Genomic DNA, 230686 nt, shown 5'->3' with positions numbered 1-230686 from the left:
GTTGGCTGTGGCAACTATCCAGCGATTCCCCCAGCGCACGATAGAGTCAATTCGCCCTATGCCAGGGACCACGTCACCGCGTGCGGCCATCCGAATTCCGTCGGGCCCTTCGAGCACCGCCGTTCCCCCGCGAACGTCCAGCACGGCCCAACCTGCAATGGTCGTTGGTCTTGTCTCGGCGGCCGACAGGAGCGGCCCCGCAGGCGCCAGCGAGCCAGTCACAGACGCGTCCGCGCCGACAGCCGAAGAAGATGGGTTCGAAGTTTCCGCGGATTGCGCCCCGCTCGAGGTTTTGGCCAGAGGCTTCGCAGCAACGCTCGCGAACACCGTGGAGGGTTGCGCTAAAGCAGGCGCTGTTCGCGAGGCCGACGCTGACGCAATCTTTCGGGCGCTTTCGCCCTTACCGCCTGACTTTGTGTCCGGCATGCGGCGTGAAGCCGTTTCTCCCTGAGCAGTCGGGCTGAGAGCGGAGAGAGCTGCAGGACCATACCAAGCACCAACCCAGCCCAATCCGAAGCCCCCAGCCAAAGCGACCACGACGAGCCAAATGGTGGGTTTTGAGGGACCGCTTGGTGCCAATAACGCCAGGACCTCATCTCGCGTAGAGGTCGAGAAATCCGATTGGTCGAAAGTGACGGGCCGTGCCGCGACCGCGCCATTGCCGTGATTGGCGACGGTCACGATCCTGTCCAAGGTATTCGCATGGTGCAATTGCATGCTCGGGTCCCTTGCGGTCGCCATGATCGCGCCGGCAGCTAAACCAACCCTTAACAGCCGGCGCACTCAGCAATAGTACGAGAGCCGTGGATCGAAGGGCTACCCAAGCGATACGAGCGTCATCCCTGTTAGCAGCCGTCGCGCGACACCAGCCTGAGAGTGGTGCGCGTGAATGCTGCGGTACCAAGCCTGTAGCTTTGCCGAACAGGCCGAACTTGCAGAACGAAAACGACCCGAAAGACAAGCGAAAGGAATGCGCTGTGACAACGGTGTAGGGACCTTTTCATGGCCCCATTTTAATACGGTCGTCATTTAAGGGTTAATACCGCCGTCATTTATGGGGTGTATGTTCGTACCTGGATTGCATATTTTCCCGTTGTCGACCGCCTATTGCTTTCAACGATCATGGTTTGGGCAGTAATGAGTAATCGAGGTCGGGTTTACAATTGTTCGACTATTCTGGGCGAGCGGGTCGAGGGACTGCTCGCACTGTTTCGAGAACTGCAGACTCTCCGGCGTCGCCTACGAGCCGCTCAGGCGAGAACGATTGCGAGGACCAGCCGTATCCCCAAAGCCCGCCGTAGAAGGGGAGTGCTTCGGCGGAGATAGCTATTGCGAGCTCGTAGCCGTTCAGTGCGATGACCGAACTTGCCACTTCCGCTTTCTGGAAAGCTCGCGCCAGATCGCTCGACCGCGACCTCACTATCCGGTACGCGCGCAGCACCGAAGCATTGGAGCAACAGTCGCACAGCTTTTTGGATCGGTGCACGACTGTTAATTTGCGTCGCGTGCGCGATTCAGGCCTGCTCTCTGCCAACGAACCAGACAATAGATGGGGTGGCGGGAATGATCGTACGGGCCGGGGCTATTGTTGCGTTGTTGCTGATCCCGCTGGGGTCCGAAGCCTTCGCTTCGCGTCACCACAGGCCGACGGGGCGCATCTCGTGCAGCGAGGTCAGATATTACGTCGGGAAATATTCGGCACCAGTGGCCGAGATGTACGCACGCAATCATGGTGCTACTGACGCACAGATCGAACGGGCGCGACGTTGCTTGGCCTCAAACGAGACTGCAGAAACCGAGCGACCACGCGCTTATACCGATTAAGGTCGGAGATCGGCCCCCATGGAAGTGCTCTTGTGTGTCGTTTGCGACACAAGGATGTAGGGCTGAGTGCTAGCATTGCCGAATGGATCATGCTGCGCATGCTAAACGGCTCAGAGATCGGCCGAAGAGTGCCGGGTACTCGCCGAGATCATGAAGGCTAGGTGGCCCGCGACAGCTACTTAAAGCTCGCTGAGGCTTGCGAAAGTTCTGGCGCAATAAAGCAGGTCGGCACCACTTTCGCTATATCCCCCGGGAGTGGCTCTAGTTCTTGTTTCGCGCTAGCCTTGGCGATATGTGAGTCGGGGCAGTCATGGAACGGAAGCCTTTCGAGAGCATGGCTCTTGAAGAGCTCTGGCAACTTCACACCCTCGTCAATGATATTCTGGCCAAGAGACTTTTGGCGAAGAAGGAAGAGCTAGAGCGACGTCTGGAGCTTCTCAAGCGAGAAGACAAATCCCGCCATTAAGGCTCGCAATCCGCTCGCCGGTTCACGCTGGTGGGACTAGCTGCTTGAGGGAACCTTCATTGCCGGCGCGAATCGTTCGGAGAACGTTGCCGCTTTTGCATCCCATGCCGCGGACAGGGCAGCCGAAATAAACGTGGAACACCCGATGGTCGCCAGCGCCAGGAGGGTCGCACCGAAAATCAGGCTACGCATTTGACCCTCCCTCAACAGGCGTTGCGATCACCACAGCATCGGACTGCATTGTTTCAGCTTCGCTTCGTTGGACGCCTCAAATGGCTTCGTACACGCGGCCGTGAATGCGCCGCACGTGCACCTAAAGCTCCCGATCGATCGCCGGGCGGCTAGCGGCCTGGTTGTTCATTGATCTATCATAAGTACCGCACGTGCTCCGGATGCAGCCTCTTCCAGTGAGGCAACGATGCAGCTTTTGGATCTTGGATGCGCTGGGGTCGCAGGTATCGAGAATACGCGGTTGGCAGGATGCTGCAGTGTTCCCTCCGGGAACAACTCGAGCTGGCTGGGACGCGGTAGTCGTCGTTTAAATTTGTTAACGACTAGGTTCGCCGAAAAAGGAAGACTCCGAGCGGGTGCCAACGGCGGCCCCAAAGAAGAACAAGTTGGGGGCGTCCATGAGCACCCGCGGTCGAGCGGTGATTCCTGCTGCTGCAATTCGCGAACGTCTTCAGAGCATCGTTTCTGCACTGGTTGAATTGGAGGAAATCCGAGCTCGAGTTCTCGCGGCTGAACAGAGCGAAAGACCAACAAGGTCCAAGCCGAAGAAGCGCCCCCACCGAGGCAAGCCGACTGGCAGGAAGCGCTAGCCACACATCGCTTGCGACCGCACGGCGGGCGGCTAGGTGCGATCGTGCCTGCTCTCAGTTCGACTGTCGGTCTTGCGTGACGTCCTTCGCACGACCTGTTGCCAGCTCGTTCCCCCACGGGCTGGAGTATTCCATGGATCGGATTCACAAAGTTGAATCCCAAGTGGACGATTTCTTGGGATGAAGCTGTGTTTGCCGACCAGACAGCGGCAGACCTCTCGGTCCCAGCTCCGTTTTTCGATCCGGAAAAACCTCCAGGCTGGGGCCGATGTGGTCTACTCCGGAAGCAAGCCTTTTCCTTCTAGCAGCCGCACACTGCAGCTCGAGCCAATGTCCGGCCCATACACGCCGGCCGATGATGGGGCCTGCTCAATTGATCTATCGCAACGGTCTCCTCGGTCCGCGAGGGATGGTCGGTTGGGAGCTTGCGATGGGCATGGATTACATGGCGGAAGCCGCCCGGCATCGGCACGTGGCCGAGGAGTACCGAACCATAGCGTTATGTAAGTCAGATGAGGGGCTGCGTGGGATCTACCTTAGACTTGCAGACGATTATGATCTGCTCGCTGCAAACGAAGATAGGATTGCCAGCAATCGCAAGCTCGTAAACTAGAGGTCGCTCAATTGTGACTTCATGCCAACGTCGGCGTTTGACCATCTCGGATTTCTAGGCCCTTATCCTTCGACCAGTGCTCGCGCTCGGGAGATTGCCCACACTTCGACTGCTGTTGGAGCTTGAGCGGGACATCAGCCGGCAAGTCGATCATGAGTACGCAGGCCCAATTTTGGGCTATGCGGCGCCTCTTTCTGAGGTCGCGATGATGCACTCAACGCCGGGGCGGGACGCAACCATGGCGCCCCGCCGCCCGCGGATCACAGGACGCATCCGCACCGAGCCGATTGGGCATAGGCCGACAGGCGCGGGTCGATCCCGGAATGCACCTCGCAGAAGCGATCGATGATGTGGCTGACCTTATTGCTGTAGTCGCGGTGCCAGTGTCCAAGGCCGTGGAGAGCACTTTCCTGACAGGCGATCGATTCAAGCTGAAGGATGCGGTCCATGGTTTGCAGCGCACAATCGTGGAGCGTTGGCAGGTCGGGATCGTCGGCAAGAGCCAAGCTCGGAAACGCATCCCACCACATATAGCAAACACCGTTGAGTGCTTTGCTCGCGGCTTGGCTGAGGTGAGACAGGCGAGGCTCGCAACGAGGCTCGAACAATTTGGCAAATAGAGCAGCGACAGACCGGACGCAGCGAACACGACCTTCGACCGGAACGTCAGTTGAACAGAGCCACCGGCGATCGCCGGCGGCGTTGGTATTCACAAGGTAGGTTAGGCCCTGCGCGATTTGGCTGTCGGAAAATCCCTGTAACGCTGGCTCCGGGTCTTCAAACAGTCGAGTGAGATAAGACACGGCTTCAAGCGCCGGCGGATCCCACCAATCATGCTCGGGATCGAAGTACCAAGGTGCTTGCTGAAAGCGAACCTCGCGTCCAAATGCGTGCTCCAGCCAAGCATCGAAGCTGAGGTATTGAAGGCGCATAGTGCGGCGGCTCGAAGAAGCAAGTGGATCGGCCGAACGACGTCGCGGCCGGATAAACCCTATCGAAGGAAGGGCGCCGGCCGAGGCGGTTTCGCCTTGAAACGAACCTAGGCGAGATGCGGCATGAAGCCAAGCCGCTAGAAATCGCGACCGCGTGCCGCCTGCAAGGTCATCGCCCGCTCTGGCTTCCACCGTCGCAGAACGCGGCAATGCCAGCAGCGGGGTTGTCGCAGCCCGTACTCGCTCCGTCTTGGCCAGCTTGACCATCCGGCGTTTGTCCGTCTCGCTGAATCGTCGTCTTGGACGCGTCCAGAGCGGCCGCTGCTACGGATCGATCAGCCGCGTTCTGCACCATGAAAGCAGAGCGGGCGATGACCGTTCTCCTCATCTGCAAATCACAGCGAGAACGGATCGTGCTTGCCGAACCACAGGAAAAGTGCGGAAGCAATGGACGCTTGCGACCGTTCCCTGTTCGGACGCCGCCCGCTCCCTGATCTTCAGCAAAAATTCCCTGTTCGGTGTTGGCCCCCGACCACCGTGACACGCTTGGATTCGAAGGCGTTTCTGTCGTTTCTTACGTTGCGGCGGTGGCGATTGCGCTGCGCTTTCCCTGTAATATTCCCTGTTCCCAGGGAATTGAACGTCGGCGGGGCCTTTCCGCGCCCCGAACAATCTGAGACAGACGAGCGTGATCAGCTCCGGCTGGTGGGGTGCCCGGTGCTCGTGAGAAGATCGAGTTGAGGTGATTTGCGGAGCCGTTTAGGCACCGAAGTGCCCCATCGGACTGTTGCAAGCATGCGCCAGTAGCCGTCGGGACTAGATGGCGCCGCCCCAAACAAAAACCGCCGCGACCGTTTGCTCGGCGCGGCGGTTGATGATTGAGGAGGGTTGGGTTGCTAGCCTGTTGCTCCGGCTGCCTTACCGCACGTACCAATATCCCCACCAGCGCTGCGACACCGGCCGCGCCTGCGCCTTCATGGCCGCGACTTCCTCCACGGGGCGCAGCTGCGGGCCGTAGATTGCCGGCGGGTAGACGTCGTCCCAGAACACAAGTCCGCCTTGGACGGCGGCCGCCCGGTGTGACCGGGCAAGCGCGAGCTCGGCGGCTGAGGTGACGGATGTCGCCAGGGTGAGGCCGAGAGCCGACAGGGCAATGGACGAAACAACGGCGCGGAAGTTCATTGGATTGAATCCCTCATGAAATGCGATGTGCGATAATGCGACGGGTTCCGGATGGTTGCAAGGGTATGGGCTCACCGGCTGACGCCGAATTTCCAGTTGCAGGGGCGCATGGTCTCGCCGGCGCGCGTCGGCTCGACCGCGACGGGCCTGGATGCATCGGCTGCGAGAACGTCTCTTAGGATTGTGGTCGCCATATATAGAGTGTTCGATGATCACCACCGGCCGAGACGAGATCGGGCAGAGGTCGGCCGCTTTGGCACGCGCGCGGCATGCATGCAAAGCAGGCCGAACCTTGAACATTTTTTCGGCGCCCGTGAATCCTCTTGAACCATGATGTCGACACACTGCTCACTCTTCATAGGAGGCGCACGATCCAGGACGCTCCCATGACTTCTACGTTTGTCTCGGCTTTCATTTTCGGCGCTGGCCTCATTTTCGGATACGCGTTGCGCGCGTGGCGCGTCGAACGAAGAGCTGTGAACTCATCCAGCGGCGCCTCGCGCCGGGCGTCGCGGCCCGCTCCGACCTCTACGTTCGGCCATGCCCGGCGAGCCTTCTAGGCATCGTCCCATGACACGGCTGCATCCAGCGTCACACCGAACCGATGGGACATGAAGACATGAGTGAGCCCAAGAACGATGCGCCGCGACGCTATATCGTGGACGGCGCCGGACAGCGCGTGCTCGTTGGTCTCACGATATCGGAAACGATCGAGTTCGAGGCGCTGGACAAGCCGGACACCCGTGCCGGTGCCGACATGCTCGGCGAGGCGGCGCGCGTCCGCGAGGCCAGGCATGGCGAACGTTGGGTGGAGCTCTACGTCAAGCACGAACGCGCCTGGAATGACTGGATGGCCCAGACGCGTGTGCGGCCGGCGCAGTCGCCGCTGCTCAACTAGAAACCGCGAGCGTCCATTCCATCCTTGAGACCCCCTCGCGCGTGGGGGGCAGGAGGCTGAAACTCATCACACCGCGAGCATGCGGCTGCCCTGGATGCTCATCAGGGTGAGGTTGCCGGTTGCATAGGCGCCGGTGTCGATATTGGCGCGGTTGGCCAGCAATTCGGCGCTGCGGACCGGCGTATGACCGTGGACGATATATTTGCCGAACTGCTCCTCGCTGCGCAGGAATTCCTCGCGAATCCAGAGCAGATCGCGCTCGGTCTGCTCGGCCAACGGGACGCCCGGACGTACGCCGGCGTGGACGAAAAAGAAGTCTCCGCAACTGAAGCTCAACCGCAGATTGTCCAGAAATTCCAGATGCTCGGTCGGCATCGCGCGAATCAAGTCGCGCAGGATCGATGCCGGCTCGTCGCGCTTGAGATCGGGCGGAGCAAGCCCGTAGGACATCAATGTCTGGGTGCCGCCGAAGGCAATCCAGTCCTCGAACAGTGAAGGGTCTTCGAACACCCTCACCAGAAAGGCCTCGTGGTTGCCCTTGAGGAAGACCGCATTTCCCCGGCGACTCCGCTCGACCAGGATGTCGAGGGTGGAACGCGTATCCGGGCCGCGATCGATGTAATCGCCCATGAAGACTTCGATAGCATAGCGCGGCCGGCTGCGCGCAACGTCGGCGTCGATCACCCGCAGCATGGGCTCGAGCAAATGCGCGCAGCCGTGAATATCCGAGATCGCATAGATGCGAACGCCGTCCGGCAATTGCGGTTTGGGAAGCGACGGCTGGGATCGCGCGAAAGATTTCATGGCGCTCATCGATCGGGTGGTCGGAAAAACATCCCCAAGTCGCCGGCACCGGAGAGCGTCCATCCAACGCGAACAAGGCGAGTTCCATGGGGGCGCAACCTGTTGTCCGTCCCGATCACGCCAAAAGAAGGGCACGGCATTTTTTGCCGAGTTGTTTTTGATGGTGTCAGGAACGAGAGAGGTCCGTAGGAATTGCATCGCTGCCTTGAAGCGTGCGGCAAGTCTGCATGACTCGTGGCAGATTCTCGCGTACACCCGCAGATAGAAATCTCAGGAAATTCTCGCAAGTGATCCGATGTTGCGTTCAGCGGCAGCAAAGCAGCGCCTCAAAGTTGAGCGAAGAGCGGTTCGTGCAACGATTGCGTCGCGTCCGATGTGGAACTTGATTCAAAATAGGGCAGTCCGTTCGCTCATATGTCAGCACTGTGACGACATTTTCAGCGCGTCGAATTTCGCGACGCATCTCAACGCGACGCATCGTTCGTGCGCCGCAAAAGTTTTGCGTGCAGCGCCACAATGTCGCTGCGATCGAACAACACTTTCGGTGCGGGGGATTGACGAGTCTTCAGCATCACGATGAGCGTCAGGCACTCTCTCGATACGCAGAGGTTCGAATGGCTGTTGCAACTTATGGTTCTGAAAGCGCGCATGCGCTGTCATCTGCGCGCGGCAGTGCGCTTCAGAGGCCCTTTCAGATCGTCGTCATCGCTGCTGACTTTCTGTTGATTCTGCTGAGTTACGTGGCGGGGGCTTCGCTGTATGGTGTGGCGGTCGCATCGCCGACCGACGGTGCATCGGTGGGAGCCGGATTGTTCGTCGGCGTGGTGTTCGTCGGAATCGCCTATTTCCGGGACGTCTATTCCACGCACCGCCTGCTCAATCTGCTTTGGCAGCTTCGAATGGCGGCGTTTATCTGGCTGACGTCGCTCACGATCCTTGCTGTTGCGGCCTTCCTGCTGAAGTCGACCGACAATCTGTCGCGCGGCACGGTCATCGTCTTCGCCGTGATCGGCGGACTTGGCTTGATCAGCCTGCGCTTCGTCTGGCAGGCCGTGTTCGGCACGAGCTTTGCGAGAAGCCGCCTGGTCGATCGCAAGGTGATCCTGCTCAGCCTGAAGCCGCTCGACTTCACCTCGAGCCGCTTCAAGGATCTGCGCAGGAACGGCTTCGACGTCATGCGCCATTTCGTGCTCGGAGATGACCGGGATGATGGCCAATGGGAGCGGCAGATTCGCGACGTCATCCGTCAGTCGCGCGCGGCCGATGTCGACGAATATCTGCTCGCGATCGACTGGAACGAATTGCCGATGCTGCGTAAGCTCGGGCCATATTTGCGCGCCGTCCCGCAGCCCATTCGCCTGCTGCCGGACGATTCGGTTGCCGACCTGGTGACCCGTCCCTTTTTGCCGGTCAGCGGCACCGTCGCGGTCGAGATCCAGCGGCCGCCGCTCACCATTCTCGAACGGCTGCAGAAGCGCTGTCTCGACGTCGGCGTCGCTCTGTTCGCGCTCGTGCTGCTGACGCCGCTGCTGCTGACCGTGGCCGTGCTGATCAAGCTGGATTCGCCGGGAACCGTCATATTCCGGCAGTCGCGCCGCGGCTTCAACGGCAAGCCATTCGAGATCTGGAAGTTCCGCACCATGACGGTCTCCGAGAATGGCGAGACGGTAACCCAGGCGACCAAGAAAGATGCTCGCGTCACCAAGATCGGCCGCTTCCTGCGCATGACCAGCATTGACGAGCTGCCGCAGCTCTGGAACGTGCTGCGGGGGGACATGTCGCTGGTGGGACCGCGTCCGCACGCGCTCGCCCATGACAATTACTACGACGAGCTCATCAGCAAGTATGTCTACCGCCATCACATGAAGCCGGGCCTGACCGGCTGGGCTCAGGTGAACGGATTCAGGGGCGAAACGCCCACGATCGATCTGATGGAAAAGCGGGTCGAGTACGACGTCTGGTACGTCAGCAACTGGAGCATCTGGCTCGACCTGAAGATCATGGCCCGCACAGCGTCCGCAGTGATGTTCCAGGAAGCCTATTAGTCGCTCAATCTCTGAATGGCCTGCCTCCGGCCCCGGGGGCCTCAGGTTTTATTCTGCGGGGGCTTGCCGAGGAGCCGCATGATCGCATCGCGCAGGGCGAGCAGCGGCGGCACGAGCACGAAGAAGGCGCCCATCGCGACGGAGACGATGACGTGGCGGATCGAGAAAGGCTCGTCCTGCTCGATCTGGCGCCGGCTCGGGTCGATGGGCGCGGGTGAGAGCGTCGTCGCCATGGGTTGGCGGAGCGGCTTGCGTGGAGGGACCACGATCAACACGAATAGAATGTTGAGCAGAACCCAAATAGTCAAAATCGTCAGGACGATCAGCATCCGAGCCTACCGAAAAGAACTGCGAGTATGAGCCGAGATTAGCCTCGGGGAACCGAGAAAGAAAGATGCCTAAAGTTTCGGCATTTTCAGGCATCAAGCTCGGATTGTCTCGTCTTATCGACGGATGATTGTCCCTCGGCGCATTCTTCCGGCGACCACCGTACCCGTCAATCCTTGCTTTTGGCTAGAGCAATAACTGCAAGTTGTGGATTCCGGACGAATACGGACTCGCGCGCGGGTCCGGCGCGCTTGCCGCATCTCCGGTCCGTGTGCGAGGGCGCACGCGATGCCATTCAAGCGACCGCCAAGCACGAACAAGGCCCGCTGCCAGACGGCTGCGGGCCTTAAGATCGCTCAGTTCGGCTGGACCTCGCTCTAGGCGTGCTCGACGTAATAGCTGTTGTGGTGCTTGCCCTTGTAGGCCTCGATGCGCTTGAGCATCTTCGGATTGGCGCGGTTGAGCACGGCGCCGAGCAGCTTCTTCTGCAGGACCTCCGACCCGGAAACCGACTCCTGTAGCGCGCTTCGCGTCGTCTGCCCCCATTCGATGACGTAGACCATGGCGTCGATCAGGAGGCTGACGGCCTTGGAGTCCGCCACCGGCATCACCGGGGCGAGATCGATCACGATGTACTCGTAGTGCTCCCTCAGCACCTTGAGCAGCTCGGCCATCGCCTTCGAGCCGATGACGTCGGCGGAATTCACCATGCGGGACGCCACGACGGAGGGGAGGAAATCCAGTCCCGTCTCCTTGCTCCGCTGCACGTGGTAGCCGAGGCTCGCGGGGTCGTTGAGTGCCTCCACGAGCCCGCTCTTGGCGTTGGGCGCGAGCTCCCGCGTCAGCGAGCGCGTGTGCAGGTCGCCGTCGATCAGAACCGTGCGATGGCCCGTGAGCGCGATCAATTGCGCGAAATTCGCGGCGACGGTCGTCTTTCCTTCCTTGGGAAGGGAAGAGACGATGCCGATCACCTTGATTTCGCGGGTCAGTCGCGCGACATCGATCGACACCTTGATATTGCGCAGCGTCTCGGCGAACCGCGAGAACGGATGGTCGACGACGTAGCGAGACACATCGGATGCGCCGGTCTTTGTGGCCGGACCGATATCGGGCAGGACGCCGAGGCACTTCACGCCGAGCTCGTCCTCGACCTCGCCGGGGGTTCGCAGCACGTCGCTCAGCAGCTCGCGTGCAAAGGCGACGCCGAAGCCGAGACAGAGGCCGCCGACGAGGCCCCCCACCAGCGCCAGGACCGTGCGCGGCGAGCTCTTGCGATCGGGCTTGGTGGCGGTGCTGATGAGGCGCGATTCGCTCAGCGGGAAGCTCTGATTCTGCGTCGCGCTCTGCAGCTTCTCGAGGAAATTGTTGTAGAGATTGCGATAAGTGTCGGCGGCGCTTTCGAGATCGCGCAGCTTGACTGCGGCCTGGCCGGTATCGCCGGCCTGGGCGACGAGCTCCTTCACGTTCTTCTCGAGCGAGGCCTCGCGGCTCTTTGCGATCTCATAGTCGCTGCGATAGGCGTCGCCGATCCGATGCAGCTCATCGGCGATGTTCTTGCGCAGCTCCTCCATCTTGTTGGCCAGGTTCACCGCCGCAAGATGGCCCTTGCCGTAGCGCCTGGACCAGTCGGCATATTGGGCCTGGAGGTCGAGATATTGGGCGCGCAAGCGGGTGATGACCGAATTGTTGAGAGCATCGGTCACCGTCGATTGTGCGACGTCCTGGTCCGAAATCGCGGTGATCCGGTCGAGCCGGGCCTTGGCTTCGGCCGTCGACGCCCGCGCTTGAACCAGCTGGGTGTTGAGGTCCGACAATTGCTGCTCGGACATCAGGCCGCGGCTGGTTCCGACGATGTTGTGCTCGGCCTTGAAGGTCTGCACGGCGCGATCGCTGGCCGACGCCTGCTCGCTCAGCTCGATGCTGCGCTGCTGAAGCCATTCGGTGGCCCGCTTGGTGGATTGATATTTGGCCTCGAGAGCGCCGACCAGGTAGGCATTGGCGATGGCGTTGGCGATCTTGGCGGCCTTGTCCGGGCTCCGCGCGCGATAGTTCAGCGACAGAACATAGGTCGTCAGCACGCGCTCCGTCCGCAGGTTCTTCTGAACCTGCTCGACCACGGCATGTTCGATTCGCTCCTGTGACGCCGGCTCGCCGGAGCCGAACAGCGAGGTGATCTTGCCCATGATCAGGGAGAGAAGGCCCGGATTGGAGCCGTTGAACTCCGGATCCTCCGTCAGCTTCAGGCGACGGACGACGGACAGGATCAGATCGTCCGAGTTGATGACTTCGACCTGGCTGTCGACATAACCGGTGTCGATCAGGGCGCTGCTGGCGTTGCTGTCCTTGTCCAGCACCTGCGCCTGGCGCGTGTCCATCATGATGCGGGCGTTCGCCGTATACATGGGTTGCGCCGTGACCAGATACAGCATTACCAGGGCCAGCGAAGCTCCGACACACGCCGCGATGATCGGCCACTGGCGGCGGAGCACATCGGCCACACGCTCGAAGCTGAGGACTGCCCCGCCGAATTCGATGCCGAATCGGTGTCCCGACTGGAAATGTTCTCTAGGCTGGTACATGTGCTAATTCGCTGCCTTTGGTCATCATCGATCAATTCGGAAGGGGGACGGGCTTGAATGGATTGGCCAGCTTGGTCTTCCACTCGCCGTCGAGCAGGGCGCCGCCTCGGGGCGGTTGGGCCGGGCCTTTGATCTGCGATTGCGCCTGGACGCCGGAATTGTCTTCACCCGCGGCGGCATAACCGGACTGCACGTTGAGATCGCCGATCCGCTGCGCGAAATCCCTGATCTTGCGCGCGGCATCCGGCTTTGTCGTCGTGCACCGCCCTTCGGCGATCCGCAACGCGGCGCCGATGGCCGAACGATCGCTCGAAGCCGATGCCGAAATAAGCGTCTGCACCGACGGCAGCAATGACGGATTGGTGGCAATCAGCGTCGCGAGCCGGTACCGCAACTTTTCCTTGTCATTGCGCAGTCGCTCCAGAAGCGAGGAGGGCGACTTCACGAAGGTGTCGAGTTCCAGTTGCGAGGCGCGGTCCGAAAATTCGACGCACTGAGCGCGGCAAGCATCGGCGCTCGAGACGATCAGCGCAGAACCTATCAAGACGGTCGGTAGCCATCGCGGTTGTGCATGACGACGTGTTAGTCCGCGGCCCATCCGTGTTCCTTGCTTCTGTTGCAATTGGAGAACAGGCGAAACTTGGCAGGTAACTGTGTCATCTTTTTGTGCGGCGCAAAAGCTGAAGCGCGAACGTCCATGCGCACAACGTTGCTCGAATTTGCGCCGGTTGCAAAAGCACGATTTACAATGCCTGCGAGATTGGCATATCGCGCTCACGAATGTTGCAACTTGAAAACATATCAGGCACTCGCAGGCCGCCACGTCGCAAAACCGACACAAGTCGCAGCGCGCGACTATTGTTCCCTCACATAAAAAATATTTCGTTGCCGCATTCCATGCGCAGACGGATCAATCTCATACGCGCCGCTCTTCATCGCATCAGCGCCGAATTTCGCGCACACTTTCCACGCAAATACTCGCAATCATCACGGCTGATGAAATTTGCGCCCGAAGCACGCGGCGTCTCAAACAAAAAGTGGCGTGAAGTTGGCGCTCGCATGTCCGAATGATCTGCGAGCATTGAAAGTATCGTCGGTCGTCATGCTTCGCGTGCGAGTCGTGGGATCGCGGCGATTGAACATGCGCGAGACCTGATACACACTGCTGCGGTGCAATAGCTATGGAATGTTGATGTGACGGAGTTGGTTCATCGTGAGAAGGCACATGTCCTGCCGCTCGACAGCATTCGGGGGATCGCCGCGACGTCGGTGGTGATTCACCATCTCCTGCTAATGCCGACATTCCTCGCTGCGTTTCCGCACAATGCGTGGATCAATTGCTCGTTCTTCCGAAGCGCTTGGCTGCTGGTCGACTTGTTCTTTGTTCTCAGCGGGATCGTCATGTCGCTCAGCTACGTCGAGAGCGACTTCGGACGCTTCTCGCTGCGCGAATTCATGGTGCGGCGCCTGGCGCGGGTCTATCCGCTGCATATCGTCATGCTGGTCGCCAATCTGTTGTTTCGCCTCCTGCGCATCAGCCTGGTCATGGCAGGCGTCGTCGTGGCCGCGCCGGCGGCGTTCGAGGTGAACAACGCCTATTCGTTCGTGCTCAACGTCTTTCTGCTGCACTCGATGGGCTTCATCGACTATCTGAGCTGGAATGCGCCGAGCTGGAGCATCAGCGTCGAGTTCTACACATATCTGGTGTTTGGTCTGATCGTCCTGTTTGCCCAGCGCATGCGCTCCCTGCTGTGGTTCTACGTTCTCTGCGGCCTGGTCGCGGTGGCTAGCCTCGTCGTCATCATCTTCGTGCTCGACAAGAGAAGCCTCGGGCTTCAGACCGATTTCGGCATCCTGCGCTGCTTCGTGAGCTTCTTTCTGGGCGTGTTGACGGTGCGGATCATCGATCGCCTGCCGGCCAAGCCGGGCCCGGCCGTCCAGGGCCTGGTGCAGCTCGCCGCCATGATCGCCAGCGTTGTCCTGGTGAGCTTGGCGGAAACGAATCCCGCTGCGACCTTCCTCGCGCCGGTGACGTTTGCGATCTTCCTCGGCAGCCTGCTCGCCTTTCCCGATGCGATTCTCGTTCCGCGGATGCTGGTGGCGGGGCCGCTGGTCTGGCTCGGACGCCGCTCCTATTCGATCTACATGGTGCACGCGCTCGTGGTGCTGCTGTCCGAGTATTTCGTGCGGGCGCTCGGGGCCGGGCGGATCGCCGCTCTCGATTCGGTCTGGGCGGGCCTGCCGGCCACGCTGAATCTCGTGGTCTCGCTTGCCGCCGTGCTCGTGGTTTCGCACTTCACTTATCGCTACGTCGAGATTCCCGGCGGCAGGTGGATGCGGAACGCTCTGGGTAGCCGGACCGATTTCTCCGCCTCTCCGGCGCCATCGGCGCGGCCGACCAACTGAGCCGGACATGACCATCCTCGCGCTGAACCGGCCGAAAATGACGCTGATCAGCCTCAACATCGAGGCGATCGCGCTCGGCGTCTATCTGATCCGCGACGCCTTCGGCGGCGTCATCCGCTACTACACCAGCATCTACCACTTGAATCCGCTGTGGTATCTGCCCGACGCCGTTGCGCTTCTGTGTCTGGCCCAGTTCTTCGTCCATTGCATCCTGCGTAATCGTAGCACCCTGGCCCTGCTTGTGCTCGTGCAGATCATGCTGTCGCTCGTGCTCGGCTATTTCATGCTGGGGACGACGAACGCAGCGATCTCGTCCTTCAAGATGATGTTGCCGGTCTTCGTCGGATTTTGTTTCTGCGATTCGAGCCTCGGCTCATACCGCAAGCTGCTTTCGGTGATCGCCGTGACGTTCTACCTGTCCGTGATCGGCGTCTTCCTGACGAAATTCTACCTGATGCCTTGGGTCGGCTACAAATACGAATCCTTCGGCGCCGTCCGCGAAGCCGGCCGGCTGTGGTGGGCCTATGGCGGCGACGACCAGCGCCTGATGGGCTTTGCGGCCGACAATACCATGGCCGCCTTCTTCATCCTGGTGTCGTTCGCGATCACCTCCATTCGCAAGAGCACGACGTGGTGCCTCCTGTTCGGCTCCATCGCGATCTATGCCATCAAGCTGACCACGAGCAAGACGACCATGATCGTCCTGGTGCTCTATTTGCTCTTGCTGGTGTTCGTGCGGATGCTGCCGGAAAAGTCACGCTTCCCCGCCATCCGGTCCATCGCGCAATGGTCTTTCGCCTCGATCTTCGTGCCGTTCTTCATGATCGTGGTCGCGTCCGGCACCGCCGCCGTGCCGCATTCGACCTTGTTCAGCATCCTCGATCGCATCAACAACAGTTGGCAGAAGCCGTTCATCTACCTGAGCCAGCTCATGCCGGTCGGCCTGGTGACCGGCTGCGGCGCGGGCTGCTTCAACTATCCGCAGCAGCTGTTCTCGCCGCTCGCGCCGTTTTGGGTGCCGGTCGACAATTTCTACATCGGGACGTACCTGATGTTCGGTCTTCCCTTCGTCGCATTCATGGTGATGGTGTTCCGGGCAACATTCGGTGCGACTGACGTGTACAAGCTGACGCTGCTCTTCATCGTCAACCTGTTCACGATCACGGTCTTGAACTACGGCCCGGCCTCCGGCCTTCTGATCATCGCGCTGAGCTTCAGCGAAGTGTTCTCGCGGCGTGCGACCTCTGCACGTGGGGCCGACGCCGTGCCAATCGTCATGCGGCCACCGGTGGTGCCGCCACTGGATGGCTTCCGCCCGGATCTACCGGCGGCGAGCGGAAGCAGGTGAGAACGAACGATGCATAGACGGCTCGCATTCATCGACACGCTGCGCGGTATTGCCGTGTTGTCGGTCCTGGTCCAGCACGTATTCGAGGTGATCGTCGAGAAGCACCCGACGGGCGCCTATTACTGGCCCATCCACGACGTGTTCGGCTATTACATGAACTTCGGCCGGTTCGGCGTCGTCTTGTTCTTCTTCGTCAGCGGCTTCGTCATTCCGTTCAGCTTCCCGGACAGCGCCACGCCGGTGCGGGATTTTACCATCAGCCGCTTCTTCCGGCTCTATCCGGCCTACTGGACATCGCTCGTCGTCGGGCTCGTGACGATGCAGCTCTTCGACTCGAAAGTCTATCCGCTGGGGCAGATTGCCGCCAACGTGACGATGTTGCAGACGTTCGTGAACGTCCCGAACCTCTGGGTGTTCTACTGGACGCTGGCGATCGAGCTCTTGTTCTACGTCGGATGCACGATCCTCTTTGCGATGGGGCTGCTGAACCAGCGCTTCACGGCGGTGACGATCGTCATCGCAGCCGCGCTGGTCGGAACCACCGCTGCGCTTTGGGTCGAGAACAGGGCCGTCTCGTCGGTGATGGAGGTCGGGTTGAACCTGTCGGCGATGTTCCTCGGCAAGATCATCCGTGACACCGTCATTGGTGGCAAGCTGCGATGGACCCATGTGGCCGTCTGCACCCTGCTGTATGCGGTCTTTGCCGCCACCCTGTCCGACCGGCGTTTCGGAGGCGTGTACCACGAGAATTTTTTCTACAGCTATTCGATCGGATCGGCCTATGTCTGCGCGGCGCTGGTCTTCATCGCCTTTGCCGTGTTCGGCGAGCGAATGGCGTGGCGTCCGATGGCGTTCGTCGGCGTCATCAGCTATTCGGTCTACCTGATGTCGCCGTTCGTGATCGTCGCCGTCCATCGTCTCGTTTGGTTCGGCGACGGGCCGCTCGGATGGTCGATCTTCATGGGCGTGATCCTGGCGTTGTCGATCCTGGTCAGCTGGATGACCTACGCCTTCGTCGAAAAGCCCTGCATTTCCTTCGGGCAGAGGTTCCGCTCGGCGCGACGGAAGCCGGTCGTTCTCGAGCCCGCTCTCAGCACCCAGGGTGCCGCGGAGTGATCAAGACACCGCACCAGCCGGGCGCCGCCTATGACGGGTCGTTCGTTCCGTCGGTCCAGGGCCTGCGCGGCATCGCCGCGCTGAGTGTGCTGATGGACCATTTCTACGACATGCCGAAGGGCGGCATGTACGACATCCCCGATCCCGGCTTCCTGCCGCCGCTCTGGGCTTGGCTGCAATCGGTGATCAATGTCGGCGGGCACGGCGTCGAGCTGTTCTTCATGATCAGCGGCTTCCTGATCCCGGCGAGCCTGGTGCGGCACGGGTCGTTGTCGCGGTTCTTCTTCGATCGCGTCCTGCGCATCATGCCGGTGTTCGTCGTGCTGCATCTTGCGCTGTTCGCGATCGGTCCGATCGTGGCCTACAAGTTCTTCCGCGGCATCGACCTGAGCAACTATCTCGCGATCTTCGCGGCCAATCTCTTCTTCGTGCAGGACGCGCTCGGCCTGCCGATCGCCCAGCAGAACGCCTGGACATTGACCTATGAGTGGGCGTTCTACATCTGGTTTGCGCTGACGTTCTCGGTCTGGCGCACCGGTGGCAGATTGCTGGCGGCGCCTCTGCTGCTGCTTGGCATCGCCTGCCTGATGCACTGGCCGATCACCGCCTTCTTCTGCATCGGCATGCTGTTCAGCGCCACTGGATTTCGCATCTCGATTCCGGGGCGGGCCGGCTTGGTCGCCGGCCTTGCTTGCGGAGCTGCGCTATATGCGAGCCTGGTGTTGTTTCACCCCTTCGTTGGGCTCATTCCCGGATTTCTGCTGTTCGGCATGGTGCTTGCTCCGGACTCCGGCCTCGGCAAAGCTCTGAGCGCACCGGCGCTGCAATATGTCGGCAAGATCAGCTACAGCCTCTATCTCGTGCACCCCTTCGTGCTCTTCCCCCTGCAGGTGATCGGCCTGAAGCTGGTCGCCGTCGGCGTCGACCGCTGGCTGCTGTGGGCCGGCTTCATCGGGCTTGGGCTGGTGATGTCGCTGGTGGCAAGCGCGATCAGTTATGAACTGATCGAGGTCAGGCTGAGGCGATTGCTGGATGGCGCGATCCGCGGCATGTTCTTCCGGCCGCAGATCGAGCAATCGGTTTGAGGGCGCCGATCGCGCTCAGCTCACGGTGCGACCGGCGAGCCGGTGATACGATCCAAGGAGCTGCTCGGCGATGCGATCCCAATTGAGAAGGCCGGCCGCGGTCTGCCGTGCGCCTTCGGTTAACGTCGCGGCCAGCGGCTTGGAGGTCAGCACGCGTTCGAGTGCGTCGGCCAAAGCCGTGGCATCGCCGGGCGGAACCAGCAGCCCGTTGACGCCATCCGTCACGACGTCGGGAATGCCGCCGGTGGCGCTGGCAACGACTGGCCGGGAATTGCCATAGGCCGATGCAAGCACGCCGCTCTGCGATGCGTCCTTATAGGGCAGGGCAACCACGGTGGCGGATTGAAACAGTCGGCCGGTATCCGCGGGCGAGATATAGGCGTTGATGGTCTTGACCGTCGGCATCGCCTCCATTCGCGCGCCGAGCCGTGTCATCTCGGGGCCGCGGCCGGCGACGATCGCTTCATGAGCCACACCGCGCTTGGCCAACATGTCGATCGCATCGATGAAGACGTCGAGACCTTTGTAGGCCCACATCCGCCCAAAAAACAGGATGCGTGCGGCCTCAGGCGCGGTGACCGCACCTCCGGCCGGCGGGACCATGAGCACGCCGTGCATGCTGGAGACGGTTTCGCCCTTGAAGTCGGGCGAAGCGCTGCGAAAATCGGCGATGCAGCTCTCGCCATGCGTGGTGACGACCGATGCTGCCGCGCGCATGCGACCCCGCCATGCATCTTCGCGGGGCGACGTACCGGAGCCGCCTTCCGAATGCGGGATCGCATCGTGAACGGTCAGTACCAAGGGAATGCCGAGCGGACGGAGAAACTGGATCAGCTTGGACGTGTAGATCTCCGGAACTTCGTGACAATGAATCAGGTCGGGGCGAAACGAAATTATGTCCAGGAACGAGGCCGGGATGCCGATCGCGCCGCCGCGCCGAAGGCTCAAGTCACGAATTCTCGTCTCGAACGGAGCCGTCACGGCGATATCGGCCAGTTCCCATTGCTGATTGGCGTCTTTGCGGTTGAGCACCAGCCGGACGTCGCAATGGCGGGCCAATCCCGACGCGAGACGGTAGGAATATTCCGCAAAATGCGGTGCGTAGATGGCCACACGCAAGCGCCTGGAGCTGCGGAGAGAACGCTGGGCGGGCGGGTTCATCAAGGCATCCATTTTGCATCACTCGCAAAGTTGATCGGAGTGTAGTCCACGATTTGAACTCACTTCCACTCTAAATCGGAATCGTGACGGCACTCATCTGATTGCCATCACTCCGTCGTATTGTCGCGAGCATTCAGTGCTCCGCCGTGATCGGAGATGGTGACGTCGCGGCAGCATCGCGTGCCACGCGTCTAGCTTACGATTGTGGTTGGATCTGTCGGAATTGGGTCGAATTGTTGATGAACGTCACGGGCAAACAGCATCAGGTCGTGATTGCCTTGTTCTGGTCGCTTGCCCAGAATTGGGGCGGCCGGGCGCTGTCCTTCGTGCTGTTCCTGGTGCTGGCCCGGCTGCTCAATCCCGCGGATTTCGGCCTTGCCGCGCTCGTCGCCTTCATCCTGCTGCTCTTGAGCTCGGTCGCCGAATTCGGCTTCGGTGATGCGTTGATCCAGCGGCGAACGCTCGAACCTGCCGATGTGACGCTGCCTTTCTTCTGCTCATTTGCAGCGTCGACGATCCTTGCGGTTCTGATTGCTGTCCTGGCGACGGATATCGAGCGCTGGTTCGACGTGAAGGGGCTCGCGCCGCTGCTCACCGCCGCGAGTCTCTCGCTTCCGATCGGCACCGCGACCCTGTTCCAGGAGGCGCTCTACAAGCGCCAGATGGATTTTCGCGTGCTCGCGGTCAGGACCATGGTGGCGACCGCCATCTCCGGCGTCGTGGGAATTGCCTGCGCCTATGCCGGGTTCGGTGCGCTCAGCCTGGTGATCCAGGTGGTGGTTCAGAGCGCGGTCAGCGGCCTGTGGCTCTGGAGCCAGCCGCGTTGGCTGCCGATGCGCGGCTACGATGCCAGAAGCTTCCGCGAGCTCTCCGGCTATAGCGTCCATGTCGTGCTGAACCGGCTGCTGGATTTCGCCATCGTTCGCACCATCGACATGATCATCCTGTCGCTCTATGGCGTCGCCGCCCTCGGCATCTACACGGTCGGTGCGCGGGTCTACATCATCCTGATGCAGCTGCTCACCCAGGCGGTCATGGACGTCGCGCTCAGCGCGCTGTCCAAGATCGCGCATGAGCGCGACCGGATTGCCGGGGCCTACCTGCGCAGCGTCAGTCTCGGCGCGCTGGTCGGATCGCCCATCTTCGTGCTGCTTGCGGCGATCGCGCCGGAAGTGTCCCTGCTGCTGTTCGGCGCGAAGTGGAGCGGCAGTGAAGCGGTGATGCGGCCGCTGATGCTGGTCGGCGCGATCCAGACGGTGCAGTTCGTCAACAGCGCCTATTTCGGCGCGCTGGGCAAGCCGAACTACGTCTTTGCGCTGAACATCATCAAGTTCTGCACGGTCGTGCCTGCGATGTTCCTGCTGCCCTCGCGCGACATCGGCCAGCTGGCGACGATCTTCGCATTTGCGCAGCTCGTGGTCACCCCCGTGACTTTCGCGCTGGCGCTCCGGCTCTTGGGCCTGAGCTGGAGCCAGTTCCTGCGTCCGATTGCGGGTTGCCTGTGCGCCATCGTCCTCGCCTATGGCGCGGTCGTGTTGTGCCGCGCGGCGACGCCGGACATCAACCCGTATTTGCGGATGGGGTTGCTGTCGTCATGTTTCGGCGCGACCTATCTGATGAGCATTCTGCTGTTCTGGCGGAAGCAGCTCTTCTCCCTGATCGATTTCGTCGTGAAGCGCGGTGCGACCGCCTGAGGAAGACGAGGAGGACGACGTGAAGCAATTGATCCCCGTACCCGTGCGCAGGCAGCTTCGAGGCTGGCTCAACAGCGCGAAGAACACGCCCTTCGCGGTCGATCTCCTCGAATTGCGCAGATGGCAGATCGCCCGGAAGGATGTCGGCGTCAACGCCGCACCGCGCAACAATCCGCGCCGTCTCCTGGTGCTGCCCTCCGATCCCTGGAGCATTCATCAGTCGCGCGGCGACGAGGCCATGATCGAGGCGGCCGCCGGAGAGATGAAGCGGGCCTATCCGGACCTCGAGATCTACATCGTCACCGCCACCGCGGCGGCCAGCGCCGACGTCCGCGTCATGGGCTTCAAGCCGCTCGAGCTCTGGAAGCAGCCGTTTTCCTATGAGACGGTCGCGCAGGAGCTCTCGATCATCCGTCCCGATTTCGGCGTCATCCTGGGCGCCGACGTGCTCGACGGCTATTATTCTCCGGTGGATGCCGCCCGCATGCTGCTCGTCGCCGACCTGATGGCGGCGTTCGGCGCCAAGGTCAGCGTGCTCGGCTTCAGCTTCAATTCCCGTCCCGCGAAGGCGCTGCGCGAGGTGTTCCGGCTGATCGATCCGGGTGTGGTCCTCAATCTGCGCGATGCGATTTCGCTCCGGCGTTTCGACGACTTCGCCCGGAAGCGCGCCCGGCTCGTGGCGGACGCGGCGTTCATGCTGACGCCGCGAGCGGACACCGCCGCAGTCAAGGCAATCGCGGCCACGATCGCGCGACAGCGTGCGCAGGGTCGCAAGGTCTTCGTCTTCAACATTCACCCGATGCTGTTCAAGAAGCCGGAGCCGGCCAAGCTGCGGAAGATGATTGAGCTCGCGGCGAGCGCCATGGAGCGGCTGTCGCGGCAGCACAATGTAAGCTGGGTGCTGCTTGCACATGACTACCGCCCCGAGATCGCCGACGACAATTGCCTGCGGCCGCTGGCCGACCGGCTCAAGCCCACGCTCGGCGAACACGTGCACCATGTCGAACAGACGCTGTCGGCGGGCGAGATCAAGGCCGTCGTCGGGCTGGTCGACGGCGTGATCACCGGCCGCATGCACCTCGCCATTGCGGCGCTCGGACAGGGAACGCCTGTCGCCGCGATCACCTACCAGGACAAGTTCCAGGGCCTGTTCGCGCATTTCGGCATCAGCGAGCAGCTGCTGCTCTCGCCGGCCCAGTTCCTCAACGGCGACAGCTTCGAGCAGTTTGTGGGGCACTTCCTCGGTGCCTTTGAGGCCGCCGGCGACCAGGTCCGCCAGGCGCTGCCTGATGTTATGGAGCTGTCGCGTGCCAATATCGCACCGTTACTCGGCGATAGCGCGATCCGGATGGCAGCGAAGGCCGACGGCAAGGTGGCCTGAACGCCTCCTAAGCGCGATGCGATTAGGATCAATCGTCATCGCGCTTTAGGCGTCAGTTGACCGCCCGCTCGGTATTGTCGAAGCGCAGGGCCGGTTCGGCTGCCTGAGCCTTGCGCGGCGACGCGACGCCGATATCGGCCCAGCGATTGATCAGGCGCCGCGCCGGATTTTCGAAATAGGCGTAGGTACGGTCCGCGATGACGGTGAGGACTACGCAGCATGCCAGGGCGAACAGGCCGAACTGGTCCGGGCGCAGCTCGAGCCAGGTCCATAGCGGCTTGAACACGGCAATGAGGATGGCGTCGTGCAGCATGTAGATCGCGTATGAGGTGTTGCCGAGCCGTCCGAGCAGCCGCGCGCCGGGAAATTCCTTGAAGGCGCTTTCGCCAACCGCGGTGAGCAGGATGGCACAGGAGAACAGCAGAATGGCCAGATCCGGCTTGGCGAAGACGTTGAGCACGAGCACGGAGAGCCCGAACACGGCGATGCCGGCGAACACGACCGGCTTGTGCCGGTAGGGCCCTGACATTCGGAATAGGATGGCGAGCAGGATGCCGTTGAGGAAGCTCGGCAAGGCGCGCAGCATGCCGTAGTCGAAATTGGCGCCGTACATCTGCGACCGCTCCTGCCAGATCGGCAGATGGCCGTGGGCAAGGACCAGATAGAGCGCCGCCACGATGACGCCGAGCACGACCGGCTGGACCTTGCGCGCCAGCAGCATCAGGAGCGGAAAGATCAGATAGCAGAAGAATTCCGCGCTGATCGACCATGATGGCGAGTTGAAGCTGAGATGGTTGGTGACGCCCCAGGCCTGGAGCAGCAGCAGGTTGTAGAGGAAGTCCAGCGGGGTTGATCGCGCCGTGCGCTCGAGGCCGACGCCGATCAGCACCACGAAGACGAGCAGGCTCAACAGGTGCAGCGGATAGATCCGCGCGATGCGTCGGATCATGAACCGGGAATAGGCCCTGACACCACGCGCGTCGGACGGGTAGGAGTAGGAGATCACGAAGCCGGACAGGATGAAGAACATGTCCACGAACAGGCCGAAGGACCCGTTCCAGGCCGGCGAGATGCCCGGGTCGATCATCTTGAGATGAAAGATGAAGACGCCGAGGGCGGCAACGAAGCGATAAAAGTCGAGGACGACGAAACGTCTTGCTTCACTGGCTTCCATCGGGCCTCGGAGTCCTTGCGCGGGTCGTCTGTCTTCTAGAGACGAATTGTGACGCAAGTTCGCAGGGCGCGGCGCCGTCGCGGCCATCCGTCCGAATTCATGCGGCCCATCCAATAGCGGATGGCTGTCAGCTCTCTGCTCATCATTGAGGCAGGCGCCCTGCAAACGAACAGGGGGCCGGAACATGGTCCCGGCCCCTGCGATGTCGATGCCCGCTTGGGCAAATGGCGCCCAGCTCAGACGAACAGGAAATCGTGGCTCGTCAGGTTCGAGACATAGACGTTCTTCAGCAGGATCGTGTCGTTGGCCGAGAACGTGATGAGCGCGTTCGTGCCGGACTGCGTCATCTGCAGGTGGCTGTAGTCTGCGGCCAGGAGCTTCGAGATCTGGATCACGTCGTGGCTCGTGCCGTCGCCGGCCTGGAAGTTCAGAACCTGGTCCTGGCCGTGATCGTAGGCGATCGTGGTCGAGCTCGGCGCGGCCGAGAACACGTCGTTGCCGGACCCGCCCTGGATCGTCACGCCGGCAGCGACCGCCGTGACGTTGTGGGTGCCGTCGGTCTTGGTCTGATCGAAGAACTGCAATGCGCTGGCGCTGTTGTAGTTCTCGTGCTGCGTCGTGCCGGTCTGTCCGTTGAAGTTGAACAGGAACACGTCCTTCGTGCCGTCGGCATTGTTGGCGATCTCCTGGGTCTTGACGCCGGCACTGTTGTAGATGTCCGTCAGCTTGCTGCCGTCGTTGTGGATGACCTGGGTATAGTCCAGCGTGCCGTCGGCGTGGGTCCGGGTGAGCTCGACCAGCTTGCCCGAGGCGTCGAGGTGCTGATGCTGGGTGGTGTAGGACTGCCCGGTGACGTTGTAGTTCCAGTTGTCCGACGTGCCGTCGGCATTCTTGATGTAGGCCGCGGTCTTCACGCCGGCGGTGTAGACCGTCGTGGAATTGTAACCGTCGCTCTTGGTCGTCACCTCGCTGGTGATGACGCCGTTGGCATCGTACCAGTCCGAGGTCTTGGTGCCGTCCGCGCTCTGCACCAGCTTGAAGGCCAGGCTGTTGTCGGCGTGGGTGCGCACGATGTTGGTGAGGAAGCCGGTCGTATCGTAGGTGTCGTGCTCGTTGGTGTAGTTCTGGCCGACGACGTTGAACTGGAACACGTCCTTGGATCCGTCGGCGTGATAGTCGGTCTCGGTCTTCTTGACGCCTGATGCATCGTAGTTGGTGACGACGCTGCTGCCGTCGCTGTTCACCACCTGGGTGTAATCGAGCGAGTTGTCGGCATGCCAGCGGATCACCTCCGTCGTCCGGCCGGCCGGATCGAGGTGCTGATACTGCGTCGTATAGGTCTGGCCGGTGATGTTGTAGCTGTAATTGTCGTGGCTCATGTCGGCGTTGGTGATGTAGGCCGCGGTCTTCACGCCGTTGGTATAGACCGTGGTCGAGCTGTAGCCGCTCGGCTTCTCCAGCACCTCGCTGGTGAGCACCCCGTTTGCGTCGTACCAGTCCGTCGTCTTGGTCCCGTCGCTGCTCTGCACCAGCTTGAACGCCATGCTGCCGTCGGCGTGCTTGCGGATCAGCGTGGTGAGGAAACCGCTCGCGTCGTAGATGTCGTGCTCGGTCGTGTAGCTCTGGCCTTTGATGTTGAAGAGGAAGACGTCCTTGCTGCCGTCGGCGTGGAGATCGGCTTCCTTGATGCGCGTTCCCGCCGCATCGTAGTTGGTGACGACGCTGCTGCCGTCGACGTTGATCACCTGCGTATAGTCGAGCGTGCCGTCGGCATGCTTGCGGGTCACTTCCGTGATCTTGCCCGTGGGATCGACGTGCTGGATCAGCGTGGTGTAGCTCTGGCCGGTGATGCCGAAGGCGTAGTTGTCCTGGCTGCCGTCGGCGGTTCTTGACGTAAGTGTTGGTCTTGACGCCGTTGCTGTAGACGGTGGTGGACATGGTGCCGTCGGCTTTCTGCACCACCTCGCTGGTGAGGGTGCCCGCGGCATTGTACCAGTCGGTCGTCTTGGTCCCGTCGGGCGTCTGAACCAGCTTGAAGGCGAGGCTGCCGTCGCTGTGCAGGCGCGTCAAATTGGTGAGGAAGCCGGTCGAGCTATAGACGTCGTGCTCGGTCGTGTAGTTCTGGCCCTTGATGTTGTAGGTCCAGACGTCCTTGCTGTGATCGGCATGATAGGTGGTCTGCACCAGCTTGACGCCGGTGGCGCTGTAGGTGGTGATCACGCTGCTGCCGTCGCTGTTGTAGACCTGGGTCGAGTCCAGCGTGCCGTCGGCGTGGCTGCGGGTCACCGAGGTGACCTTTCCGGAGGCATCGAGGTGCTGCACCTGCGTGGTGAAGCTCTTGCCGGTGATGCCGTAGGTGTAGTTGTCCTGCGAGCCGTCGGCATTCTTGACGTAGGCGGCGGTCTTCACGCCGTTCGTGTAGAGCGTGGTGGAGTAATAGCCGCCGGACTTCTGCACGACTTCGCTCAGCAGCGTGCCGGCCGTGTTGTAGGTGTCGGTGGTCCGGGTCCCGTCGGTGGCGATGTGGACGAATTTCGTCTGCACGCCCGAGGTGTAGCTGATCAGGTCCTTGGAGCCGTCGGTGTAGGCGACGGTGGTCGAGGTCGGCTGCCCGTTCGAATTCAGGCCGGTGTCCGCCTTCGACACAAGCGTTCCGCTGGCGTTGTAGGTCTTCGTGCTGCTCCAGGTCGCGGCCGTATTCGTCACCGAGAACGAGTAACCGCCCTGGATCTTGGACAGGGCGCTGCCGTAATGGGAGATGATGTAGTCCATGGTCGCCTTCGAGGCGACCGGCAGGACGTGCGAGTCGGTCAGTGTGATGCTCTGCAGCGCCGTCGACTTGCTGAGGTCGGACAGTTGCGGCACGATCTCGGCCGCCGTGCCGGTGACGCTGGTCCGCGTGTCCGGCGGCGTCGGCGTGGTCGCTGGCGCGTCGATCTCGATGATCAGCGGGTGGTCGCTGACCGGAATCGTGATCGAGCTGACGTCCGTATAGCTGGCGATCGCAGTGGTGCCCGTCAGCGTGTCGTACACCTTCACGGTATGATGGACGGCGCCGAGGTTCACCGTGACCGTCTGGGCCGCATTGGACAGCTCGGTATCGGTGGCGTCGTTCCAGAGCTTGGGCTCGGCCCAGACGACGAGCTCGTAGGCGCCGTTGCTCTTGCCGAGCACCATGCTGTTGCCGGTGGCCGGCATGTTGCTCAGGGTGTAGTTCAGTGGGTCAGTCGGCTGCAGGCCGCCCTTGCCGTCGTCGGCCAGAATGGTCGTCAGATTGTGAATCGCCGTCGCGGCGAGCTTGGGCGTGCCGTCGGAATTGAACAGTCCGAAGTTCGCTTCCGGGTTGGTGTTGGCGGCCGAGGAGTCGCGGTCGAACAGCTCGTAGAGATAAGTCGCGCTGACGCCGGCCTTGTAGGCATCGACCAGCGTGTTCAGGATCGATTTGGCCTGCACCGTCTCGTTGACGCCGAGATATTGGGTGTTGGCCTGCGTGGTATAGCCGGTCTCGGTGATGACGACGGGTTTTCCCGGTGCCGCGGTCATGACGGCGCTGAGCGTTGCCGCGATGGAGCTGTCGGTGGTCAGGCTGGTGCTGACATAGGCGTGGGCGTTGGCATAGTCGACCGAGCCCGACATGTCGCCGAGCTGCTTGTAGCCCTGTGGATCGTTGTAGGCCAATGACAGATTGTAGACGGGGATGCTGGCGAGCGTGGCGTTGGAATTGACGGCCTGATAGAGCGCGCTCTGGAACTGGGCCGCGGCCGAAAGGCTGGAGCTGCCATTGTAGCTGAAGGGCTGGTGATTGGCCTCGTTGAGCCCCTCGATGGCGCTGATGCTGCCCGCATGGCTCGATGCGAATTTCTGCAGCGAGGCGATGTAGTTCTGCAGCCCGACCGTGCCCGTCTGCGGCAAAGCGGACGAAACCAGGAAATCGAACTTGTAACCGGCGGCAGCGAGGCCCTCGACCACCGGTTGCGCAGCCGGGCTGGTTCCCATCGCGTCGCGAAGATGGGTGACGCCGAGATATTTGAGGTCATCGACCATCAGCGCGAGATTGTTGTAGCCGGTCCACCCGAACCCGGCATGCGTGTTGACGCCGATGGAGTTGATGAAGCCGCTGGCAGACAGGATTGTTTGATCGGACATTGCCCACTCGAATTTCAGCGCGAACGAAATTGCTCGCAGGGATTTGCGTTCAACCTTCTCTGTCGAGTGTGAATTTCAGATAAAAATGGAAGCTACAAATCGCGAGTGAAACGCGGTTCCTTGCGTAGGAACAGATCGACTCGAGTCGCAGCAGAATGCTTGATGCGATGCCCGTGCAGCGTGGCGTCACGAAGGCGCTTTCAAGATTTTCATGATCTGCGTTGCTGAATATATGCGCATAAGATCCGAGATCGTAGGATTGCACAGCGCGCCGGCAGCCATGCCGCCTTCATGGGCGGGTAAGTTGATGCATTTTAACGCACTGGTTGTGACCGTATTTTCCCGGGTATTGGTGCCTCGGCTCCCGGGGAAAGGCTGACGGTCTCGCGAGGGAACTGGATCGGCTCGGCTCAAGCATCGGCTTGACCATCCGCAAGGTCCGGCAAGAAGCGATGCGTGCCGCCGATTAACCGCGGCGGGCCAGCATCAGAAAGTCTCCGCGCCATCCGACGATCGCCGTTGCGATCGCGGCGATCATGATCTTGCCCGCGAGCCAGGCCGCCGGCTCGGTCGGCATCGCGCCGAGCGATCCGATCAGGACCGCTGCCGCCAGCGCCTGCACGACCAGGGACCAGCGCGGGAATGCCTCGAACCGCAGCGTCGGGCCGAGCGCGACCAGGATCGTCGCGAGCGTGGCGAGGCAAGCGCAGCCCACTGCCTGTCGCGGCGACAGGCCGGCCCATGTCGCGGCCAGCGCGAGGGCGGCGACGATGGCGAGCTGGCCGGCCGCAACGACCACGAGCCTCGTCGCGCGCTTCTCCAGGTGCGGAACGACCGCGACGGTCGCCTGGAGATGCGTGTGCAGGAAATAGAAGACGGCGACAACAGGTGCCGTCGTCAGGAAGCCATCAAGGCTCTCCCGCGGCACCAGGATACGGGCTGCATCCGGAATGAAGCCGATCAGGCCGCCGAGCAGCACGAGTGTCGTGCAGACCATGAATTCGAACATCCGCCGCGCCGATTGAACCGACTTCATGACGGTTCCGCGTTCGAAGTCCTTCACCACATCGGGATAGCTCACGGTGTGGATCGCTGCATTGAGGACCCAGAACGGGCGTTGCAGCAGGTCGAGCGCGATCGAAAATCCGGCGCCGGCTCCCGTCGCGCCCAGCCGGCCGATGATGATGAAGCGGAGCAGCACCGGCACCGACAGATGGATGACGGACGCACCCGCCGCCAGCATGCCGTAGCGGGAGAAATCCTTCCAGTCGGCCAGCACCCTCCGCAGCGGTACGCGCTCCAGGGGTGTGCGATAGGCCAGCAGCCCGGTGAGCAGGCCGAGCGCGTGGCCCGCGCCGACGCCGAGCAGCGCCGCCTCGGCCGTTCCCCAAATCGCGGCTCCCGCGGCGGCCCCGGTCAGGAGAGCGGTGGCGCGAAACGCCAGAAGAGAGGAGGCGATGCCCAGTCGGTCGGACAGACGGACCGACAGGAAATAGAGGTCGGTCAGGCCCTGAAGCACGGAGATGCCGAGGCCCAGCGCGATGATCCCGGCCGGGAGCACGCTGGCCAGCGATGTGCAGCTGCCGACCACGACGAGCGCGGCCGCGCTCGACAGGCCTGCGGCGAAGAGCGACCACCTCAGCCGCGCCGCCTCGTCCTCCCCGGCTGCTGCCAGAAAACGCAATCCGGCGAGCTGCAGCCACTCGAACATCAGGACGCAGAGCAATTGGCTCGAGGCCAGTGCCAGCGAGAAATTGGTGTAGTCGGCGGCGGGCAACAGGTGACTGATCGCGAAGATCAGGATGATCGCCGCGGCACTCTGATAGAGGTAGCCCGCCATCGCGAAGAGGCGTGTCATCTCGGAATGAGGCGTTCCTTGCCGACGGCCCGCGGCGCTTTGGTTGCCGAGCGCATGCGCGACATCCGCTGCTCGCGCAATTGCTCATACAGAGTCTTGTAGGATGACAGCACGTCGGCAAATATCCATTTGTTGGTATCCGCGATCAGGCGCCGGCTGATCTCGTCGATCTTGTGCGGATCAGACGCGACTGCCAGCATGCTGTCGGCCAGGGATTGCGGATCGGCATCGGTCAGCCAGCCCGTCACGCCGTGCTCGATGACCTCGGGCATGCCGCCAAAGCGCGTTCCGAGCAGCGGCCTGCCGGCCGCCTTGGCATCTGCCACGACGAGTGGACCGGGGTCGTGCCAGATGGATGGCGCGACCACCACGTCGACCTGCTGGTAGAAATCGTCCGGCGCCACGAAGCCCATGAACTCGATGCGCGCATGCGGCGCGAGCGCCCTGAGGCGGCGTTGCTCCTCCTCGCTGACCCGGCCGGCGATCATCATCCGGATGCGGTCGGGGGGCAGCATGGCAAGGGCATGCATCAGGTTGTCGATGCCCTTCTCCTCGGTGAGGCGGCCGATGAACCCGAACGTCACTTCCGAGGTGCAGACCGGGCGAGGATAGGGCTCGCGCGGCGGCTCGGTCGAGGCGTTGCGGATCACGGTGCGGATCGGCGTCTCCGCGAACATGCCCATATCGGTATGGATCGACAGCACGCGCTCGCTCACGCCGACCACGGCGCTCAGCCAATGCGTCGCCCGCTTGCGATGAAAGGTCAGGATCCCGCAGCTCGTGCAGGTGTGCTCGCAGGAGCGTCCCTTGTCGAAGCGAGAGCAGCGCGGGCAGGTCAGATAATAGTCGTGAAGCGTATGCAGCACCGGCACGCCGAGCTGGGCGGCGACGCGCCAGATCGCGGTGGTGAGACCCGACAAATTGTTGGAGTGCAGCACGTCCGGCTTGAAGGCCCGGATGCGTTCCGCGATCACCGGCGCCTCAATCTGCCAGTCGTCGACCGCATGCCAGATGCTGCGCAAGACGGTGTTCTTCTGCTCGGTGAAGGGCCGATAGATGTTCTGGACCGGCGCGGAATAGACGTTGATGCCGTTGCAGCTTTCGCGCTCCTCCCCATGGGAGGACGCGGCCCGGATCACCTCGACCTCGTCTCCGCGCTGCGCCAGGCCCTCGGCGAAGCGCCGCGCGAAGATCTCCGCACCGCCAACGATCTTCGGGGCCTGAGGCGTCGGATAAAGCGTGGACGTCAAAAGAACTTTCATGGCGAACCTCATGTCTTGCAAAAATCGCGCTTACCGCGCCGGTCTTATCTCCAGGGAGGGCATGGCACCGTTGCTTGCTGCAATGAGAACCGGCGTGCTCGAAACCGGAATCCAGGCTCCGGACGCAGGTCTTGCGGCCGAGTCGCACGGCAGCGCAAACGTTGCGCCTTCCTGATCGCCCTTGAGCCGGATCTCGTAACGCCGGTCGGGAGCCTCGGACCAGACCGCAACTCTGGCGCCGGACGTCGTCGTTGCATTGATCGACACGACGCCGCTGGCGAGCTCGCGCTTCTCGGCGCTCAGGCTGGAGCGGATGAAGGCCCAGGCGCCCTGGACCGCGCAGGCGACGGGCTTCGGCGAATTGTCGAAACGGTAGAGCCCGAAATTGTGCTCCAGCTCCGATGGATTCTGCCCGCTGTCCTTGAGCTCGTAGAGCCAGATGCCTTTGAGCCAGCGCGCCGCGGTCGACGCCCACAGGATGAGCTGCGCACTATTGTCGGCTTGGGCCTGCTCGCTGACGCCGCATTTGTTGCTGGCCGTGGTCCATCCGGTCTCGGTGACATAGACCGGGAAGTCGGGGTTTCCGCTCGCCTGGCCGACGAGGCGGTGAAACGCCGTGAGCCGCTCGATGATCTCGGCCGAGGTCCGTTTGCTCGGGCCCATGCAGAAATTATAGAGATGGATCGAAGCGCCGTCGGCATACTGCAGAATGCCGGTTCGCAGCATCTTCTCCGTCCACGCCCAGCCCAGATCGTCACCGAGGGCGCCGACCAGGAATGGCGCATTCGGCGCCGCGCGCTTGACCGCAGGTCGCGCGACTTGCGCCAGCGCCAGATAATTTTCCGGCGAGAATGCGGCATCTTTCTTTGCCGCCAGATTCCACTCGTTCCAGAGCTCGAACAGGGGATGCTGCGCCACGACGGATTGCGCCGCCGCTGCCGCATAGTCGGCGAACCGCTGCCGCGCCTCATCGGTCGTCGGCGGCGAGGAATTCGGAACGAGATGATGGCCGAAGGCGAGAATCAGCAGCGGACGCGCAATGCCGGATCTGACCTGCGCCTCGAGCCGGCCCAGCCTGGGCGTGAAGCCCATCCGGCGTCCCGCCGTTTCGAAATCGGACCAGGGGAAATCGTCGCGGAAGGCGTTGAGGCCGAGTTGCTTGATCTGGGCGATGTTCTCCGCAGGCACGTATCCCCGCGCGCTCACCGGCCCGCCCAACCCCTGATGGGTGCCGACGCCGAGCAGGAATCGGGCGTCGAGCGGTTGAGCGCAGGCGGGGACCGACAGAACAATGACCGAGATGAGGCCCGCGAGGCGAAGGACATTGTCGCGAAGCAACGTGCGTGGGCGTGTCATGGTCTAGATCATGCTCACGCGCGATGCAGGGGCAGTGACATTATTCGAGAGCATCGCCATCGCGATCTCCCGCATCTGCTAGGGCAAGCGTGCATGTTGATCATCAGAAATTCTTGGAGAGGTCCGACTGCAGCCCCGCCTTCGCTTCGACGGGCGTCTGGTCGTCCCGAAGCAGCTCGGCATAGACCTGCTGCAATTGTGCATGCGTCTTCTCGACGTCATAGAGCTGCTTGAAGCGGTCGTAGCCGCGCTGTCCCAGCACCTTGAGGTCGAGATCGAGTGCTCGCCGGAAGCCGTCGACGAGCGGCTGCACCGCGACGGGCTCGCAAAGCACGCCGGTGACGCCGTCGACGACGATTTCGGGCAAGGCGCCGCTGCGGAATGCCAGGATCGGCTTGGCCGCGCGCATCGCTTCCAGGGCGACGAGGCCGAAGGCTTCCCATCGTGACGGAATCACGACGAGATCGGCTGCCTCGAGCTGGGTCTCGATGGTCGGCCGGTCCAGCCAGCCCAGCAGGGACACGTTGGGCGGGACCGCCGGGCCTTCATACTTGTTGACGACGGAGGCGCCGATCATGCGGATGTCGAGGACGTCCTCGAGCGCGCGCGCCGCTTCGATCAGGAGATCGAAGCCCTTCTGCCGATCCAGGCGTCCGATGAACAGCACCTTGACCTTCTTGGAGGTCCAGTCCGCCGAGACGGGCTGCGGCGTGCGGCTCTTCGAGATGCCGTTGTGGACCAGGGTGAGGCGGTCGGCAGGAATTCCCGCGCGCAACGCCTCGCTATGCTCGTCGCCGGAGATGCAGATGATTCGGTCCGACGTGCGCGCAAGCAGGTTCTCCGCCGCCTTGGTCAGCACGTGACTGAAGCGGCCGGTCTCGCGCGAAAATGCCCAGCCGTGCGGACAATAGACGACGCGCGGTCCGCCCGAGCGGGCTGCCAGCGCGGGCCGGAGCACGAGCCCCGCAAAGGACGAATGCAGGTGCACCACGTCCGGTCTGAAGGCATCCAGCGCTTGCATGCTTGCACGCAACATCTGGAATAGGCCGGCGACGCTGCGGCCGGATCGCTCGAATGTCGTAATCTGGTTGTCATCGACCGCGCCGAGGTCGACCCGATGATCCGACGGCACGACATAATGCACGTTCTCGGCACCGAAGCTGGCCTGCTGCTGAGGATGCAACTCGTTCAGATAGCTCGCGATCCCGCCACGGATCGTTTCGGCGATGTGCAGCACTTTCATCGTTTGCCTTGCATAGGGCCGCGTTGGAGAGCCGGACATCTGTATCCCTGTTCTGTGTTCGCTAGTGCGAAACACAGTTCCTCGAATACGTAGCGATATTGGGGCAGGGATGTGGTCATGTTGCGCCAAGGCGCTCGTGCTTGCGATCGCCGCAAGAACGAAGAAGAAGTTTCATGGAACCGTGCTGAGAGACGCGAGTTGCAAATCGTTTGTGCAAAAACCATTGCGCGCGATAGGCGAACCGCGCCGCGTTTCACGCAGCGCTGGCGACGTTCGCCGGCGCCGCGAGGTGATCGAGCAACGCCTTCGCCGATTTCTTCCACGAATAGAATGCAAGACGATCCTGTTGTCGCCTGCGTTCCTGCTCAGAGATCGCGCCGATTGCCAGTCTTTCGAGCATGAGCTGCTTCAGTGCTTCGGCATCCGTGGCGCCAAAATACGCAGCCGCGTCGCCGCACGTCTCCACGACGGCGTCGGCCGTCGAGGCGATCACCGGGCAGCCGAAGATCATGGCTTCGAGTGGCGGGACACCGAATCCCTCGTAGAGCGACGGAAACACGAAGGCCGATGCGTGCGCATAAAGTGCGGCAATCTCGCTGTCGGTCAGGCGGCCGGCCAGCAGCAGGCCGGAAACCCCTTCGCCGGAATGATCCTGAAAGACCTTGCTGTTGTCGCCGCCGACGATGACCAGGGGAACGTCAGCCCGGTCGAGCAGCTGGATGGCACGGATCGCGACGGACAGATTCTTGTTCTTGGTTTTCGAGCCCACGAACAGGAAGAACTTCTGCGGCCGGACGCCAAGTCGGGCCAGAATGCCGGGATCGGGCTTCGTGGCCGCAAAGTGTTCGGCACTGTTGGGGAAGATCGGAATGCGCGATGCCGAGAGATTCAGCACATCCGCAAGCTCCTTGCGTGAAAATCCCGATACCGTTGCGATGCTTGCGTGCCGGGCGAGCATCCGACCCATCGTGCGATGGACGGTCAGATAGCGCCAATTGAAGAAGTCGGGCCTGCGAAAGACCTGGGCGTCGTGAATCACGACAATGTGGTCGCGATGGAAGACGGGCCCGGAATTGGCCAGGCTGATCAAGCGGCCTCCGGCGGCGGCGCGGGCGAGATCGACTTGATCCCACGCGTGCCCATGCAACCGGCCGACGGCGCGAATCTTGATCCGGTCGAGATGAAGTTCCTCGCTTGCATCCGCAGGCTTCAACAATTGCCAGTCTGCGTTGCGCAGCACGGCCGGAATCTGCTCCGACGCGAGCAGCCCGTCGATCGCCTTGACCATTTCGGCGGCATAGCGCTGCACGCCCGTGAGCTTTTGCGACAGAAAGCGGCCGTTGATGAAGAATTTCAATTGAGGACCACGATGGTTCATGGAGTCCCGGCCGGGTTCGCGGGGAGCTCGCGGTGGAGGAGCCGCACGTGAGCAATCGTTAGGTACAGAAATATGACGCAGCCCGGCATGGCTCGGAGGCGCCGCCTGCATGGCCGGCGTCGCCTTGCTGCGTGCCAGGGCGGGGTGTAGAGGTCGGCAATGACCGACGACACCCACTCCTTTCGCAGCGGCTCGCTCACCGCGACCGTCAAGGCGCACGGCGCCGAGCTCTGCTCGCTGAAGGGCGGCGGCACCGAATTCCTTTGGCAGGCGGGGCCGGAATGGCCGCGTCACGCGCCGCTGCTGTTTCCGATCGTCGGGCGCCTTGCCAACGACGAATTGCGGCACCAGGGCAAGACGTATCGGATGACGCAGCACGGCTTTGCCCGCGACAGCCGCTTCGTGTGGGCAGAACGCGGCGAGAGCCGCTGCACTCTTGTGCTCGAGGACAACGAGACGACGCGCGCGCTCTATCCATTCCCGTTCCGGCTCACGGCGGCCTATGCGATCGATGAGTCCGGCCTCGATCTGACGCTCACGATCGCCAATACCGGCAAGGAGACGTTGCCGGCGTCGATCGGCGGTCATCCCGCCTTCAATTGGCCGCTGCAGCCCGGCGCGGCCAAGGAGAGCTATGCACTGACCTTCGCGAGCGCCGAATCGTCTCCGATCCGCCGTCTGGAAGCTGGATTGCTGCGCCCCGTGGCGGAGCCGAGCCCGGTCAAGGGCACGTCGCTTCCCTTGTCGGATTCCCTGTTCGTCGACGACGCCGTCATCTTCGACCGCATCGAGAGCCATTCGGTCCGCTATGCCGCGACGGGCGGTGCATCAACCGGACCTTGGCTGAAAATGTCCTGGCGCGGATTTCGCGAGCTCGGCGTCTGGTCGAAACCGTCAGGCGCGCCGTTCCTCTGCATCGAGCCCTGGCGCGGCTATGCAAGTCCCGCCGGCTTCCAGGGCGACTTCACCGACAAGCCGGGACTGATGCACATCGCGGCCGGCGCGGAAGAGCAACTATCGTTCCGCATCGAGGTCGGATCGTCCTGAGGCCGGCGAGCTGATCGACGATGCCTAGACCTCGATGCGCGTGAGATCCTCGCCGAGCACGACCGGTCCTGCATAGTCCCGCCTGACGTCATCGAGCAATGCGGTCAGCATGGCGTCGTCGGTGCGCGGACGGTGATGGGTCAGCGCGAGCTTCTTGACGCCGGCCTTGGCCGCGATCTTCCCGACGGTGTCGCCGCAGGCGAGCGTGTGTTTCGCAAGCCGGCGGAAGTGCTCGTTGTTGATCTCGGGCGTTGCGAGAAAGCAGACCTGGACCAGCAGGTCGGCGCCTTCGGCCAGGCGCTCCAGCCCCGGGCAAGGGACCGTGTCGCCGGAAATCGCAATGACCTTGCCCTCGGCCTCGAAGCGATAGCCGAGACACATCCAGCGCGCCAGGAAGGCCGGCGACATGTCGAGACCGTCGCCATGCGAGACCAGTTCGGCGCTGATCTTCCAGCGACCGGTATCGAGAAGGGGACCCGGCACGATGTCCGTTGCGGCGACAGGCTTCCAGCCGCCGAAGGTCGGCTCGCCCTGGTCGCGCCAGGCGATGTCCTTGTCGTAGACCTGCGTGACCAGCGTGTTGACGAGCCGCTCGGTGTCCGGCGGTCCATAGATGCGCAGCTCGTCCTTGCGCCCGTGCATCCACGAATTCAGCATCACGTCGTAGAGATCGCCGATGTGGTCGAAATGGTGATGGGTGAGGAAGACCGTGTTGATGGCGCCGAGCGGCACGCCCGCCTTGTGAAGCTGCACCATGACGCCACGGCCGGCGTCGAACAGGATGTTCTCCTCGCCAAGCCTGATCAGCGTGGTCGTCGCCATGCGACGCGGGTCTGGACGTGGGCCGCCGGTGCCGAGCAGTATGACCTCCATGGGCCTACTCCAGCGTGAAGCCTGTCGACCTGATCACGCTGCCCCAGCGGTCGTAATCGGCCTTGATGATATCAGAGAACTCTGCGCGCGTATCAGCGACGACGCCGACATCGAGGGCGGACAGCAACCGGCGCACGGCGGGATCAGCCAGCACGCCGCGCAGATTGCCGTTGAGCTTGTCGAGGATCGGCCCCGGCGTCTTGCCTGCTGCGAAGAATCCGTACCAGAAGTCTGCGGATTCGATGGCGCCGAGACCAAGCTTGAGCTCGGCGAAAGTCGGCACGTCAGGCAGGCGCGGCGAGCGGCTTGCGCCGGTGATCGCAAGCAGCCGGATCGTGCCGGCCTTGTACTGTTCCATCAAGCTAGCGGTCGTGTCGAACGTCGCCTGGATCGTGCCGCCCAGCAGATCCGTGAGGGCGGGCGCCGAGCCGCGATAGGGCACGTGGGCCATTTCGATGCCGGCCGCCTGGTTCAGCATGACGCCGAGGAAGTGCGAGGGCGTGCCCGCGCCGAGCGAGCCGAAATTCATCCGCTCCTTGTTGGCGCGCGCGTAGGCGAGGAAGTCCGCGAGACTGGCCGTGGGCAGTTTTGTGCTGACGGCCAGCGCGAACTGGAACGTGCAGAACCTGCTGATGGGCGCGAGATCGACCAGCGGATCGAAGGGCAGGGACTTGAAGATGAACGGGTAGAACGCGGTCGCGACGATCGGTGCGGACAACAATGTCGAACCGTCAGGCTCGGACCGGACCACCGCTTCGGCGGCGATGCGGCCTGCTGCGCCCGGCTTGTTCTCGACGATGGCGGGTAGCCCGGTCTGCTCCCGCAGCTTGTCGGCGATGATGCGACTCATCGCATCGAGCCCGCCTCCCGCCGGAAAGCCGACGACGATCTTCGTGGTTCTTTCCGAGGTCTGTGCGCCGGCTCGGGTGGCGAGCGCGGCGGCGGCTCCGCCGACGGTCCAAAGAATTGCGCGCCGCGTTGCGCGTTGCGTGCTGATGGTCATCATGGCTCCGAGATCGTGTCGGGCCATACAGTAGATTCCAAGTTGGCGGCGAAGCAAGCCGCGCGCGCCGCTCGGGGTAGGTGGCGTTTTTCCGAAGCCGAAGGCCCTCTTTACGTTGGGCGACTATGTCCGGAGCTGGGTGGCTCGACGGACCTTCGCCCGTCCGGATATGGCCGGCGCGATGGTGCGCGGGATGAGAATTGTGGGCCAATTCATACTAAATACGTTGAGACCATGACCAATATTGTTTGCGCGTCACAACGCGCCTAGTATTGCGGCAGGCAATTTCGGGGGCTCGAACAGGCTGTGAATGTCCGTTCACATGACAGCGCGACGCGCAGCGACTTGAATTCGCAGGTCGGATCATCCAGGACCGTGACGGTTTCCGCACGTCAGGAATCGCGTCCGGCCGGCCGCGAGCGGCTGATCGTCGTCGAGGACGATCCGGTGACACGGACCATGCTGGTCGACTATTTCAGCGACAACAATTTCGATGTGGTCGGCGCCGGCTCCTGCACGGAGTGCCGTCAGGCGCTGCGCGCGCGCACTGATCTCGTCTTCCTCGACGTGCAACTGCCCGACGGCGACGGCTTCGAGCTCGCCAAGGAGATCCAGGCCGCCGGCAACGTGGGCATCATCTTCGTGACGCGGCGCGACACCGACGTCGACCGCATTCTCGGCCTCGAGGTTGCCGGCGACCATTACGTCACCAAGCCGATCAACCTGCGCGATCTGCTCGCGCGTGCGCGCAGCGTGCTGCGGCGGCGCTCGATCGATCGCAAGGCGGCGCGCAACCACAATTCGATCGCCTTCGGCGACTGGATCATCGACCTGACCCGGCGCGAACTGCTCGGCAACGACGGCAAGCCGGTGGCGCTGACGCGCGCCGAATTCGACCTGCTCGCGGCGCTCGTCGGCGCCGACGGCAGGCCGCTCAGCCGCGACTATCTGATCGAGGTCGTCAGCAACCGCCAGGCCGACGTCGACATCCGCACGGTCGATGCGCTGGTGGCGCGACTGCGCCGCAAGCTGGTCGGCAGCGGCACGCCCGTGATCGCGACCGTCACCGGCGTTGGCTACAAGCTCGCGCTCAGCGAGCGGCTCTAGAGCAACAGGACATCGCCGTCAGCGCGATGCAACGCGCTTCCAACGTGCTTCGATGCGCGCCTTGATCTGGCTGACCCTCGCCTCGTGGGCGGCCCAATAGGCGCGGCTGGCGGCTGCGGTGCCTTGACGATAGCTGGCATAGACGGCTTTGGGCTGCACCGGCATCTTCGGGCGGCTCGCCCGTTTTGCGGGCGCCGCAGCCGCGGCCGCAACGGCAACTGCAGGCGCCGGATCCGGAGCAGCCGCAGCTTCGGCGCCTGCCGGCATCGCGCTCATCGCGAGAAGCCGGTTGCGGGCCCGGTTGCAATAGACCTGCGACCGCCCGGTCATCTCCTCTTCGCCATGACCCGCCCGGTATTTCATCAGGGCGCGGCAGAGGTCCCCGCCCGAAAGACGCCAGGCCTGACTGAGATAAAGCACCCCGTAATGGATGTTGACGTCGGGTTCGGCCAGCTCCGCGTTGCTGCCGTGGAAGCCCAGCATCGCCGCCGTCTCGGGGCGCACCTGCATCAGGCCGATTTCGCCCGCGCCGCCGATGATTGCCGGGTTGTAGCCGCTTTCGACGAAGACGATCGCCTCGGCGATGTCGGCCGGCAGATTGGTGCTTTTGGTTTCCCGCTCGATGATCTTCCGGATCATCGCGCGCGACGACGGCGTTTCGCCGGCGCCGAGCTCGGTCCCCCCGTCGCCCGCGAGCGCGCCGATCGGAGCCGACACGAGCAGGACGACCGCGATATGCCTCCATGTCGCGCCGAGATTGAAGCGTGCCCGATCCCACAGCATGGGCTTGTCATAGAGCTCCGGAGTTAACAAACCGGCCTCTGGCGCGTCTGTCACTGCCGCGCGCGGGCGCTCTGGTCGGTGGGTCTGGCCTGCGATGGCTCGGCCAGCTGGTCATCGACCGCATAGAGCGTGCAACTGGGCGACCATTTCATGCAGGCCGCCAGCGAGTCGCGCCGGGCCTCTCCAGTCGTCGCACGGCCGGTGCGCCAGCCGTAGCCGCCGTTCGGCGACACCGCAAAGGCCTTGTGCGGCAGCAGGCTGGCGAGATAGCGCGCGAACTCGGCCCGCGCGGCCTCGCTGAGCTGGGGCGGTGGCGGCAGCGGATCGGGCAGGCTCAGGAGTTCACGGCCGAGCCCGCGCTCGCGCAGGAAGGCGTCGAGATACGGTGTCCATTGCGGCCGGCCCGCGACCGAATAGAGATAATGGCCGTCGTCGCCGTAAGCCGGCGCCGCCACGAACCTCGCATTGCCGCCACCGGCGCGAAACCCGTCATGGAGGCGGCGCGCGAGATCGGGACCGAAATAGGAATCGTTGCTCGCATAGACCCACAGCATCGGCACGCGCGAGCTCTTGCCGAAGGTGGCGAAGGCCTGCACCAGCCCGTCCTCGTTGCAGACATCGTCGTCGTCGCGCGAGCCGCGGCCGCCGGCGAAGTTGATCGCGGCGACGAGACCGGGCGGGGCCTGCGCGCTCAGCGCCACCGTGGCAAGGCCGCCGGCGGAATGGCCGGCCGCGATCATGCCCGAAATCGTGACGTCGCCCCGGTGCGCCATCGCATCGATCGCGGCGCGCAGATCGGCAACTGCGACGGCGGCCGCCGGCAGGTACGCCGCCTTTGCGCAACCGCCGACGCTGTCGACGCGCCCGCCGGGCGAGGTGCCGTAGCCGCGCCGCATCACGATCAGCGCCGCAAAGCCGCGCCGGGCGTATTCCAGCGCAATGCCGTAATATTTATGCGCCGACATCGCCGCGCGGTCCTCGAACTTGCGCGGCGAGCCGTGGCTGAGCAGCGCCAAGGGATAGCGCTTCGTCCCCGCAGGTCGGACCAGGAAGGCCTCGAGCCCCTGCGGTCCGGCCTCCGCCATCGGGATGCGAAGGTCCTCGGTGTAGAACTCCGCGGCGCGCGCCGGTGCACCGGCCAGGGTGAGGGCAGCGATCAGCACGAGCAGCTTGCGCGAAGGGATCATGAGACGATTCGACGGGTGGTGGTGCCGAGCATAGCACGAACCCGCTGCACCACCTTCGCTACCCCCAAGGAACGCCTTCCCCCTCGCGCGTGTTGTGCCCTTGGCGGGGGCCGGGCCGATGCTATGGTGTCCCGCACTCACGACAGGACGAGGATATTTCAGTGGCAGAAGTCGATCCCGCGGCGGGCAAGCAGGCCTCGCCGGACGTGCTCACCAATATTCCGCGGCTGGTGACGGCCTATTTCGCCAACAGACCGGATGCATCGGATCCGGCGCAGCGCGTGGCGTTCGGCACGTCGGGCCATCGCGGTACCTCGTCTAAGAACACCTTCAACGAAGGCCACATCCTCGCGACCACGCAGGCGATTTGCGATTACCGGAAGGAGAAGGGCCTGACCGGCCCGCTCTTCGTCGGCATCGACACCCATGCGCTGGCCGAGCCGGCGCTGGTCAGCGCCATCGAGGTGTTCGCCGCCAACGGCGTCGAGGTCATGATCGACAAGGACGGCGGCTACACGCCGACGCCGGTCATCTCGCATGCGATCCTCACCTACAACAAGGGCCGCACCAGCGGCCTCGCCGACGGCGTCGTCATCACACCCTCGCATAATCCGCCCGAGGACGGCGGCTACAAATACAATCCGCCCCATGGCGGCCCGGCCGATACGGACGTGACGGGCGTCGTCGAGAAGCTCGCCAACGCCTATCTCGCAGGCGACCTCGAGGACGTGAAGCGCATCGACTATGCCAAGGCGCGCAAGGCCGCGAATGTCCACGCCTACGACTTCGTCACGCCTTACGTCGCCGATCTCGGCAATGTCGTCGATCTCGACCTCGTCAAATCCGCCGGCGTCAAAATCGGCATCGATCCGCTCGGCGGCGCCGCCGTGCATTACTGGCATCCGATCATCGAGCGCTACGGCCTGAAGGCCACGATCGTGAACGAGGCGATCGACCCGACCTTCCGCTTCATGACGGTGGACTGGGACGGCAAGATCCGGATGGACTGCTCCTCGCCTTACGCGATGGCGAGCCTGATCGGCATGCGCGACCGCTTCGACGTCGCCTTTGCCAACGACACCGACGCCGATCGCCACGGCATCGTCACGCGCACCGGCGGGCTGATGAATCCGAACCATTACCTGGCGACGGCGATCTCCTACCTGTTCGCGCACCGTCCGGACTGGGGCAAGGATGCCGCGATCGGCAAGACCGTGGTGTCGAGCTCGATCATCGACCGCGTCGCCAAGAAGCTCGGCCGCAAGCTGGTGGAGACGCCGGTCGGCTTCAAATGGTTCGTCGACGGCCTCGTCACCGGCGGCTTCGGCTTCGGCGGCGAGGAGAGTGCAGGGGCCTCGTTCCTGCGCCGCGACGGCGCGGTGTGGACCACCGACAAGGATGGCGTCATCCTCGGCCTGCTCGCTGCCGAGATCATGGCCAGGACCGGCCGCGATCCCAGCCAAATCTTTGCCGAGCTCACCGCCGAGTTCGGCATGCCGCACTACGCGCGCATCGATGTCGCCGCCACCGGGCCGCAAAAGAACATCCTGAAATCCGTCACGCCGGAGCAGCTCGGCCTCAAGGAGCTCGCCGGCGATCCGGTTCGCGCGACGCTGAGCAAGGCGCCCGGCAACGGCCAGCCCTTCGGCGGCATCAAGGTCGAGACCGATTTCGGCTGGTTCGCCGCGCGGCCGTCCGGCACCGAGGACGTCTACAAGATCTACGCCGAAAGCTTCCGCAGCCCCGAGCACCTGAAGCGGATTCAGGAAGAAGCTCAGGCGGGGTTGGCGAAGGTGTTCGCGGCGTAGCTCCCCGGCGCAAGCGCCCCTCTTACCCTCCCTTGGAGTCCCTTGAGGGTGGGCCGCGTGCCCGCTTGGACCGCAGTCACCGCCGTCATTCCCCGCGAAGGCGGGGAATCCAGTACTCCGCGGCGGTCATTGGTTCAGGCAATTTCCGCTGCGGAGTACTGGGATCGCCCGCCTTCGCGGGCGATGACATTCGAGATTTTCTGTATACAGAAGTTGGTATAGAGGTATCATATTAGGGCGAATTTGGGCTTGAACAATTCCACCCCTCAGCTATTGTATACATAACGTATTCATAAGCCCGTGGGAGCGAGACAATGACAAAACCCTTCCCCATGAACGCCTGGTACGCTGCTGCGTGGGACGCCGACGTCAAGGCGGCGCTGTTGCCGCGGACGATCTGCGGCAAGCATGTCGTGATGTATCGCAAGGCCGACGGCTCGGTGGCCGCGCTGGAGGACGCCTGCTGGCATCGCCTCGTGCCGCTGTCCAAGGGCCGGCTCGAGGGCGACACCGTCGTCTGCGGCTATCACGGCCTCAAATACAACGCGCAGGGGCGCTGCACCTTCATGCCCTCGCAGGAGACCATCAACCCGTCGGCCTGCGTGCGCGCCTATCCCGTGGTCGAGCGTCACCGCTTCATCTGGCTCTGGATGGGCGATCCCGCGCTGGCCGATCCCGCGCTGGTGCCGGACATGCACTGGAATCACGATCCCGCCTGGGCCGGCGACGGCAAGACCATCCACGTCAATTGCGACTACCGCCTCGTGCTCGACAATCTCATGGACCTCACCCACGAGACCTTCGTGCACGGCTCCTCGATCGGCAATGATGCGGTGGCCGAAGCGCCGTTCGACGTCACCCATGGCGAGAAGACGGTGACGGTGACGCGCTGGATGCGCGGCATCGAGCCGCCGCCGTTCTGGGCCAAGCAGCTCGGCAAGCCCGGCCTCGTCGACCGCTGGCAGATCATCCGCTTCGAGGCGCCGTGCACCATCGCGATCGACGTCGGCGTCGCGCCTGCTGGCACCGGTGCGCCGGAAGGCGACCGCTCGCAGGGCGTCAACGGCTTCGTGCTCAACACCATCACGCCGGAGACCGAGAAGACCTGCCATTATTTCTGGTCCTTCGTCCGCAATTACCGCCTCGGTGAGCAGCGCCTCACCACCGAGATCCGCGAGGGCGTCTCCGGCATCTTCCGCGAGGACGAGCTGATCCTGGAAGCGCAGCAGCGCGCGATGGACGAGAACCCCGATCGCATCTTCTACAACCTCAACATCGATGCCGGCGCGATGTGGTCGCGCAAGCTGATCGACAAGATGGTGGCGAAGGAAAACGCCCCAAAGCACCTTCAGGCCGCGGAGTAGAACATGGCCGAGCGTGAGGTCGACCGCTCCATCTCGCAGACCGTGAAGGCGCAGCTCGCGCTGCGCGACCAGATCCTGTCCGGCGCCTTGCGCCCGGGCGAGCGCATCTCCGAGCTTCAGGCGGTGGAGACGACCGGCGCCTCGCGCACGCCGGTGCGCATGGCGCTGGTGCGGCTGGAGGAGGAGGGCCTGCTCGAGGCCATCCCCTCCGGCGGCTTCATGGTGAAGGCGTTTTCCGAGCGCGACATCTCCGATTCGATCGAGCTGCGCGGCACGCTGGAAGGCCTGGCGGCGCGCTTTGCCGCCGAGCGCGGCGTCGCCGCGCGCGAGCTCGAGCCGCTGAAGGAGTGCCTCGCTGCAATCGACGAGCTGCTGCGGCAGGTGCCGATCTCGGTCGATGCTTTCTCGTCCTACGTCACGCTGAATGCGCGCTTCCATGCCCAGCTCACGGAACTGTCGCGCAGCCCGCCGCTGATCCGGCAGATCGACCGCGCCTCGGCGCTGCCGTTTGCCTCGCCGAGCGGCTTCGTGATGGCGCAATCGGCGTTGCCGGAGGCGCAGCAGATCCTGATCATCGCCCAGGAGCATCATCGCGTCGTGATCGACGCCATCGAGAACCGCGAAGGCGCGCGCGCCGAGGCCGTCATGCGCGAGCATGCGCGGCTCGCGGTGCGAAACCTGCGGCTCGCGCTGCGCAACCGGACCCATCTCGACCTCTTGCCGGCGCTCGCGCTGATCAAGACCGCAACCGATTGAGGGCAGTGACCATGCGCTTCATCGAGACCTGGACCCCCGCAACGCTCGTCGCCACCCGCGATCTCACCCCGAACGTCCGCGAATTCCTGATCAGGCCGGATCAGTTCGAGGCCACGGCCTATCCGGTCGGCAGCCACATCAACGTCAGCGTCACCATCGACGGCCTGCCGGAGACGCGGTCCTATTCGCTGGTCGGTGAGGCCTCGTCGCAGGGCTTGAAGATCGCAGTGCGCCGTGCTGAGGATTCCCGCGGCGGCTCGCGCTACATGTGGTCCTTGCAACCGGGCGCGCGGCTCGACATCACGCAACCCGCCTCGCTGCTCGCGGTCGATTGGAGCCGCAACACTTATTGCCTGATTGCCGGCGGCATCGGCATCACCCCGATCCTCGGCGCCGCGCAGGCGCTGGCCCGGCGCGGAGCGGACGTGACCCTGCATTATGCCGTGCGCTCGCGCAACGAGGCCGCCTATCTCGACGATCTCGCCGCGATGCTCGGCGATCGTCTCGTGGTTCATGCCAGCGACGAAGGGCACCGGCTCGATCTCGACCCGCTGTTTGCTTCACTTCCGCAAGGCGCGCTGGCCCTGTTCTGCGGCCCGATGCGCATGCTGGACGCCGCGCGCCATGCCTGGATCGGCGCCGGCCATCCGCTCCCCGATCTCCGCTACGAGACCTTCGGCTCCAGCGGCACGCTGCCGACCGAAACGTTCCGCGTGCGCCTGAAGGACTCCGGTGTCGAGCTCGAAATCCCGCGCGAGCGCTCGATGCTCGACGTGCTCAATGCCAGCGGCCACGACGTGATGTACGATTGCAAGCGCGGCGAATGCGGCCTCTGCGCCATCGACGTGGTCGAGGTCGACGGCGAGATCGACCATCGCGACGTCTTCTTCAGCGACCACCAGAAGCAAACCAACCAGAAGATCTGCGCCTGTGTCTCCCGCGCGCGCGGCACCATCACGGTCGACACGCTGCTCCGGGCGGATGCGGTTTGAGCTAGGCCGGAGCGGGACTCTCTTAGGAGGAAGCGGACGGCGCCGCGGGCTCCACCTCTCCCGCTTGCTTGCGGGAGAGGTCGCGCCAAAGGCGCGGGTGAGGGCTCTCTCCTCTGGGGGAGTCCCGCCGTAGAGACAGCCTCTCCCCAGCCCTCCCCGCAAGCGGGGAGGGAGCGTACCTTCCAAGTCGCCGGCACCGAGGCACAATTTTTCCTACGCCGCGTAAATCGCCCGGTACTTCTTCGTCTCCAGCAGCGCCATCACCCCGTCCGCGGCCACCGGCCGGCTGATCAGATAGCCCTGCACCTCGTCGCAATTGATCTGCCTGAGATATTCGAGCTGGTCGGCGGTCTCGACGCCCTCCGCCACGACGCCGATCTGCAAATCGCGCGCGAGCGAAATCACCGACTTCACGATCGCCGCGCAGTCCGGCTGCACCAGCATGTCGCGGATGAAGGACTGGTCGATCTTGATGCGGCTGAACGGCAGCTTGCGCAGGTAGGTCAGCGAGGAGAAGCCGGTGCCGAAATCGTCCAGCGCCACGGTGACGCCGAGCTCCAGCAGCGCGTTCAGGACCGTCGCGGCCGAGCCGTATTTCGACAGCAGCATCGATTCCGTGATCTCGATCTCGAGCCGATGCGGGGCGATCCTGGCCTCGGCGAGCGCCTCCACGATGGTCTGGAGGATGGCCGTGTTGTGAAACTGCGCGGCCGAGAAATTCACGGCGACCCTGATCTCTTCGGGCCACTCCGCAACCGTCGCGCAGGCGCGGCGGATGACCCATTCGCCGATCTCGTGGATCAGCCCGGTCTCCTCCGCGATGGCGATGAACTCGCTCGGCGGCACCAGCCCGCGCGTGGGATGCTGCCAGCGCAGCAGTGCCTCGAAGCCGGTGATGCGGTTGCTGCCGAGATCCAGGAACGGCTGGAACACCAGGAACAGCTCGTCGCGCGCGATCGCGCCTGTGAGGTCCGCTTGCAGCGCCTTGCGTTCGCGGGACGACCTGTCATCGGCTTGCTCGAAGAAGCAGACCGTGCCCGGCCCGGCCTTCTTGGCGCGGTAGAGCGCGGCATCGGCATTCTTCATGAGATCGAGCGGCGTGTTGCCGTCGCGCGGCGCCAGCACGATGCCGACGCTGGTTGCGCCGACGATCTGACGGCCCTCGATCTGGAACGGTTCGGCGAAGGCCGCGACGAAGCGTTCGGCGATCTCGAGCGCATCCTCCGGCCGCGTCAGGTTGGCCATCACCAGCGCGAACTCGTCGCCGCCGATGCGCGCGACGTGCTCGGCGGCGCGCGTGCAGCGTTGCAGGCGGTTTGCCACCTGGACCAGGAATTCGTCGCCGGCAGGATGGCCGAACTGGTCGTTGACCTCCTTGAAGCGGTCGAGATCGAGCAGGAGCACCGCGAATTCCTCACCCGATAGCGCCAGCCGCTTGAGCGCGGCGTCGAGCGTTTCATTGAAGGCGACGCGGTTGGGCAGATGGGTCAGGGGATCCAGCCGCACCGTGCGCTCGGCCTCGATCTGTCGCATCACGCGCCGGGCGAACGAGAACGAATTGACGAACACGCTGCGCAGCAGGACGCTGCCGTATACCACGACGAGAAAGGCGATCAGGAGAAAGGCGAGATCGCCGTTCCGGCCGAGGCAGATGGCGATGCCGAGGAAGATCGGCGCCGTGAAGGCGATCGCCGCGATCGGGATGGTGGCGAAGGCGAGTGCCCCGCCGGCCAGCATGCCCGCGCACAGGCAGGTAATGACGAGCTGGCCGCCGGTCGAAGCGCCGGCGAAGAAGGCGACCGGGACGATGCCCCAGGCGGCGCCGAGGATGAAGGCGTTGCGCACCAGCCGGTGCATCGCGCGACGCGAGACGAATTGCGGCTTGGTGATGCGGCGCGCCGCGTGCGATTGCAGGCCGAACGCGATCGCGGCGCCGGCGACGGAAGCCGCCCAGATCAGCGCAGGGATCCTGTCCGGCGATGGCCACAGCGCGATCGCGAGCACAATGGCGTTGCAGGCATTGGCCAGCATGATACCGACCGAATAGCCGAGCACCAGCGACATCTGCTCGGCGCGGATTTGCCCGGCGACGGCCTCGTCGGCTGCGGGACCGCCAAAGGCCGACAGATCGCCGGCGAACAGCCGAGCGACATAGTTGGTCGTTTGAGTCCGCATCCCAGAGCCTAGCAGCAGGGCCTTTCGTCCAGCCGGTTCGGAGACTTTGCCGCAAACCTTTGACGAACTATGAATTATCCACGGCTGCGGGGGGCGCCGTAACCACTTCTGCGTGTTCGTCACGGAATATCGATAACAAATCGATACAAATGCGGCGCTATGCGTCACGCCAGTGACAACAAAGACGTGTTTGGTGGCGCCGACGAAGCTGTCTGCCTTCTCGCGTCAAGGCCTGAGCGGCTCCCGGAGAGCGGCTCCTCGATCGGCTTTTTGCCGCACCCGGCCAAATCGAGAGGCCCCCCCGATCGCGTGATACGTTTCGCGGACCGACAGGCCGCCGTGCGCCGCGTCGGCACCGGATGCATTCGAAATCCCGGGGGGGCCTGTCCATGAGGGAGCCTTCAGCCGAGGTGTCGGCGACGGTCGAATACACGATGGACAAATGGCGGATGGACCGGGTCCCCTGGGCCATGTGGGCTTGCGTTGTCGGCCTTGCGATCGCGCTTCACGCCGAGAGCCGCGGCCAGAATGGTGCCGTTTTGGCCGTCGTCTATCTGGCCCTGTTGGGTCTGGCGTTCGCAGGCTATGCACTGACGACCCTGATCGGGCGGTCCGGCCTGCCATTGCTTCTTGAATTGTTGATCGGCGTCCTTGTCCTGATCATCGTCGCCGGCGTGATCGGTGTGATCAGCGTGTTGGTCGGCGGGCCAAGCGGCCGCTCCAGCTATGTCGGGACCGTGCGCAGTCTCTATTGGAGCCATCTCGTGAATCCATCGCTGAATGTTTTCGGCTGGATGTTGCTCTATTTGGGATTGGGATGGATCGCGTTCTCGTCCTACCGGCACTTCTATTCGGACCGGGCCGTCGTCTCCATGTCTTCCGCGGGCATCCACTTTCACAGGCCGTGGCTCAAGGGTCTCTTCATTCCCTGGCAGGAGGTGCGTGGGGTGGGCCATCTCGTCGTTCCCGGCATCTCGGGGGTGCCGTACGTCAGTCCATACGCTGCGGCCGTCACGGTCGGTCAGGATTTCTATGAGCAGCATATCGCCGCGAAGCGCAGCTTCTTCTCGCCACCGGGGGCGGAGGCCATGTTCCAGCCGAAAGGCGAGACGATGCAGGTGGTGCTGAGCAGCGCCGACATGGCGGTCAAGCCGGAAGATTTTCTCGGGCCTGCCGAGGCGCGGTGGAAGGCATTTCGGGATCAACCGGCGTCGCCTGCCCAACGCGGCGGCACCGTCTTCTACGGACGCTGGTCGATCGATGGCTCGCGGTGGCAGGCCGTTCAGTTTCTTGCGCCTCTCGTCGGTCTGGCTGTGGTGGTGCTGTACCGATAGGGCATTCCGGGTCAGCGTCCGAGCTGCTTCGGATCGTAGAAGAAGCGCTCCTCGATGATCTCATTGCCTCGCCAGGTCTGCCACGCGATCTCCTCCAGCGTCCGTGTCACGCCCTCGGCGTTGGTGAAGGAGAATTTCCAGCGACTGGCGACAATGTCGCCATCGATCAGGCTCGGGCCGAGGCGCACGGCAGTGACCTCCTTGAACGCCGCCAGCACGCCGCGCTCCTTGTCCGCGAGCTTGTCGCGTCCGACCACGGGCGCGGCGAGGTTCTCATAGGTTGATGCGTCGGGGGTGTAGTAGTCGAGGATCGCGCCGACGAAGTCGCCATCCTCCAGCCGCTTTGCAAAGGCTTCGACGATCTCTCGGCTCGGCATGTTGTCACCTCAAGGCTAAAACCGACTGATGGTCGGTAAATACCGACCGATAGTCGAAAAGTCAACTGGCCGGCTGTCTCGAATTCGATTAGACGAGACCCATGGCCAAACAGGCGGAACGGCGGGCGGCGACATCGGAGGCGATCCTGACAGCGGCGCGGCGCCTGTTTGGGACGCACGGCTTTGCCGCCACCACCATGGACGACATTGCCGAAGGCGCTTCGGTCGCCAAGGGCGCGGTCTATCATCACTTCAAGACCAAGGAATCGGTGTTCGAGGCCGTGTTCGATCAGGTCTCGCGCGACCTCGTTGCCGAGATCGACCGCACGGCACGCGCCGAGAAGGACGTGCTCGCCGCCATGGTCGCCGGCACCCAGCACTACTTCGCAGCGACCGCCAAGGGGCCGACCGGCCAGATCATCCTGCGCGATGGCCCGGCGGTGCTTGGCTGGGAACGCTGGCGCGAGATCGATGCGCAGCACTTTGGCGGCAAGATGCCGCGCGCGCTCTCCGCCGCGATGGAGGCCGGCCTCATCGCACGGCAGCCTGTCGAGCCGCTCGCGCGGCTGCTGCTCGGGGCGGTCACGGAGGCCGCGGTCGCCTGCGCCGGCCGCGATGACATCGCAAGGGCCGGCGCGGAATATGCCCGTGCGTTCAAGTCGCTGGTGGAAGCGCTGCGCGTCAAGGCATGATCGCCTTAACGCGGAGCCAGCTATGTGGGTGGTGTCGACTCCGAGTTCGCTTCACCTCTCCCGTAGGGAGAGGTCGGATCGCATCGAAGATGCGATCCGGGTGAGGGGTTACGGTCTCACTTTCCGTTGCGGCCCCTCACCCGGATTGCTACGGACGATGCTGCGCATCGCCGCGCGCAATCCGACCTCTCCCCGCCGGGGAGAGGTGAAGTGACGAATCGGAAACGCCCACGCCAACAAGAAGAACAGTAGCGCATGAACGCAACTTCCTCCCTCGCACCCACCGATCCCGAATTCGACTACATCATCGTCGGCGCCGGCTCCGCCGGCTGCGTGCTCGCCAACAGGCTTTCGGCGAACGGCAAGCACAGCGTGCTGCTGCTCGAGGCCGGCCCGAAGGATTCCAACATCTGGATCCACGTCCCGCTCGGCTACGGCAAGCTGTTCAAGGAGAAGAGCGTCAACTGGATGTACCAGACCGAGCCGGAGCCCGAGCTCAAGGGCCGTCAAGTATTCCAGCCGCGCGGAAAAACGCTGGGCGGATCGAGCTCGATCAATGGCCTGCTCTATGTCCGCGGCCAGCACGAGGATTACGACCGCTGGCGCCAGCTCGGCAACACCGGCTGGGGCTATGACGACGTGCTGCCCTATTTCAAGAAGGCCGAGAACCAGTCGCGGGGCGCCGATCATTATCACGGCACGGGCGGGCCGCTGCCGGTGTCCAACATGATCGTGACCGATCCGTTGTCAAAAGCCTTCATCGATGCCGCAGTCGAGACCGGTCTGCCCTACAATCCTGATTTCAACGGCGCGACGCAGGAAGGCGTCGGCCTGTTCCAGACCACGACGCGCAACGGTCGCCGCGCCTCGACTTCGGTCGCCTATCTCGGTCCCGCGAGGGCGCGCAGCAACCTCAAAATCGAGACCTCCGCACACGCTCAGCGCATCCTGTTCGAAGGGCGCCGGGCGGTCGGCGTCGAATACCGGCAAGGCGCCCCCTTGCGCCGCGCCCGCGCGCGCAAGGAGGTGGTGCTGTCGAGCGGCGCCTACAATTCGCCGCAGCTGCTCCAGCTCTCCGGCGTCGGCCCCGGCGATCTCCTGCGCCGGCACGGCATCGATGTGGTGCTGGACGCACCGGGCGTCGGTCACGATCTGCAGGATCACATGCAGGTCCGCATCGTGATGCGCTGCTCGCAGAAGATCACGCTCAACGACACCATCAATCATCCGCTTCGCCGCACCATGGCCGGCGCGCGCTACGCGCTGTTTCGGAAGGGCTGGTTGACGATCGCAGCCGGCACCGCGGGCGCGTTCTTCAAGACCAGTCCGCGGCTGGCCTCCCCCGACATCCAGGTGCACTTCCTGCCGTTCTCGACCGACAAGATGGGCGAGAAGCTGCACGCCTTCTCCGGATTCACGGCGTCGGTGTGCCAGCTCCGGCCCGAGAGTCGCGGCACCTTGCGCATCAAGAGCGCAGACCCGGCCGTGCCGCCGGAGATCCGCATCAACTACATGTCCACCGAGACCGACCGCACCACCAATGTCGAAGGCATCAAGATCCTGCGCAAGATGTTGAACGCACCGGCGCTGAAGCCGTTCGTGGTGGACGAGTACGATCCCGGGGCGAAGGTATCCACGGACGCCGAGATCCTGGACTATTGCCGCGACCGGGGCAGCACCATCTATCATCCGACCTCGACCTGTCGTATGGGCAACGACGCGCTCGCCGTGGTCGATCAGCGGCTGAAGGTGAGGGGACTCGAAGCCTTGCGTGTCGTCGACGGCTCGATCATGCCCGACCTGGTGTCGGGGAACACCAATGCGCCGATCATCATGATCGCCGAAAAGGCCTCCGACATGATATTGGAGGATGCGCGATAACTTCGCTGCTTGAGAGGGTTTGGACTTGGCTACGCGATTCAAGATCGGCACACGCAAGAGCGCCATGGCGCTGGCACAGACGGAAGAGATTGCGCGCCGCCTGACCGCCGCCGTGCCCGGTCTCGACGTCGAGATCGTCAAGTTCGACACCACGGGCGACCTCGACCAGACCAGCAAGCTGTTGCCGCATGGCGGCAAGGGCGGGGCCTTCGTGGCTCAGATCCGCGCCGCGGTGCTGTCGGGTGAGCTCCAGGCAGCGATGCATTCGCTGAAGGACATGCCCGGCAACGAGGACACGCCCGGCCTTGTCATCGGTGCCACGCTGTCGCGCGATCCGCCCAGCGACGCGCTTGTGCTGCGCGACGGCGTGTCGTTGGAAGCGCTACGCCAGTCCCGCGGCAAAGGCTTCAAGATTGGCACCAATGCCGTCCGTCGCGCCGCCTATGCGCGGCGGTTGTTCCCAGAGGTGGAGGTGATCCATTTCCGTGGGGCCGCCGACACAAGGGTGCGGAAACTCGACAATGGCGAGAAGCAGCGCCTTCCGGATGGCGGGGCAGTCGGGCCGGCCGATGCGCTGATCATGGCGCGCTCGGGCCTGGATCGCGTCGGGCTGGCGCATCGCATCGCCTACGAATTCACCGCGGCGGAGATGCTGCCGGCGGCAGGGCAGGGCATCGTCGCGGTCGAATGCGCCGCGCAGGACTGGCAGACGCGACAGATCCTGTCGTCGATCGACGACGCCTCTGCGCACGCCTCCGCCGACGCCGAGCGCGAGGTGCTCTGGGTGCTCAACGGGCACTGCAATTCGCCGGTGGCGGGCTTCTCGACCATCACAGGCGATCAGATGTCGCTCACCGCCTCGGTGCTCGATCTCTCCGGCAACACCATCATCGAAGCTTCGCGCAAAGGGCCCGCCAACCGCCCGCGCGAACTCGGCCGCGCGGTGGGACTGGACCTGCTGGCGAAGGGTGCAGCGGAGATCATCGAGCGCAGCCGGCCGCGCTAAAACCGTCAGGTCCCGCGCGCGCCGCTCAAATTGATGACAGCCTCCTATCGATGGCCGTCGCGCCGGTGTTTCACGCCGCCGACTTGAAGCGCAAATTGGCGCGCGAGAGTTGGCCGATCGAGGTGCATCCCATCAGCTTCATGTCGCGCTCGAGCTCGGCCCGCAACAGGCCGAGGGCCCGCTCGACGCCGGGCTGGCCGGCCGCCGCCAGCGGATAGAGATAGGAGCGCCCAAGGCCGACGGCCTTGGCACCGAGCGAGAGCGCCTTCAGGATGTGGGTCCCGCGCTGGATGCCGCCATCCATCATCACGTCGATGCGATCGCCGACGGCGTCGACGATTTCGGCGAGTTGGTCGAAGGCGGAGCGAGAACCGTCGAGCTGCCGGCCACCATGGTTCGACAGGATGATCCCGGCGCAGCCGATCTCGACCGCGCGGCGCGCATCGGCCGGCGACATGATCCCCTTCAGACAGAACGGCCCGTTCCAGCTTCGCACCATCTCGGCGACATCGTCCCAATTCATCGACGGATCCAGCATCTCGGTGAAATACCGGCCGATCGACACCGCGCCACCGCTCATGTCGACATGCTCCTCCAGTTGCGGCAGCCTGAACCTCTCGTGGGTGACATACTGGATGCCCCATTGCGGCTTGATCACGAACTGGAGCATGCCGGCGAGCGTCAGACGGAAGGGGATACTGAATCCCGTCCTTAAGTCGCGCTCGCGATTTCCACCGGTGATGCTGTCGACCGTCAGCATCATCACCTCGACGCCGGCGTCCTTGGCGCGCTGCATCATCGCACGGTTGAGCCCGCGATCCCTGTGGAAGTAGAACTGATAGACCTGCGGCGTATCATGGGCCTTGCGCAGGTCCTCGAGGCTGACCGTGCCGAGCGAGGAGACGCCGAACATGGTGCCGTAGCGCGCCGCGGCCGCAGCGACGGCACGCTCGCCCCGATAGTGAAACAGACGCTGCAAGGCCGTCGGCGAGCAATAGAACGGCAGCGCAAGCTTCTGACCCATGACGGTGACCGAGAGGTCGACCTCTTGCACGCCGCGCAGCACATTGGGCACGAGGTCGCATTGCTCGAAGCTCGCCGTGTTGCGGCGGTGGGTGACCTCATCGTCCGCCCCACCGTCGATGTAGTCGAAGATCGGCCCGGGCAGCCGGCGACGCGCCAGCCGCCGGAAGTCGTGAAAATTGTGACACTGTGACAATCGCATCGCCAGCCCCCGATCAGGGCACGAGCAGCTTGAGCGGCCAGACATAGGCCTGGCCCAGCACCAGGATGCCGACGAGAACGACGAGCGCGAAGCTGTGGAAGAAGACGAAGCGTAGGATCGTGCCCTCGTGGCCGTACCATTTGGTGGCGGTGGACGCGACCACGATGCTCTGCGCGTCGATCATCTTGCCCATGACGCCACCGGAGCTGTTGGCGGCTGCCATAAGCACCGGACTGACGCCGATCTGTTCGGCGCTGATGCGCTGAAGTCCCCCGAACAGCACGTTCGAGGACGTATCCGACCCCGTCAGCGCGACGCCGAGCCAGCCGATCAGCGCGCCGAAGAACGGATAGAGCGCCCCGGTCTTGGCGAAGGCCAGTCCGAGCGTGGCATCCGTGCCGGAGTAGCGGGTGACGAAACCGAGCGCCAGCATGCAGGCGATGGTCGCGAGCGAGTAGCGCGTCAAATAGAGCGTGCGCGCATAAATCCGGATCAGACCGAGCGGACCGTAGCCGACCAGCAGGCCCGAAATGATCGCCGACAGGAGAATGCCGGTGCCGGCCGCCGAGAGCAGATTGAGCGCATAGACCGCGCCCTCTGCGACAGGCTTGGCCACGACCGGCGGCGCCTTCTGAACGAGGTTGTGCAGCCCGAGCACGGGAAACTTGGCGACCCAGATGCCGTCGAGCCAGCTCTTCACCTGCGGCGTGCCCCAGGCGAAGACGAACGCCGAGAAGATGAGCCAGGGCGTCCATGCCTTGGCGACAGCCGCCTTGGTGGTCTTGCCGACGGGAGCCTCGTCCGATAGCGGGGCGCCATAGCGCGCCGGCATCTCCTTCATCGCATGCCTGGGCCGCCAAACGCGCAGGAACAGCGCGAGGCTTGCCATGGAGACCACCGCGGCAATCACGTCGACCAGCCACGGGCCATGGAAGTTCGAGACCAGATATTGCGGAACGGCGAACGAGACGCCGGCCACCAGAATGGCGGGCCAGATCTCGAGCGTTCGGCGGAAGCCGACGAAGGCCCAGATCAGCCAGAACGGCACCAGCAGCGAGAAGAACGGCAGCTGCCGCCCGATCATCCCGCTCAGCTCCTGGAGATCCAGTCCGGTCACCGCGCTGAGCGCGATCACGGGCGTTCCGAGCGCGCCATAGGCGACCGGCGCGGTATTGGCGATCAGCGATAGGCCGGAGGCGGCGAGCGGCGAAAAGCCAAGCCCTATCAGCATCGCGGCGGTGACCGCAACCGGCGTGCCGAACCCTGCGGCGCCCTCGAAGAACGCACCCAGCGAAAACGCGATGAAGAGCAGCTGCAGGCGGCGATCGTCACTGATCGACGACACCGAGCGTTGCAGCACCGCGAACTCGCCCTTCTCGTTCAGAAGCTGATAGAGAAAGATGATGTTGATGATGATCCAGCCGATCGGCAGGAGCCCGAAGCCCGCGCCGTAGACCGCGGCCATTCCGGCCATGCCCGCCGGCATGCCGAACGCGAACACGGCTACGCCGAGGGCGGTGACGAGGCCAATGGCCGCCGCCCAATGCGCCTTGATCTCGAAGACCGCAATCGCACTCAGCAGCACGATGACCGGCAGCGCCGCCGCGGCGGTCGAGAGCCATGGATTGTTGAAGGGGTCGTAAGCCTGGGTCCACGCCACGAAAATCTCCTCGGGTTGTCCTCATCCGCCGCCGCGCTGGTCCACGGTCTTGGGCATCGAAATTTGTCGGATATCTACTTTGGTAAAATCAATTTACCACAACTGTCAATTGGGAAATATTATTCATCGTATATCGATGGTGGGGATGAGGCTTGACCGCCGGCGCGGAGGCGCCATACTCGCAAAGCGAATCTGCACACTGCACCAAAGGGATAGGTGCCATCTTGAGCAACGTCGTCCGGACCCCGAAAATTGCGGAAGCGATGGCCGATCACATCGAGAAGCTGATCCTCGAGGGCGTATTGCGGCCTGGAGAAAAGCTCGCCGCTGAGCGGGATCTCGCCGAGAAGCTGGAAATCTCGCGACCCTCGCTGCGCGAGGCGCTGCAGATCCTCGAAAAGCGTGGGCTGCTCGCCACCACCCGCTCGGGGACGTTCGTCGCCCAGTTCCTGTCGCCGCTGCTGCGGCCCCTCGCAACGCTGTTGCAGGACAAGCCGCGTGTCACGGCCGACTATTTCGAATTTCGCAGGATTCAGGAGGCGCACGCCGCCCGCTTCGCCGCGCTACGCGCCACCGAGCTCGACCGTCAGGCGATCCGGGATTGCGCCGATCGGATGCGAAAGGCCCACAAGCTCGAAGATCCTAGCCAGGAGGGTGATGCCGACGTGGAGCTTCATCTCCTGATCTACGAGGCGAGCCACAACGTGGTGTTGCTCCACGTCATGCGCGCGCTTGCCGACCTCTTGCGCAACAACATCTTCTACAGCCGCGCGCAACTCTATTTGCGCGAGGGCGTCCGCGACCAGCTGCTGGAGCAACATCTGGCGCTCGCGGAGGCGGTGATCGCAGGCAAGACCAAGGAGGCTGAAGCGGCTGCGGCCGAGCATATCCGTTTCACCTTCGAGACGGTCGAAGAGATCAGGCGCGACGATCTCCGGCTAGAAACGTCGCTCAGCCGAGTGAATCGCAGCGATTTCCTCGCTTGACGTGACCTCTCTCCGAGCGCAGCCCGCCTCGGTAAGCCCTGCCGAAATCACGATCTACGATGATGTCATTTTGCGCCTGTTTTGCCCGACAAGTCAAAACGCACGGGCGAGTCATGCCAGTCCAAGGTTTTCAATGACTTGGCTACTGTGCATGGGGTTGTTTTCGCACTTTTGTTTTGCCGCGCCCAAAAGGGCGAAACAAATCAGCCGCGCACGCGCCGGATCATCTGCTCGACATGGGCGATCGGCGTTTCCGGCTGGATGCCGTGGCCGAGATTGAAGATCAGCCGCCCGGCAGCAAAATTGGCCAGCACGTTGTCGACGGCGCGGTCGAGCGCGGCGCCGCCCGTGATCAGCACCAGCGGATCGAGATTGCCCTGCACCGCGACCTTGCTCTGCACCCGCTCGCGGATGAAGGCCGGCTCCGCGGTCCAGTCGATGCTGACCGCGTTGACGCCAGTCGCCTCGACATAGGCCGGCAGCAGCGCGCCGGCGCCGCGCGGGAAGCCGATGATCTTCGCGTCCGGCACCTTCGCGCGAACGCCCTCCACGATGCGCCGCGTCGGCTCGACCGACCAGCGCGCGAACTCGGTCGGCGGCAGCACGCCGGCCCAGGTGTCGAAGATCTGCAACGCGTCGGCGCCGGCAGCGAGCTGTGCCAGCAGATATTGAATCGAGTTGTCGACCAGCACGTCGATGATCTCAGAGAAAGCTTCGGGATGCCGGTAGGCCATCATCCGGGCCGGCGCCTGGTCCGGCGTGCCGTGGCCCGCGACCATGTAGGTCGCCACCGTCCACGGCGCGCCGCAGAAGCCGATCAGCGCAACCTTGGGATCGAGCGCGCCGCGCACGATCTTCAGCGCCGCGAACACCGGCTCGAGCTTGCCGAAATCGGCGCGCCGCGCCAGCGTCGCCACCTTGGCCGGATCGTCCAGCGGCTCGAGCCGCGGGCCCTCGCCGACCTCGAAGCGCACCTCACGTCCGAGCGCGTAGGGGATCACCAGAATGTCGGAAAAGATGATCGCCGCGTCGAAGCCAAACTTTCGGATCGGCTGCAGCGTCACCTCGGCGGCAAGCTCCGGGTTGAAGCAGAGATCGAGGAAGCCGCCCGCCTTGGCGCGCACCTCGCGATATTCCGGCAGGTAGCGCCCGGCCTGGCGCATCATCCACATGGGCGGCACGGGCTGGCGCTGGCCGGAGAGGACGTCGATGAATGGTTTCGTCGAAGACTGGGGCACGAATGGTCCTGAACAGGGTTGTGCCTCCTGATACACCGCCGCGGCCCTCAGCGGAACAGGGGAACCTGGACGATCGGGCCGCGTTGACCAGCCAATGGAGGAGATCATGGCTGAGACATTCAACCCCGCGCCGCACGACAAGCACGCCGAAGACCTGCGCGAGGCGCTCGCTGCCGATCGGCAATCCAAGCTCGACAACGGGCTGAGGGACACGTTCCCAGCTTCCGATCCCGTGAGCGCCGCACAGCCGACGCCCTCGAAGGCCGATGCCGACGCCGAGCATCCCTCGCTCTGGGCCAAGGTTAAGGCCATCTTCAGCTAGCGGCGTCGGACGCGCAGGATTCCGCTAGGCCCGCTAATGTCCTGTTAGCGATGCGCCGATCGGCGCGTCCGTAAGACTACTGGAAACGGCGGAAACCGCCGCGTATTCCGGTAGGGATTTCAGGATTAAATAACAGAAGCAGCAGAGGTTTCCGAACGATCGGAGGACCCTGCCGCATGAGTGCTACCCAACGAGCCGGATGGAGCCGCCTGCCGCTGCGCGCGGCGGCTTTCGTCGCGCTGACCTGCGCGACCATCCTCGGCGTCAGCGGTTGGCGTGAATGGGCGGCACGCGATGCGGTGCTCAAGGGCGCCGAGACGGAGATGGCGAACGTTGCGCGTTCGCTGACCCAGCATGCCGAGGACAGCCTCGATCTCTTGGATTCCGGCGTCGTCGGCGTGGTCAGCCGGTTGGAGATGGACGGCACAGCGCCGGCCACGATCGCGAAGCTGCGCACCTTGCTGGACGCGCGCAAGAAGGCGATCGCGCGCATTCACAGCCTCGCCATCATCGACGATCAGGGCAACTGGCTGACCTCGCCCGGTACGACCGGCGCCACCTTCAGCGACGATGCTTTCTTCCGATATCACCAGCTTTCGCCGAAGCGCGAGGCCCATGTCGGCCGTCCCGTGAAGAGCCTGCTGGACGGCGAATGGGTCGTCACCCTGTCACGCCGCTTCAACAAGCAGGACGGCAGCTTCGGCGGCGTGGTGCTCGCGACCATCAGCTCGAAATATCTGTCGCATTTCTACGAGCAGTTCGAGATCGGCCGCAACAGCTCCGTGTCACTGGCGCATGGCGACGGCCTGATCGTCGCGCGCAATCCCAGCAACGAGACATTCGTCGGGCGTAGCGTCGCCGACAAGCCGCTGTTCCGCGAGCCGAGCCTGCAACGGCCGAGCGGCGCCTATCATTTCAAGTCGCCGCTGGACGGCGCCGAACGCGTCAGCTTCTTCAATCGCAGCAGCCGCTTCCCGCTCCTCCTGCTCGCCACCGTCGACAAGGACGAGTTGCTCGCGCCCTGGCGGGCGGCGGCAATCTCCCGCATGCTCTACGTGCTCGCGCTGGTGATGCTGATCGCGGTGATCGGCGGCGTGCTGGTGCGGCAGTTGCAGCGCGGCCAGCGCATGGCCGTCGCGCTGGCCGAGACGGAGGCGCATTTCCGCCTGCTGGCCGAAGGCTCCAGCGACATGGTGACCCGCATCGGCCTCGATGAGCGGCTGCGCTATGTCTCGCCCTCGTCGGTCCGCGTCGTCGGCTGGCGTCCAAATCAGCTGATCGGTTCGCCGGCCCTCGCGGGTGTCAATCCGGAGGATCTGCCGGAGGTCAAGGCGATCGTCGACGCCATGAAGCGCGGCGAGAAGGAGGAGGCGCGTCTCACCTACCGCAACTCGCACCGGCAGAACGGCGAGATCTGGCTGGAATCGACCATGCGGGTGACGCGCAAGGACGATGGCCGCGTCGACGGTGTGGTCGCGATCTCCCGCGACATCACCGAGCACAAGAAGCTGGAAACCAGACTCGAGACGCTGGCGATCGAGGACAGCCTCACCGGCCTTGCCAATCGCCGCCGCTTCGACGAGCGTCTGAAGGAGGAATGGGCGCGTGCCTATCGCGAGCGATCTAGCCTTGCCTTGCTGATGATCGATGTGGACCACTTCAAGGCCTACAACGACGAATACGGCCATCCCGCGGGCGATGCGTGCCTGCGCCTGATCGCAAAGATCATCGCGGCCGAAGCGCAGCGCGCCGGCGATCTGGCCGCGCGTTATGGCGGTGAGGAATTCGCCATGCTGCTGCCGAACATCGACGCCGCCGGCTGCGCCGCGGTCGGCGAACGGATCCGCAGCGCCATTCACGAGGCCGGCCTCGCTCATGGCAGCAACCTGGCGGCCGGATGCGTCACTGCCTCGCTCGGCGGCGCAGCCTGCCGGCCGGCGTTCGAACGAACCGCGGGAGTCGCTGCGCTGGTCGAAGCTGCCGACCGGGCGCTCTATGCCGCAAAGGCCGCAGGCCGCAACCGCCTGGTGACGTCCGGCGAGGTCATGGACCTGCTGCCCAAGGCGTCCGGACAGTAACACCGCTCAATAATGCGGCGGAGGCTCGTTGGCAGGCCCTGGCGCATTTGCCTCGGCCTCCTGCAGCCGAGCATTGAGCTCCGCGATCTGCCGCGTCAGCCTGTCGATCTGCTTCCACTGCGCGGTGATGGTCTGGTTCAACGTCTCGATCGTGTCGTCCTGATAGGCGAGACGCGTCTCCAGCGTGTCGATGCGCTCGCTCAGCTTCTTGATCTCATTCGTCACGCGTTACGTCCTTGTTTCGCTCGCGCAAGCCGTGGCCGAGCGCCACGCGCTCGTCGAACACGAAGCATTCGCCGCGCCAGCGGCTCTGCGCCTCCGGCACCTCTTCCAGATATTTCAGGATGCCACCCTTGAGGTGATAGACCTCGGCAAAGCCGCGTGCGAGCAGATGCGCGCTCGCCTTCTCGCAGCGAATGCCGCCGGTGCAGAACATCGCGATCCTGCGGTGCCGTGCCGGATCGAGCTGCTCGGCGGCAAAGTCCTTGAACTGCCCGAAGCTCGTGATGCCGGGATCGACCGCGCCCTCGAACGTCCCCATCGCGACCTCGAAGGCGTTGCGGGTGTCGAGCACGAGCGTGTCGGGTGCCGCGATCAGCGCGTTCCAATCGCGCGCATCGACATAGGTGCCGACCTGGCGGGTCGGATCGGCGGCCGCATCGCCCAGCGTGACGATCTCCTTCTTCAGCCGCACCTTCAGCCGTCCGAACGGCATCGCCTCCGCAGCGGAGAATTTCAATTCGAGATTGTTCAGCCTGCCGCCGAACATGTCGCCCTGTGCGAGCTCACGAGCGAAGGCGTCGATCGCCTCCGCTGCGCCGGCGATCGTGCCGTTGATGCCCTCCTGCGCCAGCAGCACGCTGCCCTTCAGCCCAAGTCCGGCGCAGCAAGCGCGCAGCGGCTCGCGCAGCTCGCGGTAATCCGGGAGGGCGACGAATTGATAGAAGGCGCAGACCGTGTAAGCCGTTTTCATGGCCGCTCGTTTAGCAGGCGGCCGGCGCCCGGAAAACCCGCATCGCGAAAGCCGGAAAAAGGTCTATACGCCCAGCGGATGGCTGCCATTTTCCTGGTATGCCAGCATTGCCCCGCCGGGCGGGAATGTGTCATGTAGACGCGGTTTTTCGAGATGGCGCGCCCATCGCGCCGACGGCCAAGAGAGCAAGACATTCGATGAGAAACTTCCATTTCCCCGGCAGGTCCACGGTCCACGCCACCAACGCGATGGTGGCGACCTCGCATCCGCAGGCCTCGCTCGCCGCGATCGAGGTGCTGCGCGAGGGCGGCACCGCGGTGGACGCGGCGGTCGCCGGCTCGGCCCTGCTCGGCGTGATCGAGCCGCAATCGACCGGCATCGGCGGGGATTGCTTTGCGCTGATCCAGCCGCGGGGCGAGGGCAAGATCGTCGCCTATAACGGCTCCGGCCGCGCGCCGAAGGCGGCGAATGCCGACTGGTATCTCGAGCGCAAGATCAACTCCGTGCCGCTCACCTCGGCGCATGCGGTTTCGATCCCCGGCGTGATCGACGCCTTTGCCACCGTGCTGCGCGAACACGGCAAGTTCGGTTTCGACCGGCTGCTGCAGCCTGCGATCAAGGCGGCCGAGGAAGGTTATGTCGTCGCGCCCCGCATCGCCTTCGACTGGAAGAACCAGTTCGAGAAGCTGAAGAATGGCACCAACACCGTGCGCTATTTGTTGCCGGGCGGCCAGCCGCCGGTCGCAGGCGACGTCATCCGCCAGGCCGAGCTCGGCAAGACGCTGCGCGCGATCGCCAAGAACGGCCGCGACGCCTTCTACAAGGGCGAGATCGCGGAGGACATGGTCGAGACCCTCAGGGGCATCGGTGGCCTGCACACGCTCGACGATTTCGCCGTGCACACGACCGAAGTGACCACGCCGATCGGCACCATGTACAAGGGCTACGACGTCTGGCAGTGCCCGCCGAACGGCCCGGGCGTCACCGCGCTCTTGATGCTCAACATCCTGTCGCGCTTCGATCTGACCAAGTATGCGCCAGTGAGCGTCGAGCGCTTCCATCTCGAGGCGGAAGCGGCACGCATCGCCTACATGAACCGCGAGATGCATGTCGCCTCGCCTGCGCACATGAAGATCAACGTCGCCGAGATGCTCGAGAAGGGCTTTGCCGACGAGTACATCAGCAAGATCCGCATGGACGGCATGCTCGACCTGCCGAACGTCGCGCCGCCGATGAATCCCTCGACCATCTACATCACGGTCGTAGACAAGGACCGCAACGTCTGCTCGTTCATCAACTCGGTTGCGCATTCCTTCGGCTCGGCGATCGTCTCGAACAAGACCGGTGTCTTGTTCCAGAATCGCGCCGGCGGCTTCCGCATCCAGCCGGGCCACCCCAACTGCATCGAAGGCGGCAAGCGCCCGCTGCACACGATCATGCCGGGCCTGCTCACCAAGGGCGGCCGTTCCACGATGTCGTTCGCGGTCATGGGCGGCCAGTACCAGCCGACCGGCCAAACTCACCTTCTGACCAACATCCTCGACTACGGCTGCGACGTGCAGGAGGCGATCGACATGCCGCGCGGTCTGCACTACGAGGGCCAGTATCAGCTCGAGGACAGCGTGCCGGCCGCCATCGTCGAGGGCCTGAAGAAGCTCGGCCACAAGACGACCAGCGTGGTCGGCCCGCTCGGCGGCGCCCAGGCGATCTGGATCGATTGGGACAAGGGCACGCTCACCGGCGGCTCCGATCCCCGCAAGGACGGCTGCGCGCTGGGTTATTGATCGGCCGCGTAGTTCCCCACGCGAGATCAGGAAAAGTTGACGAAGGGCGGCGCGGCATTTGCTGTGCCGCCCTTCTCTCATTCGGAACTGCACTCATTGCTTCCGGTTAAGGGGCGATGAGCGGTGCAGGCGTGCGCTGCTTTAATCTAGCAGATCAGCGGCGGAGGCCTGCCATGCCCGACAAACCAGGTTCCAGATCATCCGGATTCGACCGACGCGCCTTCATGGCCGGCGCGGCTGGCAGCGCGCTGATTCCGATGACGGCGCGCGCGGCGCCCGACGACGCGCGGGCGCCAGCGGCGCAGGATCCGTCGCTTCCCGTCGAGGTCACGCTGCGCGTCAACGGCACGGACAAGCGCCTGAGCATCGATGCGCGCGCCACGGTGCTCGATGCCTTACGCGAACATCTCAAGCTCACCGGCAGCAAGAAGGGCTGCGACCACGGCCAGTGCGGCGCCTGCACGGTGCTGATCGACGATCGCCGCGTGGTGTCGTGCCTGACGCTGGCCCTCGCCGCCGAAGGGCAGGAGATCACGACCATCGAAGGCCTCGCCACCGACGACCGCTTGCACCCGATGCAGCAGGCCTTCATTGACCATGATGCGTTCCAGTGCGGCTATTGCACGCCCGGTCAGATCATGTCGGCGATCGCGTGCGTGAAGGAGGGCCATGCCGGCAGCGAGGCCGACATCCGCGAATACATGAGCGGCAACATCTGCCGCTGCGCCGCCTATCCCAACATCGTCGCCGCCGTGAAGCAGGCCGCGCCCGAGATCATGAAAGGCTAGGCGCATGCGACCGTTTTCGTACCAGAGAGCATCAGACCCCGACACGGCCGTGCGAGCGCTCGGCGCCGCCGCGGCTGCCAACGATCCGCTGACGAAGGCGTCGGCGCAGCCGCTTGCCGGCGGCACCACGCTGATCGATCTGATGAAGCTCGACGTGATGCGGCCCACTGCGATCGTCGACATCAATCCGCTGGCCAACGCCTGGTCGGCGATCGCGCCAGGCGACGATGGCTTGCGCCTCGGCGCGCTGGCAAGGATGTCCGACGTCGCCGCGCATGCCGAGATCCAGCGCAGCTATCCGGTGATCGCGGATTCGCTGAAGCTCGCCGCCAGCGCCCAGCTGCGCAACATGGCAACGCTCGGCGGCAACGTGATGCAGCGGACGCGCTGCAACTACTTTCGCGATGTCTCTTATGAGAACTGCAACAAGCGCAATCCCGGCTCCGGCTGTGCCGCAATGGATGGTATCAACCGCATGCATGCGGTGCTCGGCGTCTCCGAACATTGCGTCGCGACCTATCCCGGCGATTTCGCGCAGGCGCTGATCGCGCTCGATGCGATGGTCGAGATCACCGGCAAGGCCGGTACGCGCAGCATGCCGTTCGCGCAGCTTCACAAGGCGCCGGGCAGCACGCCTGATATCGAGACTGCGCTTCAGCCCGGCGAGCTTATCTCGGCATTCTCGATTTCCGGCCGCTGGCCGCGCTCGGTGTATCTCAAGACGCGCGACCGGCAATCCTTCGAATTCGCACTGTCATCAGCTGCGATAGCGCTCGACGTCCGGGATGGCACAATTCGGGACGCTCGCGTCGCGCTCGGCGGCGTCGCCACCGTGCCCTGGCGCGCGCGTGAGGCGGAGGCGCTGTTGAAGGGACAGAAGTTCGACGAGGCGCTGGCACAGCGCGTCGCCGAGGCCGCCTTTGCTGATGCCCGCGGCCGCCGGCACAACGGCTTCAAGATCGCGCTCGGCAAGCGTGTGGTGGCACGCGCGCTCCAGCAGGCAGTAACGATGGAGATCTGATCATGACCGCTGCAGCTCCCGGGCCCAAGACGAATATGGGGCAGCCCGTGCCGCGCTATGATGCGGCCGCAAAGGTCACGGGGCGGGCGACCTATGCCTCCGATATGCCGCTGGACAACCCGGCCTACGCGTTCCTGGTCACCAGTGCCATCGCCAAGGGCCGCATCGACCGCTTCGAGTTTGACGATGCCAAGCGCGTCCGCGGCGTGATCGACATCGTCACGCACGAGAACGCCCCGAAGCTGAAGGACCCGAAGCTGTTCAGCAATGGCGGCTATGCCGGCACCACGATCCAGCCGCTGAAATCGGCCGAGATCGCCCATGACGGCCAGATCATAGCCGTGGTGGTCGCGGAGAGTTACGAGGCCGCGCGCGAGGCGGCCAACCGCGTCAAGGTCAGCTACACGGCTGCCGCACCCAGCGCGACCTTCGATTCGCCGGGGACGACGACAGCCGTCGCGAAAGGACAAAACTCGCAGTTCAAGGAGGACCCGAAGATCGGTGATTTCGCCACGGCGTTCGATGCGGCCGAGGTCAAGCTCATCGCCTCCTACGAGACGCCGACCCAGCATCACAATCCGATGGAGCTGTTCACGACCAGCTGCGCCTGGATGGGCGACCATCTCGTCATCTACGAGGGCAGCCAGTATGTCTATGGCCTGAAGAACGGCGTGGCCGAGCAGCTCGGCATCGACGCCGACAAGGTGCGCGTGGTCAATCCCTATGTCGGCGGCGGATTTGGTTCGCGGGGCTCGATGACACCGCGGACCGCCATCATCGCCGCCATTGCCAAGCGCCTGAACCGCCCCATCAAGCTGGTCCCGACCCGCGACCAGGGCTTTACCATCGCGACCTACCGCGCCGAGACGCGGCATGAGATCAAGCTTGGTGCCAGCCGGGACGGCAAGCTGGTCGCTTTGAGGCATGAGGGGGCTGAAGTCTCCTCGCGCCCCGATGCCTATTGCGTCGGCGGCACCAAGACCACGACTCGGCTCTATGCCTGTCCGAACGTGGACAGCCTGGTCTCGATCGTGCGCGCCGATCGCAACACGCCCGGCTTCATGCGGTCGCCCCCGGAGGTACCGTATCTGTTCGCGCTGGAGAGCGCGCTGGACGAACTCGCCGTCAAACTGAACATGGATCCGGTCGAGCTTCGCCGTATCAACGACGCCACCAGGGATCCCATTGACGGCAAGCCCTACACGTCGCGATCGCTCATGGCGTGCTTCGACGAAGCCGCCAGGGCGTTCGGCTGGTCGCAGCGATCGCCACAACCGAAATCGATGTCCGATGGCGACTGGTTGATCGGCTACGGCTGCGCTGCCACCTGCTATCCGACGGCGATGGCGCCGTCCGCCGCACGCGTGCGACTGCAGCGCGACGGCCGCACTCGCGTCGAGATCGCCGGCCACGAGATCGGCACCGGCGCCTACACCGTCATCGCCCAGACTGCGGCCGAGCGGCTCGGCGTGCCACTGGAGAAGGTCGCGGTCTTCATGGGCGACAGCGACTTGCCGCCCGCGCCGGTTGCCGGCGGCTCCAACTCGACCGCCAGCACCTGCTCGGCCGTGATGATGGTGTGCGATCAGATCCGACAGCGCCTGCTCAAGGCGGTGATGCCGAGCGACAGCCTCGCCGACAAGGCCAAGGAGACCGTCGGCATCAGCCCGGCACCGTCGACCCAGGCGGCCAAGGGCGATCGTCCGCTCGATATCGAGAAGGCGTTCGATGCGCTCGGCGTCGGCGTGGTCGAAGAATATGGCGAGTGGAAGCCGGAAGGCGCGCCGATGGACTCCTTCCGCGCCATGCACAATGGGCAGGTGCGGCTGGTCGGCGGCCACCAAATGAAGGACAAGATCGCCTACGCCTTCGGCGCCGAATTCGTCGAGGTCCGCGTCAATCGCTTCACGCACGAGATCCGCTGCCCCCGCCTGGTCGGCGCGTTCGCGGCAGGCAGGATCATGAATCCGCGCACCGCACGCAGCCAGCTCATGGGTGGCCTGATCTGGGGCATGTCCTCGGCGCTGCTGGAGGCCACCGAGATCGACGAGCGCAATGCGCGTTACGTCAACGACAATCTCGCCGACTACCTCGTGCCCGTGAATGCAGATGTGCCCGGCGTCGAGGTGATCATGCTGTCCGAGCAGGACGATCACATCAATCCGGTGGGCGCCAAGGGCCTCGGCGAGCTGGCCAATGTCGGCACCAATGCGGCGATCTGCAACGCGATCTATCACGCCACCGGCCAGCGCATCCGCAAGCTGCCGGTGCGGCTGGAAAATATCGAGGTCTAAAGGGGTGGAAACGGCGACCGCCTTGGGTTAGACACCTCCCGCCTCAAACGGAAGGTGTTTAATGCAGCGTTTCCAGCGCGCGCTCCTCGCCCTGATGTCGGCACTCGCGATCACCGTGATCGCCAGCGTGTCGCATTTCGTTTCCACCACGGCCTCGGCCCAGACCGCAGGAAAGACCATGACCACAGCTTCAGGCTTGCAGATCATCGACTCCACCGTCGGCACCGGTGCCTCGCCGCAGCCCGGCCAGATCTGCGTGATGCACTACACCGGCTGGCTCTATGAGAACGGTCAGAAGGGCAAGAAATTCGACTCGTCGGTCGACCGCAAGGAGCCGTTCGAGTTTCCGATCGGTAAGGGCCGCGTCATCGCCGGCTGGGACGAGGGCGTCGCCTCGATGAAGGTCGGCGGCAAGCGCACGCTGATCATCCCGCCGCAGCTCGGCTATGGTGCCCGCGGTGCCGGCGGCGTGATCCCGCCGAACGCGACGCTGATGTTCGACGTGGAATTGCTCGCGGTGAAGTGACGGCACAACAAAAAGACCGGCCCTGCGGCCGGTCTTTTCATTTTCAATCTTACGCGCGTCACTCCGCGGCGCGGCGAGCCGCAGCGGCGGCGCGATCCATCGCATCCTTTGCGGCGTCCTTGGCATCGCCCATGGCCTGCTGGCCCTTGCCCTTCACTTCCTGCACGACGCCCTCGCCCTTCATGCGATCGGATCCGGTGGCTTCACCGACGCCCTGCTTGGCCTTGCCGATCGCCTCGTTGGCGGCGCCCTTGATCTTGTCGGTCGTGCTGCCCATGAAGATCTCCTTTCGAGTTGCTTGGAATGACAACGCTGGGCGGCTACGAGGGTTCCGATTTTGGTATGGCTTGCGGCTGCGGCTTTGGGTTAGTTTGCCGCGCACGGAACCAACAGAAAGCAAGTCCCATGACCGGCCATGACCATTCGCATTCCCACCATGACCATGGTCATCATCATGATGACCGCTGGAAACATGACGGCGTTCGCGTCATTCCCGGCAATCAGCTCGATACCAATGTGCCGTCGACAGCGGGCATGGACCGTGCAGCCGCGATCAATTTCGCCCGCGTCGGCGCCCAGAAATTGTGGGCGGGCACCGTCAGCATCAGGCCGGACGCCAAGACCGGCGCGCATCACCACGGCCATCTCGAAAGCGTCATCTACGTCGTGAAGGGCAAGGCGCGCATGCGTTGGGGCGAGAGCCTGCAGTTCACCGCGGAGGCCGGCCCCGGCGATTTCATCTTCGTCCCGCCTTACGTGCCGCATCAGGAGATCAATGCCAGCCCGGACGAGGTGCTGGAATGCGTGCTGGTGCGCAGCGACGGCGAGGCGGTGGCGATCAACCTCGACATCGAGCCGGTCGAGAAGCCCGAGACCGTGCTATGGATCGACCCGGTGCACCGCGATCCCAACGAGAAGAAGTAAGACCCTTCAGGGGGCGGGGGCGGTGCGACAGACCCCGCGGATCGGGGTCAAAAAAATTGTCGGAAGCGGTGTCGGATAGCGGCCTGGCCGTCCGTCCTTGGGCAGAACCCCGCCAAGGAGCTTCCGATGCCCAAGATGATCTTCGTCAACCTGCCGGTGACCGACCTCAAGCGCGCGACCGCCTTCTACGAGGCCGTCGGCGCGGTCAAGAACCCGCAATTCAGCGACGACACCGCGAGCTGCATGGTCTTTTCCGAGACCATCTTCGCCATGCTGCTGACCCACGACAAATTCCGCCAGTTCACGCCGAAGCCGATCGCGGACGCCAGGACCTCGAACCAGGTGCTGTTTTGCCTGTCCGCGGACAGCCGCAACGAGGTCGACGAGATCGTCGGCAAGGCGGAGGCGGCGGGCGGGGTGGCCGATCCCGGCCCGAAGGACGAATACAGCTTCATGTACGGCCGCAGCTTCGAGGATCCGGACGGGCACATGTGGGGCGTGAACTGGATGGATCTTGCGGCCGCCCCTCTGCAGCCCGACTTGGCGAACGCCTGAGCAGACACCCATAGACCTCACGAGGAGCATTCATCATGTCCAAGCTCGTGCCCTGCATGTGGTTCAACGGCGATGCCGAGGACGCTGCAAAATTCTACGTCTCGCTGGTCCCGAATTCGGCGATCACGCACGTTCAGCGCAACGTTGCGGACGGCCCGTCCGGCAAGGAAGGCTCCGTGCTCGTCGTCGAGTTCACGGTGGCCGGGCAGCCGCTGGTCGCGCTCAATGGCGGCATGAAGATGGAATACACCCATGCGATCTCGCTGATGATCCATTGCGACGACCAGGCCCAGGTCGACAGCGTCTGGAACGCGTTCCTCGCCCATGGCGGCAAGGCGGAGCAGTGCGGCTGGCTGAGGGATCGCTGGGGCGTGGCCTGGCAGGTCGTGCCGAAGGTGATGTTCGAGTTCCTGTCGAGCCCCGACAAGGCCGCAGCCGCGCGCGCAATGCAGGCGATGATGAAGATGGTGAAGCTGGACGTCGAGGTGTTGCGGCGCGCGTTCGAAGGCAAGTCGGCGGTCTGACGTCAACCTAGGTGGCGTAGGGTGGGCAAAGGCGGTCTTGCGCCGTGCCCACCATCTATGTCCGATTGAGAGTGGTGAGCACACCACGCTTTGCCCACCCTATGAAACTGTCTCAATAATTGATCCTCAGCCCCACGCCGCCATGGATGGTGTTGCCGACCGGCTGCGGGCCGAGCGTACCGTTGGCGAAGAGGTCAACGATCCAGCCCTTCTGCACGCGGAAGCCGAGCCGGCCGCCATATTCGAACCAGCCCTGGTTGCCGATGGTCGGCACCACCGTGCCCTGGCCGGTCACGGTGGCGACGATGCCGCTGTGGCTCGCAAAGGACTGCACCCAGCCGCCATTGATGTTGGTCTCGATGTTGCTGCCGAACAGATGCGTCCACTGGCCGCCGATCTTGACGAGGCTGGTGCGGTCGGTGCCATCAGCGATGCGGGCGTCGAACGGATTGAATGCCACCGCGCCGTCGCTATAGCTGGAGACGCGTTGCCAGAGCTGCCAGACCTCGATCGAGGCCGCGACCTCGTCGCGCGGCGAGAGGCGGCTCATCCAGCCGGCGCGGCCGTAAACGGCGTAGTTGGACGCGTTGGTCGAGCTCGTCACGCTCACCGGGCCGAGACTGGTGTCGTAGCTGCGCGTGTAGCGCGCCTTCTCCCACGGCGTCAGGATCGCGCCGACGTCGAAGAACGGGCGCGACGAGCCCCAGTCGGTGAAGTCATAGCGCAGCGCGAAGGCGCCGATCGGTGCGCTCGTGATCTTGTAGCCGCCCTCGTTGTAATGCGTGTAGGCGATGCCGGCGAGCAGCGACAGATTGTTGGTCAGCTCCTTGCGGCCGTGGATGCCGGCCGAGAACGAGCCGGCGGAGCCGAACGCGCTGATGCAGTCGCTGCAATTGACCTGCTCGTTGACACCGAGCAGCACCGTGCCGAGCACCCGGTTGGTGATCATCTGGTTGAAGCGCTGATTGGCGAGACCGCCGATCGAATTGCTGCTGGAATCCGCGCCGGTCGGTGTCGGGCTCGGCGACGGATACGGGCTGGGCGTGGGCGACGGATAGGGGCTCGGCGACGGGGAGGGCGAAGGTGAGGGAGAATATGTAGGCGTTGGCGTCGGCTGGGTACACTCGGACTGGCACGACGCTTGGGCTGTAGCCGGACGCGCGTTGAGCGTCGCGAAGGCAAGAACGGCCGCCGCGATCAACGCGCCCGACAGGATGATTCGTCCGAAGCCGGGGGGCGCCATCGTCACCGCCCGCACAGCATGCCGTCGTCCTGGACGGCGGGCGTGATGGTCGGCGAGGCGCCGGCGTACTGGTTGACCGCGCATAACCCGGCGCTCGCGGCGCAATTGGCGGCGAAGGTCCAGGGCGGCGTGTTGGTCTTGGTGATGCTCACCTTGCCGCCGGTCGAGGTGATGATGGCGGTGTCGCCGGGCTGCGTGAGTTGCACGCACTGGCCGCTCTTCGTGCAGACGCTGGCCGCGCCGTCCTGAAGCACGACGACGGAGCGCCCGCGCTGCGAGAGAATGTCGAGCGTGGTGCCGCGCACGCCGATGGTGGCGAGCGGCGTCGTGATCTTGTAGGCGGCCTTGTCGGAGCGTCCGGTGACGAAGCGGAAGGCGCCGGTGGTCATGCGGATCGCGACGTCACGATAGCTGTGCTCGTCGTTGAAGACGGTGCGGTCGAGCTTCAGCGTTGCGCTCGGGCCAAGCGACAGGTTGGTGCTGTCGGCCATCACGAAACGCGCCGCGCTGTCGGCGCCGGTCCGCACGGTCTCGTCGCGCAGCATGCTGTCGCCGACATTGATCGGCGTCGTGGTCGCGGCGACGCGCACCACTTCGTTCTGAATCACGACGGCCTCGCCGACGCGCGTCTGCGCCTTGGCGCCGGACGCCGCGCAGATTGCGGCCGTGAGCAGTGTGGGTAATAGCCAAAAACGCAAATTCATTTCGCAACCGATCGATGTGTCCCTGATCGTACCGGATCGCGCACGCTTCTGATGTGGCGGAATTATCACAAGCGGCGCAGGACGTGCGTCATGCTTAGTGACAGTTGCGGCAGAATGCGTTCAATGACGAGGAGCAGTTTCTTTTTCTCCGCGGTGCAGCCAATTTGCCACGCAAGACAGCCCCACAAAAGACGCTCGAATTGCCTGCGGTTCCGGCGGTGTCGCGGAGCGCAGTGATCGCTGTCGCGATCTTCCTGATCGCGCATCTGGCGCTGCTGATCGGCGTGACCACGCCGGAAAAATTCGTCTTCGACGAGGTGCATTACGTGCCGGCGGCGCGCCAGATGCTGGCGCCTGCGATGTCGCAGCCGATGCTCAATCCGATGCATCCGCCGCTGGCCAAGGAGCTGATCGCGGCATCGATCGCAACCTTCGGCGACAGCGCGCTCGGCTGGCGTTATCCCGCGACCTTGTTCGGCGCGCTCGCGATCGTCGCGATCTATCTGTGCGGACTCGCGCTGTTCGCAGGGCAGTCGCCGGCGATCGCCGCCGCGCTGATCGCGGCCTTCAACCAGATGCTCTACGTGCAGGCGCGCATCGCGATGCTGGACATCTTCGCGCTCGGCTTCGGCCTGCTCGCGACCGCCGCCTTCATGCATGGGTTTCGCAGGGAGCGGCCGCAAGCGCTGTTCGCGGTGGCGGGCAGCCTGTTCGGCCTTGCGGCCGCGTGTAAATGGAGCGGCCTGTTCCCGCTCGGCGTCTGCATCGTCGCCGTTGCCGTGATCCGCCTGATGCAGGGCTGGCACACGCTGTTCGCCGATGCAAAGCCGGACGACTGGTATCGGCCGGAGCTTTGGCCCGGCCTGAAGCTGCATCATGTCGCGCTCTGCTTCGCCGTCCTGCCGGGCATGACTTATCTTGCCGCCTTCGTTCCGCTCTACGGATTGTCACTGCCGGACTTGATCGAGGCGCAGCGGCGGATCTTTGCCGACAACACCACGACGGCCATCGCCGGCCACACCTATATGAGCGCATGGCCGTCCTGGCCGCTGCTCGCGCGCCCGGTCTGGTTCCTGTTCGACAAGACGGCGGAGGACCATGTCGCTGCGATCGTCTTCCTCGGCAATCCCCTCGTGCTGTGGCCGGCACTGCTCGCACTCGCCATCGTGCTGCGCGACTTCATCGTGGCGCGGCGCTGGGAGGCATTCCTGATCGCGGCATTCTACTTCGGCCCCTGGCTCGCCTGGGCGTTGCTGCCGCGCACGCTGGGCTTCATCTACTACTATCTGCCGGCCGCGACAGCGGCGTCGCTGGCGCTGGTCTATGCAATGCGCCGCGATGGGCTGCCGCGCTGGCTGCTGTGGGTCTATGTCGGCATCGCCGCGGCCGGCTTTGCGGTGATGCTGCCGATTTCCGCAGCCTTCGTCGGCACCTCGATGGGGAGCTTCAACCGGCTGATGCTGTTCCAAAGCTGGATATGATTTCGCCGCCTGCCGGGCTGCGGCAGGCGGCGTGTTTCACCCAGGGGCGGAGAGTTACTTCGCCGCGGTCTTGGTGTCCATGTTCACGACCTGGACCCGGCGGTTGATCGGGTCGGCGCCGTTGGCTGCATCCTTCAGCTTGGTCTCGCCGTAGCCGACGGTGACGAGATCGTTGCCGTTGAGGCCGTAATTCTGCATCAGGTACTTCTTGATGGTGTCGGCGCGCCGTTCGGAGAGACCTTGATTGTATGCTTCGCCACCCGTCGCGTCGGTGTGGCCGGCGACGACGAAGGTCGAGCCCTTCAGCGCCGGATCGGACAGCGCCTTGCCGAGCGCCTGGACCGAGGCCACCGACGTCTTGGCGATGTCGGCCGAGTTGTAGTCGAACTGGATCTCCAGATCGATCTTCGGCTTGGTCGCAGCGAGCTCGGCGATCTGCTCGCGCTCGCCCGTCGAGAGCGACCGGGTCGAGCGGTTCCGCACGGTGTTCAGGAAGGTCGCTTCCTTGGCCTGCACGGTCGTGTCGGCCTGGGGGCCAACGGACAGGCCGCGCGTCGCCGGCTTCGGCTTCAGCGCATCGACGATCTGGTCGGCGGAGAAGTTGTTGTCGCCGGCCAGCGCAAGGCCCGCCGTCATCGACAGGGCTGCGGAGAGGGTTATCGCCTTCAGTCCAAAGAATTTATCAAAACGGGTCATTGTCGTATCCTCGCTGTTACGCCTGATGGCGATTTGATGCTGCGAGCCTAGGGCAGGTTCAACGGCGTCGATGTGATCTTGGTCACATTCGAAACGACGAGCCGAGGGCACTCTGGTCCGGTTCGATCGTTCGCAGTCTGCTTTCGGGCCGGCAGTCGCGGGTTCCGGGAAACCCGAACGTCGCAAAGGCGTCGCCGCACCGCCCGCCCGCGAACAAGAATTCGACCAGATGCCCGCCTAGCACGCTTCAATCATTCGACAATTTGACGCGAAGGGAGGCGAGTTCCGTCCTGTGCCGAGGCCAAGTGACTATCAGCGCGACTATCAGTTCCATCGCAGCGGCCCGCCGGACCGGACAGTGACCCCGAGCACAATGCCCATCTATATCGGCGCGGCGATGATCGCGGTGGCGATCCTGCTGTCGACACTGATCACGGGGCTGACCTCCCGCTATGTCGGCCTGGAAGGGCCGACCGAGGAGAACATCTGGCTGGTCGATCGTCTCACCGGCAGCGTCTATCGGTGCCAGTCGGAGGGGCGCGGCAAGGCGTCGTGTGAACCCGATGTGGCGACCGGCAGCGTCGGGGAGCGCCCAAAAGCCGCACGTTAGGCGCAACGAAAATATCTTCTCTGCGAGCCGTTTGTCCGGGAAAGATGGATGCTGCGTTGGCCGGCATGTAGCCGGCTTCGTTTCCGGAGGAGAAATTGATGAAGACCCTGTTGCTCGCGGCAACGTTCGTTGCACTTGCTCTGTCTCCCGCATCCGCCGCCAAGATGGCATGCACCAGTGCGAACATGGCAAAGCTCGTTGGCGGGCTGGGCGGCGAAGACACGCCGGGCAAGATGGCAGCGAGGAAGTCGATGGCCTCGGCCAATTCCGAGATGAGCAAAGGCAACATGAGCGCCGCCTGCAAGCACTACATGAGCGCCGAAAAATCGATGGCGATGAAGTAAGGTTTCCTGCCGAACTTGCACGTTCTGGCCGCGCTGGCAGCAGATGGCAGCGCGGCTTTTTCTTTTTCGATTCTGCTCAGGTTCTTTCTCCCGGCGCGAATCTCGCTACATTCCTCCTCGCAATGTCTCGCGCGCCCAAACCACTCCCGCTCACCACGACACAGGCCCGGCAGATCTGGCTGCATGCCCAGCGGCTGGATCAGCGCGCCCCGTTCGGCGAAGGCGCACAGGCCGCCGCGGCCGCTGTCGCCCATCTCGGCTATGTGCAGATCGACAACCATCAACGTCATCGAGCGCTGCCATCACCACATCCTGTTCAGCCGGATCCCGTCCTACCACCGCGCCGATCTGCGCCATGCCCAGAGCATCGACAAGACCGTGTTCGAGTACTGGACGCACGCGCTCTCCTACGTGCCGGCGAACGACTTCCGCTTCTTCCTGCCGGCGATGCGCGAGCACCGCCGCGAGGGGCACAAATGGTTCGCCGCGGTGAAGCCGGCCGACACGCGCAAGGTGATGCGGCTGCTGCGCACCGGGCCGCTGACGATCCGTGACATCGACGACGACGTGCTCGTCGAGAAGGAGCATCTGTGGCAGAGCCGCAAGCCGTCGAAGCGGGCGCTGCAGCTCGCCTTCTATACCGGCGCCGTCACCATCAGCGAGCGCCAGGGCATGCTCAAGACCTATGAGCTGACGACGCGTCATTTCGGCTGGGACAGGCTGCCGAAGGCGGCGCCGGCAAGCGAGATCACGGCCTATCTGCTCGATCGCGCGCTGCGCTCGCAGGGCGTGGTCAGCCTCGATTCGGTCTGCCATCTCGATGCGCCGAGCAAGAAGCCGGTCGCGCGCCTGATCGCCTCGCGCGTCCGCCGCGGCGAGCTCGTGCCTGTCGCGATCGAGGGCGCCGGCAAGCAGGAGCACTGGGCCTCGCCCGCAGCGCTCGAGCCGCATGAGGTATCGCCCGATCTCGTCCACATCCTTTCGCCGTTCGATCCCCTGATCATCCAGCGCAAGCGTACCAACCTCATCTTCGGCTACAACCATCTGTTCGAGGCCTATGTGCCGAAGGCCAAGCGCAAGCTCGGCTATTTCGCGCTGCCCGTGCTGGTCGGCGACGAGATCGTCGCCGCGCTCGATCTCAAGACCGACCGGCAGAACAAGAAGCTCTTGATGCAGAAATGGACCTGGGTCGGGCAGGGCAGGAAGACGGCGGGCCGCAAGGAGCTGAAGCGCGTGATCGAGGAGGAGCTCGATCGCTTCGAACGGTTTCAACTGGCGGAGTGAGGGCTTGGCATCGGTCTCGTAGGGTGGGCAAAGGCGCGTTAGCGCCGTGCCCACCATCTGCTTGTGGTGGGCACGCTGCGCTTTGCCCACCCTGTACCCTTGTGGGGTTCGTGGCGGCCTTCGGATGTAGACTGGCCGTCCGGGCCGATCCGCCGGGAGCAGCCTTGTCCACCTGTGCCTCGAGCACCGACGTAGGAACCGCGCCCCGGCGGAGCGACCGCGATCGAGATCCGGTAGGAGGTCGCGCCAAGAGCGCCGGTACAGGGACTGATCAGGATCGTGGTGGCCCGCCTTGCGAGCAAGGAGGTCTCAACAATGATCGAAGATGTACGCTGGTTCGTCGGGATCGACTGGGCAACGCGGAGCCATAGCGTTTGCCTGCTGGATGCCGCGGGAAGACAGGTTGCGCAGCACGAGTTCGACCATGGCGGCGCCGGGCTGACGGAGTTGCGTGACTGGCTGCTGGAGAAGACCAAGGCCGCACCGGGACAGATCGCCGTGGCGATCGAGATGCCGCACGGCCCGGTGGTGGAGATGCTGCTCGAGCACGGGTTTGCGGTGTTTGCCATCAATCCCAAGCAACTGGATCGCTTCCGCGATCGCTTCACGGTGGCCGGTGCCAAGGACGACCGCCGCGATGCTCATGTGCTCGGCGCCTCGCTGCGCACTGACCGTGCTGCTTTCCGTCGGCTTGTGGCAGACGATGCGGCGATGATTGAGCTACGGGAGTGGTCGCGCCTGGCGGACGAACTGCAGCAGGAACGCACGCGGCTTGCCAACCGCTTGCGTCAGCAGTTGTGGCGATATTATCCCCAGGCCACCAAGTTGACCGACGATGTCGCCGACGAATGGTTCCTGGCGCTTTGGCAGAAGGTGCCGACCCCCGCCAGTGCGGTCAAGGCCAGCGAGAAGGCCATCGCAGGTGTTCTCAGGGACTATCGTATCCGCCGTCTCAATGCGGCGACGGTGCTCGGGACTTTGCGCGAGGCACCGCTGTTCGTAGCCCCCGGCACGACGGAGGCAGCCTGCGCTCACATCCGCAGCCTGGCGGCACGTCTGCACCTGGTCAATCGGCAGATCAAAGAGGCTCATCAGAACCTGGACCGGCTATGTGCCGAGTTCGAAGGAGAGGAGAAGCCGTCGGGGCAGAGCTCGGAGCAGTGCGACGTGACGATCCTACGCTCCTGGCCAGGAATCGGCAGGATCAATCTCGCCACACTGCTCGCCGAGGCCGCAGAGCCCCTGCGCAGACGAGATTACCATGCTCTGCGCGCCTTGGCAGGGGCTGCGCCGGTGACGCGGCAAAGCGGCAAACAACGCTTCGTGATCCGCCGCCTCGCCTGCAACAGGCGGCTACAGAGCGCCGTCCATCACTGGTCGCGTGTCGCCATCCAACACGACGCTGCCAGCAGGCGACGGTATGATGCCTTGCGCAGAAAAGGACACGGTCACGCGCGGGCTCTGCGCAGCGTGGGAGATCGCTTGCTTTTTGCCCTGTGCACGACGCTCAAGCGACAGACCCCATACGATGCGGACCATAACGGCACAAAGAACTCCGCGAACGGGTGAGCCCCATTCCTTTGTTCGGCCGGGCGACCATTCCTTCGTCCCGACCTGCCGAGCGCCAGAGCGCCGCCCGCAGATGCTGTCCAGGATGCCGAAGGCACCGGCAAAGCCGGCGCGCAGCGTCCTGGACTGCATCGAGCACGGCGCTACCATATTGCCCTATAAGGACGTTCCCCTTGACCAAGGGTAGGAGGTCCTACGAGACTGTGAATCTTTTGTACCGCGCGTCAGACGAATGTGATTCTCTGGGCAGACTGATCTGCTGGAGAGGATGATGGCTGACGACGGACTTTTTGGTGAATTGCCGGAGCAGTCGGCACGAACCGAAGCGGTGCCGCAAGGCGCACCTCGGCTGCGCGAGCCTGTGCGCAATCAGGTCGAATTGCGAGCGGTCGATATCGACAGCCTGATCGGGCAGGATCATCCAGCGCGGGTGATCTGGGCTTATGTCGAAGGGCTGGACCTGAGCGAGCTGGAAGATCGCGTCAAGGCACGGGAAAACAGGCCGGGCCATCCGGCGCCATCGCCACGGTTGTTGCTGGCGCTTTGGCTGTACGCCGCGAGCGATGCCGTTGGCAGCGCGCGGGCGCTGGACCGGCTCTGCGACAGCCACGACGTCTACCGCTGGCTCTGCGGTGGCGTGTCGTTGAACCATCACGGGCTGTCGGACTTCCGGGTCGGCTGTGCCGACTTGCTCGACCGTTTGCTGGTTGAACATCTGGTGGCCCTGAACGAGGCAGGGCTGGTCGATCTGGAGAAGCTGACCCAGGACGGGGTGCGGATACGAGCGAATGCCGGGACCGGATCTTTCCGGCGGGAGGCGACGCTGGATCGGCAGATGGCGCAGGCCGAGGCCATTGTGGAAGAGCTCAAGCGCGAGGTCGATGCGGACCCGGAAGCCAGCAATCGGCGGATCCGGGCCGCCAAAGAGCGGGCGGCGCGCGAACGCAGCGAGCGGGTGCAAGCCGCGCAGGCCGCGCTGGCCGAGATCAAGCGCAAGCGAAAACAGCTCGACGACAAGGGCGGCAATGGCAAGAAGCCGAAGGAGCCTCGGGCCTCCACCACCGACCCGCAGGCCAGGGTGATGAAGATGGCCGATGCCGGCTTCCGTCCGGCCTATAATGTGCAGGTGGCTAGCGCGGCTGGCGAACTGATCGTGGTCGCGATCGATGTCGACAACAGCGGCTCAGATCGTGGCTTGATGCGCCCGATGCTGGAGCGAACGCGCGCTCGGCTGAAGCGCTTGCCACGCCGCTACCTCGCCGATGGCGGGTTCTGCACTGGCGACGACATCGAATGGGCGCATGGCGAGGGCATCGAGGTTTACTGTCCACCGCCCCAATCCAGGAGCGGTGTCGATCCCTTCTTACCCCGGAGCAGCGACGGTCCTGGCATAGCGGCCTGGCGTGCTCGCATGGCCAGCGAAGCCGGCAAGGCACAGTACCAGGCCCGTACCATCTGCGAATGCATCCATGCCCGCTGGCGCAACTGGGACCTCAGGCAACTGACCGTGCGCGGCATCGAGAAGGTCCGTGCCGTCGTGCTCTGGTACGCCCTCACCAACAACATCCTGCAAGGGCATCGTCTCGCAAAAGCATAGATAACCAACAGCCTGACGCCGCCGGCTTCCCCCATCAAGGGGCGATACCACCCCTTGATGCCGAAGCCGAAACAAAACGAATTGGCTCACAGGCTCTACGAGGGTGTGCATCTTGGCAACTCGATCGATCCAAACGCCGAGCGCAATCCCGATCACGTAGGCCACGAGATTCCACAGCGAAAAGATGCGCCCCAATAGCAGCGCGCCGGCCGTGGTCAGCCGGAACGCATCGAGCCATGGCGTGTGCACCAGCCGGGAGAATTCGACGACGACGGCGATCACAGCCGCGATCGCCGCAATCTGCGTCTGCGTGAGTCCCGGCAGCACGGCTCCGACCAGCAGAAACACCATCGTGGCCCATAACAGCGAGCCGCCATACTTGACCACGAAGGCTGGAAACCCGAGCGGGAATCCGTACCAGCGCAGCGACAGCCCGCAGACGATCACCGCGAGCGCGAGGCCGGCGCGGATCAGCGAGATCCGCATCGGCGCCACGGGTTGATCCGGCTGCGCTCCGCGCATTGCTCGCTCCATTGACTCTTTGCCCGCGATGCTCAAAACCGCCTGTTGAGCCCTAGAAAAGCAACAACCCGGGGGAAGCCATGAGCCAAACCACCTATGCCGGTTCTGTCGGCGGTGCCAAGAGCGCCAAGAGCGACATCGAAACCGCGACCATCCGCGCCATTTCCTGGCGCCTGATTCCCTTCCTGGTGCTGGCCTACTTCTTCTCCTATCTCGACCGCGTCAATCTCGGCTTTGCCGCGCTGACCATGAATGCGGACCTGAAGTTCACGCCGCTGATCTTCTCCTGGGGCGCTGGCATCTTCTTCATCGGCTATTTCATCTTCGAGGTGCCGAGCAATCTGGCGCTGGAGAAATTCGGCGCCAGCCGCTGGATCGCCCGGATCATGGTGACCTGGGGCATCATCTCGGCGCTGATGGCGATGGTCAGCGGCGTCACCAGCTTCTATGTGCTGCGCTTCCTGCTCGGCGTGGCCGAAGCCGGCTTCTTCCCGGGCATCATCCTCTATCTCACCTATTGGTATCCGGCCGAATATCGCGCCCGCTTTCTTGCGGCCTTCGCCATTGCGGTGCCGGTCTCGACCGTGATCGGCGCACCGATCTCGGGCTTGCTGCTCGGGCTCGACGGCCTCATGGGGTTGAAGGGCTGGCAATGGCTGTTCATCATCGAGGGCATCCCGTCGGTGCTGCTCGGCATCGTCACCTGGTTCTACCTCACCGACAAGCCGGAGAAGGCGGACTGGCTCTCGGCCGAGCAGAAGGCGTGGCTGAAGGCGAAGCTCGATTCGGAGATTGCGGCCAAGCAGGCGGTGAAGCATTTCTCGCTCGGCGAGGCGCTGTCTTCACCGAAGGTAATCGCGCTCAGCCTGATCTATTTCGGCTTCGTCGGCGCGCTCTACGGCATGCAGTTCTGGTTGCCGCAGATCGTCAAGGCGTTCGGCCTCACCAACGCCCAGACCGGATTCGTCACCGCGATCCCGTATCTGTTCGGCACCATCGCCATGATCCTGTGGGCGCGGCATTCGGATGCGAGCCGCGAGCGCGTCATGCATGTCGGCGCGCCGCTGCTGCTCACGGCGATTGCGCTCGGCATTTCCTCCTATCTCACCGATCCCACGCTGACGATGGTGGTGCTGACGGTGGCCGCGATCGGCGTGTTCTGCTGCTTCGGCGTGTTCTGGACCCTGCCGACCGCCTGGCTCTCCGGCACGGCGGCCGCCGGCGGCATCGCGCTGATCAACTCGATCGGCAATCTCGCCGGTTTCGGCGGGCCGTACCTGATTGGCTGGGTCAAGGAAGCGACGGGGCAGACCTCGACCGGTCTCCTGGTGCTCGCCGTGCTGCCGCTGCTCGCGGGCATCCTGGTGTTCGTCGGCGGCCACGACAGCAAGCACGAATTCGCCGGCCACGGGTGATAGTGCAGGGTCTTGTAGGGTGGGCAACGGCGCGCCCTTTGCGCGTCGTGCCTCCCATCTTCCCTACGCTGACCTGATTGGCGGGCACGCTCCGCTTTGCCCACTCTACGATAGCACCGCTGTCGCCCATCCACTCAATACTCCACCACCCCTTAACGATCACGCATTCCTGATGACTGACGATTATTGACTTTTATCAGTGAACAGTCGACATTCCTCTCAATCGAGATGCAGGAGTGTCCTTCGATGTTCGTCCGGTCGGTTTTGTCGAGCTATTCCAAGCTTTTGGTAGGAGCCTCGCTCGCCCTGATGGCCGTTTCGCTGGCAGGGTGCAACGATACCGTCGCCGAAAAGGCCGAGCCGCCGCGGCCGGTTCTGGTGGCAACCGCCCATTACGATGCCGAGACGCCGGAGCGCAGCTTCGTCGGCACCATCCGCCCCAGGATCGAGAGCGATCTCGGCTTCCGCGTCGCCGGCAAGGTTGCCAAGCGCCTCGTCGAAGTCGGCCAGACGGTCGAAGTCGGCCAGCCGCTCGCCACCCTCGACGAGGTCGATTTGAAGCTCCAGGCCGAGCAGGCCGTTGCCGAGCAGAGCGCCGCAACCGGCGTGCTGGCCCAGGCCGCCGCCGCCGAGCAGCGCGCCAAGGACCTCAAGGCCAAGGGCTGGACCACGGACGCCCAGCTCGACCAGAGCCGCGCCGCCGCCGATGAAGCCCGTGCGCGCTTGAACCGGGCCGAGCGCTCGGTCGAGTTGACCAAGAATTCCCTTTCCTACGCGACGCTCGTTGCCGACGCCCGCGGCGTCGTCACCGCAACGCTGATCGAGCCCGGCCAGGTGGTCGCCGCGGGCCAGGCTTCGATCCGTGTCGCCCGCTTTGCCGAGAAGGAAGCGGTCGTCGCGATCCCTGAGACGCTGGTTGGACGTGCCAAGTCGGGCGTCGCCAGCGTCACTCTTTGGTCTGAGCCGAACAAGAAATACACGGCCAAGCTGCGCGAGATCGCGCCGGCGGCGGATCCCGCCACGCGCACCTATCTGGCAAAGTTCTCGCTGCCCGAGGCCGACGACAAGGTCGCGCTCGGCATGACCGCGACGCTGACGCTGTCGGATGCCGCCAGCGAGCGGGTCGCGCGGCTGCCGCTGTCGGCGCTGTTCAACGAGGGCGGCAAGCCGTCCTTCTACGTCGTCGACGACAACGGTGGCGTCACGCTCAAGCCGGTCACGGTGAAGTCCTACGAGAGCAAGGACGTCGTCATCACCGGCGGTGTGGAGGAGGGCGCCAAGATCGTCGCCCTCGGCGTGCAGAAGCTCGATCCGGGCCAGAGGGTACGGATCGTGTCGTCGCTGAGTTTCTAGTTCTTACCGCTCTGGGTTCGCCCTGCGGTCGCCCCGGAGCGGCAAGAGCAATGAGTTTGTCGTGTGAGGTGAGTTTCGGCCGTTGTCCCTAAGCAAAGGCTGAAGCGGCGAAGCGATCCAGAACCTGCCCAGCCCCCTGGATTGCTTCGCTGCCTCGCCACGACGGTTCGAGCAAAGCGGCTGTCGTTGTTTGCAACTGGATCGTCTTTCGGAGAGTGCGATGAAGCGCTTCAACCTTTCGGCCTGGGCCGTCAGCCATCCGACGCTGGTGCTCTTCCTGATGCTCGTGCTCGGCGTCGCCGGCTTCTTCTCCTACGAGAAGCTCGGGCGTGCTGAGGACCCGTTCTTCACGGTGAAGGTGGTCAACGTCTCCGTGATCTGGCCCGGCGCGACCGCGCAGGAAATGCAGACCCAGGTCGCCGATCCCATCGAGAAGAAGATCCAGGAGCTGCCCTATTTCGAGAAGGTGCAGACCTATTCCAAGCCCGCCTTCACCGCGCTCCAGGTCACCTTCCGCGATTCGACGCCGCCGAAGGACGTGCCGTACCTCTTCTATCTGCTGCGCAAGAAGCTGGTCGACGTGCAGGGCCAGCTGCCCTCCGGCATCCTCGGGCCCGTCGTCAACGACGAGTTCTCCGATGTCGATTCCATCCTCTACATGATGACCGGCGACGGCGCCGACTATGCCCAGCTCAAGAAGGTCTCCGAAGGCTTTCGCCAGCGCCTGCTCAAGGTGCCCGGCGTGACCAAGGTTGACGTCTACGGCAACCAGGATGAGCGCATCTTCGTCGAATTCAGCCATGCCAAGCTCGCCACGCTCGGCATCACGCCGCAGGCCCTGTTCGATTCGCTCGCCAAGCAGAACAACGTGACCCCGGCCGGCACGGTCGAGACCTCCTCGCAGCGCGTGCCGCTGCGCGTCACCGGCGCGCTCGACGGTGCCAAGGCCGTCGCCGAAACGCCGGTCGAGAGCAACGGCCGCGTGTTCCGTCTCGGCGATATCGCCACCGTCACCCACGGCTATGTCGATCCGCCGAGCTTCGTCGTGCGCCAGGAAGGCAAGCCCGCCATCGGCATCGGCGTCGTCACCGCCAAGGGCGCCAACATCCTCGAGCTCGGCAAGCAGGTCGAGAAGGCGACGGCCGACTTCATGAAGTCGGTGCCGCAGGGCGTCGACGTCAGGCTGATCGCCGACCAGCCCAAGGTAGTCGAGCACGCCGTCGGCGAGTTCGTGCATTCCTTCATGGAAGCGCTCGTCATCGTCCTGTTCGTCTCGTTCCTGGCGCTCGGCTGGCGCACCGGCATCGTGGTCGCGCTGTCGGTGCCCTTGGTGCTCGGCATCGTCTTCGTCGTCATGAACACGATGTCGCTCGACCTGCACCGCATCACGCTCGGCGCGCTGATCATCGCGCTCGGCCTGCTCGTCGACGACGCCATCATCGCGGTCGAGATGATGGTGGTGAAGATGGAGCAGGGCTGGGACCGCATGCGCGCGGCGTCCTTTGCCTGGGAATCTACTGCGTTTCCGATGCTCACGGGAACGCTGGTCACGGCCGCTGGCTTCCTCCCCATCGGCTTTGCCAATTCCGCGGTCGGCGAATATGCCGGCAGCATCTTCTGGATCGTGGCGATCGCGCTGGTCGCCTCCTGGTTCGTGGCGGTGATCTTCACGCCCTATATCGGCGTCAAGCTGCTGCCCGAAATGAAGGCCCACCACAACCATGATCCGCATGCGGTCTACGAGACCCGCATGTACCGCGGCCTGCGCGCCATCGTGCAATGGTGCGTCAACCACCGCATCACCGTGGTGGTCGCGACCGTCGGCGTCTTCGTCGCCTCGATCGTCGGGTTTGGCCATGTCCAGCAGCAGTTCTTCCCGCTGTCGGAGCGGCCCGAGCTGTTCCTGCAGCTGCGCCTGCCCGAGGGCACCGCCTTCAACGTCACCGAAAAGGCGGTGAAGAAGGCCGAGACGCTGCTCAAGGACGACAAGGACATCGAGACCTATACCGCCTATGTCGGCCAGGGCTCGCCGCGCTTCTGGCTCGGCCTCAACCCGCAGCTTCCGAACGAGGCCTTTGCCGAAATCGTCATCGTCGCCAAGGGCGTCGAGGCGCGCGAGCGCATCAAGGCCAAGATCGAGACCGCGGCTGCCGAGGGCTTCCTGACCGAGGCGCGCGTGCGCGTCGACCGCTTCAATTTCGGCCCGCCGGTCGGCTTCCCCGTCCAGTTCCGCGTGATCGGCCCGGATGCCAACAAGGTCCGCGAGATCGCCTACCAGGTCCGCGACGTCATGCGGGAGAACAAGAGCGTCAAGGACGTCCAGCTCGACTGGAACGAGCAGTCACCTTACCTGAAGCTCGTCGTCGACCAGGACCGCGCCCGCGCCATGGGCCTGACCCCGCAGGACGTCTCGCAGGCGCTGGCGATGCTGATCTCGGGCTCGCAGGTCACCACCGTGCGCGACGGCATCGAGAAGGTCGGCGTGGTCGCCCGTGCGATCCCGTCCGAGCGTCTCGATCTCGGCGGCGTCGGCGATCTCACCATCACCTCGCGCAATGGCGTCGCCGTGCCGCTGCAGCAGATCGCTCGAATCGAATATGCCCACGAGGAGCCGATCATGTGGCGGCGCAACCGCGACATGGCGATCACCGTGCGCTCCGACGTCGTCGACGGCGTGCAGGCGCCCGACGTCACCAACCAGATCACGCCGAAGCTGAAGGCGATCAAGGATCACCTCGAGCCGGCCTACCGGATCGAGCCGGGCGGCGCGTTCGAGGAATCCGCCAAGGGCAACGCCTCGATCTTCATCCTCTTCCCGGTGATGGTCATGGTGATGCTGACGCTGCTGATGATCCAGCTGCAGAGCTTCTCACGCCTGATCCTGGTGTTCCTGACCGCGCCGCTCGGCATCGTCGGTGCCTCGCTCGGCCTCAACGTCGCCAACGCCCCGTTCGGCTTTGTGGCGCTGCTCGGCCTGATCGCGCTCGCCGGCATGATCATGCGCAACGCGGTCATCCTGGTCGACCAGATCGAGACCGACGTCAGCCACGGCCTGACCCGGCGCGAGGCGATCGTTGAGGCGACCGTCCGTCGTGCCCGACCGGTGGTGCTGACGGCGCTCGCCGCCATTCTCGCCATGATACCGCTGTCGCGCTCGGCCTTCTGGGGCCCGATGGCGATCACCATCATGGGCGGCCTGTTCGTCGCGACCTTCCTGACGCTCCTGTACCTGCCGGGCCTCTACGCCCTGTGGTTCCGCAAGAGCCTGGACGAGGCCGGAACGCCCGAGCAGCCTGCCGCGCCGCAGCATGGGAGCGATGACCCGCACGCAATTCCGCTTGCCGAAGCGGCTGAATAGATGAGAAGACTGCTGACCAACGAGTCCTGACTGATGGCCCTTGTTTCGGAACATATCGAAGTCGACACCCGGGATCGCATCCTCGAGGTGGCCGAGCGGCTGTTCCGCCAGATCGGCTACCAGAAGACGACGGTCGGCGACATCGCCAAGGAGCTCAGGATGAGCCCCGCCAACGTGTATCGCTTCTTCGAATCGAAGAAGGCGATCCATCAGGCGGTGGCGCGGGGCCTGATGGGCGAGGTCGAGCTGGAGGCGCAGCGGATCGTGGCAAAGCCCGGTCCGGTCAAGGAGCGCTTCCGCGAGCTGCTCACCACCATCAATCGCATGAACACCGAGCGCTATGTCGGCGACAACAAGCTGCACGAGATGGTCGCGATCGCGATGGAGGAGGACTGGGACGTCTGCGTCGCCCATATGGAGTGCATCGCCGGCGTCATCGGCCAGATGATCGCGCAAGGCGTCGCCTCCGGCGAGTTCGAGGCGCCCGACCTGCAACTGGCCTCGCTGTGCGCCTGCACCGCGATGATTCGCTTCTTCCATCCCCAGATGATCGCCCAGTGCGCCACCAAGCCGGGCCCGACCATCGACCAGATGATCGATTTCGTCATCGCGGGTCTGTCGCCACGCCACTGACGGGCGGGGGCGTTTGCTCCTATAAGCAGACTGATCGCCCCGGCATGACCGCCGGAGGCGGGCCGGGACGGACCCACAAACTCCGTCATTGCGAGCCAACGGGTCCGCGCGAAGCGCGGCCCGATGACAGGCTCCACGAAGCAATCCAGACTGTCTCCGCGGAGGGATTCTGGATTGCTTCGCTGCGCTCGCAATGACGGGAAGGAAACAGCGCGTGACCGACAAAGACCTGTACTTCTACGAGCCCTCCAAGGGCCACGGCCTCAAGCACGATCCCTTCAACGCCATCATCGCGCCGCGGCCGATCGGCTGGATCTCCTCGCGCGACGCCAGGGGCCACGTCAACCTCGCGCCCTACAGCTTCTTCAACGCGTTCTGCTATGTGCCGCCGATCATCGGCTTCTCCTCCACCAACTGGAAGGACACGGTGGCGAACATGGAGCAGACCCGCGAGTTCGTCTGGAATCTCACCACGATGGATCTCGCCAAGCACATGAACGCGACCGCGGCGCATCTGGCGCCGGAGGTCGACGAGTTCGAGGTCGCGGGGCTCACGGCCGTGCCCGGCAAGGTCGTCAATGTCCCGCGCGTGGCTGAGAGCCCCGTCGCCTTCGAGTGCAAGGTCTCCGACATCGTCCGCCTCAAGGGCGCCGACGGCAAGGAGGCCGATGCCTGGCTGACGCTCGGCGAAGTCGTCGCCGTCCACATCGACAAGGCCTTGATCAAGGACGGCGTCTACCAGACCGCCGCCGCCCGCCCCATCGTCCGCGCCGGCCGGCGCGGCGATTACTTCGAGATCAAGCCGGAAAACATGTTCGAGATGGTCCGGCCGGATTAGGTCACTTCGTCATTCCGGGGCGACGCGTAGCGTCGAGCCCGGAATCCATAACCACCATCGGGAGTATGGATTCTCAGGTGCGCAATTGCGCACCGTAGCTCGCGCCAAGAGGCGCGCCCCGGAATGAGCTGAGAGACATTGCCGCAAACCCCCTCCCGGAACTGTCCCCACGCCCCGGCCGTTATCGCCTGGGCGGCCGCCCGGCCGCGTCAATTCGCTTGTTTTTGCCCGCGAAGTGTTCACGCACCCCGGCCACTTTCCGCTAAAATGCCCGATACCCGCGCCGATGCATGAGGTCCGCCATGAGCTTCCGCCGCGACACCATCACAAAGCCGATCTTCTCCTGGGCGCGCGGCGTGCTGCCGGCGATGTCCGACACCGAGCGGGAGGCGCTGGAGGCGGGCGACGTCTGGTGGGATGCCGATCTCTTCACCGGCAACCCTGATTGGTCGAAGCTGCTGAAGGTCCCGCAGGCGAGGCTGACGGACGAGGAACGGGCGTTCCTGAGTGGCCCCGTCGACGAGCTCTGTGCCATGCTCGACGAGTGGAAGATTTTCTGGGAAACGCGCGACCTGCCGCAGGACGTCTGGCACTTCGTCAAGCGCGAAAAGTTCTTCGGCATGATCATTCCGAAGGAGTTCGGCGGCCTCGGCTTCTCGCCCTACGCGCATTCGGAAGTCGTACGCAAGATCTCGACCCGCTCGATCGCGGTCGCGGTCACCGTGATGGTGCCGAACTCGCTCGGCCCCGGCGAGCTCCTGATGCGCTTCGGCACGCACGAGCAGCAGCAGCGCTGGCTGCCGCGGCTCGCCGACGGACGCGAGATTCCCTGCTTCGGACTCACCAGCCCGGAAGCCGGCTCGGATGCCGCCTCGATGGTCGATACCGGCATCATCTGCAAGGGCGAATTCGAGGGGCGCGAGGTCGTCGGCCTCCGCCTCAACTGGCACAAGCGCTACATCACGCTCGGTCCGGTCGCGACGCTGCTGGGCCTTGCCTTCAAGGCCTATGATCCCGATCATCTCGTCGGGGGCCAGGAAGAGCTCGGCATCACCGTGGCACTGATCCCGACGAACTTGCCCGGCGTCGAGATCGGGCAGCGCCACCTGCCCTCGATGCAGGTCTTTCAGAACGGCCCGAACTGGGGTCGCGACGTCTTCATTCCGCTCGACTATGTCATCGGCGGGAAGGAGCGCCTGGGGCAGGGCTGGAAGATGCTGATGACCGCGCTCGCCGCCGGCCGCGGCATCTCGCTGCCGTCACTGTCGGCGGCCGGCGCCGCCTATGCGGCGCGCACCACCGGCGCCTATGCCCGCATCCGCGAGCAGTTCGGAATCTCGATCTCCAAGTTCGAAGGCGTCGAGGAGCCGCTCGCGCGCATCGTCGCCACCGCCTATCAGCTCGACGCGGCGCGCCGGCTGACCTGCGCGGCGCTCAATGCCGGCGTCCATCCCGCCGTCATCTCCGGCATCATGAAGCTGCACGCGACCGCGCGGATGCGCACCGCGATCGACGACGCCATGGACATCCATGGCGGCAAGGCCGTGATCGACGGTCCGCAAAACTATCTCGGCAATCTCCACCGCGCCGTGCCGGTCGGCATCACCGTGGAGGGAGCCAATATCCTGACCCGCAATCTCATCGTGTTCGGGCAAGGAGCGATCCGCGCCCATCCTTACCTGCTCGACGAGATGAATGCGCTCGCCGATACCGATCGCGAGCGCGGCCTCAGCGCGTTCGACAAGACGTTCTGGAAGCATGTCGCCCACAGTTTCCGGACCCTATTCCGCGCCTTCGGCCGGAGCTGGACCTTTGGCGCCTTCGCGCCGGCGCCGGATGCGGGCGACGCCACGCCTTTCTACCGCCAGCTCTCGCGCTACTCCGCGGCGTTTGCGTTCTGCGCCGACATGGCGCTGCTGACGCTCGGCGGCGCGCTCAAGCGCAAGGAGATGCTGTCGGCCCGCTTCGGCGACATCCTGTCCGAGCTCTACCTGCTCTCGGCCGCGCTGAAGCGCTGGCAGGACGAGGGGCGGCAGAAGGAGGATTTCGCGGCGCTGGAATGGTGCATGGCGACCGGGCTCAAAACCATCGAGAATCGGCTTGCCGAAATCCTGGCCAATTTGCCGAACCGCTTCGTCGCCGGCCTCCTCAAGCTCGTGGTCCAGCCGTTCGGCGCCCGCGTGCTCGGCCCGTCCGATCGCGTCGTGCACCAATGCGCTGCCATCGTGCTGGAGCCGTCGGCGGCACGTGAGCGCCTCACCCCGGATCTCGCTCATGTCGATGACGACGGCGGCTTTGCCCGGCTGGAGCGCGCGTTCAAGCTGGTCGCGGCGACAGATGCGATCGCCAGGCGCATGCGTGCTGCGCATATCCGCGACTGGAAGGAGGCCGTCAGCAAGGGCGTGGTCACCCAGGCTGAGGGCGAGCAGCTTGCTGCAGCTCATGAAGCCGTCACAAAAGTGATAGAGGTCGACGATTTTGCGCCGGAGGCGCTGTCGCCGATTTACAAGAAAACCGTCAATGTGCATCAGTTCTTCCAGGAACTCGGTGAGCAGAGGGCGGCGAGCTGATGGCACGACCGGTATTTATCGTCGACGGCAGCCGGACGCCGTTCCTGAAGGCGCGTTCTGGGCCCGGGCCGTTCACGCCGGTCGATCTCGCCGTGCAGTGCGGACGGCCGCTGCTGGCGCGCCAGCCGTTCGCTCCCGATGAGTTCGACCAGGTCATCCTCGGCTGCGTCAACGTGATCGCGGACGAGATGAATCCGGCCCGCGTCGCGGCGCTCCGGCTCGGCATGGGCGAGGACATGGTGGCCTTCACCGTGCAGATCAATTGCGGCTCGGGCATGCAGTCGATCGACTCCGCCTACCGCTATATCCGCGAAGGCCATGCCGACATGATTTTGGCTGGAGGCACCGAGGCCTTGAGCCACGCGCCGCTGGTCTGGCCGAATTCCGGCGTGCGCTGGTTCGCCGGTCTTGCCACTGCCAAGGGCGTTGCCGCGAAGGTTGCCTCAGCGTTCAAGCTGAGGCCGCGCGATCTCAAGCCGATCATCGGCCTCGAGCGCGGCCTGACTGATCCCGTCACCGAGCTGAACATGGGTCAGACCGCCGAGGTCGTCGGCCATCTCTTCGGCATCACCCGCGCGCAGTCGGATGCCTATGCCGCCGAAAGCCATCGCCGGCTCGCGCATGCGCAAAGCGCGGGTTATCTGAAGGGCGAGGTCGAGACTGCGTTCTCCCGCGACGGCAAGTTCTTCGACCACGACGACGGCGTGCGCCCGGACTCGACGGCCGAGACGCTCGCCAAGCTCCGGCCGGTGTTCGAGCGGCCGTGGGGCCAGGTCACGGCCGGCAATTCCTCCCAGATCACCGACGGTGCGTCCTGGGTGATCCTTGCCTCCGACGCCGCCGTGGCAAAGCACAAGCTGACGCCAAAAGCCGTCATCGTCGACAGCCATTGGGCCGCGCTCGATCCCAGCATCATGGGGCTCGGTCCGGTGATGTCGGTGACGCCGCTGCTCAAGCGCAACGACCTCACCATCAAGGACGTCGAGACCTGGGAGCTGAACGAGGCCTTCGCAACGCAAGTGCTCGGCTGTCTCGCCGCCTGGAACGACGACAAGTTCTGCCGCGAAATATTGCGGCTCGATGGTGCCGCCGGCGAGATCGACCGCGAGAGGCTGAACGTCGACGGCGGCGCGATCTCGCTCGGCCATCCCGTCGGCACCTCCGGCAATCGCATCGTGCTGCATCTCGTCAATGCGATGAAGCGCCTCGGCACGCGGCGCGGAATTGCCACCGAATGCATCGGCGGCGGGCTCGGTGGCGCCATGCTGATCGAGGCGGTGTGACCATGGATTCCAAGATCATGACCGCGCTCGGCGGCCGCGTGCTGGAGCTCGGGCCGCGGCCCGCACCGGATGGTCCCTACAAGCACTTCAAGCTGACGCGCGATTCGGATGGTGTCGCCTGGCTGCTGTTCGACCGCGCTGATGCCAGCGCTAACACGCTCTCGTCCGACGTGATGGAGGAGTTCGACGCCGTGCTCGCGGCGATCGAGACCGAGCGCCCCGCCGGTCTCGTCATTCGCTCGGCAAAGCCGTCGGGCTTCATTGCCGGCGCGGATGTCAACGAATTCCGCGGCGCGTCCGATCCCGACATGGTCGAGACGCGCATCCGCGCCGCGCACGCGGTGGTCGACCATCTGGAAGCGCTAAAACTGCCGACGGTCGCGGTCATTCACGGCTTCTGCCTCGGCGGCGGGCTCGAGGTGGCGCTGGCCTGCCAGGCGCGCATCGCCATCGAGGGGGCGCGTTTCGGCTTCCCGGAGGTGATGCTCGGCCTGCATCCTGGTCTCGGCGGCACCGCCCGGTTCACCGCGCTGGTCAATCCGACCCAGTCGATGGCGCTGATGCTGACCGGCCGCACCATCGACGCGCGCCGCGCCAAGGCGCTCGGCTTCGTCGACACCGTGACGCAGGAGCGCCACGTCCAGGGCGCGGTGAAGGATGCGCTGTTCGGCCGTCTGAAGCGGGCCAAGCCCGGTCTGCTGACGCGCGCCGCCAATCTCGGGCCGTTGCGCGGCCTGCTGGCCAAGCGCATGCGCGCGGAGGCCGCGAAGGCTGCATCGCGCGAGCATTATCCCGCGCCCTATGCGCTGATCGATCTCTGGGAGACCCACGGCGGCAGCAAGTCCGCGATGCTGAAGGCCGAGCAGGCCTCGTTCGCCAAGCTGATGGTGACGCCGACCGCGCAGAACCTGATCCGCGTCTTCTTCCTGCGCGAGCAGATGAAGAAGGCGGCAGGCTCCGCTAGCACGGTGAAGCAGGTCCACGTCATCGGCGCCGGCGCCATGGGCGGCGACATCGCGGCCTGGTGTGCGGGGCAGGGCTTTCGCGTCTCGCTCGCCGACATGAAGCCGGAGCCGATCGCGGGCGCAGTCAAACGCGCGGCTGACCTCTACGGCAAGATCATCCGCAAGCCCACCGACGTGCGCGACGCGCTCGATCGCCTGATCCCCGACATGGACGGCGAGGGCGTCCGCAACGCCGATCTCATCATCGAGGCGGTGCCGGAGAAGCTGGAGCTGAAGCAGAAGGTCTATGCCGGGCTCGAGCCGCAGATGAAGCCCGGCGCGATCCTCGCGACCAACACGTCGAGCATTCCGCTCCAGGACCTGCGCACGACGCTGGCGCGGCCGGAGCGGCTGGTCGGCCTGCATTTCTTCAACCCGGTGTCGCGGCTGCAGCTGGTCGAGGTCGTCAGCCATGACGGCAACGATACACAAGTACTTAAAGAGGCGCTCGCCTTCGTCGGCGCCATCGACCGCCTGCCGCTCGCCGTGAAGAGCTCGCCCGGCTTCCTCGTCAACCGCGCGTTGACGCCCTACATGCTGGAAGCGATGGTGATGCTGGACGAGAAGACGGACCAACGCCTGATCGACGCTGCGGCCGAGCAGTTCGGCATGCCGATGGGACCGATCGAGCTGGCCGATCAGGTCGGGCTCGATATCTGCCTCGACGTCGGCGACATGCTGCGCACCAAGTTCGGCGATCTCCTGCCGCCGACGCCGGCCTGGCTGCGCGAGAAGGTCACCAAGGGCGAGCTCGGCCGCAAGACCGGCAAGGGTTTTTACACCTGGAAGGACGGCAAGGCGGAGAAGACGCCGTTGCCGCAGACCGGTCCGCGCGTCACTGACCAGATGATCGACCGCCTGGTGCTGCCGATGTCCAACGTCTGCGTCGCGTGCTTGCGCGAAGGCATCGTCGACGATGCCGATGCAATCGACGGCGCCATGATCTTCGGCACCGGTTATGCACCGTTCCGCGGCGGTCCGCTGAACTATGCGCGCACGCGTGGCGTCGAAAACATTGTATCCACTCTTCGCGCGCTGGCTGAACGATTCGGCGCGCGTTTCGCGCCCGATCCGGGCTGGGACAATTTCAAGTGAGCAATCTCGCGTGAGAGGGGCATGAACGAGCAAGCCACGACCGGGCCGAGCGGCGATCTCTGCATCCGCACGCTGGCGATGCCGGCCGACACCAATGCCAACGGCGACATCTTCGGCGGCTGGCTGCTCAGTCAGATGGACGTCGGCGGCGGCGTGTTCGCCTCGAAGGTTGCGCGGTCGCGCACCGTGACGGTCGCGATCGAGGCGATGAATTTTCGCAAAGCGGTCTATGTCGGCGATCTCGTCTCGGTCTATGCCAATCTCGTGCGTGTTGGGCGCACCTCACTGACCGTGCATCTCGAGGCCTGGGCATTGCGGCGCAAGGAGCTGCATCCGTTCCTCGTCACCGACGGTCATTTCACCTACGTCTCGATCGACGACCACGGCCGTCCGCAGGCGATCCAGCGAAACGATCCGCCGATCGCGACGTAATCGCGCGCGGCGCTCTGCCTCATCTTGCGAGCTTTGCAGCGCCGCAAAACGCGGCACGAGCAAGTCACCTCGTCGCGGCTTCGCCAAGAACCAGTCATAAAACGGATGAGGTCCCGGCGTACTCAATTGCGTGTCGATTCGGGGTGGAAACGGCCGCAAATGCCTAGGGAACCTTTGGGCAGGAGCACCGTTGTTTGCCCGCACTGAGGAATCCACGGACTATGCCGGACAGCTACATCATCGAAGTCGATTCGCAGACCGCAGGTATCGTCGTTCGTTCTTCTGGAGGCTACTGCTTCTTCGCCTCGTCGCACCGCTTCAACCGTCTCGAAGGCCAGCTCTTCCGCAACGCCCGCGAAGCCGAGCGCGCCGCGCGCAGGCTGGTGAACGGCGATGTGAAGGAGGCGGCGTAAGCACCTACCGCCGGTGATTTCGACGCGCGAGGCGTGGTCGGAATTTTTTGCCGAGCGCACCGCTGCCCCTTCTCCCCTTGTGGGAGAAGGTGGCGCAAAGCGCCGGATGAGGGGTTGCTTCAGCAAGCTCACATGTGAAGGGTGGCTCGCGGAGAGAGACCCCTCACCCGTCTCGCCGCTGCGCGGCGAGCCACCCTCTCCCACAAGGGGAGAGGGTAATAAGTCATCACAACTTCGTCGCCGCCCGCGACAACAGCTTCCACTCGTCGCCCTGCTTCTGCCAGTTCATCAGGATGTGAAGGTTGGTCGATACTTTTTTCCCATCGGCCGCCATCTCCTGCTCGCCCAGCCAGTGGAAACGCACGATCGCTGCGGGGCCGACGACCTTGATGGTGGGATCCTTGTATTCGATTGACAGAAACTTCGCCTTGCCGTCGGTCGCGTTGGCGACGAATGTCGCCTTGTCCTCGACCTTGCCGCTGGAATGGCTGTAGCTCAGCTCCTCCGCGCACAGCGCGCCGAGCGCCTTGGGATCGGCCGCGATCTGGGCGAGGCGGAAGGCATCGACCCTCTTCGCCACGGCTTCCTCGTCTGCCGAAGCGGCGAGCGCCGGCGTCGCGAACGCAAGCGCGGAGACGGCGAGAGTCGAGAGAGCCAGATCGCGTCGGTTGATCGTCATCGTTTCCTCCTTTTTGATCTTGTGGCCAGTGTTGCAGTCGCGCGCGGCTTTGTCGAGCGTCACCTGCCGGTCATGTGGATGCGTCATTGCGCGATCGAGGCCGTATTGATACGCCTTCCGCATCGATGCGTCGCGCATTTGGGAAAGTACGGAAATGATCGAGACCAAACACGATGGAACGGGCCGGGCGTTGTTGTTCGACATCGACGGCACGCTCGCCGACACCGACCCGTTGCACTTGAAGGCTTTCAACCAGGTGCTCGGCCCGCACGGACACGTCTTCGATCACGCACGTTTCTCCCGCGAGCTGCAGGGCTTCGCCAATGTCGCGATCGGCGATCGCTTTCTGCCCCACGAGGCGCCGGAGCGGCGCGCCTTGATCCTCGAAGAGAAGGAGGAGGTCTTCCGCACCCTGGTAGCCGGGCAGATCGCACCGCTGCCGGGCCTGATGGCGCTGCTCGACCGCGCCGATGGCGCCGGCATTCCCATGGTCGCCGTGACCAACGCGCCGCGTCTCAATGCCGAGCTGCTGCTCTCCGGCCTTGGCATCACGCATCGTTTCAGGGCGCTCGTGATCGGCGCCGAGCTGCCGCATGGCAAGCCGCATCCGCTACCGTACCAGGAAGGGCTGCGTTTCGTCGGCGCGAGGCCGGAAAGCTCGATCGCATTCGAGGACTCCCGTACCGGCGTGCAGTCCGCGACGGCCGCCGGCATTCCGACCGTCGGCATCCGCACCAGCCTCAGCCATGCTGACCTGATTGGAGCAGGCGCGGTCGCCTCCGCCAGCGCGTTCGACGATCCGGACCTGATCGCACGTCTTGCAAGCGTCATGGCGTGGTAAGAAATGGCGTCGTGAGAACCTCCATCCGTTAACCGTGATCGGCATCCGCATTGACCGCAGGCGCGAACCGCCGCACCATGCATCATCCTGATGTGAGGCCTTTGCCGTGACCGGACTGACCCATCGCCAAGCCGAAATCCTCAACATCGCGCGCGCCTCCGGCCGCGTCATGGTCGAGGAGCTCGCGCGCCGCTTCGAGGTGTCGGCGCAGACCATCCGCAAGGATCTCAACGATCTCTGTGAGCGGCGTTCGCTGACCCGCATCCATGGCGGCGCCATCATCGCCTCGGGCGTGGAAAACCTCGCCTATGAGGCGCGCCGCTTCGTCGCCGCCGACGAGAAGAAGGCGATCGGGGCGGCCGCCGCCTCGCTGATCCCGAACGGCTGCTCGCTGTTCATCAACATCGGCACCACGACGGAAGAGGTCGCGAGCGCGCTGACCTCGCATGAGGACCTGCTCGTCATCACCAACAACCTCAACGTCGCGATGCTGCTCTACCGCCATCCGCGCATCGAGGTGGTGGTCGCCGGCGGCACGGTGCGGCGCGCCGACGGCGCCGTGGTCGGCTCGACCGCGACGCAGCTGATCGGCCAGTTCAAGGTCGACTACGCCATCATCGGCGCGTCCGCGATTGACGAAGAGGGCGCGCTACTCGACTTCGACTATCGCGAGGTGCAGGTGGCGCAGGCCATCATCGCCAATGCCCGCAGCGTCATGTTGGTCGCCGATTCCACAAAACTTCGCCGCAGCGCGCCGGTGCGCATCGCCCACATCACCCAGATCCAGACCTTTGTCACCGACCAGGAGCTGCCCGAGCGCCTCGCCACCATCTGCCACAGCAAGGGCATCGAAGTGGTCGAGGCGATGCCGAAGGGCGCGGATATCGACGATGCGCCGACCGACGGCCAGGACGCCGCACCGGAAGCCGCGCCAGTGGTGCGGCTGAGATAGCGGCTAAGCGTCGTCCCACGGGTTGAGCAGCGCAACGCCCGTCGGTTTGAAATCCTCTACATTGCGCGTAATAACCGTCAAACCATGAACTAGCGCGGTTGCAGCAATGAGCGCGTCGCGTTCGGCGCGCGGGTTGGGAACGTGAAGTTGTGCGCAACGCTGCACGACAGCCGTATCGATAGGCAGGATCCGACCCTCGAAGCGAGCCAGAATCTGGCTGTTGATCCAGCTGCGCAAGATGGCACCTTGCGCTGCGTCCCTGCGTTCGATCAGGCGTGCGCCAAGTTCGATCTCGAGAATCGAAATGACTGAGATGAAGAAGTTTGCTGCCGGAATTGCGCCTGCCCAGGCAACGACGTGCCGGTCGGCCTTGTCCGGTCGCCTCAATTCGGAAATGACATTGGTGTCCAGCAGGAACATCAGTCGAGATCAGCAGCCCTGAAGATGCCCTCGTCCACGCGAGGCGGATCGAAATCAAAATCCGCGTTCGTCTGCGCCAGAGCTTCCGCAAGGCTCATGTGTCCGCCGGTCAGGCGCAAGTAGTCCTCGATGGTCAGCAGGACATGGGCTGGACGGCCGCGGTCTGTAATGAAAACGGGTCCTTGCGATGCCGCTTTCTTGGCGCCGCTGGTGTCTTGATTGAATTCTCGGCTGGTCAGGGTGGTCACCATCGTCTGAGCCTCCAAGCCGTGGCCATGCTCCGCTTGGGAAGCTATGTAGGAATGTTGCTACATACAAGTGCAAAGGCGTGCCGGCCCACTGGCCCGTGCCTGGATGCCGTTCGGTCGAGCTACTTGCCCCAAAATCTGTCCGTCCACCTGCCGATTTCGCTGCCTCATTGCCCACCGAAAAGTTCCGCTTTCGCTTCCTTTCGCCTCTCTTTCATCTTGCTTTCGTTTTCCGGTGTGATCTAATCAAAAGCGAAAGTAACCGCTCGACGAACGGGCGGTCGCCGGGGGATGCGTCTGTTGGAGCGTATTTTCGATCTCGCCATCATTGGAGGCGGTGTTAACGGCTGCGGCATCGCGCGGGACGCGGTGGGCCGCGGTAACACGGTTTTCCTGTGCGAAATGAACGATCTGGCGAGCGGGACATCGTCCTGGTCGACCAAGCTCGTGCACGGTGGCCTGCGCTATCTCGAATATTACGAGTTCCGGCTGGTCCGCGAGGCGCTGATCGAGCGCGAGATCCTCTGGGGCATCGCGCCCCACATCATCCGACCCCTGCGTTTCGTTTTGCCGCATCACGCCGGCCTGCGCCCGGCCTGGCTGCTGCGCCTTGGCCTCTTTCTCTATGATCACATCGGCGGCCGTCACCTGCTGCCGGCGACCCGCTCGGTCGATCTCAAGCGCGATGAGGTCGGTAAGCCACTGATCCCGAATCGCTACAGCCGCGCCTTCGAATATTCGGACTGCTTCGTCGACGACGCCCGCCTCGTCGTGCTCAATGCGCGCGATGCCGCCGACAAGGGGGCCGAGATCCGCACCCGCACCCGCGCCACCGAGATTCGCCAGTCGGACGGCCTCTGGACCGTCAGCATGGTCGACACGCTGACTGGCGCGCGCTCGCAGATCCGGGCCAAGGCGCTGATCAATGCCGGCGGCCCCTGGGTCGAGGACGTGCTCGGCCGCGGCGCCGGCGTGAATGCGAAGGCCAAGGTGCGCCTGGTGCAGGGCTCGCACATCGTCGTGAAGAAGCTCTACGACCACGACCGCGCCTACATGTTCCAGAACGCCGACGGCCGCATCATCTTCGTGATCCCGTACCAGGACGACTTCACGTTGATCGGCACCACCGACCGCGACTATGACGGCGATCCCGCCAAGGTGAAGGCGACGACTGAGGAGATCGAATATCTCTGCAAGGCGGCGAGCGAATATCTGGCCAAGCCGGTCGCGCCCGCCGACGTGGTCTGGACCTATTCCGGCGTGCGCCCGCTCTATGACGACGGCGCCAGCGAGGCCAAGGCCGCCACGCGCGACTACGTGTTCGAGCTCGACACGCCCGGCGGCGTGCCGCTGCTGTCGATCTATGGCGGCAAGATCACGACCTATCGCAGGCTCGCCGAGGAGGCGCTGGAGCGCCTTGCGCCCTATCTGCGCAGCGCGAAGGCGCGCGAGGGCTGGACCGGCAAATGGCCGCTGCCGGGCGGCGACATGAATGTATCCGACATCGACGGCCTGATCGCCGAGCTGCAGCGCGGCTATCCCTTCCTCAGCCATGCGCATGCGCGGCGCCTGGCGCGCGCCTATGGTACCCGCGCCATCAAGTTGCTCGGCGATGCGAAATCGGCAGCGGATCTCGGCCAGGCCTTTGGCGCCACGCTGACCGAGCGCGAGGTCCGCTATCTCATGGCCAACGAATGGGCCGTCTCCGCCGAGGACGTGGTCTGGCGCCGTTCCAAGCTCGGCCTGCGACTATCTGCCGACGAGATCGCGGCCCTCGACGACTGGATCAGGAGCCACGCGGTGGCGCAAAGTCCCCTGCTGGAAGCGGGAGGACGCTCATGACCGTGACACTCGATCACGTGACCCGGACTGTCGAGGGCGTGCCGCACATTCGCGACGTCTCGCTGACGCTCGAGAGCGGCACGCTCAACGTGCTGCTCGGGCCGACGCTGTCGGGCAAGACCTCGATCATGCGGTTGCTCGCCGGCCTCGACAAGCCGACCACGGGCAAGGTGTTCGTCAACGGCAAGGACGTCACCGGCGCCGATGTGCGCCAGCGCTCGGTCGCCATGGTCTATCAGCAGTTCATCAACTACCCCTCGCTGACGGTCTACGAGAACATCGCCTCGCCCCTGCGCGTGCAGGGCAAGCCGCGCGACGAAATCGAGGCGCGCGTGGCGGAGGCGGCAAAGCTGCTGCGGCTCGAGCCGTTCCTGAAGCGCACGCCGCTCCAGCTCTCCGGCGGTCAGCAGCAGCGCACCGCGATCGCGCGCGCGCTGGTCAAGGGCGCCGATCTCGTGCTGCTCGACGAGCCGCTCGCCAATCTCGACTACAAGCTGCGCGAGGAGCTGCGGGCCGAGCTGCCGCGCATCTTCGAGGCCTCGGGCGCGATCTTCGTCTATGCCACCACCGAGCCGACCGAGGCGCTGCTGCTCGGCGGCAACACGGTGTGCATGTGGGAGGGCCAGGCACTGCAGATGGGCGAGACGTCGAACGTCTATCGCCGCCCGCGGACTCTGCGTGTCGCCCAGGTGTTCTCCGATCCGCCGCTCAACCTGGTGGGCCTCGAGAAGGGGGATGGCATGGTTCAATATGCCGGCGGCAGCGCTGCACCGGCGTCCGGACTTTATGCGGGACTTCCCGACGGCTTCTATCGCGTCGGCTTCCGCGCCCATCAGCTCGGGCTTGCCAATGGCGAGGCCGACCGTCACGCCTTCCACGCCACTGTCACGGTGACCGAGATCACCGGTTCGGAGAGCTTCGTGCATTTGACCCGCGACGGATCGAACTGGGTTGCGGTGCTGCACGGCGTGCATGAGTTCGAGCCCGGCCAGATGCTCGATGCCGTGCTCGATCCCAATGATGTCTTCGTCTTCGATGCCGCCGACCGCTTGGTCGCGGCACCGGGCTCTTAACGGGGAGATGCGCCATGGCCCGCATTGACCTCGTCGATCTCGCCCATTCCTACGGCGGCAACGATGCACCGCAGGAAAGCTTTGCGCTCAAGCCTGTCACCATGACCTGGCGGCAGGGCGGCGCTTATGCGCTGCTGGGCCCTTCCGGCTGCGGCAAGACCACGCTGCTCAACGTCATCTCCGGCATCATCACGCCGTCGCGGGGGAAAATCCTGTTCGACGGCAAGGACATCACACCGCTGTCAACCCAGAAACGCAACATCGCCCAGGTATTCCAGTTTCCGGTGATCTACGACACCATGACGGTCGGACAGAACCTGGCGTTCCCGCTGAAGAACCGCGGCGTGCCGAAGGCCGACATTGACAGGCGCGTCGCCGAGATCGGCCGCCTGCTCGACCTCGAGCCTTATTTGAACCGCAAGGCCACGCGCCTGACCGCCGACGCCAAGCAGAAGATCTCGCTCGGCCGCGGTCTCGTGCGTAACGACGTTGCCGCCGTGCTGTTCGACGAACCGCTGACGGTGATCGATCCCGAGCTGAAATGGCAGCTCCGCTCCAAGCTGAAGGCGCTGCATCGCGAGCTCGATCTCACGATGATCTACGTCACCCACGACCAGACCGAGGCGCTGACCTTCGCCGACACCGTGGTCGTGATGCATGACGGGCGCGTGGTGCAGAGCGGCACGCCGGCCGAGCTGTTCGACAAGCCGGCGCACACCTTCGTCGGCTATTTCATCGGCTCGCCCGGCATGAACATCCTGCCGGCGGAGGTGAGGGGGCGCGAGGCGCGCATTGGCGGTCACGTCATCGCGCTGAACCGCAGCTACGACAACCTGCCTGCGGGAGCGAAGATCGAGATCGGCGTCCGTCCCGAATTCGTCGAGGTGGTCGCGCCCGCGCCCGGCCTGCTCACCGCCAGGATCGAGCGCATCGACGATCTCGGCCGCATCCGCTTCGCGCGCGTGCGCGTCGGCGACGCCAAGCTCGCGGCGCGTGCCCCCAGCAGCTTCACCAGCGCGGACGGCACCGCCGGGCTAAGATTCGATCCGTCGCACGTCCACGTCTATGCCGACAGCCTTCTGGTGGAGGGAGCCGCCTGATGGACAAGACCGTCAACCAAAAAGCCTGGTTCCTGGTGCTGCCGGTGTTCCTGGTCGTCGCCTTCTCGGCGGTGCTGCCGCTGATGACGGTGGTGAACTATTCGATGCAGGACACCTTCGGCAACAACCAGTTCTTCTGGAACGGCGTCGGCTGGTTCAAGGAGCTGCTCGATCCCTCCACCGATCTCGGCGGCCGCTTCCTCGCCTCGCTCGGCCGCAACCTGTTCTTCTCGCTCGTCATCCTCGCCATCGAGGTGCCGCTCGGCATCGTCGTCGCGTTGTCGATGCCGCGCGAGGGCTGGACCGTCGCGGCCTGCCTCGTCATCCTCGCGCTGCCGCTGCTGATCCCCTGGAACGTGGTCGGCACCATCTGGCAGATCTTCGGGCGTCCCGACATCGGCCTGCTCGGCTACGTTCTCAACGCCATGGGCTTCGACTACAATTACGTCTCCAACGACGTCGATGCCTGGGTCACCGTCATCGTGATGGACGTCTGGCACTGGACCAGCCTGGTCGCGCTGCTCTGCTACGCCGGCCTGAAGTCGATCCCCGAAGCCTATTACCAGGCCGCGCAGATCGACGGCGCCTCGCGCTGGGCCGTGTTCAAGGCGATCCAGCTGCCGAAGATGAACCGCGTGCTGTTGATCGCGGTGCTGCTGCGCTTCATGGACAGCTTCATGATTTACACCGAGCCGTTCGTCGTCACCGGCGGCGGCCCCGGCAATTCCACCACCTTCGTCTCGATCGAGCTGGTCAAGATCGCGCTCGGCCAGTTCGACCTCGGCAAGGCCGCCGCGCTGTCGCTGGTCTACAACCTCATTATCCTGATCGTCTGCTGGATCTTCTACACCGTCATGACCAATGCCGGTGTGGAACGCAAAGTCCAGGCGGAAAGCGAGCCGGCGGTGGAGCCGAAACCTTCGGCCGCGCTCAAGCCCGTGCCCGCCCTCAAGCCTAGGGAAGGAGTGGCCTGATGCATTCGATCCCCGGCCGCCGCCTCATCATGGGGCTGTTCCTGGTCTTCCTGCTGCTGCCGATCTACTGGCTCGTCAACATGAGCTTCAAGACCAACAGCGAGATCGTCTCGACGATGACGCTGTGGCCGCACACCCCGACGCTGCAGCATTACAAGCGCATCTTCACCGACGAGAGCTGGTATTCGGGCTACATCAATTCGCTCGAATACGTCGTCCTCAACACCGTCATCTCGATCGCCGTGGCGCTGCCGGCGGCTTACGCCTTCTCGCGCTACCGTTTCCTCGGCGACAAGCACCTGTTCTTCTGGCTGCTGTCGAACCGCATGGCGCCGGCCGCGGTCTATGCGCTGCCGTTCTTCAATCTCTATTCGGCGATCGGGCTGTTCGACACCCCCTGGGCGGTCGCGCTCGCGCACTGCATCTTCAACGTTCCGCTGGCGGTGTGGATCCTCGAAGGCTTCGTCTCCGGCGTGCCGCGCGAGATCGACGAGACCGCCTTCCTCGACGGCTATTCCTTCCCGCGCTTCTTCATCAAGATCCTGGTGCCGCTGATTGCGAGCGGCATCGGCGTCGCCGCCTTCTTCTGCTTCATGTTCTCCTGGGTCGAGCTGCTGCTGGCGCGCACGCTGACCTCGGTGCACGCGAAGCCCATTGCCGCGATCATGACGCGCACGGTCTCGGCCGCCGGCATGGATTGGGGCCTGCTCGCCGCCGCCGGCGTGCTCACCATCATTCCGGGCGCGCTGGTGATCTGGTTCGTCCGCAACTACATCGCGCGCGGCTTCGCGCTCGGCCGCGTGTAGGAGGCATCAATGGAATCCATCGCATGGATGGCCTGGACGCTGCCGACCGCGATCTTCTTTGCCGCGCTCGCGTGCACGCTGGCGGTGATGACCTGGCTCGCCGCGGTCTATCCCGAGGCCGAGCGTGTCGGCGTGCTGCGCATCCCGACCACGCGCGGCGACCGCCTGTTCATCTCGCTGATCGCGGCCGCCGTCATCCACCTCGCGTGGATCGGCCTCGTCGGCACCGACGCGATCGCCACGCTGCCGGTCGGCGAGGAGGGGTTTGAGATCTCGAGCCTGTGGCTCGCATCAGGAATTTCGCTGGTCACGGCCGCGCTCATTTTCCGCACGGTCTGAAGCTTGCGAAGGGACGGCCAGATCCGGGACCAACCCGGGCCTGTATAAAAGTTTGTCGCTGCAACGGAGGAAAACATGCGACAGTTTAGGAGAAGGAAAGGTCCATTGACCAAGAATAGCTTTCTGACCATGTCCAGCGCCGCTGCGATCATCGCAGTGTCGCTCGCCGTCACGGCGCCGGTTCGCGCCGCCGACGACGCCGTGATCCAGAAGTGGATCGCGGAATTCACGCCTTCGACGCTGTCGAAGGAGGACCAGAAGAAGGAGCTGGAGTGGTTCGCCAAGGCGGCCGAACCGTTCAAGGGCATGGAGATCAACGTCGTCTCCGAGACGATCACGACTCATGAATACGAGGCGCAGACGCTCGCCAAGGCATTCTCCGAGCTCACCGGCATCAAGCTCAAGCACGATCTCATCCAGGAAGGTGACGTCGTCGAGAAGCTGCAGACCCAGATGCAGTCGGGCAAGAACGTCTATGACGGCTGGATCAACGACTCCGACCTGATCGGCACGCATTTCCGCTACGGCCAGACCATTGCGCTGTCGGACTATATGACCGGCGAGGGCAAGGACGTCACCAACCCCATGCTCGACGTCAACGACTTCATCGGCAAGTCGTTCGGCACCGGGCCGGACGGCAAGCTCTACCAGCTGCCCGACCAGCAGTTCGCGAACCTCTACTGGTTCCGCTACGACTGGTTCACCAATGCCGACTACAAGGCCAAGTTCAAGGCCAAGTATGGCTACGAGCTCGGCGTGCCCGTGAACTGGTCGGCCTATGAGGACATCGCCGAGTTCTTCACCAACGACATCAAGGAGATCAACGGCGTCAAGGTCTACGGCCATATGGACTATGGCAAGAAGGACCCCTCGCTCGGATGGCGCTTCACCGACGCCTGGCTGTCGATGGCCGGCAACGGTGACAAGGGCATTCCGAACGGTCTGCCGGTCGACGAATGGGGCATCCGCATGGAGGGCTGCCGCCCGGTCGGCTCTTCGGTGGAGCGTGGCGGCGACACCAATGGTCCGGCCGCAGTCTACTCGATCACGAAGTATCTCGAGTGGATGAAGAAGTATGCGCCGCCGCAGGCGCAGGGCATGACCTTCTCCGAGTCCGGCCCCGTGCCGTCGCAGGGTAACATCGCCCAGCAGATGTTCTGGTACACCGCCTTCACCGCCGACATGGTGAAGCCGGGTCTGCCGGTGGTGAATGCGGACGGTACGCCGAAATGGCGTATGGCTCCGTCGCCGCACGGCTCCTATTGGAAGGAAGGCATGAAGCTCGGCTACCAGGACGCCGGCTCCGCCACGCTGCTGAAGTCGACCCCGCCGGATCGCCGCAAGGCAGCCTGGCTCTATCTCCAGTTCATCGTCTCCAAGTCGGTGAGCTTGAAGAAGAGCCATGTCGGTCTCACCTTCATCCGTGAATCCGACATCTGGGACAAGTCGTTCACCGAGCGTGCGCCGAAGCTCGGCGGCCTGATCGAGTTCTACCGCTCGCCCGCGCGCGTGCAGTGGACCCCGACCGGCAACAACGTGCCCGACTATCCGAAGCTCGCGCAGCTGTGGTGGCAGAACATCGGCGATGCGTCGTCCGGTGCGAAGACGCCGCAGCAGGCGATGGATGCTCTCGCGGCGGCCCAGGACTCCGTGTTGGAGCGCTTGGAGAAGTCCGGTGTGCAGGGCGCCTGCGGTCCGAAGCTGCACAAGAAGGAGTCGGCCGAATTCTGGTTCGCCAAGGCCCAGAAGGACGGCACCATCGCGCCGCAGCGCAAGCTCGCCAACGAGAAGCCGAAGGGCGAGACGGTGGACTACGACACCCTGATCAAGTCGTGGCCCGCCACTCCGCCCAAGCGCGCATCGCTGCAGTAAGCGACGTCTCATAACCACGAAAGGCCGGGAGCAATCCCGGCCTTTTTGTTTTGGTGGTGTGTTGCTTCCACACCCGTCACTGCAAGCGCAGTTCCCAACGACGCGTCTGTTGAGGAAGGCGCCCACCACAACCACGGTGTGGTCCTGGCTTTCGCCAGGACGACGCGGGGAGACGGCGTAGTCGACCGCGCCTCCGCTTGACTCCCCATCACATCGAATTCATGATCAGCATAATGCGATTGAAGTAATCGTATATCGATTACTCGCGAAAGCCGTTTGGGCCAGCATTGGCCCGTTCCGGAGGCGGGTGGATGGCATTGATCGAGGCGTTCAGGCAGTTGCTGGGCGACACGGCCGTGCTGACGCGCGAGGAGGATCTCGCGGGTCTGACCGAAGATTGGCGCGGCCGGTTTCACGCGCCGGCGCTCTGCGCGGTCCTGCCTTCGACGACGGAGCAGGTCGCGGCGATCGTCCGTCTCTGTGTCGCCCATGACACGCCGGTGCTGCCGCAGGGCGGCAACACCAGCCTGTGCGGCGGCGCGACGCCGTCGGAGCAGGGCAAGCCGCCTGTGATCGTTGCCCTGACGCGCATGCGCCGGATCCGCTCGCTCGATCCCGTCAACAATACCATGGTGGTCGATGCCGGCTGCGTGCTTGCGACCATCCAGGAGAGCGCGGTTGCCGCCGGCCGGCTTTATCCGGTCAGCCTCGGCGCTGAAGGCTCGTGCCAGATTGGCGGTAATATCGGCACCAATGCCGGCGGCACCGGCGTGCTCCGCTATGGCAATACGCGCGACAATGTGCTCGGGCTCGAAGTCGTGCTGCCGGACGGCTCGATCTGGGACGGCCTCTACGCGCTGCGCAAGAACAACACCGGCTACGACCTCAAGCATCTGTTTATCGGTTCGGAAGGCACGCTCGGCATCATCACCGGTGCGGTGCTGAAGCTGCATCCGCTGCCGACGGCGGAAGCCGTCGCCTGGCTCACTGTCGACAGTCCGCATCAGGCGCTCGACGTGCTCGGGCTGTTCCAGGCGGCCTGCAACTCGCGGCTCTCCGCCTTCGAGCTGATGAATGCCAAACAGATCCAGCTCGTGCTGGAGCAGGTACCGGGCCGGCGCTGCCCGGTCGCAGAGATCGACACCTGGCACGTGCTCGTTGAACTCTCCGATACCGGCGATGCAGCCGCGCTCGCGGCGACGATGCAGGCGGTGCTCGAGCAGGCGCTTGAAGCGGGCCTCGTCAGCGACGGCGTCGTCGCGTCGAGCGAGGCGCAGCGCAAGGCGATGTGGCTGGTGCGTCACAGCGTGTCGGAAGCCAACAAGAAGGCCGGCGTCGGCCTGACCTCCGATACCGCCGTGCCGGTCTCCACCGTGCCTGCTTTCATCGACCAGGCCATGGCGGCTGTGCGCGCGATCGTGCCGGACCTGCCGTTCATCATCGTCGGCCACATGGGCGATGGCAACATCCATCTCATCCCCTTCTTCAGCTTCGCCGAATGGGACGCGCTGCCGGACCGCGACGTGACTGCGCAGAAGATCCGCCGCGCCATGAACGATGTCGCCAGCTCCTTGCGCGGCACCTTCAGCGCCGAGCACGGCGTCGGGCGCACGCTGACCGGCGAGATGAGCCGCTACAAGCCGCCGGTCGAGCTCGCTCTTATGCGGGCGGTGAAACAGGCGTTCGACCCGTCGGGTCTGTTCAATCCCGGCCGCGTTCTGCCGCCGTCATCGGCGCCTGAGGCGGCCCCAATTTCGCCGACCACCGCAACATCGTAGAGAGGGGACTGACATGACCAACGCATCGAAGCTCATTACTTCCCGCCGTCGTCTGCTGCTTGGCGCGGGAGCCGGCGCTGTCGCGCTGGCCGCGCCGTCCGTCTGGTCGCCGTCCCGCGCCGCGGGCAAGCGCATCGTCGTGCGCGACGACGGCGGCATCTACACCAAGGCCTATGGCGCGGTGTTCTATCGTCCGTTCACCGCAGCGACCGGCATCGAGGTCGTCGGCGTGCAGGCCAATGCCGAGCCGGTCGCGCAGATCAAGACCATGGTCGACACCAAGAACTACACCTGGGACATGGCCAAGATCTCCTGGCCCGCGATCGAGATACTGACCACCGGCGGCAAGCAATATCTGGAGAAGCACGGTCTCGAATCCGAGCCGGTCGTCAAGTCGATCCCGGCCGAATTTGCTTCGCCCTACGGTGTTGCCACCAACGTCTACACCACCGTGCTGGCCTACCGCACGGACGCCTTCAAAGGACGCAAGGCACCGCAGTCCTGGGCTGATTTCTGGGACGTGGCGGAGTTTCCGGGCCGCCGCGCCGTGCGCAAGCATCCGTTCGACACGATCGAGCAGGCGCTGATGGGTGCGGGCGTGCCGACCGCGCAGGTCTACCCCTGCGATCTCGACAAGGCCTTTGCCTCGCTCGACAAGATCAAGTCGCAGGTCGCCGTGTGGTGGACCAGCGGCGCGCAGGTCGAGCAGATGCTGACCTCGGGCGAGATCGATCTGCTGCCGACCTGGGTGTCGCGTCCCCAGGCAGCCCAAGCAGCCGGCGCGCCGGTCGAGATCGTCTGGAATCAGGGCATCTGGGGCGGCGACAATTGGTCGATCCTATCAGGCACGCCGAACGCCGATGCCTGCCGCGAGTTCATCAAGTTCGCTTCTGATCCGAAGCGCCAGGCGGCGCTCGTCGAATATTTCCCGGCCGGTCTCACGCAGCCGGAGGCCTTCAACTACGTCAAGCCCGAAGTCGCGAAGAACTGCCCGACCTATCCCGACAACATCAAGGCCGGGCTGAAGATCAACGCCAAATACTGGCTCGACAACCAGGCCGCCGTCATCGAGCGCTTCAACAGCTGGATCCTGGCTTGATCGGCAAGGGAGGCGCCAGCGGATCGGAGCGGCCCATGGTCTCGTCGAGCCTGCGCATTCGCGCGCTGTGCAAGCGCTATGGCGACTTCGTTGCGCTGGCGCCGACCAGCCTCGACGTCGCAAAGGGCGAATTCCTCACCCTGCTCGGCCCCTCGGGATCGGGCAAGACCACGCTGCTCAGCCTGATCGCCGGGCTCGCCCATCCCGACGAAGGGCAGATCCTGATCGACGACACCGACGTCACGCGCAGCCCGGCCTATGCGCGCGACATCGGTGTCGTGTTCCAGAACTACGCGCTGTTTCCTCACATGACGATCGAGGACAACATCGCCTTTCCCCTCAAGATGCGGAAAGTCTCTGATGCGGAGGCGCGCCGGCGTACCGCCGAGGCGCTGGAGACGGTGCGCCTGCCGCACGTCGCAAAGCGTTATCCGCGCGAATTGTCCGGCGGTCAGCAGCAGCGCATCGCGCTGGCGCGCTGCATCGTCTATCGCCCCGCCATCATTCTGATGGACGAGCCGCTGGGCGCGCTCGACAAGAAGCTGCGCGACCAGATGCAGCTCGAGATCAAGCGCATCCATCGCGAGCTCGGCACCACGATCGTCTATGTTACCCACGACCAGGAAGAGGCGATGACCATGTCGGATCGCATCTGCCTGATGAACGCAGGCGCGATCGAGCAGCTCGGCACGCCGCAGGATCTCTACTTCCGGCCGCGCTCGGTATTCGTCGCCGACTTCCTCGGCGAGTCCAACCTGCTCAGCGCCACCGTGCGCGGCGTCGACGGCGAGGGACTCGACATCGTCCTCACCGCGCAGCTTGCGGCCTCGCGCGCGGTCGGCAATGGCTCCCGGTTCGTCGCCGGCGAGCCGGTCAAGGTCATGGTGCGCCCGCAGAACCTCGTGGTCGGCGAGGGCGGCCAGCTGTCCGGCCGGCTTACGGACGTGATGATCAGCGGCAGCCTGACGCGGCTCTACATCGCACCGGAGACCGCGGACCTGCCCCAGCTCGTTGCTGCCCATCCGACCCGCAGCGGAGCGGCGCCTTACGAGATCGGCCAGCGCCTGTCGCTCGGATGGCATGCGGCGGATGCCGTCGCCATCCATGACGGGAAGGGGGGCTGAGCTTGGCTGGCATGCGCGCGAGATCGCAGAGGCTGGCCTGGACGCGGGCCGCAATGGGCGCGCCGCTGGTGCTGCTGCTCGTGCTGTTTCTGGTCTATCCCGTCGGCCAGCTGCTGCTGCTCAGCGTCTACGGCGACAATGGCTTCACGCTTGCGCAATATCGCCAGCTCTTTGCTTCGTCCGTCTATCTCGACGTTCTCCTGATCACGCTCAAGATATCGCTGGCGACCACGCTGGTCTGCGTCGTCACCGGCTATCCGATCGCCTATCTGATCTCGGTCGTCGGCAAGGAGCGTAAGGCGACGCTGCTGTTCTGGGTGCTGCTGTCGTTCTGGACCAGCTTTCTCGTTCGCGCCTTCGCCTGGATCGTGCTGCTCGGCCGCAACGGCGTCATCAACAAGCTCCTGCTCTCGCTCGGCATCATCTCGAGCCCCGCGAGCCTGCTCTACAATTTCGGCAGCGTCCTGGTCGGTATGGTCAATGCGCTGCTGCCGCTCGCCGTGCTGACCATGCTCTCGGTGATGGAGAACATCGACCGCACCCTGCCGCGCGCTGCCGCCACGCTCGGAGCGCGACCGGGCATGGCGTTCTGGAAGATCTATTTTCCGCTGTCGTTGCCCGGCGTTGCCGCTGCCGGAATCATGGTGTTCGTCACGGCGATCGGCTTCTTCATCGTGCCGGCGCTGCTCGGCGGACGCCGCGAGACCATGATCACCCAGCTCATCATCGACCAGGTCCAGCAGACCATGAACTGGGGCTTCGCCGGTGCGATCTCGGTGCTGCTGCTGGTCGTCGTCCTCATCGTCTTTGCCGCCTATGACCGGCTGCTCGGCCTGTCGACCATGACGGGCGCATCGGCACCGAGCAATGCGAAGCCGTCGCGTCTGTCGGGTCCGGTCGTGCGGACAGGCGATGCGCTGCTGACGCTGCTCGGCGCGATTTCCGACCGTATCGTTCTGCTATGGCCATCACGCCGTCGCGACCGCAATCCCGATCAGGCCGGCATGGGCTTGCAGGCTTTCGTCTGGACCATGCTGCTCATCATCAGCGCCCCGACGATACTGATGATCCCGCTGTCATTCGGCACCGGCGGTCTGAATTGGCCGCCGCAGGGCTTTACCCTGCATTGGTACGAGACGGTGCTGAATTCGCCGGTCTGGACCCAGGCCATGCTGCGCTCGCTGCTGGTTGGCATCGGCACCGGTCTGCTCGCCATGCTGATCGGCACGCCGGCCGCGTTCCTGCTGGTGCGCAGCGATATCCGCGGCAAGGCGGCGTGGCTCGCCTTCATCCTGTCGCCGATCGTGGTGCCGCGCATGATCATCGCAGTCGGCCTGTTCTACGTGTTCGCGCGCATGGGTCTCGTCGGCAGCGCCGTCGGCCTCATTCTCGGCCACACCGTCGTCGCCGTGCCTTACGTGGTCATGACCATGATGGCCGTGCTGCGCAATTACGACACGCGGCTGGATCAGGCTGCGCAGAGCCTCGGGGCGCGCCCGGTCGCGACGCTGCGTTTCGTCACCTTCCCGATCCTGGGCGCCGGCATGATGTCGTCCTTTCTGTTTGCGTTTGCGACCTCGTTCGACGAGCTGACCATCGCGCTGTTTGCCACCGGCGGCCTCAATGCGACGCTGCCCAAGCAGTTCTGGGACGAGGTGACGCTTCAGGTCTCCCCCTCGATCGCCGCCGTCTCGACCTGTCTGTTCGTTTTCATGGGGCTTCTCATCTTCGTGGCCGAACGCCTGCGCCGGCGCGCCGCCGCGAGATAGAAGCGCCACCGTCCAACCAGAGGTTCTCAAGTCATGCTCACTGCCAATCGTCTCCGCGGCCTGTTCCCGGCCATTCCGACCCCGGTCAAGGCCGACGACACCATCGATGCCGGCGCGGTCTCTTCCATGTTCACCTGGCTCAACAAGCAGGGTATCGACGGCGTGGTGCCGCTCGGCGGCACAGGCGAATACGGTGCGCTGGCTAGATCCGAGCGGATCAAGATGGCCGGTCTGTCGGCGAAGGCGATGGCCGGCAAGGGACCCGTCATCGCAGGCGTGCTCGACACCGGCTTCCACGATGCCCTGCAGGCGGGCCGTGAATTCGCAGCCGAGGGCGTGGACGGCCTGCTGGTTCTTACGCCATATTATACCAACCCGACTCAGGCGGGCGTTCGCGACTATTTCCTGCGCTATGCCGATGCCTCGCCGGTGCCGATCCTGATCTACGAGATTCCCTATCGCACCCGGATCGCGATCGAGCCCAAGATCCTGCATGAGCTCTCCAGGCATCCCAACATCATCGGCATGAAGGCCTGCAATCTCGACATGTACCATTTCCTTCAGGTCGTGGCCGGCGTCGACGAGAGCTTTGCGGTGCTGAGCGGCGAAGACAGCCTCTTTCCGCTGCATCTCGCCGCGGGCGCCAGGGGCGGCATCATCGTGACCGCGTGCCTGTTGCCGCGCGCCTGGCGTCAGATCTTCGAGACGGCGACCGCAGGCAAGACGGCGGAGGCCCTGAGCCTGCATCGCCGCCTGATTCCACTGATGAACATGGCGTTCGCCGAGACCAATCCGGGACCGATGAAGGCCGTGATGGACATGGTCGGCGTCGAAGCAACGCGGATGCTGGCGCCGCTGGTGCAGCCGGCGCCGGCCCTGGTCGCCGCCTTGCGCGCCGAGCTCGGCCGGCAGCTGGCGATCTCGGAGGGCATCGCATGAGAGGATGGCAGCATGGCGCGTAGCAGCCGCGTGAGCGGCGGCCGGCCTGCGAAGGCAAAGGCCGCCAAGGTAGGCGACAAGACAAGCGCGAAGTCCGCGGCGAAGGCGACTGACAAGGCGGACGAGCCGCGCTCGTCTCTGTTCGTCGGCTCGACCGAGAAGGCGTTCCAGGTTCTGCATGCCTTCGACGGGCCACGACGCTTCATGACACTTGCCGATATCGCGCGGGCCGCCAATCTCGATCGCAGCGCCACGCAGCGCCTGGTCTACACGCTGGAATCGCTCGGCTATCTCAAGCGGGTTGAGGGCACGCGCAACTACGGGCTGACGTCGAAGGTGCTGCAGTTCTCCCACAGCTATCTCAAGGCCAACGAGCTCATCGACAAGGCCTCGCCCTATCTTCTCGACATGAGCCGCAATCTTGGCGAGACCTGTAACCTGCATGAACTGGACGGCCACGAGGTCGTGTTCGTGGCGCGCTTTCCCGGCCAGCACCTCATCCATATCGACTTCGTGATCGGAAGCCGGCTGCCGGCATACTTCACGGCTTCCGGCATAGCCATCCTGGCGGCTCTTCCTGAGGCAGAGCAACAGGAGCTCTTGAAGCGTACGCGGCTTGAGCCACTCACGCCTTACACGATTACGGATCCGGATAAGCTCATGAAGCAGGTGCACCTCGCCGCCAAGCGCGGCTATTCGATCCAGATCAACCAAAGCGTCATGGGCGATATTTCCGTCGCGGCGCCGATCATCGACGAGCACGGACGGGCCATCGCCGCGGTCAACATCTCCGTCCCCACGACGCGCTGGACCACGGAGCGTGTCGAAGCCGAACTCGTTCAGCATGTTCACGTCGCCGCAACGTCGATCTCGAAGTCCAAGTTCAAACGCTACGCGGCCTGAACGCCGATGCCGATGCTCCTCAATGCCAGCGACTATCGCCGTCATGCGCGCCGATTCCTCCCGCGCGGCTTGTTCGAGTATATTGATCGCGGCTCGGAGGACGAAACGGCATTGACGCGCCTGCGGGCCTCGCTTGACGCCATTACCCTGCTGCCCGCGGTACTGACGGGGCGCGACCGGCGCGATCTCGACACGGTGTTGTTCGGCCGAAGGCTCGCCGCGCCCCTCGTCGTCGCGCCAACGGCGCTCGCCGGACTTGTTTCGCATGATGGGGAGACGAAGCTTGCCCGCGCGGCCTCGCGCGTCGGCATTCCCGTCTGCATCTCGACGCAATCGGTGACAACCGTGGAGACGATCCGGCGCGGGGCGCCGGATGCCTTGCTCTGGTTCCAGCTCTATGTCTGGCGCGATCGCGCCCTGACCGCGCGCCTCGTGGAGCGGGCGAGCGCCTGCGGCTGCGACAACCTGCTCGTCACGGTCGATACGCCGGTCTCGCCGAAGCGGGAGTATAATGAACGCAACGGTTTCGGTATTCCTTTCAAACCGCGGCTGCGCAGCATGTTCGACGTGTCACTGCATCCGAGTTGGCTGTTCGGGGTTCTGGCGCGCTATTTGGTGAGCGAGGGCATGCCGACCTACGGCCATTATCCGGAAGCGTTCCGCACCGCCATCACCCGCGCTGACATTGCCGAGTCGGTCCGGATCGAGCCGCGGCTGAGCTGGGACGACATGTGCTGGCTGCGCGAGATCTGGCCGGGCAAGCTCACCATCAAGGGCGTGCTTGCGGTGGAGGACGCCGAAAGGGCAGTCGAGATCGGCGCCGACGGCGTCGTGGTTTCGGTCCATGGCGGGCGCAATCTCGACTGTCTGCCAGCTCCTGCAGACTGCATTCCGGCGATTGTCGGCGCCGTGAAGGGGCGTCTGACGATTCTGGCCGACAGCGGCGTCCGGCGCGGCACCGACGTCCTGAAGTATCTGGCGCTCGGCGCGGAAGCTGTGCTTCTCGGCCGCTTGCCGCTGTGGGGGCTTGCATCCGGGGGAGAGGCGGGCGCCGAAGCCATCCTGCGCATGGTCCTGCGCGAGATGGATACCGCCATGGCTTTCCTGGGAGCGCATTGCGTTCCGGCCTTGCGGAATGGGCGCGTGAGCCAGCTAGGGAATTAAGATCAACTGCAACATTTGGAAAACCGCCATGTCCGTCAAATCAGCACCGCAGACGCATACCGCCAATGCCGATCTTGCCGGCGAAGTCGACAGGCTTCTCGCCGAGCTCGGCGTCAAGCGCTCCGACTATACGGAGGGCGCCATCGTCGTTCGTACGCCGATCACGGGCGGGATCATTGGCCGCGTCATGGAGATCGGCGCAGCCGAAGCTGCCGGCGTGATCGAACAGGCGCACGCGGCGTATCTCGGCTGGCGACTGGTGCCGCCACCCAAGCGAGGGGAGCTCGTGCGGCTGTTCGGCGAGGAGCTTCGCGCCCGCAAGGAGGCTTTGGGCCGACTGGTGTCGATCGAGGTCGGCAAGATCGTCTCCGAAGGCCTTGGCGAGGTTCAGGAGATGATCGACATCTGCGATTTCGCGGTCGGCCTGTCGCGGCAGCTCTACGGACTGACGATCGCAACCGAGCGCGGCGAGCATCGCATGATGGAAAGCTGGCATCCGCTTGGCGTCACCGGCATCATCTCTGCGTTCAATTTTCCGGTCGCTGTGTGGGCCTGGAACGCAGCCCTGGCGCTGGTGTGCGGCAACAGCCTCGTCTGGAAGCCGTCCGAGAAAACACCGCTGACTGCGCTTGCGACCCACGCCCTTTTTGAGCGTGCGGTCAAACGCTTCAACGAGGCTGGCGGGGATGCGCCGCAGGGGCTCGCGGCGGTGCTGTTCGGCGGCCGTGAGATCGGCGAGGCGCTCGTCGACCATGCGAAGGTGCCTCTGGTCTCGGCAACCGGGTCTACAGCAATGGGACGCGCGGTCGGTCCGCGGCTCGCCAGCCGGTTCGCCCGAGCGCTGCTCGAGCTCGGCGGCAACAATGCGGCGATCGTCGCGCCGACGGCCGACCTCGACCTCACGCTGCGTGGCGTTGCCTTTGCCGCGATGGGAACGGCGGGACAGCGTTGCACGACGTTGCGTCGCCTGTTCGTCCACGAGAGCATCTACGACAGCTTTGTGCCGCGCCTGAAGCGGGCCTATGCGTCCGTCACCGTCGGCTCTCCGCTGGAAGGCGGTAACCTGGTTGGTCCGCTTATCGACGGCGCGGCCTATCACGCGATGCAGCGTGCGCTCGAGGCTGCGAGCGCTGCCGGAGGTCTGGTCCAAGGTGGCGAACGCATTGCCATCGAAGGGGCCGCCGACGCTTACTATGTCCGCCCGGCGCTGGTCGAGATCGCGGCGCAGACCGGACCGGTTGAGCACGAGACCTTCGCGCCGATCCTCTACGTGATGAAATATCGCGATTTCGACGCCGTGCTCGAGTTGCACAACGCCGTTCCGCAGGGGCTGTCGTCATCCATCTTCACCAATGATCTGCGCGAAGCGGAAACATTCTTGTCGGCGCGTGGCTCTGATTGCGGCATCGCCAACGTCAATATCGGCCCATCTGGCGCGGAGATCGGAGGCGCCTTCGGCGGCGAGAAGGAGACCGGCGGCGGCCGCGAGTCCGGATCCGACGCGTGGAAAACCTATATGCGGCGAGCGACCAACACCATCAATTACGGCCGCACGCTCCCGCTGGCTCAAGGCGTCAAGTTCGACGTGGTATGACCGGTCCAAAAGTGCATCTGGCGCGCATACGCATCGCCCTGCGGCTATGCGAGGCCGGCGCGTACTGTCATGCCCCGCGTTCGCGGGGCATGACAGTGATTGCGTGGACCTACTCCGCCGGCTCGGCCGCCAGCGTCGGGTAATCCGTATACCCCTTGGCGCCGCCGCCGTAGAAAGTATTCTTGTCCCAGTCGTTCAGCGTCGCCCCCTGCTTCAGCCGCTCGACCAGGTCGGGGTTGGAGATGAACGGCTTGCCGAAGGCGATCAGGTCGGCGGCGTTGGCGGCCAGCACCTTGGTCGCGAGGTCGAAATCGTAGCCATTGTTGGCGACGTAGGCGCCACTGAAGCGCTTGCGCAACGACGCATAGTCGAACGGCGCGACGTCGCGCGGCCCGCCGGTGGCGCCTTCGACCACATGAAGATAGACCAGCTTCAGCGCGTTGAGGCCGTCGACGATGTGATCGTACAGGGCCTGCGGGTTCGAATCCGAGATGTCGTTGGCCGGCGTCACCGGCGAGATGCGGATGCCGGTACGATCGGCGCCGGCCTCGGCGACGACGGCCTTGGAGACCTCCAGCATCAGCTTCGCGCGGTTCTCGATCGAGCCGCCATAGGCATCTAGGCGCTTGTTGGTGCCGTCCTTGGCGAACTGCTCGAGCAGATAGCCGTTGGCGCCGTGGATCTCGACCCCGTCGAAGTCGGCTTCCAGCGCATTCTTCGTGGCGCGCTTGAAGTCGTCGATGATCCCAGGAATTTCGGAGAGCTCGAGCGCGCGCGGCTCGGAGACGTCGGCGAAGCCGCCGTTGACGAAGGTCTTGCCCTTGGCGCGGATCGCGCTCGGTGCCACCGGAGCTGCGCCATTCGCCTGGAGATCGACATGCGAGATGCGGCCGACATGCCAGAGCTGGATGAAGATCTTGCCGCCGCGTTCATGCACTTTGTCGGTGACCTTGCGCCAGCCAGCGACCTGCTCCTTGCTATAGATGCCGGGTGTGTCCTGGTAGCCCTGACCTTGTTGCGAGACCTGGCTCGCCTCGGTGATGAGGAGGCCCGCGGACGCGCGCTGGGCGTAATAATCGGCGGCGAGCGGACCGGGCACGAAGCTGCCGGGTACGGCGCGATTACGCGTCAGCGGCGCCATGACGAGGCGGTTGGCCAGCGTGATCGGGCCGAGCTTGTAGGTCTCAAACAATTTGGTCGAACGGCTCATGGGAATGCTTCCAGGCGGTGAGAGGTCTCGAACACTTGTGCATCGCGACATCAGGCGCAAGGGATGAGCCATACGGAAAGTGCAGGCGAGCTACGCGGCAGGGCGCGCGTAGCATAATTCATGTGCAATTTCGGCGGCGACAGCGGATTTCCGCTGTCGCGGCCGTGCGATTTCACAAATCAGTTCGCGCCCATGAAATCGCGCTTGCCGATCTCGACGCCGTTATGACGCAAGATGCCGTGGGCTGTCGCCGCGTGGAAATAGAGGTTCGGCAGCGAGAACGAGCTCAGGAATTGCTGTCCCGTCATGGTGATGGTCTTGCCGGGGCCGACCGGAAAGGTGACGTCCCTGGCTTCGGCGCCCTCAAACTGCTCAGGCTTGAAGGATTTGACGTAGTCGATCGTCTTCGCCAGCCGCTGCTTCAACTCCGCAAAGCTCGTTTCGGTGTCGGGCGTCGAGGGGACCTCGCTTTGCGTCAGCCGCGCGCAGCCTCTGGTCGGATAGTCGCTGACCAGCTGGATCTGCCGCGACAGCGGCAGCATGTCCGGGAAGAGGCGCGAGCCGAGCAGGACGCTCGGCTCGATCTTCCTGGCCGCGCAATGCGCCTCGGCCTTGGTTAGCAGGCCGATCATGCTGTTCAGCATTTGCAAATAGGCGGGAACGACGGCGTCGTAGAAGGACATGTGATGCTCTCTTCAATGAGGGAAAACTCAGGAGGAAACCTGAGCCACTCACATGGGAGCCTCATGGAATAATACAATCGCGGAAACGTCTTGTGCGGTGCGAAAATTCTACCGCGCCGTCGCCTGTGGCTGGGCCTGCGCCGTGCCGCCGCGCATGCGCGCAAGCAGCTCGGCGGTCGGCCAGGAATCCGCCGGCAGGCCGTATTTGACCTGCATCGCCTTCACCGCGGCGCGGCTCTGCTGCCCCAGCACACCGTCGACCTTGCCGACGTTGAAGCCGGCGCGCACCAGCAGCTGCTGCAATTCCTTGAGCTCGTTGAATGGCAGTTGCGCGACCGGCGCCGACGGCTTGCGCATCGGCGCCGCGCCGGCGATGCGCGAGGCGAGATAGCCCGCGGTGGTCGAATAGATCAGCGAGTTGTTCCACTCGGTGTAGGCCGCGAAATTCGGATAGGCCATGAAGGCCGGCCCAAAGCGTCCCATCGGCAGCAGCACGGACGCTGCGAGATTGTCGTTTGGTAGCGGCCGGCCATCGGGATAGGTGACGCCCAGTTGCGCCCATGTCGATCGCGGCTCGCGCGCGCTGAGATCGGTCTTCTCCCACGGCAGGTTCGGCGGCACCTTGATCTCCTCCAGCCACGGCTCGCCGCGCCGCCACTTCAGTCCGTTGGCGATGTAGTTCGCCGTCGAGCCGATCACGTCGGCTGGCGAGCGCAACAGGTCGCGCCGTCCGTCGCCGTCATAGTCGACCGCGTAGTTGACGTAGTGCACGGGCAGGAATTGAGTCTGGCCGAGCTCGCCGGCCCAGGAGCCGATCATCTCGTCGGGATGCAGATCGCCGCGGTCGATGATCTTCAGCGCCGCGATGGTCTCGTTCACGAACATCTCGGAGCGGCGGCAATCATAGGCCAGCGACACCAGCGATTTCAGCGTCGGCAAATTGCCCATGTTGGCGCCGAAATCGCTCTCGAGGCCCCAGAACGCGGCGATCACGGCGGGCGGCACGCCGTATTCCTTTTCCGCGCGTGCAAACGCTGCGGCGTATTGCTTGATGTGCTGCTGCCCGTTCTGCATGCGATAGGGCGCGGCCATGCGGCCGGCGAATTCGGTGAAGAGCTGACCGAACACGCGCTGGCCGCGGTCGCGGTTGACGATGCCCTGGTCGTAGACGAGATAGGGCGATGTGTCCGCGATCGTCCGCTGCGAGACGCCGGCGGCGATGGCCTGCTGCTTCACGTCGGCGAGGAAGCGATCGAAGCTCGCGCCGCTATGGCATGAGGCCGCGCGCGGCGACGGCGCGCTGGCCTTGGGCGCCGTGGGTCTTGCGGGCGGCGGAGCGAACTGGGCAGAGGCGGTGGCGGAGCATGCGAGGAGCGCGACGGCCGCGATCGCGAATCGGGTCTGGAGCATGGGGTTCCGGCGGGGAGGGCAGGCGTGGATTCGCCCGAAGTCTAAAGCATGTTCCGGAAAAGTGCGAAGCGGTTTTCCGAGAAGATCATGCCTATCCAAACAGCCGCATCAGCAGCGCCTTGCCGACCGGGAGCGCTTTGACGCCCTGATAGGCGCGCACATATTCGCCGGCATAAAACGCCCTGATCGCGTGCACGCGCGTGTCCAGGCCCTCCTCGAACCGCACCGCGAATCCGTCCGTCGTCCGCCGCACTACCATCGCCGCGATCGAGCGGCCATAGATCCGGCATTCGATCGTGCTGCCGGGCCTCGGCGGATCGGGATCGATCAGGCGGGCCCCGGTGATGGAGATGTCGGCGAGCCGCGCGAGATGGGACCTGCCATCCTGGCGCAAAAGGACCGGTTCATTGCGATTGAACCGCTCCGCCTTGCGCTTGCGCGGCTGCTCGATGCAGACGAAGCAGACCACGGTGAGAATGAGCGCGTTGTAGAGGCTCCAGGCCAGCGCCAATCCGCCATAGGCGATGTTCTCGCCGCGCAGGTGCAGGATGAAGGCGTAAGCGATGGCCGCAAGCGTGATGAGGAGGGCGGTGCCATAGAGACGCAGCAGCGGCCATTCGACGAAGCGCCTGTCGCGGTCGCCGCCTTTCGCGGTGACCTTGAACTTGTGTCCTTTCGGCTTCAACAGGCCGGTCGCAACCGCCTTGAGCACGGCGGGCGCCGCGATGAGCTGCGAGACATCCGTCATCATGGCGAGCGAACGGCCATGCGACAGCCAGGCCATGGTGAGACTGTTCCAGACATAGAACGGCAGAAAGATGCACAATAGCTCGGTCAGGTCGGCCCGGACAGCCTTGATGCCGAACAGCAGGAACAGCCAGGGCACCACAAGGCCGGCCACCTTCGAGGTGTAGACCGCGGCCCAGCTCATGAAGGCGTCGACCAGCGAGAGCCGGTCGATGAAGGCAAGCTTCGACTTCCGCGAGAGCGGTCCGCTGCGGCCGCGTACGATCTGCATCAAGCCGAGGCACCAGCGCGCGCGCTGGGTGATGTATTCCTTCAGGCCTTCGGGCGCGAGCCCGATCGTCAGGCGCTCGTTGAGATAGAACGTGTTGAGGCCGCATTCCTTCAGGCGCAGGGTGACGAGGTAGTCTTCGGTCACCGAGTCGGTCGGAAATCCGCCGATCTGCACCAGCCCGGCGTAGCGAATGAGGGATGAGGTGCCGCAGCAAAACGCGACGCTCCACGCATCCTTCGCCGGCATGAGGATGTCAAAGAAGAATCGTTGCTCGTCGGGCCAGACGTCAGTCGCGGCAAGATTGGTCTGGATCGGGTCGGGATTGATGAAGTGCTGCGGCGTCTGCACCACCCCGACCGACGCATCGTCCATGAGCGAGATGGTGCGCGCCAGGAAGTCCGGCCGCGGCACGAAGTCCGCATCGAGAATGGCGACGAATTCCGGCCGCTCCGGCAGCGCGCCGACATGCTTGAGTGCGTGGTTGATATTGCCGGCCTTGGCGTGCCGGTTGTCCGGCCGCGTCAGATAATGGCAGCCGAGCTCGCCCGACAGGCGTCGCAGCCAGGGCCGTCTTCCGTCGTCGAGCACCCAGACGCGATAGTTGCCGTAGTCCATACCGGTCGCGCCGATGATCGTGCGCTCGAGGATCGATCGTTCCTCGTTGTAGGTGCAGATGAAGACATCGATCAATGGTGCGCGCGGGTCGGTGGCGCGGTCGTCGATCCTCGCCGCGCCGGTGCGGTCGCGCGTCCGGCTCAGGAACAACAGCGATAGCGCGACCGCAACTAGCGAGGCCGCCTCCAGCAGCATGAAAGGGTAACCGATCACGGCGTCGACAGTCAGATGCGGTGGCGGGAGCGTCGACGTGACACGCCAATGAAGATAGCGCAGCAGCAACGCCACCGATACGACGGCCAGGAACGAGCGCGCCATCGTGCTATCGCGCCTGAGCAGCGGCACGATCGCCATGAACGCGCCGAGCGCAATCATGCCGGGCGTCAGCGCCGTCGTCACGGCGTGGTCTCGTGCCGGGCGAACACGACGCGGCCAGTGCGTCCGACGGTGCAGGCGCGGGCGGCGGCATCGCGTGATGCCACGGTCACGCGATAGGGCTCCTTGCTCAGCGCATCCGGATTGATCGCGAGATTGGCGGGCGCGCCGGCGGCGCCGGTCAGATTGACCACGCTGCCGGAGATCGGCTCGCCGCCATCATTCGGCTCGAAGGTGGCGCGATCGCCGAGCTGCAAGCGGTTGTAGACGTTCTCGGTGACATTGGCGGTGATGACGGCGCCGCTGCAGTCGAGCACTTTGAGCAGGGGCTGACCGGCCTGCACGTCCTCGCCCGGCGAGGTCATCATCTCCCAGACCGGTCCTGCGACGGGTGTCGTGATGTTGGCTTCGGACAGATCGGCGAAGCGGACCTCTTCCACGATGATCTCGTTGGCGAGCCAGGCGATCTCAGTGTCGGTGCGTGCAAGATCGGCCTCGAGGTCGCCGGCGCGCTGGCGCATCTCTTCCTCGCGCTGCACCGAGCTTGGCCGGTCGTTGTAGCTGTCGCCGAGGAAGGAGCCGTTCTGTGCCGCGGCAAGCTCGACCTTGGCCGCGTCCAGCCGCTTGCGCGCGCCGAGCTCGGTCTGTTGCGAGACCGAAAGCTCGCGCGACAGCCGCGCCAGCTCGACCGTCGAGACATTGCCGGATTTCGCCAGCGAGGAGGCGCGCTCGACAGCGGCGCTGGCCTCGTCCCGCCGCGCGGCCGCCGCCTCGATCGAGGTCTGGATCTCCGCAATGCGCGCCTCGAGCTGGAGCACGCGCCCCTCGCGGAATTGGGTGGCCTGCCGCGCAAGATCCTTTTGTGCGGCCTTCGCCGAGGCAAGCTTGGCGGCAAGGCTCGGCCGTTCGTTTTCAAGGCGCGCTTTCTGCCGCCGGAGATCGTCGAGCCGGGTCCGATCGCTGCGCGAGTTCACGACGCGCAGAACCACGGTTCCGGCTTCGAGCTTGGCCTGGTCGCTGAAGCGCTGAGCAGCCGCCACACGGCCGCCGATCGGCGTGCGCAAGGTGACGAGGCGGGAATTCAGCACCGCCTCGACGCTCGAATGCTCCCAGATCGCGCGCAGCGGCAGCCAGCCGAACACGGCGATGATGGCGAGCCCGATGGCAATCTTGGCCCCGCGCCGCAGATACAGCCGGCGGCGTTCTGGTTCCGGCGCAGTCTGCCCATCGGATTGGTGGCCGGCTTCGTCGTGGGCGAACAGCTGCTCGTGCAGTGCCTCCTGCAAGCCCTTCGCGTCAGTCTTGCTCTCGTTAGGGGAGGGAGTGGATGTAGGGTCGACGGAAGCGGCGCGTGAGCGGTCCATCATGACGGTCACCTTGCTGACGAGATGCCAACGGAACCGGTCAATGCACAAAACCGTGCGACGTGCCCGGTTACCGCGGATTAAGCCAACCCCGCGCTTTCTAGGTTGCTAAGTCTCCACGTGTGTTTTTGCGCAAATCCCCGTCAAGGTTTAGCGGGAGTGGAAAGGCTGGCCGCACCTGCGATGGATCTGCGGCCCGGCGACGCACGAACCTTGCGGTCGTCGGCGGCATTCATACTTCGGGGGAGCCGGCCAGAGGCTCGCGCCCGCGGCCGCTCCAGGAGAGACGGCCATGAACTATCTTCGTACCGCAATGCTGCTCGCAGGCCTGACCGCCCTGTTCATGGGCGTCGGCTATCTGATCGGCGGCGCCTCGGGCGCCATGATCGCGCTCGTCATTGCCGCCGCAACCAATCTCTTCACCTACTGGAACTCCGACCGCATGGTGCTGTCGATGTACGGCGCCCATGAGGTCGATCGTTCGACCGCGCCGGAGCTGGTCGGCCTCGTCGCCGAGCTTGCGGGCCGCGCCGGTCTGCCGATGCCGCGCGTGTTCGTAATGGATGAGGTCCAGCCCAACGCGTTCGCAACCGGCCGTAATCCGGAAAACGCCGCGGTCGCCGTCACCACCGGTCTGATCAACCAGCTCAGCCGCGAGGAGCTCGCCGGCGTGATCGCGCACGAGCTCGCGCACATCAAGCATCACGACACGCTGCTGATGACTATTACCGCGACCATTGCTGGCGCGATCTCGATGCTCGCCCAGTTCGGCATGTTTTTCGGCGGCCACCGCGACAACAACAACGGTCCGGGCATCATCGGCTCGATCCTGTTGATGATCCTCGCTCCGCTCGGCGCCATGCTGGTGCAGATGGCGATCAGCCGTACCCGCGAATATGCCGCCGACAATCTCGGCGCGCGCATCGTCGGACAGCCGATGTGGCTGGCCTCCGCGCTGGTGAAGATCGAGGGCGCCGCGCACCAGGTGCCGAACGTCGAGGCCGAGCGAAACCCTGCGACCGCGCACATGTTCATCATCAATCCGCTGTCGGGTCACGGGGTGGATAACCTGTTCACCACCCACCCCTCGACGCAGAACCGCGTCGCCGCGCTCCAGCAGCTCGCGGCCGAGCTCGGCACCCGCGCGGCGCCGTCGGTCGGCGCCAACGAGAACTATCCGCCGCGCGGTCCCTGGGGCCGCTCCTCTTCACGTGGTCCTTGGAGCTGACGGCAGCCGGCAAGGATTTGCGGTTGGCTTTGTGATCTGGCGCACACAGGGGCGTCCCCGACCGGTGTTAACACCTTCGACGTGACCGTTCCTTCGAAAGGGGATGCGTGTCCGGCCTGCTGCCGGCCATCGTCGAAGATGACCAGATTTGCCGTACCATTGCTGATCGTCCTTTGCGTGCTCGTCGGCTTGTCCACGCACATGGTCGTCAATTGCGGCGACGAGGACGATCCCGACATCTGCTCGGCCGTGATCGGCTTCTCGCCGCTGCGCGGCTCGCTGATCGCTTTCGCCTATGCGGGGCGCGGGCGGATCGCGCTGCGTCACGGCGACTTCAGGCGGGCGATCGCCGATTTCGACCAGGCCATCCACCTCAATCCCAACCGCGCTTCGCTCTATCGCGACCGGGCGCTGGCGCGCCGGCAGAACGGCGACCTCGAGCTTGCCATTGCCGATTACGACGAGGCGATCGCGCATGATCCCAAGCTCGCCGCACCCTATCACCAGCGCGGTCTCGCGCTTGCCGCCACCGGCGATCTCGACCGCGCCATCCTGAGCTACAGCACGGCGGTCCGCCTCGATCCCTCCGATGCGCAGGCCCGTCTCGATCGCGGCCTTGCGTTCCTCGCCCGCGGCCAGGCCGACGACGCTCGCGCCGATTTCGAGGCCGCGCTGGCGCTGCCCGCCGGCAAGGACGCTCACGCGCGAGAGGCCGCGCGCGCCAAGCTCGCGGAACTCGCCAGCGCCGAGCCGACACAGGTTGCCGCGCCGCGAAGGTGAGGGGAGTCTCTCCGCGACCCCGGAATCGTAGGGTGGGCGAAGGCGCACTTCGCGCCGTGCCCACGATTGTTTCAATACGACAACAGACGCGTGGGCACGCTTCGCTCTACCCATCCTACGATGCGTCTGTAGGACAGTTGGCTTGCCGTATAGCGGCGCGACAGGTGAGAGATGCGAGAGCACGACTGTCGGCTGCCTGCTGCGCGCATGAACCAACTAGGCTAATATGAGTTGGATCTGTACTGTCCGGGGCCAGAGTGCATCCATGTCGTGCGCGCTTGGAGGAGCTTCCAATGTGCAAATGGGCTTTGACGATTTTGACCGTGGGTATCGCCCTGACAGCGGGAGACGCTCGGGCTCAAAGATATGACCCGGCTTTTCCCGTTTGCTTGAACGTGGTTTCTCGCGGAATGACCCCATACTACCGATGCAACTTCATGACGATGGACCAATGCAGGGCATCGGCAAACGGTCAGATGTGCGTCCTCAATCCGTATTACGCCGGTGCGGCAGCCAGAGGGAACTCTCGGCGTCATCATCGCCAGACCTACGCGCCACCGAGGCCGCCGATCCAGTACCGGGCTGCACCATATAATCAGTTCAATGAACCCTATTATGGAGCGTCCCAGGGCTACGCGCCTGGCGAGAAACAGCGATTTCTCGACAGCTTGAGGCGATACATGTGAGGATGTCGCTCGACTGTGTTCGAGCAGCACATGCTAAAGCATGATCCGGAAAAGTGTGCAGCGGTTTTCCGAAAAGATCATGCTCAATCAATAGCCTAAAGCGCGATGACGATTCATCCTAATCGCATCGCGCTTTAGGGCGGGAGGAATCGTTGAGGTCGCGGCCGGCCCGATTGCAGCGGGCACGCGGGAGCGTGTCGCAAACGCGCAACGCGGCGATCCGATCAAGCCAGAGATGATAAGGTAGACAGGCCGGCGAGCCTCCAGATCGCCAATCCCGCGGCGGCGATCGGGGAGGCGCAACGACTACGTCTTCGCTTTCGCTTTCTTTGCGGCCTTCTTCGCCGGCTTCTCGTCCTTTGCCTTCTTCTCCGCCTTCACCGTAACAGGCGTGCTGGCGGCCAGGCGCATCGATCGCGCGTAGCTGTCGGCGACGTTGTCGGCGGACATCTGCAGGCGCTTGGCGGCCGCATTGGCCTGCTCCATGGTGGCCTTGGCCATCATCTTGAAGCGCTCGCCGGTCTCCTTGCCCTTGGCCTTGGCCGCAAGGCTGTTGAAGCGATCCCGCCGCTCCTTGGCACGGGTCATCAGGCCCGTATGCAGCTGTCTGGCCAGTTGCCGGATCACGACATCCAGGTCGGCGTCCGCCATGTTCTCTCATCCCCTTCGAAAAACGCTATCGATGCGGGCGGGACTATGCAGATCGGACCCCGCCTTGGCAATTCCCGGCGGTGCGTCATCCGCAGCTTCCGGCGTGCGAAACAAAAAAGCCGCGCTGTTCGCGCGGCTCTTTGGCTTGGCTTGGCGCCTTCCGCTCACTTGAGCGAGGCGACCGGGCCGTTCGAGGCTGCCGGCTCGGGGTCGAAACCGAACACGCCGACCAGGTATTTGTAATAGTCCGGCATCTTCTCCTTGAGCGCCTCGCGCGACTTCGGATCGTGGAATTCGCTTTTGCCGGCCAGGAAGATGCTGGCGGTCACCGCAAAGAATTCCATGGGATTCTTCATCGCATAGGATTCCTTGGGCAGGAGATCCTTGGACTTGGCCAGGGCGTAATAGGCGATCACGCCCTTGTTGGCGTAGCCGTCGGGCAGCAGCCGCGCGTGATAGGCATGCAGCAGCTCGTGCAGCAGCACGGCCTCCTTCTCGTAGCGCATCATGTCGGGCCGCAGCATGATCACGCCGAGCCCGGAATCGACCGCGAGGTCGACGGCATTCGGATTGGTCCAGCGCTGCTTGGCAGGATCCCACACCGTCAGCGTCCGCGGCACGCGGCGCTCGACGTTGGGGGCGACGCGGCCGTAGCAGGCGGTTGCGGCGCCCTCATCGAGGCAGGCGAGCTCGCTCGCGATGATCGGCACGGTGCGGAAGAAGCGCAGCACGCGGGGCGATAGGCCGGCCGCTTCGACGGCGTCGATCTGCTGCTTCAGATTGTCGGTGAGCTTGTCGACGTCCTTGCGGTCGGAATTCTCCGACAGGTCGAACATGTAGCCGCGATAGCTCTGGAAGCCCGGCGGCAGCGACTGCGCCGCGTCAGCATCGAGCGACCCGGCACGGGACGGATTGGCGAACAGCGCGCCGACGATGGTTGCGGTCAGCAGCAACGCAATGCGCATGATGAACCCCCTGATGTCACTTCGCCCGGCAGATTAGGCCGCCCTTGTTTGCGAAAAGTGAGTGCGGCGAGACTAAGGCGCTGATGTTGAGGCGTGCTTAACCGTTGGTTGCAGATCGCGGAGATGGATTAGGAGAGGATTAACCAAGCGTGGATCGGCGGCACGGTTCGGCGTAACATCCGCCTCCGGGCAACAGGCCCGGAAGTCCAGACAGCCGGAAGGGGAGGATGCCATGTATGCCGCCATCCGTCAGGCCAAGGCGAAAAGCGGGAGCGCGGAAGAACTGACGCGCCGCATCAAGGACGGTGCCGTTCCCATCATCAGCGACGTCGAGGGTTTCCGCGCCTATTACGTCGTCTATGCCGGCGACGACACGGTCACCGCGATCTCGATCTTCGACAAGTTCGAGCAGGCCGAGGAGGCGAACAAGCGCGCCATCGCCTGGATCGAGAAGGATCTCGGCCCGCTTCTCGCCGGCGACGCGCGCGCCGTGGCGGGGCCGGTGATCGTGCATACGCTGGCGTGACTTCGCGTCATTGCGAGGAGCCCGCGACAAAATTGCGAAGCAATTTTGCGCAGGCGACGAAGCAATCCAGGCTGTCACGGCGGAGACAGTCTGGATTGCTTCGCTTCGCTCGCAATGACGAGGAGGCAGCTGCGCCCCCTCACAACTCCCGCGCATTCGAGAACGCAAAGCTCGACACCCGCCGCGTCGTCTCGTCCAGGATCAACGTGCGCGTGATCGGCGGCTCGGCGCGCTGGGCGCAGTTCTCGCGCTCGCAGAGGCGGCAGTTGACGCCGATCGGGGTGCCCTCGGCCTTCTCCAGATCCATGCCCGTGGCGTAGGTCAGGCGGGCGGCATGGCGGATCTCGCAGCCGAGGCCGATGGCGAAGCGCGGCTGCGGCAGCGGATGCGGCGCGACGGGGCGGCGCACCATCTGCGCGATCGAGAAATAGCGCGTGCCGTCGGGCAGCTCGATCACCTGCTTGAGCAGGCGATCCGGCGTGTCGAAGGTCGAGTGCACGTTCCAGAGCGGACATGTGCCGCCGAATTTCGAGAACGGGAACGTGCCGGAGGAGAAACGCTTGGAGACGTTGCCGGCATTGTCGACGCGCAAGAGGAAGAACGGAATGCCGCGCGCGTTCGGCCGCTGCAACGTGGTGAGGCGGTGGCAGACCTGCTCGAAGCCGGAATTGAAGCGCTGTGCCAGCACGTGGATGTCGTAGTTCAGCGCTTCGGCGGCCGCGAGGAACGCCGGGTAGGGCATCATCACGGCGGCCGCGAAATAATTGCCGAGGGTGATCCGGAACAGCCGGCGCGGCGCGTCGTCCAGCGGGCCGGCACGGCCGATGATTGTCTCCAGGGCCTGCGCGCATTCCCCCAAGCCAAGCTGGAAGGCGAGCTGGAATGCGCGGCCGGGCGGATCGACCAGCTCCGAGATCAGCAGTTGACGGCGGTGGCGGTCGAAGCGGCGGAGCGTCTCGCGCATCACGTCGACCGGCATGATGCGGGTCTGGATCGAGTGCTTCTCACGCAAGCGCGCGACCAGCGCGGCGTACAGCCCTTCGGCGGGCACGTTCAGCTCGTCGCGCAGGTTTTCCGCGGCCTGCTCCAGCTCCGGAAAATAGTTGCGGTTGGCCTCGATCAGCTCGCGCACGCGCTCGACCGGATTGGCTTCAAAGCGCGTGCCGACGTCGCGGTCGGCCATCTGCGCCGCCGCCAGCGTCTCGCCCTGGCGCGCCTCGGTATAGGCCGCGTAGAGCCGCTGCAGCGCGTGGGTGACGCCCGGGCAGAGCTCGGCGAGGTCGCGCAGCTCCTGCTTGGGCACGTCGATCTGCCGGAACAAGGGATCGGAGAAGATCTCGTTCAGCTCGGCGAAGAAGCGGTCTTCGTCGGCGGTGGCGAGATCGCGCAAGTCGAGGTCGTAGGTCTCGGCCAGCCGCAGCAGGATCTGCGCCGTGACGGGGCGCTGGTTCCGCTCAATCAGGTTGACATAGCTCGGCGAGATCCCGAGCCCCTCGGCGATCTGGGTCTGCGACAGCCCCAATTGCTGCCGGATCCGCCGGAAGCGCGGGCCGACGAAGAGTTTCTTGCCGGACTCGGCGGGCATGTCTCAGATCTCCAAATCAAGGTCAGAACCGCTGACCTATATTGTTACAAGATTTACAAAATAACATCTATTACACGTTCAGATGTTACATGACATCACCAATAAAAAACAAGCCATCTATACGAACTTTGTCTTTTCGCGTTTACCTCCGGACACGCATCTCGCAATGCATTGTCAAGAATGTCGATGGCCGTACTGCCATCGTCAGCGAAAGGATCAGGCACATGAACTACCAGCCCCGCGGCATCAGCACCCTCCAGGGTCCGTCCTCGTATCAGGACGAGGTCAAGGCGGCTCAGGCGCTCCTCGAGACCCAGCCGACCTGGAATGGCGTGTCGGCCGAGGCCGTCGCGCGCATGCGCCTGCAGAACCGTTTCAAGACCGGCCTCGACATCGCCCGCTACACTGCGGCCGTGATGCGTGCCGACATGGCCGCCTATGACAAGGATCCGACCAAGTACACGCAGTCGCTGGGCTGCTGGCACGGCTTCATCGCGCAGCAGAAGCTGATCTCGGTCAAGAAGCACTTCGGCGGCAAGACCGACCGCACCTATCTGTATCTCTCGGGCTGGATGATCGCGGCGCTGCGCTCCGAGTTCGGTCCGCTGCCCGACCAGTCGATGCACGAGAAGACCTCGGTGCCGGCGCTGATCGAGGAGCTCTACACCTTCCTGCGTCAGGCGGACTCGCGCGAGCTCAACGATATCTTCCGCAGCCTCGACAAGGCGCGCAAGGAAGGCGACAAGGCCCGCGAGAAGGAGCTGATCGAGAAGATCGACAACTTCCAGACCCATGTCGTCCCCGTCATCGCCGACATCGATGCCGGCTTCGGCAACGCCGAGGCGACCTATCTGCTTGCCAAGAAGATGATCGAGGCGGGGGCCTGCGCGCTGCAGATCGAGAACCAGGTCTCCGACGAGAAGCAGTGCGGTCACCAGGACGGCAAGGTCACCGTGCCGCATGACGTCTTCCTGGCGAAGATCCGCGCCTGCCGCCACGCCTTCCTCGAGCTCGGCGTCGAAGACGGCATCGTCGTGACCCGCACCGACTCGCTCGGCGCCGGCCTGACGCAGCAGATCGCGGTCAGCCACAAGCCCGGCGACATCGGCGACCAGTACAACAGCTTCCTCGATTGCGAGGAAATCACCGCGGAGAACGCCAAGAACGGCGACGTCATCATCAACCGCAACGGCAAGTTGATGCGCCCGAAGCGGCTGCCCTCCAACCTCTACCAGTTCCGTCCCGGCACCGGTGCAGACCGCTGCGTGCTCGATTGCATCACCTCGCTGCAGAACGGCGCCGACCTGCTCTGGATCGAGACCGAGAAGCCGCATATCGAGCAGATCGCCAGCATGGTCGACCGCATCCGCAAGGTGGTGCCGAACGCCAAGCTCGCCTATAACAACTCGCCGTCGTTCAACTGGACGCTCAACTTCCGTTGGCAGGTCTACGACGCCATGAAGGAAGCGGGCCAGGACGTCAGCAAGTACAACCGTGCCGAGCTGATGAAGGCGGAGTACGACGATACGCCGCTGGCGAAGGAAGCCGACGAGCGCATCCGCACCTTCCAGGCGGATTCGGCCAAGCGCGCCGGCATCTTCCACCACCTGATCACGTTGCCGACCTATCACACGGCGGCGCTCTCGACCGACAATCTCGCCCGCGAGTATTTCGGCGAGCAGGGCATGCTCGGCTACGTCAAGAACGTCCAGCGCGCCGAGATCCGTCAGGGCATCGCCTGCGTGAAGCACCAGAACATGGCCGGCTCCGACATCGGTGACGACCACAAGGAGTACTTCGCGGGCGAAGCTGCCCTGAAGGCGGGCGGCGCCCACAACACGATGAACCAGTTCGGCTAACGGCGGATCGGACCGGTCTGGAAGCCAGCTTGGAGTCCAGGCCGGTCACGCACCTCAACAGGAGACTGACAATGACCAAAGGCAGCAATTTCTGGGTGATCGGCGGCGAGTTCGGCTCGATGAACTTCCACAAGCTCGTCGAAGGCTCGGCCCAGGTCAAAGGTCCGTTCAAGACCCGCAAGGAAGCCGAGGACTGCTGGCGCGAGGTATCGGAAGAGAGCCGCCACAAGGCCGGCGTCCGCTTCTCGATCGTTGAAGAGCCGCAGCGCGCCCCGGCAGCCTGATCGGCAGCTGCCGAGCTGAAACAATCTGAAACAAGAAGACGTCCAAGGACGGATGGTCCCATCCAGGCCTCGAGCCTGGGTGGGATCGTCTGCTTTTGGCACAGGCGAAACGGCTGTGGGCGCCGTAAGTCTCTGGAATTGTGGGCCTTTGCGGAGGGTTTGGTTGCTGATAGGTTAATCGGGATAAGTCGAGGACGAGGCCGACAATGTCAGAGCCCGAGACCAGCGGGACCCATCCCGGCCAGCCGCGCCCGGTGCGGCTGCGCGATGCGTTGCTGCGCGCGCGGATCGAGGCGGCCGACCGGACCGGCGTCGTCGTCGATCTGCGCGACGCCGAGGTGGCGCGGCTCGAGATCCTGAGCGATGCGCTCGATCCCCTGTTCGCGCAGGTGCCCGATCAGATCGACCTGTTCGACCGCGGCATCAGCCAGGGCGATACGCCGCGGCTCTGGATCGACGTCGTCGCCCACATCGTGATGGGCCGCGACAAGCGGATGTACCGATTCGTCCAGGACACCCGCTTCGGCCGCATCGTGCTCGCCGAATCGCACGACACCGCAATGATCGTCGAGGCCGTCACCGACTATGTCGCGCGCCGCATGATCGAGCGCGAGCGTGCGATGGTGATCGCGCCCGAACCGCAGGCCCCGGCCGCCGCGCCGCCGCGCCGCTCGCGCCTCTGGCCGTTCGTGTTCGGCTTCGTGCTCGGCGCTGCCGCGTTGTTCGGGCTCGCAGTGCTCGCGGTCTTGCGGAACTGGTGAGGCTCTCTCCGCCGTCATTCCGGGGCATGCGCAGCATGAGCCCGGAATCCATCGGGCAGCAGCGCATGGCGATGAATGGATTCCGGGCTCGCGCTTCGCGCGCCCCGGAATGACGGAGACCTCAAATCAGCCGCACATGCTTGATCTGCCCGATCTGAAATCCAGCCCCGAGGCTTCGCACCGTCTGCTCGCAGCGCCAGCCGGCATTGTCCTTCTCGATGGTGAACAGATTGTACGCCGCCGCGGGATAGCGTCCGTGCGCGAGCGCGGAGGCCGAGGGCACGCCGAGGGCGGGAATGTTGCCGTTCGGACCCTCGAACCACATCGTCGAATGAATGTGATCGTGCCCGTGCAGGACCAGCTCGACGCCGTGGCGCTTCAACAGCGCCAGCAGCTCCGGCGCGTCGGTCATCCGCTTCGCCCGCGCGCTGGATTTCAGCGGATGATGCACCAGCAGCACGCGGAAGACGTCTTCCGCCGCGAGCCGCTCGAGCACTTCGGCAAGGGCGGCGAGCTGATCGCGCCCGAGCGTGCCGGTCGCCATCAGCGGCAGGGTCGGCACCGCCGTGGACAGGCTGATCAACGCCAGCGGCCCGCGCCGGCGCACCGCGGGGAAGGCTGCACCGCCGGGTGTGTCCGCGGCGATGTAGTGCAGGAACGTCTCGCCGAAGCGATGACGCGTCGCGCTGACATAGGCGTCGTGATTGCCGGGAATCGCGGTCACGCGGTCGGGCGGGCCGACGCTTTCGAGCCAGGCCAGCGCGGGCGCGAACTCCGCCTCCAGCGCCAGGTTGACGAGATCGCCCGTCACTGCGATGTGGTCGGGCGCCTGCGCCTTCATGTCGGCAACGAGCGCATCGAGCACCTCGCGGCGCTGGTACTTGTGGCGGTTGCGGGTCCAGTTGACATAGCCGAGCGCGCGCTTGCCCGCGAGCTCGATCAGCCGCGGCTTCGGCATAGGCGCCAGATGCGGATCGGACAGATGGGCGAGCGTGAAGGGAGTCATGGCGCGCGAATGCCTCGCTATAGCTCCGCTGTAATGGCAAGGTCGCGCGCGTCGCGCAAGCAGGGCCCGAACAGGGGCGTCGAGGAAGCCTGATGGGAGAACGTCTGAACCGAGCCCGACGGAAAGCCGAGCCGCTGCTGCGGCGGGTCTTCCACGTCTATTTCCTGCTCGTCCGCGGCATGACGCTGGGCGTGCGCGCCGTGGTGCTGGATGCCGACAATCGCGTCTTCCTGGTCAGGCACAGCTACGTCAGCGGCTGGTATTTGCCTGGCGGCGGCGTCGATTTCGGCGAGACCATGGAAGAGGCGCTGCGGCGCGAGCTCAAGGAGGAGGGCGACATCGATCTGACCGGCGAGGCGATCCTGCACGGCGTCTTCCTCAACAGCCACGTCTCCCGCCGCGACCACGTCGCGGTCTACGTGGTCAGGCAGTTCAGGCAGGATCGCGTCCCTGAGCCAAACCGCGAGATCGTCGAATGCGGGTTCTTCGACAATGCCGCGTTGCCCGAGGGCACCACGCCCGGCACGCGGCTGCGGATCGCCGAGGTGCTCGGTGGCAAGCCGTTGATTGCGACGTGGCGCTGAGGGCGGCCTGTGCTAGTAACCCGCTTGACGCGCGCCACGGAAGACCGGATGAAAATTGCCAAGCTCGCCTTCGGCCTGATCTGTCTTGCGATCCTCGCCAGCAACATCGTCACGATGTCGCGCTGGAGCGAGGCGCGCGGGGTCTATGACGACATCTGCTATCTCCGCCAGGCGCATCTGTTCCAGCGCCTCGGCATCGGTGGGCTCAACACCAATGCCCACCTGGACTACGACCAGTATTTCGAAGGCAAGCTGAAGCAGATCGCGTTCGCCGAATGGCAGGACCCGCTGCGCTGGCCGTGCCACAACCCGATGCCGAGCGGCAAGGTCGTGATGCAATATCCGCCGGGCACCGGCTTCCTGCTGGCGCTGTTTCCCGAAGGCAACCAGGTGGTGCCGCTGTACATCGCCGCGAGCCTGATCGTCTGCGGCCTTGCGCTGACGGGCATTGCCATGGCACGCACGCTGCCTGCCATCGTCGGCGCCGGCCTGTTCGGCGCGCTTGCCGTCTATCTCATGATCAACCCGGCCAAGGCGAGCTATTCGATCGCGCCGACCATGGCGCTCTGCGCGGTCGCGGGATTCCTGACCGCGTTGTGGCTGACCAGGGAGAAACGCAGCGTGCTGCTGATTGCGCTGGTCGGCCTCCTGCTCGGTGCCTCCGTCAATTTCAGATTGCCGAATGCGCTGCTCGCGGCCGGCTATGCCATCTATCTGGCCCTTGCGTTCCTGCGGACGCGGACGCTGTCAGGCTTCGCGCAGGGGCTCGGCTTCGGCGTCGCTGTCCTCGTCGGCATGGCCCCGACCCTGGTTGCGCAGGCCATCAATGCCGGCAGCCCGCTGGCCACGACCTATGGCAGCGCCGACGTGGTCGCGCCGGCCTTCGACCTTGCCGTGCTCGGCCATTATCTGCGCGACATGCAATTCGTGCTGATCGTGCTGGCGATCGGCACCACGGCCTTTCTGTTGCGGGTAGGCGAGGGCAGCGTGCGGCAGGTGGCCCTCGTCGCCGCCGCCAATCTCGTCGTCAACCTCGGCTTCTTCCTGAGCCATCCGATCTTCACGCCCTACTACATCGTGCCGATTGCGATGCTCTCGCTGTGGAGTGTCGCGTTCGCATGGCTGATGCAGCCGGAGCAGGCACGGCAGGCCACGCCGCTCGGGCGCGAGCCGACAAGCCTCGGAGTGCCGTCGCGATGACCTCAGCGCAGCTTCGCATCGCCGTGCTGGTGCCCTGCTACAACGAGGAGGCCGCGGTCGCCACCGTCGTGGCCGATTTCCGCAAGGCGCTGCCCTCGGCGCAGATCTACGTCTACGACAACAATTCGCGCGACCGGACCGCCGAGGTCGCGCGCGAAGCCGGCGCGATCGTGCGCAGCGAGCGCCGGCAGGGCAAGGGCCACGTCGTGCGCCGCATGTTCGCGGACGTCGAGGCCGACGTCTATGTGCTGGTCGACGGCGATGCGACCTACGATGCGCCGAGCGCGCCGCGCATGATCGACAGGCTGCTCGACGATCATCTCGACATGGTGGTCGGCCTGCGTGTCGATCAGGTCCAGGCCGCCTATCGGCTCGGCCATCGCACCGGCAACCGCATGCTGACCGGCTTTTTGTCCTCGACCTTCGGCCACGCTTTCAAGGACATCCTGTCCGGCTACCGGGTGTTCTCGCGCCGCTTCGTCAAATCCTTCCCCGTCCTCTCCGACGGTTTCGAGATCGAGACCGAGCTTGCGGTCTATGCGCTGGAATTGTCGCTGCCGGTCGCCGAGGTCGAGACGCCCTATTATGCGCGCCCCGAAGGCTCGTTCTCCAAGCTCAACACCTGGCGCGACGGCTTTCGCATCCTCGGCACCATGCTGAAGCTCTACCGTTCCGAACGGCCGTTGCGCTTCTTCACGGTGATCGGAATCCTGCTGGCGCTGGCCTCGATCATCCTCGCGATCCCGATCGTGATCACCTTCATCGAAACCGGGCTCGTGCCGCGCCTGCCCACCGCGGTGCTGTCGATGGGCCTGATGATCATGGCCCTGCTGGCGGCATCGTCCGGGCTCGTGCTCGACACGGTGACGCGAGGCCGGCGGGAGATGAAGATGCTGGCCTATTTGTCCCAGCCGGCGTCGAACCGGGACGCAGGCTGAGCCGGGCCCGCAGCTCGCTCCGCTGGAGAGAGGCGAGGCCCGGCACCGATGGCGCCCATGGACCTTCGCAGGCGCAAGTGCTACTCCGCGAATTGACATGAACGATCTCTCACTGACCATCCTTCCCGAAGCCGCCGGCGACGCCCAGGCCATCGAGCGGCTGCACGAACGCACCTTCGGCCCCGGCCGCTTCGTGCTGAGCGCCTACCGGATCCGCGAGCACGTCGACCATCTGCTCGATCTGTCCTTTACCGCCCGCATCGGCACGCTCCTGGTCGGCTCCGTCCGGCAATTGCCGATCCTGATCGGCGACACGCCGGCGCTGCTGCTCGGGCCGCTCACCGTCGAGCCGCCGTTCCGCGAGCGCGGCATCGGCCGTCAGCTGATGGAGCGCGCGGTGAAGGACGCCAAGGCGAAAGGTCACCGCCTGGTGCTGCTGGTCGGCGACGAGCCCTATTACAGCCGCGTCGGCTTCAAGCCGGTGCCGAAGGGCCGCGTCACCATGCCGGGTCCCGTCGATGCCGCCCGCATCCTGGTGTTCGAGCTCGTCGACGGCGCCTTCGAGGGCGTGTCGGGTGCGGTCGGCCCCGACTGGAGCAAGGCGCGGAAGTAGGAGTGACGGCCCTCATACTCCGTCATTGCGAGCCACCGGGCCCGCGCGAAGCGCGGCCCGATGACAGGCTCCGCGAAGCAATCCAGAATCTTTCTGCGGTGGCAGTCTGGATTGCTTCGTCGCAAGGGCTCCTCGCAATGACGGTGTTTGTCGTCACCTAGAACTTGAAATTCGCGAATGCCCGCACGCCAATGCCCGGCATCAAAACCTCGTCCTTGGTGTAGGACACATGGTTGCGAATGTTCTCGTTGAGGAGATTGTTGCCGACGATGCCGGCCATCATCTCGCGCGCGCCGAACCAGTTGCGGTCGAGCTTGGTCTTGTAGCTGACCTCGGCCTTCAAGAGATTGTAGCCCGCCGTCGGCGTCTCCGCGATCACGGCGACGTTGTTCTGCGCGAAGGCGTGCAACAGGTTGACGCGCATCAGCCAATTGTCGTCGCGCCAGAACACGCCGCCGCCCATGCGCACCGGCGGAATGCGCGGCACGTTGGTGCCGTCGGAGAAGGTGGCACGGACCACGTCGAGCTGGTTCTCGATGCCCCAGATGCCGCCCTGGAACGCGCCGATGTCGAGCTGCGACTGGAATTCGCCGCCGCGGAAATTGGCATTGCGCTGCGAGTAGACCGCCTGGTTCAGCTCGCCATCCGGAGCGCCGCAGGACGCGAAGTCGTCGTCGCACATCACGCCGGTGAGGCGGCGATAGATGAAATTGTCGAAATGCGTGTAGTAGACCGTCGCCTCGAACCGGAACGGCCCCGTCGCCTTGCGCACGCCGAGCTCGACGGATTTGGCGGTCTCGATCGTGAGGTTCGGATTGCCGATGTCGAAAGTCGCGGTCGCATCATGGCCACCGCGGGAGAACAGCTCGGCTGCCTTCGGCGCGCGCTCGACATATTGCGCGGTGATGCTGCCGACCATTCCGCCCGGCAAATCCTGCAGCAGGCCGATGCTGCCGCTCTTCGGCGTGAAGGACGGGTTGCGCGCGATCGCCGCCTGCGGCGTGCCGTCGGGCAGGTAATCCGCTGGGAAGTTCGGCGTCGTGCCGTGCAGCTCGACATGCTCGATCCGGCCGGCGATCTGCGCCCGCGTCGCTTCCGAGAACTTGAACTCGTTGAAGGCGTAAGCCGCGACGCGCGTGTTGGTGTTGGGATCCCACAGCCCGTTGAACAGCGTGCCGGGATTGTCGGGGCTCGGCGCGCTCAATTCCTGGTGCCCGACCTGGAAGCCCAGCGCCGTCGTCACTTCGGCGAAGCGCGCGTTGAACGGCATCAGCTGCACCTCGGTGCGGATCTCCTGCTCCTTGTTGGTGAAAGTCTGCCGGATGCCGTCGCTGTTGAGGTCGGCGGGATCGGCAAGGCCAATCTCGTTGTGCCGGTAGTCGGTCGCGCCGGCCCAGAACCGGATCGTATCGATCGCAGCCGCGTCGGGGCGGTACTCGCCCTTGACGTTGATCTTGGTCTGGTGAGCGTCGATCCGCGTCTTGTGGTCGGCGCCGTCGATGCCGGGGATGTGGTAGAGCGAATCGTTCTGCGTGATCGATGCGCCGATATAGCCGCCCTGGAAGAAGTACGAGCCGCCGATCGATGCGCCGTCCGAGCGCGTCGCCGAGTTCGGCTGGCGGCCGTTCACGGGGCGCGATGTGTCGGTCAGATAGGGATAGCTCGGGATGTAATAGTCCGAGGTGGTGCGGCCATAGGCATCGGCATGGAAGGCAAAATTGCCGCCGCCGGCGTCGAGCAGCACGCCGCTCTCGATGCCGCGGTCGACCGAGCTGAAGGCGGTGCGCGTCTCCGCGGTGACGCATGGCGAGGTCGCAGCGTTCGCAAGCGGGGCCTTGGTCGGCAGGCCGTAGGCCTGGAACGACGGCGCGCAGGAGGGCAGCGCATCCGGAATCCGGTTGTTGGTGGCGCTGACCACGCCGCCGATCGAGGTCGAGCCGTAACGCAGCGCCGCCGGCCCGCGCACCACCTCGACCTGGTTGGTCGCGAGCGGGTCGATCGGGACGAAATGATCCTCGCCGAGGTCGGAGGCGCCGCCGCCATTGGTGCCGTTCTCGACGATACCGACGCGGTTGACGTCGAGACCTCGGATGATTGGCCGGCTGGAGGCGCCGGGTGCGAAGCTCGAGCCGGTAATCCCGGGCTTGGAGAACAGGAGATCGCCGAGCTGACCGCCGCCCTCGCGGCGGATCTCCTCGTTCGGCACCACGGTGACGGTGGCGAACTGGTTGGTCACGATCGGCAGCACGCCCTGCTGAGGCGCGGCGGGCACGGGAGCTGCCGGCGTTGCCTCTGCCGTCTGCTCGCGGCTGCGCACCCGCGCGGTCCGCGTGCCGCGGCCTGCGTTGCGCGACGGCACCGCTCGACGCACGATCGGGCTCGGCGCCGTCACGGTGACGGCGGGGATCTCGGTCGACGATTTGTCCTGTGCCGGCTGTTGCGCCGAGTCTTGGGCGAACGCGGATGTAGCGGCGGCGCCGAGCAGGAGCAGGCTTGCTCCGCCAAGGCGCTGCGCGCGTCGCAATTGAAATGACATGGTCCTGATTCCACTCAGGCGCCGTCCGGATGATGCTCTGCTGATCGGAGGCGGCCTGCCGTCGCTATGCGACGGAATTCGACTTCAACTTCTCCCAGGCACTTGCCGATGCGCGGCGAGGCTGGGCGTGATCAAGCGTTGGAGATCAGGAAACAGGAGGGGCGCGCGGCTGGAACGCCGTGCCGGCCGATGTCAGATGAGCGAACTCGGCGTCGAGGGTGCGCTGGAGCAGCTCGATCGCCTGCGGCAGCAACAGCACGGGCGGCGTCGCCGACACGATTGTGCCCGCCATCGCGATGATGGCGCAGATGGCGCAATTGTCTTCGCCCGAATGCTCGCGGTCAGGGCCGGCCGGCGACTGCTTCTGCACCGCGGAGCGGTCGATCGCAGCATCGCCCTTGCTGCCGTCGATCTGCTGGGCGGAGGATTGAGCGAGGGGCGCGGCCTGCGCGAACCAATGGCTGTGGCCGAAAGTCAGCGCGAGCTGCACCAGCATCGCGAACAACGCGAGCCGGGCGCCGTGCCTGCTATTCGACCGGAACCACTTCATCTGGAAACGACACCCCCACACCGGGGCGTCAATCCCAGGACGCCGCGATGTTATAGTATAACATCGCCCGATCGGTCAGCGGATGTCAACGGCAGGCGGGATCGGCGCATGCAGGCCGCCCAGCCGATGTGTCGTTCGGGCAACTAGCGGCCCTCGCGCACCCAAGTCGCCGCAAACGCTCCGAGCAGCAGCAGAAGACCTATCAGGCCGGAGAAGATCGGCAGCACGCCGACGCCCTTGACCACGCTGGCATCGCGCATCCGCACGCCCATCCAGCCGTCGCCGTGGAACATGCCGACCGAGCGCACCGGCAGGATGCGCGGCAGCTCGACGCTCGAGCCAGCGGCCACACGCACGGCATCGCCGCCCGTCGCCTGTGTCAGCGGCTTCAACGTATCGACCGTGGAGGTGACTTCCGAAAACTCCTTCGGATTGGTCGGGCCGACATTGATCAGCGCCTTCAGCGTGCCGTCGGTGGCCTGCCACAGGCCGAGCTCGTTGGCCGGCAGGCTGGCGCGCCACTCGCCGGGATCGCCGGGCGAGAGCGTCAGATCCTGCGACACGCCCGACGGCGAGGTCACGCTGACAGGCTGGACGCTGTCCGCCATGGTCTGACGCACCACGACGAGGTCCTTGCCCTGCACCTGGAGGCGCAGCGCTTCTTCGTCGAGATCAGGCTGCTTCATCAGCCAGTGCGACATCCGCCGGAGCAGGTCGAGATGCGGGCCGCCGCCCTCATAGCCGCGCGCCCACAGCCAGATGTGGTCGGACAGCAGGAGCGCGACGCGGCCCTCGCCGAAGCGCGACAGGAACAGCAGCGGCTTGCCGTCGACGCCGGTCATGACGGGCGGGTTGACCGCGTTGCGGGTGTCGACGGTGCGGAAGAACCGGCTCCAGCGCGGCGGCTCGCTGGCGGAGCCTTCCAGCCCGCGCGTGACGGGATGACGTTTGCCGATGTCGGACAGATGCGCATAGAACGGCTTCTCGGTGACGCCGACGGGCTCGGCCGGCAGCACCGAATCCAGCGGCGTGCGCCAGATGCTGCTGTTCGAGGCATAGTCGGGGCCGGCCGAGACCAGCACAGCGCCGCCTGCGCGAACGTAACGCGCCATATTCTCGAAATAAGGGATCGGCAGCACGCCCTGGCGGGCGTAGCGGTCGAAGATGATCAGCTGGAATTCGTTGATCTTCTGCTGGAACAGCTCGCGGGTCGGAAACGCGATCAGCGACAATTCGTTGATCGGCGTGCCGTCCTGCTTCTCCGGCGGGCGCAGAATGGTGAAATGGACGAGGTCGACGCTGGCGTCGGACTTGAGCAGATTGCGCCAGGTGCGCTCGCCCGAATGCGGTTCGCCCGAGACCAGGAGCACGCGCAGCTTGTCGCGCACGCCGTCGATGGCCACCACGGCGCGGTTGTTCACCGGCGTCAATTCGCGCTCGAGCGGCGAAGCCTCGATCTCGACGATGTTCGGCCCGGCATGCTTGATATCGACGTCGACGCTCGCGGCCTGACCGCTCGACAGCGTGCGCTCGTTGATGACCTCGCCGTCGCGGCGGACCGTCACCCTGGCGCGCTCGCCGGTGACACCCTGGTCGTCGAGGCGGTAGGAGATGGTCTGGGTCTGCCCGACGATGCCGAAGCGCGGTGCGGCGGTGATCGCGATGCGGCGGTCGCGCTCGTCCTTCTGGCCGGTGACCAGCGCGTGCACCGGCGCCTGGAAGCCGAGCGCGGCTGTGTTCGCCGGAATATCGTGGACGCGGCCGTCGGTGATCAGGAACGCGCCGGCGACGCGGTCGACCGGGACGTCCGCCAAGGCCGAGGCCAGTGCCCCGAACAGTTTCGTGCCGTCGGTCTCGCCGTCGGCCTGTCCGGCGTCGACGACGCGGACCTCGAGGCCCTTGATCTTCTTCAGGCTGTCGACCAGCGCCTCCTGCGCTTGCGCAGCTTCGCGAGTGCGGCTGCCGAAGTTCTGGCTCGGGCTCTTGTCGACGACGATGGCGGCGACCGAGGTGAGCGGATCACGGTCCTCGCGCGTGAAGGAGGGATTGGCGAGCGCCAGCAGGAACAGCGCCAGCGCGGCCACGCGCACCGCAGCGCCGCGCGCGCGCGCCACCAGCAGCACAAGCGCAATGACGACGATCGCGGCGAGCGCGAGCCACAGCACGATCGAGGGAACAAGCGGTGTGAACGCGATGCCGTAATTCATGTCGATCCTATTGCCCCAGCCGTTCGATCAGCGCCGGCGCGTGCACCTGGTCGGCCTTGTAGTTGCCGGTCAGCGTGTACATCACGATGTTGGCGCCGGCGCGGTAGGCGAATTCGCGCTGGCGGGGGTCGCCGCCGGTCACCGGCAGCATGGCCTGTCCGTCGGGCCGCACCGCCCAGGCGCCGGCCAGGTCGTTCGAGGTGATGATGATCGGCGAGACGCCGTCGCCGCCGCGCGCCGGCCGCTGCGCGCTCTCATCGTCCTCTTCGCGCGGCAACGTCTCGACCCAGGTCTGGCCGGCGGTGAAGCGGCCGGGGAAGTCGCGCAGCAGGTAGAAGGTCTTGGTCAGCACGTGCTCGCGCGGCACCGGCTCGAGCTCGGGCACGTCGAGCGAGGACAGGATCTCGCGCAGCGTCTGCATGGCCGGGGTCTGCGCCGCACCGTTCGCGCCGGGCGGTGCCTCGATCGCGTCGCGGGTGTCGAACAGCACGGTGCCGCCCTGCTTCATGTAGGCGTCGATCCTGTTGATGGCGTCCTGTGGCGGCTTCGGCGCGCCCGGCACGATCGGCCAGTAGATCAGCGGGAAGAAGGCGAGCTCGTCGCGCGCGGGATCGACGCCGACGGGATCGCCGGCCTCGAGCGCAGTGCGCTGGGCCAGGAACAGCGTCAGCCCGTTCATCCCGGCCTTGACGATGGAATCGACGTCGGCATTCCCTGTCACGACATAGGCGAGGCGGGTCTGCGACACCGACTTCATCGCGAACTCGTCCGTGACGCCGTCGGCGCGCGACGGCGCCGGCGAGAGCGCCGCGAATCCCGCGAGCAGGGCGAGCACGATCGTCGCGGGCGCAGCGCGACGGCGCAGCAGCGCGGCAATGCCGCCGCCGAGCACCGCGACGATGATGGCGTCGATCAGGAACAGCGCGAGCGCCGTCGACAGCAGCCAGCCGCGCAGGTCGCGCGGCTCGGCATTGGTGTAGGTGGCGTGCCGGGCGCGCAGGCTCGCGGTGTTCAGTGCGGCGATGCGGTCGGCGCTGGCAAGCGTGTTCACGGCGAGCGGTCCTTCTGCCGGACCGTAGAAGCCGGGCGGATGATCTGATGTGGCGCGGTCGCGATAGTCCGCAGGCAGCGGCTTGGCAGTCGCGGGCGGCGGACCGAACGCGCCAAATCCGTCGAGGATGTGCAGCGGCGCCACCGTCTCAGTGGTCGCTTCGCTGGCAACGCCGGCGCCGGGCTTCGCCGTATAGCCGGACATGTCGACGACCCGCCGCAGCATTTCGACGAAGGTGCCCGACATCGGCAGATCCGACCAGCGCATGTCGGCGCTGACGTGGAACAGGCTGACGAGGCCCTTGCCGCGATGCTCGCCGGTGACGAGCGGCGTGCCGTCTTCCAGCGAGGCCCAGCTCTTGGTGGCGAGCACGGCGTCGGGCTCGGCCAGCACCTGGCGGCTCACGGTGACGTCCTTGGGGACCGCGACGCCGGCAAACGGGCCGTCGCCCGCGAAAGAGGCGAGATGCTGCGGCTTCTCCCATGTCAGGCTGCCGCCGAGCGTGCGGCCGCCCTTGCGCAGCTTGACCGGTACGAGGTCGTCCTCCGCCTGTGCCAGCCGGGGCCCAGCGAACCGCACCAGCACGCCGCCCTGGTCGACCCAGGCATTGAGGCGTTCGCGCAGCTCGGGGGCGATGGTGCCGACATCGGCGAGGATGATCATCGGCAGCTTCTGGTCCAGAAACTGCGTGATGCCCTGCTGCGGCGAGCCCTTGTCGGCGAGCCTGACGTCGGCGAACGGCGCCAGCGCGCGGGTGAGATAGAAGGTCGGCGCCAGCAGCGGCTGCGCGGTCTCGCTGGTCGCGCCCGAGACGATGCCGATGGCGCGGCGGCGCCAGCGCTTGTCGAGCAGCTGCACCGCGCCGGCGGAGCGTTCGCCGGAGATCTCGAGCCGCGTGATGTCGTTGCGCAGCTCGATCGGCAGGTCGAACGCCGCTTCGGTTTCCTTGTCCTGCGGACCGAACGAATAGCGCGCTTCGCCGATCGGGGATGCCTTCTGGTCCAGCGCGCGCACCGTGCCGACCGCAATCCCGCCATCGGTGCGCAGCACCTTCACCGTCATCTTCGCCGCGGCGTTCTCCGCGGCGACCAGGGCCAGCGGCGAGGAGGCGCCGCCTTCGAACACGGTCAGGCTGCGGTCGCCGATGGTCTTGCCGAGGCCGGCCACGAAGTCCTCGCCGCGGCCGGTGTCGACGCCGTCGGAAAGCCAGGCGATCTCGCAGTCGCCGGTGACCTTGAGGAAACGGTCGACCGCGGCCAGCGTCTCGACGCGGTCGATCGAATAGGGCTTTGGCGCGAGCTGCCGCAACGCGACGCGCGCCGCCCCCGCCGGCATCAGGGTGATGTCGCGGTTCGGCTCGGACAGCGGCACCAGCGCGATGCCGCGGCCGTCATTGTCGGCATTGGCGATCAGCTCGTCCGCGGTCCTGATCCTGACGTCCCAGTGCGATGCGGCGCTCCAGCCGTCGTCGAACATGATCATCAGCGGCGCCTTGCTGCCGGCGAGGCCCGTTTGCGGATTCCAGATCGGGCCGGCGGCGGCGAAGATCACCAGCGCGGCGGCGAGCAGGCGGAGGGCGGTCAGCCACCACGGCGTCCGCGAGGGCGTCTCTTCCCGCGGCGTGATGTCGAACAACAGCCGCGTCGGTGGAAACTCGATGCGGCGCGGCCGCGGCGGCATCACGCGCAGCAGCCACCACAGCACGGGCAGGCTGATCAGGCCGATCAGGAGCAGCGGTTGCGTGAAGGCGAGCGGCAATCCCATCATGCGGCCGGCCCCGCCTTGATCGTCGTGGTGCGTGCGCCCGACTTGCTCACCTGCATGCCGGCATGCAGGAACAGCAAGAGCTCGGCGGCGGAGCGGTCGGTGGCGTGCGTCGTGAACAGCCAGTCGAGCTGGCCCGTCTCGGCGCGGATCTGGTCGCGGTGCAGCGCGAGGCGCGCGGTGTAGTCCTGCGCCCAGCTCTCGGCGCGGCCGGCGGTGATCACGCCAAAGCCTTCCGGCTCGACGAACTCGACGCGGCCGGAATAGGGAAACGATTCCTCGGCGGGATCGACCACCTGCACCATCGTGCCGTGGGCGCCCGAGCCGGAGAGGCCGGCGAGCGTCGTCCTGATCTCGGAGATCGGCGACCAGAAATCCGACAGCACGATGATCTCGGCCAGCGCGGCCGGAACGAAGGACGGCGGCAGGCTGAGGCGGTCGGCATCGTCATGCAGCATCGCCTGCGCCATCTTGTCGATGACGCTGCGGCTGGCGGTCGGCGCCATCAGTCCGGGAATGCCGACGCGCTCGCCGCCGGCGACGAGCAGCTCGGCCAGCGCGAAGGCGACGATCAGCGTCCGCTCGAGCTTGGACTCGCGCGCGGTCTTGGAGGCGAACGCCATCGACGGCGAGCGGTCCGGCCAGATCCAGACCGTGTGCGAGGCTTCCCATTCCAATTCGCGCACGTAGAGATGGTCGTCGCGCGCCGAGCGGCGCCAGTCGACGTTCTGTGCCGGTTCGCCCGAGACGAAGCGGCGGTACTGCCAGAAATTTTCGCCGGAGCCGGCGCGGCGCCGTCCATGCAGGCCGTGGATGACGTTGGCGGCGATACGGCGGGCCTCGAGCACCAGGCGCGGTAACGAAGCGGCGAGCGTGCGGCTTTCGCCATCGGCACGTCGGATCGCCAGTATCTCCTTCGCTGCCCGCCCGTTCTCTGCTGCCATCAACCGATCCGTGTCTTCAATTGCCGGATCACGTCCGGAATCGTGCGGCCTTCGGCGCGCGCCTGGAACGTCAGCGCCATGCGGTGCTTCAGCACGGGCTCGGCAAGGTCGAGCACGTCGTCGATCGAGGGCGCCAGGCGCCCGTCGATCAGCGCACGCGCGCGCACCGCCAACATCAGCGATTGGCTGGCGCGCGGGCCGGGGCCCCAGGCAATGAACTTGCCGGCTTCGCCGGCGTCCGGACCCGGGCGGGCCGAGCGCACCAGCGACAGGATCGCCTCCACCACGGAATCGCCGACCGGCAGGCGCCGGATCAGGCGCTGCGCGGTGATCAGCGCATCGGGCGTCATCGCGCCCTTGGCCAGCGTCTCTTCCGCGCCCGTGGTCTCGAACAGGATGCGGCGCTCGGCATCGCGGTCGGGATAGTCGACGTCGATCTCCATCAGGAAGCGGTCGAGCTGCGCCTCGGGCAGCGGATAGGTGCCTTCCTGCTCCAGCGGGTTTTGCGTGGCGAGCACGTGGAAGGGTTTCGGCAGATCATGGCGCGCACCGGCGACGGTGATGTGCTGCTCCTGCATCGCCTGCAACAGCGCCGATTGCGTGCGCGGTGAGGCGCGGTTGATCTCGTCGGCCATCAGGAGCTGCGCGAAAACGGGACCGGCAATGAAGCGGAAGGCGCGCCTTCCCGCGGTGCTCTCGTCCAGCACTTCGGCGCCGAGAATGTCCGAGGGCATCAGATCGGGCGTGAACTGGATGCGCTTGGCGTCGAGACCGAGCGTGACGCCGAGCGTCTCCACCAGCTTGGTCTTGGCAAGGCCCGGCACGCCGATCAGGAGCGCATGGCCACCGGAGAGGATGGTGACCAGCGTGTTCTCGATCACGCGATCCTGACCGAAGATGACGGAGGCGATCGCGTCCTTGGCCGCGCGAACCTGGCTCGACACCTGCTCGGCCGAACGGACGATCCCGTCCTCGAGTTTCTCGACACTCTCCGCCATTCGCTTGCTCCTTCAGCCTGCCACGCGGCTTGCTTGCATCGTGAGCCTGTCGCGTCAGGTCATCACGCCAGATCATGGGCCCATGCTAGACTTGCAGGAAGGCCATGTATTCGTTGAATTAACCTATCCCCACCTTATCGGCTTCGGGGTATGTACGGCATCACGAAGTGGCGACCTCCACACCGGACTAATCCGGGTGGAACCGAGCGCCAATCGACAACGTAGACCTGCACCAATCGTGCCAAATGACAAAGTCAGGGCAAACCATGGCGAACCAAGGGCAGAGCGCCGATCGCGGACTTGAAGGGCTGACTGCCGCCGCCAAAAGCGCTGCCAATGCCGAAGGCGCCAAAAAGGGCCTCCCTCCGGTGCATCTGTGGAATCCGCCGTTTTGCGGCGATCTCGACATCCGAATCGCCTCCGATGGTACTTGGTTCTATCTGGGGACGCCAATCGGGCGTCTTGCCTTGGTGCGCCTGTTCTCGACCATTCTCAAGCGCGAGGGCGACAAGCATTTCCTGGTCACGCCAGTGGAGAAGGTCGGCATCCGCGTCGATGATGCGCCATTCATGGCGGTCGAGATGCAGAAGGACGGCGAGGACAGCCATCGCGTGCTGCGCTTCCGCACCAATGTCGACGACTGGGTCACCTGCGATGCCGCGCACAGGCTGCGCTTCGAGCAGGCGGCGGACGGCGGACTGACGCCGTACTTGCATGTTCGCGCCGACCTCTGGGCCAAGGTCACGCGCGCGCTCTATTACGATCTGGTTGACATGGGCGAGGAGCGGATGGTCGATGGCCAGCCGATGTTCGGTGTCGAGTCGGCCGGCGAATTCTTCGCCATGGCCGACGCAGAGCAGGTGAGGGCGGCGCTTTGAACTTGAACAACCTTATCCTGACGAACGAGCCCGTCGCGCTTGGCGCTCCGGATTTCTTCGCCCGCTCCCGGGCGAGGCTCGGCTTCGACGTGCCGCCCGGCCTCTACGATCCCAACATCATCCCCGCCTCGGGCGATCCCGGCACCGACAAGATGCTCGAGATCATCGCGCGCGAGCAGCCGGTGCGCCCGGCAGCGGTCCTGATCGCGGTGGTCGATCATCCCGAGCCCACCATCCTCCTGACGCAGCGCTCGGCGCATCTCAACGACCATGCCGGCCAGATCGCGTTTCCCGGCGGCAAGATCGACGCCACCGATGCCTCGCCGCTGGATGCGGCGCTGCGCGAGGCCGAAGAGGAGGTCGGGCTGTCACGCGACTTCGTCGAGCCGCTCGGCTATCTCGATCTCTACGGCACCGCCTTCGGCTTCCGCATCCTGCCGACAGTCGCGAAGGTCAGGCCGGGCTTTTCGCTCAGCATCAATCATTCCGAGGTTGATGATGCGTTCGAGGTGCCGCTATCCTTCCTGATGAATCCGGTGAACCACCAGGTGCACAGCAAGGAATTCCGCGGCACGCCGCGGTCGTATTACGCGATGCCGTTTGCGGAACGCTACATCTGGGGTGCGACGGCCGGAATGCTGCGTGTGCTGTATGAGCGGATCTATTCATCATGATCCGGACGGTTCTGACCGAGATCGGAATCTTCCTCATCCCGTTTGCCGTCTATGCGCTGTTCCTCGCCGCCACGCGCTCCGGCCTGTTCGCGCGCTCGTCCTGGCCGGTCGCGATCGTCGCGCGCCTTGCGCTGGCGGCGATCGTGCTGGTCATCGCCGGCCTGATCGGGCTTGCGCATTTCTCCGGCGCGCCGCCGGATTCGACCTACGTCCCCGCCCATATCGAGAACGGCAAGCTCGTGCCGGGCGTGGAAAAATAGGGGCCGGCCCATGAGCGCGGAGCCTTTACTCGCCGATGCGCCCTGGCTGACCGCAGGCGGGACCGCGCGTGTCCTGGCGCTGCTTGGCACCGATGGCGAGGAGGCGCGGGTGGTCGGCGGCGCCGTGCGCAACGCGCTGCTCGGTCTTGCGCCTGGCGACATCGACATCGCGACCACGGCGCTGCCGGACGAAGTGCTACGGCGTGCCAAGGCTGCCGGCATCAAGAGCGTGCCGACCGGCATCGACCACGGCACCGTCACGCTGGTGATCGACGCCCACCCCTATGAAGTCACGACGCTACGCGAGGACACCGAGACCTTCGGCCGCAAGGCCAAGGTCGCGTTCGGCCGCGACTGGGTGAAGGATGCCGAGCGGCGCGACTTCACCATGAACGGCCTGTCGGTCGATGCGCGCGGCGTCGTCTACGATTATGTCGGTGGCATCAACGACGCCAAAGCGCGGCGCGTGCGCTTCATCGGCGATCCCGACCAGCGCATCGCCGAGGATTATCTGCGCATTCTGCGCTTCTTCCGCATCCACGCCGCCTTCGGCGCCGGCGAGCCCGACCGCGACGGCTATCTCGCCTGCATCCGGGGACGCGCGGGCCTGGCGAACCTGTCGGCCGAGCGGGTGCGCATGGAGATGCTCAAGCTGCTGCTGGCCGGCGGCGCCTCCGCGGCAGCGCTCGCCATGGCCGAGGGCGGATTGCTCCAAACGCTGATCGGCGGCGTCGTCTATACGGGCCCCCTGGAGGCGATGATCGCGATCGAGCGCGAGCTCGGCCTCAGCCCCAGCAGCACGCGGCGCCTCGCCGCGCTCTCGGTCGCCGTCACCGAAGACGCCAAGCGCCTCGCCTTGCGCCTGCGGCTCTCCAATGCCGAGGCCAAGGCGCTGGATTCGATGGGGCACCGCTGGTGGCGCTTCGCCACCAAGGACGAAGCCAAGGCACGGCGCTTGCTGTACCGGCTCGGGCCCGAGCGCTATCACGATCGCGTATTGCTGGGCTGGGCCCGCGCTGCCGCTGACGTGCAGTCGCCGCGCTGGCGCGCGCTCGCCGAGTTGCCGCAGCGCTGGACTGCGCCGAAATTTCCGCTGAAGGCCGCCGACTTCATTGCGCGCGGTCTCGCCGAAGGGCCCGCGCTCGGACATGTGTTGACGCTCGCCGAGGACGCTTGGCTCGCGGCGGATTTCCCATTAGAGCAAGCCGCACTCGCTGCCATCGCCGATCAAGCTGTCGCCCGCGTCACGCGCGACCAGAAAGATTGACCATCGTCTCAGGCTTCGCCGATATCTCGCTTCTGCAGCTTCTGCTGGTCGCAGCGATGGCGTTGTTTGCTTCGATCATCGGCGGTCTCGCCGGCTACGGCACCGGCGCGCTGATGCCCTTGGTGCTGGTGCCGATGGTCGGTGCCGAGCCCGTCGTGCCGATCATCGCGATCTCCGCGATGCTGACCAATGCGAGCCGCGCGCTTGCCTATGTCCGCTATGCCGACCGCCGCCGCGTGCTGATCGTGCTGGCCTGCGCCGCGCTGACCACCGCACTCGGCGCCTATGGCTACACCCGCCTCACCAATGCCGGCGCCGCGCTCGTGATCGGCACCATGCTGATCCTGAGCGTGCCGCTGCGCCGCGTGCTCCGCCGCCGCGCAGTGAAGATCGGCGACGCCGGCCTTGCCGCCGGCTCGGTCGGCTACGGCGTCCTGGTCGGCGGCACCTCGGGCTCCGGCGTGATCCTGCTCTCGCTGTTGATGGCCGCAGGGCTCGAAGGCGCCGCCGTGATCGCGACCGATGCGATGATCTCGCTCGGCACCGGCCTCATCAAGATCTCGGTGTTCGGCCTCGCCGGCGCCGTCACCGCGCAAGTGCTCGCCTTGGCGCTGCTGATCGGCGGCATGGCCGTGCCCGGCGCGTTCCTCGCAAAGGCCTTCGTCGAACGGATGCCGGTGCATATTCACACCGCGATCCTCGATGCCGCCGTGATCACCGGGGGACTGGTGATGATCGCGGCGGCGGCGAGGCAGCTCATGGCCTAGACGACGCCGGCTGAAATGGCGTTCTTGGCGTCTAAGGAGCAATTGACGACGCGACAATCTCAGCTGCGTCGCGTCAGGCGAACTTCGCGCGCTACGCTGTGTTCCCGATGCTACAGCCGCAATGCAAGATCACCTCTATAACTCGGCTCAAGCGGACGGCCGGTCATCGGCGGTTTGACGAGTGCTCACGCGGCAAGGCGCCGCCTTGTCACGCGCACAACGTTGAGGGAAGTTATGAAGTCCATCGTCTCTGCTGCCCTTCTGGTCTCGGCTCTCTGTCTGTCCCAGGGCGCCGTCGCGGCCGATCTCGGCAGGGCTTACACCAAGGCGCCGCCCGCGCCGGTCGCATTCAGCTGGACCGGTTTTTATGCCGGCGTGCATGGCGGTTATGGCTGGAGCGATCCGACCGCGACCTTCGATCCGGGCGCGCTCGCAACCGGGACGGTCCCCGGCTATGTCGTCACGGGTGGCACTGGGCCGTTCTCCCTGGATGTGAGTCCAAAGGGTGGATTCGGCGGCGGCCAAATCGGCTACAACTGGCAGTCCGGCACGTTTGTGTACGGTCTGGAGGCGGACGTCAGCGGCGCAGCCATCAAGGAGACGGCGAGCCGCCCCTTCAGCGTCACTGGAACGATCGGCGGCGACAATGGCGCCTTCACCGGCGTATTCAATCTCAGGCAGGAAATCGATGTCTTCGGCACGGTCCGCGGACGTCTCGGATTCGCGGCGAACAATCTCTTGATCTACGGTACCGGTGGCTTCGCCTGGGGCCACGTCAAGAACAGCATCTTCACCTCCAATCTCGCCACGCCGAATATTGCCAATTTCAACGGCTTCTTCCCGGCCCTGACGCGAAGCGCGTCCTCGTCGGAAGTCCAGGTGGGTTTCTCCGCGGGCGGCGGCCTTGAATGGGCTTTCGACCCGCGCTGGACGCTCAAGGCCGAGTACATCTACATCAATCTCGGAAAGTCGAACGGCAATGCTCTTGCATTCCCCGGGGCGTCCTTCACGGACACCGAGGTTGAGCTTCATACCGCCAAGGCCGGCATCAACTATCGGTTCTGATCCGGCCGACATCAGCTCGGAGGATGGGTCTCGCCCTTGCGAAACCCATCGCCTCGATCCTGGTCATCATTCACGCACCGCCGGTGCGGCGAGCAGCATCCCTGATGAGTTTCGTAAGGGCTCGCCCATTCTACGCGCGGGTCGCGTAGAACCACATTCCGCCACGTCGCAGTCTCGTGTTCCCAAACAGGGTCGTGCTATCGCTTCCAGGAGGGCAGCCCGTCACCATATTCGGGCTGGAAGTCGTCACCTGAGGAAACGCGATGAAAGCCCCCGCAAATCTCGCCGAGAAGCTCGCAACGTTCACCGATCGCTTCTCCCCGCGCACCGTCGCGACCTATAACGACAACGACATCATGGTGGCCAAGCTCGAGGGGCCATTTCATTGGCACAAGCACGAGGACACGGACGACTTCTTTCTCGTGCTCAGCGGGACGCTCGACATCGAGCTGCGGGATCGCACGGTCACCCTCAACCCCGGCGAGGTCTTTGTCGTGCCGAAGGGCGTCGAGCACCGGCCGGTGGCGCATGGGGAAGTGCACATCCTCTTGATCGAACCGACGGGGACACCGAATTCGGGAGACAAAGCCACGGCGGCGCCTCGTATCCTCGTCTGATCAACCCGCGCCCGTCGTCAGGGCAAGAGCGCGGCTCTCACGAGAATGCGGTCCGAGAAGTGCCTACTCCTCGTCATCATCTTCGTCTTCGTCGTCCTCGTCGTCCTCTTCCACCTGCACGAGCACGGCGAGCGGCAGCGTCTCGCGGAACAGGTCGCCTTCCATGCCCATCCACAGGCACAGCACCTCGTTGTCCTTCACCTCCGCGACGGTCAGCGGCTGACCGCCGGATTTCAGCATCACGACATCGCCGGCCTTCAGATCCATGGATTGTCCTTTCGGGTTGATCGACAGGCCGACGCTAACAGGCCGTCATGACAGGCCGATCACGCCGGCTGCCGGTGCCGAAAAGTATCCGCCGGTGTCCTCGCGGTACGCCTCAGCTGCGCTCGCTCGTAGCCGGCTGGTTCGGCAGGCACTGGTTGCTGAAATAGCCGATGGCATCGCGCGCGAAAGGAACATGGCAGAAGAAGCCGGTGGGACGGTATCGCACCCTGATGCGGTCCAGCTGCGCCATGGTCAGCGTCATGAACGCGTCCAGCCGGCGGGCCTGAAGCTGCAGCCTGTGCTCGTTGCTGTCGCGCGGCTTATCGAGCTTGCGATCATTGGGGCCGTCGTTGCCGGAGGCCGGAGCTTGCAACGCATTCGGCCCGCCGCGGAGCACCTCGAAGCAATGGTGCATCACCAAGACGTGGTGCTTGGCGCTCCACCAGTTGATGGTCACGACCTTCTGCAACGCATCGATCTCGCCATCCGCCCGCCTGGCACAGAGGTTGACGTAGGACTTCAGCCCATTGGCCGTCGGGTCGTTGCACAATTCGTCGCTGGGGCGTCCGGGATCGGCGCCATTGTAGATCGCGCCTCTGAATTGGGGGAGATTGGCTTCTGAATCGCAATCGAAATTATACTTGGTGAGCAGCGTTGCCGTCAGGGGATCCTGGTCCAGCGTGTGCTCCGCGGCCGGATCGCGCCCGAGATCGCTGGGCCAGTCGATGTAGATCTCCGCCTTGCGCGCGAAGATGGCGCCGTTCCGCCGCAGCGACGTGCGCGCCTTCCAATAGTCCGAGAACGAGTCGAATGTTTTGGAGTCCACCGGGATGAAAGCGGGGGTTGCCTGCGCCTTCAGCGAGCCGAACTGCTCGCGCAGCATGGTCTCCTGCTGGATCTGCACGTCGGCGAAGGCATTGGAGATCTCGAGGAAGGTGTCTGTCGCCTTCTGCATATCCGCCTTGGCCTGCTCGCCGACCTTCTGCTCATAGGAATTCAGATACTGGAAATATCCGCCCAGGAAGCCGGTCAGCAGGGTCACGGCCGTCAGTCCCTTGGTGACCGAGAGGCGGCTGTCCCAGGATTGAATTCTCTGCCAAAAGCCCGGCTCGCTTGCGGCCTGCGTGCGCGCTGCTTGGTCCGGAAGGTCCTGCTTCATTGTCGCCTCCAACTCACCACGCCCCGTGGCACGAGGCTACCGCAATCCCGGATTGCGGCTTGTGAAGCATTTCACTTCAAGTGAGGCAGGCGGGCTGCCGGATGTCGGGCGTCGGCAGCTCGTCGAGCGAGCGAGGAGGGTGTCTGGACCACCTCCCACGCGATGCGTCCGCGCGGAACGTCGCCTTGAATTCGCGGTCGGCATGACCTAGTTTTTCGACGTGCTGCACGGTGTCCTCCACCATCTTCGTCAACTCGCCAGAACGGCCATGTTCGTGGCGATATCTGCGTTCGTGCTTCAGGTCTCCCTGATTTCGGTCTCGCAGGTGAAGGCGGCTGTCGGCGACATGCCGATGCCGTCCGTCATGCTCAGCGGTTCCCTGCATTTCCACGATCAGCTGGCAGGCCACGTGCATTCCCACGCCGGTGACGACGCCGAAGGCCACGTCCATGACGGGCCGGATCACGACGACGACGGCGCTCCAGGCGTGGCCTGGGATATGTTTGGCACCTCGATCGCCTCAGCGCAGGTCATTCACCTGCCCAGCGCCTTCGAAGTGCTCGGCGCCATGGACCTGCCGCTCGCGCGGGCCATTGTCGGGGTGCGTCCCGAGGGACTCGTCCGGCCACCAAGTACCTTCAGCATCGCGTAGTCCCGGCGGCGTTTCGGCCGCCGCCTTTTCGCATGTCTGAAGGATCTTTCGATGTTCATGAATCAGCGCTGCCCGAAAGGGCGGCTCACAAGTCTTGGGCTGGCCGGCGCTGTCTGGTTGGCAAGCCTGTTCTTGGGTGTCTCGGGGGCTTTTGCCCATGAAGGGCACGATCACGGCGACGCCGAGAAGACGCCGGTCGTGTCCTCGGCATATCCAAGACTTGCCGCGCGCTCCGAGCTCTACGAAGTCGTCGGCATCTTGAAGGACGGCAAGCTGTCGATCTTCGTTGATGATGCAGTGACGAACGAGCCGGTTTCGGACGCCGCCTTGCAAGTCACGATCGGCGATTCCGACCCGATCGACGCATCAAGCCGGGAGGATGGCGTTTACACCGCCCCGATTCCGAACGGCATACCGCCCGGATCGGTCGAGGTGATCTTCTCGATCAGCGCCGGCAGGGGAAATGATCTGCTAGTCGACTCGTTCACGCCGCGTGCAGAGGTTCGGCCCGCGGCGCAGAAGCACGAGCACGGCTGGCTGCTCTCGAACCGAGCGGCCATCGCGGCCTCCATGCTCGCCGCCTTGGGGTTCGGCCTTCTCTTCGCCTATTGGAAGCGGCGTGGCCGCGGCATGGCCGCCTCCATGTCCGCCGTGATGGCAGGGGCCTTCGTCATTCTCGCGGCCATCATGTTCGGCGAGGGCCGGACGAATGCAACGCAACCAAATCCGCCGGATGCTCCCGCATTGAGCGATGCCCCGCGGCGCCTGCAAGACGGCACCGTCTTCGCGGCCAAGCCGACGCAGCGTCTGCTCGAGGTACGGACCGCTGCAGCCGAGCCGCAGACGATTCATCCCGCCGTCACCCTGATCGGCCGTGTCATGGCCGACCCCAACCGCAGCAGCATCGTGCAGAGCATCTACGGGGGCCGCGTGGTTCCGGGCGATGACGGCATCCCTCGCATCGGGCAAACCGTCCGCAAGGGCGATCTGCTCATTCGGATCGAGCCGCATCTGCCAATCGCCGATCGCACGACGATCCTCGAGAAGATCGGCGAAATCGAGCAGCTGATGGCAATCACGGAGAACAAGCTGCGGCGTCTCCGGCCGCTGGCCGAACGCGGCGCGGTGCCGCAAGGCCAGGTGAATGACCTCGAAAGCGAATTAGAGGGCCTGCGGGCGCGCCGCGAAGCCGTTCGCAATTCCCGCACCGGGTTTGAGGAGCTGCGGGCATCGACCGACGGCATCATCACGTCATCCAGGGTCGCGCCGGGCCAGGTCATACAGCCGCAAGACGTCCTGTTTCAGATCGCAGACCCTCGCAGCCTTTGGGTCGAGGCACTCGCCTATGACGAAATAGGCTTGAAGCAGCCCGAAGCCGCAACGGCAATGGCCGCAAATGGGCAGCAGATCGCGCTGAGCTTCGTCGGAACGAGCCGGGCGCTGCGCCAGCATGCGTCCGTGGTTCAGTTCGCCATTCCGGAGCCACCAGCAGGTCTCAACATCGGTCAGCCGTTGAATGTGATGGTCCAGACCGGAGCGCCCGCGTCCGGCCTGATCGTGCCGCGCAATGCCGTCGTTCGAAGCGGCAACGGCGAGAATATCGTCTGGCTGCACACCGGGCCCGAGCGCTTCGAGCCCCGGCCGGTTCGCGTGGTGCCGGTGGACGCAGCCCGCGTCATCGTGGCCGCCGGTGTCAACGAAGGCGAACACATCGTCGTTCGCGGCACCGACCTCGTCAACCAGATCCGGTAGCCGACCATGTTCAAGCTCATCGTCCAGACAAGCTTGCGCAATCGCCTGTTCGTGCTGGCGGTCGCCGCCGCGCTGGTCGGCTACGGCCTGGTCGTCCTGCCGAGCGTTTCGGTCGACGTCCTGCCGGACATCAACCGTCCGACCGTCAACATCTTGACCGAGGCAGAGGGATCGGCGCCCCAGGAGGTCGAGCAGCTGGTGACGTTCCCGATCGAGACGTCGATGAACGGCATGCCCGGCGTCATCCGCGTGCGCTCGGTCTCGGGCGTTGGTCTGTCGGTCGTCTATGTCGAGTTCGACTGGGGCGTCGAAATCTACCGCGCCCGGCAATTCGTCTCGGAGCGGCTGGCGCTGATCCGCGAGCAATTGCCGGCTTCGGCCAATCCCCAGATGGGCCCGGTGACCTCGATCATGGGCGAGATCATGCTGATCGCGCTGACGAGCGATGGCACGGCTTCACCCATGGATGTGCGCGAGATCGCTGACTTCGTCGTCCGGCCGCAACTCCTCGCCATTCCCGGCGTCGCCCAGGTGATACCCATCGGCGGCGAGGTCCGCCAATACCGCGTGACGCCGAACGTCGCCACCATGCAGGCGCTCGGGGTCACCCACGATCAGATCGAGCAGGCGGTCGCAAGGTTCGGCACCAATAGCGGCGGCGGCTTCGTCGACCAGCATGGCCGCGAATATCTGATCCGCAATGTCGGTCTCACCAGGCGTATCGAGGACCTCCGCAACACCGTCGTCGTCACCCGCGGAGAGCAGCCGATCCTGCTGAAGCAGGTTGCCTCGGTCGATTTTGCCGCGCGGACCAAGCGCGGTGACGCCGGATATGACGGCAAGCCCGCCGTCATCGTCAGCGTCATGAAGCAGCCGGCTGCGGATACTGTGGCGTTGACGCGCAATGTCGAGTCCACGCTGAAGGACCTGCAACGCACCATGCGCGGCGGGATCAACGTCACCAACGTGCAGTTCCGGCAGGCCACCTTCATCGAGACGTCGATCGGCAATGTCGAGCGCGTCCTGGCCGAGGCCGCAATCGTCGTAGCAATGGTCCTGTTCGTCTTCCTGATGAACGGTCGCGCCGCGTTCGTCTCGCTGACCGCCATTCCAATATCGATCCTGGTGACGGTCCTGGTGTTTCGCGCCTTCGGCCTCACGATCAACACCATGACGCTGGGCGGCCTCGCCATCGCGATCGGCGAGCTGGTCGACGATGCCGTGGTGGACGTCGAAAACATCCTGCGGCGCTTGCGCGAGAACGCTGCGTCGAGCACGCCGCGTCCTGTCCTCGACGTGATCTCCGGCGCGAGCCAGGAGGTTCGTTCCAGTATCGTCTATGCAACGATGATCATCGTTCTCGTCTTCGTGCCGCTGTTCGCCCTTCCGGGAATCGAAGGGCGGCTGTTCACGCCGCTTGGCGTGGCCTATGTGGTCTCGATCCTCGCCTCGCTGCTGACCTCGATCACAGTGACGCCGGTGCTGTCCTACTATCTGCTTTCGGGACGAGCTCATTCAGGTGACCGCGAGAGCTTTGTCGTCACGAAGCTGAAGCAGGCCAATCGGCGGGTGCTCGGCTGGGCCTTCGAGCGGAAGGGCCTGGTGCTGGTCTTCGTCGCCGCTGCGGTCGCGGTGGCGGGCTATGCGGCGAGCCAGATGCCGCGCAGCTTTCTTCCTCCCTTCAACGAGGGGACGCTGGTCCTGTCGCTGCAGTACAATCCAGGCATTTCGCTCGCGGAATCGAACCGTCTTGGCCTATTGGCGGAACAGTTGCTCGCAAAGGTGCCCGAGGTGAAATCGGTCGGGCGCCGCACCGGCCGCGCCGAGCTCGATGAGCACGCCGAAGGCGTGCACTACAGCGAGATCGATGTCGATCTCACACCGTCCAAGCGCCTGAAGGCGGACATCTATGCGAGCATCCGGGAAGTGCTGTCCGCGCTGCCGGCGTCGGTGGCCATCGGACAGCCGATCAGCCATCGCCTCGATCATCTCCAGTCGGGTATTCGTGCCCAGATCGTGCTCAAGATCTTCGGGCAGGACATCGAGATGTTGCGGCGGCTGTCCGAAACGGTGCGCCAGCGTCTGTCGACGATCCCGGGTCTGGTCGATCTCCAGGTCGAGAAGCAGGTGCTGATCCCGCAAGTGCGGGTCCAAATCGATCATGCCCGCGCCGCTCTTCACGGCCTGACGCCGGCTGCAGTCACCCAGGCACTCGACGCGCTGTCCAATGGCCGGAAGGTCTCCCAGATCGTCGACGGCAATCGCCGTTTCGACGTCGTGATGCGCCTGTCGGAGCAAGACCGTTCGACAACGGGACTGCACAATTTGCTCATCCCGACCGGCTCGGAGTTCGTCCCGCTGAGCGCTTTGGCCGACATCGTCGAGACAGACGGGCCGAACCAGATTCAGCGTGAGGGGACCCAGCGCAGGATCGTCGTCTACGGCAACGGGGACGGACGCCGCGACCTCGCCGATATCGCTGCCGACATTCAGAGGTCGGTTCGCGAACTCGATTTCCCGCAAGGCTACACGACCAGCCTCGAAGGCGCGTTCCAGGCCCAGCAGGAGGCGTCCTGGCGCATCGGCATTCTGTCGCTGGCGTCGATGGCGATGATCTTCGTCGTCCTCTACAGCCGCTACCGGTCGATCGCACTGGCGCTGATCATCATGGGCGGTATTCCGCTCGCCCTGATCGGCAGCGTCGCCGCGCTAGAGATCTCCGGGCAGCCCTTGTCGGTGGCCTCGATGATCGGTTTCATCACCCTGGCCGGCATCTCGGCGCGCAACGGCATCTTGAAGATCTCGCACTACGTCAATCTTGCCATCCACGAAGGCGAGCGTTTCGGGGCCGGGCTGGTCATTCGAGGCAGCATGGAGCGCCTCAGTCCGGTTCTGATGACGGCGCTTTGCGCCGGATTGGCGCTCACGCCGCTCTTGATCGGCGCGGACGAGCCGGGCCGGGAAATCCTGCACCCCGTGGCCGTGACGATCTTCGGCGGCCTGCTCAGCGCCACGGTCCTCGACACAATCGTGACCCCGATTCTGTTTCTGATGTTCGGCCAGCAGCCGCTGCAGCGGCTGGTGGCCGGACACGCCGCAACGTTCACTCCCGCGGAAGCCTATTGATGCGCGCGGAAAACCAAAGAGGAGCCCGCAATGAGAACGTATATCGGCCTTGCCATGACCGCTGTGATGATCGCGACGCTGGATGTTGCCGCGGCGCAGACCAAGGGCAGCAACGGCGGCCCCGTCGTCAAATCGCAAGGGCATCCGATCGAATTCGTCAGCAAGGGGACGGACATCGTCTTTTACGTCGGCGACGACGATGGATCGCCGCTTTCGACGAAGGATATGCGCGGACGCGCAACGATTCAGGATGGCGGCAAGACGGTCACCGTTTCGCTTGCGCCGGCCAATCCCAACATGATGACGGGAAAGCTGCAGGCCGAGTTGTCGCCGAAGGCGATCGTGGTGTTCTCCGGCAGCTTGCACGGTCATTCGCTGACCGCGAGATACGCTGCGCAATGATTGGCACGTTTTGGACGAGCCGGGCGGCGGCGGAACGGATCGTCTGCCATGCCCATCGAGAGGCAGAGCGGCGCCTCCGCCTCCGCCCGCACAACCGTGAGCGGCCCGGAAGGCCGCGCTGCAGGCACACCGCCGCAGAGATAGCGACGATGACATAATACCCCTGTTTTGCCCGACGGATCAAACAGATTTCGTGAAATCCGTAAGCCCTTGGTTTTGCAGCACCCGGCTACTGTGCATGGGGTTGTTTTCGCAGTTCTTGTTTGGGTTCGGATCATGCCCGGTCGGGCAGCAGCTCACCGAGCGAGCGGATGATGCGGTCGGGCTTGACCGTCGAGCCCTCCGGCAGGCCCTCGCCATGCACGTCCATCCAGATCGCATAGATGCCGAGACGCTGCGGCGTCACGACCTCCCATTCCAGATTGTCGCCGATCATCCAGGTATCTCCGGCGGTGACGCCGAGCGCCTCCATCGCGTGCAGATAGGCGCGCTCCTCGGGCTTGCCGAAGCCGTGCTCGCCTTCGATCTGGATGTGGTCGAAGCGATGCGCCAGTTCGAAGCGCTCGACCTTGGCGCGCTGCATGTCGGCGGCGCCGTTGGTGACCAGCGCGAGCTTGATGCCGAGCGCCTTGAACCGGTCGATCGCCTCATGCGCGCCGGGAAAGACGAACATCTCCTCCTCGCGGTAGGCGGTGAAGCGGTCGGCGAGGCGAATGGCGAGGTCGTCGGGCAGGGCGCGGTGGCCTGCGGCCGCGAGCGCGGCGAAGCCGCCCTTCACCGTCAGGTGCCGCGCCTCGGCGAGCTTCATCCGCCACGCTGCTTCCGCATTGGCCCAGAAGTTTCGCGCGAAGGCCAGCACCGCGGTTGCGACCATCGGCGGCGGCAGCGGGGCGAGTTCTTCGGCGAATTCGGCGGTGATCGTGTTCCAGGCGATCTCGGGCCGGCCATAGGCCGACAGGATGGTGTCGTCCATGTCGATCAGCATCGCGCGCGGAAGCGGCGGCAGCACGGCGTTCATGGCCACTTCACCTCCGGCGGCAGCGACGACAGGATCGAGTCCACATTGCCGCCGGTCTTCAGTCCGAAGATGGTGCCGCGGTCGTAGAGCAGGTTGAACTCGACATAGCGGCCGCGGCGGATCAGTTGCTCCTCGCGGTCCGCAGCCGTCCAGGCGCTGGCGAAATTGCGCCGCACGATCTCGGGATAGACCTTCAGGAAGGCGCGGCCGACATCCTGGGTGAAGGCGAGGTCGGCGTCCCAGTCGCCGCTGTCGTGCCAGTCGTAGAAGATGCCGCCGATGCCGCGCGCCTCTTTGCGGTGCGGCAGGTAGAAATACTCGTCGCACCACTTCTTGTACTTGTCGTAATCGGCAACGCCGCTCGGCTGCGCGCAGGCCAGTTTCATCGCGGCGTGGAAGGCGATGCTGTCGGGATCGTCCTGCGTCCGCCTTCGCTCCAGCACCGGCGTCAGGTCGGCGCCGCCGCCGAACCAGGCCTTCGTGGTGACGACGAAGCGCGTGTTCATGTGCACGGCGGGAACGTTCGGATTGCGCATGTGCGCGATCAGCGAGATGCCGGAAGCCCAGAATTTTGGATCCTCCGCAGCGCCGGGGATCTGGGCCCGGAATTCGGGTGCGAACTCGCCGTGCACCGTCGAGCAATGCACGCCGACCTTCTCGAACAGCCGGCCGTGCATCATCGACATCACGCCGCCGCCGCCGGCCGCGCCAGAGTGGTCGGTGCGCTGCCAGGGCGTGCGCTTGAAGCGGCCGGCTTCGCCCGGATGGAGGCTTTGCGGCGCTTCGTCCTCGAGCCGCTCGAAGCTCGCGCAGATGTCGTCGCGCAGGGCTTCGAACCAGCCGCGGGCGCGGGCCTTGCGGTCTTCGATCGTCGTGTCGTCCATCTGCATTCCCGGTCGCTTACCACGTGGAGTGTGCCGTAGGGTGGGCAAAGGCGCCCTTGCGCCGTGCCCACGTCTCTTACCGTCATCTTGAATCGTGGGCACGCTCCGCTTTGCCCACCCTACAAAATCATTTCCTATCTGATGCCGAGCGATTTGTGCGTCTGCACGCTGAGCCGCCATTGCGGATGGTGCAGGCAATAGTCGATCGCGCGCGCGCGTGTTCTCGATGACTTCGGGCCCGTCCATCGGCTGCAGCGAGAAGCGTTCGAAGGCGAGATCCTCGAATGCTTCGGGCATCGCCAGCGCCTGCGGATAGACCAGCTTCAGCTCGTGGCCGCGCCGCAGCACCAGCTCGCTGCCGCCCTTGGGGCTGACACAGATCCAGTCGAGCCCATCAGGAGCTGCGATCGTGCCGTTGGTCTCGACGCCGATCTCGAAGCCTCTTTCGTGCAGCGCGTCGATCAGCGCAGCGTCGACCTGGAGCAGCGGCTCGCCGCCGGTCAGCACCACGTAGCGATTGGCGGCAGCCGCTGTCCATTGCGCGGCGATGGTATCGGCGAGTTCCGCGGCCGAGCCGTAGCGCCCGCCGAGCGTGCCGTCGGTGCCGACGAAATCGGTGTCGCAGAACTTGCAAGTTGCCTCGCTGCGGTCGGCCTCGCGGCCGCTCCAGAGGTTGCAGCCGGCAAAGCGGCAGAACACCGACGCGCGTCCGGCATGGGCGCCTTCGCCTTGCAGGGTCAGGAAGATTTCCTTGACCGCGTAACTCAAGCCTCTCTCCTCAATCTCTCAAACTTGCGGGTTCCGGGTTTGCCGCAGCGCCTCGCCGGCGGCCATGGCCACGCTCATGGCCACATTGAGCGACCGCAGCCCCGCGTTGATCGGGATCACCAGGCGCGCATCGGCGGCCTCGACGACCGCGTCGGTGACGCCGGCGCTCTCGCGCCCGAATAGCAGGATGTCCGAGCTCTGGTAATGAAAATCGCGGTAATCGGTGGCAGCCTTGGTGGTGAACAGCAGCAGCCGCTGGCCCTGGCCTGCGCGCCAGTCCTCGAATGTCGCCCAGGAGACGTGGCGGGTCAGCCTGACATGGTCGAGGTAGTCCATTCCCGCCCGGCGGAACAGACGGTCGGACACGGGGAAGCCCGCGGGTTCGATGATATGGGCATCCAGCCCCAAGCAGGCACAGAGGCGAAGAATCGTGCCGGTGTTCTGGGGGATGTCAGGCTGGAAAAGCGCGATCTGCATGGGCGGCGGCGAGTTGGCTTGCGGGCGCAAAATGTCTCAATAAAACATCGCCCGCCCGGGAATTCGTGCATTGCACGCTCCCACGCCGTTAGCGGGCTTGCGCTCGCCCGGCAAGGGTGCCAATAGAACGATTCTGGACTGCTGTTTCACCCGTTTAGAGGTGAACAAGCCAAGTTCTGCCGCCGCGGGGGGCCGCGGGCGCCGGCAGCCTTTCCGGGGACCTCTTGGGCGCCCCTCGGAGCGGTTCCACCGGTAGCACAAGAAGAAAGGGTTGGAATCGTGACGACAGCGTCTTCGGCGGACCATCCGACACGCCGTGATTTCTTATTCGTTGCAACGGGGGCAGCTGCAGCAGTAGGGGGCGCGGCCGCGCTCTGGCCCTTCATCTCCCAAATGAATCCGGATGCCTCGACCATCGCCGCCGGCGCGCCGATCGAGGTCGATCTCAGCCCGATCGCGGAAGGCCAGGACATCAAGGTGTTCTGGCGCGGCAAGCCGATCTACATCAGCCACCGTACCAAGAAGCAGATCGACGAAGCGCGCGCCGTCAACGTGGCGAGCCTGCCCGATCCGCAGTCCGACGAGGCCCGCGTCAAGTCTGGTCACGAGCAGTGGCTGGTCGTGATCGGCATCTGCACCCATCTCGGCTGTATCCCGATCGCTCATGAAGGCAGCTACGACGGGTTCTTCTGCCCCTGCCATGGTTCGCAGTACGATTCGTCCGGCCGCATCCGCCAGGGGCCTGCGCCCTCGAATCTGCCGGTGCCGCCGTACCAGTTCGTTTCCGACACCAAAATCCAGATCGGCTGAGCTTCGGATCTTCGTCCGAAGCTTCGCGCCGTCTCGTCGTACTATTTCCTCAGGATCGCATCATGAGCGGACCATCCGACTACCAGCCGAGCAATCCGGCCCTGCAATGGATCGAGCGGCGTCTGCCGATCTTTGGTCTCATCCACTCCTCCTTCGTCGCCTATCCCACCCCGCGCAACCTGAACTATTGGTGGACCTTCGGCGCCATCCTCTCATTCATGCTCGGGATGCAGATCCTGACCGGCGTGATCCTGGCGATGCACTACACGCCGAACGCCGATCTCGCCTTCAAGTCGGTCGAGCTGATCGTCCGTGACGTGAACTACGGCTGGCTGCTGCGCAACATGCACGCGGTCGGCGCCTCGATGTTCTTCGTCGCCGTCTACGTCCACATGTTCCGCGGCCTGTACTACGGGTCGTACAAGGAGCCGCGCGAGGTGCTGTGGATCCTCGGCGTCATCATCTACCTCCTGATGATGGCGACCGGCTTCATGGGCTACGTGCTGCCGTGGGGCCAGATGAGCTTCTGGGGCGCCACCGTCATCACCAACCTGTTCTCCGCCATTCCCTATGTCGGCGAGAGCATCGTGACGCTGCTGTGGGGCGGCTATGCGGTCGGCAACCCGACGCTGAACCGCTTCTTCTCGCTGCACTATCTCTTGCCGTTCGTGATCGCGGGCGTCGTCGTGCTGCACGTCTGGGCGCTGCACGTGGCCGGCCAGAACAACCCTGATGGCGTCGAGCCGAAGACGGAAAAGGACACGGTGCCGTTCACGCCGCATGCCACCATCAAGGACATGTTCGGCGTCACCTGCTTCATGCTGCTGTACGCCTGGTTCATCTTCTACATGCCAAACTATCTCGGCGACGCCGACAACTACATTCCGGCGAACCCGGGCGTGACGCCGCCGCACATCGTGCCGGAATGGTATTACCTGCCGTTCTACGCGATCCTGCGCTCGATCCCGAACAAGCTCGCGGGCGTCATCGCGATGTTCGGAGCGATCATCATCCTGTGCTTCCTGCCCTGGCTCGATGCCGCCAAGACGAAGTCGTCGAAGTACCGTCCGCTCGCCAAGCAGTTCTTCTGGATCTTCGTCGTGGTCTGCATTCTGCTCGGCTATCTCGGTGCGCAGCCGCCGGAGGGCATCTACGTGGTCGCCGGCCGCGTCCTGACGGTCTGCTACTTCGCCTACTTCCTGATCGTGCTGCCGCTGCTCTCGCGCATCGAGAAGCCGCGGCCGGTGCCGAACTCGATCTCGGATGCCGTGCTGGCCAAGACCGGCAGCCGGTCGACGCCGATGGTCTCGACCGCGATCGTGCTGGCGCTCGCCGGTTCGCTGTTCGCGGGCTCGATCGACAGCGCGAAGGCGTCCGAAGGCAGCGACACGCCCCCCGGCAACAAATGGTCGTTCTCGGGCCCTTTCGGTAAGTTCGATCGCGGCGCGCTGCAGCGCGGCCTGAAGGTCTACAAGGAGGTCTGCGCCAGCTGCCACGGCCTGTCCTACATCGCCTTCCGCAACCTCGCCGAGCCCGGCGGGCCCAGCTATTCCGTGGCGCAGGCGGCGGCCTTCGCCTCCGAGTATAAGGTCAAGGACGGTCCGAACGATGCCGGCGACATGTTCGAGCGGCCGGGCCGGCCGGCGGACTATTTCCCCTCGCCGTTCCCGAACGAGCAGGCCGCGCGTGCGGCGAACGGCGGCGCGGCGCCGCCCGACCTGTCCCTGATTACCAAGGCGCGCTCCTACAAGCGCGGCTTCCCCTGGTTCATCTTCGACGTCTTCACCCAGTACCAGGAGCAGGGGCCCGACTATGTCGCCGCGGTGCTGCAGGGCTATGAGGAGAAGGTGCCGGAGGGCGTCACCATCCCGGAGGGCTCGTACTACAACAAGTACTTCCCCGGTCACGCCATCAAGATGCCGAAGCCGCTCAGCGACGGCCAGGTGACCTTTGACGACGGCGCGCCGACCACGGTCGCGCAGTACGCCAAGGACGTCACCACCTTCCTGATGTGGACCGCCGAGCCGCACATGGAAGCGCGCAAGCGCCTCGGCTTCCAGGTCTTCGTGTTCCTGATCATCTTCGTGGGCCTGATGTACTTCACCAAGAAGAAGGTCTGGGCCGACTCGCACTGAGCGGCTTGGCGCGAAACGAGAATGAAGAAGCCCCCGCAAGGGGGCTTTTTTGTTGAGCCGTCATTCCGGGGCGATGCGTAGCATCGAACCCGGAATCCATTCATCCACCAGCTCCGCGGCCCAATGGATTCCGGGCTCGCGCTATCGCGCGCCCCGGAATGACGAGAGTGTGGATTGCGTCACACCCCCGCACCCGCCAAAATACCCCCAACCGATCCCCCAGAAACTCACCGGAGGACACCATGGGAACCAGCATCACCTTCAAGCGCCCGGACGGCAAGGACGCCTCGGGCTATCTCGCCAACGCCGCGCGCGGCAATGCGCCGGGCGTTGTCGTGATCCAGGAATGGTGGGGCCTGTCGGACCAGATCAAGGGCCTGTGCGACCGCTTCGCGCTGGCCGGTTTCGACGCGCTGGCGCCCGATCTCTACAAGGGCAAGGTGGTGCCGTATCACGATACGGACAGCGCCAACAAGGAGATGAACTCGCTCGACTTCATGGACGCCACTACGCAGACCGTCCGCGGTGCCGCGCAATATCTGTCGCGCAACGGCGCCAAGGTCGGGCTGACCGGCTTCTGCCTCGGCGGCGCCGTCACCATCATCGGCGCGACCAAGATCCCGGAGCTCGCGGCCGGCGTCGTGTTCTACGGCATCCCGCCCGAGCAGGCCGCCAAGCCCGCCGACGTCAAGATCCCGCTCCAGGCCCATTTCGCCAACAAGGACGATTGGTGCACACCGGAGCTGGTCAACGGCTTCGAGAAGGCCATGAAGGCGGCCGGCAAGTCGCTGGAGCTGTTCCGCTATGACGCCGAGCACGCCTTCGTCAACGAGCAGCGCCAGGCCGTGCACGACCGCGAAGCCGCCGAGCTCGCCTGGGGCCGGGCGACGGAGTTTTTCCGGAAGCATCTGGGGTAGCAGCAGCAGTGGTGCGGGTCGATCTGCGCACGTGTTGCATCGCTATTGATAACAGCTCGCTGCAATCATAGGCTGCAGCCGTGTAGCCCTTCGCTACGCGACTGTGGAGGGGGTGATGATTGTGGATGGTCGGTTGACGACGGTTGTTTTGCCTCGCGAGCGGCTGGAGGCGCCCGAGGACCCTGAGAAGGCCGAATATCTAACCCACGCAGTGGTCGACTACGTCAACCAAATGCAACGCGTCGGCGTGTACTCCGGACGTGAACTGCCCGCTGTGGCCATGCAGGCCTATCACGCAGACTACTATCTCGCTCAGGTCAACAACGGCGGTCACAGCCAGTTCATCGGTAACACGGGCGTTTCGATGCTTCCCACGACGTCTGGCGATGCGCTCGCCGGACTCGAGGCGATGGGAGCGAGCGCGCAACATCGTATATTGCAGGAAATGATCGCCTGGGTAGGGGATAATCCCCAAGAGAGCGCGCAGCAGAACGGCTTCGAGAACCGGGCCTCGGAGCTCGATGCGCTTGATCGTCGCTTCTATGAAGCAGAACGACAGCAACCAATGACACAACTTGCAGCCCGATGGATCGCAAGCTGGCCCGAATTGCATGCTGTCGCGCAGGAACAGTACGCCTCCGAAATCGAACGGCTTGCGCAACTTAACCCACATCTGTCGCAACGTCGGATCTGGCTGAGCGTTCGCCACATCAGCTCCCAGATCACCGACCGCCTGCAGCTCACGATCGCCGCCGCGTGCGGGGCGGTGAGGCCTGACCCGGAGCTCAAGGTTCAGGCGTTCGCGGGAAGCAATATGGATGCTGAAGGGGCGCAGGGCATTGCCATTGGCGTCAAGACTGACAAGGGTTCGCGCCTGTGCGTTTACGAGGAGGCGGGTGGAGAACTTTACGAATTCGGCCCAGGCAGCCAGAGCCCGCAGCCGTCGGACATGCATGAAGTATTGAAGAGCTTTCCGCCCACACTGGTGGGCGCGCGGTTGTCGACGGTAGGCGCTGACACGATCCGGAATTTCTTGAGAGTTGCCGAGCAAAATCTGGCGGCCGAGGCCATCGACCTGCTGTTGCGAAAGTTGGATCTGGATCCGGCCGCGATGATCACGGCGCTACGCGTGAGCGACGATCATGCCACATGGTGTGCGGTCACAGGAAAGACAGGTGTTATGGTTGAAACCTTGGCTGACCGTAGCAATGTCGTCGAACCCGACGGTGAACTTCTGCTCACGGTAACGCGAGCCGAGATCGAGCGTCATGCTTCGGACGCGGCCATAGGGCGCGACAGCCTACAGATGCGGGCTTGAAGCGGCTGAGACCTGGCCGTCGCCATTTTGGCAATTGAAGCCGCCCCAGCCACCCTTGACGCCGCCCTCGCGCCATGGTGAGTATCCGCCCATGAGCACCGCCTTCCGCCCAGCCCGTCTTTGGTGGCGCACCTCCTAACGAGGTGGCCGGTGCGATTTCATTTCTCAAAATCGCTAGAGGTCGCCACGCAGTGCGGCGGCCCGATCGTTTGTCCTGTGTGGCGTTCCCTCGGCAAGTTTCGTAAGAGGACGACATGAACAGGACAGTCTTTGCCCTCCCGGCCCGAAGCGACTACGTGACCCGCGCGGGTCTTGCGATCACGCGTGTGGCGGAGCAATTCACTGGCGGCGCCAACAGGCTCGACGATCTCGTCAGTCTGCTCGACCGCCGCCGCGGCGTGGTGCTGTCCTCGGGCACGACCGTGCCCGGCCGCTACGAGAGCTTCGACCTCGGCTTCTCCGATCCGCCGCTCAAGCTCGAGACGGTTGGCGTCGACTTCAAGCTGGAAGCGCTGAACGCGCGCGGAGAGGTGCTGATCGCCTTCCTCGGCGACGTCCTGCGCGAACCCTGTGTCGTCATCTCCGAGAAGACGGCGACGCGCCTTGCCGGCCACATCATCCGCGGCGATGCGCCGGTCGAGGAGGACCAGCGCACGCGGCGTGCCAGCGTGATGTCGCTGGTGCGCGACCTCGTCGCCGCCTTCTCCGCTGGCGATGACGGCCTGCTCGGCCTGTTCGGCGCCTTCGCCTACGACCTCGTCTTTCAGATCGAGGACCTCGTGCAGAAGCGTCCGCGCGAGGCCGACCAGCGCGACATCGTGCTGTACGTGCCCGATCGCCTGCTGGCTTATGATCGCGCCACCGGCCGCGGCGTGGTGCTCACTTACGATTTTGCCTGGAAGGGCAAATCGACCGAAGGCCTGCCGCGCGAGACCGCCGACAGCCCCTACCTTAAGACGCCGCGCCAGGGCTTTGCCGATCACGCGCCCGGCGAATATCAGGCCACGGTGGAGACAGCGCGCGCCGCCTTCGCCCGCGGCGACCTGTTCGAGGCCGTGCCCGGCCAGCTTTTCGCCGAGCCCTGCGACCGCTCACCGGCCGAAGTGTTCCAGCGCCTCTGCGTCATCAACCCGTCGCCCTATGGCGCGCTGATGAATCTCGGCGAGGGCGAATTTCTGGTCTCGGCGTCGCCCGAAATGTTCGTGCGCTCGGACGGCCGCCGCGTCGAGACCTGCCCGATCTCGGGCACGATTGCGCGCGGCCTTGATGCGATCGGCGATGCCGAGCAGATCCGCCAGCTCCTGAACTCGGAGAAGGACGAGTTCGAGCTCAACATGTGCACCGACGTCGACCGTAACGACAAGGCACGCGTCTGCGTCCCCGGCACCATCAAGGTGCTGGCACGCCGCCAGATCGAGACGTACTCAAAACTGTTCCACACCGTCGACCACGTCGAGGGCATGCTGCGCCCCGGCTTCGACGCGCTCGATGCCTTCCTCACCCATGCCTGGGCGGTCACCGTCACGGGTGCGCCAAAGCTGTGGGCGATGCAGTTCGTCGAGGACCACGAGCGCTCGCCGCGGCGCTGGTATGCCGGTGCGATCGGTGCGGTGAATTTCGACGGCAGCATCAACACCGGCCTCACCATCCGCACCATCCGCATGAAGGATGGCCTCGCCGAAGTGCGCGTCGGTGCCACCTGCCTGTTCGATTCCGATCCCGCCGCGGAAGATCGCGAATGCCAGGTCAAGGCCGCCGCGCTGTTCCAGGCGCTGCGCGGCGATCCGCCGAAGCCGCTCTCGACCTTTGCGCCCGATGCCACCGGCTCGGGCAAGCAGGTGCTGCTGATCGACCACGACGACAGCTTCGTGCATATGCTCGCCGATTATTTCCGCCAGGTCGGCGCCAGCGTCACCGTGGTCCGCTATGTGCATGCGCTCGACATGCTCAAGCAGAAGAGGTGGGATTTGCTGGTGTTGTCACCCGGCCCCGGGCGTCCTGAGGATTTCGGGATCAAGACAACAATCGACGCGGCGCTGGAGAAGAAGCTGCCGGTGTTCGGCGTCTGCCTCGGCGTGCAGGCGATCGGCGAATATTTCGGCGGCGAGCTCGGCCAGCTCACCCATCCCGCCCACGGCCGGCCCTCACGGGTGCAGGTGCGCGGCGGGCGGCTGATGCGCAACCTGCCGAACGAGATCGTCATCGGACGCTATCACTCGCTCTATGTCGAGCGCGACAGCATGCCGGAGGTACTCAGCGTCACCGCGAGCACCCAGGACGGCGTCGCCATGGCGCTGGAGCACAAGACCCTGCCGGTCGCCGGCGTGCAATTCCACCCGGAATCGCTGATGTCGCTCGGCGGCGAGGTGGGGTTACGTATCGTCGAAAACGCGTTCCGGCTGGATGCTGGGGCGAATTGAGTATGGACCGTCATTGCGAGGAGCCCGCGACAAAATTGCGAAGCAATTTTGCGCTGGCGACGAAGCAATCCAGACTGCTGCCGCGGAGAAGATCTGGATTGCTTCGCTTCGCTCGCAATGACGGTGGAAAAGCCAGAGTGAGATAACCATGACCTTTGACCACGATCTGAAGGCGAGCGTCCGCACCATCCCGGACTATCCCAAGCCCGGGATCATGTTCCGCGACATCACCACCTTGCTCGCGGACGCGCGCGCGTTTCGCCGTGCCGTGGACGAGCTCGTCAATCCCTGGGCCGGCAACAAGATCGACAAGGTCGCCGGCATGGAGGCGCGCGGCTTCATCATCGGCGGCGCGGTGGCGCATCAGCTCTCGGCCGGCTTCGTGCCGATCCGCAAGAAGGGCAAGCTGCCGCACACCACGGTGCGCATCGCCTACTCGCTCGAATACGGCATCGACGAGATGGAGATGCATGTCGACGCGATTCAGCCCGGCGAGCGCGTCATCCTGGTCGACGACCTCATCGCCACCGGCGGCACCGCGGAAGGCGCGGTGAAGCTGCTGCGCCAGATCGGCGCCAACGTCGTCGCCGCCTGCTTCATCATCGACCTGCCCGAGCTCGGCGGCGCCGCCAAGCTGCGTGCGATGGACGTCCCGGTGCGCACGCTGATGACGTTCGAGGGGCATTGAGCGTGCTCGCCGCTACGGCGAGAGCCTGCGGCAAGCGCAGACCTGGCTAGGGCGGCGGCAAGCCGAAGGCCGGAAACAGCTCGGGCCCGAGCGGCCCCAGATAGACCGTCAGCGAGGCGATCCCGCCGTCCATAGGCTCGATGACATGCAGCGAATGGGCGCGCCATGCCGGATCTTGATGGGTGCGCGCGTAGACACCGACAGCCGGCTGGCCGTTGGCGCCGATGGCGACCGCTCGGAAGCCGGCAAACCTGGTCCAGATGGTCTCGAAGAATGCCCGAATGGCCGCGCGCCCCTGATACCACTCCCGCCATGGCGGCATGCCAAAGGTGGCGTCCTCCCGCAAGAGTTCTATGAAGCCGTCGAGATTGGCGGCCTGCCAGGTCTGCATGTAGCGCTCGAGCAGCAGTCCCTCCTCTCGGCTGGTCTGCGATCGACGGCGGGGACGTCCCTCGGGATATCGCGCCGCAAGCGTTGCGCGAGCCCGCTGCAATGCGCTGTTGATCGAGGCCGTCGAGCCGCCCAACAATCGCGCCGTTTCGACAGCCGACCATCCCAGGACGTCGGAAAGCAGCAGCGCGGCCCGCTGCCTGGGCGGCAGATCCTGGATGGCCGCGACGAAGGCGAGCTGCACGGCTTCGCAGGTCTCGTACCGTGCTTCCGGACCGGGCGTGTCGTCGGCGACGGCGGGAAGCTCCGCATCCGGGTAAGGGTCCAGCCAGGCAAGCTCGGTTGCGGGCCCGCCTGTGGCCGGCCCCTGCGAGGGAGGCCGTCCGGGCTGCTGGAGAAAGCGATGCGCCCTGGTCCTCGCCTTGAGAGCGTTGAGGCAGCTGTTGGTGGCAATCGTGTAGAGCCAGCCGCGGACCGAGCCTCGCCCGTCGAACTCCGACCGCGCGCGCCAAGCCCGCAGAAAGGTCTCCTGTACGAGGTCGTCCGCCTCGTGCAGCGAGCCCATCATGCGGTAGCAGTGGAGCTTGATCTCGCGACGGTGGGCCGCCGTGAAATGCTCGAAGGCCAGCCGATCGAGGAACGGCTGGCCTGGCTGGCCCAATGGCTCGAAAGGGCCAGGAGGGCCTGTCATGTCGGGCCTGCAGTGCTGAATTCGGTCTGCATTCTGTGTGTCTCAGGCCGCCGGCGCAAGTCCGCTCCCGCTCACCATGAAGGAACTGCCCTCCGATGTCCCGGTGGCCAGGGCAACCACCGCCCTTCCCACATCGGCCGGCGTTTGCATGTCGGTCATGCCCGCGAGAACGTCCGCGGGCTGGATGCCCAGATAGCCGGCATAGCCGTCGACGCCGCCCTTGCCCACGCGGGTGCCGGGCATGATGCGCATGGGGGCCAGGTCCATGAAGCGCAGGCCCAGTCCGAGCCGATCCGACTCCTTCTGGCAATGACCGGCCAGGAAGATCTGCGCGCGCTTTGCACCCGCATAACCGCCGGCAAACGGCGGTCCGCCGCTGAAGGCCGCGCCACTGGAGATCTGGACGATCCGTGTTCCCGGCTTGAGCGGACCTCGCAGCGCCGCCCTGCAAAACAGGAACGACGCCTTGACGTCCGTTTCCCAGTTGGCAGAGAAGGCCTCCCAGGTCAGGTCCTGTATCGGCGCGCTGGGGGCAAGTGAGCCCGCGCAGATCACCAGGACGTCCGGCGCCAGCGCGGCGAAAACCTGACCCGGCGCTGTATCCTGCGTCGCGTCGGCCGCAAGGGTTCTCAACCTCGGTGTATCGTTCGCCAATTGGGTCAGGGCTGCTGCTTCGCGGGCGACGGCGAGGACGGTCGCTCCCTCGCCGAAGGCGGCTTCCGCGATTGCGCGGCCGACGCCGCGGCTGCCTCCGACGACGACGACATTTTTACCTTGCAACGATCCCATGGACTACCTCCCTGTCCGGGCCACCCGGATCATCCCGGCGCGCCTATGGATCAGGACAGCGCAGGCGGGCCAAAATCATCGGTGCGCCAAAGAAAATTGTCAGGCGATCGACACGGCCCGCGAAAAGCGCCGATAGGGTGCGCGGCTGGTAGTGAACGTGGCCGACTAGATCGCTTCGGCGTTGAGGTCCGACCGCCAATGCAGCATGCGCTCCTTCAGGAGCGCATCGCGGATGTAGCTCGTTTCCTCCTCGTCCAGCCGCTCGCACTCGGCGAATGTCAGGCCAGTGGCGCCATGCGCGTTCCACGCCGCTTGAAGGGCGCGGCAGGGATGCCCGCCCTGGCGCAGCGTGAACCAGATCCGGTTGGCGACCTTCTCGAGATCAAACGCCTGCCCGACCCAGGCTTCGCCTGTCGCCACGCAGCGGACGACGTAGATGCCGACGGCGGTCTTGCGCTCCTTGTAGGCGGCAATCGCGGCCTTTCGGTCGATGCTCATGGGCTTGGTCTCGCGAGGAAGGGTGTCACGGGAGGTCATACAAGCCGCCGGGCGGTCGGTCAATATTGCCCGGGTAAAATAAATCAGGACCGTTGCAGGATCAGGCTGAGCTCGAGCTCGCGGAAGGCGAGGTAGTTGCGCCGGATCCACTGATGCAGCTCGGTGGAAGAGTCCTTCTCCTGCCGCAGATAGCCGGTGAAGGAGAAATTCAGCCGGTCGATATACGTCTTCAGGAAACCCGGCAGCGCCGGCAGGCGGAACAGCCGGCCACCTCCCATCGCCGGCGGCAGCTCGCCGCGAAGGACATATTCGTTGTCCACCGTGACCAGGTTCATCCGCGGGATCTGCCCGCGCAACATCTCGTGGGCGCGGGCCGAGACACGGTCGGTGTCGGCGACGAACAGGATCTGTGGGGCCACATGCCGGCGCGCCGCCTCCTTCAACAGGCCGATCTCGTCGGTCATCTTGAAGAACTCGTCGAAGGCGTGGAAGCCGAGGTCGATGACCTTGGCAACACCGTCATCGACGATTACGCGGTCCATCAGCTGCATCTTGCCGTAAGTGTCGATCACGTCGGCGGTCTCGGTCACCTTCGGCAGGTAATCGAGCAGCGACGGCTCCTTCAGATTGACGTCGAAGGCCGCGACGTTGCCGTTCTTGAGCAGCAGGAATTCTGTCAGCAGCCGCGCCAGCAAGGTCTTGCCGACCTGCGGGCGAGGCGAGCAGATGATGTAGACGGGCGTTGCGGGCATCGACAGCCATTATCTGGGCCAACTCACCGCCCAATCCAGCCGTATCCGCCCGGGGTCCGCAACTATTTTTCGCTGTTGCGGGTGACGGATTTCGAACCAACGATGTCGGTCAGGCGGATGCGGTCGAACTCGCTCCAGACGTTGGCCAGCCAGTGCCGGACATAGCCGCGCAGCACGAACGAATAGTTCGCGGCCTCGTCGTTGATGCCCTTGTTGGCGACGAATTTCAGGAACGGCACGGAAGACACCTCGACCTGCTCATAGGCCATTTCGTTGAGCTTGGGGATGGTCAGCTCGGTCGCGTCCTTGATGCGGTGGAAGTAGGAATTGTAGGTCGCCTGGTCCCATTGGAAGAACTGGGTGTCGTTGATGAAGTTCTTCACCAGGAAATATTTCGCGCCGGACATGAAGCCCGCGGTCTCCGCGATTTCCTCCAGCGAGGCGATCGAGGGTCCGAGGATGTGGAACACCGCGAAGGTGATCTGGCCGGCCTTGGCGGCGTCGAGGAAGCCGATGTCGCGCAGCGAAGCCAGCGCCGGCGAGAGCAGGCCGGCGCGGACGTCGATGACGGTGACCGAAGGGCTGACAGCGTTGAGCGTGTCGAAGATCTTCATCTGGTCGGCCGTCGTCGTCATGTCGACGATCTCGGTGATGTCGGGGTGGAAGCGCCTCAGGGTTCCGCGCGGCGACTCCGTGTCGAACGCCCGCGTCGGCACGTTGTTGGCCGAGAAATAATCGAGCAGGGTGCGCGATACCGTGGTCTTGCCGACCCCGCCCTTGTCCGCGCCCACCACAACCACTGCCGGCTTTGCCATTGCTGTCCCCTAACGCGCGCCCCCGATCGCGAGGTCGCAATCGGCCGGGCCCCAAATCGATGTCCGAAAAGACGTCCCGAGTCTGCTGTTGGGCGCGAACATGGCAGAAACAAGGGAGAATTCAATTCCTTGCGCTCCAGTCACGGCAATTCCCGAGGATATTCCCGATTGCCGGGAAACCTGCCGCATGAAGCGGCAAATCACGTCATCAGTGACGGCCCCACGGTCCCATCGGATTGGCTGCCGGGGCTCCAGAGGGGCTGGGCGCGGGAACGGGCGGCGGATTGGCGGGAGCGGCGCCATCGCCCCACGGCCCGTGCGAGAGCGGCGGCGGACCGTCCTGCGCCTCGGCCTGTTCGGTCTCGGGCTGTTCCGTCTCTTCGGTGGGGTCCGGCAGCGGACCGGGGTCATGGCCGCCGGCGAACTTGACCAGGGCGTCGACCCGGGACTGCACGGACGGGTGGGTCGCGAACAGATCGGCAAAGCCCTCGCGCGGATTGTCGACGCAGAGCTCCATCACCGCCGAGGTCGCGCCTGGCAGCTCGCCGCGATTCTCGATCTTGCGCAGCGCCGAGATCATGGCATCCGGATCTTTGGTCAGCTCGACCGAGCCGGCGTCGGCGAGATATTCGCGTGACCGCGACAGCGCGAGCTTCACCACCTGCGACAGCAGCCAGGCCAGCACGATCAGCACGATTGCGATGATGATGACGATGATCGCACCGCCCCCGGAGCTCTTGCTGTCGCTTGAGGACGAGGACGACCGCGAGGACGAGGAGGAGCCCGAGGACCAGGAGCCGCCGGAACCGGAGCTCCAGTTCAGATTCGTGAACAGGCGGAAGAACAATTCGCCGAAGAAGCCGACCACGCCGGCGATGATGACGGCGACCACCATGAGCTGCACGTCGCCGTTTTTGATGTGGGTCAGCTCGTGGCCCAGCACCGCTTCGATCTCCTTGTCGTTGAGCGCATCGAGGAGACCCGTGGTGACCGTGATGGAATATTGCCGCGGATTGAGACCGGTGGCGAACGCGTTCAGCGCCGGGCTCGCCATGATCTTCAGCTTCGGCATGGTGATGCCGCGCGAGATGCAGAGGTTTTCCAACAGATTATAGAGCCGCGGCTCCTCCTGCCGGGTGACGGCGTGGCCGCCGGTCACGGCGTCGATCATCGACTGGTGGAAGAAATAGGCGATCGCGATCCAGGCGATCGCCGCAACGGTCGCGAAGGGCGCGGCCTTCAGCAGGTCGGAGAAGGCCCGGGTCAGATAATAGGCGACCGTGCCGTTGCCGTTGATGACGACCTCGGCCACCAGCGCGCCGGCATAGACCAGCACGTAGACCAGCGCGAAGAGACCGGCGAGCAGCAGCATCGAACGAAACTTGTTCGAGGCGATGTGCGTGTAGAGACCATACGCGGCCATGACGCGATGCCCTGCCGGCCTATCGGCTCAAATCAGAACTTCACCTGCGGCGCCGCCTCGACCTCGGTGCGGCTGGCGCCGAGATCGAAGAAGTCCTTCCTGGTGAAGCCGAACATGCCGGCGAACAGAGCTGCGGGCATCTGCTGGATGCCGGTGTTGTATTCCTGGACTGCGTTGTTGAAGAAGCGGCGGCTGGCTGCGATCTTGTTCTCGAGGTCGGAGAGCTCGGATGCGAGCTGCTGGAAATTGGCGTTGGCCTTGAGGTCCGGATAGGCCTCCGACAGCGCGATCAGCCGGCCGAGCGCGCCGGAGAGCTGGGTCTCGGCCGCGGACACCTGCGCCGGGCCCTGCGCCGACATCGCCGAGTTGCGCGCCTTGATGACGTCGTCGAGCGTGCCGCGCTCATGCGAGGCATAGCCCTTCACGGTCTCGACCAGGTTGGGGACCAGGTCATGGCGCTGCTTGAGCTGCACGTCGATGTCGGCAAAGGCCTGGCCGACGCGCTGGCTCAGCGCCACCAGGCGGTTGTAGGCGCTGAAGGCGAACAGCACGAGGACGACGATGACGCCGAGAACGATCCAGCCGGTCGACATGAAGAACTCCTGAAGAGGGAAGAAGGCGGGCGCTAGGGTAGACCAAATTGACGCGGGATGAGAGCCCGGCGCGGAGGGAAGGTAAGACTTGGTCGGATCAGGAACGGCCCGAGTTCAAGGCAGGCCCGGCCGGCGAAATTAACTTTCGGACATGACGGCATCGCCCCAGCGCCAGCGCCGCGCGTCGGCATAGGCCGCCTTGTCGCGCCGCGGGACTTTTGCCGGCGCAACCCCAGCCTCCGTGCAGAGCTTGGCCGTGATCTCCGCCTTGCCGATGTCCGGCGGCGCTAGCACGCGCGCGGCGCGCATGGCCGGAGGCGTGCGAGTCAGCGCGACGTAGATGAAGCGCTCGTCCTCGAACGGCACCTCGGCGCCCTTGATCTGGCGGTGCGCTTGCGATCGCGGCAGGCGCTGGCTGAAATGGCACCAGTCGGGCGCGATCAGCGGGCAGGGCCTTTCGTGCGGGCAGGGCGCGGCGACGAAGGCGCCAGCCGCGATCAACTGCTGGCGCAGCGCGAGGATGCGGGCATAGCCGGCGGGCGTGCCGGGCTCGATCACCACCAGCACCTGGCGCGCTTTGGCCCACATCGCTTCCGCGAGCTTGCGCTGATCGGCCTCGCCGAGCTCATTGATGACGTAGCTGGCGATGACGAGATCGGCTTGCGAGACTTCAGCGAGATTGCCGCTGGCATCGCCGGGCAGATAGCGGCAGTCCGCGAGGCGCGTGCTGTCGCGTGCCAGTTCCAGCGCGAGCCGGCTCAGCGTGGCATTGGCGTCGAGCAGCGTGAAATCCTGCAGCGACGGAAAGGCTTCCGCGGCCGCCCAGCTGGCGGTGCCCGGGCCGGCGCCGACGTCGAGCAATGTCTCGGGGGCGAGATCAGGCGCGATCTCGGTGAGCGCATTGAGGCTGGCCGCCACCGCCGCGTAGGTCGCGGGCATGCGCGCCAGCGCATAAGCGAGCGCATCGGCTTCGGACTTGATCGTGCCGGAGCCGCCACCGGCGCGATAGGCGGTCGAGATCTTCTGCGAGCGCTGTGCCGCGTCGGTGCGGGAGAAGCCCTGGAGCTTGCCGTCGAGCGCGGCCTTCAGTTCAGCGGGGAGGGTGGGGGCGATCATCATCCGCGGTCATGCCCAGCGCAGGCGGGGCATCCAGTACTCCGAGACAGTGCCGTCAACCGAGAAGGCGTACTGGATCAGTCCGCTCCAGTGCGCAATTTGCGCACAAGGCGGATGATGACGTCAATGGGTGTGGCGCGAGCGTAAGCTCACGCCACGTTCTGGTCGAGAATGTCCACGGCCTCGGCGAGGCTCACCGACACCAGTTGCGAGACGCCGCGCTCGGCCATGGTGACGCCGAACAGGCGATTCATCCGCGCCATCGTGATCGGGTTGTGCGTGATGATGATGAAGCGGGTGTCGGTCGAGCCGGTCATCTCGTGCAGCAGGTTGCAGTAGCGTTCGACGTTGTGGTCGTCGAGCGGCGCGTCGACTTCGTCCAGCACGCAGATCGGCGAAGGGTTGGTCAAGAACACCGCGAAGATCAGCGCCATCGCGGTCAGCGCCTGCTCGCCGCCCGACAGCAGCGACAGCGTCTGCGGCTTCTTGCCCGGCGGCTTGGCGATGATTTCGAGGCCGGCTTCCAGTGGGTCGTCGCTCTCGATCAGGTGCAGCGCGGCCTCGCCGCCGCCGAACAGCTCGACGAACAGGCGCTTGAAGTGGTTGTTGACGACGTCGAACGAGGTCAAGAGCCGCTCGCGGGCTTCCTTGTTGAGGCTCTGGATGCCCTGGCGCAGCCGCTTGATGGCTTCGACCAGGTCGTCGCGCTCGGTGACGAGGCCGGTGTGCTGGGTCTCGACCTCGCGCAGCTCTTCCTCGGCGCGCAGGTTGACGGCACCGAGCCGCTCGCGGTCGCGGCGCATCTTTTCGAGGTCTTCCTCGATCTCGTGCAGCGGCGGCAGCTCGGCGCCGGGCTCGATCTCGGCAAGGCCGGCGACGGCCTGCGGCTCGACCTCGAGCATGTCGCGGATCTCGCGCTCGATGTCCTCCAGCCGGCGGCGGGCGCCTTCCATGCGCTCCTCGGCGCGGGCGGTGGCCTCGCGGGCACTCGACAAGGCTTCGAGCGTCAGCTTGGCGACACGGTCGGTCTCGGCCATTGCGGTTTCCGCAGTGGCGAGCGCGTCGGCGGCCATGCGGCGGTCGTTCTCGGCGTATTCGATCTCGGTGATCAGCGCGCTGCGCTTCTCGGCGAACACGGCGGGGGCGTTCTCGAGCTCGCTGCGCTCGATGGTGAGCTCTGCGATACGGGCCTGGATGGTGTCGATGTGGGAGGCCGCGCTCTCCTTGCGGTTCTGCCACTCGGTGCGTTCGGCGAGGATCGCCTGCACGCGGCGGTCGGCGAGCTCGGCTTCGCGTGCCAGCGCCTGCGCCTCGGCGCGGACCTGGGCGGCCATGCGGCGGCGGCCTTCGATGTCGCTGCGGACCGCGGCGAGCTGGGTCTCGGTGTCCTCGCTCGACGGCAGCTCGCCGATGCCGGCCTCGGCATATTCGTATGCGGCCTCGGCTTCGGCGCGGTCGGCGGCGAGACGGCTGTGCGCTTCCGACAGCGTCGCCTTGCGCGCGGCATGTCGGCTGATCTCGCGTTCGGCATTGGCATGGCGCTCGCGCGCGACGTTCAGCTCGCGCTGCGCGGCACGCCAGGCTTCGCGGCTGGCGCCTTCGGTGCTGGCTGCCATCTGCAGCTCGGACTCGGCGTTCTCCAGCGCCTGGCGTTTGATCTGCGCGTCGATGCGGGCCTGCTCCAGCTCGTTCTCGATGTCGACGAGGCGGGCGCGCTCGGCAAGGCGCCGTGCCGCGCCGGTCGGCGCATGCGCGGCGGCGACGAAGCCGTCCCAGCGCCAGACGTCGCCCTCGGGCGAGACCAGCCGCTGGCCGGTCTTGAGCTGCGACACCAGCTCGGCACCGCGCTCGCGCGGCACGACGCCGATCTGCGCCAGGCGGCGCGCCAGCTCGGCCGGCGCCTGCACATGGTTGGAGAGCGGAACGGCGCCTTCGGGCAGCTCCGGATCGCCCTCGGTGTGTCCGACATTGGTCCAGCGCATCGGCGCCGACGGATCGATCGGCGCATCGAGATCGTCACCGAGCGCAGCGCCGATCGCTTTTTCAAAGCCCTTGTCGACGGTGATGCCGTCGATGATCGGCGGCCACAGATTCTTGGTCTCGCCGTTGACGATCTTGGAGATCGTGCGCGCCTCGGTCTCGAGCCGCTGCACGCGCTTGTCCGCTTCGACCAGCGGCGAGCGTGAGGATTCCAGCGTCTGGCGTGCCGCCACATGCGCAGCTTCGCTCGCCTGCGCCGCAGCTTCGGACGCGGCCAGCGTCTGCTCCGCGGTCTCGACCGTCGCGGTCAGCTCGTCGAGATCGCCGAAGCCGCCGGTCTCGGCGGCAAGCTTCTGCTCTTCCGCGGTGACGTTGGCGATCTCCTGGTCGAGCCGGGCGAGCTTGTCGCGGTGGGTGCGGACGTTGGCTTCGAGCTGGTTGCGCTTGGCAGTGAGGTCGGCGAGCGCGGTGGTGAGCTCGGCGAAGCGCTGCTCGGTCTCGGTCAGCACCGCCTCGGCTTCGGCGACGCGCTCGTCGACGCCGGAGCGTTTCTCGACGCGCGACTTGATCTCTTCCTTCAGCTCCGCATCTTCCGCGTCGAGCCGCTGCAGCGCGACGTCGGCATCCATGGTCTGCTGCTGGGCGCGCGAGATGTCGCCCTCGAACTGGGCGAGGCGGCGCTCGAGCTCGGCGACGCGCTCCTTGGCGCGCTCTTCCTCACGGTCGAGCTGCTCGCGGGCATTGGTCAGGCGCTGCAGGCCGGCGGCGGCGCGCGCTTCGGCCTCGCGCAGCGCCGGCATTTCGGCGGCGCGGATCGCCTGGATGCGGGCGGCCTCGGCCTGGTGCTGGGTGCGCTCGGCCATCTCGCGCACGGCGAGGTCGTGGGTCTGGCCGGATTCGTTGACGTCCGCATGGGCGCCGATCCAGCGCAGATGGAACAGCGTGGCCTCGGCCTTGCGGACCTTGGCCGCGACCTCGCGATAGCGCACGGCCTGGCGGGCCTGCTTCTTCAGGCCTTCCATCTGGCCGGAGAGCTGGCCGATCACGTCCTCGACGCGAGTGAGGTTGGTTTCGGCGGCCTTCAGCCGCAGCTCGGCCTCGTGGCGGCGGGCATGCAGGCCGGCGACGCCCGCGGCGTCTTCCAGCACGCGGCGGCGCTGCTCGGGCTTGGCCTGGATGATCTCGCCGATCTTGCCCTGGTGGACGAGGGCGGGCGAGCGCGCGCCGGTGGCGGCGTCCGCAAACAGGATCTGCACGTCGCGGGCGCGCACGTCGCGGCCGTTGATGCGGTAGACCGAGCCGGCCTCGCGCTCGATGCGACGGGAGATTTCCAGGATCTGGCTGTCGTTCATCGCCGCCGGCGCGGTGCGATCGGCATTGTCGATCGTCATCGTCACTTCGGCGTGGTTGCGCGCCGGACGGTTGCCGGAGCCGGCGAAGATCACCGCGTCCATGTCGGCGGCGCGCAGCGACTTGTAGGAGGTCTCGCCCATCGCCCAGCGCAGCGCTTCGACGAGATTGGACTTGCCGCAGCCGTTGGGGCCGACCACGCCGGTCAGGCCGGGCTCGATGACGAAGTCCGTGGGCTCAACGAAGGACTTGAAGCCGTGAAGTCGCAGGCGGGTGATTTTCATAAGCACGCATCTCTGTTGGCAGGCGCGAATCCCCCTGCCGGGACAATACCATGGAAGGCAATGTCGCTATCCGGGCGAGTCGCGCGAGGCGCCTCATGCGGCTGGACAATGGCCGCGGTGCGCCGCGAGGGCAACCGGCGAAAGCCGCTTTTCCCAAGGGATTTATGCCGGGAAAGATACGGCTTTCGAGATGCGAATCAGGATCTTGACGAGCGAATCAGCTCTTCAGAAGCGGGTTGATCTTCTTGGCGAACTCCTCGAACGAGGCCTCGCCCTTGATCTTCTCGCCGTTGATGAAGAAGGTCGGCGTCGAGTCCACCTTGAGCACGTCGCTGGCGTATTTCTGGTCGGCGGCGATCTTGTCGAGCAGCGCCTGGTCCTTCAGGCAGGCTTCGACCTGCTGCTGGGTGAGGCCGGCCTGCTTGCCGATCCGCGTCAGTGTCTCGGTGGTGTTCTTCATCACCCAGTCGTTCTGCTGGCGAAACAGCATGTCGGTGACCGCGAAGTATTTCGGCGCGTCGTCCTTGGCGATGCAGCGCGACAGCATCGAGCCGGCGGCGGCTTTGATGTCGAGCGGGAACTCGCGGAAGATGTAACGCACCTTGCCGGTGTCGATGTATTCCTTCTTGATCTTCGGGAACACCTGCTCGTTAAAGGCGGCGCAGTGCGGGCAGGTCATCGAGGCGTATTCGGTAATGGTGACGGCGGCGTCCTTCGGGCCGAGCGCCATGTCGGGCAGCGACACCGGCTTGGCCACATCGGCGGCCGACTGCGCCATCGCGTCCGAGATGAACCGCAGCGGCGAGAGCCCGGTCAGCGCTGCAAGCCCGGTCAGCGACAGCATCGTGGTGAAGGCGCGGCGGGTGATGATCAAGGTCGGCTCCCGGGATTGGCAAGGTTCGCCCGAGGTTCCCCTTCGGACGGCCTGTCGCTAGCTTGAAACGTCGTTTGAGGCAATGGCGGGCGCTGCGGACAGGTCCAGTTTGGCCGCGGAATGAGGCTCAATTTCGCTTGATGGCGGCCCCGAGGCGCGCCAGCGCCGTCTTCAGTTCTTCATCATCGATGTCGGTCAGGGTCTCCGCCACCTTGGCGACGGCCTTGGGGTCCGGCGGGCCGGGCCGCTTCCGGGCCTGCGGCCGCGACAGCGGCGCCTGGCGGAAGGCGAGCTTGCCGACCGCGCTCCAGCCGAAGAAGCGGTTGACCCGCTCCAGGATCACGTCGGCCGAGTGCTGGATTTCCAGCGCCATCGGCCCCTCGACCCGCAGCACCAGCGTTGCCGGCTCCTGCGGCTGCCCCTCCACCGGCCGCGGCCATTGCATCTTGAGCGGCTCGGCATGGGCCGCGATCTCGGGACCTGCAATCTGCGCCCACCGCGTCACCAGCTCGCGCGCCGCAAAGCCCTGCTTGGCATAGGCCTCGGCGAAGACGTCGTCGAGCAGGATCCCGAGCGGTTTGGCGCTGATGGGACCGGGCTTGAAGATGGGACCGGACTTGGACATGGGGCCTTATAGCACTTTGGACGTCGGGCCACAGACCCCCCGAGGCCCGTCATGGCCGGGCTTGTCCTGGCTTGTCCCGGCCATCCACGTTCTTGCTGCGAAGAAAGACGTGGATGCCCGCGACCAGCGCGGGCATGACGTGGAGAGGCCAGTGCATTGCCGTTACAGTGAGGAATGAGCCCCAGATCCGTACGCAAGCCGAAGTCGGAACCTTCTCAGCCGGAGACCTCATCGCGCCCGGTCGCGCTCCTGCAATGGTACGACCGTCACCGCCGCCGTCTGCCCTGGCGCGCCGCGCCGGGCGAGGCGTCCGATCCCTACCGCGTGTGGCTGTCCGAGATCATGCTCCAGCAGACCACGGTGAAGGCGGTCGGCCCCTATTTCGAAAAGTTCGTCGCGCGCTGGCCAGACGTCACCGCGCTGGGACGCGCCTCGCAGGACGACGTGCTGCGGATGTGGGCGGGGCTCGGCTATTATTCGCGCGCACGCAACCTCCATGCCTGCGCGGTCGCGGTGACGCGCGAGCATGGCGGCGTGTTTCCGGATACCGAGGAGGGGCTGCGCGCGCTGCCGGGGATCGGGCCCTATACGGCGGCGGCAATCGCGGCGATCGCGTTCGACCGCCGCACCATGCCGGTCGACGGCAATATCGAGCGCGTGGTGTCGCGGCTGTTCGCCGTCGAGGAGGAGCTGCCGCAAGCCAAGCCGCTCATCCAGCAACTTGCCGCGACGCTGCTGGCGGATTCTCGCGCCGGCGACAGTGCGCAGGCGCTGATGGATCTCGGCGCCTCGATCTGCACGCCGAAGAAGCCGGCCTGCTCCCTGTGTCCGTTGAACGAGGACTGCACGGCGCGCGCGCAAGGCACCCAGGAGACGTTCCCACGCAAGGCGCCGAAGAAGAGCGGGACGCTCAGGCGCGGCGCCGCTTTCGTGGTCACGGGCGGCGACGAGCTGCTCGTCCGCTCGCGGCCGGAAAAGGGCCTGCTCGGCGGCATGACGGAGGTGCCGGGCTCGGACTGGCTCGCCGGCCAGGACGATGCAGCGGCGAAGCAGCAGGCGCCGGAGCTGAAGGGATTGTCACGCTGGCAGCGCAAGGTGGGCGTCGTCACCCACGTCTTCACGCATTTTCCGCTGGAGTTGGTGGTCTATACCGCGAAGGTGGAAGCCGGCACCCGCGCTCCCGAGGGCATGCGTTGGGTGCCGATCGCAACCCTGGCCGGCGAAGCGCTGCCGAACGTCATGCGCAAGGTCATCGCGCATGGTTTGGGTCTCTAGGATCCATCCTGCTGACAGCAGGCTGTCAGCAGCCTTGCGCTAACAGGGAGCAAAGGAGATATCGCATGGTCAAGACCGCGCTCGATAACTTCCGTAGGCCGCCCTGCGCCGAGCTGCTCGGCTGGCGCCTGCTCGATGCCCGCCCGCAGGAGGGCTGGATCAAGCTCGGTTTCGAAGGCAAGCCGGAATTCTGCAACCCGGCGGGTTTCATCCAGGGTGGCATGCTCTCGGCCATGCTCGACGACACCATGGGTCCGGCGGTGCTGGTGATGAGCGAGGGCCGGCTCTACACCACCACGATCAGCATGACCGTGAATTTTCTCAGCCCCGCAAAGCCCGGCCCGATCATCGGCGAAGCCAGGGTGACGCAGCTCGGCAAGACCATCGCCTTCGTCGAAGCCAGGCTGATGGCAGAGGACGGCACCGTGCTGGCGACGGCCAGCGCCAGCGAGCGCCTGCTGGAGGCGGCGAGGGTGGTCGGTAAATAGATTCTCCGCGGGAGCCTCTTCCCTTCTCCCCTTGCGGGAGAAGGTGGCGCGAAGCGCCGGATGAGGGGTATCTCTCAGCGAATTCAAATGCGAGTTGGACTCGCGGAAACAACCCCTCACCCGAGTGAGTCTGCGTTGACCAGCGCCGCGGCCCTCTCCCGCAAGGGGAGAGGGCGCATCAACGTGCATCTCGCTCTTTGGAGTATCATGCCTTCAGGCGTGCGTCCTTGCTCACGATCGGCGGCTTCGCATTCAGCGCCTCAACCTGGAAGCCTGCGACGCGCTTGTAGTTGGCGGCGATGTCTTCCAGCTCCTGCTGCGACAAGACGTCGGTGACCACGTTGTAGCCATCAGGCGCGCGCTCCTCGACCAGCTGCATCACCTGCTCGGGGCCGTTCTTGCGGTTGAGCAGGACGAGGTCAGTCGTCGCGGGACGCCGCTCGGCTTCATAGGCGAGCAGTGCCGCCTGCGTCGGGCCGTGCGCCAGGATCTCGCGGGTGATGACGCGCGCGTCGAGGATCGCTTGCGAGGCGCCGTTCGAGCCGATCGGATACATTGGATGCGCGGCATCGCCCATCAGCGTGACCTTGCCGAAGGTCCATTGCGACACCGGATCGCGGTCCACCAGCGGATATTCATAGGCGTGCGGGCAGTTCCTGATCAGGGCGGGCACGTCGAGCCAGTCGAACGTCCAGCTTTCGAACCAGGGCAGGAACTCTTCCAGCCGCGCGGTGCGGTTGTAGTCCTCGCGCCGCCACTGATAGGTCGGCGGCATGTGCCGCTCGGCCACCCAGTTGATGAGGTGGTTGCCCGCCGCATCCGGTTCTTTCGAGATCGGATAGCAGACGAATTTCAGGATCTCGTGGCCGGCCATGATCATGGTGCGGCCCGTCAGGAAGGCCTTTGCCGGCGTGACGCCGCGCCAGAGGATGCGGCCGTTCCAGATCGGCGGGCCTTCGTTCGGATAGAGCTTTTCGCGCGCGGCGGAATGGATGCCATCGGCGGCGATCAGGATCGCGCCTTCGTAAGTGCCGGCGGCCTTGCCGGTCGCCCTGTCGACGAAGTCGGCGCGCACGCCGCCCGCCGTCTCGGTCCAGCCGGTCAGATGATGGCTGGTGAGGATGTTGTCGCGGCCGAGCCGCTCGACTGCGGTGTCGAGCAGGATCTGCTGGAGCGTGCCGCGATGAATCGAGAATTGCGGCCATTTGTAACCGGCCTCGAGGCCGCGCGGCTCGCTCCAGATCGGCTTGCCGTGCTTGGAGAAATAGGCGAGCTCGCGCGTCCGCACGCCGCTGGCGTCCAGCTTGTCCAGCAGGCCGAGCTCGATCAGCTCGCGCACCGCATGCGGCAGCACATTGATGCCGACGCCGAGCGGCTTCAGTTCCGCGACGCTCTCGAACACTTTCACGGGAACGCCGATTTGATGCAGGCTGAGCGCAAGCGTGAGCCCGCCGATGCCGCCACCGGCGATGAGTACGGTCATGACAAATCCCCCTCCGATTGACGGCGTCTTCGCACAGCCGGGCGGCCGTGGGCAACTGCGAACAGGCCGCCTATGGACGGCGCGGCGGTGGACCGTTAACCTCCGGTTTTCCCCATGAGGTCCGACATGCTCAAGCTCTACTACGCCACCGGCACCTGCGCGCTCGCCACCTACATCACCCTGGAAGAGGCCGGCGCCGACTACACCGCCGAACGGCTGAGCTTCAAGGACAACCAGCAGAACAGCCCGGACTATCTCGCGATCAACCCGAAGGGCCGGGTGCCGGCGCTGGTCACCGACCGCGGCGTGCTGACCGAGACGCCGGCGATGCTGGCCTATCTCGCGCAAACCTTCCCCAAGGCGAAGCTCGCGCCGCTCGACGATCCCTTCGACTTCGCGCAGGTGCAGTCGTTCAACTCCTATCTCTGCTCGACCGTTCACATCAACCACGCCCACAAGATGCGCGGCGCGCGCTGGGCGACGGAGGAGAGCTCGTTCGCCGACATGAAGGCGATGGTGCCGAAGACCATGGCCGCCTGCTTCAAGCTGATCGAGCAGAAGATGTTCAGGGGACCGTGGGTGATGGGCGATCAGTACTCGATCTGCGATCCCTATCTCTACACGCTCTCGACCTGGCTCGAAGGCGACAGCGTCGACATCAATGCGACGCCGAGGATCGCCGATCACTTCAAGCGCATGTCCGACCGCCCCGCGGTGAGCAAGGTGATGGCGGCGCAGAAGGCGTAAGGCCGCGCGGCTGTCGTAGCTCTTGTAGGGTGGGCAAAGGCGCAGAGCGCCGTGCCCACCATCTTCCCAAGATTGCAACAGAAGTGTGGGCACGCTCCGCTTTGCCCACCCTACGGGAGCTTCCGCCTGGCTTGCTCCAACTCCCGCCCGGTCTCCAGCATCAGCCGCCGCAGCCAGATCGAGCCGGGATCCATCTGCGCGCGCGTCGGATGGAACATGAACTGCTCGTCGATCCCAGGATCGAGCGGCGGCGTCACCGCGACGACGCCGAGCTGCTGCGACAGCGCGGCGATCAGCCGGCGCGGCACGAAGGCGACGAGATCGGTGCGCGCGGCGACGTGCAGCGCTTCGAGATAGCCTGACACCACCAGCGAAACGTGCCGCTCGATGCCCTTGGCTCGCAGCCAAGTGTCGATCAGGTCCTCCTGCTGGCCGCGGATGATGACGCCGACATGGCGCGCGGCGAGGAAGGTCTCGCGCCGCTTCAGCTTCGCGGCCATGGGGTGGCCGCGCCGGACCGCAAGCGCATCGCTGTCGGTATAGAGCAATTGCCGGTGAAAGCCCTTGAAGGCATTGCCGATCGAGATCACGAGGTCGATGGTGCGGGCGAACTCGGCGTGGAAGATCGCCGGTCCCCGCCACGGCACCACGTCGATGCGGACGTTGGGGGCAAGGCGCGTGACTTTCGCCATCAACGGCGGCATCAACAGCTCGACCGCAAGATCCGGCATCATCAGACGGAATTGCCGCTCGCTGTGCGCGGCATCGAAGTCATCAGGCACGAACAGCCCGCGCACCTGGTCGAGCGCCTGCGCCAGCGGTGCGCGCAGGGCCTGGGCCCGGGGCGTCAGCTCCATTCGTGCGCCCGTGCGCACCAGCAGCGGATCACCGAAGATGTCGCGCAGGCGCTGCAACGCGTGGCTCGTCGCCGGCTGGGACAGGCCGATCCTCATGGCCGCGCGGCTGACATTGGCCTCGCGCAGCAATGCGTCGAGCGCGGTCAACAGGTTGAGGTCGAGCGAATGCAAATTCATGAGGTGAATAGATATCATATTTCATATCGATTTGAAGAATGCCGTCGGCCCGGCGATGATCTCCGCGTTGTCACCACGAGGAGAATGCCGCCATGAACGCGAGCGCCAACAAGAAACTGCTGCAGGATATCTTTGCCGCGGCCGCCAATCCCGATCCCGCCGCGCGCGACCGCGCCCTGTTCACCGCAAGTCTCGCCGACGACGCCAAATGGGTCGTGACCGGGCAATATTCCTGGTCGCGCACCTTTGCCGGCAAGGAGGCGATCCTCAAAGATCTGCACGGCTATGTCCGCACGCGCCTGCGCGACCGCACGCGCACGGTCGCGCATCGCTTCATCGCCGATGGCGACATCGTCGTGGTGGAAGCCAAGGGCGACAACGTCACGCCCGAGGGCGCACGCTACGACAACGACTATTGCCTGGTGTTTCGCCTGGAGGACGGCAAGATCAAGGAGATCCGCGAGTACTGCGACTCGGTCCTGACCGAGAAGGCGCTCGGCCCGTTTCCGCAAGCTCCCGCGAGGGCGGCGAGCTGACTGGCTTGAGCACGATCTGGTCTGCCGGCTGGCGCCTTTCGTTTCGGCCTGCGAGGGTCGCATCGGTCTGGCGCAAGCTGGCGGAGTTCATGCGGCTCCGGCGAGAGCACGCGCGGATTCATCGCCAGCTCGCCGCCATGAGCGAGCGGGAGCTTCTGGACTTCGGAATGACGCGGTCGGAGATTGCGTACGAGCTGAAGAAGCCTCTCCGATGGACATAGAGCAATAACAGGATGCAGCCTCCGACCACCGGCGTCGACGCCGATGGTCCGGAAGCATCCCTGACGAACGGCATGCATCGGTCTGCATGGCCCGGCGCATTCGCATGCGGCTTTGCATAGCTGCCGACAAAATCAGCAGATTTGCTGCGGGCCGAGACCGCGCGCGCGAGGAATTTGAAGGTTCAATTAAGAAGTGTCCCCCATTGTGTCGCGGTGCAGCGTAGGCCGCCAGGGCGCGGCGTGCGGCTGCCGGAGTGGCCGTGACGATCGCCGGAGTTGTTCGGTCCCTCGAATTCACATGCATCTGGGTGGACAGTGGGAATGCCGAAATTTCGTTTGCGGATCAGGGGACGCCTGTACGCAGGCTTCATGGCCCTGGTGGCGGTCGGTCTCGTGATGGCGGTGGTTGCCGTCTGGAATTTGCGGGACGTGCAGGATCAGGTCGCAAGACAATCCGCCCTCTCGGACAGCACGGCGCGGGTGCTGGAAATATCGGCCCATCTGCAGGCGATTCAGCGCGCCAATTTGCGCTACGTCTACGACGCCAACGAATCCGCAATGAAGGAGGCGCAGGAGCGGGAAACCGCCGCGACCGAGCTGCTGCGGGTCGGCGCGCAGGGGACGCTGTCCGAGGAGCGGCGCGCGCTCTACAACGGCCTGATCGACGACATCGCCAAAATGCGACGCCTGCGTGACAATCTCGGCGACGCCGTCAACGAGACGAGAACGGGCAAGGCGACGCTGCTGCCGAGCGGCGAGGAGCTGGCCACCAAGACGGGCAAGCTCGTCGACGTGGCGCGCGCCGCCGTCGATGAAGATACCGCTTCCCTCGTCGCCGATCTCGAATCCCGCATCCTGCTCGTGCGGATCGCAAACTGGCGTTTTCTGGCGCTGCGCGATACCCAGGGACCCGCGACCTTCAGGGCGAGCGTCGACAGGGCCGCGCAACGGCTCGCGGCGCTCGAAAAGAGCCCGCAGGCGGCGGAGCTGCGAGCTGCGCTCGCGCCGGTGAAGACTTCGCTCACCCTCTACAAGTCGGCGTTCGAGGCGACGTCGGCGGCGATGCTTCAGGCCGACGAGATCTACCACAAGAACCTCGCGCCCCTCATCGTCGACAGCATCGGCAAGCTCAAGACCGCGGAAACGACCTTGAAGAAGGACTATCAGGACTCGCGGAACAACGCCGAAGCCGTGCTTGCGGGAACGACGACCGTTCAGGAGATCGCAGGCATCCTCGCCATCCTGTTCGGCGGCATCGTCGCCGTCCTGATCGCACGCAGCATCGTCGGTCCGCTGACCTCGATGACGCAGGCGATGGGGCGGCTTGCCGGCGGCAATCTCGAGGTCGAGATTCCCGGGCGCGGCAGGGCCGACGAGATCGGCGACATGGCCAAGGCGATCCAGGTGTTCAAGGACAACATGATCGAGACCGAGCGCATGCGCGCCGAGCAGGCTGCGCTCGAGGCGCGGCAGGCCGAGAGCCGCAAGGAAGACATGGCCAGGCTCGCCGATCAGTTCGAGCAGGCGGTCGGCGAGATCGTCAACACGGTGTCGTCGGCATCGAGCGAGCTCGAAGCCTCCGCGGGCACGTTGACCACGACCGCCGCGCGGGCCCAGGACCTCTCGACGGAGGTCGCCAGCGCCTCGCAGGAGGCCTCGGCCAATGTGCAGGCGGTCGCCTCGGCAACCGAGGAGCTTTCCTCCTCGGTCTCCGAGATCGCCCGCCAGGTGCAGGAATCCGCCCGCATCGCCACCGAGGCTGTCGGTCAGGCGAGCCGGACCAACGAGCGCGTCAGCGCCCTCTCCAAGGCCGCCGCGCGGATCGGTGACGTCGTCGAGCTGATCAGCACCATCGCCGGCCAGACCAACCTCTTGGCACTGAACGCCACGATCGAGGCGGCGCGTGCGGGCGAAGCAGGTCGCGGCTTTGCGGTGGTCGCGACCGAGGTCAAGGCGCTCGCCGAGCAGACGGCCAAGGCCACCGGCGAGATCGCCCAGCAGGTCTCCGGCATCCAGGCCGCGACCGAGGAGTCGGTCGGCTCGATCAGGGAGATCAGCGGCACCATCGAGCGGCTGTCGGAGATCTCGTCGACGGTCGCCGCGGCCGTGGAGCAGCAGGGCGCGGCGACGCAGGAGATCTCCCGCAACGTCCAGCAGGCGGCCCAGGGCACGCAGCTCGTCTCGTCCAATATCGGCGACGTGCAGCGCGGCGCCTCCGAGACCGGCTCGGCCTCCTCGCAGGTGCTGTCGGCGGCGCGTTCACTCTCGGCCGACAGCAACCGGCTGAAGCAGGAACGCGCCAAGTTCCTGAGCTCGGTCCACGCCGCCTGACGTCTCGAACGCAAAAGGCCACGCGCATGCGCGTGGCCTCGAGAGCGGCGCGGCGCGATCAGGCCACCTTGGTCGTCATGTGCCTGAACATGTTGGCGCGCGCTTCGTCGTCCATCTCGGTCTTGAAGGTGAACTTGTCCTTCAGGGCGATGGCGCGCGCCGCCGCCGGGCGCGCCGAGATCTCGTCGAACAGCCGCTTCACGTTCGGGTATCGCGCAAAGGCGTCGTCGCCGAGCTTGAACGGCACCATCCGCGCCCAGCCCCACAGCGCCATGTCGACGATCGAATAGCTGTCGCCGACCATGTAGCGGCGGCCTTCGAGGCGGCTGTCGAGAACCTTGTAGTGGCGGTCGGTCTCGTACTGGTAGCGGTTGTGGGCGTAGTCGTGGTTCTGGTCCTTCGGTGCGAAATGCTTGAAGTGCACGGCCTGACCGGAAAAGGGCCCGACGCCGCTCGCGACGAACATCAGCCACGACAGCAATTCGGCGCGGTTGGAGGGGAGGAATTGGCCGGTCTTCTCGGCGAGATAGAGCAGGATGGCGTTCGAGTCGAACACGATGGTGCCGCCATCGTCGATCGCCGGCACCTTGCCGTTCGGATTGATCTTGAGGAATTCCGGCGTGAACTGCTCGCCCTTGCGGGTGTCGATCTTCACCGGCTCGAAAGGCAGGCCGGATTCTTCGAGATAGAGCGCGACCTTGGTCGGGTTCGGTGATCCATTGAAATAGAACTTTAGCATCAAGCATCTCCCCGGTGTCTATGGCCGCGCGCGGACGCGGCGTCGTTGGGCGAGCCTGTTTGCCTGAACCTCGTCGGAGAGAGCAACCGGCGAGTTTGCCGGGCGGTGTCTGCGCGGTACGCAGATCAGGCGGCGTAACAGAGGCCGATTGCCGCCGCGATGACCATGGCCGCGCCCACGGCCTCCAGCCGCAGGCCGAGCCGGGCGGCGAGATGCATGTCGGAGGCCCGCGCCGCGCGCTCCGAACCGCGCGAATAGCCGTGAACGATGACGTCTTGGTTGAAAGTATCGTGGGCCTCGTTGCTGCTGGCGAGCCCGACGCAGATCACGAGCACGCCGAACAGCGCCAGGCCGAAAAACCCGAGAAGCGCGATCAGGAACATGGGAAACATGCCGATCAGGAAGATCGGCAGCAGCGGCACCAGCAGCAATGTCTCGGACTGTCGTCGCATGGCGAGCCGGCCCGTCAGAACGTTTGGACAGGGTGATCCTAGTCCCGAATGAGCACGTCCTCGATCAACACTCCGTCATTCCGGGCGCGCGACGGCGGAAAACTACTCCGCCGCCATGCCGGCGCGGATCTCGGCGCGGAGCTCGTCGATCAGCTTGAGGCCCTTCTTGGTCTCGACGTGCCAGAAGGTCCAGCCGTTGCAGGCCTGCGCGCCTTGCGCCACCGCGCCGATGCGGTGGATCGAGCCGACCTTGTCGCCGAGCATGATGGCGCCGTCGGCGCGCACCAGCGCCCCTAGCTTCTTCTTGGCGTCGAACAGCTTGGTGCCGGGCATGATCATGCCGCGCTCGATCAGCTCGGAGAACGCAACGCGCGGTGCCTCGCGCGCGGTCATGAATGGGGCAAGGCTCTCTTCCGGCAGCGGCTCGACCTTGGCGATCCGCGCCTCGGCGGCCTTGGCGTAGGTCTTGTCGCGCTCGAAGCCGATATAGGAGCGGCCGAGGCGCTTGGCGACCGCGCCGGTGGTGCCGGTGCCGTTGAAGGGATCGATCACGAGATCGCCGGGCTTGGACGAGGACAGCAGCACGCGCGCCAGCAGGCCTTCCGGCTTCTGCGTCGGATGCACTTTCTTGCCGTCGGCGCCCTTGAGGCGCTCGTCGCCGGTGCAGAGCGGGATCAGCCAGTCGGACCGCGCCTGCACGTCCTCGTTGGCGGCCTTCAGCGCCTCGTAGTTGAACGTGTAGCCCTTGGCTTTTTCGTCACGCGCGGCCCAGATCATGGTCTCGTGCGCGTTGGTGAAGCGGCGGCCGCGGAAATTCGGCATCGGGTTGGTCTTGCGCCAGACGATGTCGTTCAGCAGCCAGAAGCCGAGGTCCTGCATGATGGCGCCGACGCGGAAGATGTTGTGATAGGAACCGATCACCCAGATCGTTGCCGACGGCTTCATGGCGCGGCGTGCGGCGAGCAGCCAGGCGCGGGTGAAGTCGTCATAGGCGGAGAATGAATCGAACTTGTCCCAGTCGTCGTTGACGGCATCGACATGGGATTCGTCGGGGCGCTTGAGATCGCCCTTGAGCTGCAGATTGTAGGGCGGGTCGGCGAACACCAGATCGACACTGGCTGCCTGGAGCTTCGACATCTCGGCGACGCAATCGCCGAGGATGATGCGATGCGAAGGGGACTCAAAATTTGTGCGGGGCGCCCTTGCAGACGCCCCGCGACGCGACTCTACCATGACTCAAGAACTCTGACTCAGGCGACGCTGTCGGCGACGCGGGACCAAACAACCGACTGGCCGTTACATTGAAGGGGCAAAGTAAAAATCGACTTAATCCGCTGCTTTCGTGAGCAGTCCTCGCATCATCCTTCGTGCATGAGTTGTCGTGCGCGTTCGCCTTGTTTTACAGTGTATTTCGCGCTCGCGCGGCTCGCGGGACCGATCGTGGCGGCAAAAAGGCCGTAAATTTCTCTCGGAAAAAACTGCTCGGCCCTCGGAAAAATTTGCTGGCGTCGACAGGCTGTCGCACTAGGCAATTTTTGCCGGCCACGATATTGATAAAAGCAACGGAAATTTTACGTATGTGGCGCGTTGAGCTTTCGCGTTTCCGTGCGCCGTCGAAACTTAAATCAGGGACCCCAGAGGAAAGGCCGCCATGCGCTACGATGACTTCCGCCGCAGCGACGACATCGAGGATCGTCGCGACGAAGGTGGCGGCTTTGGCGGCGGGGGAGGCGGGTTCGGCCTGCCGATGGGCGGCGGCGGGCTCGGCATCGGCACCATCATCATCCTCGGCCTGGTCGGCTACGCCTTCGGCATCGATCCCCGCATCCTGATCGGCGGCGCCGAGATCCTCACCGGCGGCGGCCATGCGCCGAGCTACCAGACCGATCGCCAGGCCTCCTCCGGCAAGCGCGGCGCGCCGACCGACGAGATGGGCAGCATGATCTCCGGCATCCTCGGCGAGATCGACGATCGCTGGACCGAGATCTTCCAGGCCAGCGGCCAGACCTATACCGGTCCGAAGATCGTGCTGTTCCGCAACGCCACCAATGGCGGGCGCTGCGGCATGGCGCAGTCGGCGATGGGGCCGTTCTATTGTCCGCCCGACCGGACCATCTTCCTCGACACCGGCTTCTTCCGCGAGGTCGAGACGCGCTTCCGCGGCTGCTCCGGCAAGTCGGCGTGCAATTTCACCACGGCCTACATCATCGCGCATGAAGCCGGCCATCACATCCAGAACCTGCTCGGCATCATTCCGCGCGTGACGCGGCTGCAGCAGCAGGTCGGCTCGAAGGCCGAGGCCAATGCGCTCCAGGTCAAGGTCGAGTTGCAGGCCGACTGCCTGTCCGGCGTCTGGGTCAACCGCGAGGCGAAGAAGCGTCCGAACTTCCTCGAGCCCGGCGACATCGAGGCCGCGCTAAGCACGGCGAGCGCGATCGGCGACGACACGCTGCAGCGCCAGGCCACCGGCCGCGTCGTGCCCGACTCCTTCACCCACGGCTCGGCGGCGCAACGCAAGCAATGGTTCATGACCGGCTACCAGCAGGGCACGGTCCAGGCCTGCAACACGTTCGGCGCCGGAGGGTTGTAGGCGAGGACTTGCCCCGGACGCTGCGCAGCACGAAGTGATGCGCTGCAGAGCCGGGGCCCACATTGCCGGTCTCCCAAGCCTCCGAAATGGGTCCCGGCTCTGCGACGCACCGCTGACGCGCTGCATCGCGTCCGGGACACGAGAGAAGCGCAAATGGCCTCCATCGACGAATCCAAACAATTCATCCCGCTCAACATCGCGGTGCTCACGGTGTCCGACACGCGCGCGCTGGCGGATGACAAGTCCGGCCAGACCCTCGCCGACCGTCTCACCGCCGCGGGCCATCATCTCGCCGCGCGCGAGATCGTTACCGACGATGTCGAGGCGATCCGCGCCGTGATCCGCCGCTGGATTGCCGATAGCGGCGTCGACGTCGTCATCACCACCGGCGGCACCGGCTTTACCGGACGCGACGTCACGCCGGAGGCGATCGAGCCGCTGTTCGAGAAGCGCATGGACGGCTTCTCCATCGCCTTCCATCTGCTGAGCCACGCCAAGATCGGGACATCGACGATCCAGAGCCGCGCCACGGCGGGCGTCGCCGGCGCGACCTACATCTTCTGCCTGCCCGGCTCGCCCGGCGCCTGCCGCGACGGCTGGGACGGCATCCTGGCGGCCCAGCTCGACTACCGCACACGCCCCTGCAACTTCGTCGAGATCATGCCGCGGCTGGACGAGCATCTGCGCAGGCCGAAGGCGCAGGGCGCGACGGTGTGATTGCGGACGATGATGCGTTCTTCCCTTCTCCCCTTGCGGGAGAAGGTGGCGCGAAGCGCCGGATGAGGGGTATCTATCCGCTTGCACTGATGCTCGCGGAGACTTACCCCTCACCCAAGCGAGTGTGTGTCCGCCACCGGAGATGCCCTCTCCCGCAAGGGGAGAGGGCGCAGCAATGCGCATCGCGCCCGCACCGAGATCAGAGATCCAGCTCCCACGTCTCTCCGACCAGGTCGGCACCAAAGCTGCGATGCGGCTCGGTCGCGACCAGCTTGAATCCCGTACTCTTGTAGATCCCGCGTGCGGCAACGAGGATGCTCTGCGTCCACAGCGTCATCTTGCTGTAGCCGCGCTCGCGGGCGCCCTGGATGCATTGCTCGACCAGTGCGCGGCCGACACCGAGGCCCCGTGCTTTCTTCTCCACCTGCAACAGGCGGAGCTTGGCGATCTCGTCCGTGGCCTTGACCAGGAACACCGAGCCGACCGGCTCGCCGCCGACCTCCGCCATCCAGCAGTGCTCGTGCGCGGCGTCGTAATTCCTGATGAACTGCGCGCAGATCTCGGCGACCAGCGCCTCGTAGCTGATGTCCCAGTTGTAGTCCGCGGCGTAGGCGGCAGCCTGGCGGGAGACGACCCAGCCTATGTCGCCGACGCGATGGCTGCGCAGCATGAAGGACGCGGGCTGGCTTCGGCGTTGCTCCAGCACGGCCTCGATGGTCGCCATGGCCTGTGTGAGCCGCGTGGCATCGCCGGGCGAGAGCTGAGCCAGCATCGCGGCGACCTCGTTTTGCGAGCTCAGGTTCAGCTTGGCGAAGGCCTGCCGGCCCTTGGCGGTGAGGCTGAGCTGGTATTGCCTGCGGTCCGCGGGCAGGGGCTTTCGCGTGATCAGCCCCTTTTCGTCGAAGCTCTGGACGATGCGGCTGAGATAGCCGGGATCGAGACCGAGCTCGCTGCCGATCTCTTTTGCCGCAAGGTCGTCGCGATGGGCGAGTTCGTAGAGCACCCGCGCCTCGCTGAGCGAGAACGGGCTCTTGCCGAGGTGCTGGTCGAGCACACCGAGCTTGCGGGTGTAGAAGCGGTTGAAGGCGCGGACCGCCGCTACATGGTCGCCCGTGACCTGTTCGGCCACGGCGCTTGACGGCGAAGCTTTCGATAGCATGGGATCACCTCGATATTTGCCATTGTCAATTAATTATTTGACGTTGGCAAGTATCTCGGCGCTTCAGCCGACCATGACGATCCGGCTGCGCAGCATGGTCCGGGACGACCGGCCGAGCCGCCGGAGCAGCCGCGCCTCGGAATGACGGGCGTGGGGCGGGTAGCCGCCGATCCGGTCGTAATGATCACGCGCAATCAAAAGTCCCTGATCGCCCAGCGGACCGACGAGCTTTCGCGCCACGGCCCAGAGGACGTCGCGCAACGCGGTATTTCCGTAAGGCGAGCGCGCATAGCGGAACACCGCCGCACGATCCCGGCCACTGGTGGCGACGGCCTGGATGAACTGGGTGGTCTCCTCGATCCAGCCGGTTTCCAGCACGGCACCGGCAGGCAGGAACATCAGCCATGGCGACCGGGCCTGGAGCGCGCCGGCGGCGAGCGCAGCGCCTTGCGAATGTCCCTCGAAACCGATGAAACGGCAACCTGCGACGTCGGCAACGCGTTCGATGACGCCGTTGCGCGTGCCGTCGACCAGAAGCACTTCCCGGATCACGCCGGCGGCCGCGCCGGGGACCAGCGCGGCGAGGGTTGCGACCGCCGTCTGCTCGACGCCTTCGGTCGGGATGATGACGCTCAGCATGATTGAGGCTTCGTGTCTGCACTTCGGGAGAAGCGTAGTGTTGCAATGATGTTGTCATAGACCCGTCGCGCTGCCGAGTGCAACTTTCGGACGGCTCTTCGGCGTGCGATGGTAAACTGCGGCCAGTTCATAGCAGCCAAATGTGTCCGGCGCGGGTTGGCAATATTGCCGAATGTTTCGGCACAAGCCGATCCTGACGGTATTAACCCGGAGCTTCATGGCGGCATTCGCCGTGCGGGCCGTCGGTTTCCTCGGACGAGGCGGCAGCTTGGGGAAGGTCGAACGAAATGCGTGATCTCGGTGCCGGGAGAGACCTTGTATGAACGCCGATCAACTCGCCGTTGGCACGGCGCCGAAGTCGCCGAAGCAGGAGGCCGCGCCGACCTTGCGGATCCGGGCGCTGATGCTCGGCGAGCGCATCAATGCGTCTGGCCTCGAGATCGGCACGCTGGTGTCCTCGACGCCGGCCGCCTTCCGCGTCCATGCCGGCCTTGCCGTGATCTTTCGCTACGGCGTCGTCGTCTTGATCGGGCTGTTGCCGTCCGAGGAGAAGGTCCTCGTCGATAACCTGAAATCGCGCGTGACGGGAGAGCTCAGCCCATACGAGGAGGAGATCGCGCAGGCGCAGCTCTGCAACGAGGAAGCCGCCGAGACGATCCAGCCGGGCGGGCCGATCTGCCTCGCCAAATTCTCCGACGACCGGCTGCTGCTGGTCGCGGATGCGCTTGCCAAGAGCACGTCGCTGGCGCGCGACGAGCGCCGCGTCGCCGCGGTGTTCGACGTCATCGAACCGTTTGCACGGGAGCTCGCCGAGCACGGCCGAACGCCGCGCCGGCGCAAGGGCATTCTGCAATTGATCGGCAACGCGCTGCTGGTGCAGCAGCGCGTCGCCGGCCGCGTCGCGGTGGCGGAGAAGCCCGACGTGCTCTGGGAGAAACCCGAGCTCGACCGGCTCTATTCCCGTCTCGAGGACGAGTACGAGCTGAAGGAGCGCCTCGACACGCTCGAGCACAAGCTCGCCGCGGTGTCGGAGACCGCCAACGCACTGACCGACATCATCGACACCCAGCGCTCGCTGCGCCTCGAGATCGCGATCGTGGTGCTGATCGTGATCGAGATCGCGATGGGGTGTTTTCAGATATGGTCGGGGACGCACTGAGAGCGGAATCTATAGCCGGCATGATAGGACGGTTCGATTGATCTGCGCGGCCGCCGCATACTTCGTCATTGCGAGCGCAGCGAAGCAATCCAAAATCCCGCCGCAGAACCAGTCTGGATTGCTTCGCTTCGCTCGCAATGACGGCTTGGCGGATATCATCCGCTAGCCGGATGAGCGATCATCGTCCGCAGCACCGCAGAATCGTAGGGTGGGCAAAGGCGCGCTTGCGCCGTGCCCACCACCGGTCCGTGGGCACGCTTCGCTTTGCCCACCCTACGACACTCCCTTTTCGGCTGGAGCTCACATCGCTCGCAGCACCGCTACGCAATGCCGAGCGATCATTAGTTCCTCGTTCGTCGGAACGACGAATACGTCGACAGTACTATCGGCGCCGCTGATCTGCTCGCGTGCTGTTTCGTTCGCCGCTGCGTCGATTCGTATGCCGAACCACCCAAGCCGCTCACCGATCGCGCTGCGGATCTCCTTTGCATGCTCGCCGATGCCGCCGGTGAAGATCAGGCAGTCCAGGCCGCCGAGCGTGGTCGCCATCATCGCGACCTGCTGCGCAGCACGGAAGGTGAAGAGATCGACGGCCTCATGCGCCGCAGCCTCGGGGCTTGCCAGCAGCGTGCGCATGTCCGCAGAGATGCCGGAGACGCCGATGAGCCCGGACTCGTGATAGAGCAGGTGCTGGACCTCTGCGACCGACATGTTCTCGTGCTGTTGCAGATAGAGCAGCACGCCCGGATCGATCGCACCGCAACGCGTGCCCATCACGAGGCCGTCGAGCGGCGTTAGCCCCATCGTGGTGTCGATGCTGCGGCCATCGCGCAAGGCGCAGAGGCTGGCGCCATTGCCGAGATGTGCGATGATTGTGCGCTTTGCGACGAGCTCCGGCGCGATCTCGGCCAGGCGTCCCGCGACATATTCGAACGAGAGGCCGTGAAAGCCGTAGCGCCTGACGCCACGCGCCTGGAATCGCCGGGGAATGGCGAAGCGGTTCGCCGGCGGTGCGAGGCCGTGGTGGAAGGCGGTGTCGAAACACGCGATCTGCGTCAGCCCGGGCCGGGTCGCCGCGAGCGTGCGCACCGGCGCGAGGCAGCGCGGCTGGTGCAGCGGCGCGAGCGGCGTCAAGGCCTCCAGCTTCGCTATGATGTCGTCGGTCAGGACCACCGGGCCTGAATGATCCGGCCCGCCGTGAACGATGCGGTGGCCGACGGCCCGCAGGCTGCGTCCACCGAACCGGTCCTCGATGAAGGCGAGCACGTCGGCGAACAGATGGCCGCCGGCTGCCTCCGGCGTCTCCTTCCTCGTCTCGAACAGGTCTTCGCCCGTGGGGCCCTTCACCACCAACCGGGGTTTGGCTTCGTGCTCGTCCAGCAGGCCCTTGCAGAGCAGGGCAGGCTCGGCCACCGCGACATCGAACAGGCCGAACTTGATGCTCGACGATCCCGAGTTGAGAACGAGGATCGCGTCCGTCATCGCTAGTCGCCGACCTCGGTCGGCGTGTTGCCGCCGGCTCTGTTTTGCCAGACCCAGTCACGGATCTCAGGCATGTCCTCACCATGCTCGCGGACATAACGGGAGTGTTCGATCAGCCTGTCGCGGAATTGCTGCTTCACCTGCGCGGCCTTCGTCGCCAGTCCCGGCACGCGTTCGATGGCCTCGATCGCGAGATGGTAGCGGTCGAGCTCGTTGAGCACGACCATGTCGAAGGGCGTCGTCGTGGTGCCCTCCTCGGCAAAGCCGCGCACATGCATGCCGGCATGGTTGGTGCGGTTATAGGTCAGCCGGTGAATGAGATAGGGATAGCCGTGAGAGGCAAAGATCACAGGCTTGTCGCGCGTGAACAGGCTGTCGAAGTCGCGGTCGGACAGGCCGTGCGGATGCTGCTCGCGCGGCTGCAGCGTCATGAGGTCGACGACGTTGACAACGCGGATCTTCAAATCCGGCAGCGTCTTGCGCAGGAGGTCGACGGCGGCGAGCGTCTCCAGCGTCGGCACGTCGCCGGCGCAGGCCATCACCACGTCGGGCTCGCCCTTGCCGTCCTCCGTTCCCGCCCAGGTCCAGATGCCGATGCCGGCATCGCAATGCGTCGCGGCGTCCTGCATCGAGAGCCATTGCGGCGCCGGCTGCTTGCCGGCGACAATCACGTTGACGCGGTTGTAGGTGCGCAAGGCATGATCGGCGATCCACAACAGCGTATTGGCGTCCGGCGGAAAGTAGATGCGGACGATGTCCGCCTTCTTGTTGGCGACGAGATCGACGAAACCGGGGTCCTGATGGCTGAAGCCGTTATGGTCCTGGCGCCAGACATGCGAGGTCAGGAGATAATTGAGCGAGGCGATCGGACGCCGCCACGGCAGCTCCCGCGTCACCTTCAGCCATTTGGCATGCTGGTTGAACATGGAATCCACGATGTGGATGAAGGCCTCGTAGCAGGAGAAGAAGCCGTGCCGTCCCGTGAGCAGGTAGCCCTCCAGCCAGCCCTGGCAGAGATGCTCGCTCAGCACCTCCATCACGCGGCCGTCCTGCGCGAGGTGCACGTCGTAAGGCTCGGTCGGCTCCATCCAGACGCGTTCGGTGGCTTCGAACACGGCGTCGAGCCGGTTCGATGCCGTCTCGTCCGGGCCCATGATGCGGAAGTTTCGATGCTGGGCGTTGAGGCGAACGACGTCGCGCAGGAATTTGCCGAGCTCGCGCGTCGCTTCCGCCACGACCTCGCCGGGTTGCGGCACCTCGATCGCGAAGCTGCGGAAGTCCGGCAGCTTCAGCTCCTTCTTCAACACGCCGCCATTGGCGTGTGGATTGGCGCCCATCCGCCTGGTGCCTTCCGGCGCGAGCGCCTGAAGCTCGGCAATGAGCGCGCCGCCTTCGTCGAACAGTTTTTCCGGCTCGTAGCTGCGCATCCAGTCTTCGAGCACCTTGAGATGCGCCGGGTTCTCGCGGCAGCCTGCGACCGGCACCTGATGGGCGCGCCAAAATCCCTCGACCTTCTTGCCGTCGACCTCCTTCGGGCCGGTCCAGCCCTTCGGGCTGCGCAGCACGATCATCGGCCAGCGCGGCCGCTCGAAGCTCGTGCGGCCGTCGCGGGCATGTTGCTGGATCGAGCGGATGCTGGCGAACGCGACGTCCAGCGCATCGGCCATGGCCCGGTGCATCAATTTGGGATCGTCGCCGCTGACGAACAGCGGCTCGTGGCCGAGCCCGCGGAAGAGGTCGCGGATCTCCGCGTCTTGCATGCGTCCGAGCACGGTGGGGTTGGCGATCTTGTAGCCGTTGAGATGCAGGATCGGCAGCACTGCGCCGTCATGGGCGGGGTTCAGGAACTTGTTGGAGTGCCAGGACGCAGCGAGCGGCCCGGTTTCGGCCTCGCCGTCGCCGACCACGCAGGCGACGATCAAGTCCGGGTTGTCGAATGCCGCGCCATAGGCGTGCACAAGCGCGTAGCCGAGCTCGCCGCCTTCGTGGATGGAGCCCGGCGTTTCCGGCGCGGCGTGGCTCGGGATGCCGCCGGGGAAGGAGAACTGTCTGAACAGCTTGCGCAATCCGTCCGCATCGCGCGCGATGCCAGGATAGATCTCGCTGTAGCTGCCTTCGAGATAGGTGTTGGCGACCATGCCCGGGCCGCCATGGCCGGGACCGCAGACATAGATCACGCTGACATCGAGCGCGCGGATGACGCGGTTGAGATGGGCATAGATGAAGTTCAGGCCGGGCGTCGTGCCCCAATGTCCGAGCAGACGCGGCTTGATGTGCTCGGGCCGCAGCGGCTCGCGCAGCAGCGGATTGTCGAGCAGGTAGATTTGCCCGACCGAGAGGTAGTTGGCGGCGCGCCAATAGCGATCGAGCAGATCGAGGTCGCTGCTCGCTTCGGCCGTTTTTTGTTGGATTGTCATGTTCCTGCCGACCTTCACTTCGCGATCGTCACCAACCCGGTTCCGCGGTGATCGATCCGTCGAGCATGAAACGGGATGGGCGTGACGGCCGTGTTGCGTGAGGTCAAAGGCGGACGCGCGAAGTTTGGGCAGCTCTACTGTGCATGGGGTTGTTTTCACGATTTTTGTTTGTGTTCTTGATTTGTTCCTGTGTCGTGCTATCTTGGCTGCATGAGTCCAGCATCCTCTCATGCTCTCAAGCACCCGCCGGTCACGGCGCCCTCCGAGCCGGCGGGTGCGCCTTCAGATTTCCCCGAGCTTGGCGTCGCCATCGACCGCGCGCGCAGGCGAGGGCGGGGCGCTCAATCCAACGCCAGCGGCCGCTTTGAGGCCGAGGCGCGCGTCGCTTTCGATGACGGCTGGCAGAGCCTGGACGAGCTGCCGCCGTTCAAGACCACGGTCGCCGTCGACACCTCGCGCAAGGTGATCACCCGTAACGATTCCCCCGACATTGGCTTCGACCGATCGATCAATCCGTATCGCGGCTGCGAGCATGGCTGCGTCTATTGCTTCGCGCGGCCGACCCACGCCTATCTCGGCCTGTCACCCGGGCTCGACTTCGAGTCGAAGCTGTTTGCCAAGCCCGAGGCGCCTTTGCTGCTCGAGAAAGAGCTTTCGGCCCCCGGCTACGAGCCGCGGATGATCGCGATCGGCACCAACACCGATCCCTACCAGCCGATCGAGCGCGAGCGCAAAATCATGCGCGGCATTTTGGAAGTGCTGGAGGGCGCCGGGCATCCCGTCGGCATCGTCACCAAGTCGGCGCTGGTGCTCCGCGACATCGACATTCTCCAGCGGATGGCCAAGCGCAACCTTGCCAAGGTCGCGATCTCGGTCACCTCGCTCGATCCGAAGCTGGCGCGCACCATGGAGCCGCGGGCCTCGACGCCGCCGAAGCGGCTGGAGGCGCTCAAGCAGCTCTCGGAGGCCGGCATCCCCACCACGGTGATGGTCGCGCCCGTGATCCCTGCACTGAACGATTCCGAGATCGAGCGCATCCTCGATGCCGCCGCCCATGCCGGCGTCAAGGAAGCCGCCTATGTGCTGCTGCGGCTGCCGCTGGAGGTGCGCGATCTCTTCCGCGAATGGCTGATGGCGAACTATCCGGACCGCTATCGCCACGTCTTCACCCTGATCCGCGACATGCGGGGCGGGCGCGACTACGACGCCAAATGGGGCGAACGGATGAAGGGCACGGGACCGATGGCCTGGACCATCGGCCGCCGCTTCGAGATCGCCTGCGACAGGCTCGGCCTCAACAAGCGGCGCTCCAAGCTGACGACGGACCACTTTGCGCGGCCGAAGCGGAACGGCGATCAGCTCAGCCTGTTCTGATTGGCGGTGGGCGTAGGGCGCCCGGCCTGAATAACGGGAATATCCTGGGTTCCCGGTTGCGCTGGCGAAGCCCCCTGGCGCACGATCCCGGCCATGATTCGGGACAAGTCCGCCAAAACCCCAGCCAAAGACGCGCCCAAGAAGCAGGCCGCGAACAAGGCTGCGCCTGACAAGGCGGCGAAAGCGCCTGTGGCCGAGACGTCTGCAGCCAAGACGTCTGCGGCCAATGCTGCGAAGGTTGCCGCCGCCGGCAAGAAAGGCATCATCGCCGTCGCTCCCCCCAGCTTCCGCCGCGAGCGCGCGCTGATCAAGCGCGGCGTCTGGCCTGTCGCGGGCTGCGACGAGGCCGGCCGCGGCCCGCTGGCAGGTCCCGTGGTGGCCGCCGCGGTAATTCTCGACCCCGACCGCATTCCGCGCGGCATCGACGATTCCAAGCGCCTGACCGCCGAGGAGCGCGAAAAGCTGTTCGACAAGATCTGCGCCACCGCGCAGGTCTCGGTCGCCGTCGCGTCGCGGGGGCGAATCGACCGCGACAACATCCTGCGCGCCTCGCTGTGGGCGCTGAAGCGTGCCGTGGTGGCCCTGCCCGAGGCGCCCAGGCACGTCTTCGTCGACGGCCGCGACCGGCTCGATACCGCATGCGATTGCGAGGCGGTGATCGGCGGCGACGGTATCGTGCTGTCGATCGCCGCGGCCTCCATCGTCGCCAAGGTCACCCGTGACCGGCTGATGTGCGCGCTGGCGCAGGACTGCCCCGGCTACGGCTTCGAGCAGCACAAGGGCTACGCCGTCCCCGAGCATCTGGACGCGCTCGATCGCCTCGGCCCCTCCATCCACCACCGCAGCTTCTTCGCCCCCGTTGCCGCCGCCCGCGCCAAGCACATGCCCTGGACCGTCGAGCCGGTGCAGGACCTGTTCTCGGTGACCGAGGTCGAGGTGCACGTCGAGGCGAGCGTCGAGATCGACGCCTCCGTAAATCTCTAGCTGATCTCCGACGGCATCCGCGCGTCATGGCCGCGCAGGCGGGACAAGCCCGGGCATGACGATCCGCGGCGGTTGCCACAACCCGTGACGCCCTTTATCAAAACAGAGGTGAGCGAATAGGGCCGGCTGGACGGGTTGGCTGCACCTTCGGACGTTGTATGCGGTTTACCTCCCTGGTCATCGAGCTCATTCGCGCCCGGCCGCGGCTGATCGTGTGGATCGCCGTGCTGCTGCAGGCCGCCATGTGGCTGTTCGTGGCGCTGGTGTTCTACCGCAGCCCGCCCGGCACCCTCGCGGCCCTCTTGGCCTTCGGCAGGGAATACCAGGTCGGCACTGATCTCGGCCCGCCGCTGCCAATCTGGCTCGCCGACATCGCCTATCGCGCCGCCGGCGGCCACATGTTCGGTGTTTACGTACTCGCCGAGCTCTGCGAGATCGCGACATTCATCGCGCTCTATCATCTCTCCCGCGCCGTGGTCGGCTCGCAGCAGGCGGTGCTCGCCGTGCTCCTGACCATGACGGTGCTGGCGTTCTCCTCCTCGGCGCTGGACTTCGGCCCGCTGATCCTGGCGCGGCCGCTCTGGGCGCTCTTGCTGCTGCACTCCTGGCAGATCATCGGCCAGCGCCGCGGCAATGCCTGGTTCGCCTGGTCGATCGAAGCCGGCCTCCTGCTGCTGACGACGCCCGCCGCGATCTTCCTGCTGCTGCTGATCGTCGTCTTCGCGGTCTCGACCGCCGGCGGTCGCCGGACGCTGCGCGGGCTCGATCCGCTGTTCGCGCTGATCGTGGTCGCCGTGCTGGCGCTGCCCTATGCGGTCTGGCTGATGCGTGCGGAGACGCTGACGCTGCCGGCCTTGCCGCAACTCGCCGAGCTCAACGTCCGCGCGCTGCATGCGGCCTGGCTGTTCGGCGGGCTGGTGATCGGGGCGGCAGCGATTCCGGCGCTGACCTTTCTCAACACCGGGGTGGTCGCTGGCAAGGGCGAGGAGCCGCCGATCATCTACCGCCCGCCGGTCGAGCCGCTCGCGCGCAACTTCGTCTATTTCTTCGCGTTCGCTCTGCCGCTCGGCGCGGTGCTGATCTCCGGCGTGCTGGGGCTCGATTCCGTGGTCGGCGGCCCCGGCGTCGTGCTGATCATGTCGGGGCTCGCCGTGGTCGTCGCGGCCGGCGATCTCATCGCGATGCGTCGCGCGCGGATGCTGCGTATGGTCTGGGCCGCCGCCGTCGCCGCGCCCGCCGCCGGCGTCGTGCTCGCCATCCTGTTCCTGCCCTGGACGGGCGCCAACGAAATTGCGACCTCGATGCCGGCGCGCGCGATCTCTGATTTCTTCGACGAGAGCTTCGCCCGCCGCACCAACCATCGCCTGCGGGCCGTCGCCGGCGAAACCCAGCTCGCCAGCCTGATCGCGCTGCATTCCGGCCGGCCGCATCTGTTCATCGACGCCGACCCCGCGCGTACGCCGTGGATGAACCCGACCAAGTTCAGCGAGACCGGCGGCGTCGTGGTCTGGCGCGCCTCCGACACCGCCGGCACCCCGCCGCCAGAGATCCTCAAGCGCTTCCCCGGCATCGTGCCGGAAGTGCCGCGGGCCTTCGAATGGCTGGTGACCGGCCGCCAGCAGCTCCTGCGCATCGGCTGGGCCATCGTGCGGCCGAAGGGGACGTGACGCCCGCGTATGCTCTCTCCGTCGTCATTGCGAGCGTAGCGAAGCAATCCAGAATCTTTCCGCAGAGGGATTCTGGATTGCTTCGTCGCTTCGCTCCTCGCAATGACGGAAGGGACCGGCCCCTCACGTCCCCGCCAGTGCCTTCGCGATCGATCGCAGGTCCTGCCAGGCCAGCCGCTTGTAGGCCGGCGAGCGCAAGAGATAGGCCGGGTGGAACGTCGGCAGCGCGCGGATCACCCGCTGGCCGGTGTCGTAGTCGAACCAGCGCCCGCGCGTCCGCATGATGCCTTCGCGCGTTCCCAGCAACGTCTGCGTCGAGGGATTGCCGAGCGTCACCAGCACGTCGGGGTTCACCAACTCGATCTGGCGCTGGATGAAGGGCAGGCAGATTTGCGTCTCCTGCGGCGTCGGCGTGCGGTTGCCGGGCGGCCGCCAGGGAATGACGTTGGCGATGTAGGCGGTGGTGCGGTTGAGGCCGATGGCTCCGATCATCAGATCGAGCAGCTTGCCGCTGCGCCCGACGAAGGGCAGTCCCTCGATGTCCTCGTCGCGGCCGGGCGCCTCGCCGACGAACATGATGCGCGCCTGCGGGTTGCCGTCGGCGAACACCAGCCGCGTCGCCGTGTGCTTCAACGCGCAGCCCTCGAAATTCTGCATCAGCTCGCGCAGCGCCTCCAGGGTCGGCGCGGTGCGCGCTGCCTCGCGTGCCGAGGCGATGGCGACCTCCGGTGCAGGCGTAGATTCCCCGCGCATGACCGCGGGCGCGGCGACCGGGCGCGGCGCCTCGGCTTGCGGGGCCGCGCGCGGACTGGGTGGCGGCGTATCGATTTCCGCCAGGCGGTCTATCGGCTCCTCCGCAAGCGCGCAGTCGACACCGGCCTCCAGATAGAAGGCGAGCAGCTCTCGGACGGTGGGTGCGGGTTCGGGGATCATGGGAAAGTCTGACTTTTATATCACCTTGAGCGGCCTTGCATCCCGGCGGAACGCGATTCCGAGGTTGTCCTACCCGGGAAAAATCGGAAACAAGGGGGCGCAAACGACCGAGGACCGTCTCAAGGGCTGAGATCAGATGAGCACCGAAGAACTTCCCCCGCGCGAATCCATGGAATTCGACGTCGTCATCGTCGGCGCCGGCCCGTCGGGTCTGGCGGCCGCGATCCGGCTGAAGCAGCTCAATGCTGATGTCAATGTGGTCGTGGTGGAGAAGGGCTCCGAGGTTGGTGCGCACATCCTCTCGGGCGCCGTCATTGATCCCGCGGGCCTCGACAAGCTGATCCCGGACTGGCGCGAGGATGCCGACTGCCCGCTGAAGACGCAGGTCAAGGACGATCGCTTCTACTGGATGACCGGCGGCGGCGCGATCAAGCTGCCGAATTTCATGATGCCGCCGCTGATGGACAATCATCACTGCTACATCGGCTCGCTCGGCAATGTCTGCCGCTGGCTGGCGCGCAAGGCCGAAGCGCTCGGCGTCGAGATCTATCCGGGCTTTGCGGCGGCCGAGGTGCTCTATGACGAGGAGGGCAAGGTCAAGGGCATCGCCACCGGCGACATGGGCATCGGCCGCGACGGCAAGCCGAAGGATTCCTACACCCGCGGCATGGAATTGCTCGGCAAGTACACGCTGTTCGCCGAAGGCGCCCGAGGCAGCCTGACCAAGCAGCTCATCAACAAATTCGCCCTCGACGCCAAGAGCGAGCCGCCGAAGTTCGGCATCGGCCTCAAGGAGGTCTGGCAGATTGATCCCGCCAAGCACCAGAAGGGCTTGATCCAGCATTCATTCGGCTGGCCGCTTGACCTCAAGACCGGTGGCGGCTCGTTCCTTTATCACTACGACGACAATCTCGTCGCGGTCGGCTTCGTCGTGCATCTGAACTACGACGATCCCTATCTATCGCCGTTCGACGAATTCCAGCGCTTCAAGACCCATCCCTCGATCCGCGGCACGTTCGAAGGCGCCAAGCGGCTCGCCTACGGCGCGCGCGCGATCACCGAGGGCGGCTATCAGTCGGTGCCGAAGCTGAGCTTCCCCGGCGGCGCGCTGATCGGCTGCGCGGCCGGCTTCGTCAACGTGCCGCGCATCAAGGGCGTGCACAATGCGATGGGCACCGGCATGCTGGCTGCCGAACATGTTGCGGCCGCGCTCGCCGCCGACCGCGCCAATGACGAGCTCGTCGAATACGAGAACGCCTGGCGCTCCTCATCGGTCGGCAAGGACCTGTTCGTGGTCCGCAACGTCAAGCCATTGTGGTCGAAATTCGGCACCGTGCTCGGCGTCGCGCTGGGCGGCTTCGACATGTGGTGCAATACGCTGTTCGGCGCCTCGCTGTTTGGCACGCAGTCGCACGTCAAGCCCGACCGCGCCACGCTCGATCCGGCCAAGAGCTACGCGCCCAGGACCTACCCGAAGCCCGACGGCAAGATCACGTTCGACAAGCTGTCCTCGGTGTTCCTGTCCAACACCAATCACGAGGAGGATCAGCCGATCCATCTGAAGGTCACCGACATGAACCTTCAGAAGACCTCCGAGCACGACGTCTACGCCGGCCCCTCGAATCGCTATTGCCCGGCTGGCGTCTATGAATGGATCGAGGAGGGCTCCGGTCCGCGCTTCCAGATCAACGCCCAGAACTGCGTCCACTGCAAGACCTGCGACGTCAAGGATCCCAACGGCAACATCACCTGGGTTCCCCCGGAGGGCGGCGGCGGCCCGAACTACGAGGCGATGTGAGGGGCACATCGCACGGGTGACCAGGGCGCACGTTCCCGTGAGGACGAGGCTGCGGCGACCCGCCGCGGCCACGATAAGGCCATAGTGGCGGCGTCTTGGGCTGCTCCTGATCGAACTTGGCCGATTTGGGGGCGTGCGGAGGGGAGCGGCCGGTCCGAATCCTTGCGGCGAAGCGCCAAAAGCGGCATTGTCGGCCTGACGGTTCCGGGTCCGGATGTCACCGGCCGCGTTCGCTTGCGATACGGCCTTCTGCTGCAAACCCAGGCACCACCAACTCAAGGCGAGCCCTGATGTTTTCAAATCGTTTCAACCGCTGGACTGCTGCCGCCATCGCCCTCATGGGCTCTGCGATCGCGACGGTCCCCGGCGCAGTCCTGGCGCAGACGCCGGATCATCCGGAGAACACGGCGGCGCAATTCCCGACGCGAAACGATCTGAAGTCGCTCACCGGCGCCGGCAGCTATCTCGCCGCCCGCCACGCCAGCGTCGAGCGCGACGCGGCATCGGCCGCAGCATTCTACCGTTCGGCGCTCCGCACCGATCCCAAGAACAACGAGCTGCTCGATCGTGCCTTCATCTCGTCGGTCGCCGACGGCGACATCGACGAGGCGGTCAAGCTCGCCGAGCGCATCCTCACCATCGACAAGACCAATCGCGTCGCGCGCCTCGTCGTGGGCGTGCATGATCTCAAGGTGAAGAAGTACGCGGCCGCGCAGACCAACATCAACCAGTCGATCCGCGGTCCCATCACCGATCTCGTCGCCACGCTGCTGTCGGGCTGGGCCGCCTATGGTGCGGGCGATGCCAAGGGCGGTGTCGCCACCATCGACAAGCTGGCAGGTCCGGAATGGTACCCGCTGTTCAAGGACCTTCACACCGGCATGATCCTGGAGCTCTCCGGCAAGGAGAAGGACGCCGGCACCCGCTTCGAGCGCGCCTACAAGCTCGACGATTCCATGCTGCGCGTGACCGAGGCCTATGCGCGCTGGCTGTCGCGCAACAAGGATTCCGCCGCGGCCACCAATGTCTATCAGGCTTTCGACAAGAAGCTCGCACGCCATCCGCTGATCCAGGAAGGCCTGCGCGACACCAAGGCCGGCAAGAAGATGCCGCCGCTGGTCGATTCCGCGCAGGCTGGCGCTGCCGAAGCCCTCTACGGCATCGGCGCGACGCTGACCCGCCGCGGCGGCGAGGATCTGGCGCTGGTCTATCTCCAGCTCTCGCTCTACCTGCAGCCGAGCCATCCGCTGGCGCTGCTCTCGCTCGCCGATCTCTATGAATCGGTGAAGCGGCCGCAGATGGCGATCAAGGTCTATGAGCGCGTGCCCGCGAACTCGCCGCTCAAGCGCAACGCGCAGATCCAGCTCGCCATCGATCTCGATTCCGCCGACCGCACCGACGACGCGATCAAGATCCTCAAGGGCGTCACGACGGAGGATGCCAAGGACCTCGAAGCCATCATGGCGCTCGGCAATATCGAGCGCGGCCGCAAGCGCTTTGGCGAGTGCGGCGCGACCTATTCGAAAGGCATCGACGTGCTGCCTGCCGGCAACGACAAGGCCAACAGCGTCTGGTACTATTATCGCGGCATCTGCGAGGAGCGCTCCAAGCAATGGGCCAAGGCCGAGGCCGACATGAAGAAGGCGCTGGAGCTGCAGCCCGACCAGCCGCACGTCCTCAACTATCTCGGTTATTCCTGGATCGACCAGGGCGTGAATCTCGACGAAGGCATGAAGATGATCAAGCGTGCCGTCGAGCAACGTCCCGACGACGGCTACATCGTCGACTCCCTCGGCTGGGCCTATTACCGCATCGGCAATTACGAGGAGGCGGTGAAGAACCTCGAGCGCGCGATCGATCTCAAGCCCGAGGATCCCACCATCAACGACCATCTCGGCGATGCCTATTGGCGCGTCGGCCGCACGCTGGAGGCCAAATTCCAGTGGTCGCATGCGCGCGATCTCAAGCCCGAGCCGGAAGAGCTGCCGAAGATCGAGGCCAAGATCGCTGGTGGCCTTCCCGACGACAATTCGAACTCTTCTGCGGCGCAGGCCGAGAAGAAGAAGGACGACGGCAAGGGCGGTTAAGCTACGCGCATGATCCGGAAAAGTGTGTAGCGGTTTTCCGATAAGATCATGCGCAGACAAGTGAGTCTTTGGGGGCTGATCGCCAATGTCGGCGTTGATTGAAGAGGGGCGGGCGAAGGTCAATTTGAGCCTTCGCGTCGTCGGCCGTCGTGCCGATGGCTATCATGATCTCGAAAGCGTGGTCGCGTTCGCCGACTGCGCCGACCGGCTGATGCTGGAGCCGGGCGACGAGCTGAAGCTGACCACGACGGGGCCGCTGGCTGCCGCCTGCGGCGATACCGCCGACAATTTGGTGCTCAAGGCGGCCAAGCTGCTGGCCGAAGCCGTCCCTGGGCTGAAGCTGGGCGCCTTCGCGCTCGACAAGGTGCTCCCGGTTGCGGCCGGCATCGGCGGCGGCTCGGCGGATGCCGCGGCGGCGCTGCGGCTCCTGGCGCGTCTCAACGATCTGTCGCTTGACGATCCCCGCATTCAGAAGGTCGCGCTCGCGACCGGCGCCGACGTGCCGGTGTGCCTGCTCTCGCGCGCCTGCGACATGACCGGCGTCGGCGAGCAGCTGCTGCCGCTCGCGCTGCCGAGCATGCCCTGCGTCATGGTCAATCCGCGCGTGCCGGTTGCCACCAAGGACGTGTTCCAGGCGCTGGGCCTGCGCAACGGCGAACTCCGCGTTGGCGTCACCGACGTCATCCGCGCGCCGGCCTGGCCGGAGGAGGGCGGCTCGATTTCCGATTGGGTCGAGGTCCTCGACACCGTCGGCAACGACCTCGAGCCGCCTGCCCTGCGGATCGAGCCCGTGATCGGCGAGGTGCTGGAAGCCTTGCGCTCCTCCGCCGGCGTCAAGCTCGCCCGCATGTCCGGCTCGGGCGCGACGTGCTTTGCGATCTACGGCGCGCCTGCGGAGGCGCATGCCGCCGCTGAAAAGATTCGCCGCGATCACCCCGGCTGGTGGGTGCATGCGGGCACGTTGAGCTAGCTCTATCCGTCATTGCGAGCGCAGCGAAGCAATCCAGAATCCCTCCGCGGTGGCAGCCTGGATTGCTTCGCTACGCTCGCAATGACGTGGATGTAGCTGCGTGATGCGTGCCCACCAATCCATTCGCGCAATCTGGATGCATGGTGGGCACGGCGCCGTTGCGCCTTTGCCTACCCTACGGCAGCGAGCTAGTCGCCGCTGTCCTCAGCCAATCCCAGAAACCGCCGGATCTCGCCCAACACCTCCTGCGGCTTGTCGTGCTGCAGCCAGTGTCCCGCCCCGGCGATGGTCTTAACGCGCGCGTTCTGGAAATAGCGCTCCAGGCCCGCCGCTCTGGCGCCCGCCAGAAAGCTTTCGCCGGCATTGAGCAGCAATGTCGGGCACGTAATGCGCGACCACAGTTCGATGTGATCGTCGGGCCAGAGCCGGTGCGGCGCAGCGGCGCGCTGGTAGGGATCGAACTTCCAGCTATAGCTGCCGTCCTCGTTCCGCCGCGCGCCATGCGTGGCGAGATGCAGCGCGAGGTCGCGGGCGAGGCGCCTGTTATGCAGCATCATCTGCGCGGCGGCGTCTTCGAGCGTCGCATAGCGGCGCGGGGTGCGGTCGTGCAGCCTGTCGAGCTGGGCGACCCATTTGCCGATGCGCTCATGCGCCGGCGGCTTTGCTGTATCCGGCAGCATGGTCACGCCGTCGAGGACGACGAGCTTGGTGACCCGTTCGGGGAATGCGCCCGAAAAGATCAAGCTCACCATGCCGCCCATCGAATGGCCGATCAGAGTGACCTGAGGCGCTGCGATGCTGCGAACCAGCGGCGCGAGATCGTAGACATATTCTGTCAGCGCGTAGCTGCCGCCTTTCGTCCAGTCGGAATCGCCATGACCACGCAGGTCGGGCGCGACGACGCGAAAATGCGGTTGCAGCGAGCGCGCGATGTGATCCCAGCTGCGGCAATGATCGCGACCGCCGTGGACCAGGATGGCGACGGGTGCGCCCTCGTTGCCCCAGTCGGCGTAATGCAGCCGCAGGCCGTGCGATTCATAGAAGCTGTCTTGCGGGGCGCTAGCCATTTGCCGGCCGCCGCGCCAGGGCGAGCGAGAGGCCGAGGCTCGCGATGAAAACGCCGGAGCCCTGCGTGAGGCGCCGCATCAGAAGCGGCCGTTCGATCAGCTGCGCGCGCGTCGCCGAGGCCATCAGCACCACCACGACATCGGCGAGCGTGTTCAACGCCACCGAGATCGCACCCAGCAGGATGAATTGCAGCGTCGGGTTCGATGCAGCGGGATCGAGAAACTGCGGAATGAAGGCGAGGAAGAACGCCGCGGTCTTCGGATTGAGCGCCTCGACCAGCACGCCGTCGCGGAACGCGCGCTTGTCACCGATGGGCTCGCTCCCAAGCGACAGGTTGCTGCCGGCGCTGCGAAACGTCTTGATGCCGAGCCAGACCAGATAGAGCGCGCCGACGAATTTCACGGCGGCAAACAGCTCCGCGCTGGCCAGGATGATGGCGGAGATGCCGAGGCTGCCCGCGACCACATGAACCAATCCGCCCAGCGCCGTGCCCGCGGTCGAGGCAAAGCCGCTGGTGCGCCCCTCCGACAAGGTTCGTGCCGCGACGTAAAAAATGCCGGGGCCGGGAATTGCGGCAATGAGGAGAGCTGCGGCCAGGAACAGCCAGAAATTCGTTTCGATCATCCCGTTTTGGTAGCGGAGCGGGCGGCGATTGCAAGGCCTCTCATTCAGCCCATCCGGCGGAAGATCACGCTGGCATTCACCCCGCCGAAGCCGAAGCCGTTGGAGATGGCATGCCGCATCGGCATCGGCCGCGCGCTACCTGCGACGATGTCGATGCCTTCAGCGCCCGCATCGGGGTTTTCGAGATTGAGCGTGGGCGGCGCGATCTGGTCGCGCAAGGCAAGCACGGTGAAGATCGCTTCCAGTCCGCCGGCGGCGCCGAGCAGGTGACCCGTTGCCGACTTGGTCGCGCTCACGGCAATGCCGCGGTTGCGGCCGAACAGCGCGCCGATCGCGCCAAGCTCGCTCTCGTCGCCGGCCGGTGTCGAGGTCGCATGCGCGTTGAGGTGCTGCACATCGGCAGGCGCAAGCTTGGCCTGCCGGAGCGCGATCTCCATGGCGCGGCGCGCACCGTCGCCATCCGGCGGCCCCGACGTCATGTGATAGGCGTCCGCGGTCGTGCCGTAGCCGACGATCTCGGCGATCGGGGTGGCGCCGCGGGCTTGCGCATGCTCCAGCGCCTCGATCACCAGGATGCCGGCGCCTTCGCCCATGACGAAACCGTCGCGGTTGCGATCGAACGGACGCGAGGCGCGCGCGGGCTCGTCGTTGAAGCCGCTCGATAGTGCACGCGCCGCCGCAAAGCCGCCGAGGCTAACGATGTCGATGCAGGCCTCCGCGCCGCCGCAGATCGCAACGTCTGCTTCGCCTGATCGGATCATGCGCGCGGCATCGCCGATCGCCTGCACGCCGGCGGCGCAGGCGGTGACGGGCGTGCCTAGCGCGCCCTTGTAGCCGTATTTGATCGAGACGTGGCCGGCGGCGAGATTGGCGAGGAACGAGGGGATCGTGAACGGCGACAGCCGGCGCGCGCCGCGCTGCTCGGTGATGCGCACCGCCTCCGCCATGGCCGGAAAGCCGCCGACGCCGGATGCGATGATCGTCGCGGTGCGTTCCAGCGCGCCTGCATCCTGCGGCGTCCATTTGGCCTGCGCGACGGCTTCCGCCGTGGCGAGCAGCGCAAACAGGATGAAGCGGTCCATCTTGCGCTGATCCTTGGGCGCGGCGGCGTGCGCCGGATCAAAACCGCCTTCGGCATCATCGGCCTTGTCGGGCACGAGACCTGCGATGCGCGCCGGCAGCGCCTCCGCCCATTCCTGCAACGGGCGCAGCCCGCTTTGCCCCGCGAGCAGCCGCCGCCACGTCAGTTCGACGCCGCAGCCAAGCGGCGACACCGCGCCCATTCCCGTCACGACGATACGACGCATGTCAGTCTCCGGCCGGCGCGACGGCCGGGTTCATGGCTTTGAGCGAAGCGAGCCGCGCGCGCATGCCGCGACTGGCGCGGGGACCCGCGACGACGACCGCATTGGCGAGCGTGATCGGGCGCTTGTCGACGGCATCGACCACGACCGGCTCGAACGGGCGGACGTCGCCCCGGTTCGCCAGCAGGATGGATGCGCCCTTCGGCGCGAGATGCTTGTTGCCCCAGGCCAGCAGCGTAGCGATCACGGGGAAGAAATCCCGCGCCTTGTCGGTCAGCACATATTCGTAGCGCGGCGGGCGCTCCTGATAGCGGCGACGCACGAACATGCCGCTTTCGGTCAGATGCGCAAGCCGCCGCGACAGGATGTTCGGCGCAATGCCGAGGCTTTGCGAGAACTCGTCGAACTTCGTCGCACCCTGAAACGCATCGCGCAGAATCAGGATGCTCCACCATTCGCCGACCGTCTCCACCGCGCGGCCGACCGGGCATTCCAGCATGGAAGGGGATTTGGGCTGCATGGCGGGGAAGGTAGGGCAGTCACTTGCAAAATGCAAGTAACTGATGGGCGACGCATGTGGAGCGAATGAGAATAAAGCGCAGTTGCTGAACAGACGCTCTCGTGCCCCGGACGCAGCGCAGCGCCCCTTGGCGGTGCGCTGCGGAGCCGGGGCCCATCGTGCTGATCGCTGGACGTCGCATGGGTCCCGGCTCTGCGCAGCAGCGTTTCACGCTGCAGTGCGTCCGGGACATGAGAGCGAGCGGTGCCGGTGGCGCCAGACCTCGTCATTGCGAGCGCAGCGAAGCAATCCAGGTCGTCTCCGCGGCGGGATTCTGGATTGCTTCGCTGCGCTCGCAATGACGCTGTGGAAGCAGCGCGCACTCATCCGTCACCGTCACCCTGAGGTGCCGGAGCGTAACTGAGGCCACGAAGGGCGTCAGGCCTAATGCGACCGTGCCAAGCAAAACGCCACGACCTGCTCCAGCGCGCTCTTCATTGGCGAGGGCGGGAACAGCGCCAGCGCATCCACGGCCATGGCGCCGTAGTGCTGGGCGCGGCTCAGCGTGTCCTCCAGCGCGCGGTGCTTGTTCATCAGGCCGATGGCGTGATCGAGATCGGAATCGCCGATCTCGCCGCGCTCCAGCGCACGGATCCAGAAGGCGCGCTCGGTGTCGTTGCCGCGGCGGAAGGCGAGCACGACGGGCAGCGTGATCTTGCCTTCGCGGAAATCGTCGCCGGTGTTCTTGCCGAGCTTGGCGCTCTTGCCGCCGTAGTCGAGCACGTCGTCGACGAGCTGGAAGGCGATGCCGAGATTCATGCCGACCGAGCGGCAGGCGGTCTGCTCCGCCTTCGGGCGGTTGGCGATGACCGGGCCGACCTCGCAGGCGGCGGCGAACAATTCGGCCGTCTTGCCGCGGATCACCGCAAGATATTCGTCCTCGGTGGTCGCGGTGTTCTTGGCGGCGGCAAGCTGCATCACCTCGCCCTCGGCGATGGTGGCGGCGGCCGCGGAGAGGATGTCGAGCGCGCGCAGCGAGCCGACCTCGACCATCATGCGGAAGGCCTGGCCCAGCAGGAAGTCGCCGACCAGCACGCTCGCCTCATTGCCCCAAAGCATGCGCGCCGACAGCTTGCCGCGGCGCATCTCGCTCTCGTCGACGACGTCGTCGTGCAGGAGCGTCGCAGTATGCATGAACTCGACGGAGGCAGCTAACTTGATATGGCCATCACCGTTGTAGCCGGCGAGGTTGGCCATGGCGAGCGTCAGCATCGGCCGCAGGCGTTTTCCCCCGGAGGAGATCAGGTGGTTGGCCACTTCCGGGATCATGGTCACGTCCGACCCGGTCCGCGACAGGATCGTGGCATTGACGCGCTCCATATCGGGGGCGACAAGGGCAACCAGCTCTTCGATCGACGCGCCGGGAGTTTCGAAAGGTACGATGACGGCCACGCCGGTCTCCAATATTTGCCCCGGAAGGGCTATTCTGATGGAAATACAATAGAAACTGGCGGCGAATGCGGCAAGGCCCGCGGAACCATTGACATTTGCCGCGTTAGCCACTTTCAGGCAGGAGATCTGCGTTTTGCGTGAACTGGTTCGGACCAACGATATGGTGCTGGTGTCGGCGATCGGCGCGCTGCTCGACGGTGCCAACATCCACCATCTGGTGCTCGACCAGAACATGAGCATCATCGAAGGCTCCCTCGGCATATTGCCGCGGCGGATCCTGGTTCATGAGGACGACGCCGAGGAGGCCAGGGCGCTCCTCACCGAGGCCGGCCTCAGCCACGAATTGCGCGGCGATGATTGAGGCCGCGGATATTACCGAGGACGCCTTTCTCGGCGGGCAGTTGCGCTTGATGCAGAAGCGGTCCGGCCATCGCGCCGGGCACGACGCCGTCCTGCTCGCAGCGGCGATCGACGCTAAGGCGGGGGACCGCGTGGTCGACTTTGGCGCTGGCATCGGCACGGCGGGGCTTGCGCTTGCGCGGCGCGTCGCGGGGATCAGGCTCAGCCTGGTCGAGATCGATCCGGAACTGGCGGAGCTCGCGCGGGCCAACGCCGCGGCGAACGCGATCGCCGCCGAGGTCATCGTGCTCGACGTCACCGCCGATGCGCAGGCGTTTGCAGCGAACGGACTTCTGCCCGACAGCGCCGACGCCGTGCTGATGAACCCGCCCTTCAACGACCCCGCACGCCATCGCGGCTCACCGGATCAGGCGCGCCACATCGCGCATGTGGCGACAGAGGAGACGCTGCATGCGTGGGTGCATGCAGCCCGGCGTATTCTCCGATCGAGCGGCGTGCTGACTCTGATCTGGCGCGCGGACGGTCTCGGCGACGTCATGGCAGCGCTGTCACGCGGCTTCGGCAGCCTTGCGATCCTGCCGGTTCATGGCGAAGCGGGGAAGCCCGCGATCCGCGTGCTGGTGCGCGCAGTCAAAGGCGGCCGGGCACCGACGCGATTGCTGCCCGGGCTCATGCTTAACGAGGAGTCAAACGTGCCTAAAAAAGAGGTGCGGGATATTCTGGAGGGGAGGGCGGCGTTGCCGCTGGCGGAGCCGTGACGGCTTACTGCGGCAGCGATTCCGTCTGCTGCTCTTGCGGGGACGTAAAGCGAATCGCCGTGAAAAGCGCACCGATCAGCAGCAACAGCAGATAGATCTTCATGGCGTTTCCTCCGCTGCCTATTGCAGCTTCCCAACGGGGATTCTGCAAAAGACGTTCCAGGCACTTTCAATGACACTCGCGTGATAAGAAATGGTTAATCAGAGGTAAGGCCATGGACGAACAATTGAACGATCGTGAGAGTTCCGGCCTGGCCGACAAGCTCATGCAATATCTGCCGGCGCGCTTTCGTCCCGGCACGGCGGTCGTGCCGGTGGTGCGGCTGTCGGGTGTAATCGGTGCGGTGACGCCGCTGCGTCCGGGCCTGACGCTTGCCGGCGTCGCGCGGGTGCTCGAGCGCGCGTTTTCCTACCGGCACGCCAAGGCGGTGGCGCTGGTGATCAACTCGCCCGGCGGCTCGCCGGTGCAGTCGCGCCAGATCTTCTTGCGCATCAAGCAGCTTGCCGCGGAGAAGAAGCTGCCGGTGCTCGTGTTCGTCGAGGACGTCGCGGCCTCCGGCGGCTACATGATCGCCTGCGCCGGCGACGAGATCATCTGCGATCCCTCTTCGATCCTCGGCTCGATCGGCGTGGTCGGCGGCAGTTTCGGTTTCCAGGAGGCGATCAGGCGGCTCGGCATCGAGCGGCGCCTCTACACGTCAGGCGAGCACAAGGCGATGCTCGACCCGTTCCTTCCGGAAAACCCCGATGACGTCATGCGACTGAAGGCGATCCAGCGCGAGATCCACCAGATCTTCATCTCGCTGGTGAAGGAAAGCCGCGGCGCCCGGCTGAAGGGAGCCGACGACACGCTGTTCACGGGCGAATACTGGGCGGGCGAAAGCGCGATCGCGCTGGGGCTCGCCGACAGCATCGGCGATCTCCGCTCAACTCTTCGTGCCCGCTACGGCGAGAAGGTTCTCACCCCCGTGATCGCGCAGCCGACCGGGCTGCTCTCCGGCTTTTTGGGCCGGAAATCGCCCGGCGCGGGGCAGCTTTCGGCCCTGGAATCAATGGCCGGCCTGCCGGACGAGCTGATCTCGGCGGTCGAAACGCGGGCGATTTGGGCGAAATTCGGGTTCTAGGGCTCGCGCTCCCGCGCCATTTCGCCCGGACGGCACCAATTGCGGCGCAGGTCCATCTGCGCAACAATGCGTGTGGGGGCTGAGCATGAGACGAGGATCGACCGATGCCGCCGTTCGTCGCTTTCGCGGGCGTCCTGGGCGGGCTTGCCGTGGTCCGCTGGGCCTACAAGACCGCTGTCCGGATCAACCAGGAACTGGAGGAGATGCGCCTGTCGCGCGTCGCTGAGGCCGCCCGCATGGGGGATATCCAGACGCTGAAGCGTGACCCCGTGACCGGAGCTTACCGGCCGGGTTAGGCCTTTCTCCCCACGCACAGGTGCGCTCCCTCTCCCGCTTGCGGGGGAGGGCTGGGGAGGGACTCTCTCCACAGGCGAGAACCCCCCAGAGGACAGAACCCTCTCCCGGCGCTTCGCGCCGACCTCCCCCGCAAGCGGGAGAGGTAAGAAGCCCCCCCTTCGCCTTGATTCCCATCCCCGCCGTCGATACGGTCCCGCGCGATTCAAAACCCCCCGCGAGAGCCCGATCTGACGATGGACGCCTCATTGCCCGCCCATATGCGCCCGGAACGCTCGTTCCAGGGCTTCATCCTAGCGCTCCAGCGGTTCTGGGCCGAGCAGGGCTGCGTGATCCTGCAGCCCTACGACATGGAGATGGGCGCGGGCACCTTCCATCCGGCGACCACGCTGCGCGCGCTCGGGCCCAAACCCTGGAACGCTGCCTATGTGCAGCCCTCGCGCCGGCCCAAGGACGGCCGCTATGGCGAGAACCCGAACCGGATGCAGCACTATTACCAGTTCCAGGTGATCATGAAGCCGTCGCCGCCGAACCTTCAGGAGCTGTACCTGAAGTCGCTCGCCGCGATCGGCATCGATTCCGCCGTGCACGACATCCGTTTCGTCGAGGACGATTGGGAGAGCCCGACCCTGGGCGCCTGGGGCCTCGGTTGGGAGTGCTGGTGCGACGGCATGGAAGTCAGCCAGTTCACTTACTTTCAGCAGGTCGCGGGCTTCGAATGCGCGCCGGTCGCGGGCGAGCTCACCTACGGGCTCGAGCGCCTCGCGATGTATGTGCAGGGCGTCGACCGCGTCTACGACCTCAACTTCAACGGCCGCGAGGGCGATGCCAAGGTCACCTATGGCGACGTGTTCCTGCAGGCCGAGCAGGAATATTCCCGGCACAACTTTGAATACGCCGACACCGCGATGCTGTTCGAGCAGTTCAAGATGGCCGAGGCGGCCTGCCGGAAATATCTCGATGCCGGCTGGCGCGACGGCGGCAACAAGAAGCAGCATCTGATGGCGCTGCCGGCCTACGACCAGTGCATCAAGGCGAGCCACGTCTTCAACCTGCTCGACGCGCGTGGCGTGATCTCCGTGACCGAGCGGCAGAGCTACATTCTGCGCGTCCGCGAGCTGGCCAAGGCTTGCGGCGAGGCCTGGATCCACACTGAAGCGGGCGGAGCGGCCTGATGCCCGAACTTTTGCTTGAGCTGTTCTCGGAAGAAATCCCCGCGCGCATGCAAGGAAAGGCGGCCGACGATCTCCGCCGCATGGTCACCGACAAGCTGGTTGCCGAAGGCCTGGTCTACGAGGGCGCGAAGGCGTTTGCGACGCCGCGGCGCCTTGCGCTCACCGTGCACGGCATCCCTGCGCGCCAGCCTGACCTGAAGACCGAGCGCCGCGGCCCCAAAGTCGGCGCGCCCGAGGCGGCCGTGCAGGGCTTCCTCAAAGCGACGGGATTGAAGTCGCTGGAGGAAGCAAAAATCCAGCGCGACCCCAAGGGTGATTTCTACATCGGCTTGATCGAGAAGCCCGGCCGCGACGCGATCGACGTGCTCGCGGAAATCCTGCCCGTCATCATCCGCACCTTCCCCTGGCCGAAATCGATGCGCTGGGGCGCGCGCTCCGGCAAGCCCGGCTCGCTGAACTGGGTGCGTCCGCTGCACGCGATTACCGCAACCTTCGGCCTCGAGACCGAAGAGCCCGATGTCGTGAAGTTCGAGGTCGACGGCATCGAAAGCGGCCAGACCACTTACGGCCACCGCTTCCTCGCGCCGGCGCCAATTCAGGTGCGCCGTTTCGAGGATTATGAAGCAAAGCTGCTTGCCGCCAAAGTCGTGCTCGATCCCGAGCGCCGCAAGGATGCCATCCTCACCGACGCCAAGCAGCTCGCCTTCGCGCAAGGTTTTGAGCTGGTCGAGGACCAGAACCTGCTCGACGAGGTCGCCGGCCTCGTCGAATGGCCGGTCGTGCTGATGGGCTCGTTCGAACCGGAATTCTTGAAGACCCCCGACGAAGTCATCCGCGCCACCATCCGCAACAACCAGAAGTGCTTCGTGGTGCGCGACCCCAAGACGGGCAAGCTTGCCAGCAAGTTCATCCTGGTCGCCAATATCGAGGCGACCGACGGTGGCAATACCATCATCGCCGGCAACGAGCGCGTGATCCGCGCGCGGCTGTCGGATGCGAAGTTCTTCTACGAGACGGATCTGAAGACCAAGCTCGAGGACCGGCTGCCGAAGTTCGAGCAGATCGTGTTCCATGCGAAACTGGGCACGCAGGCCGCGCGCATCGGTCGCATAGAGCGGCTAGCTGAGTACATGGCGACGTTGGTGGGGGCGGACGCTGTGAAAGCGAAGCGCGCCGCGCATCTGGCCAAAGCGGACCTGCTGACAGAAGTCGTCGGCGAGTTCCCGGAATTGCAAGGTCTTATGGGCAAGTATTATGCCTTGGCTCAAGACGAGGATGCTTCGGTCGCCACTGCATGCGAAGAGCACTACAAGCCACAAGGACCGACTGACCGGGTGCCGAGCGATCCGGTGAGCGTTGCCGTCGCACTGGCGGACAAGGTTGATACCTTGGTGGGTTTCTGGGCGATTGATGAAAAGCCCACGGGAAGCAAAGACCCGTACGCTTTGCGCCGAGCTGCACTTGGCGTGATTAGAATTGCTCTCGATCGTGGATTTGATTTCTATCCGCGTCATTTCCTTGAAAAGCACATTAGGGAAATACGTCCGAGTCTCTCCGCTGTCGAAATCTCGGACATTGGCGATTCATTCCGAGTGTTCTTCGAGGATCGTTTAACCGTTCAGTTGCGCGAAGACGGGGCCCGGCACGATTTGGTCGCTGCTGTTCTCGACCTGGGCGGACGAGAGGTTGGGCTTCTGTCTGTCGTTCGTCGTGTCGAGGCCTTAGGAAAATTTCTCGAAACGAGCGATGGCAAGAATCTCCTCGCTGGGACGAAACGCGCTGAGAATATCTTGCGTATCGAAGAGAAGAAGGACGGAAAAATCTATTACGATGATCCCGATCCAAATCTCTATGCGTTGAGCGAAGAAAGAGATCTGGCCGCGGCGATCGACGAAATAGCACCTCAAGCGCGTGATGCTGTATTTCGGGATGACTATGTGAGCGCCATGAGCGCGATGGCAAAGCTGCGTCCGCCGGTCGATGCCTTCTTCGACAAGGTGCGCGTCAACGACGACGATCCGAAGGTGCGCGAGAACCGCCTGAAGCTCCTCAACGAGATCCGCAGCGCCACGCGTGCGGTGGCGGATTTCTCGAAGATCCAGGATTGAGGCGCGGCCGCGCCGCAAACACCGCTGTCATTCCGGGGCGCGCGGAGCGCGAGCCCGGAATCCACCGTGCCGCGCATTATGCTGACAAATGGATTCCGGGCTCGCGCCAAGTGGCGCGCCCCGGAATGACAGAACAAAAAAGCCCCGCCCGGCGGGGGGAGGACCGGGCGGGGCCTGATGTCCGATCTAACACTGCTCGCGCCAGCCTGATGTGACGCGCCGGACATCGAACGGAGCGGCAGCGTTATTAGTCCAGCACCTCGACGATGCGGCGCGAGCGCGGCTCGACCAGCACGGTTTCGCCGTTCACGACGGTGTAGCGATAGGTCGTGGCGCCGAAACGTTGCGGTACGTCATAATAGGTGACGCCTGCTTCGGGTAAGGTGGTGCCGACCACCACGCGATCCGGAATGCGAAAGGCCGGCACACGTTGCTCGACGACATATTCGCGGAAGGCCGGCCGCTGTTCGACCGCAATCGTCGGCGCGCTGTCGACCACGGCGGGCGCGCGTCCGATCGTGACATCGCTTTGCGCCTGCGCGGCAAGGGGCGCACTGGTCGCGGCCGCGAGCGCTGCGAGAGCAAGAATCCTGTTCCGCATGGACAACTCCTTCGACGTGATTCTTCGGACGCGCCAGCGGCGCGACCGGTTGCCAATGCGTTGCCCGCCGCCAATGTTCCGGGAAAAGGCCTGCCGCATTCGCGGCAATTTCGGGCAGTTTTCGTGAGGCCGGAACTCGCAGCAGCCCTTGCGCATCTCTACTCCCGGAACCCAGCCGGTTATGATCCGCGCGATTCGCCTCACCTCACAGAAAGATAGTTCATGCACATCACCGTCGCCCACATTTCGCCGATCCTGTCGTTGATTGCGGGCGTGCTCATCCTGATCATGCCGCGGCTTCTCAACCTCATCGTCGCGATCTTCCTCATCGTCAACGGCGCGATCGGGCTCGGGCTCCTGAAGTGGCTCCGCTTCTAGGCGTTCACTTTTTGGAACTGTCCGTCTTGCGCGGGCCCGCCCAAAGTGGTGTAAGGCCCGCGATTTCCCATTCCTCTCGCAGGTTGTGTGCAAGCTATGGCCAAAGCCGCCTCGAAGCCCAAGAAAATCCCAGCGAAAATCCCAGCGAAATCAAAGCCCTCCGCCGCCGCGAAGGCAGCGCCGCCAGCCCGCAAGGCGCTGGCCAAGAGCGCGCCGAAGCCGGTCGCCAAAGCCGCTGCTAAGCCCACCGCAAAGCCTGCGGTGAAGGCGGTCACCAAGGCCGCTCCGCCGAAGGTCGCCGCGAAGCCCGCGCCGAAGAAGGCTGCGCCTCCCAAGGCGGCGCCGGCAGCGGCCAAGGCCGGCAAATGGGTGTTCACGTTCGGTGACGGCAAGGCCGAGGGCCGCTCGGAGATGCGCGACCTGCTCGGCGGCAAGGGCGCCAACCTCGCCGAGATGGCCAATCTCGGCCTGCCGGTGCCTCCCGGCTTCACCATCCCGACCTCGGTCTGCACCTATTTCTACGATCACGACAAGACCTACCCGAAGGAGCTGAAGCCGCAGGTTGAGAAGGCGCTGGAGTATGTCGGCAAGTTGACCGGCAAGGTGTTCGGCGACACCAAGAACCCGCTGCTCGTCTCGGTGCGCTCCGGCGCGCGCGCCTCGATGCCGGGCATGATGGACACCGTGCTCAATCTCGGCCTCAACGACCAGACCGTGGAAGCGCTGGCCGAGCTGTCGGGCGACCGCCGCTTCGCCTATGACAGCTATCGCCGCTTCATCACGATGTATTCCGACGTGGTGCTCGGCTTCGAGCATCATCACTTCGAGGAAATCCTCGACACCTTCAAGGACAGCCAGGGTTACACGCTCGACACCGATCTCTCCGCCGACGACTGGGTCGAGCTGGTCGGCAAGTACAAGGACGCGGTCGCGCGCGAGACGGGGAAGGAATTCCCGCAGGATCCGCACGACCAGCTTTGGGGCGCGATCGGCGCGGTGTTCTCATCCTGGATGAACGCGCGCGCGGTGACCTATCGCAAGCTGCACGACATTCCCGAGTCCTGGGGCACCGCGGTCAACGTGCAGGCCATGGTGTTCGGCAACATGGGCGAGACCTCGGCGACCGGCGTTGCCTTCACGCGCAATCCCTCGACCGGCGAGAGCAAGCTCTACGGCGAGTTCCTGATCAACGCGCAAGGCGAGGACGTGGTGGCGGGCATCCGCACGCCGCAGGACATCACCGAGGAAGCGCGCAAGGAGTCGGGCTCCGACAAGGCGTCGATGGAATCGGCGATGCCGGAGGCCTTCAAGGAGCTGACGCGGATCTACACGCTGCTCGAGAAGCACTACCGCGACATGCAGGACATGGAGTTCACGGTCGAGCAGGGCAAGCTCTGGATGCTCCAGACCCGCGGCGGCAAGCGCACCGCGAAAGCGGCGCTGCGCATCGCGGTCGAGCTCGCCAATGAGGGCCTGATCTCGAAGAAGGAAGCGGTGACGCGGATCGATCCGGCCTCGCTCGACCAGCTCTTGCATCCGACCATCGATCCCAACGCCAAGCGCGACGTGATCGCCACGGGCCTGCCGGCTTCGCCAGGTGCTGCCTCCGGCGAGATCGTGTTCTCCTCGGACGAGGCGGCCAAGCTTCAGGGCGACGGACGCAAGGTCATTCTGGTCCGCATCGAGACCAGCCCAGAAGACATCCACGGCATGCACGCCGCCGAAGGCATCCTGACCACGCGCGGCGGCATGACCTCGCACGCGGCGGTCGTCGCGCGCGGCATGGGCAAGCCCTGCGTCTCCGGCTGCGGCACCATCCGCGTCGATTACGGCCGCGGCACCATGAGCATCGGCTCGCGCACCTTCAAGACCGGCGACGTCATCACCATCGACGGCTCGCTCGGCCAGGTGCTCGCCGGCCGCATGCCGATGATCGAGCCGGAGCTCTCCGGCGAGTTCGGCACGCTGATGAACTGGGCCGATCAGGTCCGCAAGATCGGCGTCCGCGTCAATGGCGACACGCCCGACGACGCGCGCACCGCGATCAAGTTCGGCGCCGAAGGCATCGGCCTCTGCCGCACCGAGCACATGTTCTTCGAGGAGACGCGCATCCGCACGGTACGCGAGATGATCCTCTCCGAGGACGAGCAGTCGCGCCGCGCCGCGCTCGCAAAACTGCTGCCGATGCAGCGCGCCGACTTCGTCGAGCTGTTCGAGATCATGAAGGGCCTGCCCGTCACGATCCGTCTGCTCGACCCGCCGCTGCACGAGTTCCTGCCGCACACCCATGCCGAGGTCGAGGAAGTGGCGCGCGCCATGAACACCGACCCGCGGCGCCTCGCCGACCGTGCCCGCGAGCTCTCGGAGTTCAACCCGATGCTCGGCTTCCGCGGCTGCCGCATCGCGATCGCCTATCCCGAGATCGCCGAGATGCAGGCCCGCGCGATCTTCGAGGCGGCGGTCGAGGCGCAGAAGCGCACCGGCAAGGCCGTCGGCCTCGAGGTGATGGTGCCGCTGATCGCGACCAAGACCGAGCTCGATCTGGTCAAGGCGCGCATCGATGCCACCGCACAGGCCGTGATGCGCGAGACCAACACCAAGCTGGCCTATCAGGTCGGCACCATGATCGAGCTGCCGCGCGCCTGCCTGCTCGCGGGCGAGATCGCGCAGTCGGCCGAGTTCTTCTCGTTCGGCACCAACGACCTGACGCAGACGACCTACGGCATCAGCCGCGACGATGCGGCCAGCTTCCTCGGTCCGTACGTCGCGAAGGGCATCCTCTCGGTCGATCCCTTCATCTCGCTGGATCAGGAAGGCGTCGGCGAGCTGGTCAAGATCGGCGTCGCCCGCGGCCGCAAGACCCGCGCCTCGCTCAAGGTCGGCATCTGCGGCGAGCACGGCGGCGATCCCGCCTCCGTCGCCTTCTGCCACCATATCGGTCTCGACTACGTCTCCTGCTCGCCCTACCGCGTGCCGATCGCGCGGCTTGCAGCGGCGCAGGCCGCGCTCGGCAAGGCGATCGCGAGCCAGGCGTAGGCCAAGCGCAGATTTGAGTTGAGAGAGGCGGGGCCCAGCCCCGCCTCTTTCGTTTCAGCTCTTCGCAAAGATGGGATGGGGCGGCGCAGCGCCCCTCACATCATCCCCGTCTCGTCCTCCTCGGCCTGCTCGATCAACGCCTCGCTCGGCACCATCTCGCGGCGGGGCACGACGAACATCATCACGCCGGCGCAGAGCAGGGAGATCGCGAGAACCGCTGATGTCAGCGGCAGCGTCGTCGCGGAATGGCCGCCGAGATAGGCGCCGAATTGCGACATCAGCGCGCCAATGCCTTGCTGCAGGAAGCCCATCGCGCCCGAGGCGGTGCCGGCTGCTTCGGGACGGATGCTGATGGCGCCGGCGGCGGAATTCGCCATCACGAAGGCGTTGCCGGCCATCACGATCATCTGGGTGCCGAACAGCCAGGCGGGCGCCTCGTTCCAGCCGGCGAAGCTCCAGAGCAGATTCGCAAAACTGCCGCAGAGCTGCAGGGCGAGCCCGAACCAGATCAGCTTCTCCAACGAATGGCGCGGCGCAAAGCGCACGCAGAGCAGATTGCCGACCAGAAACGCAAAGCCCGTCGTCGCGAACCAGGCGCCGTATTCGGCGCTGCTGCGGCCCATCTGCGTCACCACGATGTAGGGCCCGCCGCCGGCGAAGGTGAAGATGATCTGGGACGCGAGCACCTGGCACATCACATAGCCGACGAAGGCGCGGCTCCGGATCAGCGTGCCGATATCGCCGCGGAAGCCGCTGCCGGCGCTGCGGCTGCGGCGGGTCTCGGGCAGCGCGAAGGCGATACCGACGGCAACGACGATGGCGGCGATGGTGATGGCGTAGAAGATCGCGCGCCAGCCGAACGCGGTCTCGATCAGGCCGCCGGTGAGCGGCGAGACCATCTGCCCGATCATCAACGCCGCGACCACGAGGCTGATCATCGAGGCGACGCGGTCGCGCTCGTAGATGTCGCGGATGATGGCTCGGCTAATCACCATGCCGGATGCGCCGCCGAGCGCCTGGAAGAAGCGTGCGGCGATCAATTGCGGCAGGGTCTCTGCAAAAATGCAGCCGATGCTGGCAACCACCATCAGCGCCAGCCCTCCCAGCAGCACCGGCCGCCGCCCGAACCGGTCCGACAGCGGCCCCATGATCAGCTGCGACAGCGCGATGCCGACCATGTAGAGCGACACCGTCATCTGCGCGATCGAGATGTCGCTGCCGAAATTCGTCGCCAGCACCGGCAGTGCCGGAACCAGGATGTAGAGCGAGATCGGCGCGACCCCGGTCATCACGACCAGCAGCAGCAACACCAGGCGCGAAGTCGCGATGTTTTTCGTCGCCGCGTCCGGCGGCCTGCTGATCATGCCGTGCATATGTCGTCCGTCGTCCGAATTCGAATCAACTGTAGCGTGCCCACGCAAGACCGATATCGGCGATTCGGAATGCGGCTATTCGGATTTCGGGACGGTTATGATGAGGGCACGATGGCGATCGTTTGGGCGCTTCGCTGAAAGTTCGGTGTCATTCCCCGCGAAGGCGGGGAATCCAGTATTCCAGAGACGGTAATGATTCATCGAGGGGCTGCGGCGTACTGGATGCCCGCCTTCGCGGGCATGACACCTATCGTGTCGTAACAGCCTTGCACAATCCGCGTGGCGCTATGCGCACTACGCCTTCAGCTCCGCCGTGGCCTGATCGAGCCAGGCCTTCGTCGCCTCGTCCAGCGCCGGCCGCACGTCGTCCCTCACGCGGGCATGATAGGCGTTCAGCCAATCGAGCTCGTCGCGGCTCAGCATCGCGACATCGATCAGGCGGCGGTCGATCGGCGCCAGGGTCAGCGTCTCGAACGCGTTCATCGGCTTCTCGGCGCCCTTGACCTCGGCGGCGACGACCAGCTCGAGGTTTTCGATACGGATGCCGAAGCCGTCGGTCTTGTAGTAGCCGGGCTCGTTGGACAGGATCATGCCGCGCTTCAGCGGCGTGGTGCCGAGCTTCGAAATTCGCGCCGGTCCTTCGTGCACCGAGAGATAGCTGCCGACGCCGTGGCCGGTGCCGTGCTCGAAATCGAGCCCGGCGGCCCAGAGATATTGCCGCGCCAGCGTGTCGAGTTGCGCGCCCGTGGTGCCGTCCGGAAAGACGGCGCGCGCGATCGCGATGTGACCGCGCAGCACGCGGGTGAAGCGGTCGCGCATCTCATCCGTCGGCTCGCCCACCGCCATGGTGCGCGTGACGTCGGTAGTGCCGTCTTCATATTGTGCGCCGGAATCGATCAGCAGGAGATCGCCGGACGCGATCCGCCGGTTGCTCTTGCGGGTGACGCGGTAATGCACGATGGCGCCGTTCGGGCCGGTGCCGGAGATGGTGGGAAACGAGACGTCCTTGAGCGCGCCGGTGTCGCGGCGGAAGGTTTCCAGCGCCTCGACCGCGTCGATCTCGGTGAGCTTGCCGCTTGGCGCCTCGCGATCGATCCATGCGAGGAAGCGCGCCAGCGCCACAGCGTCGCGCAAATGAGCCGTCTTGGTGCCCTTGATCTCGGTCGCGTTCTTGACCGCCTTGAGCAGTGCAACCGGATCGCTGCCGCGCACCGGCTTGCCGCCGGCGCCCGTGATCAGCCGGCTGAGTGCGTCGGCGGCGGTGGCGTTGTCGAGCGCGATCGATCCACCACTCTTGGCCAGCGCCATCAGCGTCGGCGCCATGGCGTCCGGTTCGCGCACGTCGGCGGACTGCTCGAGATGGTCGCGTGTGAGGTTGGAGAGCTTGCGGTGGTCGATGAAGATGGTGGGACGGCCGTCTTTCGGCACCAAGGCGTAGGACAGCGGCAGCGGGGTATGGGCGACGTCGGCGCCGCGGATGTTGAAGGTCCAGGCCACTGCGTGGCTGTCCGACAGCACCAGCGCATCGGTGCCGAGCTTGGCGATCTCGGCCCTGATCTGCGTCAGCTTCTCCGCTTCAGTGACACCGGCATGCTGAAGGCTGTGCACGGCGACGGGGGCGAGCGGCGGCTGCGGCCGGTCCTGCCAGACTGCGTCGATCGGGTTGCTGTCGACGGCGACCAGCTCGGCGCCGGCCTTGGCGCAGGCCGCGGACAGTCGTTCGGCTGCCGAAAAAGTGTGCAGCCACGGATCAAATCCGAGGCGGTCGCCGGCTTTCAGATGCGCCGCCACCCAGCTCTCGGGCGGTGGGTCGATCAGCGATTCCACCACCCACGCCTTGGCGTCGACCTGCTTGGCGGCCTGCAGTGTGTAGCGGCCGTCGACAAACAGTGCAGCCTCATGCGACAGAACCACGGCTAGCCCCGCCGAGCCCGTAAAGCCGGTCAACCAGGCGAGCCGCTCTTCCGATGGCGGCACATATTCGTTCTGCTGCTGATCGGCACGTGGCACGACGAA

The 230686-nt window shown here is 65.0% G+C and carries 197 protein-coding genes and 3 pseudogenes (1 of these 200 only partly in view); 116 read left to right on the top strand and 84 right to left on the bottom strand.

Features of this window, described 5'->3' with window-relative positions:
- Positions 1-2134: 2134 nt before the first annotated feature.
- Positions 2135-2290, top strand: a complete 156-nt coding sequence (locus AB7M16_RS11845; RefSeq protein ID WP_453943983.1) for a hypothetical protein — start codon at positions 2135-2137, stop codon at positions 2288-2290.
- Positions 2291-2326: 36 nt separating this feature from the next.
- On the opposite strand, the gene AB7M16_RS11840 is transcribed toward AB7M16_RS11845, so the two are convergent.
- The 3 genes from AB7M16_RS11840 to AB7M16_RS11830 all read right to left on the bottom strand — a co-directional run bounded on the left by AB7M16_RS11840 (position 2327) and on the right by AB7M16_RS11830 (position 5838).
- A complete protein-coding gene (locus tag AB7M16_RS11840; protein WP_172785795.1) occupies positions 2327-2482 on the bottom strand; it encodes a hypothetical protein in 156 nt (51 codons plus the stop codon).
- Between the two features lie 1502 nt (positions 2483-3984).
- Positions 3985-4923, bottom strand: a complete 939-nt coding sequence (locus tag AB7M16_RS11835; RefSeq protein ID WP_453943982.1) for a hypothetical protein — start codon at positions 4921-4923, stop codon at positions 3985-3987.
- 651 nt (positions 4924-5574) lie between these two features.
- On the bottom strand, positions 5575-5838 hold the full coding sequence (locus AB7M16_RS11830) for a hypothetical protein (protein WP_172785796.1): 264 nt from the start codon (positions 5836-5838) through the stop codon (positions 5575-5577).
- Positions 5839-6457: 619 nt separating this feature from the next.
- Between AB7M16_RS11830 and AB7M16_RS11825 the strand changes: the two genes are divergently transcribed.
- On the top strand, positions 6458-6736 hold the full coding sequence (locus AB7M16_RS11825) for a hypothetical protein (RefSeq protein ID WP_439401347.1): 279 nt from the start codon (positions 6458-6460) through the stop codon (positions 6734-6736).
- A 66-nt stretch (positions 6737-6802) separates the two neighbouring features.
- On the opposite strand, the gene AB7M16_RS11820 is transcribed toward AB7M16_RS11825, so the two are convergent.
- Positions 6803-7540, bottom strand: a complete 738-nt coding sequence (locus AB7M16_RS11820; RefSeq protein WP_439364415.1) for a metallophosphoesterase — start codon at positions 7538-7540, stop codon at positions 6803-6805.
- A gap of 614 nt (positions 7541-8154) precedes the next feature.
- On the opposite strand from AB7M16_RS11820, the gene AB7M16_RS11815 reads away from it, so the two are divergent.
- Complete coding sequence (locus AB7M16_RS11815) at positions 8155-9585, top strand: undecaprenyl-phosphate glucose phosphotransferase (RefSeq protein WP_439364414.1); 1431 nt, start codon at positions 8155-8157, stop codon at positions 9583-9585.
- Between the two features lie 41 nt (positions 9586-9626).
- Here AB7M16_RS11815 and AB7M16_RS11810 read toward each other — a convergent pair whose 3' ends face one another.
- The 3 genes from AB7M16_RS11810 to AB7M16_RS11800 form a co-directional block, all read right to left on the bottom strand.
- Entirely contained in the window at positions 9627-9914 is a 288-nt protein-coding gene (locus AB7M16_RS11810) for a hypothetical protein (protein WP_172785799.1), read from the bottom strand.
- A gap of 375 nt (positions 9915-10289) precedes the next feature.
- Positions 10290-12491: a Wzz/FepE/Etk N-terminal domain-containing protein gene (locus AB7M16_RS11805; RefSeq protein WP_172785800.1), complete on the bottom strand. Its 2202-nt coding sequence runs from the start codon at positions 12489-12491 to the stop codon at positions 10290-10292.
- A gap of 31 nt (positions 12492-12522) precedes the next feature.
- Complete coding sequence (locus AB7M16_RS11800) at positions 12523-13113, bottom strand: hypothetical protein (protein WP_453943981.1); 591 nt, start codon at positions 13111-13113, stop codon at positions 12523-12525.
- 572 nt (positions 13114-13685) lie between these two features.
- Between AB7M16_RS11800 and AB7M16_RS11795 the strand changes: the two genes are divergently transcribed.
- From AB7M16_RS11795 to AB7M16_RS11780, 4 genes are read left to right on the top strand one after another with little or no spacing between them, the layout of a single operon-like run.
- A complete protein-coding gene (locus tag AB7M16_RS11795; RefSeq protein ID WP_453943980.1) occupies positions 13686-14897 on the top strand; it encodes an acyltransferase family protein in 1212 nt (403 codons plus the stop codon).
- A 7-nt stretch (positions 14898-14904) separates the two neighbouring features.
- The gene (locus AB7M16_RS11790; protein WP_172785801.1) at positions 14905-16245 is read left to right on the top strand and encodes a hypothetical protein; all 1341 of its coding nucleotides are present in this window, start codon (positions 14905-14907) and stop codon (positions 16243-16245) included.
- Between the two features lie 9 nt (positions 16246-16254).
- A complete protein-coding gene (locus tag AB7M16_RS11785) occupies positions 16255-17361 on the top strand; it encodes an acyltransferase family protein (RefSeq protein ID WP_172785802.1) in 1107 nt (368 codons plus the stop codon).
- Positions 17358-18446 carry an acyltransferase family protein gene (locus AB7M16_RS11780; RefSeq protein ID WP_172785803.1) on the top strand — a complete coding sequence of 363 codons (1089 nt, stop codon included), beginning with the start codon at positions 17358-17360 and terminating at the stop codon, positions 18444-18446. Before AB7M16_RS11785 ends, AB7M16_RS11780 begins: the two co-directional genes overlap by 4 nt.
- 15 nt (positions 18447-18461) lie before the next feature.
- Here AB7M16_RS11780 and AB7M16_RS11775 read toward each other — a convergent pair whose 3' ends face one another.
- The gene (locus AB7M16_RS11775) at positions 18462-19559 is read right to left on the bottom strand and encodes a glycosyltransferase family 4 protein (protein WP_453943979.1); all 1098 of its coding nucleotides are present in this window, start codon (positions 19557-19559) and stop codon (positions 18462-18464) included.
- Positions 19560-19846: 287 nt separating this feature from the next.
- Here AB7M16_RS11775 and AB7M16_RS11770 point away from each other — a divergent pair, with 287 nt between their 5' ends.
- Both AB7M16_RS11770 and AB7M16_RS11765 read left to right on the top strand, forming a co-directional pair.
- A complete protein-coding gene (locus AB7M16_RS11770) occupies positions 19847-21301 on the top strand; it encodes an oligosaccharide flippase family protein (RefSeq protein WP_439401344.1) in 1455 nt (484 codons plus the stop codon).
- Positions 21302-21320: 19 nt separating this feature from the next.
- Positions 21321-22682 carry a polysaccharide pyruvyl transferase family protein gene (locus tag AB7M16_RS11765; protein ID WP_439364407.1) on the top strand — a complete coding sequence of 454 codons (1362 nt, stop codon included), beginning with the start codon at positions 21321-21323 and terminating at the stop codon, positions 22680-22682.
- Between the two features lie 52 nt (positions 22683-22734).
- On the opposite strand, the gene AB7M16_RS11760 is transcribed toward AB7M16_RS11765, so the two are convergent.
- Together AB7M16_RS11760 and AB7M16_RS11755 are read right to left on the bottom strand one after the other, a co-directional pair.
- Positions 22735-23856, bottom strand: a complete 1122-nt coding sequence (locus AB7M16_RS11760) for an acyltransferase family protein (RefSeq protein ID WP_453943978.1) — start codon at positions 23854-23856, stop codon at positions 22735-22737.
- 236 nt (positions 23857-24092) lie between these two features.
- Positions 24093-25844, bottom strand: a complete 1752-nt coding sequence (locus AB7M16_RS11755; protein ID WP_453943977.1) for a hypothetical protein — start codon at positions 25842-25844, stop codon at positions 24093-24095.
- A 782-nt stretch (positions 25845-26626) separates the two neighbouring features.
- Here AB7M16_RS11755 and AB7M16_RS11750 point away from each other — a divergent pair.
- Both AB7M16_RS11750 and AB7M16_RS11745 read left to right on the top strand, forming a co-directional pair.
- Entirely contained in the window at positions 26627-26851 is a 225-nt protein-coding gene (locus tag AB7M16_RS11750; RefSeq protein ID WP_453943976.1) for a hypothetical protein, read from the top strand.
- Between the two features lie 803 nt (positions 26852-27654).
- Positions 27655-28074, top strand: coding sequence for a hypothetical protein (locus AB7M16_RS11745; RefSeq protein WP_453943975.1), 420 nt, complete (start codon positions 27655-27657; stop codon positions 28072-28074).
- Positions 28075-28468: 394 nt separating this feature from the next.
- Here the strand turns inward: AB7M16_RS11745 and AB7M16_RS11740 are convergent, their stop codons facing one another.
- The 5 genes from AB7M16_RS11740 to AB7M16_RS11720 all read right to left on the bottom strand — a co-directional run bounded on the left by AB7M16_RS11740 (position 28469) and on the right by AB7M16_RS11720 (position 35078).
- The gene (locus tag AB7M16_RS11740) at positions 28469-29860 is read right to left on the bottom strand and encodes a hypothetical protein (RefSeq protein ID WP_453943974.1); all 1392 of its coding nucleotides are present in this window, start codon (positions 29858-29860) and stop codon (positions 28469-28471) included.
- Positions 29857-31122, bottom strand: coding sequence for a glycosyltransferase family 4 protein (locus AB7M16_RS11735; protein WP_453943973.1), 1266 nt, complete (start codon positions 31120-31122; stop codon positions 29857-29859). Before AB7M16_RS11735 ends, AB7M16_RS11740 begins: the two co-directional genes overlap by 4 nt.
- Positions 31123-31152: 30 nt before the next feature.
- Positions 31153-32478 (bottom strand): hypothetical protein, encoded by a 1326-nt coding sequence (locus AB7M16_RS11730; RefSeq protein ID WP_453943972.1) that lies wholly within the window; start codon positions 32476-32478, stop codon positions 31153-31155.
- A 103-nt stretch (positions 32479-32581) separates the two neighbouring features.
- Positions 32582-33721, bottom strand: coding sequence for a glycosyltransferase (locus AB7M16_RS11725; protein ID WP_453943971.1), 1140 nt, complete (start codon positions 33719-33721; stop codon positions 32582-32584).
- A 253-nt stretch (positions 33722-33974) separates the two neighbouring features.
- Positions 33975-35078, bottom strand: coding sequence for a glycosyltransferase family 4 protein (locus tag AB7M16_RS11720; RefSeq protein ID WP_260380388.1), 1104 nt, complete (start codon positions 35076-35078; stop codon positions 33975-33977).
- Between the two features lie 180 nt (positions 35079-35258).
- On the opposite strand from AB7M16_RS11720, the gene AB7M16_RS11715 reads away from it, so the two are divergent.
- On the top strand, positions 35259-36146 hold the full coding sequence (locus tag AB7M16_RS11715; RefSeq protein ID WP_212259470.1) for an aldose 1-epimerase family protein: 888 nt from the start codon (positions 35259-35261) through the stop codon (positions 36144-36146).
- 24 nt (positions 36147-36170) lie between these two features.
- Here AB7M16_RS11715 and AB7M16_RS11710 read toward each other — a convergent pair whose 3' ends face one another.
- Positions 36171-37019, bottom strand: coding sequence for an MBL fold metallo-hydrolase (locus AB7M16_RS11710; protein WP_453943970.1), 849 nt, complete (start codon positions 37017-37019; stop codon positions 36171-36173).
- A gap of 4 nt (positions 37020-37023) precedes the next feature.
- Positions 37024-38025 (bottom strand): Bug family tripartite tricarboxylate transporter substrate binding protein, encoded by a 1002-nt coding sequence (locus AB7M16_RS11705; protein WP_453943969.1) that lies wholly within the window; start codon positions 38023-38025, stop codon positions 37024-37026.
- 303 nt (positions 38026-38328) lie between these two features.
- Here AB7M16_RS11705 and AB7M16_RS11700 point away from each other — a divergent pair, with 303 nt between their 5' ends.
- Entirely contained in the window at positions 38329-39129 is an 801-nt protein-coding gene (locus AB7M16_RS11700; protein ID WP_212259472.1) for a response regulator, read from the top strand.
- A gap of 18 nt (positions 39130-39147) precedes the next feature.
- On the opposite strand, the gene AB7M16_RS11695 is transcribed toward AB7M16_RS11700, so the two are convergent.
- Entirely contained in the window at positions 39148-39912 is a 765-nt protein-coding gene (locus AB7M16_RS11695) for a lytic transglycosylase domain-containing protein (protein WP_453943968.1), read from the bottom strand.
- 50 nt (positions 39913-39962) lie between these two features.
- Positions 39963-41099, bottom strand: a complete 1137-nt coding sequence (locus AB7M16_RS11690; protein WP_453943967.1) for an alpha/beta hydrolase family protein — start codon at positions 41097-41099, stop codon at positions 39963-39965.
- 161 nt (positions 41100-41260) lie between these two features.
- On the opposite strand from AB7M16_RS11690, the gene pgm reads away from it, so the two are divergent.
- The 4 genes from pgm to AB7M16_RS11670 all read left to right on the top strand — a co-directional run bounded on the left by pgm (position 41261) and on the right by AB7M16_RS11670 (position 46019).
- Positions 41261-42907 (top strand): phosphoglucomutase (alpha-D-glucose-1,6-bisphosphate-dependent), encoded by a 1647-nt coding sequence (gene pgm / locus AB7M16_RS11685; protein WP_453943966.1) that lies wholly within the window; start codon positions 41261-41263, stop codon positions 42905-42907.
- 314 nt (positions 42908-43221) lie between these two features.
- On the top strand, positions 43222-44271 hold the full coding sequence (locus AB7M16_RS11680) for an aromatic ring-hydroxylating dioxygenase subunit alpha (protein WP_453943965.1): 1050 nt from the start codon (positions 43222-43224) through the stop codon (positions 44269-44271).
- 3 nt (positions 44272-44274) lie between these two features.
- Positions 44275-45027 carry a GntR family transcriptional regulator gene (locus tag AB7M16_RS11675; protein WP_172785821.1) on the top strand — a complete coding sequence of 251 codons (753 nt, stop codon included), beginning with the start codon at positions 44275-44277 and terminating at the stop codon, positions 45025-45027.
- Positions 45028-45038: 11 nt separating this feature from the next.
- Positions 45039-46019, top strand: coding sequence for a PDR/VanB family oxidoreductase (locus tag AB7M16_RS11670; RefSeq protein ID WP_453947165.1), 981 nt, complete (start codon positions 45039-45041; stop codon positions 46017-46019).
- Positions 46020-46232: 213 nt separating this feature from the next.
- On the opposite strand, the gene AB7M16_RS11665 is transcribed toward AB7M16_RS11670, so the two are convergent.
- Complete coding sequence (locus AB7M16_RS11665) at positions 46233-48194, bottom strand: putative bifunctional diguanylate cyclase/phosphodiesterase (protein WP_453943964.1); 1962 nt, start codon at positions 48192-48194, stop codon at positions 46233-46235.
- 410 nt (positions 48195-48604) lie between these two features.
- On the opposite strand from AB7M16_RS11665, the gene AB7M16_RS11660 reads away from it, so the two are divergent.
- The gene (locus AB7M16_RS11660; protein ID WP_453943963.1) at positions 48605-49528 is read left to right on the top strand and encodes a hypothetical protein; all 924 of its coding nucleotides are present in this window, start codon (positions 48605-48607) and stop codon (positions 49526-49528) included.
- Between the two features lie 11 nt (positions 49529-49539).
- Here the strand turns inward: AB7M16_RS11660 and AB7M16_RS11655 are convergent, their stop codons facing one another.
- Positions 49540-49905: a nuclear transport factor 2 family protein gene (locus AB7M16_RS11655; RefSeq protein WP_172785825.1), complete on the bottom strand. Its 366-nt coding sequence runs from the start codon at positions 49903-49905 to the stop codon at positions 49540-49542.
- Positions 49906-50006: 101 nt separating this feature from the next.
- On the opposite strand from AB7M16_RS11655, the gene AB7M16_RS11650 reads away from it, so the two are divergent.
- The 3 genes from AB7M16_RS11650 (at position 50007) to hemC (ending at position 53484) form a co-directional block, all read left to right on the top strand.
- A complete protein-coding gene (locus tag AB7M16_RS11650; protein WP_453943962.1) occupies positions 50007-50597 on the top strand; it encodes a TetR/AcrR family transcriptional regulator in 591 nt (196 codons plus the stop codon).
- A gap of 255 nt (positions 50598-50852) precedes the next feature.
- Positions 50853-52478: a GMC family oxidoreductase gene (locus AB7M16_RS11645; protein WP_453943961.1), complete on the top strand. Its 1626-nt coding sequence runs from the start codon at positions 50853-50855 to the stop codon at positions 52476-52478.
- A 25-nt stretch (positions 52479-52503) separates the two neighbouring features.
- The gene (gene hemC, locus AB7M16_RS11640) at positions 52504-53484 is read left to right on the top strand and encodes a hydroxymethylbilane synthase (RefSeq protein ID WP_453943960.1); all 981 of its coding nucleotides are present in this window, start codon (positions 52504-52506) and stop codon (positions 53482-53484) included.
- A 70-nt stretch (positions 53485-53554) separates the two neighbouring features.
- Here the strand turns inward: hemC and AB7M16_RS11635 are convergent, their stop codons facing one another.
- Positions 53555-54709, bottom strand: a complete 1155-nt coding sequence (locus AB7M16_RS11635) for an alpha-hydroxy acid oxidase (RefSeq protein WP_453943959.1) — start codon at positions 54707-54709, stop codon at positions 53555-53557.
- A gap of 13 nt (positions 54710-54722) precedes the next feature.
- On the bottom strand, positions 54723-56369 hold the full coding sequence (locus AB7M16_RS11630) for an L-lactate permease (protein WP_453943958.1): 1647 nt from the start codon (positions 56367-56369) through the stop codon (positions 54723-54725).
- Between the two features lie 224 nt (positions 56370-56593).
- Here AB7M16_RS11630 and AB7M16_RS11625 point away from each other — a divergent pair, with 224 nt between their 5' ends.
- Positions 56594-57355: an FCD domain-containing protein gene (locus tag AB7M16_RS11625; protein WP_246571916.1), complete on the top strand. Its 762-nt coding sequence runs from the start codon at positions 56594-56596 to the stop codon at positions 57353-57355.
- Positions 57356-57558: 203 nt separating this feature from the next.
- On the opposite strand, the gene hemE is transcribed toward AB7M16_RS11625, so the two are convergent.
- Complete coding sequence (gene hemE / locus AB7M16_RS11620) at positions 57559-58593, bottom strand: uroporphyrinogen decarboxylase (RefSeq protein WP_453943957.1); 1035 nt, start codon at positions 58591-58593, stop codon at positions 57559-57561.
- Between the two features lie 106 nt (positions 58594-58699).
- Here hemE and AB7M16_RS11615 point away from each other — a divergent pair, with 106 nt between their 5' ends.
- Complete coding sequence (locus tag AB7M16_RS11615) at positions 58700-58915, top strand: hypothetical protein (RefSeq protein ID WP_172785832.1); 216 nt, start codon at positions 58700-58702, stop codon at positions 58913-58915.
- Between the two features lie 176 nt (positions 58916-59091).
- On the top strand, positions 59092-60993 hold the full coding sequence (locus AB7M16_RS11610) for a diguanylate cyclase (RefSeq protein ID WP_453943956.1): 1902 nt from the start codon (positions 59092-59094) through the stop codon (positions 60991-60993).
- A gap of 6 nt (positions 60994-60999) precedes the next feature.
- On the opposite strand, the gene AB7M16_RS11605 is transcribed toward AB7M16_RS11610, so the two are convergent.
- Positions 61000-61218, bottom strand: a complete 219-nt coding sequence (locus AB7M16_RS11605; RefSeq protein ID WP_453943955.1) for a SlyX family protein — start codon at positions 61216-61218, stop codon at positions 61000-61002.
- Positions 61208-61966, bottom strand: a complete 759-nt coding sequence (gene trhO / locus AB7M16_RS11600; protein ID WP_439364385.1) for an oxygen-dependent tRNA uridine(34) hydroxylase TrhO — start codon at positions 61964-61966, stop codon at positions 61208-61210. Before trhO ends, AB7M16_RS11605 begins: the two co-directional genes overlap by 11 nt.
- A gap of 197 nt (positions 61967-62163) precedes the next feature.
- Here trhO and ggt point away from each other — a divergent pair, with 197 nt between their 5' ends.
- The 5 genes from ggt to AB7M16_RS11575 all read left to right on the top strand — a co-directional run bounded on the left by ggt (position 62164) and on the right by AB7M16_RS11575 (position 68379).
- Positions 62164-63750, top strand: a complete 1587-nt coding sequence (ggt, locus tag AB7M16_RS11595) for a gamma-glutamyltransferase (RefSeq protein WP_453943954.1) — start codon at positions 62164-62166, stop codon at positions 63748-63750.
- A 173-nt stretch (positions 63751-63923) separates the two neighbouring features.
- A complete protein-coding gene (locus tag AB7M16_RS11590) occupies positions 63924-64538 on the top strand; it encodes a (2Fe-2S)-binding protein (RefSeq protein WP_453943953.1) in 615 nt (204 codons plus the stop codon).
- 4 nt (positions 64539-64542) lie between these two features.
- Positions 64543-65559 carry an FAD binding domain-containing protein gene (locus AB7M16_RS11585; protein WP_453943952.1) on the top strand — a complete coding sequence of 339 codons (1017 nt, stop codon included), beginning with the start codon at positions 64543-64545 and terminating at the stop codon, positions 65557-65559.
- 2 nt (positions 65560-65561) lie between these two features.
- Positions 65562-67853, top strand: coding sequence for a xanthine dehydrogenase family protein molybdopterin-binding subunit (locus AB7M16_RS11580; protein ID WP_453943951.1), 2292 nt, complete (start codon positions 65562-65564; stop codon positions 67851-67853).
- A 61-nt stretch (positions 67854-67914) separates the two neighbouring features.
- A complete protein-coding gene (locus AB7M16_RS11575) occupies positions 67915-68379 on the top strand; it encodes an FKBP-type peptidyl-prolyl cis-trans isomerase (protein WP_036013901.1) in 465 nt (154 codons plus the stop codon).
- A gap of 58 nt (positions 68380-68437) precedes the next feature.
- On the opposite strand, the gene AB7M16_RS11570 is transcribed toward AB7M16_RS11575, so the two are convergent.
- Positions 68438-68656, bottom strand: coding sequence for a CsbD family protein (locus AB7M16_RS11570; protein ID WP_172785840.1), 219 nt, complete (start codon positions 68654-68656; stop codon positions 68438-68440).
- 128 nt (positions 68657-68784) lie between these two features.
- Between AB7M16_RS11570 and AB7M16_RS11565 the strand changes: the two genes are divergently transcribed.
- The 3 genes from AB7M16_RS11565 (at position 68785) to AB7M16_RS11555 (ending at position 70382) form a co-directional block, all read left to right on the top strand.
- A complete protein-coding gene (locus AB7M16_RS11565; protein ID WP_260380373.1) occupies positions 68785-69303 on the top strand; it encodes a cupin domain-containing protein in 519 nt (172 codons plus the stop codon).
- A gap of 126 nt (positions 69304-69429) precedes the next feature.
- Positions 69430-69858, top strand: a complete 429-nt coding sequence (locus AB7M16_RS11560) for a VOC family protein (RefSeq protein ID WP_172785841.1) — start codon at positions 69430-69432, stop codon at positions 69856-69858.
- 35 nt (positions 69859-69893) lie between these two features.
- On the top strand, positions 69894-70382 hold the full coding sequence (locus AB7M16_RS11555; protein WP_453943950.1) for a VOC family protein: 489 nt from the start codon (positions 69894-69896) through the stop codon (positions 70380-70382).
- 112 nt (positions 70383-70494) lie between these two features.
- Here AB7M16_RS11555 and AB7M16_RS11550 read toward each other — a convergent pair whose 3' ends face one another.
- Both AB7M16_RS11550 and AB7M16_RS11545 read right to left on the bottom strand, forming a co-directional pair.
- Positions 70495-71625, bottom strand: a complete 1131-nt coding sequence (locus AB7M16_RS11550; protein WP_212259493.1) for a hypothetical protein — start codon at positions 71623-71625, stop codon at positions 70495-70497.
- Positions 71626-71627: 2 nt separating this feature from the next.
- Complete coding sequence (locus AB7M16_RS11545) at positions 71628-72329, bottom strand: FecR family protein (protein ID WP_212259494.1); 702 nt, start codon at positions 72327-72329, stop codon at positions 71628-71630.
- Between the two features lie 200 nt (positions 72330-72529).
- Between AB7M16_RS11545 and AB7M16_RS11540 the strand changes: the two genes are divergently transcribed.
- Entirely contained in the window at positions 72530-73810 is a 1281-nt protein-coding gene (locus AB7M16_RS11540) for a phospholipid carrier-dependent glycosyltransferase (RefSeq protein WP_260380372.1), read from the top strand.
- A 54-nt stretch (positions 73811-73864) separates the two neighbouring features.
- Here AB7M16_RS11540 and AB7M16_RS11535 read toward each other — a convergent pair whose 3' ends face one another.
- Positions 73865-74506, bottom strand: a complete 642-nt coding sequence (locus tag AB7M16_RS11535; protein ID WP_172785846.1) for an OmpA family protein — start codon at positions 74504-74506, stop codon at positions 73865-73867.
- A 373-nt stretch (positions 74507-74879) separates the two neighbouring features.
- On the opposite strand from AB7M16_RS11535, the gene AB7M16_RS11530 reads away from it, so the two are divergent.
- The 5 genes and pseudogenes from AB7M16_RS11530 (at position 74880) to AB7M16_RS11510 (ending at position 79910) form a co-directional block, all read left to right on the top strand.
- A complete protein-coding gene (locus AB7M16_RS11530) occupies positions 74880-75116 on the top strand; it encodes a hypothetical protein (RefSeq protein WP_172785959.1) in 237 nt (78 codons plus the stop codon).
- Between the two features lie 98 nt (positions 75117-75214).
- Positions 75215-75460 (top strand): hypothetical protein, encoded by a 246-nt coding sequence (locus tag AB7M16_RS11525; RefSeq protein ID WP_260383735.1) that lies wholly within the window; start codon positions 75215-75217, stop codon positions 75458-75460.
- A 122-nt stretch (positions 75461-75582) separates the two neighbouring features.
- Positions 75583-76744, top strand: a pseudogene (locus AB7M16_RS11520) (winged helix-turn-helix domain-containing protein).
- Positions 76745-77059: 315 nt separating this feature from the next.
- Positions 77060-78313: an IS110 family RNA-guided transposase gene (locus tag AB7M16_RS11515; protein WP_172789764.1), complete on the top strand. Its 1254-nt coding sequence runs from the start codon at positions 77060-77062 to the stop codon at positions 78311-78313.
- A 268-nt stretch (positions 78314-78581) separates the two neighbouring features.
- A complete protein-coding gene (locus tag AB7M16_RS11510; protein ID WP_212257604.1) occupies positions 78582-79910 on the top strand; it encodes an IS1182 family transposase in 1329 nt (442 codons plus the stop codon).
- A 102-nt stretch (positions 79911-80012) separates the two neighbouring features.
- Here AB7M16_RS11510 and AB7M16_RS11505 read toward each other — a convergent pair.
- A pseudogene (locus tag AB7M16_RS11505) lies at positions 80013-80432 on the bottom strand (ribosomal maturation YjgA family protein); the annotation flags it as partial.
- 80 nt (positions 80433-80512) lie between these two features.
- Between AB7M16_RS11505 and AB7M16_RS11500 the strand changes: the two are divergent.
- The 10 genes from AB7M16_RS11500 to AB7M16_RS11455 all read left to right on the top strand — a co-directional run bounded on the left by AB7M16_RS11500 (position 80513) and on the right by AB7M16_RS11455 (position 94826).
- Positions 80513-81847: an MFS transporter gene (locus tag AB7M16_RS11500; protein ID WP_453943949.1), complete on the top strand. Its 1335-nt coding sequence runs from the start codon at positions 80513-80515 to the stop codon at positions 81845-81847.
- 246 nt (positions 81848-82093) lie between these two features.
- The gene (locus tag AB7M16_RS11495; RefSeq protein ID WP_453943948.1) at positions 82094-83200 is read left to right on the top strand and encodes an efflux RND transporter periplasmic adaptor subunit; all 1107 of its coding nucleotides are present in this window, start codon (positions 82094-82096) and stop codon (positions 83198-83200) included.
- A gap of 220 nt (positions 83201-83420) precedes the next feature.
- Complete coding sequence (locus tag AB7M16_RS11490) at positions 83421-86558, top strand: efflux RND transporter permease subunit (protein ID WP_439401316.1); 3138 nt, start codon at positions 83421-83423, stop codon at positions 86556-86558.
- Positions 86559-86591: 33 nt separating this feature from the next.
- On the top strand, positions 86592-87191 hold the full coding sequence (locus AB7M16_RS11485; RefSeq protein ID WP_212259013.1) for a TetR/AcrR family transcriptional regulator: 600 nt from the start codon (positions 86592-86594) through the stop codon (positions 87189-87191).
- Between the two features lie 214 nt (positions 87192-87405).
- Positions 87406-88029 carry a flavin reductase family protein gene (locus AB7M16_RS11480; protein WP_172785854.1) on the top strand — a complete coding sequence of 208 codons (624 nt, stop codon included), beginning with the start codon at positions 87406-87408 and terminating at the stop codon, positions 88027-88029.
- Positions 88030-88331: 302 nt separating this feature from the next.
- The gene (locus AB7M16_RS11475) at positions 88332-90599 is read left to right on the top strand and encodes an acyl-CoA dehydrogenase (RefSeq protein WP_453943947.1); all 2268 of its coding nucleotides are present in this window, start codon (positions 88332-88334) and stop codon (positions 90597-90599) included.
- Complete coding sequence (locus AB7M16_RS11470; RefSeq protein ID WP_453943946.1) at positions 90599-91882, top strand: acetyl-CoA C-acetyltransferase; 1284 nt, start codon at positions 90599-90601, stop codon at positions 91880-91882. Before AB7M16_RS11475 ends, AB7M16_RS11470 begins: the two co-directional genes overlap by 1 nt.
- Positions 91883-91884: 2 nt before the next feature.
- Positions 91885-93981 (top strand): 3-hydroxyacyl-CoA dehydrogenase NAD-binding domain-containing protein, encoded by a 2097-nt coding sequence (locus AB7M16_RS11465; RefSeq protein WP_453943945.1) that lies wholly within the window; start codon positions 91885-91887, stop codon positions 93979-93981.
- Between the two features lie 21 nt (positions 93982-94002).
- Positions 94003-94413, top strand: coding sequence for an acyl-CoA thioesterase (locus AB7M16_RS11460; protein WP_027577195.1), 411 nt, complete (start codon positions 94003-94005; stop codon positions 94411-94413).
- A 221-nt stretch (positions 94414-94634) separates the two neighbouring features.
- The gene (locus tag AB7M16_RS11455; RefSeq protein ID WP_036013862.1) at positions 94635-94826 is read left to right on the top strand and encodes a hypothetical protein; all 192 of its coding nucleotides are present in this window, start codon (positions 94635-94637) and stop codon (positions 94824-94826) included.
- A 226-nt stretch (positions 94827-95052) separates the two neighbouring features.
- Here the strand turns inward: AB7M16_RS11455 and AB7M16_RS11450 are convergent, their stop codons facing one another.
- Positions 95053-95505 (bottom strand): nuclear transport factor 2 family protein, encoded by a 453-nt coding sequence (locus AB7M16_RS11450; protein ID WP_453947164.1) that lies wholly within the window; start codon positions 95503-95505, stop codon positions 95053-95055.
- Positions 95506-95659: 154 nt separating this feature from the next.
- Between AB7M16_RS11450 and AB7M16_RS11445 the strand changes: the two genes are divergently transcribed.
- On the top strand, positions 95660-96346 hold the full coding sequence (locus AB7M16_RS11445) for an HAD family hydrolase (protein ID WP_453943944.1): 687 nt from the start codon (positions 95660-95662) through the stop codon (positions 96344-96346).
- Positions 96347-96452: 106 nt separating this feature from the next.
- Entirely contained in the window at positions 96453-97298 is an 846-nt protein-coding gene (locus AB7M16_RS11440) for a DeoR/GlpR family DNA-binding transcription regulator (protein WP_172785859.1), read from the top strand.
- 3 nt (positions 97299-97301) lie between these two features.
- Here AB7M16_RS11440 and AB7M16_RS11435 read toward each other — a convergent pair whose 3' ends face one another.
- A complete protein-coding gene (locus tag AB7M16_RS11435; protein WP_453943943.1) occupies positions 97302-97718 on the bottom strand; it encodes a PIN domain-containing protein in 417 nt (138 codons plus the stop codon).
- On the bottom strand, positions 97718-97969 hold the full coding sequence (locus tag AB7M16_RS11430; RefSeq protein ID WP_197949300.1) for a type II toxin-antitoxin system prevent-host-death family antitoxin: 252 nt from the start codon (positions 97967-97969) through the stop codon (positions 97718-97720). The genes AB7M16_RS11435 and AB7M16_RS11430 overlap by 1 nt, the downstream gene beginning before the upstream one ends.
- Positions 97970-98257: 288 nt before the next feature.
- Between AB7M16_RS11430 and glpD the strand changes: the two genes are divergently transcribed.
- The 15 genes from glpD to amaB all read left to right on the top strand — a co-directional run bounded on the left by glpD (position 98258) and on the right by amaB (position 116342).
- Positions 98258-99808 carry a glycerol-3-phosphate dehydrogenase gene (glpD, locus tag AB7M16_RS11425; protein ID WP_439364367.1) on the top strand — a complete coding sequence of 517 codons (1551 nt, stop codon included), beginning with the start codon at positions 98258-98260 and terminating at the stop codon, positions 99806-99808.
- Positions 99805-100881, top strand: a complete 1077-nt coding sequence (locus tag AB7M16_RS11420) for an ABC transporter ATP-binding protein (protein ID WP_212259020.1) — start codon at positions 99805-99807, stop codon at positions 100879-100881. Before glpD ends, AB7M16_RS11420 begins: the two co-directional genes overlap by 4 nt.
- Before the next feature lie 14 nt (positions 100882-100895).
- Positions 100896-101981 (top strand): ABC transporter ATP-binding protein, encoded by a 1086-nt coding sequence (locus AB7M16_RS11415; RefSeq protein WP_212259021.1) that lies wholly within the window; start codon positions 100896-100898, stop codon positions 101979-101981.
- On the top strand, positions 101981-102955 hold the full coding sequence (locus tag AB7M16_RS11410) for a carbohydrate ABC transporter permease (protein ID WP_212259022.1): 975 nt from the start codon (positions 101981-101983) through the stop codon (positions 102953-102955). The genes AB7M16_RS11415 and AB7M16_RS11410 overlap by 1 nt, the downstream gene beginning before the upstream one ends.
- Positions 102955-103761 (top strand): carbohydrate ABC transporter permease, encoded by an 807-nt coding sequence (locus AB7M16_RS11405; RefSeq protein WP_172785866.1) that lies wholly within the window; start codon positions 102955-102957, stop codon positions 103759-103761. Before AB7M16_RS11410 ends, AB7M16_RS11405 begins: the two co-directional genes overlap by 1 nt.
- 9 nt (positions 103762-103770) lie before the next feature.
- Positions 103771-104100, top strand: coding sequence for a DUF2160 domain-containing protein (locus tag AB7M16_RS11400; RefSeq protein WP_172785867.1), 330 nt, complete (start codon positions 103771-103773; stop codon positions 104098-104100).
- Positions 104101-104229: 129 nt separating this feature from the next.
- On the top strand, positions 104230-105972 hold the full coding sequence (locus tag AB7M16_RS11395; RefSeq protein ID WP_453947163.1) for an ABC transporter substrate-binding protein: 1743 nt from the start codon (positions 104230-104232) through the stop codon (positions 105970-105972).
- A 311-nt stretch (positions 105973-106283) separates the two neighbouring features.
- The gene (locus tag AB7M16_RS11390; RefSeq protein WP_453943942.1) at positions 106284-107750 is read left to right on the top strand and encodes an FAD-binding oxidoreductase; all 1467 of its coding nucleotides are present in this window, start codon (positions 106284-106286) and stop codon (positions 107748-107750) included.
- Positions 107751-107763: 13 nt separating this feature from the next.
- Positions 107764-108849: an ABC transporter substrate-binding protein gene (locus tag AB7M16_RS11385; RefSeq protein ID WP_453943941.1), complete on the top strand. Its 1086-nt coding sequence runs from the start codon at positions 107764-107766 to the stop codon at positions 108847-108849.
- 35 nt (positions 108850-108884) lie between these two features.
- Positions 108885-109973 (top strand): polyamine ABC transporter ATP-binding protein, encoded by a 1089-nt coding sequence (locus tag AB7M16_RS11380; RefSeq protein WP_439401308.1) that lies wholly within the window; start codon positions 108885-108887, stop codon positions 109971-109973.
- Positions 109974-109984: 11 nt separating this feature from the next.
- Positions 109985-111742: an ABC transporter permease subunit gene (locus AB7M16_RS11375; protein WP_439364365.1), complete on the top strand. Its 1758-nt coding sequence runs from the start codon at positions 109985-109987 to the stop codon at positions 111740-111742.
- Positions 111743-111775: 33 nt separating this feature from the next.
- Complete coding sequence (dapA, locus tag AB7M16_RS11370) at positions 111776-112681, top strand: 4-hydroxy-tetrahydrodipicolinate synthase (protein ID WP_453943940.1); 906 nt, start codon at positions 111776-111778, stop codon at positions 112679-112681.
- Positions 112682-112693: 12 nt separating this feature from the next.
- Complete coding sequence (locus AB7M16_RS11365; protein WP_453943939.1) at positions 112694-113584, top strand: IclR family transcriptional regulator; 891 nt, start codon at positions 112694-112696, stop codon at positions 113582-113584.
- Positions 113585-113590: 6 nt separating this feature from the next.
- A complete protein-coding gene (locus AB7M16_RS11360) occupies positions 113591-114748 on the top strand; it encodes an alpha-hydroxy acid oxidase (protein WP_453943938.1) in 1158 nt (385 codons plus the stop codon).
- 28 nt (positions 114749-114776) lie between these two features.
- Entirely contained in the window at positions 114777-116342 is a 1566-nt protein-coding gene (gene amaB, locus AB7M16_RS11355) for an L-piperidine-6-carboxylate dehydrogenase (RefSeq protein WP_453943937.1), read from the top strand.
- A gap of 109 nt (positions 116343-116451) precedes the next feature.
- Here amaB and AB7M16_RS11350 read toward each other — a convergent pair whose 3' ends face one another.
- From AB7M16_RS11350 to AB7M16_RS11330, 5 genes are all read right to left on the bottom strand, one after another.
- A complete protein-coding gene (locus AB7M16_RS11350; RefSeq protein ID WP_453943936.1) occupies positions 116452-117552 on the bottom strand; it encodes an alkene reductase in 1101 nt (366 codons plus the stop codon).
- A 179-nt stretch (positions 117553-117731) separates the two neighbouring features.
- Positions 117732-118235 (bottom strand): DUF1993 domain-containing protein, encoded by a 504-nt coding sequence (locus AB7M16_RS11345; RefSeq protein ID WP_271504444.1) that lies wholly within the window; start codon positions 118233-118235, stop codon positions 117732-117734.
- 108 nt (positions 118236-118343) lie between these two features.
- On the bottom strand, positions 118344-119645 hold the full coding sequence (locus AB7M16_RS11340) for a lytic murein transglycosylase (protein ID WP_453943935.1): 1302 nt from the start codon (positions 119643-119645) through the stop codon (positions 118344-118346).
- Positions 119646-119736: 91 nt separating this feature from the next.
- Positions 119737-121677 carry a glycosyltransferase gene (locus tag AB7M16_RS11335; protein ID WP_453943934.1) on the bottom strand — a complete coding sequence of 647 codons (1941 nt, stop codon included), beginning with the start codon at positions 121675-121677 and terminating at the stop codon, positions 119737-119739.
- The gene (locus tag AB7M16_RS11330) at positions 121674-123020 is read right to left on the bottom strand and encodes an HlyD family secretion protein (protein ID WP_453943933.1); all 1347 of its coding nucleotides are present in this window, start codon (positions 123018-123020) and stop codon (positions 121674-121676) included. Before AB7M16_RS11330 ends, AB7M16_RS11335 begins: the two co-directional genes overlap by 4 nt.
- Before the next feature lie 289 nt (positions 123021-123309).
- Here AB7M16_RS11330 and htpX point away from each other — a divergent pair, with 289 nt between their 5' ends.
- The 3 genes from htpX (at position 123310) to AB7M16_RS11315 (ending at position 125711) form a co-directional block, all read left to right on the top strand.
- Positions 123310-124245, top strand: a complete 936-nt coding sequence (gene htpX / locus AB7M16_RS11325; RefSeq protein ID WP_453943932.1) for a zinc metalloprotease HtpX — start codon at positions 123310-123312, stop codon at positions 124243-124245.
- Positions 124246-124383: 138 nt separating this feature from the next.
- Positions 124384-125025 (top strand): tetratricopeptide repeat protein, encoded by a 642-nt coding sequence (locus AB7M16_RS11320; protein ID WP_212259037.1) that lies wholly within the window; start codon positions 124384-124386, stop codon positions 125023-125025.
- A 293-nt stretch (positions 125026-125318) separates the two neighbouring features.
- Positions 125319-125711, top strand: coding sequence for a DUF3551 domain-containing protein (locus tag AB7M16_RS11315; protein WP_453943931.1), 393 nt, complete (start codon positions 125319-125321; stop codon positions 125709-125711).
- Between the two features lie 306 nt (positions 125712-126017).
- Here AB7M16_RS11315 and AB7M16_RS11310 read toward each other — a convergent pair whose 3' ends face one another.
- On the bottom strand, positions 126018-126362 hold the full coding sequence (locus AB7M16_RS11310; protein WP_453943930.1) for a hypothetical protein: 345 nt from the start codon (positions 126360-126362) through the stop codon (positions 126018-126020).
- Between the two features lie 164 nt (positions 126363-126526).
- The gene (locus tag AB7M16_RS11305) at positions 126527-127327 is read right to left on the bottom strand and encodes a hypothetical protein (protein ID WP_260380351.1); all 801 of its coding nucleotides are present in this window, start codon (positions 127325-127327) and stop codon (positions 126527-126529) included.
- A 232-nt stretch (positions 127328-127559) separates the two neighbouring features.
- On the opposite strand from AB7M16_RS11305, the gene AB7M16_RS11300 reads away from it, so the two are divergent.
- Entirely contained in the window at positions 127560-127853 is a 294-nt protein-coding gene (locus tag AB7M16_RS11300) for an antibiotic biosynthesis monooxygenase (protein WP_018648871.1), read from the top strand.
- Between the two features lie 139 nt (positions 127854-127992).
- Here the strand turns inward: AB7M16_RS11300 and AB7M16_RS11295 are convergent, their stop codons facing one another.
- Entirely contained in the window at positions 127993-129438 is a 1446-nt protein-coding gene (locus AB7M16_RS11295) for a helix-turn-helix domain-containing protein (RefSeq protein WP_172785886.1), read from the bottom strand.
- Positions 129439-129662: 224 nt separating this feature from the next.
- On the opposite strand from AB7M16_RS11295, the gene AB7M16_RS11290 reads away from it, so the two are divergent.
- The 3 genes from AB7M16_RS11290 (at position 129663) to AB7M16_RS11280 (ending at position 132342) form a co-directional block, all read left to right on the top strand.
- Positions 129663-131297 (top strand): isocitrate lyase, encoded by a 1635-nt coding sequence (locus AB7M16_RS11290; RefSeq protein WP_453943929.1) that lies wholly within the window; start codon positions 129663-129665, stop codon positions 131295-131297.
- Between the two features lie 71 nt (positions 131298-131368).
- Entirely contained in the window at positions 131369-131581 is a 213-nt protein-coding gene (locus AB7M16_RS11285) for a DUF4170 domain-containing protein (protein ID WP_024341447.1), read from the top strand.
- Between the two features lie 206 nt (positions 131582-131787).
- Complete coding sequence (locus AB7M16_RS11280) at positions 131788-132342, top strand: hypothetical protein (protein ID WP_453943928.1); 555 nt, start codon at positions 131788-131790, stop codon at positions 132340-132342.
- Positions 132343-132463: 121 nt separating this feature from the next.
- On the opposite strand, the gene AB7M16_RS11275 is transcribed toward AB7M16_RS11280, so the two are convergent.
- Positions 132464-133348, bottom strand: coding sequence for a metallophosphoesterase family protein (locus AB7M16_RS11275; RefSeq protein ID WP_172785962.1), 885 nt, complete (start codon positions 133346-133348; stop codon positions 132464-132466).
- 92 nt (positions 133349-133440) lie between these two features.
- Between AB7M16_RS11275 and AB7M16_RS11270 the strand changes: the two genes are divergently transcribed.
- The 4 genes from AB7M16_RS11270 to AB7M16_RS11255 all read left to right on the top strand — a co-directional run bounded on the left by AB7M16_RS11270 (position 133441) and on the right by AB7M16_RS11255 (position 136683).
- Positions 133441-133932 carry an NUDIX domain-containing protein gene (locus tag AB7M16_RS11270; RefSeq protein ID WP_172785889.1) on the top strand — a complete coding sequence of 164 codons (492 nt, stop codon included), beginning with the start codon at positions 133441-133443 and terminating at the stop codon, positions 133930-133932.
- Positions 133933-133980: 48 nt separating this feature from the next.
- A complete protein-coding gene (locus tag AB7M16_RS11265) occupies positions 133981-135132 on the top strand; it encodes a hypothetical protein (RefSeq protein WP_453943927.1) in 1152 nt (383 codons plus the stop codon).
- Positions 135129-136070 carry a glycosyltransferase family 2 protein gene (locus AB7M16_RS11260; RefSeq protein ID WP_172785891.1) on the top strand — a complete coding sequence of 314 codons (942 nt, stop codon included), beginning with the start codon at positions 135129-135131 and terminating at the stop codon, positions 136068-136070. The genes AB7M16_RS11265 and AB7M16_RS11260 overlap by 4 nt, the downstream gene beginning before the upstream one ends.
- Positions 136071-136167: 97 nt before the next feature.
- Positions 136168-136683: a GNAT family N-acetyltransferase gene (locus AB7M16_RS11255; RefSeq protein WP_212259043.1), complete on the top strand. Its 516-nt coding sequence runs from the start codon at positions 136168-136170 to the stop codon at positions 136681-136683.
- A gap of 157 nt (positions 136684-136840) precedes the next feature.
- Here AB7M16_RS11255 and AB7M16_RS11250 read toward each other — a convergent pair whose 3' ends face one another.
- From AB7M16_RS11250 to AB7M16_RS11225, 6 genes are all read right to left on the bottom strand, one after another.
- Positions 136841-139219, bottom strand: a complete 2379-nt coding sequence (locus tag AB7M16_RS11250) for a TonB-dependent receptor (protein ID WP_453943926.1) — start codon at positions 139217-139219, stop codon at positions 136841-136843.
- A 145-nt stretch (positions 139220-139364) separates the two neighbouring features.
- The gene (locus AB7M16_RS11245; RefSeq protein ID WP_453943925.1) at positions 139365-139769 is read right to left on the bottom strand and encodes a DUF2946 domain-containing protein; all 405 of its coding nucleotides are present in this window, start codon (positions 139767-139769) and stop codon (positions 139365-139367) included.
- A gap of 143 nt (positions 139770-139912) precedes the next feature.
- A complete protein-coding gene (locus AB7M16_RS11240) occupies positions 139913-141976 on the bottom strand; it encodes a hypothetical protein (RefSeq protein ID WP_453943924.1) in 2064 nt (687 codons plus the stop codon).
- Positions 141977-141983: 7 nt separating this feature from the next.
- Complete coding sequence (locus tag AB7M16_RS11235; RefSeq protein ID WP_453943923.1) at positions 141984-144794, bottom strand: DUF4159 domain-containing protein; 2811 nt, start codon at positions 144792-144794, stop codon at positions 141984-141986.
- The gene (locus tag AB7M16_RS11230) at positions 144791-145735 is read right to left on the bottom strand and encodes a DUF58 domain-containing protein (protein ID WP_453943922.1); all 945 of its coding nucleotides are present in this window, start codon (positions 145733-145735) and stop codon (positions 144791-144793) included. The genes AB7M16_RS11235 and AB7M16_RS11230 overlap by 4 nt, the downstream gene beginning before the upstream one ends.
- Complete coding sequence (locus AB7M16_RS11225; protein WP_025038173.1) at positions 145735-146733, bottom strand: AAA family ATPase; 999 nt, start codon at positions 146731-146733, stop codon at positions 145735-145737. The genes AB7M16_RS11230 and AB7M16_RS11225 overlap by 1 nt, the downstream gene beginning before the upstream one ends.
- Before the next feature lie 266 nt (positions 146734-146999).
- Between AB7M16_RS11225 and AB7M16_RS11220 the strand changes: the two genes are divergently transcribed.
- The 7 genes from AB7M16_RS11220 to AB7M16_RS11190 all read left to right on the top strand — a co-directional run bounded on the left by AB7M16_RS11220 (position 147000) and on the right by AB7M16_RS11190 (position 152261).
- Entirely contained in the window at positions 147000-147611 is a 612-nt protein-coding gene (locus AB7M16_RS11220; RefSeq protein WP_172785899.1) for a DUF1285 domain-containing protein, read from the top strand.
- Between the two features lie 2 nt (positions 147612-147613).
- Positions 147614-148285 carry a CoA pyrophosphatase gene (locus tag AB7M16_RS11215; RefSeq protein WP_453943921.1) on the top strand — a complete coding sequence of 224 codons (672 nt, stop codon included), beginning with the start codon at positions 147614-147616 and terminating at the stop codon, positions 148283-148285.
- A complete protein-coding gene (locus AB7M16_RS11210; protein WP_172785901.1) occupies positions 148282-148545 on the top strand; it encodes a DUF6111 family protein in 264 nt (87 codons plus the stop codon). Before AB7M16_RS11215 ends, AB7M16_RS11210 begins: the two co-directional genes overlap by 4 nt.
- A 10-nt stretch (positions 148546-148555) precedes the next feature.
- A complete protein-coding gene (locus tag AB7M16_RS11205) occupies positions 148556-149812 on the top strand; it encodes a CCA tRNA nucleotidyltransferase (protein ID WP_439364345.1) in 1257 nt (418 codons plus the stop codon).
- Positions 149809-150579, top strand: a complete 771-nt coding sequence (locus AB7M16_RS11200; protein ID WP_260380339.1) for a sulfite exporter TauE/SafE family protein — start codon at positions 149809-149811, stop codon at positions 150577-150579. Before AB7M16_RS11205 ends, AB7M16_RS11200 begins: the two co-directional genes overlap by 4 nt.
- Positions 150580-150813: 234 nt before the next feature.
- On the top strand, positions 150814-151644 hold the full coding sequence (locus AB7M16_RS11195; protein WP_260380338.1) for an outer membrane protein: 831 nt from the start codon (positions 150814-150816) through the stop codon (positions 151642-151644).
- A 263-nt stretch (positions 151645-151907) separates the two neighbouring features.
- On the top strand, positions 151908-152261 hold the full coding sequence (locus AB7M16_RS11190; protein WP_025038166.1) for a cupin domain-containing protein: 354 nt from the start codon (positions 151908-151910) through the stop codon (positions 152259-152261).
- A gap of 63 nt (positions 152262-152324) precedes the next feature.
- On the opposite strand, the gene AB7M16_RS11185 is transcribed toward AB7M16_RS11190, so the two are convergent.
- The gene (locus AB7M16_RS11185) at positions 152325-152528 is read right to left on the bottom strand and encodes a YodC family protein (RefSeq protein ID WP_172785906.1); all 204 of its coding nucleotides are present in this window, start codon (positions 152526-152528) and stop codon (positions 152325-152327) included.
- 112 nt (positions 152529-152640) lie between these two features.
- Positions 152641-153687 (bottom strand): hypothetical protein, encoded by a 1047-nt coding sequence (locus AB7M16_RS11180; RefSeq protein ID WP_172785907.1) that lies wholly within the window; start codon positions 153685-153687, stop codon positions 152641-152643.
- A gap of 268 nt (positions 153688-153955) precedes the next feature.
- On the opposite strand from AB7M16_RS11180, the gene AB7M16_RS11175 reads away from it, so the two are divergent.
- Genes AB7M16_RS11175 through AB7M16_RS11160 form a run of 4 tightly spaced genes read left to right on the top strand, consistent with a single transcriptional unit; the run spans position 153956 to position 159619 of the window.
- Entirely contained in the window at positions 153956-154339 is a 384-nt protein-coding gene (locus AB7M16_RS11175) for a hypothetical protein (RefSeq protein ID WP_453943920.1), read from the top strand.
- 51 nt (positions 154340-154390) lie between these two features.
- A complete protein-coding gene (locus AB7M16_RS11170) occupies positions 154391-156091 on the top strand; it encodes an efflux RND transporter periplasmic adaptor subunit (RefSeq protein ID WP_453943919.1) in 1701 nt (566 codons plus the stop codon).
- 6 nt (positions 156092-156097) lie between these two features.
- Positions 156098-159217, top strand: a complete 3120-nt coding sequence (locus tag AB7M16_RS11165) for an efflux RND transporter permease subunit (RefSeq protein ID WP_453943918.1) — start codon at positions 156098-156100, stop codon at positions 159215-159217.
- A 30-nt stretch (positions 159218-159247) separates the two neighbouring features.
- Entirely contained in the window at positions 159248-159619 is a 372-nt protein-coding gene (locus AB7M16_RS11160; RefSeq protein WP_246571786.1) for a hypothetical protein, read from the top strand.
- Positions 159620-159893: 274 nt separating this feature from the next.
- Here the strand turns inward: AB7M16_RS11160 and AB7M16_RS11155 are convergent, their stop codons facing one another.
- The 4 genes and pseudogenes from AB7M16_RS11155 to AB7M16_RS11140 all read right to left on the bottom strand — a co-directional run bounded on the left by AB7M16_RS11155 (position 159894) and on the right by AB7M16_RS11140 (position 162766).
- Positions 159894-160637 carry an HAD family hydrolase gene (locus AB7M16_RS11155; RefSeq protein ID WP_453947162.1) on the bottom strand — a complete coding sequence of 248 codons (744 nt, stop codon included), beginning with the start codon at positions 160635-160637 and terminating at the stop codon, positions 159894-159896.
- A complete protein-coding gene (gene hemF / locus AB7M16_RS11150; RefSeq protein WP_453943917.1) occupies positions 160634-161521 on the bottom strand; it encodes an oxygen-dependent coproporphyrinogen oxidase in 888 nt (295 codons plus the stop codon). The genes AB7M16_RS11155 and hemF overlap by 4 nt, the downstream gene beginning before the upstream one ends.
- Positions 161522-161655: 134 nt before the next feature.
- Positions 161656-162289, bottom strand: a pseudogene (gene queE / locus AB7M16_RS11145) (7-carboxy-7-deazaguanine synthase).
- A gap of 18 nt (positions 162290-162307) precedes the next feature.
- Positions 162308-162766, bottom strand: a complete 459-nt coding sequence (locus AB7M16_RS11140; RefSeq protein WP_172785912.1) for a tRNA (cytidine(34)-2'-O)-methyltransferase — start codon at positions 162764-162766, stop codon at positions 162308-162310.
- A gap of 279 nt (positions 162767-163045) precedes the next feature.
- Here AB7M16_RS11140 and petA point away from each other — a divergent pair, with 279 nt between their 5' ends.
- From petA to AB7M16_RS11110, 6 genes are all read left to right on the top strand, one after another.
- Complete coding sequence (gene petA, locus AB7M16_RS11135; RefSeq protein WP_172785913.1) at positions 163046-163576, top strand: ubiquinol-cytochrome c reductase iron-sulfur subunit; 531 nt, start codon at positions 163046-163048, stop codon at positions 163574-163576.
- 62 nt (positions 163577-163638) lie between these two features.
- Positions 163639-165711, top strand: coding sequence for a cytochrome b/c1 (fbcH, locus tag AB7M16_RS11130; RefSeq protein WP_453943916.1), 2073 nt, complete (start codon positions 163639-163641; stop codon positions 165709-165711).
- A 242-nt stretch (positions 165712-165953) separates the two neighbouring features.
- Positions 165954-166628, top strand: a complete 675-nt coding sequence (locus AB7M16_RS11125) for a dienelactone hydrolase family protein (protein ID WP_025038157.1) — start codon at positions 165954-165956, stop codon at positions 166626-166628.
- A gap of 115 nt (positions 166629-166743) precedes the next feature.
- Positions 166744-167946, top strand: a complete 1203-nt coding sequence (locus AB7M16_RS11120) for a DMP19 family protein (RefSeq protein WP_453943915.1) — start codon at positions 166744-166746, stop codon at positions 167944-167946.
- Between the two features lie 254 nt (positions 167947-168200).
- On the top strand, positions 168201-170366 hold the full coding sequence (locus AB7M16_RS11115; RefSeq protein WP_453943914.1) for an anthranilate synthase component I: 2166 nt from the start codon (positions 168201-168203) through the stop codon (positions 170364-170366).
- A gap of 148 nt (positions 170367-170514) precedes the next feature.
- Positions 170515-171054: an adenine phosphoribosyltransferase gene (locus AB7M16_RS11110; RefSeq protein ID WP_011085277.1), complete on the top strand. Its 540-nt coding sequence runs from the start codon at positions 170515-170517 to the stop codon at positions 171052-171054.
- A gap of 46 nt (positions 171055-171100) precedes the next feature.
- On the opposite strand, the gene AB7M16_RS11105 is transcribed toward AB7M16_RS11110, so the two are convergent.
- The 11 genes from AB7M16_RS11105 to AB7M16_RS11055 all read right to left on the bottom strand — a co-directional run bounded on the left by AB7M16_RS11105 (position 171101) and on the right by AB7M16_RS11055 (position 183234).
- The gene (locus AB7M16_RS11105) at positions 171101-172135 is read right to left on the bottom strand and encodes an RNA polymerase subunit sigma-70 (RefSeq protein WP_453943913.1); all 1035 of its coding nucleotides are present in this window, start codon (positions 172133-172135) and stop codon (positions 171101-171103) included.
- A 42-nt stretch (positions 172136-172177) separates the two neighbouring features.
- Positions 172178-172924 carry an SDR family oxidoreductase gene (locus tag AB7M16_RS11100; protein ID WP_453943912.1) on the bottom strand — a complete coding sequence of 249 codons (747 nt, stop codon included), beginning with the start codon at positions 172922-172924 and terminating at the stop codon, positions 172178-172180.
- Between the two features lie 165 nt (positions 172925-173089).
- The gene (locus AB7M16_RS11095) at positions 173090-173422 is read right to left on the bottom strand and encodes a GIY-YIG nuclease family protein (protein WP_453943911.1); all 333 of its coding nucleotides are present in this window, start codon (positions 173420-173422) and stop codon (positions 173090-173092) included.
- 83 nt (positions 173423-173505) lie between these two features.
- Entirely contained in the window at positions 173506-174174 is a 669-nt protein-coding gene (locus AB7M16_RS11090; protein WP_453943910.1) for a hypothetical protein, read from the bottom strand.
- Between the two features lie 62 nt (positions 174175-174236).
- Positions 174237-174989, bottom strand: coding sequence for a P-loop NTPase family protein (locus tag AB7M16_RS11085; RefSeq protein ID WP_172785921.1), 753 nt, complete (start codon positions 174987-174989; stop codon positions 174237-174239).
- Between the two features lie 208 nt (positions 174990-175197).
- Positions 175198-176412, bottom strand: a complete 1215-nt coding sequence (locus tag AB7M16_RS11080) for a M48 family metallopeptidase (protein ID WP_172785922.1) — start codon at positions 176410-176412, stop codon at positions 175198-175200.
- 32 nt (positions 176413-176444) lie between these two features.
- Positions 176445-177005 carry a LemA family protein gene (locus tag AB7M16_RS11075; RefSeq protein ID WP_212259065.1) on the bottom strand — a complete coding sequence of 187 codons (561 nt, stop codon included), beginning with the start codon at positions 177003-177005 and terminating at the stop codon, positions 176445-176447.
- A 138-nt stretch (positions 177006-177143) separates the two neighbouring features.
- Positions 177144-178124, bottom strand: coding sequence for a small ribosomal subunit Rsm22 family protein (locus AB7M16_RS11070; protein ID WP_453943909.1), 981 nt, complete (start codon positions 178122-178124; stop codon positions 177144-177146).
- A gap of 146 nt (positions 178125-178270) precedes the next feature.
- Positions 178271-181735, bottom strand: coding sequence for a chromosome segregation protein SMC (gene smc, locus AB7M16_RS11065; protein ID WP_453943908.1), 3465 nt, complete (start codon positions 181733-181735; stop codon positions 178271-178273).
- Between the two features lie 217 nt (positions 181736-181952).
- The gene (locus tag AB7M16_RS11060; RefSeq protein WP_453943907.1) at positions 181953-182609 is read right to left on the bottom strand and encodes a DsbA family protein; all 657 of its coding nucleotides are present in this window, start codon (positions 182607-182609) and stop codon (positions 181953-181955) included.
- 127 nt (positions 182610-182736) lie between these two features.
- Entirely contained in the window at positions 182737-183234 is a 498-nt protein-coding gene (locus AB7M16_RS11055; RefSeq protein ID WP_212259069.1) for a DUF721 domain-containing protein, read from the bottom strand.
- A 174-nt stretch (positions 183235-183408) separates the two neighbouring features.
- On the opposite strand from AB7M16_RS11055, the gene mutY reads away from it, so the two are divergent.
- Both mutY and AB7M16_RS11045 read left to right on the top strand, forming a co-directional pair.
- Positions 183409-184509 (top strand): A/G-specific adenine glycosylase, encoded by a 1101-nt coding sequence (gene mutY, locus AB7M16_RS11050; protein WP_453943906.1) that lies wholly within the window; start codon positions 183409-183411, stop codon positions 184507-184509.
- A gap of 65 nt (positions 184510-184574) precedes the next feature.
- Positions 184575-184997 (top strand): PaaI family thioesterase, encoded by a 423-nt coding sequence (locus tag AB7M16_RS11045; RefSeq protein ID WP_453943905.1) that lies wholly within the window; start codon positions 184575-184577, stop codon positions 184995-184997.
- 205 nt (positions 184998-185202) lie between these two features.
- Here AB7M16_RS11045 and AB7M16_RS11040 read toward each other — a convergent pair whose 3' ends face one another.
- Positions 185203-186480: a flavin-dependent oxidoreductase gene (locus AB7M16_RS11040; protein ID WP_453943904.1), complete on the bottom strand. Its 1278-nt coding sequence runs from the start codon at positions 186478-186480 to the stop codon at positions 185203-185205.
- Between the two features lie 126 nt (positions 186481-186606).
- Here AB7M16_RS11040 and AB7M16_RS11035 point away from each other — a divergent pair, with 126 nt between their 5' ends.
- A complete protein-coding gene (locus AB7M16_RS11035) occupies positions 186607-187227 on the top strand; it encodes a glutathione S-transferase family protein (RefSeq protein WP_453947160.1) in 621 nt (206 codons plus the stop codon).
- Positions 187228-187337: 110 nt separating this feature from the next.
- On the opposite strand, the gene AB7M16_RS11030 is transcribed toward AB7M16_RS11035, so the two are convergent.
- Complete coding sequence (locus AB7M16_RS11030; protein WP_453943903.1) at positions 187338-188261, bottom strand: LysR family transcriptional regulator; 924 nt, start codon at positions 188259-188261, stop codon at positions 187338-187340.
- 92 nt (positions 188262-188353) lie between these two features.
- On the opposite strand from AB7M16_RS11030, the gene AB7M16_RS11025 reads away from it, so the two are divergent.
- The 3 genes from AB7M16_RS11025 (at position 188354) to AB7M16_RS11015 (ending at position 191349) form a co-directional block, all read left to right on the top strand.
- Positions 188354-188797, top strand: coding sequence for a nuclear transport factor 2 family protein (locus tag AB7M16_RS11025; protein WP_212259074.1), 444 nt, complete (start codon positions 188354-188356; stop codon positions 188795-188797).
- 89 nt (positions 188798-188886) lie between these two features.
- A complete protein-coding gene (locus AB7M16_RS11020) occupies positions 188887-189018 on the top strand; it encodes a DUF1127 domain-containing protein (protein WP_453947159.1) in 132 nt (43 codons plus the stop codon).
- A 321-nt stretch (positions 189019-189339) separates the two neighbouring features.
- Complete coding sequence (locus AB7M16_RS11015; protein WP_453943902.1) at positions 189340-191349, top strand: HAMP domain-containing methyl-accepting chemotaxis protein; 2010 nt, start codon at positions 189340-189342, stop codon at positions 191347-191349.
- Between the two features lie 58 nt (positions 191350-191407).
- On the opposite strand, the gene AB7M16_RS11010 is transcribed toward AB7M16_RS11015, so the two are convergent.
- From AB7M16_RS11010 to AB7M16_RS11000, 3 genes are all read right to left on the bottom strand, one after another.
- Positions 191408-192088, bottom strand: a complete 681-nt coding sequence (locus tag AB7M16_RS11010; RefSeq protein ID WP_453943901.1) for a glutathione S-transferase family protein — start codon at positions 192086-192088, stop codon at positions 191408-191410.
- A gap of 125 nt (positions 192089-192213) precedes the next feature.
- The gene (locus tag AB7M16_RS11005; protein ID WP_260380315.1) at positions 192214-192540 is read right to left on the bottom strand and encodes a hypothetical protein; all 327 of its coding nucleotides are present in this window, start codon (positions 192538-192540) and stop codon (positions 192214-192216) included.
- A gap of 102 nt (positions 192541-192642) precedes the next feature.
- Entirely contained in the window at positions 192643-193773 is a 1131-nt protein-coding gene (locus AB7M16_RS11000) for a DNA methyltransferase (protein WP_453943900.1), read from the bottom strand.
- Positions 193774-194191: 418 nt separating this feature from the next.
- Here AB7M16_RS11000 and ypfJ point away from each other — a divergent pair, with 418 nt between their 5' ends.
- Entirely contained in the window at positions 194192-195130 is a 939-nt protein-coding gene (gene ypfJ, locus AB7M16_RS10995) for a KPN_02809 family neutral zinc metallopeptidase (RefSeq protein WP_260380313.1), read from the top strand.
- 153 nt (positions 195131-195283) lie between these two features.
- Positions 195284-195847, top strand: a complete 564-nt coding sequence (gene moaB, locus AB7M16_RS10990; RefSeq protein ID WP_212259079.1) for a molybdenum cofactor biosynthesis protein B — start codon at positions 195284-195286, stop codon at positions 195845-195847.
- A 199-nt stretch (positions 195848-196046) separates the two neighbouring features.
- On the opposite strand, the gene AB7M16_RS10985 is transcribed toward moaB, so the two are convergent.
- Positions 196047-197006 (bottom strand): bifunctional helix-turn-helix transcriptional regulator/GNAT family N-acetyltransferase, encoded by a 960-nt coding sequence (locus AB7M16_RS10985; RefSeq protein WP_453943899.1) that lies wholly within the window; start codon positions 197004-197006, stop codon positions 196047-196049.
- 63 nt (positions 197007-197069) lie between these two features.
- Positions 197070-197645 (bottom strand): glycosyltransferase family protein, encoded by a 576-nt coding sequence (locus AB7M16_RS10980; protein ID WP_172787523.1) that lies wholly within the window; start codon positions 197643-197645, stop codon positions 197070-197072.
- Positions 197646-197964: 319 nt separating this feature from the next.
- Here AB7M16_RS10980 and AB7M16_RS10975 point away from each other — a divergent pair, with 319 nt between their 5' ends.
- Positions 197965-198804: an RMD1 family protein gene (locus AB7M16_RS10975; RefSeq protein ID WP_453943898.1), complete on the top strand. Its 840-nt coding sequence runs from the start codon at positions 197965-197967 to the stop codon at positions 198802-198804.
- Positions 198805-199104: 300 nt separating this feature from the next.
- Here AB7M16_RS10975 and AB7M16_RS10970 read toward each other — a convergent pair whose 3' ends face one another.
- Both AB7M16_RS10970 and AB7M16_RS10965 read right to left on the bottom strand, forming a co-directional pair.
- Positions 199105-200286 (bottom strand): acetate/propionate family kinase, encoded by a 1182-nt coding sequence (locus AB7M16_RS10970; RefSeq protein WP_453943897.1) that lies wholly within the window; start codon positions 200284-200286, stop codon positions 199105-199107.
- 2 nt (positions 200287-200288) lie between these two features.
- Positions 200289-202703 carry a phosphoketolase family protein gene (locus tag AB7M16_RS10965; RefSeq protein ID WP_453943896.1) on the bottom strand — a complete coding sequence of 805 codons (2415 nt, stop codon included), beginning with the start codon at positions 202701-202703 and terminating at the stop codon, positions 200289-200291.
- A 210-nt stretch (positions 202704-202913) separates the two neighbouring features.
- On the opposite strand from AB7M16_RS10965, the gene AB7M16_RS10960 reads away from it, so the two are divergent.
- The 3 genes from AB7M16_RS10960 (at position 202914) to AB7M16_RS10950 (ending at position 206728) form a co-directional block, all read left to right on the top strand.
- Positions 202914-204077: a PA0069 family radical SAM protein gene (locus AB7M16_RS10960; protein ID WP_453943895.1), complete on the top strand. Its 1164-nt coding sequence runs from the start codon at positions 202914-202916 to the stop codon at positions 204075-204077.
- A 93-nt stretch (positions 204078-204170) separates the two neighbouring features.
- Positions 204171-205061, top strand: a complete 891-nt coding sequence (locus tag AB7M16_RS10955) for a ribonuclease HII (RefSeq protein ID WP_453943894.1) — start codon at positions 204171-204173, stop codon at positions 205059-205061.
- A 158-nt stretch (positions 205062-205219) separates the two neighbouring features.
- The gene (locus tag AB7M16_RS10950; RefSeq protein ID WP_453943893.1) at positions 205220-206728 is read left to right on the top strand and encodes a glycosyltransferase family 39 protein; all 1509 of its coding nucleotides are present in this window, start codon (positions 205220-205222) and stop codon (positions 206726-206728) included.
- A 123-nt stretch (positions 206729-206851) separates the two neighbouring features.
- Here AB7M16_RS10950 and AB7M16_RS10945 read toward each other — a convergent pair whose 3' ends face one another.
- Positions 206852-207661, bottom strand: coding sequence for a uracil-DNA glycosylase (locus tag AB7M16_RS10945; RefSeq protein WP_453943892.1), 810 nt, complete (start codon positions 207659-207661; stop codon positions 206852-206854).
- Positions 207662-207797: 136 nt separating this feature from the next.
- On the opposite strand from AB7M16_RS10945, the gene AB7M16_RS10940 reads away from it, so the two are divergent.
- From AB7M16_RS10940 to AB7M16_RS10930, 3 genes are all read left to right on the top strand, one after another.
- Entirely contained in the window at positions 207798-209459 is a 1662-nt protein-coding gene (locus AB7M16_RS10940) for an electron transfer flavoprotein-ubiquinone oxidoreductase (protein ID WP_172787515.1), read from the top strand.
- A gap of 290 nt (positions 209460-209749) precedes the next feature.
- Positions 209750-211546 carry a tetratricopeptide repeat protein gene (locus AB7M16_RS10935; protein ID WP_453943891.1) on the top strand — a complete coding sequence of 599 codons (1797 nt, stop codon included), beginning with the start codon at positions 209750-209752 and terminating at the stop codon, positions 211544-211546.
- Positions 211547-211631: 85 nt separating this feature from the next.
- A complete protein-coding gene (locus tag AB7M16_RS10930) occupies positions 211632-212516 on the top strand; it encodes a 4-(cytidine 5'-diphospho)-2-C-methyl-D-erythritol kinase (RefSeq protein WP_453943890.1) in 885 nt (294 codons plus the stop codon).
- 188 nt (positions 212517-212704) lie between these two features.
- Here AB7M16_RS10930 and AB7M16_RS10925 read toward each other — a convergent pair whose 3' ends face one another.
- The 5 genes from AB7M16_RS10925 to AB7M16_RS10905 all read right to left on the bottom strand — a co-directional run bounded on the left by AB7M16_RS10925 (position 212705) and on the right by AB7M16_RS10905 (position 217463).
- On the bottom strand, positions 212705-213583 hold the full coding sequence (locus tag AB7M16_RS10925) for an alpha/beta fold hydrolase (protein WP_453943889.1): 879 nt from the start codon (positions 213581-213583) through the stop codon (positions 212705-212707).
- Positions 213576-214208 carry a LysE family translocator gene (locus AB7M16_RS10920; RefSeq protein WP_453943888.1) on the bottom strand — a complete coding sequence of 211 codons (633 nt, stop codon included), beginning with the start codon at positions 214206-214208 and terminating at the stop codon, positions 213576-213578. Before AB7M16_RS10920 ends, AB7M16_RS10925 begins: the two co-directional genes overlap by 8 nt.
- Positions 214209-214252: 44 nt before the next feature.
- A complete protein-coding gene (gene fabF / locus AB7M16_RS10915) occupies positions 214253-215515 on the bottom strand; it encodes a beta-ketoacyl-ACP synthase II (RefSeq protein ID WP_453943887.1) in 1263 nt (420 codons plus the stop codon).
- A 1-nt stretch (position 215516) separates the two neighbouring features.
- Positions 215517-216032, bottom strand: a complete 516-nt coding sequence (locus AB7M16_RS10910) for a winged helix-turn-helix transcriptional regulator (RefSeq protein ID WP_439401274.1) — start codon at positions 216030-216032, stop codon at positions 215517-215519.
- A 423-nt stretch (positions 216033-216455) separates the two neighbouring features.
- Complete coding sequence (locus AB7M16_RS10905; RefSeq protein WP_453943886.1) at positions 216456-217463, bottom strand: polyprenyl synthetase family protein; 1008 nt, start codon at positions 217461-217463, stop codon at positions 216456-216458.
- Between the two features lie 133 nt (positions 217464-217596).
- On the opposite strand from AB7M16_RS10905, the gene AB7M16_RS10900 reads away from it, so the two are divergent.
- The 6 genes from AB7M16_RS10900 (at position 217597) to glyS (ending at position 223282) form a co-directional block, all read left to right on the top strand.
- Positions 217597-217824, top strand: coding sequence for a putative signal transducing protein (locus AB7M16_RS10900; RefSeq protein WP_008562067.1), 228 nt, complete (start codon positions 217597-217599; stop codon positions 217822-217824).
- Positions 217817-218581: a tRNA1(Val) (adenine(37)-N6)-methyltransferase gene (locus AB7M16_RS10895; protein ID WP_260380300.1), complete on the top strand. Its 765-nt coding sequence runs from the start codon at positions 217817-217819 to the stop codon at positions 218579-218581. The genes AB7M16_RS10900 and AB7M16_RS10895 overlap by 8 nt, the downstream gene beginning before the upstream one ends.
- A 215-nt stretch (positions 218582-218796) precedes the next feature.
- Positions 218797-219705, top strand: a complete 909-nt coding sequence (locus AB7M16_RS10890; protein ID WP_172787506.1) for a S49 family peptidase — start codon at positions 218797-218799, stop codon at positions 219703-219705.
- Positions 219706-219809: 104 nt separating this feature from the next.
- Positions 219810-220001, top strand: a complete 192-nt coding sequence (locus AB7M16_RS10885) for a hypothetical protein (protein WP_028178670.1) — start codon at positions 219810-219812, stop codon at positions 219999-220001.
- A 234-nt stretch (positions 220002-220235) separates the two neighbouring features.
- Complete coding sequence (locus tag AB7M16_RS10880; protein ID WP_172787505.1) at positions 220236-221174, top strand: glycine--tRNA ligase subunit alpha; 939 nt, start codon at positions 220236-220238, stop codon at positions 221172-221174.
- Positions 221174-223282, top strand: a complete 2109-nt coding sequence (glyS, locus tag AB7M16_RS10875) for a glycine--tRNA ligase subunit beta (protein WP_453943885.1) — start codon at positions 221174-221176, stop codon at positions 223280-223282. The genes AB7M16_RS10880 and glyS overlap by 1 nt, the downstream gene beginning before the upstream one ends.
- Positions 223283-223529: 247 nt before the next feature.
- Here the strand turns inward: glyS and AB7M16_RS10870 are convergent, their stop codons facing one another.
- Entirely contained in the window at positions 223530-223883 is a 354-nt protein-coding gene (locus AB7M16_RS10870; protein ID WP_172787503.1) for a DUF1236 domain-containing protein, read from the bottom strand.
- 222 nt (positions 223884-224105) lie between these two features.
- Here AB7M16_RS10870 and AB7M16_RS10865 point away from each other — a divergent pair, with 222 nt between their 5' ends.
- On the top strand, positions 224106-224261 hold the full coding sequence (locus tag AB7M16_RS10865) for a DUF3096 domain-containing protein (protein ID WP_008562090.1): 156 nt from the start codon (positions 224106-224108) through the stop codon (positions 224259-224261).
- Positions 224262-224357: 96 nt separating this feature from the next.
- A complete protein-coding gene (gene ppdK / locus AB7M16_RS10860) occupies positions 224358-227297 on the top strand; it encodes a pyruvate, phosphate dikinase (protein ID WP_453943884.1) in 2940 nt (979 codons plus the stop codon).
- A gap of 95 nt (positions 227298-227392) precedes the next feature.
- Here the strand turns inward: ppdK and AB7M16_RS10855 are convergent, their stop codons facing one another.
- Both AB7M16_RS10855 and AB7M16_RS10850 read right to left on the bottom strand, forming a co-directional pair.
- A complete protein-coding gene (locus tag AB7M16_RS10855) occupies positions 227393-228670 on the bottom strand; it encodes a multidrug effflux MFS transporter (RefSeq protein ID WP_453943883.1) in 1278 nt (425 codons plus the stop codon).
- Positions 228671-228964: 294 nt separating this feature from the next.
- Positions 228965-230686, bottom strand: the 3' portion of a protein-coding gene (locus tag AB7M16_RS10850) for an aminopeptidase P family protein (RefSeq protein WP_453943882.1). It continues 108 nt past the right edge of the window; the window shows 1722 of its 1830 coding nt (coding positions 109-1830); the start codon falls outside the window, past its right edge; its stop codon occupies positions 228965-228967.

Source organism: Bradyrhizobium sp. USDA 372 (assembly GCF_053629095.1).
Note: the sequence above shows the minus strand (reverse complement) of the source record. Positions and strands in the feature narration are given on the sequence as shown.

What these genes read in the sequence shown, in the direction of transcription:
- AB7M16_RS11350 (WP_453943936.1), bottom strand. Translation starts at nt 117,552, where the DNA reads ATGAGCCGTTCGACCAAATTGTTTGAGACCTACAAGCTCGGCCCGATC.
- AB7M16_RS11655 (WP_172785825.1), bottom strand. Translation starts at nt 49,905, where the DNA reads ATGCCGAGCCGAGAGATCGTCGAAGCCTTTGCAAAGCGGCTGGAGGAT.
- AB7M16_RS11650 (WP_453943962.1), top strand. Translation starts at nt 50,007, where the DNA reads ATGGCCAAACAGGCGGAACGGCGGGCGGCGACATCGGAGGCGATCCTG.
- AB7M16_RS11110 (WP_011085277.1), top strand. Translation starts at nt 170,515, where the DNA reads ATGACCTTTGACCACGATCTGAAGGCGAGCGTCCGCACCATCCCGGAC.
- AB7M16_RS11275 (WP_172785962.1), bottom strand. Translation starts at nt 133,348, where the DNA reads ATGACTCCCTTCACGCTCGCCCATCTGTCCGATCCGCATCTGGCGCCT.
- AB7M16_RS11025 (WP_212259074.1), top strand. Translation starts at nt 188,354, where the DNA reads ATGAACGCGAGCGCCAACAAGAAACTGCTGCAGGATATCTTTGCCGCG.
- AB7M16_RS11835 (WP_453943982.1), bottom strand. Translation starts at nt 4,923, where the DNA reads ATGGTCAAGCTGGCCAAGACGGAGCGAGTACGGGCTGCGACAACCCCG.
- AB7M16_RS11805 (WP_172785800.1), bottom strand. Translation starts at nt 12,491, where the DNA reads ATGTACCAGCCTAGAGAACATTTCCAGTCGGGACACCGATTCGGCATC.
- AB7M16_RS11740 (WP_453943974.1), bottom strand. Translation starts at nt 29,860, where the DNA reads ATGACACGCCTCTTCGCGATGGCGGGCTACCTCTATCAGAGTGCCGCG.
- AB7M16_RS11390 (WP_453943942.1), top strand. Translation starts at nt 106,284, where the DNA reads ATGGCATTGATCGAGGCGTTCAGGCAGTTGCTGGGCGACACGGCCGTG.
- AB7M16_RS10970 (WP_453943897.1), bottom strand. Translation starts at nt 200,286, where the DNA reads ATGACGGACGCGATCCTCGTTCTCAACTCGGGATCGTCGAGCATCAAG.
- AB7M16_RS11825 (WP_439401347.1), top strand. Translation starts at nt 6,458, where the DNA reads ATGAGTGAGCCCAAGAACGATGCGCCGCGACGCTATATCGTGGACGGC.
- ypfJ (WP_260380313.1), top strand. Translation starts at nt 194,192, where the DNA reads ATGCGCTACGATGACTTCCGCCGCAGCGACGACATCGAGGATCGTCGC.
- AB7M16_RS11160 (WP_246571786.1), top strand. Translation starts at nt 159,248, where the DNA reads ATGAGAACGTATATCGGCCTTGCCATGACCGCTGTGATGATCGCGACG.
- AB7M16_RS11020 (WP_453947159.1), top strand. Translation starts at nt 188,887, where the DNA reads ATGCGGCTCCGGCGAGAGCACGCGCGGATTCATCGCCAGCTCGCCGCC.
- AB7M16_RS11085 (WP_172785921.1), bottom strand. Translation starts at nt 174,989, where the DNA reads ATGGCAAAGCCGGCAGTGGTTGTGGTGGGCGCGGACAAGGGCGGGGTC.
- AB7M16_RS10920 (WP_453943888.1), bottom strand. Translation starts at nt 214,208, where the DNA reads ATGATCGAAACGAATTTCTGGCTGTTCCTGGCCGCAGCTCTCCTCATT.
- AB7M16_RS10880 (WP_172787505.1), top strand. Translation starts at nt 220,236, where the DNA reads ATGGACGCCTCATTGCCCGCCCATATGCGCCCGGAACGCTCGTTCCAG.
- AB7M16_RS11785 (WP_172785802.1), top strand. Translation starts at nt 16,255, where the DNA reads ATGCATAGACGGCTCGCATTCATCGACACGCTGCGCGGTATTGCCGTG.
- AB7M16_RS11255 (WP_212259043.1), top strand. Translation starts at nt 136,168, where the DNA reads ATGAACGATCTCTCACTGACCATCCTTCCCGAAGCCGCCGGCGACGCC.
- AB7M16_RS10945 (WP_453943892.1), bottom strand. Translation starts at nt 207,661, where the DNA reads ATGATCCCCGAACCCGCACCCACCGTCCGAGAGCTGCTCGCCTTCTAT.
- mutY (WP_453943906.1), top strand. Translation starts at nt 183,409, where the DNA reads ATGAGCCCCAGATCCGTACGCAAGCCGAAGTCGGAACCTTCTCAGCCG.
- AB7M16_RS11100 (WP_453943912.1), bottom strand. Translation starts at nt 172,924, where the DNA reads ATGGGATCGTTGCAAGGTAAAAATGTCGTCGTCGTCGGAGGCAGCCGC.
- AB7M16_RS11280 (WP_453943928.1), top strand. Translation starts at nt 131,788, where the DNA reads ATGTCAGAGCCCGAGACCAGCGGGACCCATCCCGGCCAGCCGCGCCCG.
- AB7M16_RS10925 (WP_453943889.1), bottom strand. Translation starts at nt 213,583, where the DNA reads ATGGCTAGCGCCCCGCAAGACAGCTTCTATGAATCGCACGGCCTGCGG.
- AB7M16_RS11690 (WP_453943967.1), bottom strand. Translation starts at nt 41,099, where the DNA reads ATGATCCCTTCGCGCAAGCTGCTCGTGCTGATCGCTGCCCTCACCCTG.
- AB7M16_RS11750 (WP_453943976.1), top strand. Translation starts at nt 26,627, where the DNA reads ATGGTCGCCTTCGAGGCGACCGGCAGGACGTGCGAGTCGGTCAGTGTG.
- AB7M16_RS11665 (WP_453943964.1), bottom strand. Translation starts at nt 48,194, where the DNA reads ATGCGGACTCAAACGACCAACTATGTCGCTCGGCTGTTCGCCGGCGAT.
- AB7M16_RS11030 (WP_453943903.1), bottom strand. Translation starts at nt 188,261, where the DNA reads ATGAATTTGCATTCGCTCGACCTCAACCTGTTGACCGCGCTCGACGCA.
- AB7M16_RS11810 (WP_172785799.1), bottom strand. Translation starts at nt 9,914, where the DNA reads ATGCTGATCGTCCTGACGATTTTGACTATTTGGGTTCTGCTCAACATT.
- AB7M16_RS11555 (WP_453943950.1), top strand. Translation starts at nt 69,894, where the DNA reads ATGTCCAAGCTCGTGCCCTGCATGTGGTTCAACGGCGATGCCGAGGAC.
- AB7M16_RS11345 (WP_271504444.1), bottom strand. Translation starts at nt 118,235, where the DNA reads ATGTCCTTCTACGACGCCGTCGTTCCCGCCTATTTGCAAATGCTGAAC.
- hemF (WP_453943917.1), bottom strand. Translation starts at nt 161,521, where the DNA reads ATGGACGACACGACGATCGAAGACCGCAAGGCCCGCGCCCGCGGCTGG.
- AB7M16_RS11695 (WP_453943968.1), bottom strand. Translation starts at nt 39,912, where the DNA reads ATGCTGTGGGATCGGGCACGCTTCAATCTCGGCGCGACATGGAGGCAT.
- AB7M16_RS11380 (WP_439401308.1), top strand. Translation starts at nt 108,885, where the DNA reads ATGGTCTCGTCGAGCCTGCGCATTCGCGCGCTGTGCAAGCGCTATGGC.
- AB7M16_RS11270 (WP_172785889.1), top strand. Translation starts at nt 133,441, where the DNA reads ATGGGAGAACGTCTGAACCGAGCCCGACGGAAAGCCGAGCCGCTGCTG.
- AB7M16_RS11840 (WP_172785795.1), bottom strand. Translation starts at nt 2,482, where the DNA reads ATGCGTAGCCTGATTTTCGGTGCGACCCTCCTGGCGCTGGCGACCATC.
- AB7M16_RS11450 (WP_453947164.1), bottom strand. Translation starts at nt 95,505, where the DNA reads ATGACGATCAACCGACGCGATCTGGCTCTCTCGACTCTCGCCGTCTCC.
- AB7M16_RS11155 (WP_453947162.1), bottom strand. Translation starts at nt 160,637, where the DNA reads ATGAACGCCGTGCTGCCGCCGCTTCCGCGCGCGATGCTGATCGACATG.
- AB7M16_RS11305 (WP_260380351.1), bottom strand. Translation starts at nt 127,327, where the DNA reads ATGCGCATTGCGTTGCTGCTGACCGCAACCATCGTCGGCGCGCTGTTC.
- AB7M16_RS11340 (WP_453943935.1), bottom strand. Translation starts at nt 119,645, where the DNA reads ATGCTCCAGACCCGATTCGCGATCGCGGCCGTCGCGCTCCTCGCATGC.
- AB7M16_RS10910 (WP_439401274.1), bottom strand. Translation starts at nt 216,032, where the DNA reads ATGCAGCCCAAATCCCCTTCCATGCTGGAATGCCCGGTCGGCCGCGCG.
- AB7M16_RS11285 (WP_024341447.1), top strand. Translation starts at nt 131,369, where the DNA reads ATGACCAAAGGCAGCAATTTCTGGGTGATCGGCGGCGAGTTCGGCTCG.
- AB7M16_RS11070 (WP_453943909.1), bottom strand. Translation starts at nt 178,124, where the DNA reads ATGATGATCGCCCCCACCCTCCCCGCTGAACTGAAGGCCGCGCTCGAC.
- ppdK (WP_453943884.1), top strand. Translation starts at nt 224,358, where the DNA reads ATGGCCAAAGCCGCCTCGAAGCCCAAGAAAATCCCAGCGAAAATCCCA.
- AB7M16_RS11635 (WP_453943959.1), bottom strand. Translation starts at nt 54,709, where the DNA reads ATGCGATTGTCACAGTGTCACAATTTTCACGACTTCCGGCGGCTGGCG.
- AB7M16_RS11585 (WP_453943952.1), top strand. Translation starts at nt 64,543, where the DNA reads ATGCGACCGTTTTCGTACCAGAGAGCATCAGACCCCGACACGGCCGTG.
- AB7M16_RS11080 (WP_172785922.1), bottom strand. Translation starts at nt 176,412, where the DNA reads ATGGCCGCGTATGGTCTCTACACGCACATCGCCTCGAACAAGTTTCGT.
- AB7M16_RS10950 (WP_453943893.1), top strand. Translation starts at nt 205,220, where the DNA reads ATGCGGTTTACCTCCCTGGTCATCGAGCTCATTCGCGCCCGGCCGCGG.
- AB7M16_RS11250 (WP_453943926.1), bottom strand. Translation starts at nt 139,219, where the DNA reads ATGTCATTTCAATTGCGACGCGCGCAGCGCCTTGGCGGAGCAAGCCTG.
- AB7M16_RS10865 (WP_008562090.1), top strand. Translation starts at nt 224,106, where the DNA reads ATGCACATCACCGTCGCCCACATTTCGCCGATCCTGTCGTTGATTGCG.
- AB7M16_RS11035 (WP_453947160.1), top strand. Translation starts at nt 186,607, where the DNA reads ATGCTCAAGCTCTACTACGCCACCGGCACCTGCGCGCTCGCCACCTAC.
- AB7M16_RS11225 (WP_025038173.1), bottom strand. Translation starts at nt 146,733, where the DNA reads ATGGCGGAGAGTGTCGAGAAACTCGAGGACGGGATCGTCCGTTCGGCC.
- AB7M16_RS11770 (WP_439401344.1), top strand. Translation starts at nt 19,847, where the DNA reads ATGAACGTCACGGGCAAACAGCATCAGGTCGTGATTGCCTTGTTCTGG.
- AB7M16_RS10885 (WP_028178670.1), top strand. Translation starts at nt 219,810, where the DNA reads ATGCCGCCGTTCGTCGCTTTCGCGGGCGTCCTGGGCGGGCTTGCCGTG.
- moaB (WP_212259079.1), top strand. Translation starts at nt 195,284, where the DNA reads ATGGCCTCCATCGACGAATCCAAACAATTCATCCCGCTCAACATCGCG.
- AB7M16_RS11330 (WP_453943933.1), bottom strand. Translation starts at nt 123,020, where the DNA reads ATGATGGACCGCTCACGCGCCGCTTCCGTCGACCCTACATCCACTCCC.
- AB7M16_RS11055 (WP_212259069.1), bottom strand. Translation starts at nt 183,234, where the DNA reads ATGTCCAAGTCCGGTCCCATCTTCAAGCCCGGTCCCATCAGCGCCAAA.
- AB7M16_RS11530 (WP_172785959.1), top strand. Translation starts at nt 74,880, where the DNA reads ATGCCCATCTATATCGGCGCGGCGATGATCGCGGTGGCGATCCTGCTG.
- AB7M16_RS10980 (WP_172787523.1), bottom strand. Translation starts at nt 197,645, where the DNA reads ATGCTGAGCGTCATCATCCCGACCGAAGGCGTCGAGCAGACGGCGGTC.
- AB7M16_RS11460 (WP_027577195.1), top strand. Translation starts at nt 94,003, where the DNA reads ATGAACGAGCAAGCCACGACCGGGCCGAGCGGCGATCTCTGCATCCGC.
- AB7M16_RS11675 (WP_172785821.1), top strand. Translation starts at nt 44,275, where the DNA reads ATGGCCGAGCGTGAGGTCGACCGCTCCATCTCGCAGACCGTGAAGGCG.
- AB7M16_RS11485 (WP_212259013.1), top strand. Translation starts at nt 86,592, where the DNA reads ATGGCCCTTGTTTCGGAACATATCGAAGTCGACACCCGGGATCGCATC.
- AB7M16_RS11820 (WP_439364415.1), bottom strand. Translation starts at nt 7,540, where the DNA reads ATGAAATCTTTCGCGCGATCCCAGCCGTCGCTTCCCAAACCGCAATTG.
- AB7M16_RS11710 (WP_453943970.1), bottom strand. Translation starts at nt 37,019, where the DNA reads ATGGAGGTCATACTGCTCGGCACCGGCGGCCCACGTCCAGACCCGCGT.
- AB7M16_RS11320 (WP_212259037.1), top strand. Translation starts at nt 124,384, where the DNA reads ATGACCAGATTTGCCGTACCATTGCTGATCGTCCTTTGCGTGCTCGTC.
- AB7M16_RS11015 (WP_453943902.1), top strand. Translation starts at nt 189,340, where the DNA reads ATGCCGAAATTTCGTTTGCGGATCAGGGGACGCCTGTACGCAGGCTTC.
- AB7M16_RS11235 (WP_453943923.1), bottom strand. Translation starts at nt 144,794, where the DNA reads ATGATGGGATTGCCGCTCGCCTTCACGCAACCGCTGCTCCTGATCGGC.
- AB7M16_RS11400 (WP_172785867.1), top strand. Translation starts at nt 103,771, where the DNA reads ATGGAATCCATCGCATGGATGGCCTGGACGCTGCCGACCGCGATCTTC.
- fabF (WP_453943887.1), bottom strand. Translation starts at nt 215,515, where the DNA reads ATGCGTCGTATCGTCGTGACGGGAATGGGCGCGGTGTCGCCGCTTGGC.
- AB7M16_RS11315 (WP_453943931.1), top strand. Translation starts at nt 125,319, where the DNA reads ATGTGCAAATGGGCTTTGACGATTTTGACCGTGGGTATCGCCCTGACA.
- AB7M16_RS11525 (WP_260383735.1), top strand. Translation starts at nt 75,215, where the DNA reads ATGAAGACCCTGTTGCTCGCGGCAACGTTCGTTGCACTTGCTCTGTCT.
- trhO (WP_439364385.1), bottom strand. Translation starts at nt 61,966, where the DNA reads ATGAAAACGGCTTACACGGTCTGCGCCTTCTATCAATTCGTCGCCCTC.
- AB7M16_RS11205 (WP_439364345.1), top strand. Translation starts at nt 148,556, where the DNA reads ATGAGCGCGGAGCCTTTACTCGCCGATGCGCCCTGGCTGACCGCAGGC.
- AB7M16_RS11245 (WP_453943925.1), bottom strand. Translation starts at nt 139,769, where the DNA reads ATGAAGTGGTTCCGGTCGAATAGCAGGCACGGCGCCCGGCTCGCGTTG.
- AB7M16_RS11190 (WP_025038166.1), top strand. Translation starts at nt 151,908, where the DNA reads ATGAAAGCCCCCGCAAATCTCGCCGAGAAGCTCGCAACGTTCACCGAT.
- glpD (WP_439364367.1), top strand. Translation starts at nt 98,258, where the DNA reads ATGCGTCTGTTGGAGCGTATTTTCGATCTCGCCATCATTGGAGGCGGT.
- AB7M16_RS11415 (WP_212259021.1), top strand. Translation starts at nt 100,896, where the DNA reads ATGGCCCGCATTGACCTCGTCGATCTCGCCCATTCCTACGGCGGCAAC.
- AB7M16_RS11475 (WP_453943947.1), top strand. Translation starts at nt 88,332, where the DNA reads ATGAGCTTCCGCCGCGACACCATCACAAAGCCGATCTTCTCCTGGGCG.
- AB7M16_RS11470 (WP_453943946.1), top strand. Translation starts at nt 90,599, where the DNA reads ATGGCACGACCGGTATTTATCGTCGACGGCAGCCGGACGCCGTTCCTG.
- AB7M16_RS11575 (WP_036013901.1), top strand. Translation starts at nt 67,915, where the DNA reads ATGCAGCGTTTCCAGCGCGCGCTCCTCGCCCTGATGTCGGCACTCGCG.
- AB7M16_RS11045 (WP_453943905.1), top strand. Translation starts at nt 184,575, where the DNA reads ATGGTCAAGACCGCGCTCGATAACTTCCGTAGGCCGCCCTGCGCCGAG.
- AB7M16_RS11230 (WP_453943922.1), bottom strand. Translation starts at nt 145,735, where the DNA reads ATGGCAGCAGAGAACGGGCGGGCAGCGAAGGAGATACTGGCGATCCGA.
- AB7M16_RS10955 (WP_453943894.1), top strand. Translation starts at nt 204,171, where the DNA reads ATGATTCGGGACAAGTCCGCCAAAACCCCAGCCAAAGACGCGCCCAAG.
- AB7M16_RS11090 (WP_453943910.1), bottom strand. Translation starts at nt 174,174, where the DNA reads ATGCCCGCAACGCCCGTCTACATCATCTGCTCGCCTCGCCCGCAGGTC.
- AB7M16_RS11000 (WP_453943900.1), bottom strand. Translation starts at nt 193,773, where the DNA reads ATGGTAGAGTCGCGTCGCGGGGCGTCTGCAAGGGCGCCCCGCACAAAT.
- AB7M16_RS11040 (WP_453943904.1), bottom strand. Translation starts at nt 186,480, where the DNA reads ATGACCGTACTCATCGCCGGTGGCGGCATCGGCGGGCTCACGCTTGCG.
- AB7M16_RS10985 (WP_453943899.1), bottom strand. Translation starts at nt 197,006, where the DNA reads ATGCTATCGAAAGCTTCGCCGTCAAGCGCCGTGGCCGAACAGGTCACG.
- AB7M16_RS11730 (WP_453943972.1), bottom strand. Translation starts at nt 32,478, where the DNA reads ATGACACGCCCACGCACGTTGCTTCGCGACAATGTCCTTCGCCTCGCG.
- dapA (WP_453943940.1), top strand. Translation starts at nt 111,776, where the DNA reads ATGCTCACTGCCAATCGTCTCCGCGGCCTGTTCCCGGCCATTCCGACC.
- AB7M16_RS11680 (WP_453943965.1), top strand. Translation starts at nt 43,222, where the DNA reads ATGACAAAACCCTTCCCCATGAACGCCTGGTACGCTGCTGCGTGGGAC.
- AB7M16_RS11165 (WP_453943918.1), top strand. Translation starts at nt 156,098, where the DNA reads ATGTTCAAGCTCATCGTCCAGACAAGCTTGCGCAATCGCCTGTTCGTG.
- AB7M16_RS11515 (WP_172789764.1), top strand. Translation starts at nt 77,060, where the DNA reads ATGATCGAAGATGTACGCTGGTTCGTCGGGATCGACTGGGCAACGCGG.
- smc (WP_453943908.1), bottom strand. Translation starts at nt 181,735, where the DNA reads ATGAAAATCACCCGCCTGCGACTTCACGGCTTCAAGTCCTTCGTTGAG.
- AB7M16_RS11580 (WP_453943951.1), top strand. Translation starts at nt 65,562, where the DNA reads ATGACCGCTGCAGCTCCCGGGCCCAAGACGAATATGGGGCAGCCCGTG.
- AB7M16_RS11105 (WP_453943913.1), bottom strand. Translation starts at nt 172,135, where the DNA reads ATGACAGGCCCTCCTGGCCCTTTCGAGCCATTGGGCCAGCCAGGCCAG.
- AB7M16_RS11220 (WP_172785899.1), top strand. Translation starts at nt 147,000, where the DNA reads ATGGCGAACCAAGGGCAGAGCGCCGATCGCGGACTTGAAGGGCTGACT.
- AB7M16_RS11385 (WP_453943941.1), top strand. Translation starts at nt 107,764, where the DNA reads ATGACCAACGCATCGAAGCTCATTACTTCCCGCCGTCGTCTGCTGCTT.
- AB7M16_RS11075 (WP_212259065.1), bottom strand. Translation starts at nt 177,005, where the DNA reads ATGTCGACCGGCTGGATCGTTCTCGGCGTCATCGTCGTCCTCGTGCTG.
- AB7M16_RS11830 (WP_172785796.1), bottom strand. Translation starts at nt 5,838, where the DNA reads ATGAACTTCCGCGCCGTTGTTTCGTCCATTGCCCTGTCGGCTCTCGGC.
- AB7M16_RS11180 (WP_172785907.1), bottom strand. Translation starts at nt 153,687, where the DNA reads ATGAAGCAGGACCTTCCGGACCAAGCAGCGCGCACGCAGGCCGCAAGC.
- AB7M16_RS11535 (WP_172785846.1), bottom strand. Translation starts at nt 74,506, where the DNA reads ATGACCCGTTTTGATAAATTCTTTGGACTGAAGGCGATAACCCTCTCC.
- AB7M16_RS10895 (WP_260380300.1), top strand. Translation starts at nt 217,817, where the DNA reads ATGATTGAGGCCGCGGATATTACCGAGGACGCCTTTCTCGGCGGGCAG.
- AB7M16_RS10855 (WP_453943883.1), bottom strand. Translation starts at nt 228,670, where the DNA reads ATGCACGGCATGATCAGCAGGCCGCCGGACGCGGCGACGAAAAACATC.
- AB7M16_RS11010 (WP_453943901.1), bottom strand. Translation starts at nt 192,088, where the DNA reads ATGCTAAAGTTCTATTTCAATGGATCACCGAACCCGACCAAGGTCGCG.
- AB7M16_RS10930 (WP_453943890.1), top strand. Translation starts at nt 211,632, where the DNA reads ATGTCGGCGTTGATTGAAGAGGGGCGGGCGAAGGTCAATTTGAGCCTT.
- AB7M16_RS11790 (WP_172785801.1), top strand. Translation starts at nt 14,905, where the DNA reads ATGACCATCCTCGCGCTGAACCGGCCGAAAATGACGCTGATCAGCCTC.
- AB7M16_RS11295 (WP_172785886.1), bottom strand. Translation starts at nt 129,438, where the DNA reads ATGCCCGCCGAGTCCGGCAAGAAACTCTTCGTCGGCCCGCGCTTCCGG.
- AB7M16_RS11670 (WP_453947165.1), top strand. Translation starts at nt 45,039, where the DNA reads ATGCGCTTCATCGAGACCTGGACCCCCGCAACGCTCGTCGCCACCCGC.
- AB7M16_RS11420 (WP_212259020.1), top strand. Translation starts at nt 99,805, where the DNA reads ATGACCGTGACACTCGATCACGTGACCCGGACTGTCGAGGGCGTGCCG.
- AB7M16_RS10965 (WP_453943896.1), bottom strand. Translation starts at nt 202,703, where the DNA reads ATGACAATCCAACAAAAAACGGCCGAAGCGAGCAGCGACCTCGATCTG.
- AB7M16_RS11240 (WP_453943924.1), bottom strand. Translation starts at nt 141,976, where the DNA reads ATGAATTACGGCATCGCGTTCACACCGCTTGTTCCCTCGATCGTGCTG.
- AB7M16_RS11175 (WP_453943920.1), top strand. Translation starts at nt 153,956, where the DNA reads ATGTTCGTGGCGATATCTGCGTTCGTGCTTCAGGTCTCCCTGATTTCG.
- AB7M16_RS11495 (WP_453943948.1), top strand. Translation starts at nt 82,094, where the DNA reads ATGTTCGTCCGGTCGGTTTTGTCGAGCTATTCCAAGCTTTTGGTAGGA.
- ggt (WP_453943954.1), top strand. Translation starts at nt 62,164, where the DNA reads ATGAGAAACTTCCATTTCCCCGGCAGGTCCACGGTCCACGCCACCAAC.
- AB7M16_RS11725 (WP_453943971.1), bottom strand. Translation starts at nt 33,721, where the DNA reads ATGAAAGTGCTGCACATCGCCGAAACGATCCGTGGCGGGATCGCGAGC.
- AB7M16_RS11095 (WP_453943911.1), bottom strand. Translation starts at nt 173,422, where the DNA reads ATGAGCATCGACCGAAAGGCCGCGATTGCCGCCTACAAGGAGCGCAAG.
- AB7M16_RS11465 (WP_453943945.1), top strand. Translation starts at nt 91,885, where the DNA reads ATGGATTCCAAGATCATGACCGCGCTCGGCGGCCGCGTGCTGGAGCTC.
- AB7M16_RS11405 (WP_172785866.1), top strand. Translation starts at nt 102,955, where the DNA reads ATGCATTCGATCCCCGGCCGCCGCCTCATCATGGGGCTGTTCCTGGTC.
- AB7M16_RS11845 (WP_453943983.1), top strand. Translation starts at nt 2,135, where the DNA reads ATGGAACGGAAGCCTTTCGAGAGCATGGCTCTTGAAGAGCTCTGGCAA.
- AB7M16_RS11395 (WP_453947163.1), top strand. Translation starts at nt 104,230, where the DNA reads ATGTCCAGCGCCGCTGCGATCATCGCAGTGTCGCTCGCCGTCACGGCG.
- AB7M16_RS11430 (WP_197949300.1), bottom strand. Translation starts at nt 97,969, where the DNA reads ATGGTGACCACCCTGACCAGCCGAGAATTCAATCAAGACACCAGCGGC.
- AB7M16_RS11715 (WP_212259470.1), top strand. Translation starts at nt 35,259, where the DNA reads ATGACCGACGACACCCACTCCTTTCGCAGCGGCTCGCTCACCGCGACC.
- AB7M16_RS11115 (WP_453943914.1), top strand. Translation starts at nt 168,201, where the DNA reads ATGAACAGGACAGTCTTTGCCCTCCCGGCCCGAAGCGACTACGTGACC.
- AB7M16_RS11455 (WP_036013862.1), top strand. Translation starts at nt 94,635, where the DNA reads ATGCCGGACAGCTACATCATCGAAGTCGATTCGCAGACCGCAGGTATC.
- AB7M16_RS11590 (WP_453943953.1), top strand. Translation starts at nt 63,924, where the DNA reads ATGCCCGACAAACCAGGTTCCAGATCATCCGGATTCGACCGACGCGCC.
- AB7M16_RS11375 (WP_439364365.1), top strand. Translation starts at nt 109,985, where the DNA reads ATGCGCGCGAGATCGCAGAGGCTGGCCTGGACGCGGGCCGCAATGGGC.
- AB7M16_RS11815 (WP_439364414.1), top strand. Translation starts at nt 8,155, where the DNA reads ATGGCTGTTGCAACTTATGGTTCTGAAAGCGCGCATGCGCTGTCATCT.
- AB7M16_RS11140 (WP_172785912.1), bottom strand. Translation starts at nt 162,766, where the DNA reads ATGCAGATCGCGCTTTTCCAGCCTGACATCCCCCAGAACACCGGCACG.
- AB7M16_RS11550 (WP_212259493.1), bottom strand. Translation starts at nt 71,625, where the DNA reads ATGGCGCCCCCCGGCTTCGGACGAATCATCCTGTCGGGCGCGTTGATC.
- AB7M16_RS10870 (WP_172787503.1), bottom strand. Translation starts at nt 223,883, where the DNA reads ATGCGGAACAGGATTCTTGCTCTCGCAGCGCTCGCGGCCGCGACCAGT.
- AB7M16_RS11185 (WP_172785906.1), bottom strand. Translation starts at nt 152,528, where the DNA reads ATGGATCTGAAGGCCGGCGATGTCGTGATGCTGAAATCCGGCGGTCAG.
- AB7M16_RS10940 (WP_172787515.1), top strand. Translation starts at nt 207,798, where the DNA reads ATGAGCACCGAAGAACTTCCCCCGCGCGAATCCATGGAATTCGACGTC.
- AB7M16_RS11005 (WP_260380315.1), bottom strand. Translation starts at nt 192,540, where the DNA reads ATGCGACGACAGTCCGAGACATTGCTGCTGGTGCCGCTGCTGCCGATC.
- AB7M16_RS11170 (WP_453943919.1), top strand. Translation starts at nt 154,391, where the DNA reads ATGTTCATGAATCAGCGCTGCCCGAAAGGGCGGCTCACAAGTCTTGGG.
- AB7M16_RS10935 (WP_453943891.1), top strand. Translation starts at nt 209,750, where the DNA reads ATGTTTTCAAATCGTTTCAACCGCTGGACTGCTGCCGCCATCGCCCTC.
- AB7M16_RS11125 (WP_025038157.1), top strand. Translation starts at nt 165,954, where the DNA reads ATGGGAACCAGCATCACCTTCAAGCGCCCGGACGGCAAGGACGCCTCG.
- AB7M16_RS11410 (WP_212259022.1), top strand. Translation starts at nt 101,981, where the DNA reads ATGGACAAGACCGTCAACCAAAAAGCCTGGTTCCTGGTGCTGCCGGTG.
- glyS (WP_453943885.1), top strand. Translation starts at nt 221,174, where the DNA reads ATGCCCGAACTTTTGCTTGAGCTGTTCTCGGAAGAAATCCCCGCGCGC.
- AB7M16_RS11120 (WP_453943915.1), top strand. Translation starts at nt 166,744, where the DNA reads ATGATTGTGGATGGTCGGTTGACGACGGTTGTTTTGCCTCGCGAGCGG.
- AB7M16_RS11500 (WP_453943949.1), top strand. Translation starts at nt 80,513, where the DNA reads ATGAGCCAAACCACCTATGCCGGTTCTGTCGGCGGTGCCAAGAGCGCC.
- AB7M16_RS11570 (WP_172785840.1), bottom strand. Translation starts at nt 68,656, where the DNA reads ATGGGCAGCACGACCGACAAGATCAAGGGCGCCGCCAACGAGGCGATC.
- amaB (WP_453943937.1), top strand. Translation starts at nt 114,777, where the DNA reads ATGTCCGTCAAATCAGCACCGCAGACGCATACCGCCAATGCCGATCTT.
- fbcH (WP_453943916.1), top strand. Translation starts at nt 163,639, where the DNA reads ATGAGCGGACCATCCGACTACCAGCCGAGCAATCCGGCCCTGCAATGG.
- htpX (WP_453943932.1), top strand. Translation starts at nt 123,310, where the DNA reads ATGAACTATCTTCGTACCGCAATGCTGCTCGCAGGCCTGACCGCCCTG.
- AB7M16_RS11565 (WP_260380373.1), top strand. Translation starts at nt 68,785, where the DNA reads ATGACCGGCCATGACCATTCGCATTCCCACCATGACCATGGTCATCAT.
- AB7M16_RS11490 (WP_439401316.1), top strand. Translation starts at nt 83,421, where the DNA reads ATGAAGCGCTTCAACCTTTCGGCCTGGGCCGTCAGCCATCCGACGCTG.
- AB7M16_RS11445 (WP_453943944.1), top strand. Translation starts at nt 95,660, where the DNA reads ATGATCGAGACCAAACACGATGGAACGGGCCGGGCGTTGTTGTTCGAC.
- AB7M16_RS11360 (WP_453943938.1), top strand. Translation starts at nt 113,591, where the DNA reads ATGCCGATGCTCCTCAATGCCAGCGACTATCGCCGTCATGCGCGCCGA.
- AB7M16_RS10975 (WP_453943898.1), top strand. Translation starts at nt 197,965, where the DNA reads ATGAACGCCGATCAACTCGCCGTTGGCACGGCGCCGAAGTCGCCGAAG.
- AB7M16_RS11435 (WP_453943943.1), bottom strand. Translation starts at nt 97,718, where the DNA reads ATGTTCCTGCTGGACACCAATGTCATTTCCGAATTGAGGCGACCGGAC.
- AB7M16_RS11760 (WP_453943978.1), bottom strand. Translation starts at nt 23,856, where the DNA reads ATGGAAGCCAGTGAAGCAAGACGTTTCGTCGTCCTCGACTTTTATCGC.
- AB7M16_RS11645 (WP_453943961.1), top strand. Translation starts at nt 50,853, where the DNA reads ATGAACGCAACTTCCTCCCTCGCACCCACCGATCCCGAATTCGACTAC.
- AB7M16_RS10890 (WP_172787506.1), top strand. Translation starts at nt 218,797, where the DNA reads ATGGACGAACAATTGAACGATCGTGAGAGTTCCGGCCTGGCCGACAAG.
- AB7M16_RS11365 (WP_453943939.1), top strand. Translation starts at nt 112,694, where the DNA reads ATGGCGCGTAGCAGCCGCGTGAGCGGCGGCCGGCCTGCGAAGGCAAAG.
- AB7M16_RS11300 (WP_018648871.1), top strand. Translation starts at nt 127,560, where the DNA reads ATGTATGCCGCCATCCGTCAGGCCAAGGCGAAAAGCGGGAGCGCGGAA.
- AB7M16_RS11615 (WP_172785832.1), top strand. Translation starts at nt 58,700, where the DNA reads ATGGCTGAGACATTCAACCCCGCGCCGCACGACAAGCACGCCGAAGAC.
- AB7M16_RS11265 (WP_453943927.1), top strand. Translation starts at nt 133,981, where the DNA reads ATGAAAATTGCCAAGCTCGCCTTCGGCCTGATCTGTCTTGCGATCCTC.
- AB7M16_RS10960 (WP_453943895.1), top strand. Translation starts at nt 202,914, where the DNA reads ATGAGTCCAGCATCCTCTCATGCTCTCAAGCACCCGCCGGTCACGGCG.
- AB7M16_RS11545 (WP_212259494.1), bottom strand. Translation starts at nt 72,329, where the DNA reads ATGAATTTGCGTTTTTGGCTATTACCCACACTGCTCACGGCCGCAATC.
- AB7M16_RS11735 (WP_453943973.1), bottom strand. Translation starts at nt 31,122, where the DNA reads ATGAAAGTTCTTTTGACGTCCACGCTTTATCCGACGCCTCAGGCCCCG.
- AB7M16_RS11310 (WP_453943930.1), bottom strand. Translation starts at nt 126,362, where the DNA reads ATGGCGGACGCCGACCTGGATGTCGTGATCCGGCAACTGGCCAGACAG.
- AB7M16_RS11210 (WP_172785901.1), top strand. Translation starts at nt 148,282, where the DNA reads ATGATCCGGACGGTTCTGACCGAGATCGGAATCTTCCTCATCCCGTTT.
- AB7M16_RS11610 (WP_453943956.1), top strand. Translation starts at nt 59,092, where the DNA reads ATGAGTGCTACCCAACGAGCCGGATGGAGCCGCCTGCCGCTGCGCGCG.
- AB7M16_RS11705 (WP_453943969.1), bottom strand. Translation starts at nt 38,025, where the DNA reads ATGATGACCATCAGCACGCAACGCGCAACGCGGCGCGCAATTCTTTGG.
- AB7M16_RS11260 (WP_172785891.1), top strand. Translation starts at nt 135,129, where the DNA reads ATGACCTCAGCGCAGCTTCGCATCGCCGTGCTGGTGCCCTGCTACAAC.
- AB7M16_RS11290 (WP_453943929.1), top strand. Translation starts at nt 129,663, where the DNA reads ATGAACTACCAGCCCCGCGGCATCAGCACCCTCCAGGGTCCGTCCTCG.
- AB7M16_RS11510 (WP_212257604.1), top strand. Translation starts at nt 78,582, where the DNA reads ATGATGGCTGACGACGGACTTTTTGGTGAATTGCCGGAGCAGTCGGCA.
- AB7M16_RS11755 (WP_453943977.1), bottom strand. Translation starts at nt 25,844, where the DNA reads ATGCCGCGGGCACCCTCACCAGCGAGGTGGTGCAGAAAGCCGACGGCA.
- AB7M16_RS11195 (WP_260380338.1), top strand. Translation starts at nt 150,814, where the DNA reads ATGAAGTCCATCGTCTCTGCTGCCCTTCTGGTCTCGGCTCTCTGTCTG.
- AB7M16_RS11560 (WP_172785841.1), top strand. Translation starts at nt 69,430, where the DNA reads ATGCCCAAGATGATCTTCGTCAACCTGCCGGTGACCGACCTCAAGCGC.